Annotated in this window: 195 protein-coding genes and 2 pseudogenes (2 of these 197 running past the window's edge); 97 read left to right on the top strand and 100 right to left on the bottom strand. The window is 62.0% G+C overall.

What is annotated here, in order from left to right:
* Window positions 1-1,894: the 5' portion of a molybdopterin oxidoreductase family protein gene (locus AC3ISR_RS05780; protein WP_192297308.1), read on the bottom strand. 215 nt of this gene lie to the left of the window's left edge; only the first 1,894 of its 2,109 coding nucleotides appear in the window; its start codon is at window positions 1,892-1,894; the stop codon falls past the left edge of the window.
* A gap of 433 nt (window positions 1,895-2,327) precedes the next feature.
* On the opposite strand from AC3ISR_RS05780, the gene argF reads away from it, so the two are divergent.
* Both argF and AC3ISR_RS05770 read left to right on the top strand, forming a co-directional pair.
* On the top strand, window positions 2,328-3,248 hold the full coding sequence (argF, locus tag AC3ISR_RS05775) for an ornithine carbamoyltransferase (protein ID WP_192297309.1): 921 nt from the start codon (window positions 2,328-2,330) through the stop codon (window positions 3,246-3,248).
* Complete coding sequence (locus tag AC3ISR_RS05770) at window positions 3,245-4,354, top strand: ABC transporter ATP-binding protein (RefSeq protein WP_463983310.1); 1,110 nt, start codon at window positions 3,245-3,247, stop codon at window positions 4,352-4,354. Before argF ends, AC3ISR_RS05770 begins: the two co-directional genes overlap by 4 nt.
* Window positions 4,355-4,490: 136 nt before the next feature.
* On the opposite strand, the gene ybaK is transcribed toward AC3ISR_RS05770, so the two are convergent.
* A complete protein-coding gene (ybaK, locus tag AC3ISR_RS05765; RefSeq protein WP_226455949.1) occupies window positions 4,491-4,961 on the bottom strand; it encodes a Cys-tRNA(Pro) deacylase in 471 nt (156 codons plus the stop codon).
* Between the two features lie 326 nt (window positions 4,962-5,287).
* Here ybaK and AC3ISR_RS05760 point away from each other — a divergent pair, with 326 nt between their 5' ends.
* The 11 genes from AC3ISR_RS05760 to AC3ISR_RS05710 all read left to right on the top strand — a co-directional run bounded on the left by AC3ISR_RS05760 (window position 5,288) and on the right by AC3ISR_RS05710 (window position 17,765).
* The gene (locus tag AC3ISR_RS05760; protein WP_192297312.1) at window positions 5,288-6,145 is read left to right on the top strand and encodes an MIP/aquaporin family protein; all 858 of its coding nucleotides are present in this window, start codon (window positions 5,288-5,290) and stop codon (window positions 6,143-6,145) included.
* Between the two features lie 78 nt (window positions 6,146-6,223).
* A complete protein-coding gene (glpK, locus tag AC3ISR_RS05755; RefSeq protein ID WP_192297313.1) occupies window positions 6,224-7,729 on the top strand; it encodes a glycerol kinase GlpK in 1,506 nt (501 codons plus the stop codon).
* Window positions 7,730-7,812: 83 nt separating this feature from the next.
* Entirely contained in the window at window positions 7,813-8,568 is a 756-nt protein-coding gene (locus tag AC3ISR_RS05750; protein ID WP_192297314.1) for a DeoR/GlpR family transcriptional regulator, read from the top strand.
* 302 nt (window positions 8,569-8,870) lie between these two features.
* A complete protein-coding gene (gene glpD / locus AC3ISR_RS05745) occupies window positions 8,871-10,409 on the top strand; it encodes a glycerol-3-phosphate dehydrogenase (protein WP_192297315.1) in 1,539 nt (512 codons plus the stop codon).
* 315 nt (window positions 10,410-10,724) lie between these two features.
* The gene (locus AC3ISR_RS05740; RefSeq protein ID WP_192297316.1) at window positions 10,725-11,651 is read left to right on the top strand and encodes a glutamate/aspartate ABC transporter substrate-binding protein; all 927 of its coding nucleotides are present in this window, start codon (window positions 10,725-10,727) and stop codon (window positions 11,649-11,651) included.
* Window positions 11,652-11,845: 194 nt separating this feature from the next.
* Window positions 11,846-12,592 carry an amino acid ABC transporter permease gene (locus AC3ISR_RS05735; protein WP_192297317.1) on the top strand — a complete coding sequence of 249 codons (747 nt, stop codon included), beginning with the start codon at window positions 11,846-11,848 and terminating at the stop codon, window positions 12,590-12,592.
* On the top strand, window positions 12,592-13,263 hold the full coding sequence (locus tag AC3ISR_RS05730) for an ABC transporter permease subunit (RefSeq protein WP_192297318.1): 672 nt from the start codon (window positions 12,592-12,594) through the stop codon (window positions 13,261-13,263). Before AC3ISR_RS05735 ends, AC3ISR_RS05730 begins: the two co-directional genes overlap by 1 nt.
* Complete coding sequence (locus AC3ISR_RS05725) at window positions 13,260-13,994, top strand: amino acid ABC transporter ATP-binding protein (RefSeq protein WP_463983309.1); 735 nt, start codon at window positions 13,260-13,262, stop codon at window positions 13,992-13,994. The genes AC3ISR_RS05730 and AC3ISR_RS05725 overlap by 4 nt, the downstream gene beginning before the upstream one ends.
* Before the next feature lie 197 nt (window positions 13,995-14,191).
* On the top strand, window positions 14,192-16,093 hold the full coding sequence (gene aauS / locus AC3ISR_RS05720) for a two-component sensor histidine kinase AauS (RefSeq protein ID WP_226455954.1): 1,902 nt from the start codon (window positions 14,192-14,194) through the stop codon (window positions 16,091-16,093).
* A complete protein-coding gene (gene aauR, locus AC3ISR_RS05715) occupies window positions 16,090-17,427 on the top strand; it encodes a two-component response regulator AauR (RefSeq protein ID WP_192297321.1) in 1,338 nt (445 codons plus the stop codon). Before aauS ends, aauR begins: the two co-directional genes overlap by 4 nt.
* On the top strand, window positions 17,427-17,765 hold the full coding sequence (locus tag AC3ISR_RS05710) for a GlpM family protein (RefSeq protein ID WP_489324593.1): 339 nt from the start codon (window positions 17,427-17,429) through the stop codon (window positions 17,763-17,765). Before aauR ends, AC3ISR_RS05710 begins: the two co-directional genes overlap by 1 nt.
* A gap of 131 nt (window positions 17,766-17,896) precedes the next feature.
* Here the strand turns inward: AC3ISR_RS05710 and AC3ISR_RS05705 are convergent, their stop codons facing one another.
* From AC3ISR_RS05705 to AC3ISR_RS05680, 6 genes are all read right to left on the bottom strand, one after another.
* On the bottom strand, window positions 17,897-19,294 hold the full coding sequence (locus AC3ISR_RS05705; protein WP_463983307.1) for a sigma-54-dependent transcriptional regulator: 1,398 nt from the start codon (window positions 19,292-19,294) through the stop codon (window positions 17,897-17,899).
* Window positions 19,284-21,056 (bottom strand): sensor histidine kinase, encoded by a 1,773-nt coding sequence (locus tag AC3ISR_RS05700; protein ID WP_192297325.1) that lies wholly within the window; start codon window positions 21,054-21,056, stop codon window positions 19,284-19,286. The genes AC3ISR_RS05705 and AC3ISR_RS05700 overlap by 11 nt, the downstream gene beginning before the upstream one ends.
* Window positions 21,056-22,180 carry a GNAT family N-acetyltransferase gene (locus AC3ISR_RS05695; protein WP_489324592.1) on the bottom strand — a complete coding sequence of 375 codons (1,125 nt, stop codon included), beginning with the start codon at window positions 22,178-22,180 and terminating at the stop codon, window positions 21,056-21,058. Before AC3ISR_RS05695 ends, AC3ISR_RS05700 begins: the two co-directional genes overlap by 1 nt.
* A 162-nt stretch (window positions 22,181-22,342) precedes the next feature.
* Complete coding sequence (locus AC3ISR_RS05690; protein WP_463983305.1) at window positions 22,343-23,218, bottom strand: alpha/beta hydrolase; 876 nt, start codon at window positions 23,216-23,218, stop codon at window positions 22,343-22,345.
* Window positions 23,215-24,609, bottom strand: a complete 1,395-nt coding sequence (locus AC3ISR_RS05685) for an aspartate aminotransferase family protein (protein WP_192297331.1) — start codon at window positions 24,607-24,609, stop codon at window positions 23,215-23,217. Before AC3ISR_RS05685 ends, AC3ISR_RS05690 begins: the two co-directional genes overlap by 4 nt.
* Window positions 24,602-25,303: an MtnX-like HAD-IB family phosphatase gene (locus AC3ISR_RS05680; protein ID WP_463983304.1), complete on the bottom strand. Its 702-nt coding sequence runs from the start codon at window positions 25,301-25,303 to the stop codon at window positions 24,602-24,604. Before AC3ISR_RS05680 ends, AC3ISR_RS05685 begins: the two co-directional genes overlap by 8 nt.
* A 227-nt stretch (window positions 25,304-25,530) precedes the next feature.
* Here AC3ISR_RS05680 and AC3ISR_RS05675 point away from each other — a divergent pair, with 227 nt between their 5' ends.
* A complete protein-coding gene (locus AC3ISR_RS05675; RefSeq protein WP_192297333.1) occupies window positions 25,531-26,301 on the top strand; it encodes a MipA/OmpV family protein in 771 nt (256 codons plus the stop codon).
* A gap of 70 nt (window positions 26,302-26,371) precedes the next feature.
* Here AC3ISR_RS05675 and AC3ISR_RS05670 read toward each other — a convergent pair whose 3' ends face one another.
* The 5 genes from AC3ISR_RS05670 to AC3ISR_RS05650 form a co-directional block, all read right to left on the bottom strand.
* Window positions 26,372-26,764 carry a DMT family transporter gene (locus tag AC3ISR_RS05670; protein WP_192297334.1) on the bottom strand — a complete coding sequence of 131 codons (393 nt, stop codon included), beginning with the start codon at window positions 26,762-26,764 and terminating at the stop codon, window positions 26,372-26,374.
* Window positions 26,761-27,141: a DMT family transporter gene (locus AC3ISR_RS05665; RefSeq protein ID WP_192297335.1), complete on the bottom strand. Its 381-nt coding sequence runs from the start codon at window positions 27,139-27,141 to the stop codon at window positions 26,761-26,763. Before AC3ISR_RS05665 ends, AC3ISR_RS05670 begins: the two co-directional genes overlap by 4 nt.
* Complete coding sequence (locus AC3ISR_RS05660) at window positions 27,138-28,058, bottom strand: arginase family protein (protein ID WP_192297336.1); 921 nt, start codon at window positions 28,056-28,058, stop codon at window positions 27,138-27,140. Before AC3ISR_RS05660 ends, AC3ISR_RS05665 begins: the two co-directional genes overlap by 4 nt.
* A 174-nt stretch (window positions 28,059-28,232) precedes the next feature.
* On the bottom strand, window positions 28,233-28,886 hold the full coding sequence (locus AC3ISR_RS05655; protein WP_192297337.1) for a DsbA family oxidoreductase: 654 nt from the start codon (window positions 28,884-28,886) through the stop codon (window positions 28,233-28,235).
* Between the two features lie 55 nt (window positions 28,887-28,941).
* A complete protein-coding gene (locus AC3ISR_RS05650) occupies window positions 28,942-29,961 on the bottom strand; it encodes an alpha/beta fold hydrolase (protein ID WP_192297338.1) in 1,020 nt (339 codons plus the stop codon).
* Between the two features lie 182 nt (window positions 29,962-30,143).
* Between AC3ISR_RS05650 and metR the strand changes: the two genes are divergently transcribed.
* Entirely contained in the window at window positions 30,144-31,061 is a 918-nt protein-coding gene (gene metR, locus AC3ISR_RS05645; RefSeq protein ID WP_192297340.1) for a transcriptional regulator MetR, read from the top strand.
* Between the two features lie 139 nt (window positions 31,062-31,200).
* Here metR and AC3ISR_RS05640 read toward each other — a convergent pair whose 3' ends face one another.
* The 4 genes from AC3ISR_RS05640 to nosR all read right to left on the bottom strand — a co-directional run bounded on the left by AC3ISR_RS05640 (window position 31,201) and on the right by nosR (window position 34,207).
* Window positions 31,201-31,707, bottom strand: coding sequence for a GNAT family N-acetyltransferase (locus tag AC3ISR_RS05640; RefSeq protein ID WP_226455963.1), 507 nt, complete (start codon window positions 31,705-31,707; stop codon window positions 31,201-31,203).
* Complete coding sequence (locus tag AC3ISR_RS05635) at window positions 31,704-32,342, bottom strand: LysE family translocator (RefSeq protein WP_463983303.1); 639 nt, start codon at window positions 32,340-32,342, stop codon at window positions 31,704-31,706. Before AC3ISR_RS05635 ends, AC3ISR_RS05640 begins: the two co-directional genes overlap by 4 nt.
* 24 nt (window positions 32,343-32,366) lie before the next feature.
* On the bottom strand, window positions 32,367-32,780 hold the full coding sequence (locus AC3ISR_RS05630; protein ID WP_192297346.1) for an NUDIX hydrolase: 414 nt from the start codon (window positions 32,778-32,780) through the stop codon (window positions 32,367-32,369).
* Between the two features lie 110 nt (window positions 32,781-32,890).
* The gene (gene nosR, locus AC3ISR_RS05625; protein ID WP_192297348.1) at window positions 32,891-34,207 is read right to left on the bottom strand and encodes a response regulator c-di-GMP phosphodiesterase, NosR family; all 1,317 of its coding nucleotides are present in this window, start codon (window positions 34,205-34,207) and stop codon (window positions 32,891-32,893) included.
* Between the two features lie 255 nt (window positions 34,208-34,462).
* Here nosR and AC3ISR_RS05620 point away from each other — a divergent pair, with 255 nt between their 5' ends.
* From AC3ISR_RS05620 to AC3ISR_RS05605, 4 genes are read left to right on the top strand one after another with little or no spacing between them, the layout of a single operon-like run.
* Entirely contained in the window at window positions 34,463-36,337 is a 1,875-nt protein-coding gene (locus AC3ISR_RS05620) for a putative bifunctional diguanylate cyclase/phosphodiesterase (protein WP_489324591.1), read from the top strand.
* Window positions 36,338-36,393: 56 nt separating this feature from the next.
* Window positions 36,394-37,323 (top strand): cytochrome-c peroxidase, encoded by a 930-nt coding sequence (locus tag AC3ISR_RS05615; protein WP_463983376.1) that lies wholly within the window; start codon window positions 36,394-36,396, stop codon window positions 37,321-37,323.
* Window positions 37,320-39,134 (top strand): DAHL domain-containing protein, encoded by a 1,815-nt coding sequence (locus tag AC3ISR_RS05610; protein WP_489324590.1) that lies wholly within the window; start codon window positions 37,320-37,322, stop codon window positions 39,132-39,134. Before AC3ISR_RS05615 ends, AC3ISR_RS05610 begins: the two co-directional genes overlap by 4 nt.
* Complete coding sequence (locus AC3ISR_RS05605) at window positions 39,131-40,510, top strand: ATP-binding protein (RefSeq protein WP_192297356.1); 1,380 nt, start codon at window positions 39,131-39,133, stop codon at window positions 40,508-40,510. Before AC3ISR_RS05610 ends, AC3ISR_RS05605 begins: the two co-directional genes overlap by 4 nt.
* Before the next feature lie 51 nt (window positions 40,511-40,561).
* Here AC3ISR_RS05605 and AC3ISR_RS05600 read toward each other — a convergent pair whose 3' ends face one another.
* The gene (locus AC3ISR_RS05600) at window positions 40,562-40,867 is read right to left on the bottom strand and encodes a HigA family addiction module antitoxin (protein ID WP_192297357.1); all 306 of its coding nucleotides are present in this window, start codon (window positions 40,865-40,867) and stop codon (window positions 40,562-40,564) included.
* A gap of 160 nt (window positions 40,868-41,027) precedes the next feature.
* On the bottom strand, window positions 41,028-41,300 hold the full coding sequence (locus tag AC3ISR_RS05595) for a type B 50S ribosomal protein L31 (protein ID WP_463983302.1): 273 nt from the start codon (window positions 41,298-41,300) through the stop codon (window positions 41,028-41,030).
* Between the two features lie 189 nt (window positions 41,301-41,489).
* Here AC3ISR_RS05595 and AC3ISR_RS05590 point away from each other — a divergent pair, with 189 nt between their 5' ends.
* From AC3ISR_RS05590 to AC3ISR_RS05570, 5 genes are all read left to right on the top strand, one after another.
* The gene (locus AC3ISR_RS05590) at window positions 41,490-43,109 is read left to right on the top strand and encodes an FMN-binding glutamate synthase family protein (RefSeq protein ID WP_226455968.1); all 1,620 of its coding nucleotides are present in this window, start codon (window positions 41,490-41,492) and stop codon (window positions 43,107-43,109) included.
* A gap of 11 nt (window positions 43,110-43,120) precedes the next feature.
* A complete protein-coding gene (locus AC3ISR_RS05585) occupies window positions 43,121-43,405 on the top strand; it encodes a putative quinol monooxygenase (RefSeq protein ID WP_192297362.1) in 285 nt (94 codons plus the stop codon).
* A gap of 62 nt (window positions 43,406-43,467) precedes the next feature.
* Window positions 43,468-43,764, top strand: a complete 297-nt coding sequence (locus AC3ISR_RS05580) for a cupin domain-containing protein (RefSeq protein WP_192297363.1) — start codon at window positions 43,468-43,470, stop codon at window positions 43,762-43,764.
* Between the two features lie 227 nt (window positions 43,765-43,991).
* Window positions 43,992-45,116, top strand: a complete 1,125-nt coding sequence (locus AC3ISR_RS05575) for an OpgC family protein (RefSeq protein WP_192297365.1) — start codon at window positions 43,992-43,994, stop codon at window positions 45,114-45,116.
* Window positions 45,117-45,181: 65 nt separating this feature from the next.
* Window positions 45,182-51,688 carry an NEL-type E3 ubiquitin ligase domain-containing protein gene (locus AC3ISR_RS05570; RefSeq protein ID WP_463983301.1) on the top strand — a complete coding sequence of 2,169 codons (6,507 nt, stop codon included), beginning with the start codon at window positions 45,182-45,184 and terminating at the stop codon, window positions 51,686-51,688.
* Window positions 51,689-51,691: 3 nt separating this feature from the next.
* Here the strand turns inward: AC3ISR_RS05570 and AC3ISR_RS05565 are convergent, their stop codons facing one another.
* Window positions 51,692-53,110, bottom strand: coding sequence for an amino acid permease (locus AC3ISR_RS05565; RefSeq protein ID WP_192297369.1), 1,419 nt, complete (start codon window positions 53,108-53,110; stop codon window positions 51,692-51,694).
* Window positions 53,111-53,400: 290 nt separating this feature from the next.
* Here AC3ISR_RS05565 and AC3ISR_RS05560 point away from each other — a divergent pair, with 290 nt between their 5' ends.
* Window positions 53,401-56,514, top strand: a complete 3,114-nt coding sequence (locus tag AC3ISR_RS05560) for a transglycosylase domain-containing protein (protein ID WP_489324589.1) — start codon at window positions 53,401-53,403, stop codon at window positions 56,512-56,514.
* Here the strand turns inward: AC3ISR_RS05560 and AC3ISR_RS05555 are convergent.
* From AC3ISR_RS05555 to AC3ISR_RS05510, 10 genes are all read right to left on the bottom strand, one after another.
* The gene (locus AC3ISR_RS05555; protein ID WP_463983299.1) at window positions 56,476-60,987 is read right to left on the bottom strand and encodes a hypothetical protein; all 4,512 of its coding nucleotides are present in this window, start codon (window positions 60,985-60,987) and stop codon (window positions 56,476-56,478) included. The two genes, AC3ISR_RS05560 and AC3ISR_RS05555, sit on opposite strands and share 39 nt — an antisense overlap.
* A gap of 98 nt (window positions 60,988-61,085) precedes the next feature.
* A complete protein-coding gene (locus tag AC3ISR_RS05550) occupies window positions 61,086-62,504 on the bottom strand; it encodes an aldehyde dehydrogenase family protein (RefSeq protein WP_192297375.1) in 1,419 nt (472 codons plus the stop codon).
* Window positions 62,505-62,518: 14 nt separating this feature from the next.
* On the bottom strand, window positions 62,519-63,844 hold the full coding sequence (gene aptA, locus AC3ISR_RS05545; protein ID WP_192297377.1) for an omega-aminotransferase AptA: 1,326 nt from the start codon (window positions 63,842-63,844) through the stop codon (window positions 62,519-62,521).
* A complete protein-coding gene (locus tag AC3ISR_RS05540; RefSeq protein ID WP_489324588.1) occupies window positions 63,841-65,358 on the bottom strand; it encodes a serine hydrolase domain-containing protein in 1,518 nt (505 codons plus the stop codon). Before AC3ISR_RS05540 ends, aptA begins: the two co-directional genes overlap by 4 nt.
* Before the next feature lie 67 nt (window positions 65,359-65,425).
* Complete coding sequence (locus AC3ISR_RS05535) at window positions 65,426-66,706, bottom strand: OprD family porin (protein WP_192297381.1); 1,281 nt, start codon at window positions 66,704-66,706, stop codon at window positions 65,426-65,428.
* A gap of 130 nt (window positions 66,707-66,836) precedes the next feature.
* Complete coding sequence (locus tag AC3ISR_RS05530; protein ID WP_192297383.1) at window positions 66,837-68,468, bottom strand: ABC transporter ATP-binding protein; 1,632 nt, start codon at window positions 68,466-68,468, stop codon at window positions 66,837-66,839.
* Between the two features lie 2 nt (window positions 68,469-68,470).
* Window positions 68,471-69,340 carry an ABC transporter permease gene (locus AC3ISR_RS05525; protein ID WP_192297384.1) on the bottom strand — a complete coding sequence of 290 codons (870 nt, stop codon included), beginning with the start codon at window positions 69,338-69,340 and terminating at the stop codon, window positions 68,471-68,473.
* Complete coding sequence (locus AC3ISR_RS05520) at window positions 69,337-70,278, bottom strand: ABC transporter permease (RefSeq protein WP_192297386.1); 942 nt, start codon at window positions 70,276-70,278, stop codon at window positions 69,337-69,339. The genes AC3ISR_RS05525 and AC3ISR_RS05520 overlap by 4 nt, the downstream gene beginning before the upstream one ends.
* 11 nt (window positions 70,279-70,289) lie before the next feature.
* Window positions 70,290-71,858: an ABC transporter substrate-binding protein gene (locus AC3ISR_RS05515; RefSeq protein ID WP_463983297.1), complete on the bottom strand. Its 1,569-nt coding sequence runs from the start codon at window positions 71,856-71,858 to the stop codon at window positions 70,290-70,292.
* 125 nt (window positions 71,859-71,983) lie between these two features.
* Entirely contained in the window at window positions 71,984-72,850 is an 867-nt protein-coding gene (locus AC3ISR_RS05510) for an alpha/beta hydrolase family protein (protein WP_192297390.1), read from the bottom strand.
* A 131-nt stretch (window positions 72,851-72,981) separates the two neighbouring features.
* On the opposite strand from AC3ISR_RS05510, the gene AC3ISR_RS05505 reads away from it, so the two are divergent.
* The 3 genes and pseudogenes from AC3ISR_RS05505 to AC3ISR_RS05495 all read left to right on the top strand — a co-directional run bounded on the left by AC3ISR_RS05505 (window position 72,982) and on the right by AC3ISR_RS05495 (window position 74,885).
* On the top strand, window positions 72,982-73,860 hold the full coding sequence (locus AC3ISR_RS05505; protein ID WP_192297392.1) for a LysR family transcriptional regulator: 879 nt from the start codon (window positions 72,982-72,984) through the stop codon (window positions 73,858-73,860).
* Window positions 73,861-73,911: 51 nt separating this feature from the next.
* A pseudogene (locus tag AC3ISR_RS05500) lies at window positions 73,912-74,121 on the top strand (PadR family transcriptional regulator); the annotation flags it as partial.
* Window positions 74,118-74,885, top strand: a complete 768-nt coding sequence (locus AC3ISR_RS05495; RefSeq protein WP_463983296.1) for a siderophore-interacting protein — start codon at window positions 74,118-74,120, stop codon at window positions 74,883-74,885. The pseudogene AC3ISR_RS05500 and the gene AC3ISR_RS05495, both read left to right, overlap by 4 nt.
* A 44-nt stretch (window positions 74,886-74,929) precedes the next feature.
* Here the strand turns inward: AC3ISR_RS05495 and AC3ISR_RS05490 are convergent, their stop codons facing one another.
* Both AC3ISR_RS05490 and AC3ISR_RS05485 read right to left on the bottom strand, forming a co-directional pair.
* On the bottom strand, window positions 74,930-75,556 hold the full coding sequence (locus AC3ISR_RS05490) for a Pr6Pr family membrane protein (protein WP_463983295.1): 627 nt from the start codon (window positions 75,554-75,556) through the stop codon (window positions 74,930-74,932).
* A 4-nt stretch (window positions 75,557-75,560) separates the two neighbouring features.
* Window positions 75,561-75,794 carry a VF530 family protein gene (locus tag AC3ISR_RS05485; RefSeq protein ID WP_003188882.1) on the bottom strand — a complete coding sequence of 78 codons (234 nt, stop codon included), beginning with the start codon at window positions 75,792-75,794 and terminating at the stop codon, window positions 75,561-75,563.
* Window positions 75,795-75,943: 149 nt separating this feature from the next.
* Between AC3ISR_RS05485 and AC3ISR_RS05480 the strand changes: the two genes are divergently transcribed.
* Complete coding sequence (locus tag AC3ISR_RS05480; RefSeq protein ID WP_192297398.1) at window positions 75,944-77,962, top strand: TonB-dependent receptor; 2,019 nt, start codon at window positions 75,944-75,946, stop codon at window positions 77,960-77,962.
* A gap of 438 nt (window positions 77,963-78,400) precedes the next feature.
* On the top strand, window positions 78,401-80,815 hold the full coding sequence (locus AC3ISR_RS05475; RefSeq protein ID WP_192297400.1) for a glucose/quinate/shikimate family membrane-bound PQQ-dependent dehydrogenase: 2,415 nt from the start codon (window positions 78,401-78,403) through the stop codon (window positions 80,813-80,815).
* A gap of 102 nt (window positions 80,816-80,917) precedes the next feature.
* Here AC3ISR_RS05475 and AC3ISR_RS05470 read toward each other — a convergent pair whose 3' ends face one another.
* The 13 genes from AC3ISR_RS05470 to AC3ISR_RS05410 all read right to left on the bottom strand — a co-directional run bounded on the left by AC3ISR_RS05470 (window position 80,918) and on the right by AC3ISR_RS05410 (window position 96,062).
* Entirely contained in the window at window positions 80,918-81,337 is a 420-nt protein-coding gene (locus tag AC3ISR_RS05470; protein ID WP_192297402.1) for a group I truncated hemoglobin, read from the bottom strand.
* Window positions 81,337-82,200, bottom strand: a complete 864-nt coding sequence (locus AC3ISR_RS05465; protein WP_192297404.1) for a DUF3034 family protein — start codon at window positions 82,198-82,200, stop codon at window positions 81,337-81,339. Before AC3ISR_RS05465 ends, AC3ISR_RS05470 begins: the two co-directional genes overlap by 1 nt.
* Window positions 82,201-82,205: 5 nt before the next feature.
* Entirely contained in the window at window positions 82,206-84,554 is a 2,349-nt protein-coding gene (locus AC3ISR_RS05460; protein ID WP_463983294.1) for a bifunctional diguanylate cyclase/phosphodiesterase, read from the bottom strand.
* Entirely contained in the window at window positions 84,538-85,221 is a 684-nt protein-coding gene (locus tag AC3ISR_RS05455) for a methylamine utilization protein (RefSeq protein WP_192297407.1), read from the bottom strand. Before AC3ISR_RS05455 ends, AC3ISR_RS05460 begins: the two co-directional genes overlap by 17 nt.
* Before the next feature lie 209 nt (window positions 85,222-85,430).
* Window positions 85,431-87,767, bottom strand: coding sequence for a putative bifunctional diguanylate cyclase/phosphodiesterase (locus AC3ISR_RS05450; protein ID WP_192297409.1), 2,337 nt, complete (start codon window positions 87,765-87,767; stop codon window positions 85,431-85,433).
* Window positions 87,768-88,348: 581 nt separating this feature from the next.
* Window positions 88,349-89,524 (bottom strand): ABC transporter substrate-binding protein, encoded by a 1,176-nt coding sequence (locus AC3ISR_RS05445; protein WP_192297411.1) that lies wholly within the window; start codon window positions 89,522-89,524, stop codon window positions 88,349-88,351.
* Entirely contained in the window at window positions 89,521-90,495 is a 975-nt protein-coding gene (locus AC3ISR_RS05440) for a CobW family GTP-binding protein (protein ID WP_192297413.1), read from the bottom strand. Before AC3ISR_RS05440 ends, AC3ISR_RS05445 begins: the two co-directional genes overlap by 4 nt.
* A gap of 29 nt (window positions 90,496-90,524) precedes the next feature.
* Entirely contained in the window at window positions 90,525-90,818 is a 294-nt protein-coding gene (locus AC3ISR_RS05435) for a hypothetical protein (protein ID WP_192297415.1), read from the bottom strand.
* A 13-nt stretch (window positions 90,819-90,831) separates the two neighbouring features.
* The gene (locus tag AC3ISR_RS05430; protein WP_463983293.1) at window positions 90,832-91,581 is read right to left on the bottom strand and encodes an SDR family NAD(P)-dependent oxidoreductase; all 750 of its coding nucleotides are present in this window, start codon (window positions 91,579-91,581) and stop codon (window positions 90,832-90,834) included.
* 137 nt (window positions 91,582-91,718) lie between these two features.
* A complete protein-coding gene (locus tag AC3ISR_RS05425; RefSeq protein ID WP_463983292.1) occupies window positions 91,719-92,480 on the bottom strand; it encodes an SDR family NAD(P)-dependent oxidoreductase in 762 nt (253 codons plus the stop codon).
* Between the two features lie 10 nt (window positions 92,481-92,490).
* The gene (locus AC3ISR_RS05420; protein ID WP_463983291.1) at window positions 92,491-93,831 is read right to left on the bottom strand and encodes an MFS transporter; all 1,341 of its coding nucleotides are present in this window, start codon (window positions 93,829-93,831) and stop codon (window positions 92,491-92,493) included.
* 18 nt (window positions 93,832-93,849) lie between these two features.
* Window positions 93,850-94,728, bottom strand: coding sequence for a polysaccharide deacetylase family protein (locus AC3ISR_RS05415; RefSeq protein WP_003234086.1), 879 nt, complete (start codon window positions 94,726-94,728; stop codon window positions 93,850-93,852).
* An 11-nt stretch (window positions 94,729-94,739) separates the two neighbouring features.
* Window positions 94,740-96,062, bottom strand: coding sequence for an amidase (locus tag AC3ISR_RS05410; protein ID WP_463983290.1), 1,323 nt, complete (start codon window positions 96,060-96,062; stop codon window positions 94,740-94,742).
* A gap of 336 nt (window positions 96,063-96,398) precedes the next feature.
* Here AC3ISR_RS05410 and AC3ISR_RS05405 point away from each other — a divergent pair, with 336 nt between their 5' ends.
* From AC3ISR_RS05405 to AC3ISR_RS05390, 4 genes are all read left to right on the top strand, one after another.
* Window positions 96,399-97,388 (top strand): GntR family transcriptional regulator, encoded by a 990-nt coding sequence (locus AC3ISR_RS05405; protein WP_192297425.1) that lies wholly within the window; start codon window positions 96,399-96,401, stop codon window positions 97,386-97,388.
* A 146-nt stretch (window positions 97,389-97,534) separates the two neighbouring features.
* Window positions 97,535-99,958, top strand: coding sequence for an endopeptidase La (lon, locus tag AC3ISR_RS05400; RefSeq protein WP_463983289.1), 2,424 nt, complete (start codon window positions 97,535-97,537; stop codon window positions 99,956-99,958).
* 220 nt (window positions 99,959-100,178) lie between these two features.
* Window positions 100,179-100,568 carry a protease inhibitor I42 family protein gene (locus tag AC3ISR_RS05395; protein WP_192297429.1) on the top strand — a complete coding sequence of 130 codons (390 nt, stop codon included), beginning with the start codon at window positions 100,179-100,181 and terminating at the stop codon, window positions 100,566-100,568.
* 1 nt (window position 100,569) lies between these two features.
* Window positions 100,570-101,226 carry a lysoplasmalogenase gene (locus AC3ISR_RS05390; RefSeq protein ID WP_192297430.1) on the top strand — a complete coding sequence of 219 codons (657 nt, stop codon included), beginning with the start codon at window positions 100,570-100,572 and terminating at the stop codon, window positions 101,224-101,226.
* Here the strand turns inward: AC3ISR_RS05390 and AC3ISR_RS05385 are convergent.
* Entirely contained in the window at window positions 101,199-101,564 is a 366-nt protein-coding gene (locus tag AC3ISR_RS05385) for a hypothetical protein (RefSeq protein WP_463983288.1), read from the bottom strand. The genes AC3ISR_RS05390 and AC3ISR_RS05385 overlap by 28 nt on opposite strands.
* Window positions 101,565-101,740: 176 nt before the next feature.
* Between AC3ISR_RS05385 and cmoA the strand changes: the two genes are divergently transcribed.
* Both cmoA and cmoB read left to right on the top strand, forming a co-directional pair.
* Window positions 101,741-102,484, top strand: a complete 744-nt coding sequence (gene cmoA, locus AC3ISR_RS05380) for a carboxy-S-adenosyl-L-methionine synthase CmoA (protein WP_192297433.1) — start codon at window positions 101,741-101,743, stop codon at window positions 102,482-102,484.
* Window positions 102,481-103,437, top strand: coding sequence for a tRNA 5-methoxyuridine(34)/uridine 5-oxyacetic acid(34) synthase CmoB (gene cmoB, locus AC3ISR_RS05375; protein ID WP_463983287.1), 957 nt, complete (start codon window positions 102,481-102,483; stop codon window positions 103,435-103,437). The genes cmoA and cmoB overlap by 4 nt, the downstream gene beginning before the upstream one ends.
* 141 nt (window positions 103,438-103,578) lie before the next feature.
* Here cmoB and tadA read toward each other — a convergent pair whose 3' ends face one another.
* The 10 genes from tadA to lptF all read right to left on the bottom strand — a co-directional run bounded on the left by tadA (window position 103,579) and on the right by lptF (window position 114,113).
* A complete protein-coding gene (gene tadA, locus AC3ISR_RS05370; RefSeq protein ID WP_192297437.1) occupies window positions 103,579-104,076 on the bottom strand; it encodes a tRNA adenosine(34) deaminase TadA in 498 nt (165 codons plus the stop codon).
* A complete protein-coding gene (locus tag AC3ISR_RS05365; RefSeq protein WP_463983286.1) occupies window positions 104,076-105,452 on the bottom strand; it encodes a multicopper oxidase family protein in 1,377 nt (458 codons plus the stop codon). Before AC3ISR_RS05365 ends, tadA begins: the two co-directional genes overlap by 1 nt.
* Window positions 105,453-105,747: 295 nt before the next feature.
* Entirely contained in the window at window positions 105,748-106,491 is a 744-nt protein-coding gene (pdxJ, locus tag AC3ISR_RS05360; protein WP_135287580.1) for a pyridoxine 5'-phosphate synthase, read from the bottom strand.
* 51 nt (window positions 106,492-106,542) lie between these two features.
* Window positions 106,543-107,226 carry a DNA repair protein RecO gene (gene recO / locus AC3ISR_RS05355; RefSeq protein ID WP_135287579.1) on the bottom strand — a complete coding sequence of 228 codons (684 nt, stop codon included), beginning with the start codon at window positions 107,224-107,226 and terminating at the stop codon, window positions 106,543-106,545.
* Between the two features lie 155 nt (window positions 107,227-107,381).
* On the bottom strand, window positions 107,382-108,284 hold the full coding sequence (gene era, locus AC3ISR_RS05350) for a GTPase Era (protein ID WP_038851274.1): 903 nt from the start codon (window positions 108,282-108,284) through the stop codon (window positions 107,382-107,384).
* On the bottom strand, window positions 108,277-108,966 hold the full coding sequence (gene rnc, locus AC3ISR_RS05345) for a ribonuclease III (RefSeq protein WP_012722401.1): 690 nt from the start codon (window positions 108,964-108,966) through the stop codon (window positions 108,277-108,279). The genes era and rnc overlap by 8 nt, the downstream gene beginning before the upstream one ends.
* A 148-nt stretch (window positions 108,967-109,114) precedes the next feature.
* Window positions 109,115-109,966 carry a signal peptidase I gene (gene lepB, locus AC3ISR_RS05340; protein WP_192297441.1) on the bottom strand — a complete coding sequence of 284 codons (852 nt, stop codon included), beginning with the start codon at window positions 109,964-109,966 and terminating at the stop codon, window positions 109,115-109,117.
* A 5-nt stretch (window positions 109,967-109,971) separates the two neighbouring features.
* Window positions 109,972-111,771, bottom strand: a complete 1,800-nt coding sequence (gene lepA, locus AC3ISR_RS05335; RefSeq protein WP_003210439.1) for a translation elongation factor 4 — start codon at window positions 111,769-111,771, stop codon at window positions 109,972-109,974.
* A 151-nt stretch (window positions 111,772-111,922) separates the two neighbouring features.
* Window positions 111,923-113,002, bottom strand: a complete 1,080-nt coding sequence (lptG, locus tag AC3ISR_RS05330; RefSeq protein ID WP_226457807.1) for an LPS export ABC transporter permease LptG — start codon at window positions 113,000-113,002, stop codon at window positions 111,923-111,925.
* Entirely contained in the window at window positions 112,995-114,113 is a 1,119-nt protein-coding gene (gene lptF, locus AC3ISR_RS05325; RefSeq protein ID WP_192297445.1) for an LPS export ABC transporter permease LptF, read from the bottom strand. Before lptF ends, lptG begins: the two co-directional genes overlap by 8 nt.
* A gap of 282 nt (window positions 114,114-114,395) precedes the next feature.
* Here lptF and AC3ISR_RS05320 point away from each other — a divergent pair, with 282 nt between their 5' ends.
* The 5 genes from AC3ISR_RS05320 (at window position 114,396) to rlmF (ending at window position 120,966) form a co-directional block, all read left to right on the top strand.
* Complete coding sequence (locus tag AC3ISR_RS05320; RefSeq protein WP_192297446.1) at window positions 114,396-115,886, top strand: leucyl aminopeptidase; 1,491 nt, start codon at window positions 114,396-114,398, stop codon at window positions 115,884-115,886.
* 55 nt (window positions 115,887-115,941) lie between these two features.
* Window positions 115,942-116,370, top strand: coding sequence for a DNA polymerase III subunit chi (locus AC3ISR_RS05315; protein ID WP_463983285.1), 429 nt, complete (start codon window positions 115,942-115,944; stop codon window positions 116,368-116,370).
* A gap of 7 nt (window positions 116,371-116,377) precedes the next feature.
* A complete protein-coding gene (locus AC3ISR_RS05310) occupies window positions 116,378-116,758 on the top strand; it encodes a DNA polymerase III subunit chi (RefSeq protein WP_463983284.1) in 381 nt (126 codons plus the stop codon).
* A 123-nt stretch (window positions 116,759-116,881) separates the two neighbouring features.
* The gene (locus tag AC3ISR_RS05305; RefSeq protein WP_463983283.1) at window positions 116,882-119,728 is read left to right on the top strand and encodes a valine--tRNA ligase; all 2,847 of its coding nucleotides are present in this window, start codon (window positions 116,882-116,884) and stop codon (window positions 119,726-119,728) included.
* Window positions 119,729-119,946: 218 nt separating this feature from the next.
* Window positions 119,947-120,966: a 23S rRNA (adenine(1618)-N(6))-methyltransferase RlmF gene (gene rlmF / locus AC3ISR_RS05300; protein ID WP_192297455.1), complete on the top strand. Its 1,020-nt coding sequence runs from the start codon at window positions 119,947-119,949 to the stop codon at window positions 120,964-120,966.
* A gap of 209 nt (window positions 120,967-121,175) precedes the next feature.
* Here rlmF and AC3ISR_RS05295 read toward each other — a convergent pair whose 3' ends face one another.
* Window positions 121,176-121,457, bottom strand: a complete 282-nt coding sequence (locus tag AC3ISR_RS05295; RefSeq protein WP_003188840.1) for an HU family DNA-binding protein — start codon at window positions 121,455-121,457, stop codon at window positions 121,176-121,178.
* A 395-nt stretch (window positions 121,458-121,852) separates the two neighbouring features.
* Here AC3ISR_RS05295 and yejK point away from each other — a divergent pair, with 395 nt between their 5' ends.
* Window positions 121,853-122,857: a nucleoid-associated protein YejK gene (gene yejK / locus AC3ISR_RS05290; RefSeq protein ID WP_003171997.1), complete on the top strand. Its 1,005-nt coding sequence runs from the start codon at window positions 121,853-121,855 to the stop codon at window positions 122,855-122,857.
* Window positions 122,857-123,207: a glutaredoxin family protein gene (locus AC3ISR_RS05285; protein WP_463983282.1), complete on the top strand. Its 351-nt coding sequence runs from the start codon at window positions 122,857-122,859 to the stop codon at window positions 123,205-123,207. The genes yejK and AC3ISR_RS05285 overlap by 1 nt, the downstream gene beginning before the upstream one ends.
* Here the strand turns inward: AC3ISR_RS05285 and AC3ISR_RS05280 are convergent, their stop codons facing one another.
* Genes AC3ISR_RS05280 through AC3ISR_RS05260 form a run of 5 tightly spaced genes read right to left on the bottom strand, consistent with a single transcriptional unit; the run spans window position 123,208 to window position 126,970 of the window.
* On the bottom strand, window positions 123,208-124,185 hold the full coding sequence (locus AC3ISR_RS05280) for a FecR family protein (RefSeq protein ID WP_463983281.1): 978 nt from the start codon (window positions 124,183-124,185) through the stop codon (window positions 123,208-123,210).
* Window positions 124,182-124,760, bottom strand: a complete 579-nt coding sequence (locus AC3ISR_RS05275) for an RNA polymerase sigma factor (RefSeq protein WP_192297461.1) — start codon at window positions 124,758-124,760, stop codon at window positions 124,182-124,184. The genes AC3ISR_RS05280 and AC3ISR_RS05275 overlap by 4 nt, the downstream gene beginning before the upstream one ends.
* Before the next feature lie 9 nt (window positions 124,761-124,769).
* Window positions 124,770-125,096, bottom strand: coding sequence for a DUF3325 domain-containing protein (locus tag AC3ISR_RS05270; RefSeq protein WP_463983280.1), 327 nt, complete (start codon window positions 125,094-125,096; stop codon window positions 124,770-124,772).
* Entirely contained in the window at window positions 125,097-126,671 is a 1,575-nt protein-coding gene (locus AC3ISR_RS05265; RefSeq protein ID WP_463983279.1) for a PepSY-associated TM helix domain-containing protein, read from the bottom strand.
* Window positions 126,668-126,970 carry a DUF3649 domain-containing protein gene (locus AC3ISR_RS05260; RefSeq protein ID WP_463983278.1) on the bottom strand — a complete coding sequence of 101 codons (303 nt, stop codon included), beginning with the start codon at window positions 126,968-126,970 and terminating at the stop codon, window positions 126,668-126,670. The genes AC3ISR_RS05265 and AC3ISR_RS05260 overlap by 4 nt, the downstream gene beginning before the upstream one ends.
* 184 nt (window positions 126,971-127,154) lie before the next feature.
* Here AC3ISR_RS05260 and AC3ISR_RS05255 point away from each other — a divergent pair, with 184 nt between their 5' ends.
* The 3 genes from AC3ISR_RS05255 to fecA all read left to right on the top strand — a co-directional run bounded on the left by AC3ISR_RS05255 (window position 127,155) and on the right by fecA (window position 131,009).
* On the top strand, window positions 127,155-127,643 hold the full coding sequence (locus AC3ISR_RS05255) for a sigma-70 family RNA polymerase sigma factor (RefSeq protein ID WP_463983277.1): 489 nt from the start codon (window positions 127,155-127,157) through the stop codon (window positions 127,641-127,643).
* The gene (locus AC3ISR_RS05250) at window positions 127,640-128,581 is read left to right on the top strand and encodes a FecR domain-containing protein (RefSeq protein ID WP_192297471.1); all 942 of its coding nucleotides are present in this window, start codon (window positions 127,640-127,642) and stop codon (window positions 128,579-128,581) included. Before AC3ISR_RS05255 ends, AC3ISR_RS05250 begins: the two co-directional genes overlap by 4 nt.
* A 91-nt stretch (window positions 128,582-128,672) precedes the next feature.
* Entirely contained in the window at window positions 128,673-131,009 is a 2,337-nt protein-coding gene (gene fecA, locus AC3ISR_RS05245; RefSeq protein WP_489324586.1) for a TonB-dependent Fe(3+) dicitrate receptor FecA, read from the top strand.
* An 11-nt stretch (window positions 131,010-131,020) separates the two neighbouring features.
* Here fecA and AC3ISR_RS05240 read toward each other — a convergent pair whose 3' ends face one another.
* Window positions 131,021-131,893 (bottom strand): LysR family transcriptional regulator, encoded by an 873-nt coding sequence (locus tag AC3ISR_RS05240; protein ID WP_463983276.1) that lies wholly within the window; start codon window positions 131,891-131,893, stop codon window positions 131,021-131,023.
* A gap of 106 nt (window positions 131,894-131,999) precedes the next feature.
* On the opposite strand from AC3ISR_RS05240, the gene AC3ISR_RS05235 reads away from it, so the two are divergent.
* On the top strand, window positions 132,000-133,511 hold the full coding sequence (locus AC3ISR_RS05235; protein ID WP_489324585.1) for an MFS transporter: 1,512 nt from the start codon (window positions 132,000-132,002) through the stop codon (window positions 133,509-133,511).
* A 61-nt stretch (window positions 133,512-133,572) separates the two neighbouring features.
* On the opposite strand, the gene AC3ISR_RS05230 is transcribed toward AC3ISR_RS05235, so the two are convergent.
* Together AC3ISR_RS05230 and AC3ISR_RS05225 are read right to left on the bottom strand one after the other, a co-directional pair.
* Window positions 133,573-133,983 carry an HPF/RaiA family ribosome-associated protein gene (locus AC3ISR_RS05230; protein ID WP_489324584.1) on the bottom strand — a complete coding sequence of 137 codons (411 nt, stop codon included), beginning with the start codon at window positions 133,981-133,983 and terminating at the stop codon, window positions 133,573-133,575.
* 212 nt (window positions 133,984-134,195) lie between these two features.
* Window positions 134,196-135,143, bottom strand: a complete 948-nt coding sequence (locus tag AC3ISR_RS05225) for a LysR substrate-binding domain-containing protein (RefSeq protein ID WP_192297479.1) — start codon at window positions 135,141-135,143, stop codon at window positions 134,196-134,198.
* A 136-nt stretch (window positions 135,144-135,279) separates the two neighbouring features.
* Between AC3ISR_RS05225 and AC3ISR_RS05220 the strand changes: the two genes are divergently transcribed.
* The 4 genes from AC3ISR_RS05220 (at window position 135,280) to AC3ISR_RS05205 (ending at window position 138,588) form a co-directional block, all read left to right on the top strand.
* Complete coding sequence (locus tag AC3ISR_RS05220; RefSeq protein WP_226457426.1) at window positions 135,280-136,656, top strand: L-serine ammonia-lyase; 1,377 nt, start codon at window positions 135,280-135,282, stop codon at window positions 136,654-136,656.
* Window positions 136,657-136,716: 60 nt separating this feature from the next.
* Window positions 136,717-138,003: a serine/threonine transporter gene (locus tag AC3ISR_RS05215; protein ID WP_463983275.1), complete on the top strand. Its 1,287-nt coding sequence runs from the start codon at window positions 136,717-136,719 to the stop codon at window positions 138,001-138,003.
* Between the two features lie 76 nt (window positions 138,004-138,079).
* Complete coding sequence (locus tag AC3ISR_RS05210; RefSeq protein WP_463983274.1) at window positions 138,080-138,244, top strand: hypothetical protein; 165 nt, start codon at window positions 138,080-138,082, stop codon at window positions 138,242-138,244.
* Between the two features lie 29 nt (window positions 138,245-138,273).
* Complete coding sequence (locus AC3ISR_RS05205; protein ID WP_192297484.1) at window positions 138,274-138,588, top strand: DUF3509 domain-containing protein; 315 nt, start codon at window positions 138,274-138,276, stop codon at window positions 138,586-138,588.
* Here the strand turns inward: AC3ISR_RS05205 and AC3ISR_RS05200 are convergent.
* Window positions 138,585-139,073, bottom strand: a complete 489-nt coding sequence (locus AC3ISR_RS05200; protein ID WP_192297485.1) for a phosphate-starvation-inducible protein PsiE — start codon at window positions 139,071-139,073, stop codon at window positions 138,585-138,587. The two genes, AC3ISR_RS05205 and AC3ISR_RS05200, sit on opposite strands and share 4 nt — an antisense overlap.
* Before the next feature lie 248 nt (window positions 139,074-139,321).
* Between AC3ISR_RS05200 and AC3ISR_RS05195 the strand changes: the two genes are divergently transcribed.
* Window positions 139,322-139,582 carry a YebG family protein gene (locus AC3ISR_RS05195; RefSeq protein ID WP_003188807.1) on the top strand — a complete coding sequence of 87 codons (261 nt, stop codon included), beginning with the start codon at window positions 139,322-139,324 and terminating at the stop codon, window positions 139,580-139,582.
* A gap of 54 nt (window positions 139,583-139,636) precedes the next feature.
* On the opposite strand, the gene AC3ISR_RS05190 is transcribed toward AC3ISR_RS05195, so the two are convergent.
* Window positions 139,637-140,656: a Glu/Leu/Phe/Val dehydrogenase family protein gene (locus tag AC3ISR_RS05190; protein ID WP_192297487.1), complete on the bottom strand. Its 1,020-nt coding sequence runs from the start codon at window positions 140,654-140,656 to the stop codon at window positions 139,637-139,639.
* A 187-nt stretch (window positions 140,657-140,843) separates the two neighbouring features.
* Between AC3ISR_RS05190 and AC3ISR_RS05185 the strand changes: the two genes are divergently transcribed.
* Window positions 140,844-141,647 (top strand): SirB1 family protein, encoded by an 804-nt coding sequence (locus AC3ISR_RS05185; RefSeq protein WP_463983273.1) that lies wholly within the window; start codon window positions 140,844-140,846, stop codon window positions 141,645-141,647.
* 27 nt (window positions 141,648-141,674) lie between these two features.
* Here AC3ISR_RS05185 and AC3ISR_RS05180 read toward each other — a convergent pair whose 3' ends face one another.
* From AC3ISR_RS05180 to hmgA, 4 genes are all read right to left on the bottom strand, one after another.
* Window positions 141,675-143,045 carry an MFS transporter gene (locus AC3ISR_RS05180; RefSeq protein ID WP_463983272.1) on the bottom strand — a complete coding sequence of 457 codons (1,371 nt, stop codon included), beginning with the start codon at window positions 143,043-143,045 and terminating at the stop codon, window positions 141,675-141,677.
* Between the two features lie 139 nt (window positions 143,046-143,184).
* Window positions 143,185-143,820, bottom strand: a complete 636-nt coding sequence (gene maiA / locus AC3ISR_RS05175) for a maleylacetoacetate isomerase (RefSeq protein ID WP_192297493.1) — start codon at window positions 143,818-143,820, stop codon at window positions 143,185-143,187.
* Window positions 143,821-143,832: 12 nt separating this feature from the next.
* Window positions 143,833-145,119, bottom strand: coding sequence for a fumarylacetoacetase (gene fahA, locus AC3ISR_RS05170; protein WP_305392112.1), 1,287 nt, complete (start codon window positions 145,117-145,119; stop codon window positions 143,833-143,835).
* Between the two features lie 3 nt (window positions 145,120-145,122).
* Window positions 145,123-146,406: a homogentisate 1,2-dioxygenase gene (gene hmgA / locus AC3ISR_RS05165; protein WP_305392111.1), complete on the bottom strand. Its 1,284-nt coding sequence runs from the start codon at window positions 146,404-146,406 to the stop codon at window positions 145,123-145,125.
* Window positions 146,407-146,526: 120 nt separating this feature from the next.
* Here hmgA and AC3ISR_RS05160 point away from each other — a divergent pair, with 120 nt between their 5' ends.
* Complete coding sequence (locus AC3ISR_RS05160; protein WP_192297498.1) at window positions 146,527-147,306, top strand: IclR family transcriptional regulator; 780 nt, start codon at window positions 146,527-146,529, stop codon at window positions 147,304-147,306.
* Between the two features lies 1 nt (window position 147,307).
* Here AC3ISR_RS05160 and dacB read toward each other — a convergent pair whose 3' ends face one another.
* The 7 genes from dacB to AC3ISR_RS05125 all read right to left on the bottom strand — a co-directional run bounded on the left by dacB (window position 147,308) and on the right by AC3ISR_RS05125 (window position 155,119).
* Window positions 147,308-148,738, bottom strand: a complete 1,431-nt coding sequence (gene dacB, locus AC3ISR_RS05155; protein WP_463983271.1) for a D-alanyl-D-alanine carboxypeptidase/D-alanyl-D-alanine endopeptidase — start codon at window positions 148,736-148,738, stop codon at window positions 147,308-147,310.
* A 159-nt stretch (window positions 148,739-148,897) separates the two neighbouring features.
* Window positions 148,898-151,318 carry a TonB-dependent siderophore receptor gene (locus AC3ISR_RS05150; protein ID WP_192297502.1) on the bottom strand — a complete coding sequence of 807 codons (2,421 nt, stop codon included), beginning with the start codon at window positions 151,316-151,318 and terminating at the stop codon, window positions 148,898-148,900.
* 109 nt (window positions 151,319-151,427) lie between these two features.
* A complete protein-coding gene (locus AC3ISR_RS05145) occupies window positions 151,428-152,363 on the bottom strand; it encodes a glutathione S-transferase family protein (RefSeq protein ID WP_463983270.1) in 936 nt (311 codons plus the stop codon).
* A gap of 75 nt (window positions 152,364-152,438) precedes the next feature.
* A complete protein-coding gene (locus tag AC3ISR_RS05140; protein WP_192297505.1) occupies window positions 152,439-152,714 on the bottom strand; it encodes a GIY-YIG nuclease family protein in 276 nt (91 codons plus the stop codon).
* Between the two features lie 37 nt (window positions 152,715-152,751).
* Window positions 152,752-153,222, bottom strand: a complete 471-nt coding sequence (locus AC3ISR_RS05135) for a nuclear transport factor 2 family protein (RefSeq protein WP_192297506.1) — start codon at window positions 153,220-153,222, stop codon at window positions 152,752-152,754.
* Between the two features lie 212 nt (window positions 153,223-153,434).
* A complete protein-coding gene (locus tag AC3ISR_RS05130) occupies window positions 153,435-154,070 on the bottom strand; it encodes a response regulator (protein ID WP_192297508.1) in 636 nt (211 codons plus the stop codon).
* Between the two features lie 197 nt (window positions 154,071-154,267).
* Window positions 154,268-155,119, bottom strand: a complete 852-nt coding sequence (locus AC3ISR_RS05125) for a response regulator (protein WP_463983269.1) — start codon at window positions 155,117-155,119, stop codon at window positions 154,268-154,270.
* Between the two features lie 365 nt (window positions 155,120-155,484).
* Here AC3ISR_RS05125 and AC3ISR_RS05120 point away from each other — a divergent pair, with 365 nt between their 5' ends.
* The 10 genes from AC3ISR_RS05120 (at window position 155,485) to AC3ISR_RS05075 (ending at window position 164,702) form a co-directional block, all read left to right on the top strand.
* A complete protein-coding gene (locus AC3ISR_RS05120) occupies window positions 155,485-156,117 on the top strand; it encodes a DUF1120 domain-containing protein (RefSeq protein ID WP_463983268.1) in 633 nt (210 codons plus the stop codon).
* 183 nt (window positions 156,118-156,300) lie between these two features.
* Window positions 156,301-156,942, top strand: a complete 642-nt coding sequence (locus AC3ISR_RS05115; protein ID WP_192297514.1) for a DUF1120 domain-containing protein — start codon at window positions 156,301-156,303, stop codon at window positions 156,940-156,942.
* A gap of 39 nt (window positions 156,943-156,981) precedes the next feature.
* Window positions 156,982-157,605: a DUF1120 domain-containing protein gene (locus tag AC3ISR_RS05110; RefSeq protein WP_192297516.1), complete on the top strand. Its 624-nt coding sequence runs from the start codon at window positions 156,982-156,984 to the stop codon at window positions 157,603-157,605.
* A 38-nt stretch (window positions 157,606-157,643) separates the two neighbouring features.
* On the top strand, window positions 157,644-158,267 hold the full coding sequence (locus AC3ISR_RS05105; RefSeq protein WP_192297518.1) for a DUF1120 domain-containing protein: 624 nt from the start codon (window positions 157,644-157,646) through the stop codon (window positions 158,265-158,267).
* Between the two features lie 88 nt (window positions 158,268-158,355).
* Window positions 158,356-158,985, top strand: coding sequence for a DUF1120 domain-containing protein (locus AC3ISR_RS05100; protein ID WP_463983267.1), 630 nt, complete (start codon window positions 158,356-158,358; stop codon window positions 158,983-158,985).
* A gap of 2 nt (window positions 158,986-158,987) precedes the next feature.
* Window positions 158,988-159,725, top strand: a complete 738-nt coding sequence (locus AC3ISR_RS05095) for a fimbria/pilus chaperone family protein (RefSeq protein ID WP_463983266.1) — start codon at window positions 158,988-158,990, stop codon at window positions 159,723-159,725.
* A 93-nt stretch (window positions 159,726-159,818) separates the two neighbouring features.
* Window positions 159,819-162,266, top strand: coding sequence for a fimbria/pilus outer membrane usher protein (locus AC3ISR_RS05090; protein ID WP_463983265.1), 2,448 nt, complete (start codon window positions 159,819-159,821; stop codon window positions 162,264-162,266).
* Window positions 162,267-162,277: 11 nt separating this feature from the next.
* Window positions 162,278-163,408: a DUF1120 domain-containing protein gene (locus AC3ISR_RS05085; protein ID WP_463983264.1), complete on the top strand. Its 1,131-nt coding sequence runs from the start codon at window positions 162,278-162,280 to the stop codon at window positions 163,406-163,408.
* A gap of 9 nt (window positions 163,409-163,417) precedes the next feature.
* Window positions 163,418-164,041, top strand: a complete 624-nt coding sequence (locus tag AC3ISR_RS05080; protein ID WP_463983263.1) for a DUF1120 domain-containing protein — start codon at window positions 163,418-163,420, stop codon at window positions 164,039-164,041.
* A gap of 10 nt (window positions 164,042-164,051) precedes the next feature.
* On the top strand, window positions 164,052-164,702 hold the full coding sequence (locus AC3ISR_RS05075) for a DUF1120 domain-containing protein (RefSeq protein ID WP_192297528.1): 651 nt from the start codon (window positions 164,052-164,054) through the stop codon (window positions 164,700-164,702).
* Here AC3ISR_RS05075 and AC3ISR_RS05070 read toward each other — a convergent pair whose 3' ends face one another.
* The 5 genes from AC3ISR_RS05070 to AC3ISR_RS05050 form a co-directional block, all read right to left on the bottom strand.
* A complete protein-coding gene (locus AC3ISR_RS05070; protein WP_463983262.1) occupies window positions 164,703-165,956 on the bottom strand; it encodes a CynX/NimT family MFS transporter in 1,254 nt (417 codons plus the stop codon).
* Between the two features lie 209 nt (window positions 165,957-166,165).
* Window positions 166,166-166,930: an amino acid ABC transporter ATP-binding protein gene (locus AC3ISR_RS05065; RefSeq protein ID WP_003171943.1), complete on the bottom strand. Its 765-nt coding sequence runs from the start codon at window positions 166,928-166,930 to the stop codon at window positions 166,166-166,168.
* A gap of 11 nt (window positions 166,931-166,941) precedes the next feature.
* Window positions 166,942-168,039, bottom strand: coding sequence for an amino acid ABC transporter permease (locus AC3ISR_RS05060; RefSeq protein ID WP_192297532.1), 1,098 nt, complete (start codon window positions 168,037-168,039; stop codon window positions 166,942-166,944).
* 10 nt (window positions 168,040-168,049) lie between these two features.
* Window positions 168,050-169,231 (bottom strand): amino acid ABC transporter permease, encoded by a 1,182-nt coding sequence (locus AC3ISR_RS05055; protein ID WP_192297534.1) that lies wholly within the window; start codon window positions 169,229-169,231, stop codon window positions 168,050-168,052.
* A 72-nt stretch (window positions 169,232-169,303) separates the two neighbouring features.
* Window positions 169,304-170,335 carry an amino acid ABC transporter substrate-binding protein gene (locus tag AC3ISR_RS05050; RefSeq protein ID WP_004371891.1) on the bottom strand — a complete coding sequence of 344 codons (1,032 nt, stop codon included), beginning with the start codon at window positions 170,333-170,335 and terminating at the stop codon, window positions 169,304-169,306.
* Between the two features lie 345 nt (window positions 170,336-170,680).
* On the opposite strand from AC3ISR_RS05050, the gene AC3ISR_RS05045 reads away from it, so the two are divergent.
* Both AC3ISR_RS05045 and rhlB read left to right on the top strand, forming a co-directional pair.
* The gene (locus AC3ISR_RS05045; RefSeq protein WP_226457449.1) at window positions 170,681-171,337 is read left to right on the top strand and encodes an alpha/beta hydrolase; all 657 of its coding nucleotides are present in this window, start codon (window positions 170,681-170,683) and stop codon (window positions 171,335-171,337) included.
* A gap of 102 nt (window positions 171,338-171,439) precedes the next feature.
* Window positions 171,440-172,891 (top strand): ATP-dependent RNA helicase RhlB, encoded by a 1,452-nt coding sequence (gene rhlB / locus AC3ISR_RS05040; protein WP_463983261.1) that lies wholly within the window; start codon window positions 171,440-171,442, stop codon window positions 172,889-172,891.
* Between the two features lie 131 nt (window positions 172,892-173,022).
* Here the strand turns inward: rhlB and moaE are convergent, their stop codons facing one another.
* The 5 genes from moaE to AC3ISR_RS05015 form a co-directional block, all read right to left on the bottom strand.
* Entirely contained in the window at window positions 173,023-173,472 is a 450-nt protein-coding gene (gene moaE / locus AC3ISR_RS05035) for a molybdopterin synthase catalytic subunit MoaE (RefSeq protein ID WP_463983260.1), read from the bottom strand.
* 2 nt (window positions 173,473-173,474) lie between these two features.
* On the bottom strand, window positions 173,475-173,717 hold the full coding sequence (locus AC3ISR_RS05030; protein WP_192297542.1) for a MoaD/ThiS family protein: 243 nt from the start codon (window positions 173,715-173,717) through the stop codon (window positions 173,475-173,477).
* Complete coding sequence (gene moaC / locus AC3ISR_RS05025; protein WP_017736740.1) at window positions 173,714-174,187, bottom strand: cyclic pyranopterin monophosphate synthase MoaC; 474 nt, start codon at window positions 174,185-174,187, stop codon at window positions 173,714-173,716. The genes AC3ISR_RS05030 and moaC overlap by 4 nt, the downstream gene beginning before the upstream one ends.
* A gap of 102 nt (window positions 174,188-174,289) precedes the next feature.
* Complete coding sequence (locus tag AC3ISR_RS05020) at window positions 174,290-175,684, bottom strand: PhoH family protein (RefSeq protein WP_192297545.1); 1,395 nt, start codon at window positions 175,682-175,684, stop codon at window positions 174,290-174,292.
* Window positions 175,685-176,023: 339 nt separating this feature from the next.
* Complete coding sequence (locus AC3ISR_RS05015) at window positions 176,024-177,148, bottom strand: polysaccharide deacetylase family protein (RefSeq protein WP_192297547.1); 1,125 nt, start codon at window positions 177,146-177,148, stop codon at window positions 176,024-176,026.
* 119 nt (window positions 177,149-177,267) lie between these two features.
* On the opposite strand from AC3ISR_RS05015, the gene yaaA reads away from it, so the two are divergent.
* The 15 genes from yaaA (at window position 177,268) to AC3ISR_RS04940 (ending at window position 196,800) form a co-directional block, all read left to right on the top strand.
* On the top strand, window positions 177,268-178,047 hold the full coding sequence (gene yaaA / locus AC3ISR_RS05010) for a peroxide stress protein YaaA (protein ID WP_192297549.1): 780 nt from the start codon (window positions 177,268-177,270) through the stop codon (window positions 178,045-178,047).
* 886 nt (window positions 178,048-178,933) lie between these two features.
* Entirely contained in the window at window positions 178,934-180,250 is a 1,317-nt protein-coding gene (locus AC3ISR_RS05005) for a nucleotide sugar dehydrogenase (protein ID WP_192297551.1), read from the top strand.
* Window positions 180,251-180,333: 83 nt separating this feature from the next.
* On the top strand, window positions 180,334-181,815 hold the full coding sequence (gene alg8, locus AC3ISR_RS05000) for a mannuronan synthase (RefSeq protein ID WP_162232016.1): 1,482 nt from the start codon (window positions 180,334-180,336) through the stop codon (window positions 181,813-181,815).
* 38 nt (window positions 181,816-181,853) lie between these two features.
* A complete protein-coding gene (locus AC3ISR_RS04995; RefSeq protein WP_192297552.1) occupies window positions 181,854-183,020 on the top strand; it encodes an alginate biosynthesis protein Alg44 in 1,167 nt (388 codons plus the stop codon).
* A 135-nt stretch (window positions 183,021-183,155) separates the two neighbouring features.
* On the top strand, window positions 183,156-184,535 hold the full coding sequence (gene algK / locus AC3ISR_RS04990) for an alginate biosynthesis TPR repeat lipoprotein AlgK (RefSeq protein ID WP_463983259.1): 1,380 nt from the start codon (window positions 183,156-183,158) through the stop codon (window positions 184,533-184,535).
* Entirely contained in the window at window positions 184,532-186,016 is a 1,485-nt protein-coding gene (locus tag AC3ISR_RS04985) for an alginate export family protein (RefSeq protein WP_226457454.1), read from the top strand. Before algK ends, AC3ISR_RS04985 begins: the two co-directional genes overlap by 4 nt.
* Entirely contained in the window at window positions 186,016-187,590 is a 1,575-nt protein-coding gene (gene algG, locus AC3ISR_RS04980; RefSeq protein WP_192297558.1) for a mannuronan 5-epimerase AlgG, read from the top strand. The genes AC3ISR_RS04985 and algG overlap by 1 nt, the downstream gene beginning before the upstream one ends.
* Before the next feature lie 11 nt (window positions 187,591-187,601).
* Window positions 187,602-189,050, top strand: a complete 1,449-nt coding sequence (locus AC3ISR_RS04975; RefSeq protein WP_192297559.1) for an alginate O-acetyltransferase — start codon at window positions 187,602-187,604, stop codon at window positions 189,048-189,050.
* Window positions 189,051-189,058: 8 nt separating this feature from the next.
* Window positions 189,059-190,168, top strand: a complete 1,110-nt coding sequence (locus AC3ISR_RS04970; protein ID WP_192297561.1) for a mannuronate-specific alginate lyase — start codon at window positions 189,059-189,061, stop codon at window positions 190,166-190,168.
* A gap of 228 nt (window positions 190,169-190,396) precedes the next feature.
* The gene (locus AC3ISR_RS04965) at window positions 190,397-191,821 is read left to right on the top strand and encodes an MBOAT family O-acyltransferase (RefSeq protein ID WP_463983258.1); all 1,425 of its coding nucleotides are present in this window, start codon (window positions 190,397-190,399) and stop codon (window positions 191,819-191,821) included.
* 10 nt (window positions 191,822-191,831) lie between these two features.
* Window positions 191,832-193,007 carry an alginate O-acetyltransferase gene (locus AC3ISR_RS04960; RefSeq protein ID WP_192297565.1) on the top strand — a complete coding sequence of 392 codons (1,176 nt, stop codon included), beginning with the start codon at window positions 191,832-191,834 and terminating at the stop codon, window positions 193,005-193,007.
* Window positions 193,008-193,023: 16 nt separating this feature from the next.
* Window positions 193,024-193,677, top strand: coding sequence for an alginate O-acetyltransferase AlgF (locus tag AC3ISR_RS04955; RefSeq protein ID WP_192297567.1), 654 nt, complete (start codon window positions 193,024-193,026; stop codon window positions 193,675-193,677).
* Window positions 193,678-193,779: 102 nt separating this feature from the next.
* Entirely contained in the window at window positions 193,780-195,231 is a 1,452-nt protein-coding gene (locus tag AC3ISR_RS04950) for a mannose-1-phosphate guanylyltransferase/mannose-6-phosphate isomerase (RefSeq protein ID WP_192297569.1), read from the top strand.
* 277 nt (window positions 195,232-195,508) lie between these two features.
* On the top strand, window positions 195,509-195,973 hold the full coding sequence (locus tag AC3ISR_RS04945; protein ID WP_124527405.1) for a multidrug transporter: 465 nt from the start codon (window positions 195,509-195,511) through the stop codon (window positions 195,971-195,973).
* Between the two features lie 14 nt (window positions 195,974-195,987).
* Window positions 195,988-196,800 (top strand): SDR family oxidoreductase, encoded by an 813-nt coding sequence (locus AC3ISR_RS04940; protein WP_463983257.1) that lies wholly within the window; start codon window positions 195,988-195,990, stop codon window positions 196,798-196,800.
* Here the strand turns inward: AC3ISR_RS04940 and AC3ISR_RS04935 are convergent.
* Window positions 196,797-197,654, bottom strand: a complete 858-nt coding sequence (locus AC3ISR_RS04935; RefSeq protein WP_192297572.1) for a LysR family transcriptional regulator — start codon at window positions 197,652-197,654, stop codon at window positions 196,797-196,799. The genes AC3ISR_RS04940 and AC3ISR_RS04935 overlap by 4 nt on opposite strands.
* Before the next feature lie 110 nt (window positions 197,655-197,764).
* On the opposite strand from AC3ISR_RS04935, the gene AC3ISR_RS04930 reads away from it, so the two are divergent.
* From AC3ISR_RS04930 to AC3ISR_RS04915, 4 genes are all read left to right on the top strand, one after another.
* Window positions 197,765-198,949 (top strand): MFS transporter, encoded by a 1,185-nt coding sequence (locus AC3ISR_RS04930; protein WP_463983255.1) that lies wholly within the window; start codon window positions 197,765-197,767, stop codon window positions 198,947-198,949.
* On the top strand, window positions 198,946-199,347 hold the full coding sequence (locus AC3ISR_RS04925; protein ID WP_192297575.1) for a DUF4440 domain-containing protein: 402 nt from the start codon (window positions 198,946-198,948) through the stop codon (window positions 199,345-199,347). Before AC3ISR_RS04930 ends, AC3ISR_RS04925 begins: the two co-directional genes overlap by 4 nt.
* 221 nt (window positions 199,348-199,568) lie before the next feature.
* On the top strand, window positions 199,569-200,495 hold the full coding sequence (gene ssp4, locus AC3ISR_RS04920) for an Ssp4 family T6SS effector (protein WP_463983254.1): 927 nt from the start codon (window positions 199,569-199,571) through the stop codon (window positions 200,493-200,495).
* Window positions 200,485-200,946, top strand: coding sequence for a hypothetical protein (locus AC3ISR_RS04915; protein WP_463983253.1), 462 nt, complete (start codon window positions 200,485-200,487; stop codon window positions 200,944-200,946). Before ssp4 ends, AC3ISR_RS04915 begins: the two co-directional genes overlap by 11 nt.
* 39 nt (window positions 200,947-200,985) lie before the next feature.
* On the opposite strand, the gene AC3ISR_RS04910 is transcribed toward AC3ISR_RS04915, so the two are convergent.
* Genes AC3ISR_RS04910 through AC3ISR_RS04895 form a run of 4 tightly spaced genes read right to left on the bottom strand, consistent with a single transcriptional unit; the run spans window position 200,986 to window position 205,770 of the window.
* Window positions 200,986-201,846 carry an efflux RND transporter periplasmic adaptor subunit gene (locus AC3ISR_RS04910; protein ID WP_192297577.1) on the bottom strand — a complete coding sequence of 287 codons (861 nt, stop codon included), beginning with the start codon at window positions 201,844-201,846 and terminating at the stop codon, window positions 200,986-200,988.
* A gap of 10 nt (window positions 201,847-201,856) precedes the next feature.
* Entirely contained in the window at window positions 201,857-202,057 is a 201-nt protein-coding gene (locus tag AC3ISR_RS04905; RefSeq protein WP_017738673.1) for a DUF1656 domain-containing protein, read from the bottom strand.
* Window positions 202,047-204,224, bottom strand: a complete 2,178-nt coding sequence (locus AC3ISR_RS04900) for an FUSC family protein (RefSeq protein WP_192297579.1) — start codon at window positions 204,222-204,224, stop codon at window positions 202,047-202,049. Before AC3ISR_RS04900 ends, AC3ISR_RS04905 begins: the two co-directional genes overlap by 11 nt.
* Window positions 204,225-204,234: 10 nt before the next feature.
* Complete coding sequence (locus AC3ISR_RS04895; protein WP_192297581.1) at window positions 204,235-205,770, bottom strand: efflux transporter outer membrane subunit; 1,536 nt, start codon at window positions 205,768-205,770, stop codon at window positions 204,235-204,237.
* Between the two features lie 188 nt (window positions 205,771-205,958).
* On the opposite strand from AC3ISR_RS04895, the gene AC3ISR_RS04890 reads away from it, so the two are divergent.
* The 6 genes from AC3ISR_RS04890 (at window position 205,959) to AC3ISR_RS04865 (ending at window position 213,619) form a co-directional block, all read left to right on the top strand.
* Entirely contained in the window at window positions 205,959-208,040 is a 2,082-nt protein-coding gene (locus tag AC3ISR_RS04890) for a hypothetical protein (RefSeq protein WP_192297583.1), read from the top strand.
* A gap of 84 nt (window positions 208,041-208,124) precedes the next feature.
* Window positions 208,125-209,093, top strand: a complete 969-nt coding sequence (locus AC3ISR_RS04885; RefSeq protein ID WP_192297585.1) for a LysR family transcriptional regulator — start codon at window positions 208,125-208,127, stop codon at window positions 209,091-209,093.
* A 1,162-nt stretch (window positions 209,094-210,255) separates the two neighbouring features.
* A complete protein-coding gene (locus AC3ISR_RS04880; protein ID WP_463983252.1) occupies window positions 210,256-211,230 on the top strand; it encodes a 2-hydroxyacid dehydrogenase in 975 nt (324 codons plus the stop codon).
* 149 nt (window positions 211,231-211,379) lie between these two features.
* The gene (locus AC3ISR_RS04875) at window positions 211,380-212,282 is read left to right on the top strand and encodes a chemotaxis protein CheV (protein ID WP_192297590.1); all 903 of its coding nucleotides are present in this window, start codon (window positions 211,380-211,382) and stop codon (window positions 212,280-212,282) included.
* A 3-nt stretch (window positions 212,283-212,285) separates the two neighbouring features.
* Entirely contained in the window at window positions 212,286-212,768 is a 483-nt protein-coding gene (locus AC3ISR_RS04870) for a GNAT family N-acetyltransferase (RefSeq protein ID WP_192297592.1), read from the top strand.
* Window positions 212,769-212,875: 107 nt separating this feature from the next.
* Window positions 212,876-213,619 (top strand): YkgJ family cysteine cluster protein, encoded by a 744-nt coding sequence (locus tag AC3ISR_RS04865; RefSeq protein ID WP_463983251.1) that lies wholly within the window; start codon window positions 212,876-212,878, stop codon window positions 213,617-213,619.
* A gap of 650 nt (window positions 213,620-214,269) precedes the next feature.
* On the opposite strand, the gene AC3ISR_RS04860 is transcribed toward AC3ISR_RS04865, so the two are convergent.
* The 4 genes and pseudogenes from AC3ISR_RS04860 to AC3ISR_RS04845 all read right to left on the bottom strand — a co-directional run bounded on the left by AC3ISR_RS04860 (window position 214,270) and on the right by AC3ISR_RS04845 (window position 217,137).
* The gene (locus tag AC3ISR_RS04860) at window positions 214,270-215,343 is read right to left on the bottom strand and encodes a methyl-accepting chemotaxis protein (RefSeq protein WP_412547863.1); all 1,074 of its coding nucleotides are present in this window, start codon (window positions 215,341-215,343) and stop codon (window positions 214,270-214,272) included.
* Between the two features lie 219 nt (window positions 215,344-215,562).
* Window positions 215,563-215,844 (bottom strand): annotated as a pseudogene (locus AC3ISR_RS04855) (PAS domain-containing protein); the annotation flags it as partial.
* A 96-nt stretch (window positions 215,845-215,940) separates the two neighbouring features.
* Entirely contained in the window at window positions 215,941-216,741 is an 801-nt protein-coding gene (locus AC3ISR_RS04850; protein WP_463983250.1) for a transporter substrate-binding domain-containing protein, read from the bottom strand.
* Between the two features lie 162 nt (window positions 216,742-216,903).
* Window positions 216,904-217,137, bottom strand: coding sequence for a hypothetical protein (locus tag AC3ISR_RS04845; protein ID WP_192297600.1), 234 nt, complete (start codon window positions 217,135-217,137; stop codon window positions 216,904-216,906).
* Between the two features lie 213 nt (window positions 217,138-217,350).
* Here AC3ISR_RS04845 and AC3ISR_RS04840 point away from each other — a divergent pair, with 213 nt between their 5' ends.
* The 6 genes from AC3ISR_RS04840 to AC3ISR_RS04815 all read left to right on the top strand — a co-directional run bounded on the left by AC3ISR_RS04840 (window position 217,351) and on the right by AC3ISR_RS04815 (window position 226,964).
* The gene (locus tag AC3ISR_RS04840; protein WP_463983249.1) at window positions 217,351-218,517 is read left to right on the top strand and encodes an efflux RND transporter periplasmic adaptor subunit; all 1,167 of its coding nucleotides are present in this window, start codon (window positions 217,351-217,353) and stop codon (window positions 218,515-218,517) included.
* Window positions 218,514-221,609, top strand: coding sequence for a multidrug efflux RND transporter permease subunit (locus AC3ISR_RS04835; RefSeq protein WP_463983248.1), 3,096 nt, complete (start codon window positions 218,514-218,516; stop codon window positions 221,607-221,609). The genes AC3ISR_RS04840 and AC3ISR_RS04835 overlap by 4 nt, the downstream gene beginning before the upstream one ends.
* Before the next feature lie 31 nt (window positions 221,610-221,640).
* Window positions 221,641-222,318: a heavy metal response regulator transcription factor gene (locus AC3ISR_RS04830; RefSeq protein WP_192297604.1), complete on the top strand. Its 678-nt coding sequence runs from the start codon at window positions 221,641-221,643 to the stop codon at window positions 222,316-222,318.
* A complete protein-coding gene (locus AC3ISR_RS04825; RefSeq protein ID WP_192297606.1) occupies window positions 222,308-223,672 on the top strand; it encodes a heavy metal sensor histidine kinase in 1,365 nt (454 codons plus the stop codon). Before AC3ISR_RS04830 ends, AC3ISR_RS04825 begins: the two co-directional genes overlap by 11 nt.
* 389 nt (window positions 223,673-224,061) lie before the next feature.
* Complete coding sequence (locus AC3ISR_RS04820) at window positions 224,062-225,384, top strand: OprD family porin (protein WP_463983247.1); 1,323 nt, start codon at window positions 224,062-224,064, stop codon at window positions 225,382-225,384.
* 86 nt (window positions 225,385-225,470) lie between these two features.
* Window positions 225,471-226,964, top strand: a complete 1,494-nt coding sequence (locus tag AC3ISR_RS04815; protein ID WP_463983246.1) for a sensor domain-containing diguanylate cyclase — start codon at window positions 225,471-225,473, stop codon at window positions 226,962-226,964.
* 185 nt (window positions 226,965-227,149) lie between these two features.
* On the opposite strand, the gene lpxC is transcribed toward AC3ISR_RS04815, so the two are convergent.
* From lpxC to ftsA, 3 genes are all read right to left on the bottom strand, one after another.
* The gene (gene lpxC / locus AC3ISR_RS04810; RefSeq protein ID WP_016974965.1) at window positions 227,150-228,061 is read right to left on the bottom strand and encodes a UDP-3-O-acyl-N-acetylglucosamine deacetylase; all 912 of its coding nucleotides are present in this window, start codon (window positions 228,059-228,061) and stop codon (window positions 227,150-227,152) included.
* A 112-nt stretch (window positions 228,062-228,173) separates the two neighbouring features.
* Window positions 228,174-229,370 carry a cell division protein FtsZ gene (gene ftsZ / locus AC3ISR_RS04805; RefSeq protein WP_017738690.1) on the bottom strand — a complete coding sequence of 399 codons (1,197 nt, stop codon included), beginning with the start codon at window positions 229,368-229,370 and terminating at the stop codon, window positions 228,174-228,176.
* A 65-nt stretch (window positions 229,371-229,435) separates the two neighbouring features.
* On the bottom strand, window positions 229,436-230,686 hold the 3' portion of the coding sequence (ftsA, locus tag AC3ISR_RS04800) for a cell division protein FtsA (RefSeq protein WP_110623104.1). It continues 12 nt past the right edge of the window; the window shows 1,251 of its 1,263 coding nt (coding positions 13-1,263); its start codon lies beyond the right edge, outside the window; its stop codon occupies window positions 229,436-229,438.

Here is a 230,686-nt window from a genome sequence, read left to right as displayed (position 1 = left end):
TGCCGATGCGCGAACTCACTCGCACGCGCTGGCCATCGCTCAATTGCCGACTGGCCAGATCGTCCGGGTGCATCAACAACTGATGACGGGGCTTGCCCTTCACCAAGCGGTGATAGTTATGCATCCAGGAGTTGTTGCTGCGCACGTGGCGACGACCGATCAACAACAACTCATCCGCCACAGGCAGCGGCTGCGCGGCAAAGCGCGCCAGATCGGCAAGGATCACCGCCGGTGCCGCCTGCACTTTGCCATCCGCCGTTTTCAAGCGCGCAACCAGATTGGCCTTGAGCGGCCCCAAGTCGACGCCATGGGGATGTTCCGCCAGCATCGCCACCGACAACTTGTGGCTCGACGCATCACCGTAAACCCCGGCACGCAACCCGAAATCGATCATCTGCGCCGGCGCCATGGTCGGCTTCAGCACTGCACCGGTCTGCGCGGCAAACGCCTCTGCCAGGCCTACGAAGATCTCCCAGTCATGCAGCGCCCCCGCCGGCTTGGGCAAGATCGCACGGTTGAAGCGGGTGACGTTACGCACCGCGAACATATTGAAGGTGGTGTCGTAGTGATCGTTCTCCAGTGCCGATGTAGACGGCAGGATCAAGTCGGCATATCGCGTGGTCTCGTTGATATAGAGATCGATGCTGACCATGAACTCCAGCCCATCCAGCGCCTGTTCCAACTGGCGGCCGTTGGGTGTCGACAACACCGGATTGCCGGCCACCGTGACCAATGCGCGGATTTGCCCTTCGCCCTCGGTAAGCATTTCTTCAGCCAGGGCCGACACCGGCAACTCGCCGCCATATTCCGGACGCCCGGACACCCGGCTCTGCCAGCGATTGAAATGCCCACCGCCTGTCGACGCCACCAGATCCACCGCCGGCGTGGTGCACACGGCGCCACCGGCACGGTCCAGGTTGCCAGTGACCAGGTTGATCAGTTGCACCAGCCAATGACACAAGGTGCCGAACGCCTGGGTGGAGACGCCCATGCGCCCGTAACACACCGCCTTGTCCGCCGCCGCAAAGTCCCGCGCGAGCTGGCGAATCTGCGCGGCCGGCACTGCACATTGGCGACTCATGGCCTCGGCGGTGAACCCGACGATTGCCTGGCGCACATCGTCCAGGCCAGCGACCGGCAGGTGACTGTCGCGAGTCAGGTTTTCACTGAACAAGGTGTTGAGCACCCCAAACAACAACGCCGCATCCCCGCCGGGGCGCACGAACAGGTGCTGATCGGCCATCGCCGCTGTCTCACTGCGCCGTGGGTCGACCACCACCACTTTGCCGCCACGGGCCTGGATGGCCTTGAGGCGCTTCTCCACATCGGGCACGGTCATGATGCTGCCGTTGGATGCCAATGGGTTGCCGCCGAGGATCAGCATGAAATCGGTGTGATCGATGTCCGGAATTGGCAGCAACAGGCCATGACCGTACATCAGGTGACTGGTGAGGTGGTGAGGCAACTGGTCCACCGAGGTCGCCGAGAAGCGGTTGCGCGTCTTCAACTGGCCCAGGAAGTAGTTGCTATGGGTCATCAGCCCATAGTTATGCACGCTGGGGTTGCCCTGGTACACCGCCACCGCATTCTGGCCGTGCCGGGCCTGGATACCCGCCAGGCGCTCGGCTACAAGGGCGAAGGCGTCTTCCCACGGGATTGGCTGCCATTCGCTGCCCACCCGCAACATAGGCTGGTGCAGGCGGTCCGGGTCATTCTGGATGTCCTGCAGTGCCACCGCCTTGGGGCAGATATGCCCGCGGCTGAACGTATCCAGCGCATCACCCTTGATCGAGGTGATCGCCAGGCTGCCGTCGTCGGCCTCGGTGGTTTCCAGGGTCAGGCCGCAGATGGCTTCACACAGATGGCAGGCACGGTGGTGGAGAGTCTTGGTCATGGCCAGTCTCTTTATAGGGGCTTTGACTCAACTATGAGCCGCCACCTGCAGGGGCGCCACCAACGTTCGCGGTGTGAATCGACGGGCATCAGGCCCGGCCATGGCTAAGAGTGAGCAAATGTTTCAGAAGCCCGCAAAGCATCGCTGAAACCGACGCAACCGGGCCCAAGCCCGCCGCCGCGCATTGCAAAAGGTTGCGACGCCAGTGTACAAATGGCCCGCTGCCGTATGGAATTCGTCTTCAAAAGCGCTCTCGCGCCCTTCTTGAACACCCCTAAAAACGTAGCCCTATTGGTAAGACGCGACATTTAATGTCAATATCGCGCCTTCCCCTATTTCGTCGCCCCGTGCGGCTTTCGCCGCAGGTCTCGCCCGTTGTCACAATAAACAAGGCTTTGAGTATCTGCGGTCTGTTGCAAAAAGGTAGTTAATGATGAGCGCAAGGCACTTTCTCTCTCTGATGGATTGCACGCCCGAAGAGCTGGTCAGCGTGATCCGTCGAGGCATTGAGCTTAAAGACCTGCGTAACCGCGGCGTACTGTTCGAGCCTTTGAAAAACCGCGTCCTCGGGATGATCTTCGAGAAATCGTCGACCCGCACCCGCCTGTCCTTCGAAGCCGGCATGATCCAGCTGGGTGGCCAAGCCATCTTCCTGTCACCGCGCGACACCCAACTGGGCCGTGGCGAGCCGATCAGCGATTGCGCGATCGTCATGTCGCGCATGCTTGATGCGGTGATGATCCGTACCTTCGCCCATAGCACCCTCACAGAATTTGCCGCCAACTCCCGCGTGCCCGTGATCAACGGCCTGTCCGACGACCTGCACCCGTGCCAGTTGCTGGCCGACATGCAAACCTTCCTTGAGCATCGCGGTTCGATCCAGGGCAAGACCGTGGCCTGGATCGGCGACGGCAACAACATGTGCAACAGCTATATAGAAGCGGCGATCCAGTTCGACTTCCAACTGCGCGTTGCCTGCCCGGAAGGGTACGAGCCTGACGCACGTTTCCTCGCACAGGCAGGTGAGCGCGTCACCGTCGTTCGTGACCCACGGGATGCCGTGATCGGCGCTCACCTGGTCAGCACCGACGTCTGGACCTCCATGGGCCAGGAAGACGAAACCGCCAAGCGCCTCGCGCTGTTCGCGCCGTTCCAGGTCACCCGTGCCCTGCTCGACCTGGCCGCGCCGGACGTGTTGTTCATGCACTGCCTGCCGGCCCACCGTGGCGAAGAAATCAGCCTCGACCTGCTTGACGATTCGCGCTCCGTCGCCTGGGACCAGGCCGAAAACCGCCTGCACGCGCAGAAAGCCCTGCTCGAATTCCTCGTCCCGCCTTCGTACCATCACGCATGAGCCATCCACTCCTGCTGAACCTGCGCAATCTGGCATGCGGCTATCAAGATCAACGGGTGGTGCAGAACCTCAACCTGCACCTCAATGCCGGTGACATCGGCTGCCTGCTGGGCTCCTCGGGCTGCGGCAAAACCACTACCCTGCGGGCGATAGCCGGTTTCGAGCCGGTGCACGAAGGTGAAATCAGCCTGGCCGGCGAAGTGATCTCCAGCGCCGGTTTCACCCTGGCGCCGGAGAAACGTCGTATCGGCATGGTGTTCCAGGACTACGCACTGTTTCCCCACCTCAGCGTGGCGGACAACATCGCGTTCGGCATCCGCAAGCATCCGAAAAAAGACCACGTGGTCGCCGAACTGCTGGAACTGGTCAACCTGAAGAACCTCGGCAAACGCTTCCCCCACGAGCTGTCCGGCGGCCAGCAGCAACGCGTTGCCCTCGCCCGCGCACTGGCGCCGGAGCCGCAACTGCTGCTGCTCGACGAACCCTTCTCCAACCTCGACGGCGAACTGCGGCGCAAGCTCAGCCATGAGGTGCGTGACATCCTCAAGGCCCGGGGCACCAGTGCGATTCTGGTCACCCACGACCAGGAAGAAGCGTTCGCCGTGAGCGACCAGGTCGGTGTATTCAAGGAAGGCCGCCTGGAGCAATGGGACACCCCCTACAACCTCTATCACGAGCCGCAGACCCCGTACGTCGCCAGTTTTATCGGCCAGGGGTATTTTATCCGCGGCCAATTGAGCACGCCGGAGTCGGTCAGCACCGAACTGGGTGAACTGCGCGGCAATCGCGCCTACACCTGGCCAACGGGTGGCGCGGTGGATGTTCTGCTGCGTCCGGATGACCTCGTGTATGCGCCGGACAGCGCGTTGAAAGCGCGCATCGTCGGCAAGACGTTCCTCGGTGCGTCGACCTTGTACCGACTGCAACTGCCGACGGGCGCGCAGCTGGAGTCGATCTTCCCGAGCCATGCGGACCATCAGATCGGCGCGGATGTAGGGATTCGGGTGGCGGCGGAACATCTGGTGCTGTTCCAGGCTTCGGGCAGCGTTGCGGCGCAGATTCCCCAATCCGAATCAGGCGTAAGACGCTACAGCCCGGCCACCTGAAGACACCGGCTCAAAAAAAGTGGGAGCGGGCTTGCTCGCGAATGCGGCTTATCAGTGATGACTGTATCGACTGAAACTCTGCATTCGCGAGCAAGCCCGCTCCCACATTTTGATCCAGGTACACCCCAGCGTAGGTTTACGCCCGGCCAATCGGCGCAAATTTGGCCTGGGTGTGCTCCGCCAGCACCGCCGCCGACAGTTCCACTTCAAGCCCCCGCCTCCCCGCACTGACAAAAATCGTCGCAAACGGCTGCGCCGTTTCATCGATAAACGTGCGTAAACGCTTCTTCTGCCCCAACGGGCTGATCCCCCCCAGCAGGTACCCGGTAGAGCGCTGCGCTGCCGCCGGGTCGGCCATTTCGACTTTTTTCACCCCCGCCGCCTGCGCCAGGGCCTTCAGGTCCAGACTTCCGACGACCGGCACCACCGCCACCAACAATTCACCCTTCTCGCTGCTGGCCAGCAAGGTCTTGAACACCTGCGCCGGATCAAGTCCCAACTTTTCCGCGGCTTCCAGGCCATAGGAAGCGGCCTTGGGGTCATGTTCATAACTGTGGATGTGATGTTCGGCGCGAACTTTTTTCAACAGGTCCAATGCAGGGGTCATGCTGGCTCCAAGCGTGGCAAACAGATCGCCAATTCTAGGCCAACCCCACGTAAAACGCTCTACTGCGCGCACTTTGGCAAACACACACAACGTTACAAGCGTGATCATTCATCAGGTCAATAGTTTGAAAGTGACCAATGGTTCACTTTCGACCTTTGACAGCAGTGATTCTTGTCTATATTTTTTCGTTTCCGAATACTGTAGGAATAGACCTGCAACATTCGAGCAGTAAGCCGTGTCCGGGATGGGGATCCTTGCCACGGTGAAAATCGCGCAACGCCCCGTTGAGGTCGTGCGCCAGACAAGAACAACAACTGAGGTTTTCCATGACAACTGCTCTTCAACAGCCTTCACTTTCGAGCCAATGCATGGCCGAATTCCTGGGCACTGCGCTTCTGATCTTCTTCGGTACAGGGTGTGTCGCTGCGCTCAAGGTCGCGGGTGCCAGCTTTGGTTTGTGGGAAATCAGCATTATCTGGGGGATCGGCGTCAGCATGGCGATCTACCTGAGCGCCGGTATTTCCGGGGCTCACCTCAACCCGGCGGTAAGTATCGCCCTGTGTATTTTCGCCGATTTCGAAAAGCGCAAACTGCCCTTCTACATCCTCGCCCAGATCGCCGGCGCCTTTTGCGCCGCGGCCTTGGTGTACACGCTCTACAGCAACCTGTTTTTCGATTACGAACAAACCCACCATATGGTGCGCGGCTCACAAGCCAGCCTGGAATTGGCCTCGGTGTTCTCCACCTACCCCCATGCGCTGCTGAGCACCGCCCAGGCGTTCCTGGTGGAAATGGTCATTACCGCGATCCTGATGGGCGTGATCATGGCCTTGACCGATGACAACAACGGCCTGCCACGCGGCCCGCTGGCCCCACTGCTGATCGGCCTGTTGATTGCGGTGATCGGCAGCGCCATGGGCCCACTGACCGGTTTCGCGATGAACCCGGCGCGGGATCTGGGGCCCAAGCTGATGACCTTTTTCGCTGGCTGGGGTGAAATAGCCTTCACCGGCGGCCGCGACATTCCTTATTTCCTGGTGCCGATTTTCGGCCCGATCGTGGGTGCATGCCTCGGCGCCGCGGCCTATCGCGGGCTGATTGCCCGCCATCTGCCGAGCGCCGCACCTGCTGCAGTTGAAGAAACACCTGACACGGCTGTCAACGGCAAGACCCGTATTTCCTGATAGCGCCAGCCTGGACCCACCTGCCCTTTTTGCGGCCCAGGCTGATTACCGATCTTCTTATTTTCCAAGGCATTCGACATGACCGACATTCAGAATAAGAACTACATCATCGCCCTTGACCAAGGCACCACCAGTTCGCGGGCGATCATCTTCGATCGTGACGCCAACGTGGTCTGCACCGCCCAGCGCGAATTCGCCCAGCACTACCCGCAAGCGGGCTGGGTCGAGCATGACCCGATGGAAATCTTCGCCACCCAGAGCGCGGTGATGGTCGAAGCCCTGGCCCAGGCCGGCCTGCACCATGATCAGGTCGCCGCGATCGGCATCACCAACCAGCGTGAAACCACCGTGGTGTGGGACAAGGTGACCGGTCGCCCGATCTACAACGCGATCGTCTGGCAATGCCGCCGCAGCACCGAGATCTGCCAACAACTCAAGCGCGACGGCCACGAGCAGTACATCAGCGACACCACCGGCCTGGTCACCGACCCGTACTTCTCCGGCACCAAGCTCAAGTGGATACTCGACAACGTCGAAGGCAGCCGCGAGCGCGCGCGCAACGGCGAACTGTTGTTCGGTACCATCGACAGCTGGCTGATCTGGAAATTTACCGGCGGCAAGACCCACGTCACCGACTACACCAACGCCTCGCGCACCATGCTCTTCAACATCCACACCCTGGAGTGGGATGCGAAGATGCTGGAGATCCTCGACATTCCGCGGGAAATGCTGCCCGAAGTTAAGTCGTCGTCGGAAATCTACGGCCGCACCAAAAGCGGCATCGCCATCGGCGGTATCGCCGGTGACCAGCAAGCCGCGCTGTTCGGCCAGATGTGCGTCGAAGCCGGCCAGGCCAAGAACACCTACGGCACGGGTTGCTTCCTGCTGATGAACACCGGCGACAAGGCGGTCAAATCCAAGCACGGCATGCTCACCACCATCGCTTGCGGTCCGCGTGGCGAAGTGGCCTACGCCCTCGAAGGCGCAGTCTTCAACGGCGGTTCCACCGTGCAGTGGCTGCGTGATGAGCTGAAAATCATCAATGACGCCCACGACACCGAATACTTCGCCGGCAAGGTCAAGGACAGCAACGGCGTGTATCTGGTGCCTGCGTTCACCGGCCTGGGCGCGCCGTACTGGGACCCGTATGCCCGTGGCGCACTGTTCGGCCTGACCCGTGGCGTACGCGTGGATCACATTATTCGTGCGGCCCTGGAGTCGATTGCCTACCAGACCCGTGACGTGCTCGACGCCATGCAACAGGACTCGGGCGAACGCCTCAAGGCCCTGCGCGTGGACGGCGGCGCGGTGGCCAACAACTTCCTGATGCAATTCCAGGCCGACATCCTCGGCACCCAGGTCGAGCGCCCGCAAATGCGCGAAACCACTGCACTCGGCGCGGCCTACCTGGCTGGCTTGGCGTGTGGTTTCTGGGGCAGCCTGGACGAGTTGCGCGGGAAGGCGGTGATCGAGCGCGAATTCGAACCGCAATTGGAAGAAAAGGAAAAAGAAAAGCTCTACGCCGGCTGGCAAAAAGCGGTCAGCCGCACCCGTGACTGGGAGCCCCACGAAGGCGCTGAATAAGCCAACATCCGGTTGTAACTGGCAGGGAGCAGATTCCTGCGTCATCATGGGCCACTTTTGTATGGCAGCCCAAAGGACGCCCAATGAATCTGCCTCCCCGCCAACAACAAATCCTCGAACTGGTCCGCGAACGCGGCTACGTCAGCATCGAGGAAATGGCGCAGCTATTCGTCGTCACCCCGCAAACCATCCGCCGCGATATCAACCAGCTGGCGGACGCCAATCTGCTGCGCCGCTACCACGGCGGCGCGGCCTATGACTCCAGTGTCGAAAACACCGCATACGCCATGCGAGCCGACCAGATGCGCGACGAGAAACAGCGCATCGGCGAAGCCATCGCCGCGCAGATCCCCGATCACGCCTCGTTGTTCATCAATATCGGCACCACCACCGAATCCATCGCCCGTGCGCTGCTCAACCACAGCCACCTGAAAATCATCACCAACAACCTCAACGTCGCCAGCATGCTCAGCGCGAAGGACGACTTCGATGTGCTACTGACCGGCGGTAATGTGCGCCGTGACGGTGGCGTGGTGGGTCAGGCCAGTGTGGATTTCATCAACCAGTTCAAGGTGGATTTCGCCTTGGTGGGCATCAGCGGCATCGATGAAGACGGCAGCCTGCTGGACTTTGACTATCAGGAAGTACGGGTTTCCCAGGCGATCATCGCCAATGCCCGTCAGGTGATCCTGGCGGCGGACTCCAGCAAATTCGGGCGCAATGCCATGATTCGCCTGGGGCCGATCAGCCTGGTGGATTGTTTGGTCACCGATCAGCAGCCGGTGCCAGCGTTGGTGCAGCTTTTGAATCAACACAAAGTCCGCCTGGAAGTCGTCTGACTGTAGTGAGCGGGCTTGCCCCGCGCTGGGGGGGCGAAGCCGCCCCAAATCCAACCGCCGCGGTCTTACTGATACACCGAGGTGCCTGGGTTTAGGGCGGCTTCGCCCCCCAGCGCGGGGCAAGCCCGCTCACTACACAAGTATCTCCACTCACCCATACATGTTCACAAATTTTCCTTTGCCTGTCCTTCGATGAGTTTTTTCAATCGAAGTTGACTGGCTGTGCCCGCGTTTATCAGCTACCATTTTCGCAAATGAACATTAATGTTCGAATTCCAAGATAAAAATCGCGAGGCCAGCCGATGAACCCTTCCACCTTGCCTGCCCCACCGCTTGCCGAAGTCTATGACGTGGCCGTTATCGGCGGCGGGATCAATGGCGTCGGTATTGCAGCAGACGCAGCCGGGCGCGGTTTGTCGGTATTCCTTTGCGAAAAGGACGACCTGGCCAGCCACACCTCTTCCGCCAGCAGCAAGCTGATCCACGGCGGCCTGCGCTACCTCGAACATTACGAATTCCGTCTGGTGCGCGAAGCCCTCGCCGAACGTGAAGTGCTGCTGGCCAAGGCGCCGCACATCGTCAAGCAAATGCGCTTCGTGCTACCGCACCGCCCACACCTGCGTCCGGCCTGGATGATTCGCGCGGGCCTGTTCCTCTACGATCACCTGGGCAAGCGTGAAAAGCTGGCAGGTTCGAAAAGCCTCAAGTTCGGCCCGGACAGCCCGCTGAAAAGCGAAATCACCAAAGGCTTCGAATACTCCGACTGCTGGGTCGATGACGCCCGCCTCGTAGTCCTGAACGCCATGGCCGCCCGCGAAAAAGGCGCGCACATCCACACCCAGACCCGTTGCATCAGCGCACACCGCAGCAACGGCATGTGGGAAATGAACATGGAACGCGCCGATGGCAGCCTGTTCTCGATCCGTGCCCGTGCACTGGTGAACGCGGCCGGCCCATGGGTCGCCAAGTTCATCAAGGATGACCTGAAGCTGGATTCGCCCTACGGCATCCGCCTGATCCAGGGCAGCCACCTGATCGTGCCGAAACTCTACGAAGGCGCCCACGCGCACATCCTGCAGAACGAAGACCAGCGCATCGTCTTCACCATTCCGTACCTCAACCACCTGACCATCATCGGCACCACCGACCGCGAATACACCGGCGACCCGGCTGCAGTTGCGATCACCGAAGGTGAAACCGACTACATGCTCAAGGTGGTCAACGCCCACTTCAAGCAACAGCTGAGCCGCGATGACATCGTCCACACCTACTCCGGTGTGCGCCCGCTGTGCAACGATGAGTCGGACAACCCGTCGGCCATCACCCGCGACTACACCCTGGCGTTGTCCGGCGGCACGGGCGAGGCGCCGATCCTGTCGGTGTTCGGTGGCAAGCTGACCACCTACCGCAAGCTCGCCGAATCGGCGATGGCGCAACTGGCCCCGTACTTCACCCAGATGCGTCCGAGCTGGACCGCCAAGGCCAGCCTGCCCGGCGGCGAAGACATGACCACGCCAGAAGCGCTGGCCGAAGCGATTCGCCAGAAGTTCGAATGGGTACCGAGCGAAATCGCACGCCGCTGGTCCACCACCTACGGCAGCCGCACCTGGCGCCTGCTGGAAGGCGTACAGTCGCTGGCCGACCTGGGCGAACACCTGGGTGGTGGCCTGTACACCCGCGAAGTCGACTACCTGTGCACCGAAGAATGGGCGACCCAATCCCAGGACGTATTGTGGCGTCGCACCAAGCTTGGCCTGTTCACCACACCGGAAGAACACGCCAACGTGCAGCGTTACCTGTCCAAGGTTGAGCACAATCGCGGCAAGATCGAAGCGGCCTGACCGCTCAGTCTTGCAAAAAGCCCCTGTGCCGTGAGGTCCAGGGGCTTTTTTATGCCTGCCTTGCCATTCGGTTTTCCGAACGCCAACCCCATGGCTATTCGGTTTGCCGGACCAAACCTAAGAAAATTCGCTACCAACCAAACTTAATCACCATATAAATCAACTGCTTAACCTTTAAGTACTGGTCTGGCACGACTCATGCTCTACACTCCATGACGATTGCCTGAGACGCCTCAGGAGCCGTTACGGGCATTCGCTGTACAAGAGAGCCGTCTAGCCGGCTTCATAAAAAAAACAAATGTCGAGGAAGTATTGATGCGCATCGTTCCCCATATCCTGGGCGCAGCTATCGCTGCTGCTCTGATCAGCACTCCAGTATTCGCCGCCGAACTCACCGGCACGCTGAAAAAAATCAACGACTCCGGCACCATCACCCTCGGGCACCGCGACAGTTCCATTCCGTTTTCCTACATCGCGGATGGTTCGGGCAAGCCAGTGGGCTACTCCCACGACATTCAGTTGGCCATCGTCGAAGCCCTGAAGAAAGACCTCAACAAACCCGATCTGCAGGCCAAATACAACCTGGTCACATCGCAGACCCGTATTCCATTGGTTCAGAACGGCACCGTCGATATCGAGTGCGGTTCCACCACCAACAACGCCGAACGCGCCCAGCAAGTTGACTTCACCATCAACATGTTTGAAATCGGCACCCGCCTGCTGGTCAAGAAAGACAAGGACGGCAAACCGTCCTACAGCGACTTTGCCGACCTGAAAGGCAAGAACGTCGTGACCACCGCCGGCACCACGTCCGAGCGCATCATCAAGGCGATGAACGCCGACAAGCAGATGGGCATGAACATCATCTCCGCCAAAGACCACGGCGAATCCTTCCAGATGCTGGAAAGCGGCCGTGCCGTAGCGTTCATGATGGACGACGCACTGCTGGCCGGTGAAGAAGCCAAGGCCAAGAAGCCGGACGACTGGGTCATCACCGGTACTCCGCAGTCTTTCGAAGCCTACGCGTGCATGGTGCGTAAAGACGACCCAGCCTTCAAAAAGGCCGTGGATGACGCCATCGTCGGCCTGTACAAGTCCGGCGAAATCAACAAGATCTACGCCAAGTGGTTCGAAAGCCCGATCCCACCAAAAGGCCTGAACCTCAACTTCCCGATGAGCGACAAGGTCAAGGAACTGATCAAGAACCCGACCGACAAGCCGGCTCCGGAAGTAAAGATCTAAAACCTGACTAACCTTATCTCCTGAGGGAGCCAACCCTCCCTCAGGCGTCTGTTACTACCTGCTGGCTTTTATTTGGAACACTCGACCTGGCGGTTTTCGAGCCGATCTTGTGTGCCTGGCGTTCACCGCCGGGCGGGAATGGATTTTCCCCAAGCGGGTGCTTGTACATCGATCGACTTCGAGGGGAGACCCTAATGAATTACAACTGGGACTGGGGCGTGTTCTTCAAGTCCACCGGCGTGGGCGGCGAGACCTATCTCGACTGGTACATCGCCGGCTTGGGCTGGACCATCGCCATCGCTGTCGTGGCATGGATTATCGCCTTGCTGCTGGGCTCCATTCTGGGGGTCATGCGCACCGTGCCAAACCGCATCGTATCGGGCATCGCGACCTGCTACGTGGAACTGTTTCGTAACGTGCCGCTGCTGGTGCAGCTGTTCATCTGGTACTTCCTGATCCCCGACCTGTTGCCGCAAAACCTGCAGGACTGGTACAAGCAAGACCTCAACCCGACCACCTCGGCCTACCTGAGCGTCGTGGTGTGCCTGGGCCTGTTCACCGCAGCGCGGGTGTGCGAGCAAGTGCGGACCGGTATCCAGGCGCTGCCACGCGGCCAGGAATCCGCCGCGCGCGCCATGGGCTTCAAGCTGCCGCAGATCTACTGGAACGTGCTGCTGCCCCAGGCCTACCGGATCATCATTCCGCCGCTCACCTCGGAATTCCTCAACGTCTTCAAGAACTCCTCCGTGGCGTCCTTGATCGGCCTGATGGAACTGCTGGCGCAAACCAAGCAGACCGCCGAGTTCTCGGCCAACCTGTTTGAAGCCTTCACCCTGGCTACGCTGATCTACTTCACCCTGAACATGAGCCTGATGTTGCTCATGCGCATGGTCGAGAAGAAAGTCGCGGTGCCCGGCCTGATCTCCGTGGGGGGTAAATAATGGAACTCGATTTCAGCGGCATCATCCCCGCCATCCCAGGCCTGTGGAACGGCATGGTCATGACCTTGAAGTTGATGGTCATGGGCGTGGTCGGCGGCATCGCCCTTGGTACGGTCCTGGCGTTGATGCGCCTGTCGTCCAGCAAGCTGCTGTCGCGCCTGGCCGGCGCTTATGTGAACTACTTCCGTTCGATCCCGTTGCTGTTGGTGATCACCTGGTTCTACCTGGCGGTGCCGTTCGTGCTGCGCTGGATCACCGGCGAAGACACCCCGATCGGCGCGTTCACCTCCTGCGTCGTGGCCTTCATGATGTTCGAAGCCGCGTACTTCTGTGAAATCGTGCGGGCCGGCGTGCAGTCGATCCCCAAGGGCCAGATGGGTGCGGCGCAAGCGATGGGCATGACCTATGGTCAGACCATGCGCCTGATCATCCTGCCCCAGGCGTTCCGCAAGATGACCCCGTTGCTGCTGCAACAGTCGATCATCCTGTTCCAGGACACTTCGCTGGTCTACACCGTGGGCCTGGTGGACTTCCTCAACTCCGCCCGCTCCAACGGCGACATCATCGGCCGCTCCAATGAGTTCCTGATCTTCGCCGGTGTCGTCTACTTCATCATCAGCTTTTCCGCCTCGCTGCTGGTCAAGCGTCTGCAAAAAAGGTTTGCCGTATGATCTCTATCAAGAACATCAACAAGTGGTATGGCGACTTCCAGGTGCTGACCGATTGCAGCACCGAGGTTAAAAAAGGCGAAGTGATCGTGGTGTGCGGGCCATCCGGCTCGGGCAAATCCACCCTGATCAAGTGCGTCAACGCGCTGGAACCGTTCCAGAAGGGCGACATCATCGTGGACGGCACCTCCATCGCCGACCCGAAGACCAACCTGCCGAAGCTGCGTTCGCGAGTGGGCATGGTGTTCCAGCACTTCGAGCTGTTCCCGCACCTGACCATCACCGAAAACCTGACCATCGCGCAGATCAAGGTGCTGGGCCGCAGCAAGGAAGAAGCCACCAAGAAAGGCCTGCAGTTGCTTGAGCGCGTCGGCCTGTCGGCACACGCCCACAAGCACCCTGGCCAACTCTCCGGCGGCCAGCAGCAACGTGTGGCGATTGCCCGCGCGCTGGCCATGGACCCGATCGTCATGCTGTTCGACGAACCGACCTCGGCCCTCGACCCGGAAATGGTCAACGAAGTACTCGACGTGATGGTGCAACTGGCCCAGGAAGGCATGACCATGATGTGCGTGACCCACGAAATGGGCTTTGCCCGCAAAGTGGCCGACCGCGTGATCTTCATGGACGCCGGCAAGATCATCGAAGACTGCAAGAAAGAAGAGTTCTTCGGCAACATCAGCGCCCGCTCCGAACGCGCGCAGCACTTCCTTGAGAAAATCCTGCAACACTAAAACCAACGCCGCGCGGGCTTTTTGTAGTGAGCGGGCTTGCCCCGCGCTGGGTGGCGAAGCCGCCCTAACCCAGTCACCGTATTTCTCCAGATAGAACTAGGGTGCCTGGTTTTGGGGCGGCTTCGCCCCCCAGCGCGGGGCAAGCCCGCTCACTACAGAAGCCTGCTCGCACTGCTGGTTGACCCAAGGCATCTGTGATGAAATGCGACCCCAATCAATATCGCGCCGCGCCGCCATCACTTGCCGTGAAGCCTCGTCTGATTCGCCAACTGTTCCTGCCGCCACTGATCATCATCCTGATGGTCGGCCTGGGTTATATCGGCTTCTGGGTCAGTGACTACTACGGCATCCGCACCCTCAGCGACACCGGCGAGCGCCAGTTGGAGCTGCATGCCCGTACCGTCGAAAGCGAACTGAGCAAATACACCTACCTGCCCAGCCTCCTGGAGCTGGAGTCCAGCGTCTCCAAGCTGCTGGCCGACCCGAACCAGGAAACCCGCAAGACCGTCAACGATTACCTCGAAGGCCTGAACCGACGCAGTCGCAGCCGGGCCATCTACGTGATGGACACCACCGGCCGCGTGCTGGCCACCAGTAACTGGCGCGATGCCGACAGTTACCAGGGTGAAGACCTGTCCTTCCGCGCCTATTTCCAGAACGCCGTGCGTGGCCAGCCCGGGCGCTTCTACGGCATCGGCAGCACCAACGGCGAACCCGGCTACTACCTGGCCCACGGCCTGGAAGAGCACGGCAAGATCATCGGCGTGGCCGTGGTCAAGGTGCGCCTCGAAGCACTCGAAGAACGCTGGCAACGCGCGCGGCTCGAAGCCTTCGTGAGCGACGAGAACGGCATCATCATTCTCTCCAGCGACCCGGCCCGCCGCCTCAAGGCCGTGCGTCCATTGAGCGATGACACCAAGGACCGCCTGGCCCACAGCCTGCAATATTACTGGGCCACGCTCAACGAGCTGGAACCCCTGGCCCGCGAGCGCCTGAACGAAAGCGCCGAGAAGCTCACCTTCCCGGCCAACAGTGAAGTGGTCAACGACGAGCAGGAAGTCAGCTACCTGGCGCAAACCCGCCCGCTCAACGACACCCCGTGGAACTTCACCCTGCTCACCCCGCTCAACGACCTGCGCCGCGCCGCGATCAACCAGGGCATCCTGGTGGCCGTCGCCTTTGGCCTGGTGGCATTCCTGCTGATTGCCTGGAACGAGCGGCGCAAGGTCATCGCCACCCGCCTCGCCGCCCGCGAAGCCTTGCAGGAAGCCAACAGCCAGCTGGAGCGAAGGATCGCCGAACGCACCGCCGACCTGCGCGCCAGCAACGAACGCCTCAAAGGCCAGATCCGCGAACGACGCCAGGCCGAGGAGACCTTGCGCCGCGCCCAGGATGAACTGGTGCAGGCCGGCAAACTGGCGGCCATCGGCCAGATGTCCACCAGCATCGCCCACGAACTGAACCAACCGCTGGCCGCGCTGCGTACCTTGTCCGGCAACACCGTGCGCTTCCTCGAACGCGGCGCCCTGGACACCGCCAGCGCCAACCTGCAAACCATCAACGAACTGATCGACCGCATGGGCCGCATCACCGCCAGCCTGCGCTCGTTTGCCCGACGCGGCGACGATCAGGGCGAAGCCAGCCTGAACAAGGCGGTGGACGCCGCGTTCCAGGTGCTCGGCCCACGCCTGGACAGCCTGCCGCTGACCGTGCACCGCGATTTTGCCCACGCCCAATTGCAGATCGACCAGACACGCCTGGAGCAGATCCTGGTCAACCTGATCGGCAACGCCGTCGACGCCATGCAAGCCCAGCCGGCCCCCGAACTGTGGCTGGAAGGCAGCAGCAGCGAGGGCAAATACCGCCTGCATGTGCGTGACAACGGCCACGGCATCGACCCCGAGGCCCGCAAGCATCTGTTCGAACCGTTCTTCACCACCAAACCCGGCGAGCAAGGCCTGGGCCTGGGCTTGACCCTGTCCGCCAGCCTCGCCGCGGCCACCGGCGGCAATCTTGCCGTGGAGCATCCGGTGGGTGGTGGTACCGCCTTTGTCCTGTGCCTGCCGCTGGTGGGTGCTCAAACAGCTGAGTCGACATGAATACCAACCCCGCAGACCTCACCGTCCTGATTGTCGAAGACGATCCCCATGTACTGCTCGGCTGCCAGCAGGCCCTGTCGCTGGAAGACATTCCCAGCATCGGCGTGGGCAGTGCCGAAGAAGCGCTCAAGCGCATCGACGAGAACTTTGCGGGTATCGTCATCAGCGACATTCGCCTGCCGGGCATCGACGGCCTGGAGTTGCTCACGCGCCTCAAGGCCCTGGATAAAAGCCTGCCGGTGGTGCTGATCACCGGACATGGCGACATCTCCATGGCGGTCGGTGCGATGCGCAACGGTGCCTACGATTTCATGGAGAAACCCTTCTCCCCGGAACGCCTGGTCGACGTCGCCCGCCGAGCCCTGGAGCAACGCGGGCTGGCGCGGGAAGTCTGGGCGCTGCGCCGCCAGTTGGCCGAGCGCGACTCCCTCGAAGGCCGCATCATCGGCCGCTCGCCGGCCATGCAGAACCTGCGCGAGCTGATCGCCAACGTTGCCGACACCTCGGCCAACGTGCTGATCGAAGGCGAGACCGGCACCGGCAAGGAACTGGTCGCCCGCTGCCTGCATGATTTCAGCCGCCGTCACGATCACCAGTTCGTCGCCCTCAACTGCGGCGGCCTGCCGGAGAACCTGTTCGAAAGCGAGATTTTCGGCCACGAGGCCAACGCGTTTACCGGCGCCGGCAAGCGCCGTATCGGCAAGATCGAACACGCCCACCAGGGCACGCTGTTCCTCGATGAAGTGGAAAGCATGCCGATCAACCTGCAAATCAAACTGCTGCGGGTGTTGCAGGAACGCACCCTCGAACGCCTGGGTTCAAACCAGAGCGTGGCAGTGGATTGCCGGGTGATCGCCGCGACCAAGTCCGACCTCGATGAACTGAGCCGCGCCAGCCAGTTCCGCAGCGACCTGTACTACCGCCTCAACGTGGTCACCCTGGAACTGCCGCCCCTGCGCGAACGTCGCGAAGACATCCTGCAATTGTTCGAACACTTCCTGCAGCAGTCGTCCCTGCGCTTCGACCGCGCGGTGCCGGAGCTGGACAACCAGACCCTGTCGAGCCTGATGAGCCACGACTGGCCGGGCAACGTGCGCGAACTGCGCAACGTCGCCGAACGCTTTGCCCTCGGCCTGCCCGCCTTCAAGAAAAGCGGCGCGGCCGGCAGCGGCCAGGGCCTGGCCTTTACCGAAGCGGTGGAAGCCTTCGAACGCAACCTGCTCAGCGACGCCCTGCAACGCAGTGGCGGCAACCTGACGCAAGCCAGCCAGGAACTGGGGATGGCCAAGACCACCCTGTTCGACAAGGTCAAAAAATACGGGTTGAGCCACTGATGGACCTGTTCCTCAAAGCCGCCCTTGGCGCGGCAGTCGTGTTGATCCTGGCCGCGCTGGCCAAGACCAGGAACTACTACATCGCCGGCCTGGTGCCGCTGTTCCCGACCTTTGCGCTGATCGCCCACTACATCGTCGGCAAAGGCCGCTCGGTGGAAGATTTGAAGACCACGATCCTGTTCGGGATATGGTCGATCATTCCGTACTTTGTGTATTTGGCGACGTTGTATGTGATGGTGGATCGGTTGCGGCTTGAAGCCTCGTTGGCCGTCGCGGCAGTTGCCTGGCTGATGGCCGCGACTGTGCTGGTCACTGTCTGGGTACGCCTGCACACCTGACACAACTCGGTTAAACATGTGGGAGCGGGCTTGCTCGCGAAAGCGGTGTGTCAGTCAAAGATATTCCAACTGAACCACCGCATTCGCGAGCAAGCCCGCTCCCACATTTGGATCAGTGACTGACAGAAAGATCAGCGCACGATCTTGTCTACCTGGATGCCCAGCTTTTTCAGGCGATACCAGAAGCTCCTCTCCGAAATCCCGATCTTCGCCGCCGCAGCCGCCTGCACCCCATTGCTCTCCTGCAATGCCGCCAGAATGTACGCCTTCTCTACCTCAGCCAGCGCAGCGTCGAGGTCCTGGGGAATCCCCGGCCCGTCACTGAGGATCGCAGCAACGCCAGCTTCACTTGGCTTCGACGCAAACAGATACCCCGGCAGGTCGATGTCTTCGATCACCGGCGTGGCCGCCACAATCGTCGCGCGCTCCACGCAGTTTTGCAGTTCACGGATATTGCCCGGCCAGTGATACGCCGCCATCGCCTGCAACGCCTCCGGGCTGAAGCCGGTGATGCGCTTGCCGGCCGTGGCACTCAGGGTGTGGGCAAAGTGCCGGGCCAGGGGCGCGATGTCTTCCACGCGTTCGCGCAAGGCCGGCAGGGGAATCGGGAACACGTTGAGGCGGTAGTACAAGTCTTCGCGAAACTCCTTGTTGGCCACCGCCTCCAGCAGGTTCTTGTTGGTGGCGGCGATTACCCGCACGTCTACCTTGCGCTCTCGGGGGTCGCCTACCGGCTCGATCACCCGCTCCTGCAACGCGCGCAGGATCTTGGCCTGCAACGCCAGCGGCATGTCGCCCACTTCATCAAGAAACAGCGTGCCCTTATCGGCCTGCTGAAAGCGTCCGATCCGGTCCGACACCGCGCCGGTAAACGCGCCTTTGCGATGGCCGAACATTTCGCTTTCCAGCAGCCCCTCGGGGATCGCCGCGCAGTTGACCGCCACGAACGGCTTGTCGGCGCGACTGCCATGCTTGTGGATAGCCCGCGCGACCATTTCCTTGCCGGTGCCGCTCTCGCCGGTGAGCAGGATCGTCGCGGTGCTGTCACGCACCGCGTCCACCGCCTGCAACACGCTACGAAACGCCGGGCTGTCGCCGACCAGGCTGTCGAACTGGGCGTGTTCATCCAGCTCGGCGCGCAGGCGCGCGTTGTCACGCAGGATGTCGCGAAACTGCAAGGCCTTGGCCACCGTGATGTCCAGCTCATCAATATCGAAGGGCTTGGCGATGTAGTCGTAGGCGCCGTTGCGCATCGATTGCACGGCGTTTTTCACGGTGCTGTAGGCCGTCATCACGATCACCGGTACCTGGGGATAACGCACCTTGATCTCGGCCAGCAGCGCCGGGCCGTCCATGCCGGGCATGCGCCAGTCGCTGATCACCAGGTCGATGTCTTCCTGCTCCAGCACCTTGAGCGCATGCAGGCCGTTACCGGCAATGAAGACCTGGATGTCGTTCTGGCCCAGGGCCGATGCCAGCAGATCGCAGAGTTTGGGTTCGTCGTCGACCACCAGAATGCTATGCGTCATGGTTGTCCTCGTCGTCTTGGTCAATCGCTGGAATATACAGGCTGAAGGTGGCGCCGGCATCGACCTCGCTGACGCATTCGATGCTGCCGTCGTGGCTTTCCATGATTGAGTAGACCTTGGCCAGCCCCAGGCCCGTGCCCGACGCCTTGGTGGTGACGAACGGCGTGAAAATGCGTTCGATCATCTCGGGCGCAATGCCTTGGCCGCTGTCGGCGATGCTGATTTGCGTGGTGCCGTCGCCAAGCGTGCGAATACCGACGGTCAACCGCCCCCCTTCGGGCATCGCGTCGATGGCATTGAGGATCAGGTTGAGGCAGGCCTGCTTGAGCTGCTTGGCATCGGCATAAATCGTCGCGCCCGGCGCCTGATCATCGAGCTGCACATCGATCTTGTGATTGGCCAGTTCCGGCGCGCAAAAGCCGAGGATTTCATCCACCAGCGGGCGGGCCGCCTGCAACACGCGCAACGGCGGGTTGGGTTTGGCGAAGTCGAGAAACTCGGTGATCAGTTCGTTGATACGGCTGACTTCGCTGACCACATATTCCAGATGACGCTTGTCCGTTTCCGCCAGGTCAGCGCGCCGGTGCAGCAGTTGGGTCGCCGTCTTGATAATGCCCAACGGGTTGCGGATTTCGTGGGCCAGGCCCATGGCGACTTCACCCAGGGCATGCAGGCGATCACGCCGGCGCAGTTGCGCTTCCAGGTGATGCAACTCGCCCAGGCGCTCGGTCATGTGGTTGAAGGTGCTGCTCAACTGGGCCAGTTCGTCGCCACCGCTGACCGCCACGCGGTGTTGGTAGTTACCGCAGATCACCGCACTCACCCCCTCGGACAGGTCACGCAACGGCTGGGTCAGGCGCCGTGACACCAACACCCCGGCGCCCAGGGACAACGCCGAACTGACCAGGAAGATCAGCACGAACAGATTGCTCTGGTTCACCAGCCCCACCAGGCTGGTGTGGCGCAGCAGGCCGCTGAAGATAACGCCTTGCAGCTCACCGGCATCATTGAAGATCGGCCAGTACAAACCACTGTAGTTGTTGGTGAACTGCTCGCTGGGCTGGCGCGTGCTGCGCATCGCCGCTTCGACGTCCCTGGGGATGCGCGAGGGATGATCCTGGAAACGCTGGGTCGAGAAAATCTCCGAAAAGCCCTTGGGGTTGGCCAGGTACAGGCGCAGGTCGAGGGAATGCACTTCGGCCACGCTGGTGAGGAAACTGCTGTCCAGATAGGTGGCCACCAGCAGCAGGTAATCGACGCCGTCCTTGTTGGTCTCGAACGTCGAGACCACGATGCCGGTATCGACGCCCGACACACTCACGGTTTGCAGCACCGCATTGCCGGTCAGGTTGATCTGTTTGACGATGTCATCGGGCGCGGTGCTGAACATGATTTTGTGGTCGCTGACGCGAATCAGCGCCACCACGTCGATGTCCGTTGCGTCGGCAATATCCGCGGTCAGCCGGTCGTGTTTGGCGGCTTGCTTGCCCGACGGCGGACTGGCGTAGCGCAGGAACAGTTTGGCCATGCGCGCGTTGTCATGAACGATGTCGCCGATCTCGTCCTTGACGATACGGGTCGACTCTTGCAGCCAGATCCGCACGTTGCTGTCGAAAATCTGCGACAAGGTGGTGGCGGCCAACTCCGCCGCGATCATGGTGGGGATCACGCTGACCAGCCAAAACGCCAATACCAGCTTGCGCTGGACGCTCCAGCGTGAAATGGCAAAGGGGCGGGCTTTCTGGCGGGTCTTGGTGATCATCAGGTTTCGCTTATCGCAGCAGCCATGGCAGGGTCGGAACGATCCGGTCGAATAAACAGTTTTACTAGCTTGAGCAGGCCGTTGACCAGCCGGTTGCGGTGCCGGAAAAACACGCTGTTGCCCTGGAACTCGCAGCCCAGGCGCAGCTTACTGGCATACCCGGCCTGTCCGCACTCGTAGACGGCAATCTTGTGTTCAATACAGTAGTCGACATTGGTCAGCCAACTGCGGAAGTACAGGTTGTAGTCACGGCTGAATTCAACGTCATGCCCGAAGAACTTGTCCACCAGGCGGTGCTCGTCCAGCAGGATCAGGTTGAACGCCACCAGGTGGTCATCCACCCAGTAAAGAACACACACCGCGCGCTCCCCGAGGCGTTCCAGCACACCGGTGAAGTAGCCGGCGGGCAGGCGCTCGAACTGCAAGTCGGCGCGGGTGAGCGTAGCGTCGTACAGGCGCATGATCTCGGGGAGCACATCGTCGATATTGCGCCGCCACTCGACCCGCGGCCCCGGTGCACGCAGTTTGCGGCGCAGGTCCTTGCGCGTGGATTTACCCAGGGAACCGAGGTAGGCGTCCACCGAGCCATAGGGCAGCGGCAACACGCCCGTGGGCAAGCTCGGCATGCTTTGGAAGCCGGCGGCGCGGCAGCTGTCGGACCAGTGCGGATCTTTGCTTGGCGCGTCCTTGACCGCTACGAGGCCGATGCCGAACTCATCGGCGTCCTGGCGTGCGGCAGCGAGCAGATGCTTGAGCAACAGCGGGCGGCGCGATTCAGGCACGCTGCTGGCGAAGCCGACGTCGCAGCGCTCGGCTACCGGGGAACCGAGGGCATACAAGCCCAACTGCAAAAGACCCGGCCACAGTCGGTCCAGGCGTTCGGTCAAACGCTTGCCGGCGCCCGACACCGTGGTGTCGAGGCGGTAATGGGTGATGAACGCGGCGGCCACGGCCACCAGCGTTCCATCTTCGTACACCGCGAGGTATCGCCATTGGAAATCCGCGATGGCGGCGCTTTCCACGGCGACGTAATAGTCCCAGTCCTCCAGAGCACCGGGAAAACAGTCATTCCAGGCACTGCGCTGGAGGGCCCGGATGCTCGGGAAGGCTTGCGTCGTAATCACGTATTTCCCGTCCTTCTATGACGATCGCCGCTCAAATGTGGGAGCGGGCTTGCTCGCGAATGCGGTGGTTCAGCCAATAAATGTGTTGACTGATACACCGCATTCGCGAGCAAGCCCGCTCCCACATTCAAGCTGAGGTCGGCGGACAATTTCGGTTGGCTGTCAGACCGCCATTGCATGCAAACCAACATCGAACTGCGCTGGTTTGAAGGCGGTGTGCTGCTCGACGAACTCGGCGCTCAGCTCGATCACCCGGCGGTATTGCAGGTCGACGGTGATCATGTGGTAGCAGTTGTCCAGCAGGATCTTGGTCACCGGCCCGCCCAGATGGCGCTCGACATAATCCGCGTTCCAGCGGCTGGTGATGTCGTCCTCGATGGAATGCAACACCAGCGCCGGCACGTTGACCTCGGGCATGCGTTTCTTGACCACTGCGTTCATCCGGTGCAACTCGCGCACGGTGATGCCCTCCATGGTCAACAAGCCCGCCTCGCTGCTCTCGCCCTCCTTCATCTGCCGCTCAACGATGGCCCGCAGGCGTTCGTTCTTGATGCCATATGGCGGCTTCTCTTCGAAGCGGCAGATGTGCACGCCGAACGGGATTTTCATCAGCAACGGGGTAAGGAACGCCAGTTTGTTGATGCTCCAGCCGTCGTACTTCAAGGTGGTCGAATACATCAGCAACCCGCTCACTTGCCCCGGATGCTCGGCGGCCACGTACATCGACATTACCGCGCCCATGGACAAGCCACCGACGAACACCTGGGCGTGGCGTTGCTTGACCTGGGCGAAGGTCTTGCGCACGCCGTCGTACCAGTCCAGCCAGCCGGTGGCCTGCAAGTCGCTGTTATCGCCGCAATGCCCGGCCAGGGTGGGCACGTACACCGTGCAATTGCCCGCCTTGGCCAGGCCCTTGGCGACCTGGCGCAATTCCGTCGGCGTGCCGGTCAGGCCGTGGATCAACAAGATCCCGACCGGACCTGCACCGAGAACGAAACCGGCAGTACCTTCACCGAGGTCGATCTCAGGCGTATTCACCGTTTGGTCGCTCGCACCAGCAGTTGCTCCAGCAGCTTCAGGCCCAGGTCGATTTCCGGGTAGCTGATTTCCAGGGACGGCGCCAGGGTGATCACGTTTTTGTAGTAACCGCCCACATCGAGGATCAGCCCGAGTTTCTGGCCGTCCACGATCATGTCGCCTTTCATGCCTTCTTCGACCATGTAGTCCAGGGTTGCCTTGTCCGGTGTGAAACCATCCGGGCCGCAGATTTCGCAGCGCAGGGCCAGGCCCAGGCCGTCGACGTCGCCGATGATCGGGAAGCGTTTCTGCAAGTCCTGCAGGCCTTCGAGGAAGTATTTGCCCTTGGCCATGACCATCGCGCCGTAGTCGACTTCGTTGGTCATCTTGAACATTTCCAGGCCTACCGCCGTGCCCAACGGGTTGGAGGCGAAGGTGGAGTGGGTCGAACCTGGCGGGAAGATCTTCGGGTTGATCAACTCTTCACGGGCCCAGATACCGCCCAGTGGGTTGAGGCCGTTGGTCAGCGCCTTGCCGAACACGATCACGTCCGGTTGCACGTCGAAGTGTTCGATCGACCACAGTTTGCCGGTGCGATAGAAGCCCATCTGAATCTCGTCGGAGACCATCAGGATGCCGTGCTGGTCCAGCACGTGCTTCAACTCACGGTAGAAGTTCATCGGCGGGATCACGTAGCCGCCGGTGCCCTGGATCGGCTCGACGTAAAACGCGGCGTATTCGCTGGAACCGACTTTCGGGTCCCACACGCCGTTGTATTCAGTCTCGAACAGGCGCGCGAATTGCTGCACGCAGTGGCTGCCGTATTCCTCCTTGGTCATGCCTTTAGGGCCACGGAAGTGATACGGGAACGGAATGAACTGCGCACGCTCGCCGAAGTGGCCGTAGCGGCGACGATAGCGGTAGCTGGAGGTGATCGACGAGGCGCCGAGGGTACGCCCGTGGTAGCCGCCTTCGAAGGCGAACATCAGGCTCTTGCCGTTGGTGGCGTTACGCACCACTTTCAACGAGTCTTCGATGGACTGCGAACCGCCGACGTTGAAGTGCACACGACCGTCGAGGCCGAATTTCTTCTTGGCGTCGACCGCGATCATTTCCGACAGCTCGATCTTGCCCTTGTGCAGGTACTGGCTGGCGATTTGCGGCAGGGTGTCGATCTGCTGTTTCAGCGCGTTGTTCAGGCGCGGGTTGGCGTAGCCGAAGTTGACCGCCGAGTACCACATTTGCAGGTCGAGGTAGGCCTGGTCTTCGGTGTCCCACACGTAGGAGCCTTCGCAACGGCTGAAAATACGCGGCGGCTCGATGTAGTGGACGGTGTCGCCGTAGGAGCAATACTTGGCTTCTTTATCCAGAAGGATCTGGTCTTCGGCGGTAGCGATGCGGATATCAGACATGGTGGAAGAGTTCCTGGTTGTCGGCAGCAGTAAAGGAGGTGGCGTTGGCGGCGTTGCCCTGGGGCAGTCGGGCCAGCGAGGCGCTGACTTCGGCGAAGGTGTCGAAGCGCGCGTGGGGAATGTTGTGGGTGACGCAGTAGTCGGCGAGGCTGCCCTTGGCAAAGACGAAGTCGGCGGTGGAGGCCACGCACATGTCGGACTTGCCGTCGCCGATCACCAGCACGCGCTTGTTGCGCGGCGTGGATTTGCACTTGCAGTTGCCGGAGGCGGCGCGGCAGGCGTCGCTGGAATACGGGAAGTCGATGCGCCAGCTGTTCTGGTCGACCTGGCGCAGGCGGTTGGCGAGGATCGGCAACAAAGTCACGTAGTTGCGCGACAGGATGCGCGCGATGCCTTGCTCGATGCCGTCACTGACCACTTCGATGGACGCGCCCAGGCCGATGACCTGATCGACGAAGTCGGGGAAGTCCGGGTCGATCTCAACGCTGTCGAAGTACGCCAGCAGTTCCGTCGGGGTGGCCTTGATCAACGCCAGTTGGCGGCTCAGGCATTCGCGTGAACCGATATGCCCGTCCAGCCATTGCTGTTCGATGGTTTCCCACTCGGGCCCGGCGAAGCGTTGGAGGACGTTGTCGATAACATCGGTGGGGGTGATGGTCCCATCGAAGTCGCACACGATATGCCAGTCGATCATCTGTGTTTACCTTGGAAGAGCGCGCTGTATGCGCTTGCACCAAGGCTAGAGCAGGGACTGTGCCAACCGCACAAAGCCCAGCGGGGCTGGGGCTTTGCTCACTGCGTGATGGCATTTGTGTCAGCCGAGCTACAATTTTTGTAGCTTGCTACAAACAAGATCAGTGCTTGCGCCAGGGCGGCGCTTCGCGCGTTCATGCGCGCATATCCCCAGAAGGAAACGCTTTCATGCACAAGGTCAGTTCTGCTGTAGTCGCCGGTTTATTGGGGCTGTGGGGCTTTTGCAACGCGGCCCAGGCCGAGCCCATCACCGGCGAAGTCGGCGCGGGTCTTACCTATCAACCCCACGACCCGACCGGCAGCCGCTACGAAACCCGTCCCGTGCCCTATCTGGACCTGGACTGGGGCAATGTCAGCCTGAGCACCGAAGACGGCTTGAGCTGGAGCGCGCTGAAGACCCACGGGATCACCGCCGGCCCGTACATCAATTACTTGCAGGGGCGCACCTCGAACGGCGAGCTGCAAGGCTTGCGCAACGTCTCGGACATGGCTGAAGCAGGCGGTTTCATCCAATACGCCCCGGCCGATTTCTGGCGCGTATACGCCCAACTGGGCCGGGCCGTTGGCGGCGGGCACGACCAAAGCGGCGTGCTGGGTAAAGTCGGCGGCGAACTGGGCTACCCGCTGGGCGGCGGCATTATCGGCAGCAGCAGCCTGATGGCGCACTTTGCCGACGCGCGCCAGACCCAGACCTTTTTCGGCGTCGACGCCAATGAATCTGCGGCCTCGGGCTTTCGCCCGTACAACGCCAGCGGCGGCTTCCAGAATGTGACGCTGAGCCAGAGCTTCGAGTTTCCGCTGGCGCCCAACTGGTCCTTGCTGACCAGTGCCAGCTGGGTGCACCTGGTGGGTTCGGCGGCAGACAGCAGCATCGTCAAGGAAGCCGGGGATGTGAACCAAGGCCAGGTGCAGACGGCGATCAGCTACAAATTCAACTGATTCAACTGGAACAACCTGTGGGAGCTGGCTTGCCTGCTCCCACATGGGCCTGCATTTCATAGCAGGTTGTTCAGTTTTCTTCGCCTTCGGCCAACAAGGCGATCCCGCCGATAATCACCGCCACGCCCACCCAGTGCAGCGCGCTGATATGCTCCCCCAGCCCCAGCCACGAACCGAGCAATACCACCACAAACACCAGTGAACTCAGCGGAAACGCCAGGGACAGGCTGCTGCGCCGCAGGATCAGCATCCACACGAAAAACGCGCCGATGTAGCAGGCAATCGCCGCCAGGATTGCGGGGTTGCGCGCCACTTCGCCCAGCCACAGCCAGTTGAAGTCCATCTGCCCCAGCTGGTCGCCGGCCACCTTGGTAAACAACTGTCCGGCGCTCTCGGTGCAGATCAGCAACGCCCACAACACCACCGTGCCAAAGCGCCCGTGTAGCCACGCGTGCGTACTCATACCTGCCCTCCTCCAATCGCCACCAACATCACGCCCAAGGTGATCACCCATGTCCCCGCCCAACGGCGACGGCTGACGGTCTCACCCAGCACCACTTTGCCCACCAGCACCACCCCGCAATACGCCAGCGCGGCGGCGGGGAACAGCAGGCTCAAGGGCGCACGGGACAAGGCTTCGAGCCAGACAAAAAACTCAATCGCATAGGCGCCGATCCCCGCCCACAACAACGGCGCATTGAATACCTGGCCCCAGAACGCGTTCAGGCGAAAGCCGCCTTCCAACTCGGGCAAACGGTCCAGGCCGAGCTTGAAACACAACTGGCCGATCACATCCAGCACGATGGAAAACGCCACCAGCAACACCACGGTCAACGTCACGGGAACAACTCCTCAAACAGATCGATCAGGACCGCATTGGTGGCCGCATTGCGTTGCAGATCCTCGGGGCTCCAGCGCTCGGGTGGCGGCTGGTCGGACTTGGCTTCCCAGCGCTTGAACGCGTTGCTGAATGCAGGCTGGGCGAACTCGCCGCACACGTCGATGCCAATGATCCGCTTGCGCGCCGCCAAGGCACGCAGGGCCTGGAGCAAGTGGCTCAGGCGCATGCCGCCCTGATCCCAATTGGTGGCGGCGTCTTCGCTGGCGAGCACGTCTTTGTCGATGGTGATCCAGATCGCCTCGGTGGGCAGGCTGTCGATCATCTGGTCGAGAAACTCAGCCCAGTCCAGCTCGGCCAAATTGCGCCAGTGCAGGTGGTTTTCCTGCTGCCGGTGCCCGGCGCCATCGCCGACCCGGCCCCAGACTTTCGAGGGTGGATGCTGCCAGGGAAACAGCTGCAATTGCCCGCGCTTGAGCGCCCCGAGGTTGCCACCGCGCAGTTGCGGGTTATGCAGGTCGTCGCTGCAGGGGCCGAGGGTGACGATGCGTTTGATCGCCGGCATTTTCAGCGCGCGATTGACCCACGAGCCACAGTGGCGCTTGGGCGCAAAGCGCACCCAGTCGGGGTGGTTGTCGAAGTGGATCAGGCTGACAGGCTCTTTCAAGTCGGCGAGAAACGCCGGTGTGAGGTGGTGATAGTCGCCGGAGCCGACAAACAGGATGTCCGGCCGCGCATCCACCGGCCGGGGCCGCTGGGCCAGGCGTTGGGCGAAAGACTTCCAGGTTTTTTCGGTGGACCACAGGCGCAGCTTGGGGCCCAGGTCCAGCAGGTCGATGCGCGTGGCCTGACCGCTGGCCAGGCGCCGGGCAATCGGCGGTTGGCTGGTGAGGCTGTGATCGAGGTCGAGAATATTCAAGGCAGAGGTGCCCCCTTTATGGCTTCAGGGGGTCAATGCAAGGGCCGGGCCAGCGGGTCTTTTGTGAACAATGAGTAACCCATGTGGGAGCGGGCTTGCTCGCGAACGCGGTGGATCAGCAACAGGTTTAGTGACTGGCACTCCGCTTTCGCGAGCAAGCCCGCTCCCACATTTTTAGTTGCGGGATTCGTTGATGATCTGGCGAATCGCGCCGACAAACGCTTCAGCCGGTTGCCCACCGCTCACCGCGTACTGGTCGTTGAACACAATGGTCGGCACCGACGTCACGCCACGCGACACCCACAGTTCCTCTTGCTCACGCACCTCGGCGGCATATTCGTCAGACGCCAGAATCTCAGCCGCGCGCTTCAGGTCCAGCCCGACGCTTTCGGCGATGATCGCCAGGGTCGCGTGGTCGGAAGGGTCCTGGCCGTCGCTGAAGTACGCCTTGAACAGCGCTTCCTTGAGGTTGTACTGCAAACCTTCGAGGCCAGCCCAATGCAGCAGGCGGTGAGCATCAAAGGTGTTGTAGATGCGGCTCTGGCCGTCGGTGCGAAAGGCAAAGCCCAGCGCGGCACCCATGTCGCGGATGCGCTCGCGGTTGGCCTGGGATTGCTCGGCAGTGGAGCCGTATTTTTCGCTGATGTGCTCGACGATGTTTTGCCCTTCGGCGGGCATGTTGGGGTTCAGTTCGAACGGCTGGAAATGGATCTCGGCCTGCACGTCGGCGCCGAGCTGGTCGAGGGCTTCGGTCAGGCCGCGCAGGCCGATGATGCACCAGGGGCAGGACACGTCGCTGACGAAATCGATTTTCAGGGGAGTACTCATGGTGGGCAACCTCGTAGGCAAAAACGCGCCAGAAAGGTTGCACGATACACCAATGTCACAACACCTTCGAAGGCTCGCCCAGGTCAATCCGCGCCAGGTGCGCCGCGTCTTGGCGATGGGCTTGCAGGTACGGCAACACCGCCGTCAGCAGCGGCGCCTTGAACGCTTCCTGGAAACGGTGGGCCATGCCGGGAATCAACCTCAATTCGCTGCCCTGGATATGCGCCGCCAAGTGCACGCCGTGCATCACCGGCAACAGCGGGTCGGCGGTTCCGTGGACGACCAGGGTCGGCACGCGCAGTTGGTTGAGTAGCGGCACGCGGCTCGGTTCGGCCAGGATCGCCATGATCTGGCGCTTCACGCCATCGGGGTTGAACGCGCGGTCGTAGGACAGCGCCGCCTGGTGCAACAGCGCCTGGCGATCATCCTTCACATTCGGGCTGCCCAGTGCGGCGAGCAAGTCGGCCTGTTGCTCTAGCGCCACCTCACGGTTGGGCGCGCTGCGTCGCGACAACAATTGCACCAACGCCGCATTCGGCGCCGGCAGGCCTTCGGCGCCGGAGCTGGTCATGATCAGCGTGAGGCTTTCGACTCGCTGCGGCGCCATGGCCGCCAGGTGCTGGGCGATCATGCCGCCCATGCTCGCGCCCAGCACGTGGAATTGCTGGATCTGCAACGCGTCCATCAGGCCGATGGCGTCATCGGCCATATCGGTCAGTGTGTAAGGCGCCGCCACCGGCAGGCCGAGTTTGTAGCGCAGCACTTCGAAGGTCAGGTTGGCGCTGGCCGGGGCCTGGCGCCAGGAGGACAGGCCGACGTCACGGTTGTCGTAGCGGATCACCCGAAAACCCTGTTGGCACAGGGCGACGACCACTTCATCCGGCCAGTGGATCAACTGCCCGCCCAGGCCCATCACCAGCAACAAGGCCGGGTCGGAGGCACGACCGATGCTCTGGTAGGCGATGCTTACCTGAGCCAGGTCGACCGTTTGGGTCGGGACATTGACGTCACATCGAGAAGCCGCAAAAGACGGCAGGCCGAACAAGAAAGCGGCCAGTAAAAGCAACACGCGCATGAAAAACACCGAAACGCAGAACCCCAGTAGAGCGCGAGTCTGATGAAGTTTGTTCAAGCGCGCTGCCACAGTTGCGTGACAGTTTGATGAAGAGTGCCCAGCGGTCATAGTCGACAGGCCTTACAACATGAGACAAACTCACGGTATTCCGATTCGTCACAAATTATCTTCATGGAGAGCCCGTGCTCGAAATCCGCCACCTCAAGACCCTGCACGCCCTGCGCGAAGCCGACAGCCTGGTGGAAGCCGCCGAACGTCTGCACCTGACGCAATCGGCGCTGTCCCATCAGTTCAAGGAGCTGGAAGAACGTCTGGGCATGCCGCTGTTCGTGCGCAAGACCAAGCCGCTGCGCTTCACCAGCGCCGGCCTGCGCCTGCTGCAATTGGCCGACGCCACCCTGCCGCTGCTGCGCGGCGCCGAGCGTGATATTGCGCGTTTGGCCGGTGGCACCGCCGGACGCTTGCACATGGCGATCGAATGCCACAGTTGCTTCCAGTGGCTGATGCCGACCATCGACCAGTTCCGCGACGCGTGGCCGGAGGTCGAGCTGGACCTGGCCTCCGGCTTTGCCTTCGCACCACTGCCGGCCTTGGCCCGTGGCGACCTGGATCTGGTGGTGACGTCCGACCCGCTGGAACTGCCAGGCATCACCTATGTACCGTTGTTCACCTACGAAGCCATGCTGGCGGTGGCGAACCAGCATGCGTTGGCAAGCAAATCCTATATCGTCCCCGAAGACCTGCTGACCGAAACCCTGATCACCTATCCGGTGGAGCGCGACCGCCTGGACATCTTCACCCGCTTCCTCGAACCCGCCGACGTCGAACCGGCCCAGGTGCGCACCTCGGAGCTGACGGTGATGATGATGCAACTGGTGGCCAGCGGCCGTGGTGTGTGCGGCATGCCCCATTGGGCGCTGCATGAATACAGCTCGCGCGGGTATGTGAAAGCCAAGCGCCTGGGCGAGAAAGGCTTGTTTGCGACGCTGTATGCGGGGATTCGTGCGGATATGCTGGATGCGCCGTATATGCGCGATTTCCTGCTGACGGCCAAGGACACGTCGTTTTCGACATTGGATGGGGTCAGCGCCGTCCGCTGATACTGAAAACTCTGATGATCAAAATGTGGGAGCGGGCTTGCTCGCGAATGCGGTGGTTCAGTCGAATTATCTGTACCTGACACACCGCTTTCGCGAGCAAGCCCGCTCCCACATTGGATAGGGTTTCCACAGTTGAATTTCAGTCGGTCTTCAGTTCGCGCCACATGTGGATTTTGTCGAAGTATTCGACGCCCACCCTCACCGCCAACGGTTCCAGGCCGTATTGGATGAAACCGCAACGCTGGTACAGCGCAAACGCCGCGTCATTGCCGGCGGTTACGGTCAGTTGGATCACCTTCAGGCGCGGCTGCCTGCGCGCCTCATCCAGTGCCGCCTCGACCAGTTGACGGCCCACACCCTGGTGCTGATGGCGGGCATTCACATACATGCCAAACAACGTCACCTTGTGCCACGCCTTCTCCCGAGGCTCGAACGCCAGGCCGACAATACCGACCAGTTCATCCCCTTCAAAAGCACCGAGCAATCGATCCAACGGGCTGTCCAGGCGCTTCTCCCACCAGCTCAACGGCATCGCCGCACGCTCGGCCACGCTGGAGGTGAAGGCCTGGGGATAGACGCCATACGCCTCCAGCATCAATGCCCGATACGCCTGCGCGTCACGGGCGGCCAGCGTGCGGATGATCATGCGCTGCGGCGCTGCTCAAGCATCAGGCGCACGGCCAGGGCCGCCAGCACGAAGCCCATGAAGTAACGCTGCACCGCCAGCCAGGTCGGGTTGTTGATAAACCAACTGGCAATACTCGCGGCAAAAATCGCGATCAGCGCATTGACCATAAAACTCACGCTGATCTGGGTGAAACCGAGCACCAGGCTCTGGGTGAACACCGAACCGTGTTCCGGGGTGATGAATTGCGGAAACACCGAGAGGTAGAACACCGCGATCTTCGGGTTCAACGCGCTGGTGAGAAAGCCCATGGTCACCAACTTGCGCGGGGAGTCCGCCGGCAGTTGCTGGGCTTCGAAGGGCGAGCGCGCGCCGGGCTTGACCGCCTGCCAGGCCAACCACAGCAGGTACAGCGCGCCGGCCCATTTGAGCACTTCATAGGCCATTGGCACGGCGAGAAACACCGCGGTCAAACCCGCCGCCGCGGCGAACAGGTGCACAAAGAAACCCGCGACCACACCCAACAACGACACCAGGCCCGCCTTGCGCCCCTGGCAGATCGAACGGGAGATCAGGTAGATCATGTTCGGACCAGGGGTCAACACCATCAGCAGGCAGGCAGCGGCGAAAATCAGCAACTCGTTGAGTGGGATCACGGTTCAGTCCTTTGAGCCTGTGTGTCAGGCGGTGGTGGTCAGCGATGCGCGATAAAACGGCAGGATCAGGTCACGTGTCAAGGGTGCCAAAACCAGGCCGCCATCGCCGGCCGGGTCGATCCAACGCACTTCTTCAATTTCGGCGGCGGGGTTCACCGGCACGTCGATGCAAACCTTGTACAACTGCGCCTCGACGGTATAACCAGGCTCATTGGCGGCGGGTGCCGAAAAGTGCCCGAGGTACACGGCGGCGTTGGGGTCGATACGCAGGTTGAGTTCTTCGTGCAGTTCACGGGCCAGGGCTTCGGCAGGTTGCTCACCGGCGTCGATCTTGCCGCCCGGTTGCATGAACGCCTGAGTACCGCGCTTGCGCACCAGCAGGGTTTGGCCGTCGCTGCCGATCAGGAGGGCGGCGGCGATGCGGATGGTGGACGGCATGGGAGGGTTTCCTTGGGGCAAAGGGTGCAAGAATCACATGTGCGCATGGAACACAGCAATCAATGTGGGAGGGGCGGTGCGACGACTCGACCAGGCCCCTCGCGGATTTTTTACTGGAGTGCGCCTGAAGCGCCTGGGTCTTCCTTGATGAAGACGCTGTACTTGGCGCCTTCCATCGCCTCGAACGCAATCAGCTTGTCCACCAGCGGCAGGTTCAGCACCTTGCCGGCGTTGAGCAGCAGCATGCCGTTATCGGCGTTGAGGTTGCGCGCCAGCACCATGCCGTCGGCCAGTTCGCGGGTGGTCAGCACTTTGATCGACGGATCACCGAGGGTCACGTCGCTGAGGAACTTGGCGCAGGCCTGGGAGAACGCTTCCACCAGCTCCGGGTCATAGAGTCGCCCGGTGTATTTCTGGATGTACAACAGCGCCTCGCCACTGTTCATCTGCCGTTCAAGGATCAGGCCCTTCTGCAACTCGATGAAGTCCACCGCCAGTTTCAACAGGCGCGAGCCGAACGGGATCGCCTCGCCCTTGAGGTGGTCGGGAAACCCGCTGCCATCCCAGCGCTCCTGGTGGTGGCGAATGATCCGCGCCGCGTCCTTCATCGGTTCCAGGGTCATCAACAGCGATTCACTCTGGGTCGGATAGGCACGGTACTGTTCGCGGTCGGTGCTGTGCAGTTTGTCGGACGGGGCGACCAGCATGTTGTCGTTCCAGCTCAGCTTGCCGATGTTGTAGAGCGCGGCGGCCATGGTCAGGTCGCGGGTGCTGGCTTCGTCCATGCATTGGGACGCGCAGTACACGCGCACCAGTTCGATCAACGGGCGGTTGGTCTGCTTGTCCTTGGGCAGGCGCAGGTTGGCCAACAGCGAGAACACTTCGGTGCCGGTCACATAGCTGCGCTTGAGTTCGTCGTAGGCCAGGTCGAGCATGTCGGCGGTTTGCTGCAACTCGCTGGTACGCGCGGCCACGCGTTTTTCCAGGGTGGCGTTGAGCGTCTTGAGCTGATCGTTCTGCTCCAGGGTCAGGCGCTCCAGGCGCTGATGCTCCAGGGCCTGCTGCAGGATCAGCTTGAGCTCGTCGTCATTCCAGGGTTTGCCGATATAACGGTGGATCTGCCCTTCGTTGATCGCCTTGATGATCGTCGGCAGGTCGGCGTAGCCGGTCAGCAGGATACGGCTGGTGGCCGGGTAAAGCTCGTGGACCTTGGCCAGCAGCGTGGCGCCGTCCATGTTCGGCATGCGCGCATCGCTCATCACCAGGTCGATGGGTTGCGCCGCCATGATCTCCAGCGCCTGGGCTCCGCTGCCGGCGAGCACCACGTCATAGGGCTGGCCCCGCAACAGGCGACGCAGGCTATTGAGGATCGACTCTTCGTCGTCGACCAGCAAGATCGTAGGGTTCACAGCGAGTTGATCATCCATGGATACTGCGCCTTCAAATTAAACAGAATTGATCTAAATTGAACCATTGAGCCCGGAGGTACTGCGTCGTAGAAAAGCCTGGCCTATAAACGCCGGATGCCTCAGGGTAAGAACCGGGGTTGATTTGACGCCAACTGGCCGTCGATTTCAAGGGAACTCGACTACGCTGTCAGAGCCGGTGTGCGCTTCGCTCAGCAGTGGAATCAGGGAAGGAATCGTTATGTTGTCGTACCTTACGCAGTTGCGGAGCGCATCATGAATCCGGGCTCAGGACGGGCCAACCGTCGCATTCTGATCGTCGATGACACCGCATCGATCCACCAGGACTTTCGCAAGATCCTCTGTGCCCATCCCGATGATGAACCGACCCTGGACGGCCTCGAAGAGGCGCTGTTCGGCACGGTCGCCCCGGTGCGCCAGGCGTTTGAGCTCGACTCCGCCTACCAGGGGCAAGAGGCCCTGGCCCTGGTGAACAAGGCCCTCGCGGCGAACGCCCCTTATGCCATGGTGTTTATCGACATGCGCATGCCGCCAGGCTGGGATGGCCTGCAAACCATCGAACAGCTGTGGAATGTCGACCCCAACTTGCAGATCGCACTGTGCACCGCGTACTCCGACTATTCCTTCGAAGCCATCGAGGCGCGGTTGAAGTACAACGACCAGCTACTGATCCTGAAAAAACCCTTCGACCACCTGGAAATCCGCCAGATGGCCAGCGCCCTGACCTGGAAATGGCAGCTCGCCCAAGATGTCGCGCTCAAGGTCATCGGCCTGGAACGCACCATTGAAGAACGTGTGCAGGAACTGCTGAAAGTCTCGCACCTGCTGCAATACGACGCGCTCACCGAGTTACCCAACAGCACGCTGCTGGGTGACCGCCTGACCCAGTCCATTGCCCTGAGCCGGCGGCATGACAAGCAGTTGGCGGTGATGTTTGTCGGGCTCGACCGCTTCAAACGCATCAATAACGCGTTGGGCTACCCAGTCGGCGACGAGGTACTCCAGCAGGTCAGCCAGGGACTGGTGGCGACGGTGCGCGATTCGGACTCGGTGTTCCGCTACGGCTCCGACGAGTTCGTCATCGTCCTCAACGACATCCAGCACCCCCAGCAAACCCAGCATGTGGCACATAAGATCCTCAAGGCCATCGGCGCCACCCGCCATGTCGCCGGGCACGACCTGAGCGTCACCGCCAGCCTGGGCATCAGCATTTACCCCAACGACAGCGGCAATGCCGTGGAGTTGATCAAGCACGCTGAAACCGCCATGCACACCAGCAAGGAGCGTGGCCCCAACGACTTCAGCTTCTATACCGAGGACATGAACCTGCGCGCCCAGCGCCAGCAGAACATGGAAAGCGCGATTCGCCAGGCGCTGGACCGCGATGAGTTCGTGCTGCATTACCAGCCCAAGCTGGACCTCAAGTCCGGGCAGATCGTCGGGGCGGAGGCGCTGATCCGCTGGTATCAACCGCGCTCGGGCTGGGTCAACCCGGCCGAGTTCATTCCGGTGGCCGAAGACAGCGGCCTGATCGTGCGCGTGACCCGCTGGGTGTTGCAGCAAGCCTGCGAACAGACACAAGCCTGGCGGGCGATGGGCCTGGCGCCGTTGACCATCTCGGTGAATGTCTCGGCCATTGACCTGCGCCAGCGCGACTTTGTCGACAACCTGGCCGCCATCCTCAAGCAGACCGGCCTGCCACCCGCACAGCTGGAGCTGGAAATCACCGAAAGCGTGTTGATGCAGAACGTCGAGGAAACCGTCACCCAGCTGGAATCCATCAAGGTCATGGGCGTGCGCCTGGCCCTGGATGATTTCGGCACCGGTTACTCCAGCCTGAGTTACCTGCGGCGCTTTCCCATCGATGTGTTGAAAATCGACCAATCCTTTGTGCGCGGCATGGGTACAAACAGCCAGGACGCGCAGTTGATCAGCGCTATCATCGGCATGGGCAAGAGCCTGGACCTGAACATCATTGCCGAAGGGGTGGAAACCTTCGAGCAACTGACCTTCCTGCGTAATCAGCACTGCGAGGAAGGTCAGGGATTCCTGTTCAGCAAGGCCGTGTCATCGAAGGATTTCACCCAGATGTTGCAAGTGGGTTCCGCAACGCTGATGCCCAACCAATAAACAGCCCTATGCTTGCAAGGAGTGCTCGCTTGAGCCAAACCCCAACCTACCGTCTCATGCTCCTGCTGTGGGTGAGCCTGCCGCTGGCGGCCGCGCCGCTGGACGAAGCGCTCAAGCCGTTGCCTGCGGTGCCGGCGCTGGACCCGGCCAAAGTCGAGCTGGGTCGTCGGCTGTTCAACGAAACGCGCCTGTCGGTCAACAACACGCTGTCCTGCGCCAGCTGCCACCGCCTGGAAATCGGCGGGGGCGACGACAAACCCTTCTCCCTGGGCTTTGACGGCAAGCCGGTGCAGATCAACACCCCGTCCGTGTTCAACGCCAGCCTGAACTTCAAGCAATTCTGGAATGGCCGGGTGGACACGCTGGAAGCGCAGGTCGAACAGGTGGTCATCAGCCCGGCGGAAATGGGCAGCGACTGGAAAACCGTGGTGCAGAACCTCACCGACCTGCCCCTCTACCAAAAAGCCTTCAGCCAGGCGTACCCCGATGGTGTCACCGCCGCCAATGTGCAAAACGCCCTGGCCACCTACGAACGCACGCTGCTCACGCCCAACTCGCGCTTTGACCAGTACCTGCTGGGCAACACCGAGATCCTGACCCTGCAGGAAAAATACGGCTACCAGCGCTTCAAGGATTACGGTTGCATCGCCTGCCACCAGGGCGTGAACATCGGCGGCAACATGTTCCAGAAATTCGGCGTGATGGGCGACTACTTCAAGGCGCGCGGCAACCCGGTCGAAGCGGACCTGGGACGCTACCTGCTGACCAAGGACGAAGAAGACCGGCACGTGTTCAAGGTGCCGAGCCTGCGCAACGTCGCGATCACCGCGCCGTACTTCCACGACGCTTCGGCCAAGACCCTGGAGAACGCGGTGGACGTGATGTTCAAGTACCAGTTGGGGCGTAACCCGACCCAGGAAGACAAGGACCTGATTGTCCAGTTTCTCAAGACCCTTACCGGCGACTGGGCGGGCAAACCTCTATGACTCTGTCTTCGCGCCGTACCAGCCAGGTGCTGTTGACCCTGGTCACGCTGTTCCTGGCTTCGACGCTGGTGTTTCTGTACCTCAAGTCGACCCGCGACCAGACCGCCAACTACACCGAGTCACGCGACCTGATCCGCCAGCTCCAGCAACTCAACGCGCAGTGGGACAGCGAAGTGCTCAAGGCTCGGATCGCCATCACCCACAACTACGACCCGCTGGTCACGCCGCTCACCGACATGACCCGCTTGTGGGCCAACCTGAACGATCGCGACACCTACCACCAGCCCGAAGACCTGACGCGCTGGCAAGCCACCAAAGAGGCATACCAGGCCGCTATCCAGGAAAAAGCCCGGCTGGTGGACCAGTTCAAGTCGCACAACGCAGTGCTGCGTAATTCCCTGGCGTTTTTGCCGACTGCCGAAGATGACATCCAGGCCCAGTTCAATCGCTATGACGATCAAGACCGCCTGCAACTGCAAAGCGTGGCAACCGACACCTATGACCTGTTGCTCAGCAGCCTGGAGTTCGCCCAGGTCACCAGCGATGATCGGGCCGCCGATATTCTGGTGGGCCTGGGCAAACTGGAGGTCAACAAGGAACGCCTGCCCACGGAGTTCCAGGCACCGGTCGAAATTCTCAGCAATCACATCTCGCTGATCCTGCGCGAGCAACCTGTGGTCAACAACCTGCTCGAACGGATCGCTACCGTGCCCGTGGCCGAGCGCCTGGATGACCTGACCACCCACCTCAATCAGGACCAGCAAGCCGCCGACCTCATCGACCACCAATACCACCGCTACCTGCTGATCTTCTCGACCTTGCTGGTGGTGGTGCTGCTCTACCTGGCCGTGCGCCTGCTGCGCAGCTTTGCCGAGATCAACCGGGTCAACCGCGCCTTGCAGGCGGCGAACGAAACCCTGGAACAACGGGTGGAAAGGCGCACCCAGCAGCTCAAGGATGCGCAAACCGAACTGCTCGACAGCGCGCGCCAGGCCGGTATGGCCGAGATCGCGACCAACGTGCTGCACAACGTCGGCAACGTGCTCAACAGCGTGAACATCTCCGCCGACCTGGTCACGCGCAAACTGCGCAGCAGCAAGGCGCTGGGCCTGGGCAAGGCGATGCAGTTGATCAACGAACACCAGGCAGACCTGGGCACCTTTCTCACCCAGGATGAAAAGGGCAAGCTGCTGCCCGGCTACCTGAACCAGTTGGTGGAGGCCATCGCCCAGGAGCAACACGGCATGGCCGAAGAACTGGCGCAACTGAGCAAAAGCGTCGACCACATCAAGGACATCGTCTCCACCCAGCAATCCTATGCCGGCGCATCCGCCCTGCTGGAGCCGGTGCACATCAGCGCCTTGATGGACGACGCCCTGCGCATGAACGCCGGTGCCCTGAGCCGGCACCATGTCACGGTGGTCAAGGACTTTGCCCCGGTGCCGGAGATTCTCGCGGACAAACACCGCTTGCTGCTGATCATGGTCAACCTGATCAGCAACGCCAAATACGCCATGAGCAACCTCTCCAACCGCCCGCGGCAGATGACCCTCAGCGTGCAGCCGCTGGGCGACGGCAACCTGCAGATCAGCGTGAAGGACGACGGTGAAGGCATCCCGCCGGAAAACTTGGCGCGGATCTTCACCCACGGCTTTACTACCCGCAAGGAAGGCCACGGCTTCGGCCTGCATAGCTGCGCCCTGGCGGCCGTAGAGATGAAAGGCCAGCTCAGCGCCCACAGCGACGGGCCTGGCCTCGGCGCGGTATTTACCTTGACGATTCCCCTAACCCTGGCCGGACACCCCGAATGAACCAACCGCCCAACCGGCGCATCCTGTTGATCGATGACACGCCGTCGATTCATGACGACTTCCGCAAGATCCTGATGCCCATCACCGAGTCGAACCAGGCGCTGGACGCCATGGAGTCCGCCCTGTTTGGCGGCCCGGAAAAACCCCAGGCCCAGGCATTCGAGCTGCACTCGGCGTACAGCGGCGAAGAAGGCCTGGGGTTGCTGACCACGGCCATGGCCGAGCAGCGCCCCTACGCCATGGCCTTTGTCGACATGCGCATGCCCCAGGGCTGGGACGGCGCCAAGACCATCGAGGAACTGTGGAAAGTCGCCCCCGACCTGCAAGTGGTGGTGTGTACCGCGTACTCCGACTACTCCTGGGAAGAACTGCTGGAACGTCTGCACGCCCATGATCGCTTGCTGATCCTGAAGAAACCCTTCGACAACATCGAAGTGCAGCAGATGGCCAACACCCTCTCCAACAAGTGGGACATGGCCCGCCGCGCCGCCCTGCAAACCTCGCACCTGGAGCTCTTGGTGGAGCAGCGCACGCAGGCGCTGCAAGTGGAAATCGAAGAACGCAAACACCTGGAAAGCCAGTTGGTGCAGTCGGAAAAACTCGCTTCCCTGGGCCAACTGGCGGCGGGTGTGGCCCATGAAATCAATAACCCGGTGGGGTTTATCTCCTCCAACCTCAGCACCCTCGACGGCTACTTCGAGCAACTGCAACAGATGCTGGATGCCTATCGCCAGGCCGAAGCGCTGCTGCCCGCCGGCGAGCAGCGCGACCAGCTCATGGCACTGGCCAAGACCCTGGAACTGGATTTTCTGCGGGAAGACATTCCGATCCTGATCCGCGAATCCAAGGACGGTATCGGGCGCGTGGTACAGATCGTCAAGGACCTGAAGAACTTCTCACGGGTGGACACCGACCAGACCTGGCAGTGGGCCAACCTGCAACAAGGCATCGACTCCACGCTGAACATCGTCGCCAGCGAACTCAAGTACAAGGCCGACGTGGTGAAGCAATACTCACCCCTGCCGGAAATCGAATGCCTGGCTTCGCAGCTCAATCAAGTGGTGATGAACCTGGTGGTCAACGCGGCACAGGCCATGGGCCCGGAACGCGGCACCATCACCATCAGCAATGGCGTGGAAGGCGAAAACGTCTGGCTGGAAGTGGCCGACAACGGCTGTGGGATTGCCCCGGAGACAGTGCAGAAAATCTTCGATCCGTTCTTTACCACCAAACCAGTGGGCGAAGGCACGGGCTTGGGTTTGTCGCTGTCGTACGGCATCGTCAAGAAACATGGTGGCGATATTTCTGTCAGCAGCGAGCCGGGTAAGGGGACGAAATTTCGGGTGGTGATACCGATTCGGCAGACGGCGGCGTAGGGCATTAAAAACCCGGCTTTTCACCGGGTTTAAATAGGCGCTGCTACACGATCAAGCGCAATGCGCGACTTTCTCGACTTCTTTGAAGATTTGATCGCCCGTAGCAATTTCCGCGGTGCGCAGATCATAGGCCGTCTGCAAATTCAGCCAGAATTGCGCAGAGGTTTCCAATGCAGCCGCCAAGCGCAGCGCAACATCCGCGCTGATGCTGCGACGCTTCAAAACGATGTCATTCACCGTGGGCGCGGAAACGTGCAACGCCCTGGCAAGGGCGGCGGCGGTAAGGCCCAGCGGCTCCAAATACTCCTCCTTGAGAATTTCTCCAGGGTGTACGGGACGCATGCCATTTTTAAACATGATGCACCTCAGTGGTAATCCACAATTTCAACGTTGGGTATTCAAGATATTCAACCGGTAGTTAAAGCGACCCTAAGACCTCGCGACGAGCGGTCAACACCGAAAGCAAAAAAAGCCGCTCCTGAAACAGGCGCGGCCTTCACGCAAAGAGTTATATCCCTCACGCCTCGACTTTTTTCGGACTCGACCCAAACGTCGCAAACCGCTTGTTGAACCCGGCGATCCTGCCTTCAGCCTGGGTCTTGCGTTGTTGACCGGTGTAGATCGGGTGCGAGGCGCTGGACACGTCCAGCGGGATGTAGGGGTAGGTGTTGCCGTCGCTGTGTTTGTGGGTGCGGTCGCTGTCGGCGGTGGAGCCGATCAGGAAGAACACGTCGGCGGCCGTGTCGTGGAACAGTACAGTGCGGTAGTCGGGGTGGATTCCAGCTTTCATGGGGCCTCCGGGGCGTCTGGGTGCATTTCAAGTGTTATACAGTAACGCAAATCATGCAGCCAAACGAGAACCGATTGCAATAAGAATAGGCCTGCCACTTCTATGCAGAATAAACCCATAGGTTGTCTGGGGTTTCGTTACGGGCGCAGAATGGCGGATCGACCTTAGAGTCCGAACCAAGGGAACCGTATGAGCCTGTCCTTGCTAAGCCGTTACGCCTTCTTTGCCGTGTGCGTCATTTTTACCCTCGCCAGCCTCCCGTTTATCCAGCATGAATGGCTGTGGCCCATCACCGTGGTCACCGGCGTCCTCAGCCTGATCGGCATTTTCGACCTGCTGCAAAGCCCCCACGCGGTGCGCCGCAATTATCCGATCCTGGGCAATATCCGTTATCTGGTCGAAGCCATCCGCCCGGAAATCCGCCAATACCTGCTCGAATCCGACAGCGACGCCCTGCCCTTCTCCCGGGCCCAGCGTTCACTGGTGTACTCGCGCGCCAAGAACGAAACCGCTGACAAACCCTTCGGTACCCTGATCGACGTGTACCAGTCGGGCTTCGAATTTATCGGCCACTCCATGCGCCCTGCGCCGCTGAGCGACCCCAGCGCCTTTCGCGTGATGGTCGGGGGGCCGCAATGCACGCAGCCGTATTCGGCGTCGGTGTTCAATATCTCGGCGATGAGTTTTGGTTCATTGAGCGCCAACGCGATCCGCGCGTTGAATCAAGGCGCCAAGCTCGGCAACTTCGCCCACGACACCGGCGAAGGCAGCATCAGCCCCTATCACCGCGAAAACGGCGGCGACCTGACCTGGGAACTGGGCAGCGGCTACTTCGGCTGCCGCACCAGCGATGGCCGCTTCGACCCGGAACGCTTCGCCGTGCAGGCGCAGAACCCGCAAGTGCGCATGATCGAAATCAAGATGAGCCAGGGCGCCAAACCCGGCCACGGCGGCATCCTGCCCAAGCACAAGGTCACCCAGGAAATCGCCGAGACCCGCGGCATCCAGATGGGCGAAGACTGCATCTCGCCGTCGCGCCACAGTGCGTTTTCCACGCCTATCGAATTGATGCAGTTCATCGCCCAACTGCGTGAACTGTCCGGCGGCAAGCCGGTGGGCTTCAAGTTCTGCCTGGGCCACCCGTGGGAATTCATGGGCATTGCCAAGGCCATGCTCGAAACCGGCATCCTCCCGGACTTTATCGTGGTCGACGGCAAGGAAGGCGGCACCGGCGCCGCGCCGGTGGAGTTCACCGACCACATCGGCGTGCCGCTGCGTGAAGGCCTGCTGTTTGTGCATAACACCCTGGTGGGCCTGAACCTGCGCGACAAGATCAAGCTCGGCGCCAGCGGCAAGATCGTCAGCGCGTTCGACATCGCCAGCGTCCTGGCCATCGGCGCCGACTGGGCCAACTCGGCACGCGGCTTTATGTTTGCCATCGGCTGCATCCAGTCGCAGTCGTGCCACACCAACAAATGCCCGACCGGTGTCGCCACGCAAGACCCGCTGCGCCAACGCGCACTGGTAGTGCCGGACAAGGCCCAGCGCGTGTTCAACTTCCACCGCAACACCCTCAAGGCGCTGGCCGAAATGCTCGCCGCCGCGGGCCTCGATCATCCGTCGCAACTGTCGGCCAAGCACCTCGTGCGACGCATGTCGGCGACCGAGATCAAGCTGTTCTCGCAACTGCATGTGTTCCTCAAGCCCGGCGAACTGCTCACTGGCGAAGTGAACGGTGAGTTCTATTCGCGCATGTGGCAGATGGCGCGGGCGGACAGTTTTGAACCCCATGAAGTGGTTGCCGCCTGAGGACGCACATTGTGTTGAAAGTCATCGCCGAAGATTTCATCAAACCCGAACACGTGGAAACAGTCCGTGGGTGGTACGCCGAACTGGTGGAAAAAACCCGTCAGGAACCGCTGTGCATCGCCTACGATCTGTTCATCGATCAAAAAGACCCCGGGCACTTTGTCTTTATCGAGCAATGGCCTGACCAGGCCGCGCTCGACATCCATTGCCAGACCGAACACTTCACCCGGCTGGTGCCACAGATCAATGCGTATCAGGCCAAGCCGTGCCGAGTGTTGTTGATGGATGCGTTTTAAACCCACACCTGCCCCCTGCTGAACCGGACCACCGACGGCATCGTTGAAACAAGGAGATTCACATGCCGTTACTGGACTTTTCTGCCATCGCGGAACAACTGCCCGCCCCTTGGAAATCCACGCGCCTGGGCCAGGTCGGCCCGGCGCGGATCAAGGTCTTGCGCATGGATCAGCAGGCGTATGAGCAAGAGACTCACGACTACAACGAAGGGTTGCTGGTGATCGATGGCTGCTTGCGACTGGCGATTGCCGGCGAGGAAGTCGAGGTCGGGCCAGGCCAGATGTACCTGGTGGACGCCTATGTCGCTCATGGGGTGCTGGAAGGAAGCCACGGTACGCTGGTGATTATTGACCTGTAGCTCAGTCCCTACTGTCCAATCACCTCTGGCGGCGTTTGAAGCTCCTCATCAATAGCCGCCACCGGCGTACTCAAGCCCGCGACGTACGGCAATATTGAGACATTCAGTAATACCCGACCTTTGCAATTGCTTACAAATACCGCCAACCTGCCCGCCCGACGTGCGGCGCATGACGTTGCCCACGTCCACCTGTCCTTATTAAACCTATTGTTCAAGAGCCCGTAGCCATGTCTAACGGACGCGACCCGCGCATCGATTTCTTTCGGGGCCTGGCGTTGATCTTCATTTTCTGGGATCACGTCCCCCACAATCCTCTCGGCCAGATCACCCTGCGCAACTTCGGCTTCAGCGATGCCGCAGAAGTGTTTGTATTCCTCGCCGGTTTTGCCGCCGTGCTCGCCTACGGCAAGATCATGCAGCGCGACGGCTACTGGATGGCTTGCCTGAAGATCCTGCGCCGGGCGTGGGTGCTGTACGTGGTGCATATCTTCCTGCTGGCCCTGTTGATGGGCATCGTGTTCTTCGCCAACAGCCATGTGGAAACCCGCGACCTGGTCTCGGAGATGGGCCTGACGCACTTCGTCACGCACCCGCAACAAGCCCTCACCGATGAACTGCTGCTGCGCTTCAAGCCCAACCTCATGGACCCGTTGCCGTTGTACATCGTGCTGCTGGCCGGCCTGCCGCTGGTGTTGCCGATGCTGGTGCGCAAGCCCTCCGTGGTGGTCGCCGTATCGCTGACGATCTACCTGCTGGCACCGTGGATGGGCTGGAACCTGCGGGCGATTGCCGATGGCGTTTGGTACTTCAACCCGGTCACCTGGCAACTGTTGTTTGTGCTCGGTGGCGCGGCGGCGATACACAGTCAGCGACCAAGACCCGTCGAGACGCGCCCACTGTTGCGTCAGCCGCTGTTTGTCAGCGCGGCGCTCTACGTATTGCTCGCGGGGATACTCACCCTGTCGTGGCGCTGGCCCGAGGTGCACGATGCGTGGATGCCGTCGCGCCTGAGTGACCTGCTCTACCCCATCAGCAAGACCGATCTGTCGCCGCTGCGCCTGGTGCACTTTCTGGCGTTGGCCTACGTCACGGCCAAGCTGCTGCCCGGCGCAGGCTGGACGCAAAACCGCCTGGCGGGCGAGGTCTGCCGCATGGGCCGCTACTCCCTGGAAGTGTTTTGCCTGGGGGTGGTGCTGGCGCCCTTGGCGGACATGGTCAACGCCATGGCCAACGATGCGCTGGCCGTGCAACTGGCCACGGCCATCGTCGGCGCGTTGCTGATGGCGGGGCTGGCCGCGTGGTTGGAATTCAACAAGCGCCTGGATCAACGCAAAGTCGCGCTACATAGCTAGCGCCCGGCACCCATAGGTGGGTGCTTCCATTTGCCTTCCACTCAACCCGTGAAAGGAAATGGCCCATGCCTACCCACCAACTGCTCAACGGCTTGTCGGGCAACCTGCAATCCAGCGAATCCTGGGCTCGCCAACAGGCTCTGGAGCTGATCCGCGAAACCCTGGCGCGAACGATGGGCAGCCTGACGCTGGCGCAACAGCGCGACTACGTCAGGCTGCAACGCGAAGCCCACCAGGCCCTCAAAGCGGTGGACCGCGAAAACACCGCGATCATCCAGGCCTTCAAGACCCAAGGGCTGGCCCAACTGAGCAGCAGGCTCGGCGGCCTGGACCCGCAAGCCATCCACCTGCACACCCGCTACCTGCAAGAGCTGCAACCACCGCTGCCGTGGGAACCCAGGTCCAGCCAGCCGCTGTCACGCCAGCGTCGCTTTCGCCGTGCCTACGATGAATGGAAATACCGCGCCCACGTCTCCACGCTGTCGCTGTGGGATGCGGCCTGCCTCAATTTTGACTTCGCCACCGCTGAGCATCAGGCATCAGGGCACAGTTTTGTCGACGCGTCCTACCTCAGCGGCGCCGCAGGCCTGAAGCTGAGCGTCAGCGAGTTCATCACGATTGCCCGTGAACTGGACTTCGGCGGCCAGTTGGCGCAGCGCCTGCAACGTGCACTGGGCCCCGGCGGCGATCTGTACGCCACGCTCCAGGCCAGCACCAAGGCCTGCCTGCGTTTCGAAGCCCTGGAGGCCTATCGCAATCGCGCCATCACCGGCGTGACCCGCGAGCACTATGACAGCCTGAGCGCCGCCATCGACGGTAGCGGCCCGGCATTGAAATTCGACACCCTGGGCATGAGCACCGGCATCACCGTGTTGCCCGCCGTCCCCTTCGTACCGTCAGGGCAAACCGTCCCGGTGCCCCTACTGGTGATTCATGTGGGCAGTCGCGCGGTGCTGTCGTATTTCCCGTTCCGCCCTGGCGGTGCCCTGCGCTACCACACTGATACCCGCCAGGCGGCGGATGACTTCCTGCAACAGCTCAAGGACAGCCACGCCCAGGGCGACCTGGGCTGGTTCGCCCGGCAACTGCCGATGACCGAAATGCACGGGTTCAAGCAATTGCTCAAGGAGGCATCACGCCCCGTGGGCCTGAGCCCGACCGCCGGGTTCCTGTACGACACGTTTCACTGTCTGTTCCCACCGCACACCCTCGATAGCCTGCGCTTTACACCGGACCCCAAACATGGCCGCGAAGAAACCCTGGTGCAGGCCTGCACGTACCGCGAAGTGCAACGCTATCAAGCCAACCTGTCGACCCTCGCCACCCGTCGCTCGGAACGCGACCTGCAGGCCTTGATCGACGGCGCGGCCGCCATCGCCCAGGAAGTCCTCGAACTGTTGCTCACCCCCGTGCCCGGCGGTGTAACGGGCCTGAACCGGGTCATGCAGGTGGCAGTGTTCGGCAGCCTGGCCTACAGCGTGATCGTGGGGATCAACGAAGCCGCGAGGGGGGAAGCCAATGAATTCGCGTCGGCCCTGGCCGACACCGCCGACCTGGCCATCAATGGCCTGTTGATCACCACAGCCGGCCGCGTGCATCGCCAGCGTATCGAGAGTTTGCTGCACCGGCTGGGCAACCCGAGAAAAATGCTCAAGGCCGACGGTACGCATGTGCTCTGGAAGCCGGACATCGGCCCCTACGCAATTCTCGACCAGCACCTGCTCGACGGCCAGGTCGCCAACCCCCAAGGCGTCTTCCAGGTCCACGGCAAGCAGTACGCCTGGCTGCAACAAAACGGCCAGCGCCGTGTGGTGGAGGTCAGTTACGACGCCAAGCTGATGCGCTTCGTGCTCAAGCAGGAAAACGACAGGCAGTTTGCCCCACCGATTCTGTTCAACCCCGCGCAACAGGCCTGGACCCTGGACCTGCACAACGCCCATACCCTCTCGGACATCCAACTGGCCGAGCGCATGCTGCCCAACGGCTCCACCGCCGTACCCCGGGTCGACATGGAAATAATGCTGCGCAGCACCGCCACCGACCGCGCAACCCTCGATAGCGTATGGAGCGGCCAGCCCGCACCGATCAACCTCACCGAAGGCGTAAGGCGCCTGCAGGCCGACCAGATCATCGAGCAGTTGATCAAGGACTTCCACCGCCGCGGCCACATGCCGCCCCATGCCGACGCTGCCGTATTGAGCCTGTTGACCCAGGCACCTGGCTGGCCTGCCGACGTCAGCATCAACGTGCACGACCGGCAAGGCACCCTGCTCGAAAGCTATGCCGCCAACGACAACGGGCTTTCCCACACCATCGACCTGATGCGCCGCGATGATGGCACCTACGGCCTGCTGGCGGACCCCGCGACCAGCGTGCCCACCCGCGAGCAACTGTTCGAACTGATCCTCACCCAACAACCAGCCCATTCACACTTGGGCAAGGAAGGCAGCCCGCACCTGACGCTGGCCCAGCGCATTGCCCGGGTGCGCCTGCAAATCAGCCAACTGGCGCAGACACACCGCATGGCGCTTTTCGAGGCCATGACGCGCTATGACGGCTATGCCCGCGCTGAGTTGGCCGCCGATGAAAGCGCACGGCAATTCTTGCCGATCAAGGTCGCTCCGTCCTTGGTGGAAGTGACCCCCGTGCTGAAAAAACTGCGCCGGCTCTACCCACCCCTGACCTCGGCCAACCTGCAACAGTTACTGCTGATCACGCCCTTGAGCAGCCGCGAGCAAGCGCAATTCCTGCACGATGCAAGCCTGCCCGCCTCGGTGCGGGAACACCTTGAACACCATCGCACCGCCCTGCGTATCGACGCCGTGATAGACGGCCTCTACCATCGCCGTGCCTTCAACCCCGACACCGACCAATGGGCCCGCGAGTTCACCGCGAGCCTGTTGCTCAATACCTTCGAGCGCCACTTCGTGGTCACCGACATGAGCCGCGGCACACCGTCCAATCGCTACGTTTCAAGCGGGCCCGACGACACCACTGTCGAGCTGTTGCACTACGGCCAGGGCCGCTACGAGGCCTACGACATGCGCAACGCCGGGCCGATTCCGGTGACGCCCGGGGTCGACAGTTTCTACCTGGCCGTCGCCTCGGTGCTGCAACCGGGTGAACGCCTGCAACTGGGGATGAAGAGCGCCAGTGATGCCCAGGGCCTGCGCAAAACCCTCGGTGATCTCATGAGCGCCCAGCGCAGCCCTGGAGGCCAGGTCAGCCTGCTGGATCAGTCCCTGGGCCAATACGAACAACGCGTCGTGCTGCCCCATGACCTCAAGCCCGACGCTGAAGGCATCTACGAATGGGAAGGCCAGCAACTGCTGCCGCTCTATGGCTCGCTGTACCCGATTTTTTTCGACAAACGCCTGCGCAAATGGCGGCTCAAGCATCCGGAAAAAGTCGGGGTCGATACCCCCCGCCTGGAGCACAACCGCCGGGGCGCCTGGCGATTGTCGAATGAAAACCCGATGACATGGGATGACCACCGTCTGTTCTACCGCCTGGGGCCGAGCAACTTTCATGTCGACCAGGCCACCGCTGCGCGGATCATGCGCGTCACCGACACCCCGGCGCGGGCCTTGCGCGAAGTGCACAGCGCCGGCCTGCCGCCGCCACCGTTGTTGCAAGACACCAGCAAGCGGTTTCGCATCGAGCGGGAAATCCTGCAGTTCATCAATGCCATGACCGTCTACTCGGCCACCCGCAATGCGCGGCCGTCCCTGCAACTGCTGCTGGTCACCAGCTTACCGGCGTGGCCCGCCAGCCATGCACTGCAGATCGTGGATGAGCAGGGTCAGGTGATCCGTCGCTATCCGGCCAGAAGCGCACCCGAAGCCAAGGCCATCCGCCTCACCGAAGCCGAAAGCCGTGGTCTGGAACCGCTGAAAAACATTGCGCTGAACGATGACGTCAGCCGTGCGCTGCTGGGTACCTTGCCCGCCACCCAGGAGGAGCGTCTGTTCAAGCTGTCCAAACGCATCGCCGACCACGCGTGGCGTGAACGCGCGCAATTGTTCGACATCCTCTACGCCCAGAGCGAGCTTGCCACGACACTGATCGAACGGCGCCTGCACGCCCACTTCCCGCACCTGCCTACCAGCGCGATCACCGCGATACTCGAACAAGCCACGCCCAAGGAACTCAAGCGCTTGCAACAGCAGGACCAGGTCGGCCTGCGCCTGGCGGAACAGGCGCGGCTCACCGCCGACGATATGCGCCTTAACCGGGCGTACGAAGGCCTGTTCCTGGACACCCTGGCCAACCCCGACAGTGACAGGATCATCCTGCACGTGCTCAAGGATTTGCCCGGCTGGCCCCTGAGCCTGCGCGTGGACGTACGCCAAGCCAGCCTCTCCGGCCCGTTGCTAGGCAGTGGCGGGCATGCCAGCGCTGTCGACCGCCGCACGCTGGTCAAGATCGATGGCACCTACCAGGCCTATGGCCGCGAGGGACAACTGCTCAACGACCCCAGCGACAGCAGTGGCCTGATCAATAGCGTGGCCTCGCTGCTGACCGATACAGAACGCAGCAACCTGGGCCTGGACGACAGCGGTGACACAGCGCCGCTGCGCGAACGCATCGCCGACTTGGCCCTGGGCCAGCGCGTGGCAATCAAATCGCTGCTGGGCCTGGCGCATATCCCGCCGTGGTTGCAACCGCCGATGCCGGTGCACAGCACATTCCTGGCCTACCCGTTTTCCCTGCGCAGCCTCTGGCCTTTCAGCGGCCGCCAGCCGGTGGACCTGGTCAGCAAGGTCAAGGAGCTCTACCCCAGCTTCAGCACGGCGGCGGCCAACGAATTGATTGACGGCCTGGGCATGAGCGAACCGGCGGCGCTGATTGAGCTGGAGCGGCGCAAGGCCGAGTACCAGACCCTGGAGTTCGAGCTCAACCGCTGGATCGAAACGCCCCAGGCCATCGACGACCCCGAGACCGATCCGCTGGGTTGGAACTATGGCGTACGCCGCAGCCTGGCCGAACGGATATTGCGCGCCTGGCGCAGGGAAACCCGCTCGGCCTATGAAAATGAATCAGGCCTTTTCGACACCCACCAACTGGTGTTGCGCCTGGACGGCAACGACCTGCCCGACCCGGCCTTCATCCTGAGCAACCGCGCATTCGAACACATTGAATACCTCAGGATCGACGGTGACATGCTCCCCACCATCGGGAACGCATTCCTCAGCAAGTTCACCGGCCTTACCCACCTGAAACTCGATTGCCTGCTCGGTGAGCTGCCCCCCGCACTCGCCCAGATGACCCAACTGCAACAGTTGGATCTGAGCGACAACATGATTGAACTGACGGTTGAGTCGCGCCAGCAGCTGGCCGGGCTCACACGCCTGGACGGGCTGTTCCTGGATGGCAACCCCCTGGGCCTGACGCCCGATGTCAGCCGGATGACCCGCCTGCGGGTGCTGTCTCTGCGCCAGACCAACATCGACCAGTGGCCCATCGGTGCCGAGAGCCGCAGCAGCCTGCGTAGCCTGCTGCTTCAGGAAAACCGCATCACCACTATTCCCGACGCGGTGTTTTCCGATGTGCGCATGGGCCCCACCAACCGCAACACCATCCTGCATGACAATCCATTGAGCGATGCCACGCTCGACAGGCTACGCAACTACCGCAACCGCACCGGCATCGTACTGGGTGGCGCGCTGCCGGGCGTCCTGCATCAACAGGCGCAGGCCATTGACGTCAACCGATGGCTGACCGGCGTGCCCAGCGCCCAACACGCGCAACGTCAAACCCTGTGGCAACAGTTGCGCCAGCATGAAGATGCCAACCCCGACGACACCTTCCGGGTCCTGCGGGACCTCACGCAGTCGTATGCCTACCGGCGCAACCAGGCCACCCAGCAAGCACTCACCCGCCGTGTGTGGAACCTGCTCGACGCCATGGGCCAATCCACCGATCTGCGCAACCGGGTATTTCTCAATACCTACGTGGCCGGCACCTGCGGCGACGGCGCCATACTGGCGTTTATCAATATGGAAATTGAGCACCAGGTGCACCAGGCACGCAGCCAGGCCGGCAGTGAGCAGGCCGACCGCCAATTGCTGGGCCTGGCCAGGAGCCTGTTCTACCTGCGTCGGGTGGACCAGTTGGCCGAGGCGCATATCGAGCGCCTGCGTGCAGCGGGAGTGGACCCGGACGATGCCGAGATCAAGCTCTACTACCGGCTCAAGTTGCGCGATGCGTTCGACCTGCCGATCAGACGTGAAGAGATGCTCTACGCGGTCGAAGAATGGGTGAGCGAAGACGACGTGATCCAGGCCCGGCAAACCCTGGAGGCACTCGGCCGGACCCAGGCGGCGCAGGAGTCGTTATTGATGGAGGACTTCTGGATCGAGTACCTGGCCCGCAGCTACCCGGAGCCCTTCTCGACCATCGACAATGTGGTGCGCCACCAGCTCAATGCGCTGAACCAGGAGATCAGCGACCGGCGCTCGGACGCGTACCTGGAACGACGCCAATCCCTGGTGGAGCTGGAAATTGCCGAGCGCAATCGCCTGGTGCGCCAGTTGACCGAAGCGGCGCAACTGGCACAAGAGGCGCACTGAAGCTTACGCCGAGCGCGGGGCGGCTTGGACGTTGGCGACCGGCTGCAACTTGAACACGTAGAACAGCACGGTCAGCAACACCAGAAACGCCGGCCCCACGTACAGCGCCACGCGGGTATCCGGGAAATACGCCATCAGGCCCACCACCAGTACCAGGAAAGCCAGGGCCAGGTACGAACTGACCGGGTACAGCCACATGCGGTACTTGAGCCCTGCCTGTTCGGCCGGGCTCAGGCTTTTGCGGAACTTGAGCTGGGCCAGCAGGATCATCAGCCAGGTCCAGATCGCGCCGAAGGTGGCGATGGAGGTCACCCACACGAACACCTGGTCCGGCACCAGGTAGTTGAGCAACACGCCCAGCAGCAAGGCAAAGATCGACAACAGCAAGGCCTTGCGCGGCACACCGTTGCTGGAAGTCGTGCCGAACGTGGCCGGTGCCTGGCCGTTCTGCGCCAGGCTGTAGAGCATGCGCCCGGTACTGAAGATACCGCCGTTGCAGGAGGACAGCGCGGCGGTGATCACCACAAAGTTGATGATGCCCGCCGCGGTCTTGATGCCCAACCGCTCGAACGTCATCACGAACGGGCTGCCCTGGGTGCCGATTTCATTCCACGGGTAGATCGACAGGATCACGAACAATGCACCGACGTAGAACAGCAGGATGCGCCAGAACACCGAGCCGATGGCGCTGGGAATCGTCTTCTGCGGGTTGCGGGCTTCGCCGGCGGTGAGGCCGATCATCTCTACGCCCAGGTAGGCGAACATCACCATTTGCAGGGACATCAGCACGCCCTGCACGCCGTTGGGCATAAAGCCGCCGTGGGCCCACAGGTTGGAAATGCCCAGCGCCACGCCGTCGTTGCCAAAGCCGAAGGCGATGATGCCAACACCGCCGATCACCATGGCGATGATCGTGACGATCTTGATCAGGGCGAACCAGAACTCGAATTCACCGAACGCCTTCACGGCGATCAGGTTGATCGTGCCCATGCTGATCAAGGCGGCCAGGGCCCAGATCCAGCGTGGCGTGTCAGGGAACCACACGCCCATGTACACCGCCACGGCGGTGATCTCGGCAACGCAGGTCACCAGCCACAGGAACCAGTAGTTCCAACCCGTGAGAAAGCCCGCCAGCGGGCCGAGATAATCTTGCGCGTAACGGCTGAACGAGCCGGCGACGGGGTTGTGCACGGCCATCTCGCCGAGGGCGCGCATGATCACCAGGATCGCCAGGCCGCCGATGATGTACGACAGCATGATCGCCGGGCCGGCCATTTCAATGGCCTTGGCCGAGCCGAGGAACAGGCCGACGCCGATGCAGGCACCGAGGGCCATCAGGCGAATGTGTCGTTCACCGAGTTCGCGTTTGAGCGGGCCGCCTTGAGCGGTCTCGCCATGGGGCAGTGGGTTGCCGACGGGCATAGGGGTACAACCTCATCTTGTTATTGGAGTGCCCGCCGTGGAGCGATCGCAGCGGGGCGTGCAGTATAAAAAGCCAGGGTTAGGGTCTTTCACTATAAAAACCGCTCAATTTAGTTAAAGAACCCGCAAAAATGTAACTTTACAGGAGCATCTAACCTACCCGCAGCGACCAAACGTCGCAGCGCTCGCACAGAAACTTCCGACAAACAAAGCACAATTCCCTCACAACAAGCCCCCAGCGACTAAGCTTCCAGCAAGTCCGATCAATCTGCGTGCAGGATCAATCGACTATGGGCGCACTGTGGCAAACCGACTCGACCAAGGCTGCGAAAGTACACGGCAGTTCGGACCCAGCGCCTTCATCAAAAACCAGACCCAGGCCGCGCTACGCTTGGCGTTTGTTCTGGCTGATCGTACTGATGGGCTTGATTGCCCTGGGCGTGGCCGCCACCAAGGAGATGCGTACCTCGCGCCTGCAAGCCCAGGAACTCAGCCGCCTGGCGCGCAACCTCACCTATCAGGTCGAGCCCGGCGCCAGCGATGCCATCGACTACCCGGGTGCCGGGCCATTCGACCGGCGCCTGGGCTACAGCGACCTCGACACCTTCCTGCCGCGCCTGCTCAAGCGCGGCTACGTGATCCAGGCGCAGTCGCGTTTTTCCCCGGCGTTGATGGACTACAGCGCCAAGGGCCTGTTCGTGCCCTACGCGGAAAAAATCCAGGCAGGGCTGTCGATCACCGACTGTCGCGGCGCGCCGCTGTACACCTACAACTACCCGCAGCAGCTCTACGCCAGCTTTGCCGCGATCCCACCGCTGGTGACCAACAGCCTGCTGTTTATCGAAAACCGTGACCTGCTCGACCCCGCCCAACCCCTGGCCAACCCCGCCGTGGACTGGCCGCGTTTCGCCAAGGCCGCGTGGTCGCAAGTCGCCAAGCTGCTGCACCTGCCGGGCCAAAGTGCCGGCGGCAGTACATTGGCGACCCAACTGGAAAAATACCGCCACTCGCCGGATGGCCTGACGGTGTCCGGCGGCGAAAAACTGCGGCAGATGTTTTCCGCCGCCGTACGCGCCTACCACGATGGCCCCGAGACCCTGGCGGCGCGGCAGAACATCCTGCGCGACTACCTCAACAGCGTGCCGCTGTCGGCGGTGCCGGGGCACGGTGAAGTGCACGGCATGGCCGAGGGTTTGCGGGTGTGGTACGGCGCCGACTTCAACCAGGTCAACCAGGCGCTGTGGGGCCCGGTGAATGCCGAGCAAGGCCTGGCGCTGCGCGAGGTGCTGTCATTGATCATCGCCCAGCGTCGGCCATCTCATTACTTGACCAAGGGCCGTGACGAACTGGCGCAACTCACCGACAGCCACCTGCGCCTGCTGGCCCAGAGCGGCGTGATCGAACCGGCGCTGCTCAAGGCGGCACTGGCAAGCAAGGTCAGCTACCGCGACTGGGTGCAACAACCCACGGTACAACCGATCGAAACAGACAAGGGCATCAGCGTGGCGCGCAGCCGCCTCGCCGCCCTGCTCGACCGGCCGCTGTACGACCTGGACCGCCTGGACCTCTCGGCCACCAGCACCCTGCAAGCGCAATTGCAGGGCCAGGTCAGCGGCTACCTCAAGCACCTCGCCGACCCCGAATACGCACGCCAGATCGGTCTGCTCGGCGAGCGCTTGCTGACCGCCACCAGCACCGCCCAGGTGCGCTACAGCTTCACCTTGTTCGAACTGACCCCGGACGGCTCGCGGGTGCGCGTACAAACCGACAACACCGACCAACCCTTCGACATCAACGAAGGCAGCAAGCTGGAGCTGGGTTCCACTGCCAAGCTGCGGGTGCTCACCACCTACCTGCAAATCATCAGCGAGTTGCACGCCAAATACGCGGCCCAGGCCCCGGCCGAGCTGAAAAAAGCCAATGTGGATGAACAGGACCGCCTGAGCCGCTGGGCCGTCGACTACCTGATCCAGGCGCCGGACAAATCCCTCGCCCGGATGCTCGACGCCGCCCTCGACCGCACTTACTCGGCCAACCCCGGCGAGCGTTTCTTCACCGGCGGCGGCCTGCACACCTTCCATAACTTCCGCAGCCAGGACAACGGCCGCAACCCGACCCTGCGCGACGCCCTGCGCGAGTCGATCAACCTGCCGTTCATTCGCCTGATGCGCGATGTGGTGCGCTACGTCACCTACTCCGGCGAGAACAACAGCGCCGAGTTGCTCAAGGACGACAACGACCCGCGCCGCCAGGAATACCTCGCCGGTTTCGCCGACCGCGAAGGCACCACCTTCCTGCTCAAGTTCTGGAAGAAGTACCAGAAGAAGGACACCCAGGCGCGCCTCGACACCTTCCTCGACAGCCTGCACCCCACGCCGATCCGCCTGGCTGCCGTGCATCGCTACCTGCTGCCCAACGCCAGCCAGGCGAGCTTCAACCTGTTCGTGCGCTCACATATGTCGGGCGTCCAGAGCCCGCTCAAACTCACCGACGAACGCCTGGAAAAGCTCTACCAAGACTACGGCCCCGGCGCCTACGACCTGCCCGACCAAGGCTATATCGCCAAGGTCCATCCGCTGGACCTGTGGTTGTTGGGCTACCTGCTCAACCATCCCGACGCGACCTTCAGCGACGCCGTCAAGGCCAGCCAGTTCGAACGCCAGGAGGTCTACAGTTGGCTGTTCAAGAGCCGCCACCAAAGCGCGCGGGACAGCCGCATCCGCACCATGCTGGAGATCGAGGCGTTCCTGGATATTCATCAGCGCTGGAAAGCCGTGGGGTATCCCTTCGACCACCTGGTGCCGTCATTGGCCACCGCCATCGGCAGCTCCGGCGACCGCCCGGCGGCGTTGGCGGAACTGATGGGCATCATCCTCAATGACGGCGTGCGCCCCAGAGTGCTGCGCATCGACACGCTGCACTTCGCCGCCGGGACACCATACGAAACCCAGGTGGTCAACGACCCGGCGCCCGGCAAGCAGGTGATCCCGGTGGAAGTGGCCAGGGCGTTGCGCGGCGCCTTGTCCCAGGTGGTGGACGCCGGCACCGCCAAGCGCGTCGCCGGCAGTTTCAAGCTGGCCGACGGCACGCCGCTGGCCATGGGCGGCAAGACCGGCACCGGCGACAACCGTATCGAGGCGATTGGTGCCGGTGGGCGCATCCTCAGTTCCAAATCCATCAACCGCACCGCGACCTTTGTGTTCTACCTGGGCGAGCACCACTTCGGCACGCTGACCGCGTTTGTGCCCGGCCAGTCCGCCGAGCACTTCACCTTCACGTCGGCGTTGCCGGTGCAGGTACTCAAGGGCATGGCGCCGATCCTGTTGCCGTATCTGCAACCTGACGGCCATACCCGGTGCGCGCCCTCAGTCGACGCTGAAAAACAACTGGCGAGCCAAGGCTAGCCCGATCTGCGCACGCCGGATCTCGAGGGTTTGCTGCACTCGCCCGGTCTGCCCGGTGCGCATGCGCGCGAAGGCCTGGGCTTCGACTGCGGCCTGTGCCTGGCGGCCCAGGCGTTCCTGTTCCGGACTCTTGAGGTGAGCAGCGGTGAAGTGATCGTCCGGGCCTTCACTGCGCCCGTAGTGAAAATGCGCGAAGCACAACGGCTTGCCGGTGTGGACATCATTCACGGCATACACCTGCAAAAAATCATCGCCCTTGAGCTTTACCCGGGCGCCTTGGCGATGAACGCGCACTTCGTTGTGGCTATGCAAAAAAGCCACGTCGGTTTGGGTCAGCGTTTTATTGCGTGTGGCGCGCACGCGTGCGCTCAGCCCTGCCGCTTCAAGCTTTGCCACCGCTGCCCGCAAGCTCGCCTCGGCCGTCCGCGCATTGGCCTGCTGCACCGCCGCCAGCCGCGCGTTGTCCAGGCCGCGCAGTTTTCGGCCAATGGCCTCGGCCGCCCACAAACGGCTGCGAGCCTGAGCGTCCAGTAGTTCTTGCAGGGATGCCGCGTCATTGGCCTTGTCGACCATCGCTTCAACATGGGCGATGGCTTTATCGGTTTCTCCCAGCAACAGGTTGGCCTTTTTCAACAGGCTATTGAGTTCGGGGTCGGGCCGCGCGGGTGGCGTGACGTTTTCCAGGTCCCAGACGCCGTCCTCGGCCTCGGTGAATGAACCGATGACGCTGCCGGCCGCATCCAGCATCTGAGCGGTATCTACGCCTGTGGGTTCTGGGCTCATACGCGCTACATACAGGTCATGATTGCGGGTGCGGATGATCTTGTTACGCCGTTTCCCCGAGGTGTCAGGTGGGGCTTTGAACACCTCTTGCGCCTGCGGCTGCAGCAACCCCGCCAGTTGTTGTTCCACGTTACGGTGCAGGGTGGCCAACAACCCTTGAAGCTGCTGCAGGTACGCGAGGTTGAACCTGTCCGGTTCCATGGCACGCCAGAACTCAATGCGATCATCGGTCTGCGCAAACACATGGTCGATGCTGTCGAGCAATTCAACGCGTTCAGCCTCGCTGCTGTGCACCTGCGACAACTCGGCCAGGGAGCGGCTGGCCCAGCGGGCACGGTCGACTGTGGTGCTCATGTTCTCGAAAAGATCATCTTCGAAGGGCAGGCCCGGCACGTCGATGGCCAGGCCCCATAGCGTGGTGAGCTGCAAGGACTGCAGGTCGAGGACCGACGGGCGCACCGGCATCAACTCTGCCAGCGCCCGGGCCTTGTCGCGGCCGAGTCGGGGCACTTGGCGAAGCTCGTCGAGGTAGCGCTGTTCCAGGATGCGCCAACGAATCACGTTGTCGTGGATGACTGCCAGCTCACGCAAGCCCTGGTTCAGTTCGGCATGGGTCTGTTCGTCGCCGGCCTCCAGCAATGGTCGCAATTGCAGGTTGCGCAGATGCATGCGTGTGCGGCTGTCGGCATCCAACAACTGTATCGTCAGAATGATCGACTCCAGTATCTGGCTCAGTTCCTCTTCGTAGCGCGGCCGTGGCCCCTGGTCGCGCAGGCGCCTGAGCAGTTGCAACTCGTCCTGGCAAAGCTCCAGTTTCTCTTCCAAGGCCTTGAAGTAGCGGGCCTGGGCCTGAGTGCGCTGTTGCTCGGTGACTTCATCGGCGGGCTTGTTGGCCAACGTGCGGGCGAGTTCCATGGCGCTCTGGGCGCGAGCGCGTTTCTGTGTGGCCTGACGGTATTGGTTTTCAAGGACCTGGCGGTTGTCGACAGGCTCGATAGCGCCATCTCCCGCGCCACCGAGCAGGCGCAATTGCAGGTCAACCTCCCAGCGCCCTTGCCCCACGGCTTTGAGCCACGGCCCCCGGTGCATGCCATCCGCACTGATCACCCGTACGCGTCCATGTTCCATGCGCACGCGGAATTTATGCCCTTGCACCAATGCCAGCCAACGCGGTGGGGTGCGCTGTGTGTCGCGCACCAGTCCTTGCCAGGGCCCGCTGGTTTCAGCGCCTTCCAAGGCCACGGGCCAGGGCGCTGCAAAGCTGTGCAGGCTGAACCGTTGCAGGCGTGCCCACATCTCTGGCGTAAGGGTGTCGCGGGCATTGGCCCAGCCCGACGGCGCGAGGAACTGCGCAGGGGGCGCGATCCGTACAGGCGGCAGGGGCGGCGGTTCCGCGAGGGCCAACGGCGCAAATACCGGGTGCTCTACCTCCAGGTGGCGCCGCGCGTCATGGGGTGTGGCCTGGTGCGCCACGACCACCATCAGGTTGGCCAGCAGATCGACCAGTGCGGCATTTTTGGCCTGCTCGTCGGTGCCCTGCAAGGCGACGATGTCCTGCCGGGCGCTGTCGACCAACTGCACCAGCCACCCCACCAGCATCAGCGGCCCGGTGAGCAGGGGTTGCAGGGTGCCGAACAACAACCAGCCGACCTGCTTGAGGCTGGCCCAGCGCTGTTCGGCGTTCGACACCGTCTGACGCTCAGCCAGGCTTGCCAAGGCTTGAGCCATGGCCGTGAACAGGTGATCAGTGGGGTCGCCGACAAGCACTGACTTGCTCAGCTGTGCCGGTGCCGGTTGTTCATAACGCGTGAACTCATCGCCCTGCAGAAAATGCTGAGTGCGCGGTTCGTCAAACCCACCATTGGCGTAGACCGCCTGACGCTGGGGCGCCAGCCAGGTCAGCACGCTGTCTTGCAGCGCGCCGGGTTGCCGGATCGCCTCGAACAAGGCCTTCAGCGATGGGAACTCCTGTAGCGGCGGCTCGAACAAAGGCCGATAGAGCAAGTGGGGGCCGACCTCGCCTTGCCGAGGGCCAATGATGAACATATTGGCCACTTCATCCGCCGTAGCGCCAGCAACGGCCTTGAACGCCAAGGGCCAGAATGCGTCGGACGTCGCACTGGGTTGCAGCGCAGCCCGCAAGCGCCGAAAACCTGCCTGGGTCAGCCCATGCTCACCCTTGATTTGCCATTCCAGGGCCTGCATCGGCAGCTGCACGCGCAATTGCAGGCTGAACAATTGACGTCGATTGGGGTTACCAATCAATTGCTGTTTGAGCAGTGCCGGATACCGCTGTCCGATGTCGGCCTCGGTCACGCAACGCTGGAGCAGCTCATAGCTCAACCAGGCGGGCGCAGGCTCGCCCTTGAGGCGAATCGCTTTGACGGTGTGGGCAAAGCCCACCAGGTTCTCGAGGGCCCACTCCGTCAGGCTGACGTGGAAGCGCTCCACCTGCCCGGCGATAAAACCTCCCGGCACCGGCACTGCGGCGGCAATCACCCGCTCAAAGGTCAAGCGAATATCGGCGGGGCTCAGCGCCGCGGCGCGTGCGTCCTTTCGCAAACAGGCTTGCAAGCGCTCGTTGGCATAGCCCTGCAACGAGGGGATACCGTCGAGAAAATGCCGCGCACCGCTGTGCTGGCGGGCGAGAACCAATGCTTGCAGCAATTGCGCGTAGGCGATGCACTGATCGGGCGTGGCATGGACCAGCCACAGCGGCAGTTGCTCGCGCAACGTCTGCTGACGCGGACTGAGGGCCGCTACAAACCAGCGGCGGCTGTCGGTGATCATGCCCAGTAGCGCCTGATAATCCTCGACGGAGCGCGGCACCAGGGGGTCAAGCAACGCAATCTCTTGCAGCTGCAACGCCAGGTAACTGGCCGCCAGCGCGTCAAAGGGATCGCCCTGCACCTCGACGGCGAACCATTGCCCGCCCGCGCCTGCAAGCAATGGGCTGGCGTAGGCCGGCAACAGCGCTGGCAGGCTGTCCGGAGTGTCCAGGCGCTGCACACCGCAGGCCGGGCTGAACAAGAACGTCTGCGTGGCGGTTTGCAGCAGGAGCAGCGCCAGCATCTGCACCGACGCCCCGCGGCGCAGGTGCAGCGTTTGTACCCTTAGTGCCGGGCCATGGGCCGACCACTCCCGATTGGGGCGGCGGCCATGCAACGCCGACCTGGGAAAGACCCGGGCGAAGCACTCCGCGCTCATGCCCGGCGGCGGGGGGGAGTCGTAGAGCAACGCCAGCAACTCATCGGCCAGGTAGCCCCAACGCGTCATGTGCAACGGCAGCGGCTCGTTCCACCACGCCTGCAGACGCCGTGAAAAAAACCCCAGCAGGCGCGCCCCGCAGCGGTTGATCAGGCCTTCCAGCTCCGCCAGGCTTGGGCCGCCCGGCGCATAGGTTTCCCGGACTCGCTGCACCACATGCTGGTAGCCCTCGGCCAACAACGTGGGCCGCGCGGCTGCCAGACGCGCCATCACCAAGTCGGGCAAGGAACGATACGGGCCGTCGGGTGTGGCCAGGTAAATCAAACGCGCAGAATAATTGCGTCCCGCGCAGTACTGGTCCAGGTAGGCCTGGGCACAGTCTGCGGCGACGGTTGTCAACGAGGGAGGGTCGTCGAACAGGTTCAGCACCTGTTCGATATGCACCTGGCGCATGGCCGCCGGGGGTGTCGAAGTGAGAGTCATCGGGGTTTCTCTATCGAGGGTGAACGCCAGACCCTACTCGCGCTCGCACTGCGACTCGCACTACACAAATACCGCCCCGTCGCCTGTCGCTCAAGCCGTTAATACCCAAACAACGACTTGCTCTCCAGGTATTCTTCAAACCCCCACTCACCCCATTCCCGGCCATTACCCGACTGCTTGTAGCCGCCAAACGGCGCGGCCTGGTCGGCCCGGGCGCCATTGAGATGGACCATGCCGGTGCGCAGTTGCCGCGCAACCCTGCGGCTGCGTTCGAGGCTGGTCGAAGTGACGTAACCTGACAAGCCATAAGGGCTGTCGTTCGCGATGGCAATCGCCTCGGCTTCGCTGTCGTACGGCATGATCGCCAGGACCGGGCCGAAGATTTCTTCACGCGCCACGAGCATGTCCGGGGTGACGTCGGCAAATACCGTAGGTTGCACGTAGTACCCGCGTTCAATCCCCCGTGGTCGTCCCAGCCCTCCGGCGATCAATCGCGAACCCTCGCCGATGGCCTCAACGATCATGGCCTGAACCCGCTCAAATTGCAGGGCGTTCGCCACAGGGCCGATGGCGCAGGTCGGCTGGCTGTCGTCGAAACACACCTGCGCCAGCACTTCCTGGACGATATCAATCACGGCCTGTTGCTGCGCGCGCGGTACTAGCAGGCGCGTCGGCGCATTGCACGACTGGCCACTGTTACGGATGCACGCCTGTAACCCGTGACGCACCGCGCTAGGCAGATAGGCGTCGTCGAGCAGAATATTCGCGGATTTGCCGCCCAGCTCCTGGGACACACGCTTGACGGTATCGGCCGCCGCCTTGGCCACTGCGATGCCGGCGCGGGTCGAGCCGGTAAACGACACCATATCCACCTCGGCATGGCTGGCCAGCGCAGCGCCAACCACCGGCCCACTACCGTTGACCAGGTTGAACACCCCCTTCGGCACCCCGGCCTCATGCAGGATTTGCGCGACGATATGGGCCGACAACGGCGCACACTCACTTGGCTTGAGTACGACGGTGCAGCCCACCGCCAGGGCGGGTGCGAGCTTGCAGGTGAGTTGATTGAGTGGCCAGTTCCAGGGGGTGATCAGGGCGCACACGCCGATAGGCTCACGCACCACTAGCGTCTGGCCCACGCGGCGTTCGAAGCGATAATCGCGTAGCACTTCCAGCGCCTGCACCAGATGGCCCAGGCCGGCCGGCACATGCGCACTGCGGGCCAGGGACAGCGGCGCGCCCATTTCCAGGTGAACCGCTTCGACCAGCGCTTCGCTGTGGAGTTTGTAGGCCTGGATAATGCGTTGCAGCAGGTCGACACGCGCCTCAAGCGAACTTGCTGCGAACCCGGCAAACGCTTGCCTGGCCGCGCCGACTGCGCGGTCCACATCGTGGCTGTCGCCAAGGCTGATGCGCGCAACCACCTGCTCGGTGGACGGATTTACCACGGGCTCAATGGCCGTGCCGTGAGGCTTGACCCAGGCACCGTCAATGTAGAACTCAAACAGATCCGACATACCTTGGACTCCCTTCAGGCGACGTGTTTCAGGGCACTGGCCAGGGTGTCGAACACCTGGGCGATCTCCTGCGGGCTGATCACCAGCGGCGGCGAAATCACAATGGTGTCGCCCGAGCCGCGTACCAGCACGCCGTTGTCGAAGCACCACTGCGCAACCTCGCTGCCACGCGCACCGGGGAAACCTGGGCGCGGCTCGAGTTCGACCGCGCAGAGCAAACCGATCGCGCGTACGTCCAGCACCGGGCCGATGCCCTGCAGCGCGAGTGCGGTCGACTGCCACAGCCCACTCACCGCGCTGACGTGCTGGTTGATGCCCAGTTCACGATGCACCTCGAGGGTGGCCAACCCGGCCGCACACGCCAGTGGGTGGGCTGAATAGGTGTAGCCGTGCATCAGTTCGATGACATTCTGTGGCCCGGCCATGAACGCTTCATACACCGCGCCACTGACCAGCACGCCGCCCATGGGCACGGCGCCGTTGGTCAGGCCCTTGGCGGTGGTGATCAGGTCCGGCAGTACGCCGAAGGCTTGCGCGGCAAAGGGAGCGCCGACGCGGCCAAAGCCCGTGATGACCTCGTCGAAAATCAACAGCACGCCGTGCCGTGTGCAAATCTCGCGCAAGCGTTGCAGGTAGCCTTGGGGCGGCGGATAAACCCCACCGGAGCCGGTCACCGGCTCGACAATCACCGCGGCCACGGTGCTCGGGTCCTGGATGTCCAGCAGTTGTGTCAGCGCATCAGCGTAACTGGCGCCCTGCTGCGGCTGTCCGACGCTGAAACGCATGCCCGCGTCATACGGCAATGGCAGGTGCGAGACCTCCCCCAGCAGTGGACCAAAGTCACGTTTCTGGCGGCCGATACCGGATACCGACAGCCCACCGAAGCCCATGCCATGGTAGCCCTTGGCACGCCCGATAAACTTGGTACGGCGGCAATCACCACGCGCCTGGTGATACGCCCGCGCGATCTTCAGCGCGGTATCCACCGCTTCAGAGCCGGAGTTGGTGAAGAACACCTGCTCCATACCAGCGGGGCTGACATCGATCAATCGCTCGGCCATTTCCAGGGCCTGGGGGTGGCTCATCTTGAACGACGAGACAAAGTCCAGGCGCCCCGCCGCTTCGCGAATGGCTTCGACGATTTTCGGCTGGCCATGCCCGGCATTCACGCACCATAGCCCCGCCATTGCGTCGAGTACGCGGCGCCCATCGGTGGTGGTGTAGTGCATACCTTCGGCGCTGGCGAACATCATCGGTTGTTGCTGGAACTGGCGCATCGGCGTAAATGGCGCCCAGAACGCGCCCCGCGCGGAAACTGAAGGGTTGGAAAGATCGGTCATGGCGACTCCTGCAAAGCGATGGTTGGATGGCCGGTCAGCGTCGGGCGCTGCAATGGGCCTGCGTTTACGTTGACGCTGCGGTCCACGTACAAGGTGCCGTGTTCGAGACGGCAGGTGACCCGATCACAAAACGCCGTCTCGACAAACTGCCAGGTCATGCTCAACACCCCGTCTTCGGTCCAGCGCGCCTGCGCCACCACCGGGGTGAGTTGCGGCTGGTATTGGTGATGCAGATAGTGGCCGGTCATGCTGGTCTGGGTTTCGATGCCGGCGCTCAGCCCGGCACGGATGCAATGGGTGCCACGGGGGTCGGTGAGGTAAAAGTCACAATGCTCGGGCCCGAACTCCAGGCGCACTTGGCTGACCTGGTCTTCGTTGGCCTGCATGACGAACGTACCGCTGAATTGAGCCTGGCGCGGCGAGCTCGCGGCGCCAGACATGACCGGCCGCTGTTGACGTGCCAGCAGCGCCGCCAGCCCGGCATCCAACGAGCCTTCGCTGGGTACGTCCAGCGCGGGCAAAAGATGCTCCCAGAGCAAGCTGTGCAAGCGCCGCTCGCCCAGGGCAAGCCCCGCGGTAAACGCAATCACCGTGTTATGGCGAGGTAACACAATGCACTGCTGGCCAAACACGCCGGAGGCGTAATACCCACCGTGCAGGGTCATCCACCACTGGAAGCCGTAGCCTTCGCGGCGCGTGACAGAGGCGTCGCTGGACTCGTCGCGGCTCAGGTAGCGCTTGCCATCGAAGGCGCCCATCCATACATCATCGACGTGCCCACGGGTCGCTTGGGCCACCCATTCCCGGGACAACAATTGCTGCCCCTGCCAATGGCCGTGTTGCAAGTGCAATACGCCGAACTTGAGCAAGTCTTCGGTGCGGCAACTGAGGCCATTGCCCCCGGTGTTGAAACCGCCAGGTGCCAGGTCCCACTCGATGGGGCCCATGCCCATGGGTTGGAAAATACGTGCGTTGCACAGCTCGAACGCCGTCTGGCCGCTGACCACGCTGACAATCGCCGAGAGCATGAAGCTCGACGCACTGCTATAGATAAACCGGTGCCCTGGCGGGTCTTCGACCGGCTCGTTGAGGAACAACCGCACCCAACTGTCACTGCGCCCACGCCAGGCGCCACCCGAGATGCCCTGGCGATGGCCGGTGCGCATTGTCAGCAAATCCCGCACGGTCATGGCCGCCAGGTTGGCGCTGATGGATGCCGGGCAATCGGCGGTAAAAAAATCCACCACCTTGGCATCCAACGACAGCGCGCCGTCATCCACCAGCAGCCCGACGGCCATGGACACCCAGCTTTTGGTCGCCGAATGCTGGACGTGCAGGCGTGTGGCGCAATAAGGCGCCCAAAACGCTTCAGCTACCACCGCGCCATCGCGGTACAGCATGAAGCTGTGCAACTCCAGGTCCGCAGCGTTCACCGCTTCGATGAAATCACTTACGCCACGCGCCGATACGCGTTGTTGACTGGGCGGTGCCCGCCGCAACGGCAAACTCGTCATCTGATCTATCCCCTCATTTCCACTGCTTGTGCGTGCAACAGGCTGTGCCTGTTGCACGCCATTCCCGCTACCAGAGCGCCACGGTGTAGCCCAGGATCACTCTGTTTTCGTTGGTGTCACGGGCGAAGTTGCTCGTGGCGCTGGCGTTCTGCCAACGCAGCGAGACATCCTTGAACGTGCCGCTCTGCACCACATAGCCGAGGCTCACGTCCCTCTCCCATTCGCGTCCTTCGCCGTTAAAGCCAATGACCTTGGCGTTGTCGCCCTTGGCATACCGCGTCGAGAACAGCAGGCCCGGAATGCCCAGCGAGGCGAAGTCATAGTCATAGCGGGCATGCCACACGCGCTCGCCGGTCTGGGAGAAGTTGGCCAGTTGATACTCGGTGAACAGGTAGGTGTTGGTGCCGTCCACATAGGTGAACGGCGTCGAACCGTACTGTTCCTGATAGCCGCCGCTGAGGTTGTGGCCGTAGAGGCCATAGCCGATGCGCGTGCTCAACGCCCGGTTATCCACCTTGCCGGCCAGGGCCGCAGCGTCTTCACTGGCGCTGAAGTAGCGGACATCGGTCTTGAACGTGCCCGGGCCCCACTTGAAGCTGTTTTTCAAGCCCAGGTAATGCTGTTGGTACAGGCTTTCCAGTTGCGCGAACTGGTAGGTCACGACGGTCGTTGGCGTGAGTGCATACTCGCCACCGGCGTAGCGAAATTCATCGCTTTTCGCGCTGCTTTTGTAAGCGCCGTACTGGCTGGTAAGCCCCATATCTTCGTAATGGGTTGAGTCGCGCTGCTTGACCTGGTCCAGTTGGCCGGCGGTCAGTGTCAGCTTGTCGATGTCCTTGGAGGTCAGTGCAGTACCGCTGAAGCTCTGCGGGAACAGGCGGCTCAGGTTCGGCTGCAGCGTCGGCAGGTCAGGCACCATGTAACCCACGCGCAACTCGCTTTTGCCCAGGCGCGCCTTGCCGGTGAGGCCCAGCTTTGAGTAGTTGTCATGGGCTCGGCGGGCGTAGCTGGGGGAGCCTGGCTCGGCCGTGCTGGAGCGTGCCAGCAGCCCGGTACCGGAGTTGTCAGGGCTGGAATCGAGCTTGATGCCCAACATACCCACAGCGTCCAGGCCAAAGCCCACGGTACCGTCGGTAAAGCCCGACTCGAGCTTGAGGATAAAACCCTGCGCCCACTCGGCACGCTTGTTCTGCCCGCTGGACTCGCGGTAGTCGCGGTTGAAGTAGTAGTTCTTCAACTCCAGCGCCGCTTTGCTGTCGGCGACGAAGTCGGCCTGGGCAAACAAGGGCATGAAACCGGCGCCCATGACGCTGGCACTGGCGACAACTTTGTTGATGCGGTTATTCATGTGTAGGTTCCTGGCAGACAGGTTGAATGGGGTTGTTTTTGTTTTCTTCAGCCATGGCTTCGCCCGCTTCGCAAATCGTCGATTTGCGAAGGGTTGGGTTTCAATGCCGTGGCCTGGGGTGCAGCAGTACCTAAATCACACTGGCACGGAGGCGGTAACTGCCGTCCGCACGTTTCTCCAAGGGGCTGGCCGCGGCGAGTAGCCGACGGGTGTAAGGGTGTTGTGGGGCGTCGAAAATCGTGTCACGCGGGCCCATTTCGACCACTTCGCCCTGGTTCATCACCGCTACACGGTGGGCGATGCGCTCCACCGCCGAGAGATCGTGGGAAATGAACAGGCAGGCAAAGCCGTATTGGCGCTGCAAGCGCTCGAACAGTTCGAGGATCTGCTTCTGGATGGTCATGTCCAGTGCCGAGATCGGCTCGTCGGCAATCACCAGTTTGGGCCGGCGCACCAACGCCCGGCCAATCGCCACGCGCTGGCGCTGGCCACCGGAGAGTTGATGGGCGAAGCGCTCGCGAAACTGTTCGGGCAAGCCCACGTCAACCAGGGTGTCGGTGACCCGCTGACGCTTTTGCGCGGCCGTCAGGGCTGGTTCATGGCGCAGCGGTTCGGCGAGGATCTGCCCGACGGTCATGCGCGGGTCGAGGGACGAATACGGGTCCTGGAAGATCATCTGGCATTGCAGGCGATGTGCCCGGTTGGCGGCTTTGAGGATGTCCACTCCCTGGAACAGGATCGCCCCGGCACACGGGTTGACCAACCCGACGACCGCGCGCCCGAGGGTGGTCTTGCCCGAACCGCTGCCACCCACCAGGGCCAGGGTCTCGCCCGGCGCGATACTCAGGTTCACCGAGTGCACCACGCGCTTGGGCACGCTGCGCCCCCAGAAACTGCGCGGCCCCGGGTGTTCGATACACACGTCCCGGACCTGCAACAACGCGCTGTCGGCCGCCGGCACTGGCACCAGTTCCCCGCGCCGTGGCAGCGCTTCGAGCAGTTGCCGGGTGTATTCGGCCTTGGGGGCAAAGAGGATGTCTTCGATACGGCCCTGCTCTACTGCCTTGCCCGAGCGCATCACCACGACTTTATGGGCGTAACGCGCTACCAGGGACAGGTCGTGACTGATAAACAGAATCGCGGTGCCCTGCTCGCGGGTCAGTTCCAGCATCAACTCGATCACGTCCAGTTGCGCCAGGCAATCCAGGGCCGTGGTGGGTTCGTCGGCAATCAGCAGTGCCGGGCGCAGCAGCATCACCGAGGCCAGCATGATCCGTTGACGCATGCCACCGGAGAACTGGTGCGGATAGGATGCCAGGCACTTTTCGGCGTCCTTGATGCCGATGCGTTGCAGCATGGCGATGCAGCGCTCATGGATCGTCGCCGCATCCAGCGTGGTATGCAGTTTGAGTGCCTCACTCATCTGCCGGCCGATGGTCAGCGCGGGGTTGAGCGAGACCATCGGTTCCTGGAACACCATGCCGATGCGTGCCCCCCGCACTTCACGCATGGCCTTGGCATTGCTGCTGTCCAGCGCCTGCCCCTGGAAGATGATGCGCCCACCGCACACCTGCATCGGTGCTGGCAGCAAGCCAATGGCAGCTCGCGCGGCCATGGTCTTGCCGCTGCCCGACTCGCCCACCAGTGCGACGATTTCGCCGGGGGCCATGGTGAAGCTGAAGTCATCAACGGCCAGCGGACCGTCCACGCCGACGCGAATCTGTAGATTTTCAACGGCCAGTAAAGGCACTGGAACGCTCATGCTCATTTCCTCATGCGCGGGTCGAGACGATCACGCAAGGCATCGCCGAACAGATTGATAGCCAGCAGCGTCAGGCTGATAAAGATGCCCGGGAAGATCCCCAGCCAAGGCGCCGTCGAGATATAAGTGCGGCTCGCCGAGAGCATGCTGCCCCAGGTCGCGGCCGGCGGTGGAACCCCAAGGCCGAGGAAACTCAGCGCACTCTCCGAGAGCAACGCCCAGCCAAACATGCTGGTGGCCAACACACACAGCGGCGCCAGACAGTTGGGGGTGATGTGACGGAACATGGTGTACAGCTCGGAGTTGCCGATCACCCGCGAAGCCTCGATGAACTCCAACTCACGCAGCGACAGCACGCTGCCACGTACCACCCGCACCACCGAAGGGGTGTAGGCGATACCCAGGGCGAGCACGATGCCGTACTGGCTGGCGCCGACAATGGCCATGATGCCCAGGGCCATAAGGATGCCGGGGAACGCCAGCAACGCATCGTTGAGCATCATCAGCAGCCGGTCGGTCCAGCCGCGCAGGTAACCGGCGAGCATGCCGATCAGCGTGCCGCAGATCACCGCCACGCTGACCGAGAGCAGGCTGATCCACAGGCTGGTACGCGCACCAATGATCAGCCGGCTGAACACATCGCGGCCAAATTCGTCGGTGCCCAGCCAATGCAAGGCGCTCGGTGCGTGCAGGCGTGAGAGCAGGTCCAATTTGAGCGGGTCGTAAGGTGTCCACACCACGCCGAGCAATGCCAGCAACACCAGTGCCGCGAGCAGGCTGCCGCCGATCAGGGCGTTCAGCGGCGGGTAACGCCGGCGCCGCCGAGGCGTGATCGCCGCCACGGGGGGCAAGGCAGGAGTCTTGAGGTTCATAGCTTCACCCTTGGATCGAACAGCGGATACAGCAGATCCACCAGCAGGTTGACCAACACGTAGATACAGGTGACCAGCAGCAGGCAACCCTGCAACACCGGGTAGTCGCGGGAGAAAATCGCATCGACCATCAACCGGCCGATACCTGGCAGGGTGAACACCGTTTCCAGCACCGCAATGCCGCCGAGCAAGTTGCCAAGGATCAGGCCAATCAGGGTCCAGGTCGGCGCAAACGCGTTGCGCAAGGCGTGCCTGCACAGCACCGCACCTTCCGACAATCCCTTGGCCCTGGCATGGGCGATGTACTCCAGGCGCAGCACCTCAATGGTGCTGGCCCGTGCCATCCGGGCAATGGCCCCGAATTCCACCAGCGTCAGGGTGACGATCGGCAGCACCACATAGGTCAGCGCTTTCATCGGGTCAGTGGCAAAGCCGACGTACCCGATCACCGGCAACCAGCCCAATTGAATGCCGAAGACATACAGCAGCAACAACCCCAACCAGAAGCTGGGTACCGACAGCAACAACGTTGCCGTGGCCACCAGGCCCAGGTCCATCGCACTGTTTTGCTTCCAGGCGGCGAGCAAGCCCACCGGGACTGCGAGCACAGTCGCCAGCAATACCGCCACCAGCACCACGGTCGCACTCACGCTGAAGCGCTCGAGCAGCAACTCCAGCACTGGCTGGCGGCTGCTGATGGATACACCGAGGTCGCCACTGAGTACCGATTTAATCCAGATCAGGTACTGGGTCACCACCGAGTGATCCAGCCCCAGGCTGCTGCGCATATCGGCAAGGCTTTGCGGGTCGGCCATGTCGCCCAGCATCAGTAGCGCCGGGTCGCCGGGGATCAGACGGATCAAGGCAAACACAATCACCGAGATCAGCAACAGGGTCGGCACCGCCATGCCGAGCCTATGCAATATGAATCGAAACATAGCGCTACGCCTTACTTGGAAGTGTCGAGCAGCGTCACGCCCCACAGGCGCGGCTTGGCAACAGGCCAGGAACGATACCCTTCGACGCGTTTGCCCATGGCGCCGATGGCAGTGCCGTTGTAGATAACCACCATGGGCACATCCTTGAGCATCAGCGTGTGCAGCCTGTCGAACAATGACCGGCGTTTGGCTGGGTCAACTTCACGCTGGGCCTCGCGCAATATGGCCAGGGCTTCGGGGTTGTCCCAGACCTTGCGCGGTTCCTTGTCCTTGTCGCCGATCACCGATTCGTAGCTTTGCGCCGCATCGAAACGTCCTGAGTAGGAGAACGACATCATCTGGTAGCTACCCGTCTGGTAACGCTCCAACTGCGTGCCCCACTCCAGGGTTTCCATCTCGATGTTCAACCCTGCCGCTTGGGTCATGGCCTGGCTGAGCAAACCCATGTCAAACATCTGCGGATAGCGCTTGTTGACCAGCATTCGGATCTTTTCACCGCCGTAGCCGGCTTCCTTCAACAGGCGCCGGGCCTCGTCGAGGTTATAGGTATAACCCTTGTGTGCGGTGGCGTCGTAGTACGGACTCGCCGTGGGAATGATTGAATTGTTGACCACCGACAGACCATCGGACAACGCCGCAACCATCTGCGCGTAATCCAGGGACAATGCCACTGCACGGCGGATGCGCACGTCCTTGAGCAACGGGTCGCGAGTCTGGAACAACAGCCCGCTGATGGTCATGATCGGGCTGACCTGGATCTGCAGGTTCTTGACCTGCTTGAGTTGCGCGGCATCCATTGCGGTCACGTCGGGCAGCAGGTCCACGCCACCCGACAGCAGCGCCGCCTTGGCCGAGGCCGAATCGGGGATGACCTCGAACCGCACGGTGTCGACAAACGCCTGCTTGTTGCCGGTGTAACCGTCCGCCTTGTCTTCGGCACGTGGGGTGTATTGCTTGAAGCGATCCAGTTCGACGTATTGGCCCTTCTGCCATCTGCCCAGCGTGAACGGCCCTGTGCCAATCGGTGCGCGCCAACTGCCATCCGCGGCCAGGGAGTCTGGATGCAGGATGCCGCTGCCCGCACAATCCGGGCGCGCCATGGCAGCCAGGAACAAGCCATTGGCCTGATCCAGGGTGAATACCACGGTCTTCGGGTCGGGGCTGGCGATATCAACGATCTTGGCCGCACCGCGCCCATCGAACTCTGCCAGGCAACGCCACTGAGTCTTGGGGGCCAGGTAGCGCTGCCAAGTCCACTGCACATCCTTGGCCGTCAATAGCTGGCCGTTGTGGAAGTGCACGCCGTCACGCAGGGTAAAGGTGTAGCGCAGGCCATCCGCCGAAACGTCAACCGCGCTCGCCAGCATCGGGGCGATGCTGGTGTCTTCACGGTACGCCACCAACCCTTCGACGATATGCATCATCACCGCGTCGGTGTTGTCATCGCGGTTGACGCCTGGGTCGGTGCTACGGATATCACCGTTGAGCCCAACGCTGATGACCCTGTCCTGTGCAACGGCTATGGAAAAGGTGCACGCCGACATTACGACGGCCAATGCCGTCTTTACGTAACTATTCACGGGAGAAAGACTCCTTGAAGGAATGTTCCGGTCAGTGGCGGGAGCCAAGGCAGGACCGGCATCAGAATGAGTGAATCCTTGGTTATTTTTATACGGTCTGTTCTGAGTGCATCACCTGCGGTGTATCAGCCCAGGCTGCGCTTGTGGCGCAACACCTTGGCGAAAAAATCCTGGGCAGCCGGCATCGCCTTGATGCCCTGGTGCGCGACGTTGGGCAGCAGGTCAAAGTGCACCTGCACACCGGCGGCCTCGAAGCTGGCCTTCAAGGTAGCCAGGCGTTCCGGTCGCGTACGCCCGGCAGCGTTGGCCCCGGCCATGAAGTGTTTGCCGCCTTCACGGTGGGTGATTTCCCAGGTTTCGAGGTCTGAATCCCCCACCACCATATGCACGGGCAATCGCTGCAAGGCTGGCAGGTTCAACGGTTTGCCAAAGCGCGTGGCAAAGTCCCGCACACCGACCCACCAGTCCTGATCGGCATCGAGCAGGGTCACCGAACCGGGCGCGCCGATGGACGCCGCCCAGAGTTTTTCGGGGTGCAGATAGCAGAAGCGATGGGTGAATTGCCCACCACCGGAATAGCCGAACAGTGCAAAGGTATCGAAGCTGCGACCGTAGCGTTTGCCAACGCTGGCGATCATGTCGAGTAGTACTTGGTCGTAACGGATATCGCCCTCGACCATCTGCTTGTAGCCATCACCATTGCCGTCGCCCAGCACACCGACCGGGAACAGCGGCGACAGGATCACACAATCGTTCCAGCGGCCAAACTCCGCGAAGCCATTGCGGTAAACCTCCATCGCACGGGTGGAGCCGTGCAGCGAGACCACCAGATCTACCGGCCGGGTGGTGTCCTCGATGGCTTCAGGCACGTAGAGGGTGTAGGCAAACCGGCTGTCCTCATGGTGGGAGTACACTGTGGTTGCGCCGAGGTGATACACGTTTTTTGCCGCACGCAATGCTGCGTATTCAGGGCTGATATCTGGATTGCTCATTTGGAAAGTTCGCCGAGTCAGTTCGGACTTGAGTATTGGCAGAGTGCTATAAAAAGAAAAACTAATTTAACTTTATCCAGGGTAAACAAAACCTTTACGATGCAATCGCATCCATGAGCACGGGCCTCTCCATGAGCAACATTCGTTTCTTCAAGACGTTTATCGCCGTCGCCGAATACGGCAGTTTTGCCGCCGCCGCCGACCGTGTGGCCCTTACCAACGCCGCTGTCGGCCAGCAAATGCGAGCCCTCGAAGAAGAGATGCGCCGACCGCTGTTCGACCGTAGCCAGCGGCAGATCAAGCTGAGCCGCGATGGCGTGTTGTTGCTGCCCAAGGCCAAGCGCCTGTTGGCGGACTACGAGCAAATGATTGCCGAGGCCCCCGATGGCATGGCCATGGAGGGTGAAGTGTCCATCGGCGGCATTACTTCCGGCATGGGCCTGCTCGCCAATTGCCTGGTGCAACTGAAAAAGCTGCACCCTCGCATATCGGTCAACCTGATGACCGCCCGCTCCGACGAAGTGGTCAATCTGGTACACGCCGCCAAGCTTGACGCGGCCTTACTGATCGAGACGGCACGGCAGAACTTCGATGGATTGAGCTGGACCCTGCTCTACAACGAACCCATCGTCATGCTCGCCAACGCTGCGCAAACCGCCGGCATCAACGACGCTGTGGAATTGCTCAGGACCCAGCCGTTCATTCGCTATGACCGTTCCACTGCCGTAGGCCGCAAGGTGCAGTCGATCATCAAGAGTGAATCGGTCGAACCGTTGGAAATCCTCGAACTGAACTCCATCATCGGCATCGCCGACCTGGTACGCCAGCAAGTTGGAGTGGCCATCGTGCCGCTGCTGAAAAATTTCGACTGGCACAAAGACCCAAGCCTGCGGGTACTGCCATTGCCGGGAGATTTGGCGGTGCGCCGAGTGGGGATCTTGGAGCAAGGCACCAAAAGTGCAATTACCGGGGAAATTCGCAAGTTGCTGATGTCGGCCGTGGCAAAGTAATCCTGCCCTTGGCGCAGTTCATCAGTGCCGACCATTGGAAAAGTCCGTGATAACCTGATTCGCCAGATCGACGGCGCCTACCCCCCCGGCATGATCGACCCGACGCTGACGTTCCTGGAAAAAAACGCTACACAATCATCGACGCCGGTCGTCTCTTCTCTAGCGAGCCTGCAGTGGCGCTGGAGCCCGCAAAAAATCGTTCGTGTCGCAGCGCTGCTCAATCGCACCGCTCAAACCATTGCCGACGGGAAAGACCCATGAATACTCAAGTAATCCACCGCGTTAGCCACGAAATCAAACGCCGTCGCCTGCAGGTGCTGCGGGTGGTCGACATCACCCCGCGCATGCGCCGCATCACCCTGGGCGGGCCTGAGCTGGCAGGGTTTGTCAGCCTGGGCAGCGACGACCATATCAAGCTGTTGTTCCCACAGAACGCCGCCGAACAGGCCGCGCTGGAGAGCCCGAGTTTCAACATCAAGGGCGACGGCCCGCAACCGGCCATGCGCGACTACACGCCGCGCCGTTTCGACCTGAGCCTGGGCGAGTTGGACATCGACTTCGTGCTGCACGGCGACGGCCCCGCGTCGACCTGGGCCGATCAGGCGCAGGTCGGCCAATACCTGTACATCGGCGGGCCACGGGGCTCGATGATCGTGCCGGACATCTTCGACAGCTATCTGCTGATCGGCGACGAAACCGCCCTGCCCGCGATTGCGCGGCGCCTGGACGAATTGCCGGCCGGGCGCACGGTGCTGGCGGTGATTGAGATTGCCGATGCGGCGGAAAAGCAGACGCTGAACAGCGCGGCCGATGTAGAGGTGATCTGGGTGATTCGTGGCCAGGATGACCTGGTGCAAACCGTGCGCAAGCTGACGCTGCCGAGTGGTTCGCTGTACAGCTTCGTGGCGACGGAAACCAAACTGTCGCGCCAGGTGCGGCGCGTGTTGTTGGATACGCACAAGGTCAACGAGGAATTCCTCAAGGCCGTCGGCTACTGGCGTGCCGAAGGCAGCGAAGAAGACTAAGACCGGACTCGTGCAAAGCTCCCACAGTTGGAGCTTTGCCCGCTTCAGGTACGGGGGGATTTCAGCAGCTTGTCCAGCCCCACCACCGCCAACGCAACCGCAACAAACCCCGCCAGAATCCCTCCGGCATTCACAAATACTTGTGGATAACCGAGCGTGTCCACATCGATGAACGGGTACTGATACTGCCCAAGCAAATGCCCACGCAGCAGCACATAACCAAAGTAGATCAAGGGGTAGATCACCCACGCGCCGATGTGCTTGAGCCGCAACGTGCCCTTGGGCACACAGCGCCACCAATAGATGCAAAACAGCACCGGCATCACATCGTGCAGCAACTCGTCGGCAACCCATTGAAAGCCTTCCGGCTGCCACAGGTGCCGCAGCAGAAGGCTGTACGCCAGGCCCACCACGACGATGCTCACGGCGATGCCACTGCTGATCCCTGGCGCGAGGAAAAACCGCTTCGCCGCCGAATCGCGCCTGACCAGCGCATAGCTCAACACCACCACCGCCAAGGTGTTGGTCAGCACCGTGAAGAAACTGAAGAAGTTGATCAACCCGCCCAACAGGCTGGCGCCGCTGGACCAGCGCGAATAGAAGATCAGGTATTGCTGGATTGCCAGCCCCGCCCAGCCGGCCAGCGCCGCTGCGGCCACAAAGCGCTTCACCGGCTCAATCCAACGGGCGTTTGGTGCGCATCAGCTTGACGTACAACCCTTCGACTTTTTCCCGCGCCCATGGGGTCTTGCGCAGGAAGGTCAGGCTCGACTTGATGCTCGGATCACTCTTGAAGCAGCGAATATCAATGCGTTCGGCCAGGCCGGACCATTCGTAGTGTTCCACCAGGGTGGTGAGGACGTGTTGCAGGGTCACACCGTGGAGGGGGTCGTTGCTTGTCGCGGTCATGCCAGGCCTATGAAAAAAGTGCTCACGAAGGTGCACACCTTAGCACTGCACCTGCCAGTTATAAAAAGTTCCCGTTCCCAGCGAAAAAGAGATGTTATATTGTAACGATAGTTATCAAATCTTTTCGCCGTTTTGCCAAGGAATGTCCGATGTCCCTCTCTTCTCTGTGGCGCTTGACCCCGCTTGCCGCCGCCCTGTTGATCTGCTCCCAAGCCCAGGCCCTTGAGCTGCAACCCCAAGTCATCACCGGCAACCCGCTGGGCAGCGAGCAACTCGCTTCGCCGACCACCGTGCTGGAAGGCGATGACCTGACCCTGCAACAAAAAGGCAGCCTCGGCGAAACCCTCAACAAGCAGCCAGGCGTGTCGTCCTCATACTTCGGCCCAGGTGCCAGCCGGCCGATCATCCGTGGCCAGGACGGCGACCGTATCCGCATCCTGCGCAACGGCGTCGGCGCACTGGATGCGTCGTCGTTGTCCTACGACCACGCGGTGCCGCTGGACCCGATCAATGTCGACCGCATTGAAATCGTGCGCGGCCCGGCGGCCTTGCTGTACGGCGGCAGCGCCATCGGCGGCGTGGTGAATACCTTCGACAACCGCATTCCCACCGAAGCCATCGAAGGCATCCACGGTGCCGGTGAATTGCGCTACGGCGGCGCCGACACCACCCGCAGCAGCGCGGGCAAGCTGGAAGCCGGCAACGGCACGTTCGCCTTGCACCTGGATGCCAACGCACGGGAATTCAACGACCTCAAGATCCCGGGCCAGGCCCGCAGCCGCCATGCACCCGAGACCGACGATGGCCCCGGCAAAAACGGGCGCCTGGGCAACAGCGACGGGCGCCAGGACGGCGGCGCCGTAGGCGGTTCCTACACCTGGGACGACGGTTACGCCGGGCTGTCCTACAGCAATTACGACGCTAACTACGGCTCCCCCGCCGAGCAGGACGTGCGTATCCGCATGAAGCAGGATCACTACGCCTTCGCCTCCGAAATCCGTAACCTGCAAGGGCCGTTTACCTCGGTCAAAGTCGACGCGGGCTACACCGATTACGAACACCGCGAGATCGAAGGCGGCGAAACCGGCACGGTCTTCAAGAACAAGGGTTATGAAGCCCGCGTCGAAGCCCGTCACCAACCGATCGGCCCGTTCAACGGCGTGGTCGGTGCCCAAGTGACGCGCAACGAATTTTCGGCCCTGGGTGAAGAAGCCTTCGTACCGCAGACCGATACCAATGCCGGCGCGCTGTTTATCCTCGAAGAGATGCAGGCCACCGAACGCCTCAAGCTCAGCCTCGGCGGGCGCCTGGAACACACCAGCGTCGACCCGGACGCCAAGGGCAACGCCCGCTTTGCCGGCGCCGACAAATCCAATGATTTCACCGCCGGCAGCCTGTCCTCGGGCGCGGTCTATACCCTCACGCCGATCTGGTCGCTGGCCGCGACCCTGGGCTACACCGAGCGCGCCCCGACCTTCTACGAGCTGTACGCCAACGGCGCCCACGTCGCCACCGGCACCTACGAGTTGGGCGACGCCAACCTGAAGAAAGAGAAAGCCGTATCCAGCGACCTGGCCCTGCGTTTTGACAATGGCACCCACAAGGGCAGCTTCGGCGTGTTCTACAGCCACTTCTCCAATTACATCGGCTTATTGGGCAGTGGTCGTACGCTGAACGATGAAGGCGAAGAAGACGCGGATGGCATCCCCGAGTACAAATACTCCGGCGTACGCGCCCGTTTCGCAGGCTTTGAGGCCCAGGATCACTGGAAACTCGGCGAAGGCGCCTACGGCAAGTTCGCACTGGAGCTGTCGGGCGACTACACCCGCGCCACCAACCTCGACACCGGCGAAGCCTTGCCACGCATCGCCCCGCTGCGCTTGAACAGCGGCTTGCTGTGGGAACTGGAGCGTTGGCAAGCGCGCATCGACGTGGAACACGCCGCCGGCCAGGGCCGTGTGCCGGACAACGAAAGCGGCACCGATGGCTACACCACCCTGGGCGCGAGCGCGGGTTACCGCTTCAATGTCGGTGGCAGCGAGTGGCTGGCGTTTGTGAACGGTGAAAACCTCACCAACCAGACCGTGCGCTATGCCAGCTCGATCCTGCGGGACATCGCGCCGGCGCCGGGGCGCAGCGTGCAGTTCGGCGTTCGTACGACGTTCTAAGCGACACCGTAGATCCCCTGTGGGAGCGGGCTTGCTCGCGAATGCGGTGGATCAGTCACAGCTGCATTGACTGACACACCGCATTCGCGAGCAAGCCCGCTCCCACATTGGTTTTGCAGCGACGATTCGTCACTGTTACCAATTCAGAAATGATGCATATCGCGATTCGCCCTTTCTCTCCAAGACAACTCCCTTTATCCTTCCCGGCAACAACCTGAAACGTTTCATTTCCCCGGTCGACCCCATCTTGCCGAAGCCTCCTGCTCGTAAAGACAGCGCTGTCTTACACCCCCCTGCGCCTGGGAATAAATCGCCCGCCTGTGGATAACCATGCTTATCCACAGAAAAACCGACTATCGCTGAACCAAGCCCGCGCTGAATCGTCATCTACAGTGAAGCACGGGGTTACATAATTCCAACGTAACGGAGAAACACACTATGAGCACTGATGGTGCTTCAAGTCCGAGCCGCTTGCTGCCCAAGCTGCTAGGCGTCTTGCTGCTGATCATGGGCCTGGCCTTGCTGGCCGGCGGCGTCAAGCTGAGCATGCTCGGCGGGTCGCTGTACTACTTGCTGGCCGGTATCGGCGTCGGCCTGACCGGCATCCTGCTGCTGGCCAACCGCCGCGCCGCGCTGGGCCTGTACGCACTGGTGCTGTTCGCCAGCACCGTATGGGCCCTGTGGGAAGTCGGCCTGGACTGGTGGCAATTGGTGCCGCGCCTGGCACTGCTGTTTGCCTTGGGCATCGTCATGCTGCTGCCGTGGGTCCGTCGCCCGCTGCTGAACGGCCAACCGGCGCCACTGGGCACCGGCGCGCTGAGCGTGGCCGTGGTGCTGGCGGGTGCTACTGCCCTGGCCAGCCAATTCACCAACCCGGGTGAACTGGTCAAAGGCCAGCTGGACCGCGACGCCGTGCCTGGCATGACCAACACCGCACCGCCCCAGCCCGATGGCGACTGGAATTCCTACGGCCGCTCGGCCTTTGGTGACCGTTACTCGCCGCTGGCGCAGATCACCCCGCAGAACGTCAGCAAGCTGGTCCCGGCGTGGACCTACCGCACCGGCGACCTGCCTGGACCGAACGATCCAGGCGAGACCACCGCGGAAAACACCCCGCTGAAAGTCAACGGCATGCTCTACGTGTGCACCCCACACAGCCAAGTGATTGCCCTGGACCCGGACACCGGCAAGGAAATCTGGCGCTTCGATCCGAAGATCAGCAGCATGGGCGCCGAGAACTTCAAAGGCTGGGCCCACATGACCTGCCGTGGCGTGTCGTATCACGATGACGCCGTCTACGCCTCCGAACAGAGCCCGACCGGCAGCGCCAGCCCGGCCGCCGCGCCGAATGCCTGCCCGAAACGCATCTTCGTGCCGACCGCCGACACCCGTCTGATCGCGCTCAACGCCGACACCGGCAAGATGTGCGAAGACTTCGGTGACAAAGGCCAGGTCGACCTGCGCGCCAACATCGGTGGCTTCGCCCCCGGCGGTTACTACTCCACTTCGCCACCGGCCGTGACCAAAAACCTGGTGGTGATCGGCGGTCACGTCACCGACAACGTCTCCACCGACGAACCCAGCGGCGTGATCCGTGCGTTCGACGTGCACACCGGCAAGCTGGTGTGGAACTGGGACAGCGGCAACCCGGACGACACCACCCCGTTGGCCGAAGGCAAGACCTACACCCGTAACTCGCCGAACATGTGGTCCATGTTCTCGGTGGATGAAAAACTCGGCCTGCTCTACCTGCCGATGGGCAACCAGATGCCCGACCAATACGGCGGCGACCGTACCGACGAATCGGAAAAATACAGCGCCGGCCTGACCGCCCTGGACATCGACAGCGGTCACGTGAAATGGCACTTCCAGTTCACGCACCATGACCTGTGGGACATGGACGTGGGCGGCCAACCTTCGCTGGTCGACATCAAGACCGCTGACGGCGTCAAGCAAGCGGTGATGGCGTCGACCAAGCAAGGCAGCATCTACGTGCTGGACCGTGCGACCGGCCAACCTGTGGTGCCGATCAACGAAGTCCCTGTACCCCAAGGCGCAGTGGCCGGTGATCGCACCTCGCCGACCCAACCCAAGTCCGACCTGAACTTCATGCCGCCGCCGTTGAAAGAGCGCGACATGTGGGGCGTGACCCCGTTCGACCAACTGCTGTGCCGGATTGATTTCAAATCCATGCGCTACGACGGTCCGTTCACTCCACCATCGCTGCAGGGTTCGATCGTTTACCCAGGTAACTTCGGCGTGTTCGACTGGGGTGGCATTTCTGTCGACCCGGTACGCCAACTGGCCTTCGTCAACCCAAGCTACATGGCGTTCAAGTCCAAGCTGATCCCGGCCGCCGACATCGCCAAGCAAGGCCCGCGCGTCAGCGAAACCGAAGGCGTGCAGCCGAACAAAGGCGCGCCGTACGGCGTGATCCTCGAAGCGCTGCTGTCGCCACTGGGCCTGCCGTGCCAGGCGCCGGCCTGGGGTTATGTGGCTGCGGTCGACCTGACCACCCACAAAACCATCTGGATGCACAAGAACGGCACCGTGCGTGACAGCGCGCCGGTACCAATCCCGCTGACCATGGGCGTGCCAAGCCTGGGCGGGACGTTCACCACCGCCGGTGGCGTCGCGTTCCTCAGCGGCACCCTGGACCAGTACCTGCGTGCCTATGACGTGAAAAACGGCAAGCAACTGTGGGAAGGCCGCCTGCCAGCAGGCGCGCAAACCACACCGATGACCTACACCGGCAAGGACGGCAAGCAGTACGTGCTGGTCGTGGCGGGCGGTCATGGTTCCCTGGGTACCAAGCAGGGTGACTATGTGATGGCGTTCAAACTGCCGGATTAAGCTTTACCGGCAGTAAAAAAGGCGGCGACCTGTTGAGGGTCGCCGCCTTTTTTCATGTTCATTGACACATAACCAACTGTGGGAACGGGCGTGTGTGCAAGCTCAGTGCTCGATCACTTCGCCGCGCATGGGCGCCAACCGCGCTATCAGGCGATTCTGCACCGGCACCGAAATCCCTTGCTTGTCCATCGCTGCGATCAAATCCTCGACCAACGCATTGAAGTCACTGCGGCTCACATTCTGCCCCTTGTGACTCTCCGCCATGCTGTCCCCGGTATACACGCACGGTCCGCCCGCCTCTGCGCAAAACTGCTCGATCAGCTTATTACGCAAACGCTGGATGTCGATCCGCCGGAAGCGCTCGACGATGCGCTCATCACGGGCGATGTTGAGCAGCATGCCCTCGACGATCCGCGTGATGCCGGGCATGGCGCCAAGGTCACGGTACAGGCTGTCATCCTTCGGCGGTTGCTGGGCACAGGCGCCGAGCAGCAGGACCAGGCATAGCGGTAGCCAGCGCATCAAAAACTCCCTTGCACAGACAGATAAGTGCCGTTCTGGTTATCCAGCGTGGCGATTTCGCCGAGGCGCGCGTAGGCCAATACAAACGACACATGCTTGTTCGGGAAGTAGCCGACAAACACATCCGCCCAGTCGCTTTCACCGGCAAACGACAGGTTGTCAGGCTTTTCGCGGTATTCCACGCCCACCGCCCAGCGCGGGTTGAACAGCAGCGCCACCGAGCCTTCCTTGAGCAGGCTGCGGCTGTCACGGCGGTCGCCGCCAAAACCGAGCAAGCCGGTTTCATTGGCGCGGCTGTAGCGCAGGCTGCCGTTGACCAGCACGTTGTAGCCAAAGGCTGCACCCATGAACAAACGGCTGGCGGCCAGGTAGCCTTCGACGTCGCTGTCGCGTTTGGCACCGACCAGGTTGGGAATGTCGAAGTTAGTCTGGTGCTTGTATTCCAGACCCAGGGACACCTGGGGCAGGTTGTCGTAGATCACATCGCCAAACAGCCGCACCTTGAGGCCCAGTACGTCCTGGCCGAGGTGGTCTTCGGGCAGGTCCAGCTTGTGCACCAGGGTGCCCAGGTCGAAACGCTGGCGGGCGAAAGACAGCTCGACGCGGTTGTCATAGGCCAGCGCCAGCCCGGCCACGTCGAGCCGGTAGTCCGGCAGGTTGACCGTGGTGGCGAACGCCGTGGCGCCCCACTCGTGCTGTTCGCCGTAACCGGCCAGCACCGCCCACGGCGTGATCCCGCCGCCCGCCGTGCCTTCAATGCTGCTGGCGCCGCCGGTGGCAATCAGGCGGCCGTTGTCGGCCAGCGCCGTTTGCAGGGTCAGGGCGCCGAGGCAGCCGATCAGAACGGAACAACGCACGCGCATGTCACTCAATGAACCAGGGAAGTTTGCGTACTGAGGGGCAACGCCACCCAGGCTTCGAAAGCATCGGCACTCAACGGCCGGCTGATCAGGTAACCCTGGGCCGTGTCGCATTGCCAGCGCTCCAGCAAGCGTAGGCTATGGGCGTACTCGACGCCCTCGGCGACGACCTTGAGGCCCAGGTTGTGGCTCATCTCGATGGTGGAACGCACGATCACCGCGTCTTCACTGGTTTCATCAAGGTTGCGCACAAAGGATTGGTCGATCTTCAACTCTTGCACCGGCAGGCGCTTGAGGTGCGCCAGCGACGAATAGCCGGTGCCGAAGTCATCCACCGACAGGCTGATGCCACAGTCGCGCAGCAGGTGCAGGACTTTCAGGGCTTTTTCCGGCTCGCGCATCACCGCGCTTTCGGTGATCTCGAACAGCAGTTGTTCGGCCGGCAAGCCATAACGGCGCAGCAGCGCCGAGACGCGATGGGCCAGGTCATCACCGAGCAGATCATCTGCCGAGATGTTCAGCGACAGTTGCAGGGACAGGCCGCGCCGGTTCCATTCACACAGTTGGCGGATGCCCTCTTCGATCACCCAATGGGTCAGCAACTGGATGCTGCCCGAGCGTTCGGCCAAGGGGATGAATTCCGCCGGCGAAACCATGCCGAACTGCGGATGCTGCCAGCGCAACAGGGCTTCGGCCTGGCGTACGTGGCCTTGGCGGATGTCGAGTTTGGGTTGGTAGTGCAAGAGCAACTGGCCCTGGCTGGGCGCGTGGCGCAGGTCGCGGATCAGGGTGACCTGGCGACGGTGCACAAGGTCGCGACCGTGTTCGTAGATCTGCAGGCGGCCGGGCATTTGCGCGGCGTCCTTCATCGCAATCGCCGCACGTTCGAGCAAGGTGTCGGCGCTTTCACCATCGTCCGGGTAGGCCGCAATGCCAAGGCGGCAATCCAGCGCCAGGTCGTGGCCGTTGATGCGCCGTGGGCGCAGCAGCAACTGTTGCAGCTTGTCGGCCAGGCCCACCGCTTCGTCGCTGCCGGCGCCTTCGAGCAGCAGCAGGAATTCGTCGGCGGTCAAATGCGCCAGGGTATCGCCGGGGCGCAACGCGCCTTGCAGGCTGCGGCTCACGTCCTGCAACAACTGGTCGACTGCCTCAGGCCCGGCGGTTTCGCTGGCAGCGCGCAGGTTGTCGATGCCCAGGTAGATCAGCGCCATCGGCCGGTGCGTGGCAATGGCATTGCCCAGGCGTTCCATGGCCAATGCGCGATTGGGCAAGCCGGTGAGGCGATCATGCAAGGCGTTGTGCGCCAGTTGCAGCTCGCGCTCGGCGATGCCGCTTTGCATCGAGTTGAACACGTTGGCCAAGCGCCCCAGTTCATCACTGCGCGCCAGCACCACGGGCGTCTGGTAATCGCCCTGGCCGATGCGTTCGGCGGCGAGCGCCAGGGCCTGCACCGGGCGCGAGACACCGCGTGCCAGCAGCAAGGCACCGATCAACGAGGCAATCAACGCGATCAAGGCAATCCCGAGGATTTTTTCGTCGAGCGGCGCAAACGCCTGCATCGCCGCATCCAAGGGGCTCTGCAACAGGGCCAGGACCTGGCCGTCGGCGTCGCTGGCCAACACCAGCGACTGGCTGAGAAAACTATGTTCCAGGTGTTCGGTGGTGGCCACACCGTGATGCGTACCCTGCGCCAGCATCAGGTTGACGATACTGTCGCGCAGCACCTGGGGCTGGGTACTGACCAACTCGCCCGGCTGCTGGCGGTCGAGGCTCAGGAACGACACTTCCAGGTTGCTCAACGAGCGCAGCTCTTCGGCGAACGCGCTGTCCATGCGCAGGCCCATCACCACCCGCGCAATCGGCAGCGGCGCCAGCACCGGCGCTTCCACCAGCAGGTGCGGCATGCCTTGCAGCGGCACGATCAGCATGGTCTGGCGATTGCGCCGCGCATCGCGCAGCGCCTGGTCATAACGAAAGGTCGAGCCTTCGGGCACCTCGTCGAGGGTGCTGGCGAGGACTTTGCCGTCCATGCCCAACAGGATCATGTCGCTGGCGTTGATGCGCTTGCCGTGGTTGAACAGTACCGAGCGCATGGTGGCCGAATCGCCACTGGCCACCGCATCGCGAAAACCGAAGTCGGACGCCAGCAATTGCACACCGTCGGCCAGGCGCCGGCCGCGCACGTCGAGCAAGCGTTCGAAGACCCGCGCACCGACTTCCAATTGCGCCTTGGCCTGGCCGCGCACCGCCTCGCTGGTCGCGGCCTTGACGCTGAAATACAGCGCACCGACCACCACCAGCAACAGCAGGATCAGCACACTAGCGACACGCGCCTGGAAGCTACTGCGCAGTTTCATGGGCGGCTCGATTGAAGGCATCGCCAAACGCAGTTGGTGTGGGCGCTGGCGGCAGGTCGGCCGACGGTGGTTCAAGCTTGAGTTGCACGGCGTGGCTCAGGCCCGTGGCAGGCAGGCTCAGGGTGCCGCCGTCCTGCGGCTGCATGTCGAGCAATTGCGGGTGCCACAGGGTGACGTGGTAGGCACCGGCCGGCAGGTTGTCCAGGCGCACGCGGCCCTGGGCATCGCTGACGCCGAAGCGGGGGTCGTCGGTGACATAGATGTAGCCGAGCATCCAATCGTGGATATTGCAGCCGAGCACCACCACCCCGGGCTTGTCGAACAGCAACGGTTCGGTGGGCGTGCCTTCGTACAGGCGCAGTTCAAAGCGCTTGGCCGCGGAGAACGAATAGACCTGATGGCGGATGTTGTCGCTGTTGGGGAAGCGCACCTGGGTGCCGGTGTGCACCGCCAGCACATGGGGCGCGAACTTCTGGCCGCGTTGATCCATATCGGCCTTGAGCGTGCCGACGGGCGCACCGACCGGACCTTGCAAGGTGATCACGGCATCGCTGACCGGCGTCTGATCGGCCTGGCGCACCTGTACGTCCAGTGTCGCGGCACCGGCGTCGGTGTGGGCAGACAACAATACGGCTGCCAGGGAAAACTGTAGGAAAATCCGGTTCATCAAGGGTCCGCACGGCAGTGAAAAAAAGCGGCCTGCCTTGGCACATACGAGGGTTATGGCGCAGATGATGCCGCAAACAAGGCCAATTGCCATCATTGTTTCAGCGCAAAGCTTGACCGCCGGTCGGCAAGAAACTATGCAATCGGTCAGGACATGTAGAGGTCATCGGCGCAGCACGAAAAATCTGTAGCCGCTGCAAACGGGGTTTTCTAGAGCGGCACCCGCTCGCGGCGCATCCACATCTCGAACGCCATGGCGTTCAATGGCCGGCTGATCAGGTAACCCTGGGCGGTGTCGCACTTCCACTGCTTGAGCAGCTTCAGGCTCGGCGCAAACTCCACGCCTTCGGCCACCACCTTGAGTCCCAGGTTGTGGCTCATCTCGATAGTCGAACGCACGATCACCCCGTCGCCGCTGGTGCTGTCGAGGTTGCGCACAAAGGACTGGTCGATCTTCAACTCCTGCACCGGCAAGCGCTGCAATTGCGCGAGGGACGAATAGCCGGTGCCGTAGTCGTCCACCGACAGACTGATGCCGCAACCGCGCAGTTGCTCCAACACGTTCAGTGCCTGTTGCGGGTTGTGCATGATCGCGCTTTCGGTGATCTCGAAGATCAGTTGCTCGGCCGCCACCGCGTATTGCATCAGCAACGCGGTGACACGAATCGCCAGGTCATCATCGGCCAGGTCATCCACCGAAATATTCACCGACAGTTGGATATGCAGCCCGCGCTGCCCCCATTCGGCAATCTGGCGGATTGCTTCTTCGATCACCCACAGGGTCAGGCTGGCCATGCTGCCGGTGCGCTCGGCCAGGGGAATGAATTCGGCCGGCGACACCTGGCCCAGGGTCGGATGCTGCCAGCGCAGCAAGGCTTCGGCCTGGCGCACATAGCCCTGGCTGAGGTCGAGCTTGGGCTGGTAGCACAGGAACAGTTCGCCTTCGACCACCGCACGGCGCAGGTCGCGGATCAAGGTGATCTGGCGCTGGTGGGCCAACTCGCGATGCTGCTGATAGATCTGCAAATGCCCGGGCAAGGTGGCCGCGTCGTGCCGGGCAATCGCGGCGCGGCTGATCAACTCTTCCACCTGCTGGCCGTCGCCGGGGTAGGCGGCGATGCCGATACTGACCTCGTGGCGTACTTCGTCATGGCCGATGCGCTGGGGTTCGGTGAGCAGCGCGTAGAGGCGGTCGGCGCGGGCGACGGCGCGGTCGATCTCGGTGTTTTCCAGCAGCACCAGGAATTCACTGCCAGCGATACGTGCGGCAGTGTCGCTGGCGAGCAGGCTCATGGACAGGCAACGGCTGGCTTCGCGGAGCATTTCCTCGACGCCCTGGGCGCCGAAACCCTCGTTGATCAGGCGGTAGTTTTCGATCCCCACATACAGCAACACCACCGGCCGACGCGCACTGATCGCGCTGCCCAGGCGCTCCATCGCCAGCGCACGGTTGGGCAGGCCGGTCAGTGAGTCATGCAGGGCGTTGTGCGCCAGTTGCCGCTCGCGCACGGCGATGCCGCTTTGCATGGCGTTGAACGCCCGGGCCAACAGGCCGAATTCATCGTGGCTGCGCACACGCACCGGGGTGCGGTAATCGCCGGCACCGATACGGTCAGCGGCCTCCACCAACGCATTCAGCGGGCGCGATACCCGCCGCGCCAAGAACAACGCGCCGGCCAGCGACACCACCAGCACCGCCAGGGCTATCCCGAGGAACTGCCGGTCCAGCGGCGCAAAGGATTCCAGGGCGTGGTCCAGTGGGCTCTGCAGCAGCACCCGCACCTCATCGCTCTCGCCGGTATTGGCCAGCGACAGCACCTGACTGAGCATGCGCTGGCCGTGGAAGCGTTCGATGTAGGCCTCGGAGGTGGCCGGCGCCCGGCGCAGCGTGGCGAGAATATCGGCGCGGACCGTGTCGGGCTGAGTGCTGAACAACGGGCCGGTGCGACCGTCCTGCCTGGCGAGGAACGACACTTCCAGGTTGCTCATGGAACGCAGTTCGTTGGCGAACTGGGCGTCCATCGCAAAGCCCATGACGACACGCGCCACCGGCTGCGGGTTCAAGACGTCCTTTTGCACCAGCAGGTAGGGATGCCCGTCCATGGCCACGATCAACATTTGCAGACCGCTGCGCCGCGCATGGCGCAAGGCTGCGTCCTGGGGGAACAGCATGCCAGGGGTGAACAGCGGCAAGGTGCTGACCGTGACCTTACCGTCCAGGCCCAATACAAACACTTCGCTGGAACCGATACCGGTGCCGTGCCGGTACAACGCGGCCAGGATGGCTGCGGTGTTGCCTTCGGTCACGGCTTGCTTGAAAGGTTCGTCGGCGGTCAGCCAGTCCAGGCCGTATTGCAGGCGGCGACCGCGCAGGTCGAGCAGGCGCTCGAACACCTGGCTGCCGGTTTCCAGCTGGACCTCGGCCTGGTTCTCGACGGCCCGGGTAGTTGCGGCCTTGACGGCAAAGTAAGTGGCGGCGACGACCACCAACAGCAATAACGCGAGCACCCCGGCGATACGGGTCTGGAACGTATGGCGCCACCTCATTGCAGTGCCCTCTGGCAGCAACTTTGTCTTTCTGCCACTACGTCCCTGTGTCATACGCATCCCTGGCAACTGCTGACCTGGCGTCAAAAAAACATCCATTTCAATTGGATATTCGGTTTAAGCAGGTTAGCTGGGACCTGGGATATGTACACCCAATAGAACAGGGAAAATCACTGCCAATTTATTGGCGACACTGGCTTGACCGAACGTCCACCTCCCCCGCGTTCGACACCTTGTAGTGAGCGGGCTTGCCCGCGCTGGGCGGCGCAGCCGCCCCAAATAGTCCGCCGCGGTGTTTCAGCAAGATCGAGGTGTCAGGGTTTAGGGCGGCTTCGCCACCCAGCGCGGGCAAGCCCGCTCACTACAGGGGCGGGAGCGCATGGGGTCACGTAGTGCGGGCGCGCATGAAGTCGCCCCAGCGCCGTACCAAGTAGTGAGCGGGCTTGCCCCGCGCTGGGCGGCGCAGCCGCCCCAAATAGTCCGCCGCGGTGTTTCAGGAAGACCGAGGTGCCAGGGTTTAGGGCGGCTTCGCCACCCGGCGCGGGCAAGCCCGCTCACTACAGGGGCGCGCGCGCATGAGGTCACGTAGTGCGGGCGCGCATGAAGTCGCCCCAGCGCCGTACCAAGTAGTTGTGCTCGTCCATCACCGAGTTCCACACCGCGATATGCCCCATGCGCTGCTCGTAGGAACCGCCATCGCGCACTTCACCGATGTCGATCAGCGGCAGGCCATCGCTGCCGAGCAATTCTTCCCGGGCCGGTTGGCCGGCGTACCAGTAATCCCACTCGGCGCTGCTCAGGTGATCGCGACTGCGGGCCGGGTTGCCGATGTAATAACCCTGGCGCGCCATCACTGCGCCGGGCCAGCCGGACAGCCACCAATTGAGGTAGGCGTAAGCCGCGTCCAGCACCGGGCCCCGGGCATGCCGTGACAACGACAGGCCGCCGAACCAGGCGCGATAGCCCTCGCGCGGTACCGCCAGGCGGTATTTCACCCCGGCGCGGTGCAGGCGCATCAGGGTCGGTGACCATAGGCTCTGGATGTCGATACTTGGGCTGAGCATCAGTTGGGCAGCCTCTTCGTCGTCCGACCAGAACGCGGCGAAGTGGCCTTCCTTCTGTTTGCGCACCAGGATAGTGGCGAGCACGTCGATCTCTTCGATGCTCATGTTGCCGATGTCCTTGAACTGCGCCAGACCCGCGCCCTGCACCGCCAATGCCGCGTCCAGTGCGCCGATGGCCGCGTCGCTTTGCAGCGCGGTGCGTGCGCTCCAGGCCGGGTCGAGCAGCCAGCCCCAGCTTTCGTTGCGGTGGCAAAAGCCTTCGGGCAGCCGTTCGGGGCGGTAGGCGAAACTGTCGGCGTTGTGGGTCAGGGGCAGCATGCTGATGCGTTCGGTGACGGTGCTGCCGAGGCTGCCGTCGTGCTGCACGAACAGGCGCTCACTGGGCACGCTGCCGCTACCGAGGCGGTCATCCGGCGACAGCCGGCCGCGCTTGGGCAGGTCGTTGATTTCGTGCCACAGCGCGATGCGCCGCGTGTCGATGGGCTGGATCGCCCGCGCCGGCCACACGAAGTCGACGTTATGGAACCACTGGTCGTACAGGTCGTAGCTGTCGGGCTGCATCACCGCGATGCGCTGGGCCTGTTCGACGTCGTGCACCTGATAGACCAGGCGAATGCCCAGTTCCTGCTCGGCGCGCACACGCAGGCATTCCAGCAAGGTCACGGAGGTGCCGAGCACCCGCAAGGTGATCATTGGGCGAACCGCCGCGAGAACACTTCAAAGGAACGGCGCAGCAGCGCCGGGTCGAGGCCGCGCAGGATAAACACCAGACGCGACTGGCGGTCGTCGCCCGGCCAGGCAGGCAAATGCACCGGGGCATGCAGGCAGTGCTGCACGCCATGAATGACGATGGGGGCGTGGCTGGCGTTCACGTTGAGCAGTCCTTTGACCCGGAGGATTCGTTCGCCATGGCATCTTAACAGCATCGACAGCCACACCCCGAAACCAACCCAGTCCAACGGCTGCTCGAAGGTCAGGCAGCACACCTGCGCGGCGCCGTGGGTGGCGCTGACGGGTTGGTGCAGTTGCCAGCGGCCAACCTCCACGGCGGGCTCGGCACTGCGCAGGCCTTCTCCGAGCAGCAATTGGTCGCCGCTGTGGATCTCGTGGGTGTTGAGGATGGGCGTGCCGGCATTCAGCGCCTGCAAGTGCGCGCGCAGTGGGCCACTGTCGCCGGCCACATCGGTCTTGCTCAGCAGCAAGCGATCCGCCGCCGCGACCTGGGCCAGCCATTCCGGGTGCAGGCGCTCTTGCAGCGCGGCGTGGCTGGCGTCGACCAAGGTGATCACCAGACCGATATGAAAACGCCCGCGCAGTTGCACGTCATTGTTCAAAGTGGCCAGGATCGGCGCCGGATCGGCCAGGCCGGTGGTCTCCAGGATCACCCGCTTGAACGCCGGGATTTCACCACGTTCGCGGCGTTGCAGCAGGCCCAGCAGCGCGTCTTTCAACTCGCCGCGAATCGAACAGCACACGCAGCCGCTGGGCAGCAGCACCGTGTCCGGCGCGACTGCTTCGACCAGCAGATGGTCGATGCCGACATCGCCGAATTCATTGATCAGCAGCGCGGTGTCGCCAAGGCTTTCACCTTGCAGCAGGCGCTTGAGCAAGGTGGTCTTGCCGCTGCCGAGGAAACCGGTGATGACGTTCAGCGCGATACTCATGGTCGTTTCCCTCGCCACAGCGGGCGGGTTTAGTGTTCAAGGTGGTCGAGCAATTTTGGATCGAGCGGGTCCAGCGCACGCCCGAGCATGGTTTCGGCGGCCTGCCACAGTTGATCCAGGCCGCTGGCCAATTCCTGCTTGCCCGTGGCGCCGAGCAACAGGTACGAGGCGCCCTGGAAGTCTTCGACCTTGAGCCGGAACACCGCCAGCACCTGGTTGATCGCCGCGATCCGGCGCAGGCGCTCGCGGCGCCTGGGCAACTCGTCGCCCAGGGGGTCGCTCCAGTGCAGGTCTTCGCCGAGCAGCCCGCAGAGTCCGCACATGGCTACACCTCGCTCATGGCATGACGTCGCCGGAGTTCGGGCCGAGGGTCTGGCCGACAAACAGGTTGCCGCCCGGCTCGCTGGCCAGCAGCACCGCGGTGGGCGCGACTTCGTCGGCCAGGCCGAAGCGGCCCAGGGGCAGTTCCTTGGCCTTGGCGCGTTTCCAGTCGTCGCTGATGCCGCCCACCAGCGGCGTTTCAATCGGGCCAGGGGCGATGGCGTTGACCAGCACGTTGTCCTTGGCCACTTCCAGCGCCAGGGACTTGGTAAAGCCGATCACCCCGGCCTTGGCGGCCGCATAGTGGGTCAGCTCGGCACCGCCCTTGATGCCCAGTTGCGAGGCGACGTTGATGATCCGCCCCCAACGCTGCGCGAGCATGTGCGGCAAGGCACGCTGGCTGGCGACAAACACGCTGGTAAGGTCGACGCGCAGCATGTCGTTCCACATCTCGACGGTCAGGTCGACACAACGCGCCTGGGTGAGCATGCCGGCGTTGTTGACCAGGATGTCGATGCCGCCAAACTGTTCGACGCACTTGTCGACACTGGCCTGGGCACCTTCGACGGTGCCGACGTCGGCCAGGCATTTGACCACTTCGGCGCCGAGGTTGCGGCAGGTGATCGCGGTTTCGGCGAGGCTCGGCGCGTTGCGGTCGGCCAGCACCAGGCGCGCGCCTTCGATAGCGTAGGCGCGGGCGATGGCAGCACCGATGCCGCTGCCGGCGCCGGTGATCACGGCGCGGCGGTTAATGAGTTGCTGCATATACAAGTCCCCTTAAGCTCACACAGATCCCATGTGGGAGCGGGCTTGCTCGCGAATGCGGTGTGTCAGTCACAGTTGATTTATCTGAACCACCGCTTTCGCGAGCAAGCCCGCTCCCACATTTGGACCCAGTACATTCAGTCTGGCCAGCGTACGGTGAGGCCGCCGTCGATAATGATGCTTTGCCCGGTCAGGTAGCTCGACGCCTCACTGGTCAAAAACTGCACCAGCGACGCCACTTCATCCGCCCGCCCTACCCGCCCCAGCGGGATCGCCCGCGCGGCTTTCGCCAGGCCTTCGGGCCCCAGGGAGTTCTTCGCGTCCAGCGACTGCGGCGTCTCGATCAACCCCGGAATCACCGCATTGCAACGAATGCCCTGGGCTGCCAACTCCACCGCCAGCGAGCGGCACAGCCCCGGCACGCCGGCCTTGGCTGCGGCGTAATGGCTGTGTTCCTGCCAGCCGTACACGCCACCGGCAATCGACGAAATCGCCACCAGCGCGCCGCCTTCGCCCATGTGCCGGGCTGCGGCGCGGAAAGTGCGCATCACCCCCGTCAGGTCGACATTGAGCATCTCGTCCCACAGCGCATCGGTCATTTCCAGCAGCGGTGCGCGGCGCAGCAAACCCGCGTTGGCCACCGCGTAATCGAGGCGACCGAAGTGCTCCACGGCTTGCGCGGCCAGAGCGTCGACCGAGGCGGTATCGCCCACGTCCAGCGGCAACATCAGGCACTCGCCGCCGGCTTGTTGCACCAGGGCTACGGTGGTTTGCGGGTCATGGGGATCGGCCGGGTAATACCCGCCGACCACCGCCACACCGACCCGCGCATAGGCCACGGCGAGGGCTTGGCCGATGCCGCTGGCGGCACCGGTAATCAAGGCAACTTTACGGTTCATCAAAAACTCCTTACTGAACGGTTTCCGGACGCACATGGCGCGCGGCAAACATCAACACGCCGGACAGGAAGCACGGCACCGCACCGAACCACAGCGCAGCGGTCTGCCAGTCGCTGCCGGCGGCCAGCACTTGGGTCGCGCCGAAACCTGCGACCACGGCACCAATCGGGCCCATGGCATGGATGATCGCGCCGCCGGTGGCGCGGATGCTGGTGGGGAAACTCTCGCTGATAAAAAACAGTGCCGCCGAGTACGGGCCGATCAGGAAGAACAGGCCCAGGCTGTACAGCCCGACCACCATCGCCATGTTGCTCGGGCCGAACAGCATGCCGGCGAACGACAGCCCGCCGAGCATCCAGCCCAGGCCGATGACGTTGCGACGGCCGATCTTGTCGCCCATCCAACCGTGGCTGAGGTAACCGCAGTAACCCACCAGGTTCGAGAGCACGAGGATGATCAGCGAGTTTTCGAACGAGATGTGGTGCACGCTGACAATCACCGACGTACCCAGCACGCTGAACACCTGGATCGCGGCCCAGTTGAGCAACAGCGCGGCACCGATCACCAGGGTGGCACGACGGGCCGGGCCACGGAACGCGGCCTGGAGGCCGGCCTTGCTGTGTTCGTCGTAGTCCACGCCGTAGGTGACGGCGACGTTTTGCGCTTCAGTCACCGCGCCGCTTTTGCGCAGTTGGTTGATGCGTTCGTGGATCTGGAACTGCGGGCTCTCCTTGAGCTTGCGCGCCATGATCGCGATGACGATGGCCGGGATCGCGGCAAAGATGAAGCAACCCTGCCAGCCGATGATCGGTAGCAACAGTGCGGTCAAACCGGCGGCGATCAACGCACCGACCGGCCAGCCGCCTTGCACCAGGCTGTAGATAAAGCCACGGCGCTTGGTCAGGCGCGGATCTTCCGAGGCGCCGTACAGCTCGCTCAGGTAGGTGGCGTTGACGGTTTCCTCGGCATAGCCCAGGCCGCCCAACGAACGGATCAGTATCAGCGGCGACTTGCCCCACGCACCACCGATCGCAGTCAGCGCCGAACACAGCGCGGAACCCGCCACGGTGAAGATAATGCCTTTGCGCCGGCCCAACTTGTCGACCACCGGCCCAATAGCAAACGCCACCACCGCCGTGCCCACCGCGACCCAGGTCGCGATTTGCGCTTGCTCCACTTCCCCCCAACCGAAGTGCCGGCCGATTTCCGGCAGCAAGGTGCCGAAGAGGATGAAGTCATACACCGCAAACACCCAGGCGAAAAACGCGATCCAGGTCGCGAAGCGCACTTCCTTGGAGGTCAGTTGCCGGGGTTTCCAGCCAGTCAGGTCAAGCTTGTTATAGATGGACATGGGTCGCGCCTCAGGGGGTCAGGTACGGGGTTGGCGGCGGATGAAGTCGTCGGCGATTTCGTCAAAGGTGACGAAGCGCACGCCGGCATGGCTCTGGATGTGTTCGATCAGGCGCTCGAGCATCAGCAGCACTTGCGGGCGGCCGGACACGTCGGGGTGGATGGTCATGGTGAACACCGCGTGTTCGTGTTCGCGGTAGACCCAGTCGAACTGGTCGCGCCACATTTCTTCGAGGTGACGCGGGTTGACGAAGCCGTGGCTGTTGGGGGCTTTCTTGATGAACATCATCGGCGGCAGGTCGTCGAGGTACCAGTTGGCCGGGATCTCCACCAGGTCGGTTTCCTCGCCGCGCACCAGGGGCTTCATCCAGGTGTCGGGGTGCTGGCTGTAGTCGATCTTGGTCCAGCTGTCGCCCTTGCGCACGTAGTAGGGATGGAAGTCGTTGTGCATCAGGCTGTGGTCGTACTTGATGCCTTTTTTCAGCAGCAGCTCGTTGGTGACCTTGCTGAATTCCCACCACGGGGCGACGTAGCCAGTGGGGCGTTTGCCGGTGACTTGGGTGATCAATTCGATGGATTTATCGAGGACGATTTCTTCCTGCTCGGCAGTCATGGCGATGGGGTTTTCGTGGCTGTAGCCGTGCACGCCGATTTCGTGGCCGGCGTCGGCCACGGCCTTCATCTGCTCGGGGAAGGTTTCCATCGAGTGGCCAGGGATAAACCAGGTGGTGCGCAGGCCGTAGCGTTCGAACAGCTTGAGCAGGCGTGGCGCGCCGATTTCACCGGCGAACAGGCCACGGGAAATGTCGTCCGGCGAGTCTTCACCGCCGTAGGAACCGAGCCAGCCGGCGACGGCGTCAACGTCGACGCCAAATGCACAAAGGATGTCTTTAGCCATGGTGTGTCTCCTTAAAGAGTCAGTACGGATTCGACGGACAACGCCGCGCGCAACACGCGCGCGTCTTCCCCCGTCGGGGCGCTGAGCAGCAGCCCGGTGGGCAGGCCCAGGGCATCGCGGCCGCTGGGCAGGGTCACGCCGGGCATGTCCAGGAAACTGCCGGGCATGGTCAGGCGCAGGGTGGCGAGGTTGGTTTGGATGAACAGGTCGTCGTCGGCTTCCAGCGGTGCCAGGGGCGGCGCGACGTGGGCGACGGTCGGGGTGATCAGGAGGGCGCCGTCGAGGTCGTCGGCCAGTTGCTGTTGCAGGCGACGGCGGGCTTCGGTCAGGTGCAGCAATTGGCTGGCGGGCAAGCCGCGGGCAGCTTCGAGGCGGCGCCGTACGCGGGGGTCGAGGTGCGCGGCGTCGGGGCTGTCGAGCAGCGCTTCGTGCAGGGCGAAGGCTTCGAAGGCGCCCAGCCAGCCGTGATCCCGGATCAGCTGCAAGGTGGCCTGGAACGCCTGGCATTCACGTTCTTCGATCAGCGCACCGGCGGCTTTGAGTCGCTGCACGGCGTGCAGCAGGTTGTTGCGCACCGCGGGTTCGGCGTCCTGTTGCGCCAGCACCAGGCGCAGGCCCTTGAGGCTGCGGGCACTGTGGGTCTGGCGGCGGCCGTGGAGCAGATCGTCGATGGCCAGCGCATCGCGCACGCTGCGGGTCAGTGGCCCGAGGCTGTCGAGGGTGCGTGACAACGGGAATACGCCGTCGCGACTGTAGCGTCGGCTGCTGCTGCGGTAACCCACCAGGCCATTCAACGCAGCGGGGATGCGGATCGAACCGGCGGTGTCGGTGCCCATGGCAATCGGCACGATCCCGGCCGCGACGGCGACCGCCGAACCCGATGACGAACCGCCGGGAATGCGGGCTTGATCGCTGCTGCTCGGGTTGTGCGGCGTGCCGAAATGCGGGTTGAGGCCCAGCCCGGAATAGGCCAGTTCGCTGAGGTTGGTCTTGCCCACGCTGACCATCCCGGCGCGGCATAACAGGCCGACACAGGGCGCATCAAGCGCGGCGGCGGGAGCGTTGCGCCGGTAGGCGGCACCGGCGGTGGTGACGCTGCCGGCCACGTCGAACAGGTCTTTCCAGGCCAATGGCACGCCGTCGAACACGCTCAATGGCTGACCGGCCCGCCACCGTGCGGCAGAGGCCTGGGCTTCACGCCGGGCACGCTCGGCGCTCACCGAGATAAATACGCTGGGGGCCATGCTCGCGTGCATCAGTGCTTGCTCGAGCACCTGCACCGGGTCGTTGCGACCGCTGGCGAAATCCTCGGCCATGGACGTGGCGTCTGACATCAAGATGACCTCCAAAAACGTACATATTAATAAAATGTACATTTTACAAAGGCAGCTTTCGTGCCAGTCTGCGTCCGGGACGCATCGTGCAAGTAGGGAATTTCGTCCAGAGCTGCGGGATAGATGCTTTCGCTTGGCGGAAAAAAATCTTGCTGGAACGCCGAATAGCGCCTTCAATGAAATAATGTATCTTTTATGAATAAGTACATTTTGGTGCAGAAAAGTAACATCCCTACATTCAAGGCCCCAAAAAAGTGCCATCGCCGTGGCGCAGGGTGACAGGCGCAAGTTATGAGAGAATCCCCGGCCACCGTCCTACATGCCCCAGGGAAAGCAATGAAAGCAGCGTCCGCCTCGGCCTCCCGTTACGCGATGATTCACCAGGTGTTGCGTGACGCGATCGTCAACGGCACGGCCCGCCATGGCCTGGTGTTACTGGAAGCGCCGCTGGCCGAACTGTTCGGCACCAGCCGCGTGCCGGTGCGCAAGGCATTGGACCTGCTGCATGACGAAGGCTTGATCTGCCGCTTCAACGGCCGGGGTTATCTGATCAACCCCGAGGGCCTGGCGCTGGAGCCGTTGCGTCTGCCCTTGAGCCATGCGCACCTGGGCCTGAACGGTGAAGATGAGCTGGTGGACACGCGGCCGCTGGGCGAACGCATCGTCGAGGAAATCGGCGCGGCGTTGTCCACCTGCATCGCCTTCGGCCATTACCGCCTGGACGAACAAGCCGCGGCTGACCATTACGGTGTCAGCCGTGCGGTGGTACGTGAGGCACTGATGCGTTTGCGCGACCGTGGCCTGGTGGAAAAAGAGCCCTACTCCCAGTGGCTGGCCGGGCCGTTGACCGCGCGGGAAGTCACCGAAGACTACGAACTGCGCGCCTGCCTGGAGCCCGAAGCCTTGCGTCAAAGCGCACCGGGGCTGGATCGCGAGACACTGGAAGCGATGTTGCAGCGGGTGCTGGAAGCGCAGGAAAGCCCGCAATGCAGCCTGCAAGCCATCGAACAGATCGAAGAGGATCTGCATCAACGCTGCCTGGCCGGCTTGCAGAACCGCAAGATCGCCGCACTGATCCGCCAGGGGCAGAGCCCGATGATCATCAGCCGGATTTTTTACCGGTTGCTGGGCATCGGCGCGGACCCGGCGATGTTGGCCGAACATCGGTTGATTCTGGAGTTGTTGTTGCATGGCGCGTTTGATGCGGCGGCGCTCAACCTGCGCGAGCATCTTCAGCGCGCCAGGCAGCGGATGTTGCAGCGCCTCAAGGTGTTGTCGGTGCTACCAGAGCAACCCCTGCCCTCCTACCTGCACAAAATCAGCTGACTAAACGCAATTTAAAATGTGGGAGCTGGCTTGCCTGCTCCCACAGGGCAGAAATACTGTGCAATATGTTGCTATCTCGCCCCCACCATTGAAACCACCGCAACCCCGCCCCATCTAACCTGCATACTTCCTGACGCAGGTGCCCCATGAGCGACCAGCAAGAATTCCCCGAATACGATCTAAACGACTACGCCGACCCCGAAAACGCGCAATCCCCTTCGTCCAACACCGGCCTGGCGCTGCCTGGGCAGAACCTGCCGGACAAGGTCTATATCATCCCGATCCACAACCGCCCGTTCTTCCCGGCGCAAGTGCTGCCGGTGATTGTCAACGAAGAGCCGTGGGCCGAGACGCTGGAGTTGGTGAGCAAATCCGACCACCACAACCTCGCCCTGTTCTTCATGGACACGCCGCCGGAAGACCCGCGCCATTTCGACACCTCCAGCCTGCCGCTGTACGGCACCCTGGTGAAGGTGCACCACGCCAGCCGTGAGAACGGCAAGCTGCAATTTGTCGCCCAGGGCCTGACCCGTGTGCGCATCAAGACCTGGCTCAAGCACCATCGTCCGCCGTACCTGGTGGAAGTGGAGTACCCGCACCAGCCGTCCGAGCCGACCGACGAGGTCAAGGCCTACGGCATGGCGCTGATCAATGCGATCAAGGAACTGCTGCCGCTCAACCCGCTGTACAGCGAAGAGTTGAAGAACTACCTCAACCGCTTCAGCCCCAACGACCCGTCACCGCTTACCGACTTCGCCGCCGCGCTGACCTCGGCCACCGGTAACGAGTTGCAGGAAGTGCTGGACTGCGTGCCCATGCTCAAGCGCATGGAGAAAGTGTTGCCGATGCTGCGCAAAGAGGTGGAAGTCGCACGCCTGCAAAAGGAAATTTCCGCCGAGGTGAACCGCAATATCGGCGAGCACCAGCGCGAGTTTTTCCTCAAGGAACAACTCAAGGTCATCCAGCAGGAGTTGGGTTTGACCAAGGACGATCGCAGCGCCGACGTCGAACAATTCGCGCAACGCCTGGAAGGCAAGGTGCTGCCACCCCAGGCGCAGAAACGCATCGACGAAGAACTGAACAAACTGTCGATCCTGGAAACCGGCTCGCCGGAATACGCGGTCACGCGCAACTACCTGGACTGGGCCACTGCGGTGCCGTGGGGCGTATACGGCAAGGACAAGCTCGACCTGAAACACGCACGCAAGGTGCTGGACAAACACCATGCCGGCCTGGATGACATCAAGAGCCGCATCCTCGAATTCCTCGCGGTGGGTGCCTATAAAGGTGAAGTCGCCGGCTCCATCGTGCTGTTGGTAGGCCCGCCGGGTGTGGGCAAGACCAGCGTGGGTAAATCCATCGCCGAATCCCTGGGGCGGCCGTTCTACCGCTTCAGCGTCGGCGGCATGCGCGACGAAGCCGAGATCAAGGGCCACCGCCGTACCTACATCGGCGCCCTGCCCGGCAAGCTGGTGCAGGCACTCAAGGATGTGGAGGTGATGAACCCGGTGATCATGCTCGACGAGATCGACAAGATGGGCCAGAGCTTCCAGGGCGACCCGGCGTCGGCCTTGCTTGAAACGCTCGACCCGGAACAGAACATCGAATTCCTCGACCACTACCTGGACCTGCGCCTGGACCTGTCCAAAGTGCTGTTCGTGTGCACCGCCAACACCCTCGACTCGATCCCCGGCCCGCTGCTGGACCGCATGGAAGTGATTCGCCTGTCGGGCTATATCACCGAAGAAAAGGTCGCCATCGCCAAGCGCCACCTGTGGCCCAAGCAGCTGGAAAAAGCCGGCGTGGCGAAAAACAGCCTGACCATCAGCGACGGCGCCCTGCGCGCCTTGATCGACGGTTACGCCCGCGAAGCCGGGGTGCGCCAGCTGGAGAAACAGCTGGGCAAACTGGTGCGCAAGGCGGTGGTCAAGCTGCTGGATGAGCCGGACTCGGTGATCAAGATCGGCACCAAGGACCTGGAACGCTCCCTGGGGATACCGGTGTTCCGCAATGAGCAGGTACTGTCCGGCACCGGGGTGATCACCGGCCTGGCCTGGACCAGCATGGGCGGCGCCACATTGCCGATCGAGGCAACGCGCATCCATACGCTCAATCGCGGCTTCAAGCTCACCGGGCAGTTGGGTGAAGTGATGAAAGAATCCGCAGAAATCGCCTACAGCTACATCAGTTCGAATCTGAAGTCGTTTGGCGGCGACCCGAAATTCTTCGACGAAGCCTTCGTGCACTTGCACGTACCCGAAGGTGCCACGCCGAAAGACGGCCCGAGTGCGGGCGTGACCATGGCCAGTGCATTGCTGTCGTTGGCGCGCAACCAGCCGCCGAAAAAAGGCGTGGCCATGACCGGCGAGCTGACGTTGACCGGGCACGTACTGCCGATTGGCGGCGTGCGTGAGAAGGTGATTGCGGCGCGGCGCCAGAAGATTCATGAGCTGATTTTGCCGGAGCCGAACCGTGGCAGCTTTGAGGAGTTGCCGGAGTACCTCAAGGAAGGCATGACGGTGCACTTCGCCAAGCGCTTCGCTGACGTCGCCAAAGTACTCTTCCAATAACACGGTAGTGAGCGGGCTTGCCCCGCGCCGGGCGGCGCAGCCGCCCCAAACCCAGGCACCTCGGTCTTGCGGGAACACCGCGGCGGCCTGGTTGGGGCGGCTTCGCCGCCCGGCGCGGGGCAAGCCCGCTCACTACAATGGTTTATGTCACTTTCGCCTTGTCACACCTTGTCTCATCTTCGGTTATGCTCGCCCTTCGTCGTCAATCAACGGAGGCTTCATGACTGCTGCCCGCCTGCTTCTCCCCTTGAGCCTTGCCCTGCTGGCCGCCTGCGCCAGTACTCCCAAGCAAAACGTCAGCGTGGACAACCAGAGCGCATGCCCGCTGCAGCTCAAGACCGGGCAGAACCTGATCCTGACCCTGCCGAGCAACCCCACCACCGGCTATCGCTGGGCCATCCAGGATTCCGCCGGCGGTGTTCTGCGCGCGTTGAGCCCTGAGGTCTACAGCAGCCGCGAATCCGGCGTGATCGGCGGCGGCGGCCAGTCCACCTGGCGCTTCCAGGCCTTCGCCGCCGGCCAGGGGCGTTTGCGCCTGACCTCCCAGCAACCCTGGGAACCCGAAGCCGAACCCGCCGAGACCTTCGACTGCGCCATCACGGTGAACTGATATGCCATGGCTGATTCTTGCGTTGATGGGCGCCGGCACCTTTATCTACGGCCTGAGCACCCACGCGACGTTGTTGTGCCTGCTGGTCAAGCCGCTGCCGGTACTGGCGCTGCTGGGCTGGCTGCATGATGCGCCGCCCACCGACTATCGACGCTGGATCAGCCTGGGGCTGATTTTCTCCCTGGTGGGCGATGTGCTGCTCGCGTGGCCGGGCGACTTGTTTATCTTCGGGCTCGGCGCGTTTTTGTTCGCGCACCTGGCGTATCTCAAAGCGTATTTGAGCGACTGCCGCCGCTTGGCGCTGTTGCCGTTGGTATTGGCCCTGGGCGTGGGGGCTGTGCTGCTGAGCATCCTGATCTCACATGGCCTCGGCGACTTGCTGATCCCCGTGGTGGTTTACGCAACGGTGATCAGCGCCATGCTCTGGCGAGCGTTGGCACGCCTGGGCAGCGACGTGCCCAAGCGCTCGGCGTTACTGGCAGCGGCGGGCGCGGTGTCGTTTGTGTTTTCCGACACGCTGATCGGCATCAACCGCTTTGTGGTGGCGTTTGAGGCGGCGCCGTATGTGTTGATCGTCTCGTACTGGCTGGGCCAGTGGGGGATCACCGCGTCGGCGTTCGACCGAGTACCTCACAACTTGTCGAGCGTGAACCGATAACTTTCGATGGCATAGGCCAACTGAAATTCGACGGCCTTTTTAAGCGCGGCCTTTTCCGCGTCTTTCTTGGCGTTCTTGACAGGGTCCTTGTCGGGCACGCCGTAGTCGAGGCGACGCAATTCCAGGTACAGGATCTTCAAGGCGTCGGACAAGATGTCGGCGGCATTGGAAATAATCCGCAGGTTGTCGCGTACGGGCAGCAACGCGCTTTTGGCAATTTCGTCATCCGCCTGTTTTCTCAGATCGAGAAATTCAGTGACGTCGATTTTCTTGTCCTTGTTGATCTTCGCCAGCAGCGCTTTCAACTTCTTGTCAGTGACGGTCAGTTTCAGGCTCATGATTGCATCCTCAGGGAATATCAGACTCCCCCGAACTTAGGCCCTCGCAAATAAGCCGTCTACTGTCAGAATTAACAGGTCGCCCGCCTTGCCTGACTAACGGTCCGATCAACCATGCATCCCGCTGTCAACTTGGCTAAAATGCCGGCCTTCCCCCCATCAATGCCGGAACAACCGTGAGCAAACAACCCGATCGCCTATTCGCCCAGCCCCTGACCCAGGTGCCGGACTTCGCCTTTAACGAGGATGTGGTGCGGGTGTTCCCGGACATGATCAAGCGCTCGGTGCCGGGTTACCCGACCATCGTCGAAAACCTCGGCGTGCTCGCGGCGCAGTTTGCCCAGCCCAATAGCGTGCTCTACGACCTCGGTTCATCCCTCGGCGCGGTGACCCAGGCCCTGCGCCGGCATGTGCGTACCGACGGCTGCCGGGTGATCGCGGTGGATAACTCGGCGGCGATGGTCGAGCGTTGCCGCGAGTACCTCAATGGCCAGGACTCGATGTTCCAGGAGTTGCTGCCGGTCGAGGTGGTCGAAGGCGATATTCTCGCGCTGCAATTTCAACCGGCCTCGGTGGTGGCGCTGAACTTCACCCTGCAGTTCATCGCCCCCGAAGAACGCCTGGCGCTGCTCTCGCGCATCCGCCAGTCGCTGCTGCCGGGTGGGGCGCTGATCCTGTCGGAAAAGCTGCGCTTCAACGATGTTGAAGAACATGAACTGCTCACCGACCTGCATATCGCGTTCAAACGCGCCAACGGCTACAGCGAACTGGAAATCGCCCAGAAGCGCAGCGCCATCGAAAACGTCATGAAGCCCGACAGCCTCGAAGAACACCGCGAACGCCTGCTGGCGGCCGGTTTCTCGAAAGTCGTGCCGTGGTTCCAGTGTCTTAACTTTGCCTCGTTGATTGCCTTGCCATGATTGATCTGTCCCCCCTCGCCCGCCATCTGGTCGGCACTCCCCTGGCTGTGTGGGCCCAGGGCCTGCAAGCGCAACTCGATAGCAAGATGGAAAAGGGTCATGGCGACCTGGAGCGTTGGCAGAGTGCGTTGGACGCCTTGCCAAAGATCCAGCCAAGCGAGGTGGACTTGCTCAATGGCCTGACCCTCGACACCGATTGCGACGACGAAACCCGCGCACAAATGCGCACCGCGTTGATGGGCCTGAGCCCGTGGCGCAAAGGCCCGTTCAACCTGTTCGGCGTGCATGTGGACACCGAATGGCGTTCGGACTGGAAGTGGTCGCGGGTGGCCCCGCATTTGAACCTCAAGGGCAAGCGAATCCTTGATGTGGGCTGCGGCAATGGCTACTACATGTGGCGCATGCTCGGCGCCGGGGCGGACAGTGTGATTGGCGTCGACCCGAACTGGCTGTTTTTCTGCCAGTTCCAGGCGGTGCAACGTTACCTGTCGGAACCGAAAGCCTGGCACCTGCCGTTCCCGTTCGAAGACCTGCCGGCGAACCTGGAAGGCTTCGACACGGTGTTTTCCATGGGCGTGTTCTATCACCGGCGTTCGCCGATCGAGCATCTGCTGGCGCTGAAAGACACCCTGGTCAAGGGCGGCGAACTGGTCCTGGAAACCCTGGTGGTGGAAGGCGATCAGCAACAAGTACTGGTGCCGGAAGACCGCTACGCGCAGATGCGCAACGTGTGGTTCCTGCCCTCGGTACCGGCGCTGATGCTGTGGCTGCGGCGCGCCGGGTTCAGTGATGTGCGCTGTGTGGACGTGAGCGTGACCACGGTGGAGGAACAGCGGGGGACGGAGTGGATGAAGTATCAGTCGCTGAGCGACTTCCTTGATCCTGAAGATCACAGCAAGACCATCGAAGGGCTGCCGGCGCCGATGCGGGCGGTGATCATCGCCAAGAAGTAGCGGTGACGTATCCCTGAAGAAACAAAGATCAAAATGTGGGAGCGGGCTTGCTCGCGAATGCGGTGGTTCAGATAAATCGATTGTGACTGACCCACCGCTTTCGCGAGCAAGCCCGCTCCCACATTTGATCTGCAGTGTTCTTTAGAGCGGGGGCTTGGCGCGGCGGGCCTTGAAGAATTCGCTCAAGACCGTGCCGCACTCCTCGGCCAACACCCCACCTTCAAACAGCACTTTGTGATTGAGAAACCCCTGGGTAAAAAACTGCCCCTGGCTCTGCACAATCCCCGCCTTCGGCTCCAGCGCGCCGTACACCACCCGCGCCACCCGCGAATGCACGATCAAACCGGCGCACATGCTGCACGGTTCCAACGTCACGTACAGCGTGCTGCCCACCAGCCGATAGTTGCTGATGGCCTGCGCGGCATTGCGGATAGCGACCATTTCGGCGTGGGCGCTGGGGTCGTTGCCGCTGATCGGGCAATTGAAGCCACGGCCGATGATTTCGCCGTCCTGGACCAGCACCGCGCCTACCGGCACTTCACCCAAGGCTGCGCCCTGGGCAGCGAGGGCCAGGGCTTCGCGCATGAAGTCCTGGTCGCGGCTGCGGTCGATGATCGCGGTGGGGCGGAACTGGCGCATCACGCCACCTCGATGGCGGCCATCAGGCCGGTTTCCATGTGATCGATCACGTGGCAATGGAACATCCATACCCCCGGGTTATCTGCCACCAGCGCCACGCGGGCGCGTTCGTTCTTGCCCAACAGGTAAGTGTCGGTGAAGTACGGGATCACCTTGTGGCGGTTCGAGGCGATCACCTTGAAGCTCATGCCGTGCAGGTGGATCGGGTGCTGGTACTGGGTCATGTTCTTCAATTCGAAGATGTAGCTCTTGCCCTTCTCCAGCTTGGCGATGGGCCGGTCGGCGCAGGTCTTGTCAGTAATGTCCCAGGCCTGGCCGTTGATTTGCCACAGGCTGGGCGGCCGACCATCGTCGACGGAAACGGTGCCGACCCACTCGAAATTGAAGTTGAGCTTCTCGGCGTTGGCCAGGTCCGGCTCGGCAATCGGGTTGGCGGGCAATGCCGCTGGCCAGCCCGTCGGCGCATCGCTGTTGGCGACCGAGCGGAACGTGCCCAGGCGCACCGGGCCGTTGCGGATCGACAACTCTTCGCCGGCCGGCGGTGCCTTGATCGCCAGGCAGATGCGCATGCCCGGGCCCAGCCAGTATTCCTTGCCCAGCGGGCGCGGCTCGATGGGGTTGCCGTCCAGCGCGTAGATCTGCGCTTCGACGTCAGGGATGTTGATGCGATAAGTCAGGGTGTTGTCGAGGTTGAGCAAGCGCACGCGGGTGATCTGCCCAGCGGGCAAGTCGATCACCGCCTGGGACACGCCGTTGATCGTCGATAATCGCCCGGCAGTACCGCCACGCGCGGCCTCACGGGGTACGCTGAAAGCGACGAAGGCGCCCTCTTCGTCCACGTGCCAGCTTTTCAGGCTCAAGGTGCGTTCGTGTTTGAACCCGGTGGGCTCGCGCTCTTCAATGATCAGCGGGCCGACCAGGCCACGGCCGAGTTCTTCGCTGCTGTTCACATGGGGGTGATACCAGTAGCTGCCGGCGTCGGGCACACGGAATTTGTAGTCGAAGTACTCACCAGGCAAGACCGGCAACTGGGAGACGTAGGGCACACCGTCCATTTCCAACGGCAGGCGGATGCCGTGCCAATGAATGGTGGTGGCGACCGGCAGGTGGTTGATAAAGCGCACCCGCAGCCATTCGCCCTGGCGTACGCGCAACTCGGTGCCCGGCGCCGACGGGCCGAACGCCCAGGCCTCGGTCTTGTGGCCCGGCACCAGTTCCACGTCCAACGGCGCGGCGATCAGCTCGTAATCGTGGCCCGCTTCGGCCTCGGCGACCTTTCCCAGCCAGTAGCGGTAGGCGCCACCCGCACCGACGCCCACTACGGCCAGGCCTGCAAGGCCACCCAGGATTTGTCGACGGGAAAAGGATCGGGACACAACAACCTCACGTATCGGCCGCGGGCACAGGGCCTGCAAAGGGCAGATACGATACACCTGCATCGGCTAAACAGTAAGGCTTCGCATTGCCGCATGGCCGAATTCAATGGGTTTCGCTGGATGAACACCGCTCTAGACACACCAAAGATCAACTGTGGGAGCGGGCTTGTGTGGGAGCGGGCTTGCTCGCGAAAGCGGTGGGTCAGCCACAGATGTATCAACTGACAGACCGCATTCGCGAGCAAGCCCGCTCCCACATTTTTTTGATCTTCAGTGGTTTTTAGACTGTGTTGGTTCAGGCCTTGGCGGCAGCCAGGATCAGGGCTTTCATCTCGGCCACGGCGCCTTTGAAGCCGACGAACAGCGCATGCGCCACCAGCGCATGGCCGATGTTCAGCTCGTTGATACCCTTGATCGCCGCCACGGCTTCAACGTTGTGATAGTGCAGGCCGTGGCCGGCATTGACGATCAAACCTTCGCGCAGGCCGACGGCAACACCGTCGATGATGCGCTGCAATTCGTCAGCCACTTCGGTCGGCGTGGTGGCATCGGCATAACGGCCGGTGTGCAGCTCGATGGCCGGCGCACCGACGCGGCGCGAGGCTTCGATCTGGCGCTCGTCGGCATCGATGAACAGCGAGACTTCGCTGCCGATCTGCGACAGACGATCCACCGCCGCCTTGATCCGCGCCTCCTGGCCGGCAACGTCGAGGCCGCCTTCGGTGGTGAGTTCCTGGCGCGTTTCCGGGACCAGGCAAATGTGCGCCGGGCGGATGCGTTCGGCGAACGCCATCATTTCTTCGGTGACGCCCATTTCAAAGTTCATGCGGGTTTGCAGCACGTCCTTGAGCAGCAACACGTCGCGCTCCTGGATATGGCGACGGTCTTCGCGCAGGTGCACGGTGATGCCGTCGGCGCCCGCTTCTTCGGCGTCCAGCGCAGCCTTGACCGGGTCAGGGTAACGGGTGCCCCGGGCCTGGCGCAGGGTGGCGACGTGGTCGATGTTGACGCCAAGAAGAATGCGATTGCTGGTGGTCACGGAAGCGCTCCTGAAAAGGGAAAGAAACGCCGCACAGCATACACGGGGTTGTCAGGGCTTTCGAAACAACTCGCGACTGACCAGCGGCCGGCCGCCCAGATGCACGGCCAACGCTTGGCGCATCAGACGCTTGGCGGCGGACAACGCACCGGGGGCGCTCCAGTCGGCTTCGCTCATGGCCAGCAACTCGGTGCCCTGGAACAGGCCGGGTTGCAGCAGGTAGACGCGCTCCAGGCCGGCGTCGACTTGCAGGCGGTACATGCCGTCGGCGGCGATGGGCTCGCCGTGCAGGTCGTTGGCCAGTTCGAAGCCGTAGCCGAGGTCGTCGAGCAGGCGCCATTCGAACGCACGCAGCAAAGGCTCCAGGGGGCGGCCTTCGGCGAGGGCGAGCAGGGTCGCAGCGTAGTGATCGAAGACGGCTGGGTGCGGGTCTTCGGCGGGCAAGAGGCGGATCAGCAGTTCATTGAGGTAGAGGCCGCTGAAGAGGGCTTCGCCATTGAGCCAGGCGGAGGTGCCGACGCTTTCCAGGCGGCCGACGTTTTTCAGCTCGCCCTTGCCGCGAAATTCCACGTCCAGGGCCACAAACGGCCGTGCCTGCGTACCGGCCTTGCCCCGTGCACTGCGCAAGACGGCGCGCAGGCGGCCCTGGGGCGTGAGGAAGTCCACCAGGGCGCTGGTCTCGCGGTAGGCGCGGCTGTGCAGGACGTAGGCGGGTTGGCTGAGGGGTTGGGACATGGGGTCTCACTGCTGGAATGCATTGTTGAAAACTACACAAACCGAATGTGGGAGCGGGCTTGCTCGCGAATGCGGTGTGCCAGTCGACTTATCAGTGACTGATCCACCGCATTCGCGAGCAAGCCCGCTCCCACATTTTTAGTCCTGCGGTGTTCTTACAGGTCGCCGTAGCCCAGGGAGCGCAGTGCGCGTTCGTCGTCGGACCAGCCGCCTTTCACCTTCACCCACAGGTTGAGCATGATCTTGGAATCGAACAGCAATTCCATGTCCTTGCGCGCTTCGGTACCGATGCGCTTGATGCGCTCGCCCTTATCGCCAATGATGATTTTTTTCTGGCCATCACGCTCGACGAGAATCAGCGCATGGATATGCAAGGTCTTGCCCTGCTGCTTGAACTCTTCGATTTCGACGGTGATCTGGTACGGCAGTTCGGCGCCCATCTGGCGCATGATTTTCTCGCGCACCAGCTCGGCGGCCAGGAAGCGGCTGCTGCGGTCGGTGATCTGGTCTTCCGGGAAGAAGTGCTCGTTCTCCGGCAGATGCTCGGCGATCACGCGCTCCAGGGCTTCCAGGTTGTGACCGTGCTGGGCCGAGATCGGGATGATCTGGGCATTCGGCAGTTGTTCCTGCAACCAGCTCAGGTGCGGCATCAGCTCGGCTTTGTCTTCAATGCGGTCGGTCTTGTTCAGCGCGACGATCAACGGGCCGGTGACGTACTGCACACGTTCGAGGACCATCTGGTCTTCGTCGGTCCACTTGGTGCGGTCAACCACGAAGATCACCACGTCGACGTCTTTCAACGCCGCCGAAGCGGTCTTGTTCATGTAGCGGTTGAGGGCTTTCTCGCCGCCTTTGTGCATGCCCGGGGTATCGACGTAGACCGCTTGCACGGTGCCTTCGGTCTTGATGCCCAGCATGTTGTGGCGGGTGGTCTGCGGCTTGCGCGAGGTGATCGCGAGCTTCTGGCCGAGGATATGGTTCAGCAGCGTGGACTTGCCCACGTTCGGGCGGCCGACGATGGCAACATAGCCACAGCGTGTTGCGGTTGAATCAGTCATGGCCATTCTCCACGCCCAGGGCAATCAGTGCTGCAGCGGCCGCTACCTGTTCGGCAATACGACGGCTCACACCCTGACCTCGGCTTTTTTCGTTCAGTAAGGTGATTTCACATTCCACGAAGAACACGCGGCAATGGGGCTCACCCTGGATGTCCACCACTTCATAGCGTGGCAGTTCGCAACCGCGCGATTGCAGGAATTCCTGCAGGCGGGTCTTGGGATCTTTGTTGGTGTCGACCAGCGTCAGGCTCTCGATCTCGGAGGTCAGCCAGGCGGTGACGCGCTCCTTGGCCGCTTCCATGCCGGCGTCGAGATAGATCGCACCGATCAGCGCTTCTAGAGCGTCGGCCAGGATCGACTCACGGCGGAAACCGCCGCTCTTCAACTCGCCGGAGCCCAGGCGCAGGTACTCGCCCAGGCCGAAACCGCGGGCCAGCACGGCCAGGGTCTCGCCCTTCACCAGGCGTGCACGCAGGCGCGACAACTGGCCTTCACGGGCTTGGGGGAAACGCTCGAACAGCGCTTCACCGGCGACGAAATTGAGGATGGCATCACCGAGGAATTCCAGGCGTTCGTTGTTACGCCCTGCAAAGCTGCGGTGTGTGAGGGCAAGGACCATCAATTCCTGGTCCTTGAAGGTGTAGCCGAGCTGGCGCTCGAGACGTGCTAGAGAAACGGTCACGGTTTACCCATATCTGTGTGGTGGCACCGGCGGCCATCGACGATTGACGCAGTGTTCAAATTCAAATCCTGGTTGGTGCTGCATGAGGCCGGACATTTGTCCAAGCCCCAGAAAAGCATTCGGCGCTGTGTTCACAGCGCCGCCTGTATTACTTGATCAGCCCGACTCGCGAGAAGTTCGGCAGGTGGCTGAGTTTGGACTCCGGCCAGCTCATCCAGACCGCGAAGGCCTTGCCGACGATGTTCTCGTCGGGAACCATGCCCAGCATGTCCTTGGGAATGTTGGGATCGTTCCAATAACGGCTGTCATTGGAGTTGTCACGGTTGTCGCCCATCATGAAGTAGTGCCCGGCCGGCACTTTCCACTCGCCATCAGGCTGGCGGTAGCGCGACATTTCCTTGCGGATCTGGTGCTCCACCGCGCCGAGTTTCTCCTGGTACAGCTCGGCGCTGCCCAGGGAGTTCGGCTCGGAGCCGATCAGCTTTTCAGCCACCGACTCACCGTTGATGAACAGGCGCTTGTCGCCGGTGTAGCGGATCACGTCGCCCGGCAGGCCGATCACACGCTTGATGTAGTTGACGTTCGGGTCGCTCGGGAAGCGGAACACCATCACATCGCCGCGCTGCGGGTCGCCGACTTCAATGACCTTCTTGTCGATCACCGGCAGGCGGATGCCGTAGGCAAACTTGTTCACCAGGATGAAGTCGCCAACATCCAGGGTAGGCTTCATCGACCCCGAAGGGATCTGGAACGGCTCCACCAGGAACGAGCGCAGCACCAGCACGATGAACAGTACCGGGAAGAACGACTTGCCGTATTCAACCAGCAAAGGCTCTTTGTTCAGCTTCTCGACCACCACCGCATCGGGCTGGCTGACGCTGCCCTGATAGGATGCGATAGCCGCCCGCCGACGCGGGGCGAAGAACACCAGATCGAGCAATGCCAGAAGACCACAGACGGCAACGGCGATGACCAGCAACAGCGGGAAATTTAGTGACATAGGACCTAACTATCCAACCTGAGCACCGCAAGGAAGGCTTCTTGTGGAATTTCCACGTTGCCCACTTGCTTCATGCGTTTTTTACCGGCCTTTTGCTTCTCAAGCAGCTTGCGCTTACGGCTTACGTCACCGCCGTAGCATTTGGCCAGTACGTTCTTTCTGAGAGCCTTGACGGAGGTCCGCGCAATGATCTGCCCGCCAATGGCGGCCTGGATCGCGACGTCGAACATCTGGCGCGGAATCAGTTCTTTCATCTTCTCGGTCAACTGGCGACCTTTGTAGTGCGCGTTGTCCTTGTGCACGATGAGTGCCAGGGCATCGACCTTATCGCCGTTGATCAGCACATCCAGTTTCACCAGATTAGCCGATTGATAACGATCGAAATGGTAATCCAGCGAAGCATAGCCGCGACTGGTGGATTTGAGACGGTCGAAGAAGTCCAGGACCACTTCGTTCATCGGCAAATCATAGGTCACTTGGACCTGGGTACCGAGGAACAGCATGTCGTGCTGCACGCCACGTTTTTCGATACACAGGGTGATGACGTTGCCCAGGTGTTCCTGCGGCACCAGGATATTGGCGCGCACAATCGGCTCGCGCATGTCTTCGATGGAAGACAGGTCTGGGAGCTTGGACGGGTTGTCGACGTAAATCGTTTCACCGGTTTTCAGCGCCAGCTCAAAAATAACCGTTGGCGCGGTGGTGATCAGGTCCAGGTCGTATTCACGCTCCAGGCGCTCCTGGATGATCTCCATGTGCAGCATGCCCAGGAACCCGCAACGGAAGCCGAAGCCCAGGGCGTCGGAGCTTTCCGGGGTGTACTGCAACGACGAGTCGTTGAGGGTCAGCTTTTGCAGGGCTTCGCGGAAGTCTTCGAAGTCATCGGAGCTGACCGGGAACAGGCCGGCGTAAACCTGCGGCTGGATGCGCTTGAAGCCGGGCAGCACGTCAACGTCCGGCGTCGAGCTCAAGGTCAGGGTGTCACCCACCGGGGCCCCGTGAATGTCCTTGATACCGGCAATGATGAAGCCTACTTCACCGGCTTTCAGATCGGTGGTCGCCGTGTGCTTGGGGTTGAACACACCAACGCTGTCCACCAGGTGGATCTTGCCGGTGGATTTGACCAGGATCTTGTCGCCCTTCTTCACGCGGCCGTGGCGCACGCGGACCAGGGACACAACGCCCAGGTAGTTGTCGAACCAGGAGTCGATGATCAACGCTTGCAGCGGATCTTCGTAGTTGCCGGTCGGCGCGGGAATGGTCTTGACCAGGCGCTCGAGCACTTCGTCGACGCCCAGGCCGGTCTTGGCGCTGCACTCGACGGCGTCGGTGGCGTCAATGCCGATGATTTTTTCGATTTCTTCCTTGACGCGGTCCGGATCGGCCTGTGGCAGGTCGATCTTGTTCAGCACCGGCATCACTTCCAGGCCTTGCTCGATCGCGGTGTAGCAGTTGGCAACGGACTGGGCTTCAACACCCTGGCCGGCGTCCACCACCAGCAAGGCGCCTTCGCAGGCGGCCAGCGAGCGGCTGACTTCGTAGGTGAAGTCTACGTGGCCGGGGGTGTCAATGAAGTTCAGCTGGTACTTGATACCGTCTTTTGCGGTGTAGTACAGGGTAACGCTATGGGCCTTGATGGTGATGCCGCGTTCACGCTCGAGGTCCATGGAGTCCAGGACCTGGGCTTCCATTTCACGCTCGGCAAGGCCACCGCACATTTGGATGAACCGGTCGGCCAGCGTCGACTTGCCATGGTCAATGTGGGCGATGATGGAGAAATTGCGGATATGACTCAAATCACTCACGGATCAACACTCAAAAAGGCTGCAGGCAGATTGCCCGTTGAAAAATAGCCGGGAATTGTACCTGATGCTCAGGCCAGACGTCATCTTTGCTGACCAGAACAAAAATGCCCCGATCTCTCGACCGGGGCATGTTTTGATCATAAGCGCTCTATCAACCGGCCCGGCGCAATAGCCAGAACCCGGCCAGGGCGCAGATACCAGTGGGCACCAGCACCGCAAACAGCGGCGAGAAGCCGAACACCAGGCTCGAAGGGCCGAGCAGGTCCTGGGCGATGCGGAAGGTAAAGCCCACCAGCACGCCGGTAAAGACGCGCTGGCCAAGGGTCACGGAGCGCAGCGGGCCGAAGATGAACGAGATCGCCATCAACACCAGCGCGGCAGTGACCACCGGCTGCAGCACCTTGACCCAGAATGCCAGCCAGTAGCGACCGTTGTTCAGGCCCTGGTCCTTCAAGTAGTGGATGTAACCCCAAAGCCCGGAGATCGGCAGGCTTTCGGGGATCATCACCACGGTATTGAGCAGTTCCGGCTTGAGGGCGATGTCCCACTCCTCGGCCGGCACATTGATCACTTCAGTACTGGCCTTGGTGCCTTGCCCTGCATTGCGGAAATGCGTGGTGGTGACATCGCTCAGCTGCCATTTCTCGGCGTTGTACTGCGCGCGCTTGGCAAAGCTCGACATCAGCAGATGGCGTTCCTTGTCAAAGGTATAACGTGTCACACCAATCAACAGGCCGCCGGGCTGCACGGCGTTGATGTGGATGAACTCGTCACCCTGGCGGTGCCACAGGCCATGCTTGGAGCTTTGTGCGTCGCCCGACCCCTGGGCCAGGGCGCGGTTGGCCTGGGCCGTGGTTTCGGCCGGCGGCGCAACGTATTCACCGATCAGCACGCTGCACAGCATCAGCAGCAGCATCGGCTTCATCACCGCCCAGACAATACGGCCGATGGACACACCGGCGGCGCGCATGATGGTCAGTTCGCTGTTGCTGGCCAGGCTGCCCAGGCCGATCAGGCAACCGATCAGCGCGGCCATCGGCATCATGTCGTAGAGGCGGCGCGGCGCGGTGAGGGCCACGTAGCTCATCACGTCCCATACGGTATAGGTGTCGCTGACGTTGCCGACTTCATCGATAAAGGCGAACAACGACGCCAACCCAAGGATGATGCCCAATACCGCCAGGATGGCGATCAGTACGCTGCTACCAATGTAGCGATCGAGCTTAGCCACGAGCCAACTCCTTCTGGCCACGACGGCTCAACATTTTCAGACGGATAGGTTCCCAGTAGAGCAGCCCCAGGCCGATCACCAGGAAGATCCCATGCACCCACCACAGGCCCAGGGTCGGCGACAGCTTGCCCTTCTCCAGGGAACCACGGGCGGAAATCAGGATGGTCAGGTACGCCATGTACAGCAGGATCGCCGGCAACAGCTTGAGGAATCGGCCCTGGCGCGGGTTGACGCGTGACAGCGGCACTGCCATCAAGGTCACGATAAACACCAGCAGCGGCAGGGAGATGCGCCATTGCAGCTCGGCAATGGAACGCAGTTCCTTGCTGCCGAGCAGTTCCGTGGTGGGGATGGCGTCACGGTCGGTGACTTCGTCGCTGACGTCCGGACGGGCCAGCAGCACGCCGTAGGTGTCGTACTTGATCGCACGGTAATCGGCCATGCCGGGGCTGCCGTCATAGCGATAGCCGTTTTCCAGGATCAGGTAGCGGCTGCCATCGGGGCGCACTTCCTGGCGGCCTGAGTCGGCCACCAGCACGGAAATACCGCGGTCTTTCTTGTCCTGGCCCAGGCGCTTCTCGGAGATGAATACGCCGCCGAGGTTGGCACGGTTTTCGGTCATGGTTTCGGTGTAGGTCACGCGGGTGCCGTCGCTGAGTGCCTGGAAGCGGCCCGGTTCGAGGGTGTCGAACTCGGTCATCGCGTCCTGCTTGTTCAGCACCAGCTGGAACTGCATGGCGCCCTGGGGGGCCAGGCTCAGGCTCAGCCAGGCGACGATCAGCGCGACACCGGCGGCCGGGATCATGGTCATGCCCAGCAGGCGTTGCTGGCTCATGCCGGTGGCCGAAAGCACGGTCATTTCACTTTCGAGGTACAGGCGACCGTACGCCAGCAGGATCCCGAGAAACAGGCCCAGCGGCAGGATCAGTTGCAGGAACCCCGGCAGGCGAAAGCCCATGATCAGGAACAGCGAGCCCGGATCCAGCGCGCCAGAGGCGGCCTGGGCGAGGTATTTGACGAAACGACCACTCATGATGATGACCAGCAACACCGCGCTCACGGCACTCAGGGTCAACAGGACTTCGCGGGACAGATAACGGAAGACGATCAAACCAGACACTCCAGGGTTGTCAGGCTAAGGCGGCCAAACAAGCAAGCATACCAGTCGACCCGTTTGCACAGGCCGGCTAAAAAGATGGCGCATTATCCTGTGATTGGCCGCGCCTGTCACGGAGCATGCTCAACCACGTGGACAAAGCTTACACCAAGGGTTGTCAGGCTCCGCCGCCGAGGTTCAAACTGCGGCCTTTGTCGCGGGCGGTTTATACAGCCGCCAAGCTTTAAAGCCGGCGTACAGACGCCCGGCTCTTTGACCTTTATAAGGGACCCGAAAATGGAATTGGTTGTAAAAAGCGTTAGCCCCGAAACGTTGAAAACCGCCACCCTCGTGGTCGCCATCGGCGAAGGCCGCAAGCTCGGCGTCGCTGCCAAGCAAGTCGACGAACTGAGCGGCGGCGCCATCAGCGCGATCCTCAAGCGCGGCGACCTGGCGGGCAAAGTCGGCCAGAGCCTGCTACTGCAAAGCCTGCCAAACCTGAAAGCCGACCGCGTATTGCTGGTGGGCGTGGGCAAGGACGCCGAGCTGGGCGACCGTCCGTTCCGCAAGATCATCAGCGGCATCCTCACCACCCTCAAAGGCCTGGGCGGCGGTGATGCCACGCTGGCGCTGGATGAAGTGGTGGTCAAGGGCCGAGACAGCTACGGCAAGACCCGCCTGCTGGCCGAAAGCCTGGTGGACGGCGGCTATATCTTCGACCAGTTCAAGAGCACCAAGGCCGAACCCCGCGCCCTGAAGAAGATCACCCTGCTGACCATCAAGGCCGCCCAGGCTGAAGTGCAGCGCGCCGTGACCCACGCCACCGCAATCGCCAACGGCATGTCGTTCACCCGCGACCTGGGCAACCTGCCGCCGAACATCTGCCACCCAACCTTCCTCGGCGAACAGGCCAAGGCGCTGGGCAAGGAATTCAAGGGCCTGAAAGTCGAAGTTCTGGATGAGAAGAAGATCAAGGAACTGGGCATGGGCTCGTTCTATGCCGTGGGCCAGGGCAGCGACCAGCCGCCACGCCTGATCGTGATGCAATACAACGGCGGCAAAAAGGCCGACAAACCTTACGCCCTGGTCGGCAAAGGCATCACCTTCGACACCGGCGGCATCAGCCTCAAGCCAGGCGCCGGCATGGATGAAATGAAGTACGACATGGGCGGCGCCGCCAGCGTGTTCGGCACCCTGCGTGCGGTGCTGGAGCTCAAGCTGCCGATCAACCTGGTGTGCATCCTGGCCTGTGCCGAGAACATGCCAAGTGGCGGCGCGGCGCGTCCGGGCGACATCGTCACCACCATGAGCGGCCAGACCGTCGAGATCCTCAACACCGACGCCGAAGGCCGCCTGGTGCTATGCGATGCCCTGACCTACGCCGAGCGCTTCAAGCCGCAAGCCGTGATCGACATCGCCACCCTGACCGGCGCGTGCATCGTCGCTCTGGGCTCCCACACCTCGGGCCTGTTGGGCAACAACGACGAGCTGATCGAACAACTGCTCAGCGCCGGCAAGGCCGCCGACGACCGCGCCTGGCAACTGCCGCTGTTCGATGAGTACCAGGAACAGCTGGACAGCCCGTTCGCCGACATCGCCAACATCGGCGGCCCGAAAGCCGGCACCATTACCGCAGCCTGCTTCCTGTCGCGCTTTGCCAAGAACTTCAACTGGGCGCACCTGGACATCGCCGGCACGGCCTGGACCAGCGGCGGCAAGGACAAGGGCGCCACTGGCCGCCCGGTTCCATTGCTGACCCAGTACCTGCTGGATCGCGCAAAAGCCTGAAAATGAGAACGCCAGGGCGGCTTTTACACAACCGCCCTGGGTTCCAGGAACCACAATGACCCAAGTCGACTTCTATATATTGCCCAGCGCCGACCCGCTCGCGCGCCTGGACTTTGCCTGCAAACTCACTGAAAAAGCCTGGCGCATGGGTCACCGCATCTACCTGCATTGCAGCGATGCGGCCCAACGCGACGAGCTGGATGCCCGCCTGTGGCGTTTCAAGGGCGAAAGCTTCGTGCCCCACGGCCCCGCCGAGTCAGAACCCGAAAGCCTGGTGGTCCTGGGCTTGGGCGACAACTGCGGCGATCACCATGACCTGCTGGTCAACCTGGACCTGAAAGTGCCGCCGTTCGCCAAGGCGTTTGCCCGCGTGGCAGAGGTGGTGGTGGAAGAGCCGGCTATTCGTCAGGCGGCGCGGGAGAGTTTCCGTTTCTATCGCGAACAGGGCTATCCTTTGCAGGATCACCGGCTACAACGACTTTGAGTAAATGATGGACACCCCCAACTCGGTAAAAAAAGACGACCACCTGCTGGACGACCTGGAGTCGATCCGCCAGTTGCTCGGTGACGACGGCCTGCAACCGCCACTGCTGACCGACTCGGTCGATGCAGAGGTACAGATTCCGCTGTTGTTCGATATGGTCGGCACCAAGCCCGCTGCGCCGGAGCCGGTTGCCGCTGCTGTCGAGCCCGCCCCCGCCGAAAAAGGCCAGGATGCCCTGCTGCTGCACCTGGACAACGAACTGCGTGCCGCCGCGCAACTGATCATGCAAGACGTCATCGACGACTTCGCCCCGCATATCGAAACCGAGATCAAGCGTCGGCTGGATGCGCGGATGGAGCGGTTGCTCGCTGCAGCGACAAGTAACTAGCTACAAGCCACAAGTAAAAGCTCCCCGCTCCACTTGCAGCTGATAGCTTGTAGCTTGCAGCTGCTCCCCCCCGCTATACTTGCCGGCTTTCCTGAATAAATGCCAACTAGGGTCCCGCCGCGCATGGATAAGACCTACCAGCCGCACGCTATCGAAACTTCCTGGTACAACACCTGGGAATCCGAGAATTATTTCGCCCCGCAAGGCGCGGGCGATTCCTACACCATCATGATCCCGCCACCGAACGTCACTGGCAGCCTGCACATGGGCCATGGCTTCAACAATGCGATCATGGATGCGTTGATCCGTTTCCGCCGCATGCAGGGTCGCGACACCCTGTGGCAGCCGGGCACCGACCACGCCGGTATCGCCACGCAGATGCTGGTGGAACGCCAACTCGAAGCCACCGGCCAGAGCCGTCACGACCTGGGTCGCGAGAAATTCCTGGAAAAAGTCTGGGAATGGAAAGACCAGTCCGGCGGCAACATCAGCCGTCAGATCCGTCGCCTCGGCTCGTCCGTAGACTGGAGCCGCGAGCGCTTCACCATGGACGACGGCCTGTCGGAAGCCGTGAAAGAAGCCTTCGTGCGCCTGCATGAAGACGGCCTGATCTACCGCGGCAAACGCCTGGTCAACTGGGACACCAAGCTGCACACGGCGATTTCCGACCTCGAAGTGGAAAACCACGACGAAAAAGGCTTCCTGTGGAACCTCAAGTACCCCCTGGCCGACGGTGCCAAGACTGCTGAGGGCAACGACTACCTGATCGTCGCCACCACCCGTCCGGAAACCATGCTCGGCGACGCCGCCGTGGCCGTTAACCCGAACGATGAGCGCTACCAGGCACTGATCGGCAAGTTCGTCGAGCTGCCGCTGGTTGGCCGCCGCATCCCGATCATCGCGGACGATTACTGCGACCCGGAATTCGGCACCGGCTGTGTGAAAATCACCCCAGCCCACGATTTCAACGACTACGAAGTCGGCAAGCGCCATAACCTGCCGCTGCTGAACATCTTCGACAAAAACGCCGCCGTATTGCCGGCCTGCCAGGTGTTCAACCTGGATGGCACGTTGAACGACAGCATCGACGGCAAGATCCCGGCCGAATACGCCGGTCTCGACCGTTTCGAAGCGCGCAAGCAGATCGTTGCCGCCTTCGACGCTGCCGGCCTGCTGGTCAGCGTTGACGACCACGGCCTGAAAGTGCCGAAGGGCGACCGCTCCGGCACCATCATCGAGCCGTGGCTGACCGACCAGTGGTACGTGTCTACCAAGCCGTTGGCCGAGCCTGCGATTGCTGCCGTGGAAGATGGCCGCATCCAGTTCGTGCCGAAACAGTACGAAAACATGTACTTCTCGTGGATGCGCGACATCCAGGATTGGTGCATCAGCCGTCAACTGTGGTGGGGCCACCGTATTCCGGCCTGGTACGACGAGTCGGGCAAGGTCTATGTAGGCCGCGACGAAGCCGAAGTGCGTGCCAAGCACAACCTCGGTGCCGACGTTGCGCTGCAACAGGACAACGACGTACTGGACACCTGGTTCAGCTCGGGCCTGTGGACGTTCTCCACCCTGGGCTGGCCGCAACAGACCGAATTCCTGAAGAAATTCCACTCCACCGACGTGCTGGTCACCGGCTTCGACATCATTTTCTTCTGGGTCGCCCGGATGATCATGCTGACCATGCACCTGGTGAAGAACGAGGACGGCACGCCGCAGGTTCCGTTCAAGACCGTGTACGTGCACGGCCTGGTGCGTGACGGCCAGGGCCAGAAGATGTCCAAGTCCAAGGGCAACGTCCTGGACCCGTTGGACATCATCGACGGCATCGACCTGGAAACCCTGGTACAAAAACGTACCTCGGGCCTGATGCAGCCGAAACTGGCGAAGAAGATCGAGAAGCAGACCCGCGATGAGTTCGCCGACGGCATCGCCAGCTATGGCACCGACGCCCTGCGCTTCACCTTCTGCTCGCTGGCGTCCACCGGTCGCGACATCAAGTTCGACATGGGCCGCGTCGAAGGCTATCGCAACTTCTGCAACAAGATCTGGAACGCCGCGCGCTACGTGCTGGACAAAGGCGAAGACTGCGGCCAGAACGGCGAAGCCGTCGAACTGTCCCTGGCGGATCGCTGGATCATCTCGCAATTGCAGCGCACCGAAGCCGAAGTGACCCGCCAACTCGACCAGTTCCGTTTCGACCTGGCCGCACAAGCCTTGTACGAGTTCATCTGGAACCAGTACTGCGACTGGTACCTGGAACTGTCCAAGCCTGTGCTGTGGGACGAAAACGCGCCGATCGAACGTCAGCGTGGCACCCGTCGCACCCTGGTGCGCGTGCTGGAAGTGGCCCTGCGCCTGGCGCATCCGTTCATGCCGTTCATCACCGAAGAAATCTGGCAGCGCCTCGCGCCGCTGGCCGGTATCGAAGGCAAGACCATCATGCTGCAACCTTGGCCGGTGGCCAACGAAGCGCGCATCGATGAGGCGGCCGAAAGCGATATCGAATGGCTCAAGACCCTGATGCTTGGCACGCGCAACATCCGCGCCGAGATGAACATCGGGCCGGGCAAGCCATTGGCGGTGTTTGTGAAGAACGCCAGTGCCGAAGACCAGCGTCGTCTCGCCGAAAACGATGCGCTGCTCAAGAAGCTGGCGAAGCTGGAGTCGATTACGGTATTGGCTACCGACGCCGAAGCGCCGCTGTCCGCCACCGCACTGGTCGGCGAGATGGAAGTGCTGGTGCCGATGGCTGGCCTGATCGACAAGGGCGCGGAACTGGCTCGACTCGACAAGGAAATTGCGCGCCTGCAAGGCGAAGTGCAGCGTGTGGGCGGCAAGCTGTCCAACGCGGCGTTCGTCGACAAGGCTCCGGCCGAAGTGATCGACAAAGAACGCGCCAAGTTGGCCGAGGCTGAACAGGCCCTGGGCAAGCTGGCGGAGCAACATGCGCGGATTTCCAGCCTGTAAGGTGGATTCCCTGTAGAAAAGAGGCCTTCGGGCCTCTTTTTTTTGGCCTGAAAACCCAATCGATGTGGGAGCGGGCTTGCTCGCGAATGCAGTGTGTCAGGCACTGCATCTGTTTCTGATGTACCGCATTCGCGAGCAAGCCCGCTCCTACATTTAACCGAGTTCACCCTGAGAATGTGTGACAATGCCCGTCACTTTGAGCCAACACCAGAATCATCATGACCGCCCCCAGCACACCCAAGCCTGCACGCAAGAAGCCTAAAACCGCCGCCACGGCCAAGCCCGTCGCGCCGCGCAAAGAGGCTACCCTGCACCCGCGCAACCGCCACACAGGCCGTTACGACTTCCCGGCGCTGATCAAGACCACGCCGGAACTGGCGAAATTCGTGATCATCAATCCGTATGGCAAAGAGAGCATCGACTTCGCCAGCCCGGATGCGGTGCGGGTGTTCAACCGGGCGCTGCTCAAATCCTTCTATGGCATCCAGCATTGGGACATCCCGGCCGATTACCTGTGCCCGCCGGTGCCGGGGCGTGCGGACTACGTGCACTTCCTCGCTGACCTGTTGGCCAGCAACAACGACGGCAAGGTCCCGCGCGGCTCGATCATCAAGGTGCTGGACATCGGCATGGGCGCCAACTGCGTCTACCCGCTGATTGGCTACATGGAGTACCGCTGGACCTTCCTCGGCTCGGAGGTCGACCCTACCGCCGTGGCCGCCGCCAAGGCCATCGTGCAGTCCAACGACCTGAGCAAGGTCATCCAGCTGCGCCAGCAACCCAACCCCAAGCAGATCCTGCTGGGCTTGCTGGAGCCGGGTGAGCGTTTTGACCTGACCATGTGCAACCCGCCGTTCCACGCGTCCATGGACGAAGCCACCAAGGGCAGCGAGCGTAAATGGCGCGCCCTGGGCAAGGCCGATCCCAAGCGCAAGTTGCCGGTACTGAACTTCGGTGGCCAATCGGCCGAATTGTGGTGTGAAGGCGGCGAAGCGCGTTTTGTGACGCAGTTGATCGCCGAGAGTGCGCATTTTGCCCACAAGGTGTTGTGGTTCAGCACCCTGGTGTCAAAGGCGTCGAACCTGCCTGCCATCGAGACCGCGCTGAAAAAAGCCGGCGTGCTGGAAAGCCAGGTAGTGGAGATGTCCCAGGGGCAAAAACAAAGCCGCTTTGTGGCCTGGACCTTCCAGACCAAGAACGAGCAGCAGATCTGGCGCCAGCGCTGGGCCCGCGACTAACTGTAGTGAGCGGGCTTGCCCCGCGCTGGGGGGCGAAGCCGCCCCAAATCCCGTCACCTCGGTTTTCCTGACACACCGCGGCGGACCGTTTTAGGGCGGCTTCGCCCCCCAGCGCGGGGCAAGCCCGCTCACTACAGGGCCTCTACAAATCGCAGGCAACAAAAAACCGTGCCCGGATCGCTCCGGAGCACGGTTTTTTTTGCTGCGTCTTACTTGTTAACAGCGTCGGTCAGGCCTTTGGCCACAACCAGCTTGATAACTTTCTTGGCAGCGATTTCGATGGCAGCGCCAGTCGAAGGGTTACGGCCAGTACGGGCAGGACGCTCGGTCACTTTCAGTTTGCCAACGCCTGGCAGAGTGATTTCGCCGCCGTTTTCCAGCTGGTCAGCAACAACTTGGCTCAGTTGGTCCAGCAGAGCGCGCACGGTGGTTTTCGGTGCGTCTACTGCTTCAGCCAGGTCAGCGATCAGTTGGTCTTTAGTAATAGCCATTGTGGTGTTCCTTCCCTATCAAATTCATATGGATTGCAGAGTGCAGTGTCAGCCGTCGAGCCCGACCGTCTAGGTCTGGCACCCCAGGCTATAACCGCGAAGATCGGGGTTATAGATGCTTGAAACGGGGATTGGTTCGACCTGACAGATGCTGAATGCACGCTTAACGCCGAGACTTGGCGTAAGACGGGGCAAAACTAGCACAGAGACGGGGAAATATCCGCTTCTACCTACCCATTTGGTCAGCTTTATCGCTCTAAACCGTGAAAAAATGGCATATGCCATGTCGGAGAGCGGCAAAACCGCCTTGAAAGCGCGTCTTGACCAATGGGTGCGGTACACTGGGCGACTTTTCGGGGAGGCCAACCGCTCCCCTTCAACCAGCCGAGAAGCCCATGCCGATCCGTCATTGCATCGTCCACCTGATCGACAAAAAACCCGACGGCACGCCCGCAGTTCTCCACGCCCGCGATTCGGAGCTGTCCGAATCGGCCGCCATCGAGAACATGCTTGCCGACCTCAACGAGAGCTATAACGCCAAACAAGGCAAGGCCTGGGGTTTCTTCCATGCCGAGTCCGGCGCGCACCCGTTCAGTGGCTGGTTGAAGGAGTATTTCGACGGTGGCCAGGATTTCACCACCTTTAGCCGCACCGCCGTCGAGCACCTGCAAAAGCTGATGGAAGAGTCCAACCTCTCCACTGGCGGCCACGTGCTGTTTGCCCACTACCAACAAGGCATGACCGATTACCTGGCCATCGCCCTGCTGCACCACAGCGAAGGCGTGGCGGTGACCGACGAGCTGGACGTGACCCCGTCGCGTCACCTGGACCTAGGCCAGTTGCACCTGGCGGCGCGTATCAACGTTTCCGAGTGGCAGAACAACAAGCAGTCCAAGCAGTACATCTCGTTTATCAAGGGCAAGAACGGCAAGAAGGTCTCGGAGTACTTCCGCGACTTTATCGGCTGCCAGGAAGGCGTCGACGGCCCGGGCGAAACCCGCACCCTGCTCAAGGCATTCAGTGACTTCGTCGAAAGCGAAGACCTGCCGGACGAATCCGCCCGCGAAAAAACCAAGACCCTGGTGGACTACGCCAGCAGCCAGGCCAAGCTCGGCGAGCCGATGGGCCTGGAAGAACTCTCGGGCTTGATCGATGAAGATCGGCCTAAGGCGTTCTACGACCATATCCGTAACAAGGACTATGGCCTGTCGCCGGAAATTCCGGCGGATAAGCGCACCCTCAACCAGTTCCGCCGCTTTACCGGCCGCGCCGAAGGCTTGTCGATCAGTTTTGAAGCGCACTTGCTGGGCGACAAGATCGAGTACGACGAGGCGGCTGGCACGCTGATCATCAAGGGTTTGCCGACCCAACTGACCGACCAGCTCAAGCGCCGCAACTGATGCTCGGCGGGGTGTTCAAGAAAGTCCTGCTGGTATTGCTGGTGGTGGTGGTGTTCCAGAACTGGGGCAAGATCGAGCGGGTGTTCAATCCGTCCCAGGTCGCGCCGGAACAAACCCGGGCCTCGGCGCAGGTGGTGCTCTATTCCACCGAATGGTGCGGCTACTGCAAGCAGATCCGCCGCTTCCTGGACCAGAAAGGCCTGCCCTACCAGGCGTTCGACATCGAAAAAGACGCCCAGGCGCGCAAGGCCTACGAGGCGCTGGGCGGCGGTGGGATTCCGTTTGTAGACGTCAACGGCACGCTGATCCGTGAGTTCAGCCCGGAGAAGATCATGGCGGCGCTGAAATAATCAGCGCACCACGATCACGCGACCCAGCAGGTTGTGCTGCTCGAACCCGAGCACGGCCTGCAACGCATTCAACACCGCCTGCGGATCCTTGCTCGGGAAACTGCCGCTGACGCGCTTGCTGCCCATCTCATCGTTGAGCAACAGGATACGGCCCGGGTAGTAGCGCTCCAGATCCTTGACAACATCGGCCAGCGGCGCCTTGTAGTAGTTGAGCCAGCCGTCGCGCCAGGCCAGGCGCGATTCGCTGTCCACCGGGTGCGTGGCATCGGCCACACCTTGCGTGTAGGCCACTTGCTGGCCGGCTGTAAGGACTTGCTGTTGGCCGTGCCTGGACGGCGTCACCCCTACCCGCCCCGACAACACCGTCACCTGCGCCCCCGTCGGTTGCAGGCGCACTTCGAATTGCGTACCGAGCACCCGCGCTTCACCGCTGCCTGCCTCCACCACAAAGGACTCGCCAGTGTGGGTCACGCTGAAAAAACCCGCGCCACGACGCAACTGGATGTGCCGTTCGCCATGGCTGAAATCCACGGCAATCGCGCTGTCGGCATCGAGAGTGACTTGGGATTTATCCGCCAGGGTGACGGTTTTGACTTCGCCTGGCGCCGTCACATAGTCGGCGCCAAAGTCATCGACCCAGCGCGACGGCTGCCAGCCTGCGCCCATGGACACCGTCAGCAGCAGGCACGCGGCCATCGCCAACGCGCCGGCCCCGCGTACAACCCGCGAGCGCTTCGAGGTGTGCATCGCCTTGAGGTAACCCTGCAAGGCCAATGCATCCTCGTCCGCCAATTTTCGCGCAGGCACTTCACTCAATTCCCACAGTACCTGGGCCTGGGAGTAAGCCTCGATGTGGGCCGGATCGGCACGCAACCATTGGCTGAACGTGGCCTGGTCGCCGCTGCTCGGCTGGTCGTGCAGCAGGCTCAGCCAGGCCAGCGCGGCGTGTTCCTGGTCGGGCGTGGGGGTGCGGTTCACGGTGCTGTCCCTGGCGTGCGTGGGGGTGATGGCTCGCGAAGGCTGGCTTTGCAGGCTTCGAGGGCACGCATCATATGTTTTTCCACGGCACTTTGGGACAGACCCATGGCCTTGGCGATTTCCGCGTACTTGCGGCCATGAATGCGGTTGAGCAGGAAAATCTGCCGCGTGCGCTCCGGCAAGCTGCGCAGGGCGGCTTCGACATGGCGCAGATCATTGCCCGCCTCCAAGGCCGCTTGGGGTTCGCAACCCTGATTATCCTGTTGCTCGGGCAGCCAGCCTTCGCTGCTGCGCACCCGCGCGCTTTCGCTGCGCAGGTGGTCAATGGCGATGTTGCCAGCGCAGCGCAGCAGGTAGGTGCTGAGTTCCTCGACCTGCACCAACGGGCGGCGCCAGAAGCGTAGGAATAAATCCTGCACCAGGTCGGCAGCCGTGGCACGGCAACCGACACGTCGACTGACCAAAGCTTCCATCTGTGAACGCTGCGAGAGAAACACCTGCAGGAAATGCGCACGCCCGCCTGCTGATTCAGCGCGCTGGCTGTCTTGGGACTCCGGTGGGGTGCTGATCATCATGGGCGTGGCTCAGAGGATGGCCAAGGCCGCGACGGGGCTGGCCAGCAGGCCGACGCCCGCCAGGATCAAGGCCAACCGTGGCCGATACGGCAACAACAGCACCAGCAACAGCGCACTGAGCATCAACACCGCGCACCACTCCACCAGGCCCCGGCTCCAACCACCGAGCGCCACGGCCGGCCAGATCGACAGTGCCAGCAGCAACCAGCCCGCCGCCCGCAACCCCACGCGCCGTTGGGGCGACGGCTTGCTGTGCAGCAATTCGCCATGGTGACGGTCGGTGGACAGGCACAGCGCGGTGAACCCGGCGTAGCACATCAAGAGAGCGAGCAGCATTCAGTTCGCCTCCTGCTTGAGGGTCAACGAACGCGCCCGCCCGGCCCTGGTCTGGGACGCAGCACGGTGCTGCATCTTCCACGCGGCCCAGGCGAGGAATACGCCGCTGGCCAGGCACGTCAGGTCGAAACCGGCCATGGCCCAATCACCCGTCGCCAGCGACACGCCCAGGTGGTGCGAAGTGGTCAGCGCATTGAGCAGCGGGATCGCGACAAACAGCAGCGCGCCGACACTCAGTTGTTCAACCCAGCCCTGGCGGCCACGGCGCAGGACCGCGTGCAGCAGGCTCACACCCCAGGCCATGAAGAAGGTCTGTACTTCCCAGGCAGAGCGCTCGGCAAAGCCCACCGGCAGCAGGCGGTTGGCCCAGAAGAACGCCGCAATGGCGATCATCAATCCGGACATGCTGGCGATGTTGAGCACCTCCACCAGGCGCAGTTCAAACGGCATCACGCCGCTCTTGGCGTGCTTGAGCTGGCGCTTGCCCAGCCAGATCACCAGCCCGGTGCCGATCATCGCCGTGCCCGCCAGCCCACAGATAAAGTACAACCAACGCAACACCGGCCCGGCGAACTGGCCCATGTGCAGGCCGTAGAAACTGCCGCCGATGATCGCCGGCAGCGATTGCCCGGCACTGGTGCGCAGCAGTTCGCCGCTGGTGCCGCTGAACGACACGATGCTGTCGAACTCATGCACCACGTTGTCGGAACTGGCCCGAAACACATTGACCGAAGCGTTCACGTCGCTGGGGTTGTTCACCCCCAGACGCCCCACATGGCCACCGTCCCATTGCGCCCGCGCCTGTTCGTACATCGGCAACAGCGGCAGCAATTTGCCCGGTTGCCCCTGCGCCGGCGCGTTGTTGGTGGCGGGGAACACGTCGTTGAAAAAGGCGCGGGTATCGCCCGCATAGGAGGCAAGGATCGGCGCCGGCATCACCATGCTCATGAAAATCACCAGGCTGCTGTAGGTGATCATCAGGTGGAACGGCAGCACCAGCACACCGACCGCGTTATGCCCGTCGAGCCAGGAACGCTGGCCTTTGCGCGGGCGGAAGGTGAAGAAGTCCTTGAAGATTTTCTTGTGGGTGATGATCCCGGTGATCAGCGCGACAAACATCACCATCGCAGCGATGGTGGACAGCCAGCGGCCCCAGGGATGGGGCATTTGCAGCTGGAAATGGAAACGATAGAAGAACTCGCCGCCCATGCTTTCGCGGGCCTGCACATCTTGGCCGGTAACCGGGTCGAGGGTTTTCTGGATGAAATTGCCGCGACGGCCAGGGTCGAGTTTGTCTTGCCACATCACCGTCAAGGCGGGGTCGCGGTCATCCGGCAGGTTGATAAACCAGCGCGCGGCCGTTGGCGCCACCTGCTGCAAATAGGTTTGCGCGACGCCCAGGCTGCGCGCGCTGTCCAGTGGATAAGCCTGCACTTCGGGCTGCATCCAGTGGCTGATCTCGTCCTTGAAATACGACAAGGTGCCCGTCAGGAAAATCGCAAACAGCAGCCAGCCAAAGATCAGCCCGCTCCAGGTGTGCAACCAGGCCATGGCCTGGCGAAAGCCCTCTTTCATGTACGCGCCATCCACAACCCCACACCCGCCAGAGTGGCAAACGCCGCACTCGGCAACATCACGCCAAACCAGGCGCGCCAGGCCGTGCGGCATGCAAAGCACCAGAGCACCGCCAGCAGATAGAACACAAACGAACTCATCATCCCGGTGATCACCGCGTCGGCGCGGGACGTGGGCATCCACAGCGCCAGGCAGATGGCGGCCAGGGAGGCCATCAGGTAGCCGCCGACGACAGCCGCAAGCACCCGCGATGTGACGGCCAGACGGTAGGGTAGCGCAAGTGAGGTTTTGCTTTTCATGCGGGAGACGCCAGGTTCATCAGTGCGCAATATTAATGATAAATATTCTCATAAGCAAAAAAGAACGGATGAAACGCCGGTACTGGCGGATTGCCGAACCGTAGCGGCCCACCTACAATGCGAACAATTCTTGTTCTCTAAAGCATGCCGAATGCCCGCATGCTCGTAGCGAAGGGTGATCGCGTTGCAGCCGTCCAACACCGTCGAAGTTTTGTACACCGACCATCACCACTGGCTCACCGGCTGGTTGCGACGCAAGCTCGGCTGCCCGGAAAGTGCCGCCGACCTGGCGCAAGACACCTTCATCCGCGTGCTCTGCGCCCGTGAAACGCCAACATTGATCGAACCCCGCGCCTTCCTCACCACCGTGGCCAAGCGCGTGCTGTGCAATTTCTACCGCCGCCAGGACCTGGAGCGCGCCTACCTCGACGCCCTGGCCCAGTTGCCGGAACACGTGGCACCGTCGGAAGAAGAACGCGCAATCATCCTGCAAACCCTGGTCGAGCTGGACCAGTTGCTCGACGGTTTGCCCACGCCAGTCAAACGCGCCTTCCTGCTGGCCCAACTCGATGGCCTGACCTACGCGCAAATCGGCGCAGAGCTGGGCATCTCCATCGCCACCGTCAAACGCCACCTGAATAAAGCCGCCATGCGCTGCTACTTTGCCCTATGAATTTCTCGACCCAAGTTGCCGAACAGGCCGTGCATTGGCTGATGGAAATGCAGCAAGGCGCCCTCAACCCGCGCCAACAAGCGGCCTGGCAGCAATGGCTGAATGCCCACAGTGAACACCAGCGCGCCTGGGACCATATGCAACGCGTCAACCAGCGCCTGCGTGGCATGCCATCGCCCCTGGCCCATGCGGCGTTGAACGCGCCAACCTCCACCAGCCGCCGCCAGGCCCTCAAGCTGCTGCTGATCCTCGGCGCTGGTTCGGCCGCCGCCTGGAGCCTGCGCCAGCAACATATCCTGCCGCCGCTCACGGCCGACTACCGCAGCCCCGTCGGTCAACGGCGCAAGGTGCAACTGGCCGACGGCAGCCAGTTGCAGCTCAATACCGGCAGCGCGGTGGATGTGCATTTCGATGGCCAGCAGCGGCTGATCCGCCTGCTCGAAGGCGAGATCCTGCTGACCGGCGCCAAAGGCAACAGACCGCTCAACGTGCTGACCGGCCAGGGCCTGCTCAGCAGCCAGGCGGCGCGCCTGAATGTGCGCCAGTTCAACGACCACACCCAACTGGCGGTCCTCGACGGCCACGTCGACGTGATGCCCAATACCTACAGCGGCCTGCCGTTGACGGTCGACACCGCGCACCAGGTCAACTTCACCCGCAAAGGCTGGGACACCCCGCGTGCCACCGACGCCAACAGCGGCGCGTGGGCCGATGGCATGCTGGTGGCAGCCCACATGCGCCTGGAAGATTTCCTCGGCGAACTCAGCCGTTATCGCCGTGGCCAACTCAATTGCGCCCCCCAGGTCGCCAACCTGCTGATCTCCGGCAGCTACCCGCTGGACGACAGTGAACGCATTCTCGACCTGTTGACCGTCAGCCTGCCGGTCAAGGTGCGGCGCTTTACCCGCTACTGGGTGACCGTCGAGGCGCGAGCCTGAAATTATCTGCAATTGTTGTGAGCCGTTTTCCACACCTGGCGTGACAGAGAAGGAAAGCCACCTTGATCCTTCCTTCTCAGGACCGCACTTCATGCCCCAGCAACCGACGCTTCTTGCCCGCACCTTGGGCCAACTCCTACTCGGCGCCAGCCTGAGCCTGACCGTACTGCCTGCTGCAATGGCCGCCGACGCCAAGCCCTACCACATCGCACCAACGTCGCTGGAGGCCGCGTTGAATCAATTCGGTCGCGAGGCCGGCGTGCTGATTTCCTTCGGCTCCGAGGTCACGGCCGGCATGCAGAGCCGTGGTTTGAGCGGCAACTACAGCGCCGCCGATGGCCTGCAAAAACTGCTCGAAGGCACCGGCCTGCAAGCCCGCGCCGAGGGCGACAATGCCTACAGCCTGCAGTCGGCCAGTGCACCGGCAACCCTCGAACTGGGCACCTCCAGCGTGGTCGGCGACTGGCTCGGCGATGCGGCGCAAACCAATGTCTTCGAACATCCCGGCGCCCGTGACGTGATCCGCCGCGATGAATTCGAACGCCAGGGCGCCACCCAGGCCCGCGATGTGCTCAACCGCATCCCCGGCGTCAACGCCCCGCAAAACAATGGCACCGGCAGCCACGACATGGCGCTGAACTTCGGCATTCGCGGCCTCAACCCGCGCCTGGCGTCGCGCTCCACGGTGCTGATGGACGGCATCCCGGTGCCCTTCGCACCGTATGGCCAACCGCAACTGTCATTCGCGCCGATCAGCATGGGCAACATGGACGCGGTGGACGTGGTCCGCGGCGGCGGCGCCGTGCGCTACGGCCCGCAGAACGTCGGCGGGGTGGTCAACTTTGTGACCCGCGCAATCCCGGACACACCGACTGTCAAAGGCGGTTTCCAGACCGAAACCAGCCCGTCTTCGAGCCATGACGGTTTCAAGACCACCGCCAACCTGCTGGCCGGCGGCACCGCCGACAACGGCCTGGGCGGCGCGCTCCTGTACTCCGGCACCCGTGGCGGCGACTGGCGTGAAAACAGCAACACGCACATCGATGACCTGATCCTCAAGGGCAAATACCAGCTCGACGAGGCCAACAGCTTCAACGCCATGGCGCAGTACTACGAAGGCCAGGCGGATATGCCCGGTGGCTTGAACGTCAAGGACTACAAGGCCGACCCGTATCAGTCGACCCGTCCCTACGACAAATTCTGGGGGCGCCGTACGATGTTCAACGCCGGTTACCGCTACCAGGAAGACCGCCGCGAATTCACCGTGAACACCTTCTTCACCACCACCCTGCGCAACGGCTACCTGGACCAGACCCGCTTCCTGTCCCTGTCGCCCCGAGAATACTGGGTGCGCGGCCTGGAAACCCGCTTCGCCCAAGGCTTCGACCTCGGCAACACCAGCCACGAAGTCGGCGTGGGCTATCGCTATATCAACGAAGCCGGCCACGAGATGCGCTACACCACGCCGATTGCGGCCAACCAGCAAATTCCGACCACCAGCAGCAAGAACGACCGCGACACCCGTGGCAGTACCGAAGCCAACGCGTTCTTCATCGACGACCGGATTGATATTGGCAAGTGGACCATCACCCCGGGCGTGCGCTACGAAATGATCAAATCCCGGCAGGTCGACCACATCAACAACCTCGACAACAAAGGCAGCTACAACACCGCGCTGCCAGCGTTGAACGTGCTCTATCACCTGACCGACAGCTGGAACCTCTACGCCAACACCGAAGGCTCGTTCGGCAGCGTGCAGTACAGCCAGATGGCCAAGCGCGTGCCCAAAGGCGAAGTCAAACCGGAAAAAGCCCGCACCTGGGAAATCGGCACGCGCTACGACGACGGTACCTTGCGTGCGGAACTCGGCGCGTTCCTGATCAACTTCGACAACCAGTACGAAAGCAACCAGACCGATGACTCGGTGATTGCACGCGGCGAAACCCGCCACCAGGGCATCGAATCCAGCATCAACTATGCCCTCGACGGTCTGAGCCCGGCGCTGGCCGGTTTTGATGTGTACGCCAGCTACGCCTACGTCGACGCGACCATCCGCGAAGACGGCCCGAACAAAGGCAACCGCGTACCCTTCTCGTCCAAGCATAAAGGCACCCTGGGCGTGGGTTACACCGAAGGTCGCTGGAAACTCAATGTGGACAGCAGCTACCAGAGCAGCCAGTTCGCCGACAACGCCAATACCGAGCAGGAAAATGCTGAAGGCAATACCGGACGTATCCCTGGCTACATGCTGTTCAGCAGCCGTGCCGCGTACGACTTTGGCCCGCAACTGTCAGACTTGAACGTCGCGGTCGGTGTGAAAAACATCTTCAACAAGCAGTATTTCACCCGCTCGTTCGACGACAACAACAAGGGCAAGTACGTCGGTGAACCGCGCACGGTGTACGTGCAGACTTCCATCGCATTCTAACCCTCGCCACTTTAACTGCCCGCCAGGCAGCTCGGCGTCGCCGCGACCAGCGCGTCGATGGCGCACCGGGTCTTGGCCGGCATATGCGGTGCGGTCGGCCAAATCACGTGGATCGGCGAAGGCTGTTCACGGTAGCCCGGCAACACCGCCTCCAGCCTCCCGCGCAGTACGTAATGCGCGATCAACCAACTCGGCAACCAGGCCAGGCCAACGCCCGCGATGGCGGCATCGGCCACGGCCTGGAGGTCGTCCAGCACCAGCGGCGAAACCACTCTCGAACGATGCGGGGTGTTGGTTCTGTAGGCGATGCCGCGATGGCCTGCCAGATCATCGATAGATTCAATTCGTCCTGCGCGCTGCAGGTAAGCCGGTGACGCCGCCAGGCCCACCGATTGTTCGCCCAGCCGGCGCGCACTCAGGCGGTCGGTGTCGGGCAGCGGGCCGATCCGCACGGCAAGGTCAAAGCCTTCCTGCACCAGATCGATCATGCGGTCGGCAAAACTGATCTCAATCTCCAACTCCGGGTAAACATCCATCAGCCCCCACAACGCAGGCGCCGCATAGTGATGCCCGAACGCCAGTGGCACGCTTGCCCTCAAGCGTCCGCGCGGCTGCTGGCGCCCGCTTTCCAGCACCGATTCGGCCGCCTCCAGTTCCGCCACTGCGCGTAGGCAATGCTCGTAGTACGCCTGCCCATCCTCGGTCAGATGCTGACGCCGGGTAGAACGCTGCAGCAAGCGTGTGCCCAAGCGGGCTTCCAGCCGCGCCAGACCTTTGCCGACGGCCGAGCGCGTGAGGTTCAGGCGTTCGGCCGCCTCGGTCAGGTTGCCGCTTTCCACCACTTGCAGAAAGAGCTCAACGCCATCAAAACGTGGAGTAGACATGCTTGAATTGTCGCTCTTGATTCCCGTATTGACGGAAAACTTATCACGAATAAAGAACTGTATTCCCCTGAAAATAGCGTCACGTCACCCTTCCCAGGAGAATTCCATGCCCGCCGCCACGTTATCGGCCACCCAACCAACCCATACCGCCAGGAACGGCCTGGCTTTAACCGCCGTCTGCCTGGTGGCCCTGATGTTCGGCCTGGAGATTTCCAGCGTACCGATCATCCTGCCCACCCTCGAACAACAATTGGGCACCGGCTTCCAGGACGCCCAATGGATCATGAACGCCTACACCCTGGCCTGCACCAGCGTGTTGATGGCAGCCGGTACCCTGGCCGATCGCTTTGGTCGGCGGCGCATGTTGGTGCTGTGCCTGTGGCTGTTTGGCCTGGCCTCGCTGGCGTGTGGCCTGGCTGACGACGCCTCCACGCTGATCGCGGCACGTTTCGTACAGGGTGTGGGCGCTGGGGCGATGATGATCTGTCAGTTCGCGATTCTGTCGCACCAGTTCCGCGAACCGGCGGCGCGGGCACGGGCCTTTGCGGTATGGGGCGTGATCGCGGGTGTGGGGTTGGGCTTCGGGCCGATGGTCGGGGCGCTGATCCTGGCGGTGGCGGACTGGCGCTGGGTGTTTCTCGTACACGTGCCGCTGACCTTGCTGACGCTGGGATTGCTGCACATCAGCGTGCAAGAATCCCGCGACCCGGCCGGAAACCGCCTCGATATCGCCGGCATGTTGACCCTGACGCTGTCGGTGTTTTCGCTGGTGTACTTCATCACCCAAGGCAGCGAATACGGTTTCGGCACACCGGCCATGCTCGGTTGGGCGGGCTTGGCGTTGGTCGGCCTGATGCTGTTCATATTTATCGAGAGGCGCAGCGCCCACCCGATGTTTGATTTCTCGGTGTTTCGCATCCGCCGCTTCAACGGTGCGCTGATGGGTTCCATCGGCATGAACTTCAGCTTCTGGCCGTTCATGATTTACCTGCCGCTCTACTTCCAGGCTGGCCTGGGCTACGACACCCTGACCACCGGCGGCGCCCTGCTCGCCTACACCTTGCCGACCTTGCTGGTGCCGCCACTGGCCGAACGCCTGGCCCTGCGCTACGGCGCCGAACGCATCATCCCCCTGGGGCTGGGCCTGATGGGCGTAGGCTTCTTGAGCATGGCCGCCGTCAACCTTGCCGCACGACCAAGCGTCGTGCTGGTGCTGATCAGTTGCGTGATGGCCGGCGTGGGCCTGGCGCTGACCAACTCGCCGACCACCAACACCACCACCGGCTCCGTGTCGGCAGACCGCGCGGGAATGGCCTCGGGCATCGACCTCAGTGCGCGGTTGATTACCCTGGCGCTCAACATTGCGTTGATGGGGTTGGTGTTGCTACTGGGGATCAGCGATCAACTGGCCGCACTCTTGCCCGCCAGTACGCTGACGCAGTGGCCGGCCATCAGCCAGAATATTGCAGCGGGCAAGCTCACCGCCTCAAGCGTACTTGCGGCCACCGACGCCCAGGCGGCGCTGCGTCACGGCGCTGGCTGGGCGATGCTCTTCGCGGGGGCGGGCGCCGCCGGGCTGGCAGTGTTGAGCCGGTATTTTTTCCGACGTCTGGGGTAAACGAAAACGGGCCTGCATTTGCAGGCCCGTTTTATGGGGGGGATGAAAGAACTGTCAGCTATCAGCTGTTAAATACGGCACGTTCTTTTTCCAGAAACTCCTGTTCAAGCTCATCTTCATTGACTTTGGTATCCGACAAATTTTTACCGGCAGCGCGTGGCTTGCCTTGCAGTCGGCCAAACAGATGTTCCAACGCGTGGTCCAGCTTGGTCGCCGCACCTTCGATCGCCTGTTCCAGGGTATCGGCCTTGTGCAGTACCGAGAGCGGCTGATGACCCTTTGGCCGTGCTTCCAGACGGCAGCTCAAATCATGGGGACCGGGCTTGTCGCCGTTCTCATCGCGCAGGTAGACCTCAACGCGGGTCAGGTCTTCTTCGTATCGTTCGAGCGTGCTCTCAATGGTAGTACGTACCCACTCCTCCAGTCGGATGCTGCTTTCAATATGGTTATCGCTATTGACTTGGATTTGCATAGTTCTTCCCTTATTTCAGCTAGCTCGCGGGAGGTCACAACTGCAACACCGATGCGGTGAAACCATGACCTCCTGACTACACAATTGAGCAGTCAGCGAAACAATTCAACCCCTTTGCAAAGATAAATCCCACATTACAAATTAACCCTGACTACAAGCAAAAACGCTGTTAGGGTGGGGAGTTAGTTACAACTTATTCCACCCTGCGCCCCTCACAATTGCCCCTCGCCCAACGGGTGCAATCCGCGAAAAATCCCTGCCTCCTCCACCAGCCAGTCATGCACCGCCCGCACGCCCGGATGGTTCAGCGCGCCCGGCGCATACAGCAGCACGTAACGTTTGTGGTTGGGCACCGCCAGGCCGAACGGCACGATCAAGGTGCCGCGTTCCAGCTCATCGTTGAGCAAGGTGCGACGTGCGATGGCCACGCCCATGCCGGCGATGGCGGCTTCGATGGTCAGGTGGTTGCGGTTGAACGTGTGGCCGCGGCGCACATCGGCTTCGTGATAACCGATGGCATTCAGGTAAAACTCCCACTCGGCGTATTCATAACTCCCACGCCAGGCGGTGATGTCGTGCAGCAGCGGGAAATGCACCAGGTCGGCCGGGCCATGCAACGGCGGACGCCCGCGCAGCAGGCTTGGCGCGCACACCGGGAAAATCTGCTCATCCAGCAGGGCTGTGGATAACAGGCCGGGGTAGCTGCCGTCGTTCAGGTCGATAGCCAGGTCGAAGTCGCCCTCATGCAAGGCGATGCTGCTGTCTTCGGCGACCATGCGTAGCTGAATGTCCGGGAACCGTTGCTGCAAGCGCGGCAGACGCGGGGTCAGCCATTTGCCCAGGAACGACGGGATCGACCGCAGGCGCAAAGTGCCGCTGATCATTCCTGCGTCCAGCCGCTGCAATTCCGCATCGATGCTGCCGTAGGCCTCCCCCACCGTCGCCGCCAGCCGTTGCCCCTCGGCGCTGAGCTCTACCCCGCGTGCACGGCGATGGAACAGCCGAAACCCCAAACGCTCCTCCAGCTGGCGAATCTGCTGGCTCACCGCCCCCGGTGTGATGTGCAGTTCTTCGGCGCAACGGGTGAACGACAAGTGTCGTGCCGCGCAGGAAAACACGTGTAGCCAGACATAAGTCTGGCCATGGAGAGGACGGGTCATAGGGTTTAGTCCTGCTAAAGGGTGTCTTAGGATAATTCGTTGGTCAGTGCCGATCCAGAGGCTCAGTATCGCGCCAACTCCGCTCGGCCGACAAAAAATGGCAGCGATTATCTTCCATTGCTTGTAAGGCTTTAGCATGGCTATCAGTGTTTTTGATCTATTCAAGGTGGGCATCGGCCCGTCCAGCTCCCACACCGTTGGTCCGATGCGTGCGGCGGCGACCTTCGCCCAGGCACTGCTCGACCACCATCTGCTGAGCGACACCCGCCGCGTCGAAGTGCGCCTGTACGGCTCACTGTCCGCCACAGGTATCGGCCATGCCACCGACCGCGCCTGTGTGATGGGCTTGATGGGCGAGTGGCCCGATCGCGTCGATCCCACGTCGATCAATGCACGTATCCAGCACCTGCGCGAGTCCGGTCGACTGCTGCTCGCAGGCCAACAGGAAATTGCCTTCAACTGGCAAAGTGATCTCCTGCTGCTGGACGAAAGCCTGCCCTACCATCCCAACGCCATGTCCCTGCACGCCTATGGCGACAACGGCCTGTTGAGCGAACAAACCTACTACTCGGTGGGCGGCGGTTTCATTATCGAAGCGGCTGAGGCCGAATCGGGCCTTGCGCCGACCAGCGATGTGCAATTGCCCTACGACTTTTCCAGCGCCGTCGAACTGCTGGCGCTGTGCAACAAGCACGGCCTGCGGGTTTCCGAGCTGATGATGGCCAACGAACGCGCATGGCGCAGCGATGAGCAGATCCGCAGCGGCCTGCTGCATATCTGGTCGGTGATGCGCGAATGCGTGGAACAAGGCCTGCGCGATGAAGGCATCTTGCCTGGCGGCCTGGATGTTCCGCGCCGAGCGGCGAAATTGCACCGCAGCCTGTTGGAAATCGGCAAACCGAATGTGATCACGTCGACCTTGTCGGCGATGGAATGGGTCAACCTGTTCGCCCTCGCCGTCAACGAAGAAAACGCCGCCGGCGGGCGCATGGTCACCGCGCCGACCAATGGCGCGGCGGGGATTATCCCGGCGGTGCTGCATTACTACATGAAGTTCAATGCCGATGCGTCCGACGACGACGTGGTGAATTTCTTCCTGGCGGCCGCCGCTGTCGGCATTTTGTGCAAGAAAAACGCCTCGATCTCCGGCGCCGAAGTCGGCTGCCAGGGCGAAGTCGGTTCAGCCTGCGCCATGGCCGCGGCCGGCTTGGCCGATGTCCTCGGCGCCACGCCCGAACAGCTGGAAAACGCTGCCGAGATCGGCCTGGAACACAACCTTGGCCTGACCTGCGACCCCGTCGGCGGGCTGGTCCAAGTGCCGTGCATCGAGCGCAATGCGATTGCCGCCGTCAAGGCGATCAACGCCACGCAGATGGCCCTGCGCGGCGACGGCAAACACTTCATCTCCCTCGACCGGGTGATCCGCACCATGCGCGATACCGGCGCCGATATGCATGACAAATACAAAGAAACTTCACGGGGCGGCCTGGCCGTGAGCTGGGTGGAATGCTGAGGAGCATTCCCTGACCGTCCCAACGTGAGCCCGCGCAAAAATAATAACGAGGCAATAACGATGACCGATGTACGTACACCTGCTGCCGAAAATCCTGTAATTGAAACAACCGTGAGCAAAGGCTGGACCAAACACGACACCACCTGGATGCTCGGCCTCTACGGCACCGCCATCGGTGCCGGCACGCTGTTCCTGCCGATCAACGCCGGCGTGGGCGGCTTCTGGCCGCTGATCGTGCTGGCGCTGCTGGCTTTCCCGATGACTTTCTTCGCCCACCGTGGGCTGACGCGCTTTGTGCTGTCGGGCAAATCCGGCGACATCACCGAAGTGGTCGAAGAACACTTCGGCGTCGGCGCGGGCAAACTGATCACCTTGCTGTATTTCTTTGCGATCTTCCCGATCCTGCTGGTGTACAGCGTGGCGCTGACCAACACGCTGAGCAGTTTTATGGAACACCAACTGCACATCGCCCCGCCGCCCCGGGCGATCCTGTCGCTGGTGCTGATCCTCGGCCTGATGGCGATTGTGCGTTGCGGCCAGGGCGTGATCGTCAAGGCCATGAGCGTGCTGGTGTATCCGTTCGTCGCCGCCCTGTTGTTGCTGGCATTCAGCCTGATCCCCAACTGGAACGGCGCATTCTTCGCCTCAGCCAGTGAGGCCATGCCCCTGCCGCTGTTCTTCAAAACCCTGTGGCTGGCGATTCCGGTGATGGTGTTTTCCTTCAACCACTCGCCGATCATCTCCGCGTTCGCCGTCGACCAGAAACGCGTGTATGGCCCGCAGGCCGAGCGCAAAAGCAGCGGCATCCTCGCCACCGCCCACGGCATGATGGTGCTGACGGTGATGTTCTTCTGCTTCAGCTGCGTGCTGGCCCTGTCGCCGGCCGACCTGGCGGCCGCCAAGGCGCAGAACATCTCGATCCTGTCGTACCTGGCCAACCACTTCCAGACCCCGGTGATCGCCTATGCCGCGCCGTTGATCGCGCTGGTGGCCATCACCAAATCGTTCCTCGGCCACTACATCGGCGCCAGCGAAGGTTTTCAAGGTTTGATCGTCAAATCGTTGCGCGGGCGTAACCGTTCGATGTCGGCCAAATGGCTGGAACGCAGCACCGCGCTGTTCATGGTGCTGACCTGCTGGGCCGTGGCCACCTTCAACCCGAGCATCCTGGGCATGATCGAAACCATGGGCGGGCCGATCATCGCGTGCCTGCTGTTCCTGATGCCGATGTATGCGATTCGCCGCGTGCCATCGCTGCGCCAGTATTCGGGCCAGGTGTCGAATGTGTTTGTGGTCGTACTCGGCCTGATTGCGCTGTCTGCGATCGTTTTCTCGGTACTGCCCTGAAACAACGCACACACCTGAAGAACAACACTGACTCAATGTGGGAGCGGACTTGCTCGCGAATGTGGTGGATCAGCCAATGAATACCTGGTTGATCCACCGCATTCGCGAGCAACCCCGCTCCCACATGGGGGTCTCATTGCCAGGGGGATCGCTGTACGGCACGGCGCTTGCTGTACAGATCACAAGGGAAATGGCCGGTGGTCAGGAGATGCGAACTAATCCCGACACCGATCGTCAATGACTGCATGTTCTTATCAGGCGGTACGCACCATGGACAATCCTTTTCAGATCATCACCGACACCTTCACCCCCGAATACCGCGTCAACCTCAGCATCCAGCGGCTGGATGGCAGCATCATGCTCACCCTCTCGAATGAGTCGGGCGTGGTGGCCAAGCGCATGATCAGCGCCGAACAACGCAACGATCCACAGCGCCTTAAACGCCTGGTGCAAAGCATCCAATTCGGCATCGCCATCGAGCAGGGCCACAGCGCCATGGAGATCCTGGCGGTGATGACGGATGGCGATCACAAACTGTTGCAGCGACCACCCAGCCGCGCCCTGCCCTTCAGCGTCGGGCTTTAAAGCTCACCCTTCTCGGTCTCCAGGCTCGCCTCGCCCTTGCGACGCGGCCCTTCGACTTTCACCGAAGGGAACGCCGACGAGGCGTAGCGCACCACCAGAATCGAGAAGGCCAACAGCAGAATCCCACCGCACAGGTAGATGATGCCTACGTCAGGCGGGTTGTGGTGGGACACGTTGGAGATCAGAAGGCGTGTCAGCGCGGTGATCGCCACGTAGATCAGGAAGCGCACGGGCATGTGGTTGGTCTTGAAGTAAATCCCGACCATCGCGCCCAATTCCAGGTAGATGAACAGCAGCAAGATGTCATCGATCTTGATATGCCCGTTCTCCAGCATCCCCAGAAATTCCATCACCGCCGCCCAGGCCGTCACCGCACCAATGGCGAACAACGCCAGGTAGTGGAACGACTCCACAAACAGATTACCCAGGGATTCAGCCAGCCCATGCACGTTCTGGCGCAGCCTTTCGGCCCAGTTGATTTTCACGATGATGCTTCCTTAGGTCGGCTCGACCGGATAATGCGGGTTGGACGTGACGGTTGTTCTGCATGCAGAAAAAAGGCCAGCGGCGTGTATAAGATGATGGCGGGGTGACATGAGGCACGCTCAACCTGTATTTACGGGCTACATTAAAAAACTGCTACCCAAACCCCACGGTTTGGCTTACCCTTTTCGCTGTATATAAATACAGTAGTCGCAAAAGACAACTATCGTGAAGGCATGTGAGGTGGTGAATGGCCGTCGAAGTGGTATACCGCAGCAGCCGAGATCTGGAGCGTTTGTTCATGGATAAAGCCGAAGCTGACCGTCATGACAAGATGCTTGAACTCGCTGAGTTGCTCGCAGAAGTGTTGCAAAAAGCCGTGCCGTCGTTGAGCGAGCAGCAGGTTGAGGAAGCCGGGATCTACATGGCGAAGAACCGCGATGTGTTTGCCAAGGCGTTCAAGAGCCAACCGGATGCACTGTCCGAGTTGCTGAACCCCGCGGCAGAATAAAGCCCGAATTGAACAGGCCCTGAATCATTGATTCAGGGCCTTTTTAATATCTGGCTAGCGGTACAGCAGGCGTTCGGCCAGTTCGTCCGCCACCCTGGCGGGGGAGCGTTTTTCGGCTTGGGCGTGGGCGTAGATTTCCGTCAGGCGGGTGCCAATGTTCGACAGGTGCGCGGTGATGGTGGGCAGTTCGGCGCCGCGGTGCTTGAGCGCGACGTAGATCAAGCCGCCGGAGTTGATCACGTAGTCGGGTGCGTAGAGGATGCCCCGTGCTTCCAGCTGATCGGCGTTGTCCAGGTGGGTCAGTTGCGCGCTGGCGGAACCGGCGACGGCGGCGCAGCGCAGTTGGCCGACGCTCTGGCGGTTGAATACGGCGCCCAGGCCGCAGGGGGCCAGGATGTCGCAGGGGGTGCTGAGCAATGCATCGTTGGCGATGGGGTGCGCGCCCAATTGCTCCATGGCCAACTGCACCTTGCCATGGTCGATGTCGCTCACCAGCAGCTCGGCACCCGCGGCGTGCAGTTGCTCGGCCAGCGCGTAACCGACGTTGCCCAGGCCCTGCACGGCCACGCGCAGGCCTTCGAGGTTGTCACTGCCCAGGCGCGCCATGGCGGTGGCGCGGATACCGGTGAATACGCCCATGGCAGTATGGGACGAAGGGTCGCCCGCCGCCGTGGTGCTGGTGACGAAACGGGTGTGTTGGGCGATGCAGTCCATGTCGGCCACCGAGGTGCCACTGTCGATGGCGGTGATGAAGCGCCCGTCGAGTTTTTCGAGGCAGCGGCCAAAGGCTTCGAACAACGCGGCGCGGCTTTCCACGTGCACTGGGCGGACAATCACCGCCGTGCCGCCGCCCACCGGCAAGCCAGCCAGGGCGGCCTTGTAGCTCATGCCCTGGGCCAGGCGCGCGGCATCCGCCACGGCACTTTCGTCGTCGGGGTAGGAGAGGTAGCGACAGCCACCCAGGGCGGGCCCGAGACGGCTGTTGTGGATGGCGATGACCGCCTTCAGCCCGGTAACCGGGTCGACGCTCAAGTGCAGCGATTCAAGGCGGGTGCTGTGCATGAGAGCAAACATCGTCAAGCTCCCGAATCACTTCTGGTAGTGGCCCAAGTATAGGCTTGCGGTGGAAAACTGCCGGAATACGCTGGAATAAGCCGCCCGTTTTTGTAGGTCGCGCGACATAAGCAAGTGGGATATATCTCAAGCCACTGGACGAAAATTCCCAGCAAGGCTAAAACGGGGACATCCGCCGGAGAATGCAATGAATCCCCGCAAAGCCTTTTTCGCCTGCCTGGAACGCTCCCCCCCTGCGCTGTTTGAAGCGGCGCTGTGGATTGCCGCCGAGCACGACTCCACGGTGCAGCCGTTGGTGATCCTGCAAGAGCTGACGTTGCTGCAACAGCAAGTCAGCGTAGGCATGCCCATGCTGCCGGCGGATGAACTGGGCCAGCCGCTGCTGCGCCGCCTGAACGACCTGGGCTTCGCCCAGGACGACTTCACCCCGCTACGCCCCGCCGCGGCCTTGCTGGACAAAGTCTTGCAACGCAAACGCGGGCAGCCGCTGGTCATGGGGTTGATCGCGCTGGAGCTGGCGCGACGCCTGCACATCCCGATGGTCGGCGTGAATTTCCCCGGACACTTCCTGCTGCGGGTACCCGGCGCCGATCACCTGCTGGACCCCTGCGGCGGCCGGCGCCTGTACCCCAACGATTGCCGCGAACTGCTGCAACGCCAATACGGCCCCAACCTCAAGTTGCAGGCCGACCACCTGCACAGCGCCGACCCACGTTCGATCCTGCAACGTCTGTCACGCAACCTGCGCCAACTGCACCTGGCCAATGACGCGCCGCTGGCCGCCCTGGTGGATGCCGAACGTGTACTGGAACTGGGCAATGCCAGCGCCGCCGATTACCTGGCGCGGGCCAGTTTGTATCAGCGCCTGGATTGCCCGAACGCCGAGCGTTTTGATCTGGAGCACGCGTTGATGCTCAGTGAGGACCCGATCCAACGCCTGCGCTTGACCGAGCGATTGGGCCATTTGCCGCCTAACTCAGTGGTGCACTGAGCATCAAATTGTGGAAGCTGCGGCGCATCAGCGATTGGCCGGCGCTTTTAGAATGTCGCCATGCAATGGACTCACAGGCCCACTTGAGCCCGGTGATCTCACTTGGATGATCAAGAGCGCCGCCATCACCGCCGGAATCGCACAGAAGAAGAAAATCTGCTGCACCGGGATATGCATCGCCAGCAACAGACTGCCGAACAGCGGCCCCAGGATCGAGCCAAACCGACCCACACCCAACGCCCACCCCGTGCCGGTGGCGCGCACGTGGGCCGGGTAGAAGTTGCTGGCGAAAGCATTAAGCGTCAGTTGCCCGCCGATAATGCAGAACCCGGCGGCAAACACGCACGCCACCAAGTAGCGCGGATTGTCGTGATTCAAGCCCAGCAGGATCGTGCACAGCGCGGCCGCCGCCAATACCCCGGACAACAGGCGCACTTTGCTTTTCAGGCGGTCGGCGAACCAGGCCATGCCGATGGCGCCAAGGGTGCCGGCAAACAGGAACATCGACGTCACCAGGTTGGCTTGCTTGAGGGCCAGCCCACTTTCCAGCAGCAGCGACGGCAGCCAGCTGATCATGAAATACAACAGGATCAGGCTGACAAAAAACGTTGCCCAGATCAGCAGCGTCGGGCGCGCATAGCCGTTGCGGAACAGCTCCACTACCGTCAGTTGGCCGCCCTGCGCCTGCGGGCTGTCTGCCGCAGCCGCCAGCGGCGCTTGCCAGCCGGGCACCATGTGCGTGCTGACGGCGTGCAAACGCGCATACGGCGGAGCATCCCGCAGCAAGCGCGGCAGCGACTCCGGCAGCAACCATACGAGGAACGGGAACAGCAGCAACGGCGTCACGCCACCGGCAAGAAACACCGCCTGCCAGCCGAAGCCGTCGATAAACCCGGCGGCCACAAACCCACCCGCCGCACCGCCGAACGAAAAGCCGCACGCAGCCAACGTCACCATCAAGGTGCGCAGGCGCGGTGGCGAGTAGTCCGACATCAACGCCATGGCGCTCGGCATGGCGCCGCCCATGCCGATGCCGCAGATAAAGCGTGCCGCCATCAAGCTGGTCAGTGAGTGGGCGAACACCATCAGCAGCGTGAGGCTGGCGTAGATCAGCACGCAGCCGAGCAGGATGCGGCGCACGCCAAAGCGGTCCGCCAGCGGCGTGACCAGCAGCGAGCCCAACGTCAGCCCCAGCAGGTTGGCGCTGAACACCGGGCCGAAGGCCGCTTTTTCCAGCCCCCAATCCTTGGCCAGCGCTGGCACCACGTAACCCAGGACCTGGGCGTCGTAACCATCGGTCACCAGCAACAGCGCCAGCAACAGAAGAATCAACCACTGATAGCGCGACACCGGACGGGCGTCGAGTGCCGCGCGAAAGCTGGCAATCTGATTGTGCATCGCAAGGTACCTATTATTTTTATACGGATGACGCTGATCAAACTGTGGGAGCTGGCTTGCCTGCGATGGCGGCGTGTCAGGCAACTCATCTGGCACGGGTGCTCCGCTATCGCAGGCAAGCCAGCTGCCACATTTGTATTTAGGGGGTGTCAGGTTGATTGGCGGGGTGCGCCTGAATAAAGGCCGGATGCTGCGCCGCCAACGCCGCCACCCGGCCGATACGCGGATACGCCGCCAACGGCACCTTGAAGCGCTCCGCCGCATACAGCTGCGGAATCAGAAACGCATCCGCCATGCCTGGCTGCTCCCCAAAGCAAAACCCTGTGTCGCCAATCAACTGTTCCACCGCGCCCAGGCCCTGGCTGATCCAATGGCCGATCCATTCCAGCAGTTGCGCTTCGTCATGCCCCCACTGGCGCAGCAGGTTCTGGGTGCTGGAGTTGTGCAACGGATGAATATCGCAGCCAATGATCGACGCCACCGCGCGTTCGTGGGCACGGGTTGCCAGGTCTTTGGAAAGCAGCGGCGCCTGTGGATAACGTTCGTCGAGGTACTCGATGATCGCTGGTGACTGGATCAACAGCTCGCCGTCATCGGTGCGCAGGGCAGGCACGCGACCCTGCGGGTTGATCGCCAGGTACTCGGGCTGGCGGTTCGCGCCACCGGCCGGCACCAGCAGGTTGACCGGCACCGCACGAAAATCCAGGCCCTTGAGTGCCAGGGCGATGCGCACCCGGTACGACGCGGTGGAGCGGTAGTAGGTATAGAGTTCCATCGCCCTGCCCTCTTAACGTGCGGCGACCACCGTGCCACGGCACTCGCCGAAGCCGATGGAGGCAAACCCTTCGCGGTTGCAGCGGGCGCGCAGGATGATTTCGTCACCGTCTTCAAGAAACTTGCGCACTTCGCCGGAAGGCAACTCGACCACCTTTTTACCGCCCTCGGTCATTTCCAGCAGGCTGCCAAACTGGCCTTCCTGCGGCCCGGACAAGGTGCCCGAACCAAACAGGTCACCGGGCTGCAATTGGCAACCGTTGACGCTGTGATGCGCCACCAACTGGGCGACGGTCCAGTACATATGCAAGCTGTTGCTCAGGGCCAGGCGCTGGGCCGGCAGGTTCTGCTCGCGCATGGCGGCAGTGGTCAGCAGCACTTCCAGTTCGATGTCCAGCGCACCCGCCGCCTGGTCGCGTTTATCCAGCAGGTACGGCAGCGGTTGCGGGTCGCCTTCAGGCCGCGCCGGTTGTGCCTTGCGGAACGGCGCCAGGGCTTCGGCGGTGACGACCCACGGCGAGACGGTAGTGATGAAGCTTTTCGACAGGAATGGCCCCAGCGGCTGGTATTCCCAGGCCTGGATGTCCCGCGCCGACCAGTCGTTGAGCAGGCAGAAACCGGCGATATGCTCGGCCGCGTCGCCAATCGCAATCGAGTCGCCCATGGCATTGCCCTGGCCGATCCAGATGCCCAGCTCCAGCTCGTAGTCCAGGCGTGCACAGGGGCCGAAGCTCGGTTCGGTCTGGCCGGCCGGCAGCGTCTGGCCTTTGGGGCGGCGCACGTCCGTACCGGAGGGGCGAACGGTCGAGGCGCGACCGTGGTAGCCAATCGGCACGTACTTGTAGTTGGGCAGCAATGGGTTATCCGGACGGAACAGTTTGCCAACGTTCTGCGCGTGTTCGATGCCGACGTAGAAGTCGGTGTAATCGCTGATTTTCGCTGGCAGGTGCATCTGGCAATCGGCGGCGCGATGCAGCACCTGGGCCTCTCGCGCTTGCAGCGGGCTGCCTTCGGCGAGCAGTTCCAGCAGGCGCTCGCGCAGGGCCACGCGCGGGCCGCGACCCAGTGCGAAAAAGTCGTTCAACTGGCCACCGGCCGTGGCTTCGACGGCACGCCGGGCTTCGCCTTCGAACGCGTCGATGGCCGCGTGCAGGTCCAGGATCGCATCGCCAATCGCCACGCCACTGCGCGGCGCCGAGCCGTTGTGGCTGAAGATGCCCAGGGGCAGGTTTTGCAATGGGAAATCGGCGTGACCGTTGGCGGAGGCTACCCAGCTGCGGGTCGTGGTGGGCTGAGTCATGGGTTATCTCCGGTTCGGGTTGAAGGTGACGGGCAGCGAGGCCCAGCACGCGTCATAAGAGGGTTGCAGTTGCGGGCAGTCCAGGGCGAATTGGGTCGGGCGCAGCACTTGGCTGGTCTCGAACATGAAGGCCATGGTGTTATCGATCTTGTGCGGCGCCAGCTCGACGTTGATCGCCTTGGTGCAGGTTTCGCCGTCCGGGCCGTGGGCGCTCATGCAGCTGTGCAGTGACGCGCCGCCGGGCAGGAAACCTTCGGCCTTGGCGTCGTAGGCCCCCTGGATCAGGCCCATGTATTCGTTCATCAGGTTGCGATGGAACCACGGCGGCCGGAAGGTGTTCTCGGCCACCATCCAGCGCGGCGGGAAGATCACGAAGTCGAGGTTGGCCAGGCCGTGCACGCTGGTGGGCGAGGTCAGCACGGTGAAGATCGACGGGTCGGGGTGATCGAAGCTGACGGTGCCGATGGTGTTGAAACGGCGCAGGTCGTATTTGTACGGCACATTGTTGCCGTGCCAGGCGACCACATTGAGCGGCGAGTGGTCGAGCTCACAGCCCCACAGTTCGCCGAGGAATTTCTGCACCAGGGTGGTCGGTTGCTGCAGGTTCTCGTAATGCGCGACCGGCGTGAGGAAGTCACGCGGGTTGGCCAGGCCATTGCTGCCGATGGGGCCGAGGTCCGGCAGGCGCAGGGGTGCGCCATGGTTCTCGGCGACGTAGCCGCGGGCTTGGGCATCCAGCAGTTCGACGCGGAACTTCAGGCCGCGTGGCAGTACGGCGATCTCCAGCGGCTCAACGTCCAGCACGCCCAGTTCGGTGGCAATGCGCAGGCGGCCCTGCTCGGGGACGATCAGCAGTTCGCCATCGGCATTGAAGAACACCCGTTCCATCGAGCGGTTGGCGCAATAGTTGTAAATGCTGATGCCTGCGGGTTTTTCCGACCCGGAGTTGGCGACCATGCCGACAAGGCCGTCGATAAAGTCCGTCGGTTCAGCGGGAATATCCAACGGGTTCCAACGCAACCGGTTTGGCGTCACCGCGCCCAGCGGTCCGCCGGCGAGCTGGCGCTCCAACTTGACGAACGCCGGGTGATTGGCCGACGGCTGGATGCGGTACAGCCAGGTACGCCGGGCTTCGCTGCGCACCATGGTGAAGGCCGTACCGGAGAAGAGTTCGGTGTACAGCCCATAGGGCGCTTTTTGCGGGGAGTTCTGGCCGACCGGCAATGCGCCGGGCAGGGCTTCGCTGGCGAATTCATTGCCGAAGCCCGAGAGGTATTCGAGGTTCATGGATCATCCTCTGTACGGAAGTTGTTTTTATCGTAATCCAGTTACGCATAACGTAATTTGATCACTATCGACCGTCAAGCTATAAAGACGCCCATTCATCTCTCGGATTCCCGCTCCCCCATGGAAAAGCCCCGCGACACAGGCAAACAGAAAGTCCGCTCGGCCGAAGTGGGCACCGACATCCTCAAGGCCCTGGCCGAACTGTCGCCGGCCACGTCGCTGTCGCGCCTGGCCGAACATGTGCAAATGCCGGCCAGCAAGGTGCATCGTTATCTTCAGGCGTTGATCGCCTCGGGGTTTGCCGAACAGAACACCGCCACCAACCATTACGGTCTTGGCCGCGAAGCGTTGCGCGTGGGCCTGGCGGCGCTGGGCAGCATGGACGTGTTGAAAGTCGGCGCCCTGCCCCTGGCGGAACTGCGCGATGAGCTGAATGAAACCTGCTTCCTGGCGGTATGGGGCAACCAGGGCGCGACCGTGGTGCATATCGAACCGGCGGTGCGTGCGGTGACGGTGGTGACGCAACTGGGCTCGGTGTTGCCGCTGCTCAGTTCGTCCACCGGATTGGTCTTCAGCGCCTTCCTGCCCTCGCGGGAAACCGTGGAGTTGCGTGAACGGGAGATCCAGGCCGGTATCGCCCACGCCCTGGCCGACGATCAGGCCTACGCGACCACGTGCGAGCAGATCCGCGCCCGTGGCCTGCACTTTGTGCATGGCTTGCTGATGCCGGGTGTGGATGCACTGTCGGCGCCGGTGTTCAACGCCGTCGGGCAAGTGGCGGCGGTGATGACCGTGGTCGGTCCCACCTCGCTGTTCCACGCCGATGAAGACGGCCCGGCGGCGCAGCACTTGCTGGCCGCGACCCGGGCCGTGAGTTGGCGAATGGGCTATCAGCCCTGAGTCACCAGTTGGCCAAGGTCAGCGCGACGCGGTTTTCCAGGGCCTTCACCTGCGCGCCGCTGGCCAGGTAATTATTGCTGATCATCGAGAACACCAGGCGGCGCCCGTGGGCGTCGGTGATGTAGCCACCCAACGAAGAAACGCCGGCCATGGAGCCGGTCTTGGCGTGCAGGTTATCTGCCGCCGGGGTCTTGCGCAGGCGCCAGCGCAGGCTGCCGCCGGTCATGCGGTCGCGGTTGCCGGCAATCGGCAGCGCGTTGTACCAGGCGTCGAACCACGGTTGTTTGCTCGCGACCAGCAACAGGTCGGTGAGGGTTTGCGAAGACACCAGGTTCAGCCGCGACAGGCCAGAGCCGTCCACTTGCCTCAACATCGTCGTATCCAGCCCCTGGCGCTGCATGAAACCCGCCACCGCCGCCACGCCTGCCGCCGCAGTCCCGGCATTCGCGGTCTTGCGCCCCATGGCCTTGAGCAAGGCTTCGGACATGTTGTTGTTCGACAGCTTGAGCAACGGCGTGATCAGCGCCTGCAAAGGCGCGGACTGATGCTCGGCCAGCACGCTCGCCATGGCCGGGGTTGCACCACCGATCACGCGACGCCCGACCACACTGATGCCCTGCTGCGCCAGGGCCTGCTCGAACAGGTTGGCGACCAATTGCGTCGGTTCCCAGACACTGAGCAGTTGCTTGCTCTGTTTACCCGGCGCCAGCGCACCGCTGAGCTGCAGCAGGTTGGTGCCGTGGCGACGGTTGATGCCATAGCTGTTGCCTGGCCCGCTGACCGCGCGATTGCTCAGTTGCAGGTAGTCGGTGGGAGGGAAAATCTCCACGCCCACCGGCTGGCCGACCCGCACCGGCGCCTTGGCCGTGACCAGCACGGTGCCTGCATCAAAGTCAGCATTGGGTGACACGGTCAGCGCCGAAATCTGCGCGCCGTAGTAGGTGCTTTCGTCATCGTGGGACCAGTCGACCCCCAAGCGCTCGGCATCAAACCAGCTGTCGTCGAACACCAGGTCGCCCTGCACCTGGCGGATGCCCTGGCTGGCCAATTGCGCGGCCAGGGCCTGATAGTCGGCCCACTGCAGGGTCGGGTCGCCCAGGCCGCGCAGGTAGAGATTGCCGCTCAGGCGCTCGCCCTGCCGGGTGCCATTGCTCAACAGTTGCGTGGCAAAACGGTATTGCGGGCCCAGCACATCCATCGCCGCCGCCGTGGTCAACAACTTGAGGTTGGAGGCCGGCACCAGCCGTGTGCGCGGGTTGTGCTGATAGAGCATGTTGCCACTGCGGGCATCACGCACCGTCAGCGACACCGTGGCGCCGTGCAGCGCCGGGTCGGCCAGGAGTTGGTCGAGGGAAGTGGTTTGCGAAACGCTGGCGCAACCGCTGAGTAACAACAGAAGTGCGCTGGTGTAGATCAACTTTCCAAATGGCATCAGTGAGGAGTTTCCGCGAAAAATCAGTGCGGCCACGCTACCAGCTCGCTTCCCTTGTGGCGAGGGAGCCTGCTGCCGTCAGGTCGCGCAGCGGCCGCGGCTCTTTACTTGGAAAGACGAGGACTGCTGCGCAAAGCGCCTTTGCCACAGGGGCCAGGTCTAGAACGCCAACGTGCTGGACACCGACACCTGCCGCGCATCACCAATCGACACAAACAGGCGGCTGGCCGCCGAGCTGTAGTAGGTGCGGTCGAACAGGTTCTTCACGTTGAGCTGGAACTTGACCTTCTGCCCGTCGATCTTGGTGTCGTAGGTGGCAAACGCATCCGCCACGGTGTAGCCCGGCAAGGTGAAGTCGTTGGCCGCGTCACCTGCGCGCTCGCCGACGTAGCGTGCACCAGTGCCCACGCGCAACTGGTCGCCACCGAAAATGCTGCCGAAGTCGTAGGCCACCGACAGCGAGCCGGTGTGCTTGGCGACGTTTTGCAGGCGGTTGCCTTCCAGGGTCGGATCTTTGTCCTTGGTGTCCCTGGCGTCGGTATAGGCGTAGCTGCCGATCAGGCTCCATTGGTCGGTCAACTGGCCGCTGGCGTCCAGTTCCAGGCCACGGGAGCGCACCTGGCCAGCCAGGCTATAGATGGTGCTTCCCGCCACTTCCGACGACACCAGCACGTTGCGCTTGTCGATATTGAACAGCGCCGCACTGGCGGTGATGCGCCCAGGAATGTCGAGCTTGGCCCCCAGCTCCCACGACTTGGATCGCTCTGGCGTCAGGTCGCCGGTCAAGGTGCTGCCATCGGCCAGCGCGGCGATGGTGGAGTTGGGCTTGAACGACTCGGTGTAGCTGCCATAGAACGACAACTCATCGGTGTAGCGATACACCAGGCCCGCACGCGGCACCCAGGCCTGGCCATTGCCGTTGGTGTTGGCCTTGAACGGCACGCCTTTGCCGGCGTACTGGTCGTACATCTGGTAGCGCGCACCGGCGACGAAGATCCACTGGTCGGTGAGGTGGATCGCGTCCTGGAAGAACAGCGAGTCGCTGCGCAGCAGGTCGGTCTGGGCGCTGTCGGCGGCGCTGACGTTAGTGCCCGCGACTTCATTGCCGTAGACCGGGTTGTAGTAGTTGAACGAGCTGCGCGAATTCTGGCGGATCAGGTCGGCGCGGTAGACCTTGCGATACTCGTCGTCCATGCCGAACACCAGGTCGTTCTGCAGGCCAAACACATTGACCTTGCCTTCGAGGCTGGCGGTGGTGAAGCGGTCGGTGGTGATCGCGCCTTTGGTGCCGTCCATCCTGCGCGTCAGTGCGCCGTTGGTAGCCACGGCGCTGACGCGTACCTGGCTGGCGTCGTAGGTTTCGCGGTTCCAGCTGTAGCCGAAGTGGGCCTTCCAGTCGTCGTTCAGGTCGTGGTCGGCTTCAAAGCGGTACAGGTCGGAACGGCCTTCCATGTTGTTGAAGGGCTCGTCCAGCCGGCGGGTGGACGGGATGTCCAGCGGGTGGTTGGACTTGTCGATGGCGGTGCCGCGGTCGAACGGCGAGAGAAACTCGCGGTGCTCGTAGGCGAACAGCAACTTGGTGTTGTCGCCGTACCAGGCCAGGGACGGCGCCACCAGCGTCTCGCGGTGGGTGCCGAAGTTGCGCCAGTAGTCTTCGTCTTCATGGTCGACGATCAGCCGATAGGCCAGGCCGCTGTCGCCAATCGGGCCGGTGGTGTCGAGGCTGCCGCCGCTGCCGTTCTTGCCATCGCCGAAGGTGGAGCCGCGCACCGTCAGGGCGGTGGATTGCACCAGTTCCGGCTTTTTGCTGACGATGTTGACCACGCCGCCCGGGTCCTGGATGCCGTACAGCAACGACGCCGGGCCCTTGAGCACTTCGACGCGCTCGGCGGTGGCGTTCAGCGCACGGCCCTGCACCACCGGCATGCCGTCGCGCATGATCGAGCCGTTACGGTTGTCGCCAAAGCCGCGCAACATCACGGCGTCCTGGGTGCTGGCGAGGGTGTTGGCCTGGGTGATGCCGCTGATATTGCCCAGGGCGTCATCCAGGTTGCGCGGGGTCTGGTCGCGCAGCACTTGGGCGGGCACGACGTTGACGGTTTGCGGGGTTTCCAGCAGCAGGCCGCGCGAGCGCATCACCGAACTGGTGGGCGGCGGCTGGTAGCTGGTGCTGTCCTGGGTCTGCTGGCCGACGCCGCTGATGGTGGTGGCGCCGAGGTTGACTGCGCCTTCGGTCGGCGCGGGTTCCAGGGCCAGGGTGCGGGCGTCGATCTGGCGGAAGGTGAAACCGGAGTGGCCGAGCAGGCGTTGCAGGGCCTGGGTCGCGCTCATCTGCCCGCTGACCGCTGGGGCGCTGAGGCCGTAGGGCGCTTCATCGGTGTAGATCACACTGATCCCGGTGACCCGGCTGAAATCGCTCAGCGCCTGCGGCAGCGGCTTGGCTGCCAGGGCAAAGGTGAACTGGGTGCTTTGTTGCTCTTGCGCCTGCGCCACGCACAGGGGCAGCAAGGCCAACCCCGAGACTGCCAATACCGAGGCTCCCAGCCATTGTTTAACCAAACCGCCCGCCGTCGACTTCATGCTGTGAGAACCCGTGTAGAAAACGCTGTTAATGCGAATTGATCGCAGTTTCAAGCACTACACGGATGGGCCGCAGGTTTACCTCACATCTTTTGCAAAATATTTTCAGTTATTGCGCCTGGATGCGGAAACCCAGGCGTGGGAAATGCACATGCACGGTGCCAGCGCGTTCATCGGTGCGTCGTAGGATCAGTTCTTCGCGGCCAGCGAAAAGCAGCTCACCGACGACCGGGTCGGTGCCATAGTCGGTGGCACTGATAGCCACCTGCTGACCAGCCTTGAAGCCGTTCAAGTCATCGAACTGCTCATCCGGCAGCGCGGCTGGGGTCGCGTTATGCGCAATATCCAAGGCTTGGGCGGCACTCATCTGGGTGGCCGTGCCGTGTTCGAAGCTCAGCACCCGCTCCAGCCAGGCGGCCATGGCCGGATAGGCGTCCACCAACGGCGCCGTCACCGACGAGCCTTTGAGGAACCACAACGGGTGGGCCAGGGCGATGTCGGCAATCGACGGCTCGCCAAACAGGAAATCCCCCGCCTGGTGCTGCAACTGCTGCTCGATGCGCCCGGCAATCACCGGCCATTGGTGCAGGGCCTGGTCCAACTGCACCCGGGCTGCGGTGCCGCCGCTGAACAACTTGCCGCGGTCGGCCACCAGCACCTGGAGCATCTCTGGCGGTACCTTGGCAAATTTCACTGCCAGGGATTGCGGTTGGAACACCAGCGCCACGGCGTGGGAAAACACCACCGAGTCCGCCCAGGCGGCAAAGCCCTGGGTGATGACTTCCTGGCCTTGGGGGAACAGCGTCGGGGCGGCTTTTTCCTGCTCCAGGCGACGGGCGATCAGGGCGGTGTCGCAGTAGATATCGGCCCCCACTTGCAGCACCGGCGTCTTGCGATAGCCCCCGGTGAGCGCGGTGAGGTCCGGCTTGGGCATCACCGGCGGAATCAGCACCGAGTGCCACGACAGGCCCTTGAAGCCCAGCAGCAGGCGGGCTTTTTCAGCGAAGGGGGATTGCGGGTAGTGGTGCAGGATCAGCTCAGACATACCGGGCTCCGCTCGAGAAGTGAACGCCTAGCTTAGCCTGCAAAAATGCGCAGGGGGGCGATGGGAACCCATCAGTCAAATCAATGGAGCGCTCGCCGCAAGGCACTCCTTGGCGCTCTTCTTCAATTTCTTGATCAGCCTCTCCTGGCGCAGCGCCTCGCCTTTGTTTGCGCACCTTTCGGTGTACACCAGCGCCACGGCCGGGCTGGACAGGAAAAACCGCGCGCCCTTGCCGCTCTGGTGCATGGCAAAACGGCGTACCGGGTCATTGCTGATGCCGCAATACAGCGAGCCATTCGCGGCGCGAACCAGGTAGACAAACCAGGGTTTGGGTTCAGAAGGATCAGTCACAGGTCAGTTCAGCAAAACCGGAAGAGCGCCAAGCTTATCAACGACTGGCCTGGAATGCCTTCAAACCACGCAGTGCCTGGGTACGCACGGCGTTTTTCACCAGCGGCGTCCAGCCGAGCAACAGGCCTTTGGTGCCCAGTGCCTGACGCGACCAGCGCCACAGGTCGAAACTGTCGTGGTGTTCGCAGATCTTGCCGTCGCGAAACACAAAGCGCGCCTGGATGTCGTTGACCACGGTGTTGCCGGTGGCGCTGAACAAATAGGTGGCGACCCAATGCGCGCCGCCGCTGCGGTCATCGCTGCGCACGTTGTCGAAGGTCAGCGAGAAGTCTTTGGCGCGGGTGGTGAGCATGCGCCACATATCGCCGGCATCGCGCCCACGCAGTTCGCCAAAGGCTGGGTCGCTGAACACCACATCATCGGTGTAGCAGGCGGCCATGGCTTCGGCGTCCAGGCGCTGGAATGCCTGGTAGAAACGGGTGATCAGGGCGGTGTGGGCATCACTCATGGGCAGGCTCCGTGGGAACGTCAGGGGTGCAGAACGATAATCCGCGGGACGCTGGAAAGCCATGGCTATTCGCCAGGAAAATACGGGCTGTACCGCGACGGCCATGGCGTTGCAACTCACAACAATGAACGGGCAAGCGTGAGTGCAAGTAATACAACCGAGGGCGCAGAACGTTTGTGTTCGACTTAAGTGTGCAAGTCGTTCATTAACAGTCAGGGCACCATGCCACTTTCCCGTGCATAGGCATATAAGTCCACATCAGTGGAGATGCACAGTCGCAACATCGCCGTACTTTTCTGTTTACTGATCGTGGAGATACTGCGATTCACCTGTGCAGCAATCTGGCTGACCGTCATGCCACTGGCCAGCATTCGCACCACCTCCCGTTCTTTGCCGGACAATTGCGGAGGCTGGTCGTTTTTCGCGCTGCCAGCCAGGTCCATTTGGGCACGCAGGCATTCACTGACGAAGGTGCGCCCATTGATGACCGCCTTCAAGGCCAACGGCAACTCCCTCGCCGAGGCGCTCTTGGCCACAATCGCCCGGGCACCATGGCTGAACGCCGCCCTCAGGGTGGCAACGTTGGCAAACATGGTCACCAGAATCACTGGCAACGTCGGGTATTGGCGCTGCAACAAACCCAGCAAGCCAAAGCCGTCGGCCTGCTGGTCACCCGGCATAGCGAAATCGGTAACAATCACCTCGCACGGCGTACTCGCCACCAACGCCAACAGTTGGTCAGGACCATTGGCCTCACCGACAACTTTGCACAGACCACTGGCCTCGATCACCACTTTCTGCCCAACACGAACAATCGGGTGATCGTCGGCAATAATTATCCGAAGCATCGTTCTTTCCATGATGGCAATTTGAGTATTTCAAAATACATCGACAAGACTTACACAACAACAGGCGATCTCGTACAAGTTGCGGGTCCTAACCCTTGTTCACACGGCACCAACTTACGCCTACAAAATAAAAAGAATTAACTTACAGAAACACCCTACAAACAATAATTAAAAGTCTTACATACCTATGTAAAAAATCACAAATCAGCCAAATACAGCAGGTAGCGCTCGATGTCCCCATTGAAACGCTCAAGCAACGACCTGTTCGCCGCAACACCCGTGCGTCGTACCCGCTCGATCAGATGCATCGCCCGCTGCTCAAGGCCGGTATCGCCTAAAAATGCCACACCACCGACCAGCCGATGCAAATGGTGGGTGGTCAGGGCTGCATCGAAAGCGTTTCGTGCACTATCCAGTGCCGCCAGATCGTCGTGGGCTTCTTGAATCAGGCAAAACAGCAGGGGTTCGACAACTTCCCAGAAACCGAAGGTGGCAATCAGGCTCGCCCGCGTTGGATACCTGCCGTGCAGGCGTGACAAGTTGGCCGCTCGCCTGCCCTGCTGCCGATACGTTTCAGGGGCAGGCAACCAGTACAACAGCATGTCTCGCAGTTGCCCCAGCGTGATGGGCTTGAGCATCCAGTCGTCCATGCCGCACGCCACACAGCGCTGGATCTGTGCGATGTCCAGGCAGGCGGTCAAGGCAATCACGGGAATACGCGCCGCACACGCTTCACTTTCGCGCTGGCGCAGTTCACGGGTCATGGCATAGCCATCCATTACCGGCATGCGGCAGTCGCTGATAACCAGGTGAAAGGGGCGCGTCGCCAGCGCCTCAAGGGCTTGCTGCCCATTTTCGACCGTTTCGTGAGCCACTCCCAACACTTGCAGAAATGAGCCGATCAACAAACGGTAGGCACTGTGGTCGTCTGCCAGCAACACCCGGATTGCTTGCCAATGTGGCGGCGGAGACATGGCGTTGCCTGAACCACGACCGGCACTGGTGTGCTGCATAGCTACCTCGCGCAAAACGATCAGCGCGCCGGCCATGCATGTGGCTGACGGGTGCCGACCTGACGGTCGACCTCACTCGATTTTTTCGCGCAAGGACCTGTATCACCATTCAAAGTAATGAATTGACGTGATTTACCCGCAAAAAAAATATCCGAACGAATGATTGATGGCGATACAACAACTACGACATTGCAGCTTTCCCTGCATACACGGCGTGACGTTTCAAAAAAATCCTGCCCTGATCGCGTTCTCGTAAAAGTTGCATGTTTCCTGGCCAGAGCCGGCGCTAAATTCGCCGCCGCTCTGGCCATCGAAGGCGCAGGGGGGCGAGTACTGCCACGCCCCCATCAACGCACGGCCCGAGCTCCCCCTATTCCTGTACGACACGGAGCTCACTTCACATGAAACCTCTCTTCTACCCCCTGGTCGCCACTGCCTTGCTGGCCAGTACCGCCTCGGTTTTGGCGGCCAGCAGCGTCGACCTGAACGTAACAGGCCTCATCACCCCCAGCGCCTGCACGCCAACCCTGAGCCAGGGCGGTTCCATCGATTTGGGCAAGCTGGCGGCCAAAGACCTGACTGAAGACATGGAAACCGAACTGCCGGCGATCACCCTGCAACTCAGCGTGAATTGCGAGGCCCCCGTGCTGTTTGCCCTGCAGGGCACGGACAACCGCCCCGGCACCGCCATTACCCCGGACGGTTATGGCCTGGGCCTGACCGACGCCGCCGAGAAACTGGGGGCCTTTAGGCTTGCATTGCGCAATGCCGTTGCCGACTCCACCAGGGTCACCGCCCTCCTGTCGGCGGACGACGGTGTCACTTGGCAGGAGCGGGAATACCCCAACACCTGGAATCGCACGGGGTTGGCGGCGTTCGGCAGCAATTCGGGCGGTGTCTGGACGCCCCAGGCCGCCAAGGAACTGACCAGTGACCTGGTCGTCGAGACCTACATCTCCGCCAGCCGAGACTTGACCCTGACCGACGAACAAACCATCGACGGCTCGGCCACCCTGGAAGTGCGCTACCTCTAACGCCCGCTCGGCATTCAGCCGCGCAGAGCGCTTTCGTATTAGTTGCATTTCAGCCACCCAAGTGCGGCGCTACAGTCGCCGACGCTCAGGCAATGACGGCGCGATGGGGTCCCCCCTCACAAGAATAAATATTGGGTTCCTGTCAGCGCCCTGCCCGAGCCTTGTTCCAAAGGAGTTCCATTAATGAAAGCCTTATCCACAACCCTGTTGGCCGCCACCCTGCTTGGCCTTACACCTTGCGTGCTGGCCGCCAGCGGCGTGGACCTGACACTCAAGGGCAGCATTACACCCAGTGCCTGCGTCCCCACACTGACCCAGGACGGTACGGTCGATTACGGCAAGATCGCGGCCAAGGAGTTGTCCATGAACAGCTCCACCGAACTCCCGCCTGCCAACCTGCAACTGAGCGTGAACTGTGAGGCCCCAACCCTGTTTGCGCTGAACGGCAAGGACAACCGCTTTGGTACAGCCCACTACTCCGCCTTGAACTGGGCCTACGGCCTGGGCTTGATCAACGGCACCGAAAAGTTGGGCAGCTACGGCATTGACGTGCTCAACCCTGTTTCGGACGTTGTGCTGTACCCGCTGTTTTCCTTCAACAACGGCCAAAGCTGGTTGATGAACCCCTCGGGCAGCTACATGTCGCACAGCGCCTTGAATGCCTTCACTGACATCCCCGGCAGCGGGCCTCACTTTCCGGCCGCCCTGCGCAACATCACCGTCGACCTGCGCATCTCCACCGACATCGCGCCAGCCAGGACCCTGACCCTGACCGAGGAAGTGCCGTTGGATGGCAGTGCCTCGCTGGACCTGCTGTACCTCTGACCACCGTCCCCAAACGCCCACCCACAAGGACTTGTGCCCATGGATAAAACCCCCTCCGCCGCCCTCGCGCTCCTGCTGGCGGCCTGCACACCCGGCGCCATCGCCGCCAGCAATACGGACCTGAGCGTCACCGGGATCATCACCCCGGCGTCGTGCACACCCAGCCTGTCCGACGGCGGCGTAGTCGATCACGGCAAATTGACCGCCAGGGACCTGGAACTGGACAAGCCCACCAGTCTGCAAACCGGCGAAATGCGCCTGCACGTGCAGTGCGAGGGGGCGACATTCTTCACCCTGACCACCTTGGACAACCGCGCCGGCAGCTCGGCAATCAACCCGGCGCATCATGGGCTGGGCATCATCAACGATGACCAGAAACTCGGCAGCGTGGCGCTCGGCCTATTTGACCCGGTGGCCGACAGCCAGCCGGTGCAAGCCATCCTCTCCCGAGACGGCGGTGCCACCTGGTATCCCTCTTCATACCTGGGGCACGCCGGCTTGACGTCGTTTGCGACGCCAAGCGATCCCTACACACCAATCGCCTTGCAAGAGCTGAGCGCTCGCCTGCGCGCCTTCACCATGATCGTGCCCGCCACCGACCTGACCTTGCTCGACGAGGTGCCGATCGACGGCCAGGCCACGCTGCAACTCAAATATTGGTAACCCTCGCTTTCCCTTAACCTCTACTCAGGAGCTCAACCATGAACACCGCGTTCAAATCCCTAACCGCCGTCCTTCTGTTCGCTGGCAGCACCAGTGCCTTCGCCGCGTCCAGCGTCGACTTGACCGTCAAGGGCCTGATCACCCCAAGTGCCTGCACCCCCGCCCTGTCCAACAGCGGTTCAGTCGACTACGGCAAGATTTCGGCCAAAGACCTGAACATCGACCAGGTGACCCCACTCGACGAGCAAACCGTGCAGCTCACCGTCACCTGCGATGCTGCGACGCTGATGGCGCTGGACGCCAACGACAACCGCGCCGGCTCGAACTACGGTGGCAACACCGCGGAGTTCGGCCTGGGCCTGATCAACGGTACGGAAAAGCTCGGCGCCATGAACCTGAGCTTGAACGCGCCCGTCGCCGATGGCGTGGCTGGCCGTCCGATCGCCTCTGCCGATGGCGGGGTCACCTGGCTCAGCGAACGCAATCTGACACCTGCCAACCTGGTGTCGGTGGCCGACGCCACGGTCGACGCGCCAATCCCTGTGCAGGTGCTGACTTCGGACCTGATTGTCAGCCCCAAAATCGCCCCATCCAGTCAATTGACGCTGACCAACGAAGCCGCCATTGACGGCTCGGTCACCGTAACCGTGCGCTACTTGTAAGCACACCTTGAAGCGTGTGGCGTCAGGCACCCCGCCTGGCGCCGTCTCGCATTGAAACGATGAAACAGGCAACCGGTGAACCTCTTCCATGAAGCACACCCTTCCACGCCTTCTCTCCATGCTTTTCCTGCTGAGTAGCGGGCCTTCGGCCCTGGCTGCATCCAGTGTCGAGCTGAACATCACGGGCCTGATCACCCCCAGCGCCTGCAACGCCACATTGTCTGCCAACGGCATCGTCGACCACGGCATGGTCCCGGCACGCACACTCAACCAGTTCGAATTCAGTGCGTTGCCCACCCAGTCCCTGGACTTGACGGTGAGCTGTAACGAACCGGTGCTGTACGTACTGGTGGGCCTGGACAATCGCGCCGACTCCTCCCTGGGCCCCGGTTTTTACTATGGCCTGGGGAATAACGTGCATGTCCCTTCCGAGCGACTGGGTACGGTCTCCCTGGCGTTTCGCGAAGTGATGGGCGACGGCCAGCGTGCATTGGTGCTGGCCTCCAGCAACCAGGGGCTGACCTGGTTCCCGGAAACCAACGCCTACCCGGACAACTTCATGGGTTTTGCCCACCCGGGCACCCTGGTGCCGGAGCCCCACCGCCTGCTCACCGCCACCCTGCAAATCAACACGTCCATCAATGCGGCCGCCTACCTGACCCTGAAGCAGGAAGTGCCGCTGGACGGTTCTATCGTGCTTGACCTGAGGTATTTGTAGCCATGACGTCCCTGCCCCTTCTAACCCGCGCCTTTGTCTGTGTGCGCTACGCCGGGGTCTACCTCGGCGCACTCGCCTTGTCGCTCGCCGGCCCCGCGCTTGTTCTCGCCGATGGCATGGTGCCCGACACCTCGGTGGTGATCGTCAACGAAGCCGACGGCGAAACCTCGGTCACCGTGACCAATACCGATGACAAGTTGGCCCTGTTGCATGTGACCCTGGAAGACATTCCCGAAGACAAGGCGACCTTGCTGTTCGTGACTCCCCCGCTGGCCCGGGTCGAGCCAGGCAAAAGCCAGCTCATCCGTTTCATTCTGCAGGCGCCTGAACCCTTGGCCACCCAACGCCTCAAGCGGGTGATCTTCGAGGGCATGCCCCAAGGCCGTTCGGCAGCGCAGGCCGGGCATGCGCGCGTCGGCGTGACGGTACGCCAGAACCTACCCGTGATCCTGCACCCCAAGGGCCTGGCGCCCAATCGCACCCCCTGGACCGGGCTTGAGTGGCGCTTGAGCCACGACCAATTGAGCGTGAGCAACCCCACGCCCTACGTGGTGCGCCTGGCCCAGGAACTGCGGCTGCTGCCCGGAAACGGTTCGGCGTTGCTGCCGCGTACTTATGTGCTGCCGGGCGAAACCCTGAAGATGACGGCCAGCGGCACTGGCGCCAGTCGCATTCAGCTGCAACCGGCCACGGTCTATGGCTTTGCGGTAGCGCCCTACGAAGCACCGATCTCCCTATAAAAAAGAGTGGCCTGCCAACGCCACCAGAAGGCCTGACTGAACCGCAGAGTCGGCGGGCCATCCACAGTTGAGTATGACCTTGTGAGCACAGCAATGACTGACCGCTACGGCGGAGCCGTGCCCGGCGTTTCACCGCGCCGCGCACACACACTAGTGGCGGGGCTGGCGCTGGCCCTGGGCGGCACCCTGCCGTCCGAGGCACCGCTGGCGGACACCCTGATCGCCGGTTCCTTCGACCCCCAGACGCTGTCCCGACGCGGCATCGACCCGGATCTGGCCAACCTGCTGCTGCAAGCTCCACGCTTCGCGGCTGGCCGGCATGCCGTGAACCTGAGCGTCAACGGCCAGCGCCGGGGCCGGGTGGATGTGACCTTCGACCGCGACGCAGCGCTCTGTTTCAACCAGGCCCTGCTGGATGCGGGTAACTTGCAGGAGCCCGAAAACAACGACGCTGCAACCTGCCACCGATTCACCGAGCGCTACCCGCAAACCGTGATCGAGCAGGACCCCGCCAGCCTGAGCCTGGCCCTGGTGGTGCCGACCGAGGCCCTGCGCCCGGCCCGGCAGGACATTACCGGCTACCAGACCGGTGGTTTCGCCGGCCTGCTCAACTACGACCTGACCGGGCTCTACAACGAGTTCGGCGATACCACCAGCCGCTTCGGCTCGGCCAACACCGAAGTGGGCTTCAATGCCGGCGACTGGATCGTGCGCAGCCGCCAGGTCAAGACCTGGCAAGACAGCCGCTCGCGCACCACCCACCTGGACGCCTACGCCCAGCGTACCTTCGCCGCGCAACAGGCGGTGTTGCAGGCCGGGCAGATCAGCCTTTACAACCCGGTCCTGGCCGGTACACAGATCACTGGCGCGCAAGTGCTGACCGAAACCGCGCTGCAAGACCAGAACCAGGGCGCGACCATCACCGGCATCGCCAACAGCCCGGCGCAGGTGGAGGTGCGCCAGAACGGCGCGCTGATCCACTCCAGCGTGGTGCCGGCGGGGCCGTTCGCCCTGACCGATGTGCGCCGCTTGAACGGTCGCTCCGACGTGGAAGTCACCGTCAAGGAAACCACCGGCGAAGAGCGCCGCTTTACCGTCCCTGCCGCCATGCTTGGCCTGGGCCTGCCGGCGCCGGGTTATTCGGTGGCCGCCGGGCGCGTGCGGCAGATCGGCGAAAGCCAAGGCAAGGAGCCCTGGGTCGTCAGTGCCGGCTGGAGCGGTGCCGTACATCCACAGGTCAGTGTGGGCGGTGGGGCGCTGGTGGCGGATGCTTATCGGGCGGCGGGCTTCAACCTGGGGTGGCTGCCCTGGCAGGACAGCCAACTGCAATTCTCCGCACAGGGTGCCGAAGCCAGCCGCGAGGGGCGTGATCGCGGGGTGCAGACCGACCTGTCCTGGTCCCAGCGGTTGAGCGCCAGTTGGTCGGTCACCGGCGCAGGGTCCTGGCGCTCCCAGGGCTATCGCGACCTGGAAGACTCCACCTACGTCGGCAACAGCCGCGACCAGCAACGTTCACGTTATCGCGACCAGCAAAGCCTCACCGCGTCCTGGGCGCACCCGGCCCTGGGGGCGTTCAGTGCAGGCGTCTCGCGTACGGCGTCCTACAACGGCGAAAGCAGCAGCCGCGCATTGGCAGCCTGGGGCACCAGCTTTGGTCGGGTATCGGTCTCGGCCAGCGCCGAATGGCAGGTCGGTGGTCGTCAGCAGAACGACAACAGCCTCTACCTGAACATCAGCCTGCCCTTCGGTGAAAACCGCCGCGCCCGCACCTGGGCCCGCAAGACCGGCAGTGAGCATCGCCTGGGCGCCGGCTTGAACGAGCAACTCAACGATCAACTCAGCTACCGGGTCGGCGTGGAACGCGACAGCCGCGACCGCGAGGTGGAGTCGTCATTCGGCGTGTCGGCCCTGCCGTGGTACAGCCAGCTGGATTTCAACTACACCCGCAGCGAAGACGAGCGTTCCAGCTATCAAGGTGGAGCCCGCGGCGGCGTGGTACTGCACGGCGACGGCGTGACGTTCTCGCCCTACCCGGTGCGCGACACCTTTGCGGTGATGTCCGTGGGGGAAATGGCCGGGATCAAAGTCAGCACCCCAAGCGGCCCGGTCTGGACCGACTGGCAAGGCCAGGCGGTGGTGCCGCAACTGAGCGCCTATGGCCGCAGCCCGGTGGAAGTGCAGACCCGTTCATTGCCGCGCAATGCCGACATCCACAACGGCCTGGCGGTGATTTCCGCCGGGCGCGGGGCGGTGGACAAGGTGCAATTCGGCGTGGCGCTCACCCGCCGTGCGCTGTTGAACGTCACGACCGATCGCGGCCAGCCGCTGCCACGCGGTGCAACTGTCAGCACCGCCGAGGGTGAATTCGTGACCCTGGTGCAGGAAGGCAGCCAAGTGTTCCTGCCCGACGTGCTCGACCCGCGCGCCCTGTGGGTCAAGGCGCCGGGGCAGCCACGTTGTCGCCTGGATTTTGCCCTGCCGGAAGACGCCGACCCCGAGGTGTACTTCGAAACCGCACCAGCCCGGTGCCATCAGCCATGAGGACGTTGACCATGGGTCTGAAACACACGCTGTATCCCTTGAGCTTGCTGCTGTTGGGCTCCCAGGCCTGGGCCGCGCAGGAGTGCCAGTTGAACCTCAGCCAGGCACAGCTGGACTTTGGCCTGATGAACCGCGCCGTACCGTTGCTGGCCGCCACCGAACGGTTGCTGGGGGAGCGGCGGCTCAGCCTGACGCTGAACTGCCCGCAGCCCACCGACATGAGCCTGTTTTATCGCAGCCTGGGCGCGGACACCGAGCGTTTTCGGTTTACCGAGCACGGCAGCTATGGCCTGCGCGTCAGCGAAGCGCTGCTTGACGGCCAACCCGTGGAGCTCGGACTGATCGCAGGCCAGGGGCAAGCGCCGGCGATTGTCGGCACTCAACTGGCCTGGCAACCGGGCCATGGACTCGTGCCGATACGCGGCGGTGTCGCAGTCACCGGGCACAACCTGTCATTGCAGATCGACGCCAGCGCCTGGGCCGATGAAAGCGCCACGCGCGTGCGCGATGCGGTTACCTGGGACACCGCAGGGCTGTTTGACGCCCTCGCTGCCGGTCGCTCACGGGAACTGCGCCTGCAAGCACGCTTTGCGCCGGCGGCCTGCACGCCCACGCTGTCCAATGGTGGGCATGTGGAACTGGGCAAGCTCTCGGTCAGCGATCTGAATATCAACAAGGAAACGCCCCTGGCGCCACGCCCGCTGTCACTCAGCGTGACCTGCGATGCGCCCACCGCCTTCGCCGTCCGCATGCAGGACAACCGCCAGGGCTCGGCAACCGGCACGGGCGACCAATCGGTTTACGGGCTCGGCCTGGACGCCCGCCAACAGAAGATCGGCCGCTATCGGTTGCTGTTCGATCCGACACACATCATCGCCGACAGCTTCTCCCAGGTGTTCAGCACCGACTCCGCCACCGCGGGCCTGCCCTGGAGCAGTGCCAGCAGCCGCATCGCGGCGGTCAGCGCCAATCGCTACCTGGGTTTCAGCGCCACGTCCGGCAGCACGGGTGGCCCCACCGCCATTCAAAACCTCAACGCCACGCTGAACCTCGAAGCGGTCATTGCGCCTCTGGGCTCGCTGGATTTGGGCAATGAGGTACGGCTCGATGGTTCGGGCACCCTCGAAATCACCTACCTATAGGAGCACTCCATGAAACCCTTTCTGATGACCCTGATCACCACGCTAGGACTGGCCACCATGGCGCCGGCCCACGCGGCCTCCAGCGTCGACCTGAGTGTCAGCGGCCTGATCACCCCTAGCGCCTGTGAGCCCAGCCTGTCCAACGGCGGGATATATGACTTGGGCAAGATTGCCGCCAAAGACCTGAATGTCGATCAGCCCACCAAGTTGGCTGAGCACACCCTGCAACTGTCGATCACCTGCGAGGCATTGACCTTGCTGGCGCTGAAGCCCAGGGACAACCGCCTCGATTCCGCGGGTGCAGTGGGGACGACGCGATTCGGCCTGGGGATGGCCAACGAGAGCGTAGCGCTTGGCTACATGCATCTGAACCTCGGCTCGATCGTGGCTGATGGCGTCGGTATGTACCCCATCGGCTCCAGCGGCCCATCCACCTGGGCGCCGACGAGTATGTTGTCGCATTACTTTCTGTCCTCGTTTTCCCTTAACAGAAACCCAATGGTGCCGGCTCCGGTGAAACAACTCACGGCCGCTGTACTGATCTCCCCGAACATCGCCCCGAGTAACACGCTGCCGTTGACCGAAGAAATCCCCATCGACGGTTCCGTCACCCTGTCCATGAACTATTTGTAGGAGACCGATCATGAAAACGTTACTGATCCCTCTGGCGACCTGTGCATGGTTGGCCAGCATCGGAGCAGCCCAGGCCGCGTCCACCGTCGAACTGACCGTCGGTGGCCTGATCACGCCCATGGCGTGTACCCCCGTATTGTCCGGTGGCGGGCTGATCGACTTCGGCAAGATCTCCCAACAAGACCTCAATCAGGCCACGGGGACGCGGCTGCCGCTCAAGTCACTGACCTTGACCGTCAGTTGCAATGCCCCAGGCCGCTACGCCCTGCGCATGCGCGATAACCGCGACGGCAGCGCCCACGTCAACAGCGAGATCTACTACGGCCTGGGGCTGGACAGCGCAGGCAACAAAATTGGCGTGTATTCGGTGAAGTTCGACCCCAGGCAGACCGTGGCCGACGCGTTGCCCGTGGCCTATGGCACTGAGTCCACCACCGGCGGCCTGGCGTGGCGCACGTCCAACCTCAATCCCATCGACGTCGGTTCGCGCAGCTTGCTGGGCTTTACCGATGTGGCGGGCAGCACCGCAGGGCCCTCGGCGATCCAGAACCTGACAAGCACCCTGACCCTGGAGGCAGTGATCAACGCCAAGCAGAACCTTGAACTGAGTGTGGAGACGCCCATGGACGGCTCCGCGACGCTGGAGGTGGTTTACCTGTAATCAGACCTTCTCGCTGGTTACCCCGACGTACAGCGCGCGGCCGGCACCGCACCCGGTGACGATCGCGCCCACGCCGATCACGGCAAATACCCAACCCGTGGCGCCCCAGCCGCCGGTCCAGTCATGCAACACGCCCACCGCCAGCGGCCCCATGGACGCCAGGGTGTAACCGAACCCCTGGGCCATGCTCGACAGGTTGGCCGCCACATGGGAGTCCCGTGAGCGCAGCACGATCAGGGTCAGCGCCAGGCTGAACGTGCCGCCCTGGCCCAGGCCCAACAGGATCGCCCAGCCCCACAGGCCGTCAAGCGGCGCATACAGACAGCCGAACAGGCCGCCAAGGGTCAGGACCATCACCACCACGATTGCCAGGCGCTGGTCCTTGCCACGCGTGGCCAGCCACGGCGCGGCGAGGGAGCTGATCAATTGCACGATGATCGAACCCGATAGCGCCAACCCGGCCTCGGTGGCACTCAGGCCACGGCCGATCAGAATCGACGGCAACCAGCCAAACACGATGTAGGCCAGGGACGATTGCAGGCCCATGTACAAGGTCACTTGCCAGGCCAGCGGGTCGCGCAGCAACCCTTTCACGCGGTACGCCACCTGATGGGCGCCAGGCTTGTGCCCGACCTGCGGCAACCAGACCAGCGCTGCCACCAGCGCCGGCAGCAGCCAGAAACCCAAACCGATGTTCCAGCTGTCGCCAAAGTGCTGGCTGAGCGGCACCGCGGCGCCGGCCGCCAGCGCGGCACCCAGGCACAGCGCCATGGTGTAGACGCCGGTCATGGCCCCGGCCTGTCTGGCGAAATCACGCTTGACGATACCGGGCAGCAACACGCCGATAATGCCGATGCTGGCACCGGCCATCAGGCTACCGGCGAACAGCCCGACTTCGCCGAATGAACTGCGCAGCAGGATGCCGGCGGCCAGTGTCAGCAAAATCCCCAACACCACGCGCTCGGCGCCAAAGCGACGGGCCAGGATCGGTGCCATCGGCGCAAACAAGCCCAGGCACAACACCGGCAAGGTGGTCAGCAGACCGGCCCTGGCCGCCGACAAGCCGAGGCTGGCCGAAACCTCGCTGAGCAGCGGCGCCATGCTCGACAGCGCCGGGCGCAGGTTCAGCGCCACCAACACCAGGCCCAGCAGCAACAGCCATGGGCGGCTCACTACCGGCACGCTGTGTTGCACCACTTCGTCGTCGGCTTCGGCGTCGATCAACAGTTCTTCAAGCTTGGGTTCAGGGTTCATTGAGCAACTGCCGGCAGAGGGATGGGCGCTTGCCCTGATCACCTATTGAAAAGTCCCACAGCCTATTCGGACGCACCTACAAGAGCAACGCACTAGCGTTCTTATGAACGATATGAAGAGGCTTGCGCTGCTGGCGGCTCAAGCCTCCTGACAACCCGCAGGCAAAAATAAACCCGGCGCCGGGCCGGGTTTATTTGTTCAAGCATCGATCAATGCAGGATCTGGCTCAAGAACAGCTTGGTCCGGTCGTTCTGCGGGTTGTCGAAGAAGTCATTCGGCGCCGCCTGTTCGACGATCTCGCCCTTGTCCATGAAGATCACGCGGTTGGCCACGGTGCGTGCAAAGCCCATTTCGTGGGTTACGCACAACATGGTCATGCCGTCTTCGGCCAGGCCGATCATGGTGTCCAGCACCTCTTTCACCATTTCCGGGTCGAGTGCCGAAGTCGGCTCATCGAACAGCATGATTTTCGGTTTCATGCACAACGCACGGGCGATCGCCACGCGCTGTTGCTGGCCGCCAGACAGCTGGCCCGGGAACTTGTGGGCCTGCTCCGGGATGCGCACGCGCTCCAGGTAGTGCATGGCAATTTCTTCGGCCTTGCGCTTGGGCATCTTGCGCACCCACATCGGCGCCAGCGTGCAGTTCTGCAGGATGGTCAGGTGCGGGAACAGGTTGAAGTGCTGGAACACCATGCCGACTTCACGGCGGATCGCTTCGATCTGCTTGAGGTCGTTGGTCAGTTCCACGCCATCGACCACGATGCGGCCTTGCTGGTGTTCTTCCAGACGGTTGAGGCAGCGGATGGTGGTGGACTTGCCCGAACCCGACGGGCCGCACAGCACGATACGCTCGCCCTGCTTGACGTTGAGGTTGATGTCTTTCAACACGTGGAACTGGCCGTACCACTTGTTGACGCCCTGCATCTGAATAATGCCTTCAGGGCTCACAGGCTGTTTGATCGCTTCGCTCATAACATCAACTCCTAACGCTTGTGGCCTGTGTCGAGCTTGTGTTCCAAATGAATGGAATAGCGCGACATACCAAAACAGAAAATCCAGAACACCAGGGCTGCGAACACGTAGCCTTCGGTCGCCATGCCCAACCATTTCGGGTCGGCGGCGGCTTGCTTGACGCTGTTGAGCAGGTCGAACAGGCCGATGATGATCACCAGGCTAGTGTCCTTGAACAGCGCGATAAACGTATTGACGATGCCGGGAATCACCAGCTTCAGGGCTTGCGGCAGAATCACCAGGCCCATGCTGCGCCAGTACCCCAGGCCCATCGCCGCGGCCGCTTCGTATTGGCCCTTGGGAATCGCCTGCAAGCCACCGCGCACCACTTCGGCCACGTAGGCCGACTGGAACAGGATCACGCCGATCAACGCCCGCAGCAGTTTGTCGATGCCCATGCCTTCAGGCAGGAACAACGGCAGCATCACCGAAGACATGAACAGCACAGTGATCAACGGCACGCCGCGCCAGAATTCGATGAAGGTCACGCAGACCACACGAATCGCCGGCATGTTCGAACGCCGCCCCAGCGCCAGCACAATCCCCAGCGGCAACGCGCCGGCGATACCGACGGTGGCGATCACCAGGGTCAGCATCAGGCCGCCCCATTGGCTGGTCGCCACGTTGGTCAGGCCGAAGATGCCACCGTGCAACAGGAAGTAGGCAATGATCGGGTACAGCACCAGGAAGCCCAGGCCATAGACCGCCTTGCGCGCAAAGCGCGAGATGAACAACGGCGCCACGCCGACGATGGCCAGCCACACGGTCAGGTCCACGCGCCAGCGCAGGTCGCCGGGGTAGTAGCCGTACATGAACTGCCCGAAGCGCTGCTGGATGAACACCCAGCACGCGCCTTCCTTGGTGCAATCGGCACGGGTGGTGCCAACCCAGTTGGCGTCGAGGATTGCCCAGTGCAGGATCGGCGGCACCACCAGGTAGACCAGGTAGAACGCCAGCAACGTCAGCAGGGTGTTGAGCCAACTGGAAAACAGATTGGCGCGCATCCATGCCACCGGGCCGAAGACTTTGCTCGGCGGCGGCATATCAGGTTTGAAAGTATGCGTACTCATGCAGGTTTCCTCACCGCTCGATCAGCGCAATGCGCTTGTTGTACCAGTTCATCAGCAGGGAAATGCTGATGCTGATCGCCAGGTACACGCTCATGGTGATGGCAATGACTTCGATGGCCTGGCCGGTCTGGTTGAGCACCGTGCCGGCAAACAGCGAGACCATTTCCGGGTAACCGATACCGGCGGCCAGCGACGAGTTCTTCGCCAGGTTCAGGTATTGGCTGGTCAGCGGCGGAATGATCACCCGCAGGGCCTGCGGGATGATGACTTTGCGCAGCGTCGGCCCGGGGCGCAGGCCCAGGGAGCGCGCGGCTTCGGTCTGGCCGTGGCTGACGGACTTGATGCCCGAACGCACGATCTCGGCGATAAACGCCGCGGTGTAGACAGTCAGCGCCAGGGTCAACGCCAGCAGTTCGGGAATCAGGACCCAGCCGCCGACAAAGTTGAAGCCCTGCAACTTCGGCATTTCCCAGTGCAGCGGCGCACCGAAGATCAACGCGCACAACGCCGGGATCACGATGAACAGCGCCAGGCCCGCCCAGAATTTGTGGAACGGTTCGCCGGTCGCTTCAAAGCGCTTGTTGGCCCAACGCGTCATCAGCACGATGGCCACGATGGCAACCACGATGCTCACCACAAACGGCCAGAAACCGTCGGCGGCAATCGCTGCCGGCATATTCAGGCCACGGCTGCTGACAAAGAAGGTATCGCCGAAGTTATGACTGTTGCGCGGCCCCGGCATGGTCAGGAACACCGCGAAGTACCAGAACAGGATTTGCAGCAGTGGCGGGATGTTGCGGAACACTTCCACATACACGGTCGCCAGCTTGTTGATCATCCAGTTCGGCGACAGACGCGCCACGCCGATGATGAAACCGAGCAGGGTCGCCAGGATCACGCCGATCACGGTGACCAGCAGGGTGTTGAGCAGGCCGATCACAAAGACCCGGGCATAGCTGTCCGATTCGGTGTAATCGATCAAGTGCTGCGCGATGCCGAAGCCGGCACTGCGTTCAAGAAAGTCGAAACCCGAGGTAATGCCCCGGTGCTGAAGGTTGGTCTGGGTATTGTTGAAGAGGTACCAGCCCAGCGAGACCACCGCCACAATCGTGATGATCTGGAAGAGCCACGCACGCACTTTGGGATCGCTGAAGCTGAGCTTCTGCTTTGGTGCGCCGATTTGATTTTGCATGAAGTGCCCCGGAAATAATGGAACAGAACATCACCCGGCGGTTGGCCCACCGGGTGACAGAACCATCAGCGATCAGCGCACAGGTGGTGCGTATTGAATGCCGCCGTTGTTCCACAGCGCGTTCAGGCCACGGTCGATTTCCAGCGGGGTGCTCTTGCCCAGGTTGCGCTCGAACACTTCACCGTAGTTACCGACCTGCTTGACGATCTGTACAACCCAGTCTTTCTTCACTTTCAGGTCTTTGCCGTATTCGCCGTCAGCACCGAGCAGACGCGCGACGTCCGGGTTCTTGGTGGACTTGGCTTCAGCTTCAACGTTTTTCGAAGTGATACCGGCTTCTTCAGCGTTGAGCATGGCGTAGCCAACCCAGCGCACGATGGCCAGCCACTCGTCGTCGCCGTTACGCACGACCGGGCCCAGCGGTTCTTTGGAAATGGTTTCCGGCAGAACCACGTAGTCCTTCGGCGAGGCCAGCTTGCTGCGCTGGGCGAACAGTTGGGACTTGTCCGAGGTCAGCACGTCGCAACGCCCGGATTCCAGCGACTTGGCGCTTTCATCGGAGGTGTCGAAGGTGATCGGGGTGTATTTCAGGCCGTTGCCACGGAAGTAGTCGGAAACGTTCAGCTCGGTGGTGGTACCGGCCTGGATGCAGATGGTTGCACCGTCCAGTTCCTTGGCGCTCTTCACGCCCAGCTTGTTGTTTACCAGGAAGCCGATGCCATCGTAGTAGGTGATGAAGCCCGGGAATTTCAGGCCCATACCGGCGTCACGGGAGCTGGTCATGGTGGTGTTGCGGGACAGGATGTCGACTTCGCCGGACTGAAGCGCGGTGAAACGCTCCTTGGCGTTCAACTGGCTGAATTTGACCTTGGTCGCATCGCCGAACACGGCAGCGGCAACAGCACGGCACACGTCAGCGTCGATCCCGAGGATCTTGCCGCTGGCATCCGGCACCGAGAAACCCGGCAGGCCGTCACTCACGCCACATTGCACAAAGCCTTTCTTCTGCACGGCATCCAGGGTGGCGCCGGCTTGGGCGAAACCACTGACACCCAATACGGCCGCCGCAGTCACGATGGCCAGGGTGGATTTCAATACCTTCATTCAAACCTCCAGTTGCTCTTGTTGTGTCGGAGCTCGAACCCCACCGCACCCTTTTGAGGCGACATCGACCCGTGTTGGCTTTTTTTGGGGTCAAACGGCATGAGGCTGTCGCTGTAAGTCCAGTTGCTATCCCAGAGGCGGTTGTCACTGATAGTGTTACCGCCAGGGGAGAGACCTGACATCGGTTTCTCCATAGCAAGCGCCGTACCAGACTGCTCGCTGAGTCGTTTCAGCCCACGGTCAATAGAAAAAGATTCAACCTTGCGACATTCTCTTAACAGATCAACCTGTCGCGCACCGTTCCGTCGCACCCAATCGGAGCGCGCGCACATATATGGAGCAGACATGACCGACCCCTTGATTCTTCAGCCCGCCAAGCCCGCAGACGCCTGCGTAATCTGGTTGCATGGCCTGGGTGCCGATCGCTACGACTTCCTGCCGGTGGCCGAAGCACTGCAAGAAAACCTGCCGACCACCCGTTTCGTTTTGCCCCAGGCGCCGACCCGCCCTGTCACCATCAACGGTGGCTACGAGATGCCCAGTTGGTACGACATCAAGGCCATGAGCCCGGCCCGTTCGATCAGCCTGGAAGAACTGGAAGAGTCGGCCCGGATGGTCACCGATTTGATCAAGGAGCAAAAAAGCAGCGGAATAGACGCCTCGCGGATTTTCCTCGCCGGTTTTTCCCAGGGCGGCGCAGTGGTTTTCCACACCGCGTTTACCAAATGGCAGGGAGCCCTGGGTGGTGTGATCGCCCTCTCCACGTACGCGCCGACCTTCAGCGACGAGCTGGAATTGTCCGCCAGCCAGCAACGTATTCCAGCCCTGTGCCTGCACGGCCAGTACGACGACGTGGTACAGAACGCCATGGGGCGTAGCGCCTACGAGCATTTGAAGACCCGTGGTGTCACCGTGACATGGCAGGAATACCCAATGGGCCACGAAGTGTTACCCGAAGAGATCCGTGACATCGGCACCTGGCTGACCGCCCGCCTGGGTTGAAACCCGGCGTTTATGTAGCCGTATGACAGACGCACTACGCCGCGCCCGTTTCTTGCATTACACTGGCCGGCGTACATTCCTTAACCAATTAATGAGATCACCGTGCTCGAAGCACTCAAGAAGATGTTCGGCAAAAGCGAGGCCGAGCCGCTCGCGCCTGTTCCCAGTGCTCCTGTCCCGACTGCCGGCAGCCGCAATGACGGTAAACAGCCAGAGCGGCCTGCGCCTGTCGCCCAGCCGACGACGCCTACGGTGACCACGCCTGAACCGGCTAAAGAAGCGGCACCGGCCCCCAAGCCTCGCCGCGAACGCGCGCCCAAGCCGCCGGTCATTCCCTGGAAACTCGAAGACTTCGTCGTCGAACCCCAGGAAGGCAAGACCCGCTTCCACGACTTCAAACTCGCCCCGGAACTGATGCACGCCATCCAGGACCTGGGTTTCCCGTACTGCACGCCGATCCAGGCACAGGTGCTGGGCTTCACCCTGGCGGGCAAAGACGCCATCGGCCGCGCCCAGACCGGCACCGGCAAGACCGCCGCGTTCCTGATCTCGATCATCACCCAGCTGCTGCAGACGCCGCCGCCGAAAGAGCGCTACATGGGTGAACCGCGCGCGCTGATCATCGCCCCGACCCGCGAGCTGGTGGTGCAGATCGCCAAGGACGCCGCCGACCTGACCAAGTACACCGGTCTCAACGTCATGACGTTCGTCGGTGGCATGGACTTCGACAAGCAGCTCAAGCACCTCGAAGCCCGTCACTGCGACATCCTGGTCGCCACCCCCGGCCGCCTGCTGGACTTCAACCAGCGCGGCGACGTGCACCTGGACATGGTCGAAGTGATGGTGCTGGACGAAGCCGACCGCATGCTCGACATGGGCTTTATCCCGCAAGTACGCCAGATCATTCGCCAGACCCCGCCGAAATCCGAGCGCCAGACCCTGCTGTTCTCCGCGACCTTCACCGAAGACGTGATGAACCTCGCCAAGCAGTGGACCACCGAGCCGTCCATCGTCGAGATCGAAGCGGAAAACGTCGCCAGCGAAAACGTCGAGCAACACATCTACGCCGTGGCCGGTGCCGACAAGTACAAGCTGCTCTACAACCTGGTCAACGACAACGGGTGGGAGCGCGTGATGGTGTTCGCCAACCGCAAGGACGAAGTGCGCCGCATCGAAGAGCGCCTGGTGCGGGATGGTGTCAACGCCGCGCAACTGTCCGGTGACGTGCCGCAGCACAAGCGCATCAAGACCCTGGAAGGTTTCCGCGAAGGCAAGATCCGCGTGCTGGTGGCCACCGACGTGGCCGGCCGTGGGATTCACATTGATGGCATCAGCCACGTGATCAACTTCACCCTGCCGGAAGTGCCGGATGACTATGTGCACCGTATTGGTCGTACTGGCCGTGCGGGGGCTGCGGGTGTGTCGATCAGTTTTGCCGGGGAAGATGACTCGTATCAGTTGCCGTCGATCGAGGCACTGCTGGGCCGCAAGATCAGTTGCGAGACGCCGCCGACGCATTTGTTGCGCCCGGTAGAACGCAAACGCCCTGCTTAAAGCTGAAATGCGGTAAAAAAATGTGGGAGCGGGCTTGCTCGCGAATGCGGTGTATCAGTCATGCATGTATCGACTGACACTCCGCATTCGCGAGCAAGCCCGCTCCCACATTGGGTTTTGTGTTCGACCCGCTATTTCCAGCGGTCCGCGGCGGCGTGATCGCTACTGCGCCCTTCCACCCAGCGCGGCCCCTCACTGGTATTTTCCTTCTTCCAGAACGGCGCCCGCGTCTTCAAGTAATCCATCACAAACGCACAGGCATCAAACGCCGCCTGGCGATGCGCGCTCGCGGCCGCCACGAACACAATCGGCTCTCCCGGCTCCAACGCGCCGACGCGGTGCAACACTTCCAACTTGAGCAACGGCCAGCGGTGCTCGGCCTCCACGGCGATCTTGGCCAGAGCTTTCTCGGTCATGCCGGGGTAGTGCTCCAGGAACATCCCCGCCACCTCCAGACCGTCGTTGAAGTCGCGCACGTAGCCGACAAAACTCACCACCGCACCTACGCCCACGTTGGCCGCATGCATGGCGTTGACCTCGGCGCCCGGATCGAACGCCTGGACCTGCACTCGAATGGCCATGCTCAGCCTCCGGTCACCGGCGGAAAGAACGCAACCTCATCGCCAGCCTTCAACGGCTCGTCGAGGCCACACAGTTCCTCGTTGCGCGCACACATCAGGCTGGTTTCGTTGAGCACGTCAAAACCTGGATCGGCGGCCAACGCCAAACGCACCGCGTCGACAGTGGCGAACTCGCCTTCCATTTCCAGCGAGTCCAAGCCAATCACTTCGCTGTAACGCGCAAAAAACAATACGTTGATGCTCATGCCTGGTCCGCCTTGAAATGCCCGCTCTTGCCGCCCAGCTTTTCCAGCAGGCGAATGCTTTCGATGGTCATGCCACGGTCCACGGCCTTGCACATGTCGTAGATGGTCAGGGCCGCGACGCTGGCGGCGGTGAGGGCTTCCATCTCCACGCCGGTCTGGCCGGAGAGTTTGCAGCGCGCCAGGATGTGCACCGAGTCTGCGCCGTCGGCGCTCAGTTCGACCTTGACGCCCGTCAACATCAGCGGGTGGCACAACGGGATCAGATCACTGGTTTTTTTCGCCGCCTGGATCCCGGCGATGCGGGCCACGGCAAACACGTCGCCCTTGGGATGGGCGCCGTCGACAATCATTTGCAGGGTCTCGGGCAGCATGCGCACCCGGGCTTCGGCCACCGCTTCACGGAACGTCACGGACTTGTCGGTAACGTCGACCATGTGGGCGCGACCTTGGGAATCGAGATGAGTCAGCACGGGGCCTCCTTGAGGCAGAAAAAAAGCTACAAGCTCCAAGCTGCAAGTGAAAAGTCACTCGATCCACTTGCAGCTTGCGGCTTGCAGCTTAAAGCTTCCTCCTCAGAGATGCGACTCGGCGTATTCAGCCAGAATCGAGCGTGGAACCCCTTGCAGCGCAATATGCACGCCGTTCGGGAAGTCCTTGAAGCGTTCCGTCAGGTAGGTCAGCCCGGAGCTGGTCGCGGACAGGTAAGGAGTGTCGATCTGTGCCAGGTTGCCCAGGCACACCACTTTGGAACCGGCGCCGGCACGGGTGATGATGGTTTTCATCTGGTGCGGCGTGAGGTTCTGGCATTCATCGATCAAGATCAGGCTTTGCTGGAAGCTGCGACCCCGGATGTAGTTGAGGGATTTGAACTGCAACGGCACTTTGCTGAGGATGTAGTCGACGCTGCCATGGGTGTTTTCGTCATCCATGTGCAAGGCTTCGAGGTTGTCGGTGATCGCCCCCAGCCACGGCTCCATTTTTTCCGCTTCGGTGCCCGGCAGGAAACCGATTTCCTGATCCAGGCCCTGCACGCTGCGGGTGGCGATGATGCGGCGATAGCGCTTGGTCACCATGGTCTGCTCGATGGCGGCGGCCAGGGCGAGAATGGTTTTGCCGGAACCGGCGGCGCCCGTCAGGTTGACCAGGTGGATGTCCGGGTCGAGCAGCGCGTACAGCGCCAGGCTCTGGTAGATGTCACGCGGTTTCAGGCCCCAGGCTTCCTGGTGCAACAGGGGTTCCTGATGCAGGTCGAGAATCAGCAGCTTGTCGACCTGGATCTCTTTGATCCAGCCCACAAAGCCCTGTTCGTCGACGATGAATTCATTGATATGCACGGCCGGCAGGTTGTCGATCAGTTGCACCTGGTGCCAGGTGCGGCCATGGTCCTGGCGGGTTTCAACCTTGCTGACGCGGTCCCAGAACGAACCGGTCATCATGTGATAACCACGGGACAGCATCGATACGTCGTCGACCAGTTGGTCGGTGCTGTAGTCCTCGGCCGCGATCCCACACGCACGGGCCTTGAGGCGCATGTTGATGTCTTTGGTCACCAGCACCACGCGCAGGTCCTTGTCACGCGCGTGCAGGTCGATCAATTGGTTGATGATCTTGTTGTCGTTGAGGTTTTCCGGCAGCAGGCTGTTGGGTTCGCGGCCCTTGCTCATCAGGATCGACAGCAAGCCCTTGGGCCCGCTCTTGCCGCGCTGGATCGGCACGCCGACTTCAACGTCCTCAGGAGAGGCCTCGCCCAAGGTCTTGTCGATCAGGCGAATGGCCTGGCGGCATTCGGCCGCAACGCTGTGGTGCCCGCTTTTGAGTTTGTCGAGTTCCTCAAGCACGATCATCGGGATGGCGACGTGGTGTTCTTCAAAGTTGAGCAGTGCGTTTGGATCGTGGATCAATACGTTGGTATCAAGCACATAAAGGATTGGCTGGTCGGAAGAAGGGGTGCGTCCGTGATCATCCATACTCGGTCACCTTTTGTGGGAGCCAGTCGACGCAATACCTAAGCGGTGCTGCGCCTCGATTCGACCACCGAATGCACCTGAGGGACGTCAAGTGCATGCCCACATGAGGAGTCTTGAAAGACGCCACCTGTGCTGCAGGTTTCGGCGATCTGACTTCGTAATACCGCAAAACCTGTGACAGAAAAAAGCACTTTGACGTTTTTTTGAAGTTTATTTTTCAGGATGACGAATAGCACTAGCCGAGTGCCATGCACCCCGTTAAAGTCGGAAGTCAACCTGCAACGATTTGCCGCACAAAATCACCCCAAAAACGCCCCGCGCCCAACAGGGCCGGGCTCTTCAGCGAAACGCCTCGCGGCAGTCCTGCCAACCCAGGCCACTCTGTGCCGTCGCCTGCATCAGCAGGGGTAACGCAACCCGCGCCTTGTCCTGAGTGTCGTGAAACACGATCACACCTTTGCGCCACAACAGCATCAGCGTCAGCACCCGTTGCGCCGACTCTTCGGCCTTGAGCTTGCCCGGTTCGTCCTGGGAATCGATGTCCCACAACGCCACCTGCAAACCCTGGGACTGGAAAAACCCCTGACTGTCGGCGCGGCGCTGGCCGTAGGGCGGGCGGAACAGCGGCACATAGTTTTCCGGCATCAGGTTCTGCGCCAGCGACGCGCTGCGGGTGATCGAGCTTTGCCAGTCGACCCAGTGGCTGTGGGACCGATACTGCCAACCCTGGGTGCCCACGCACTGGCCCTGGTACAACGTCTGCACATCACTGGCAGAACTGCGCTCCACGCGGGTTTGCAGGCTGCTGCCAAGGACAAAGAAGGTGGCGTTCAGCTTCTGCTTGCGCAGGTAGTCGGTAAGCCAGTCGGTATTACCGCTGACGGGCGCGGGGCCGCCGTCGAAGGTCAGCAGGAACAGGCGGTCGTTGAATTCATCGCCATTACGCTCGTGATCGCCAAACCGCGCAACTTCACTGCTGATCTGCGGGAACAGCGCAGCCTTGCGCAGCAGCTCGTCCAGGTAGCGTTCGTGGAAAACGTGGCTGGGGTTCGCCCAGCCTATATAGAAGGAGTTTTCACTGACCTCGAGCTTGCCCGCCTGCTCGCGCAGATCGTCCATGTTCTCTACCAAGTAACAAAACGAGGCGTCCTCTTCGCAGCTTTTCTGGGCGACCAGGTAGTTCTCCAACAGGCGCTGCCAGAGCTGGCGACGCAAGTCGTCGATGGCGGCCAGGTTGATGATCTTCAAGCCCAGGCGCTGCTTGAGCGCCGCTTCGTCCAGGGCTTCGCTGGCCAACAGGCCATGGGCAAACATGAGGATTTCCGCACGCGAGGCCACATCGAACAGCGCCGGGCTGCTGAGCTTTTCGGGCCAGGTGCCACGGTCCAGGCTGGCCACATCCACCGGCGCGGCCTGGGCGTTCAGGCAGAGCAGGCAGGCCGACAATAAAAGCGCTATTCGCACGCAGGGTCTTCCTTTGCAGAGTTACCGCCCATCATAGCGGATCATGCCTATCGCCATCATAGGTGGAGTCAAAACGCCCCAGCCCCTAGAATCGCGGCACGATTTAAGGAGACGACTTCATGCTGACGGTGATTTCACCCGCCAAGACCCTCGATTTCGAGACCGCGCCCGCCACCCAGCGCTTTACCCAGCCGCAGTACCTGGATCACTCCCAGGAGCTGATCGAGCAACTGCGCGAAATGAGCCCGGCACAGATCAGCGAACTGATGCACGTGTCCGACAAGATCGGCGGCCTCAACGCGGCGCGCTTCGGCAGCTGGAATCCCGCCTTCACCCCCGCCAACGCCAAGCAGGCGCTATTGGCCTTCAAGGGTGATGTGTACACCGGCCTCAACGCCGAGACCTTCAGCGATGCCGACTTCAGCTACGCCCAGGACCACTTGCGCATGCTCTCGGGCCTCTACGGCCTGCTGCGCCCCCTGGACCTGATGATGCCGTACCGCCTGGAGATGGGCACCAAACTGGCCAACGCCCGTGGCAAGGATCTCTACGCCTTCTGGGGCACGCGCATCAGCGAATGGCTGAACGAAGCCCTGACCGAGCAAGGTGACGACGTGCTGCTGAACCTGGCGTCCAACGAGTACTTCTCGGCGGTCAAGCGCACGGCCCTGAATGCGCGGATCATCAACACCGAGTTCAAGGACTTCAAGAACGGCCAGTACAAGATCATCAGCTTCTACGCCAAGAAGGCCCGGGGCATGATGAGCCGCTTTGTGATTGAAGAGCGCATCAACGACCCGGCCAGGCTCAAGGAGTTTGATGTGCAGGGTTATCGCTTCAATGCCGAGCAGTCCAAGCCGGACAAGCTGGTGTTCCTGCGCGATCACGCACCGGAATAAAGCCAAACCCGTGTGCTTCAGACAATGAGATCCAAATGTGGGAGCGGGCTTGCTCGCGAATACGGCGTGTCAGTCGATAAATTCTTATCTGACCCACCGCATTCGCGAGCAAGCCCGCTCCCACAGTTTTGATCGCATTTCAAATCTAGAATCGCCATTTTTTTGGCGTCAAAAAACATTTTGACGTACTCCTAACAATTCTTTCACTCGACATTCGTCATTTTTTTTCGTAGTGGCACCACTTTTTTCAAACACTAGTGGCACAAAACTATCCCCGCGTACCAACTCCCTATAACTATTGGCCCAAATAGCAAGTGCTATCAATATAGTACTAGTGCCATCTCTTCTCATATTTCAAGAAATTTCAGGAAACAGGATGAGCGGGCTGGAACTTCATCAAAACCCACGGCTCATACCACCGGTAACGAAATTCTCTGTTTCTGTAAGAGATGACTTACATGGCGATCCAAGGAAGTAGCGAAGTTGCCCCATCAACTTTGACTCACGGGTCACATCATCAACTGATATGAGTTGAGGGCAGCGATAAGGATTAATTGCTAACCCCTATAGGCCAAGGCAGCGCTTACCCAAATGTGTCAGTGATGACACCCAAGGCTTTGATAGTTAAAGGCTTATGGCCTGTATCAAGGTCCTGCGGCACTGGCGTCGGACCCTTCCCCCAAGGAAGGCCGGCTGCATTTGAGGGCAAGCCCCAATAACAAGGCCAAGTTGCGCACAACTTGAGTGCAATAGTTAGTCACTCACTAATTAACATGCCCGTACGCGGTAAGTCGGCGTCTATTCGCCCAACTTCCGTGGCATCAGTGACGCTTGCAAACATGAACTCCGGCCAATTATTGGCATGATTATTAAAGAGGTAAATGCGATGCGCATCAGCATATTTGGTCTCGGTTACGTCGGCGCAGTCTGTGCCGGTTGCCTGTCTGCCCGTGGCCACGAAGTGGTCGGCGTAGACATCTCCAAGGACAAGATTGACCTGATCAACGCTGGCAAATCGCCCATCGTTGAACCGGGCCTGGGCGAACTGTTGAGCCAGGGTATTCAAACCGGCCGACTGCGCGGCACCACCAACTTCGCCGACGCCATCCGCGATACCGACCTGTCGATGATCTGCGTCGGTACGCCAAGCAAGAAAAACGGCGACCTGGAACTGGACTACATCGAAGCCGTGTGCCGCGAAATCGGTTTTGTCCTGCGCGACAAGACCACCCGCCACACCGTCGTGGTGCGCAGCACCGTGTTGCCAGGCACCGTGGCGAACGTAGTGATCCCGATCCTCGAAGACTGCTCCGGCAAAAAAGCCGGCGTCGACTTCGGCGTCGCGGTCAACCCGGAGTTCCTGCGTGAATCCACCGCCATCGCCGACTACGACCTGCCACCGATGACTGTCATCGGCGAGTTCGACAAAGCCTCCGGCGATGTCCTGCAGTCGCTGTACGAAGAACTCGACGCGCCGATCATCCGCAAGGACATCGCCGTTGCCGAGATGATCAAGTACACCTGCAACGTGTGGCACGCCACCAAAGTCACCTTCGCCAACGAGATCGGCAACATCGCCAAGGCCGTCGGCGTCGATGGCCGCGAAGTGATGGAAGTGGTCTGCCAGGACAAGACTCTCAACCTGTCCCAGTACTACATGCGCCCAGGCTTCGCCTTCGGCGGTTCGTGCCTGCCAAAAGACGTACGTGCCCTCACCTACCGCGCCAGCTCCCTGGACGTGGAAGCGCCGCTGCTCAACTCGCTGATGCGCAGCAACGAATCCCAGGTACAGAACGCCTTCGACATCGTTGCCGGCCACGACAAGCGCAAAGTCGCGCTGCTGGGCCTGAGCTTCAAGGCCGGTACCGACGACCTGCGTGAAAGCCCGCTGGTAGAACTGGCGGAAATGCTGATCGGCAAGGGTTACGACCTGAGCATCTACGACAGCAACGTCGAGTACGCCCGTGTGCACGGTGCGAACAAGGACTACATCGAAGGCAAGATCCCCCACGTGTCGTCTCTGCTCAACTCGGACTTCGATGACGTGATCAACAACTCCGACGTGATCATCCTCGGCAACCGTGACGAAAAATTCCGCGCCCTGGCGCAGAACGCACCGCACGGCAAGCAAGTGATTGACCTGGTGGGCTTCATGAAAAATGCGACCTGCACCACAGGCCGCACCGAAGGCATCTGCTGGTAACAGCAACGGCAAGTTTCAGGCGGCGCGCGTTTCCATCCCCAGCGCTCGCCGCCTGAAACCTCCTTCACCTTCGGAAGATGCTTATGTCCAAGTTAAAACACGTCCTACTGCAATCTGCCGGCTGGCTGTTCTTTCTCAGCCTGCTGATGGGACTCGCCCTGCTGTTGCCGGCGAGTACGTTCGACTCGGAGTCGAAGAATTTTATTTTCCTGATTGGCGCCGTCGGCATCTGGCGCTACTCGATGGGTGCTACGCATTTCTTTCGCGGCATGCTGTTTTTGTACGTGGTCTACCCGCACCTGCGCCGCAAAGTGCGCAAGCTGGGCAAGGCCGCCGACCCGTCCCACGTGTTCCTGATGGTCACCAGTTTCCGTATCGACGCGCTGACCACCGCGCAGGTCTACAGCTCGGTGATCCGCGAAGCCATCGAATGCGGCTTCCCCACCACCGTGGTCTGCTCGCTGGTAGAAATGTCCGATGAGCTGCTGGTGAAAAGCCTGTGGGAACGCATGAACCCGCCGGACCACGTGAAGCTCGACTTCGTGCGCATCGCCGGTACCGGCAAGCGCGACGGCCTGGCCTTCGGCTTCCGGGCGATCTCCCGCCACCTGCCGGATGACCGCGCCGTGGTCGCCGTGATCGATGGCGACACCGTGCTGGCCGAAGGTGTCGTGCGCAAGACCGTGCCGTGGTTCCAGTTGTTCGGCAACGTCGGCGGCCTGACCACCAACGAATTCTGCGAAGTGCGCGGCGGCTACATCATGAGCGAGTGGCACAAGCTGCGCTTCGCCCAGCGCCACATCAACATGTGCTCCATGGCCCTGTCCAAGCGCGTGCTGACCATGACCGGGCGTATGTCGGTGTTCCGCGCCAGCGTGGTGACCGACCCGGGCTTCATCGCCGACGTCGAAAGCGACTCGCTGCAGCACTGGCGCCTGGGCCGCTTCAAGTTCCTCACCGGCGACGACAAGTCCAGCTGGTTCAGCCTGATGCGCCTGGGCTACGACACCTTCTACGTGCCGGACGCCGCGATCAACACCGTGGAACACCCGCCGGAAAAGAGCTTTATCAAGGCCAGCCGCAAGCTGATGTTCCGCTGGTACGGCAACAACCTGCGCCAGAACTCCCGCGCCCTCGGCCTGGGTGTGCGACGCCTGGGCCTGTTCACCAGCGTGGTGCTGTTCGACCAGCGCGTGTCGATGTGGACCTCCCTGCTCGGCCTGACCGTGGCAATCATCGCCACCTTCAAATACGGCGGCGCCTTCATCCTTGCGTACCTGCTGTGGATCGGCATCACGCGCCTGATTCTCACCCTGCTGCTGTCGTGCTCCGGCCACACGATCGGCCCGGCGTACCCGGTGATTCTCTATTACAACCAGATCATGGGCGCGCTGGTGAAGATCTACGTGTTCTTCCGCCTTGATCAACAGTCCTGGACCCGCCAGGACACCAAACTGACCCGCGATTTGGCCAGCTTTCAACGTTGGTTCAACACCTGGTCGTCTCGGACCATGACCTTCTCCGCCGGCAGCATTTTCGTCGCCGTGTTGCTGATGATGGTCTGACCCTGCCAAGCCTGAATTAACTCTAGGAAATTGCCCTGATGAACAGCCAAGTAAATGCCAATGTTGTCCACGAATCCGAAGCCCAGCGCCAACATGCCCGGGTAAAAATTCCGGCCAAGCTGCGCTTCTTCAACACCGACCGCACCCAGACCGAAGCACGGGTGATCGACCTGTCCGCCGGCGGCCTGGCGTTCACCGCCACCCAGCCGTTGACCGTCGGCGAAGTGCACAAGGGCCGCCTGCAATTCGTCATCGATAACCTCGGCCTGGCCATGGACGTGGAACTGCAGATCCGCTCCTACGACCGCCAGACCGGCCGCACCGGTTGCCAGTTCCAGAACCTCGACGCCCAGGATATTTCCACCCTGCGCCATCTGATCACCTCGCACCTGTCCGGTGACATCGTGACCATGGGCGACGTGCTGGCGACCCTGCAACGCGATAACTTCACCAAGGCGCGCAAGGTCAAGGACAGCGGCAGCGGCATGACCGCGTTCGGTCGCCTGCGCGCCGTGGTATTCAGCGCGGGCATCTTCATCGTCGGCCTCGCCGCGTTTGGTTTCGTGTTCAAGTCGGTATACGGCATGTACTTCGTCAGCCACGCCCAGGCCGGCCTGGTCAGCGTGCCCGGCATGAACGTGACCATGCCCCGCGACGGCACCGTGCAAAGTCTGCTCAAAGGTGACGCGGTCGCCGCCAAGGGCGCGCCACTGGCGACGTTCAGCACCAGCATGCTGGATGTGCTCAAGGGCCACCTGGACGAAGACCAACTGCAACCGGCCAAGGTTGAAGAACTGTTCGGCAAGCAAATGACCGGCACCCTGACCTCGCCGTGCGACTGCGTGGTCGCCCAGCAAATGGTCGCTGACGGCCAGTACGCCAACAAAGGCGACGTGATCTTCCAACTGGTGCCTCGCGGCAGCCAGGCCAATGTGGAAGCACGCTTCACCTATCGCCAGTTCGCCGACGTGCGTCCAGGTACGCCGGTGAGCTTCCAGGTCGCCGACGAAGAACAGACCCGCACCGGCACCATCGTCAGCAGCACCAGCCTGAACAGCGCCGACCTGTCCTCCGACATCCGCGTGCAGATCAAGCCTGACGCCCCGCTGGACAGCACCTACGCCGGCCGCCCGGTGGAAGTGACCAGCGACCGCGGCCCTTCGCTGAACTGGCTGATCGACAAAGCCATGGCCAACGGTCTGTAAGCAGAGGACATGCCTGTGATGACTCCAATACAAACACCGCGGTCCCTGTGGGAGCGGGCTTGCTCGCGAAAGCAGTGTGTCAGCCAGCACATGTATCAACTGACAAGGCCCCTTCGCGAGCAAGCCCGCTCCCACATGGGTTCTCTGTGCACCTTGACACTTGCGGTGAGCCTCGCCGGTTGCGCCGGCCTGCCCGACCAACGCCTGGCCAATGAAGCGCTCAAGCGTGGCGACACCGTCACCGCGCAGCAGAATTACCAGCAACTGGCAGACCTGGGTTACAGCGAGGCCCAGGTCGGCCTGGCCGACATCCAGGTCGGCACCCGCGACCCGGCGCAGATCAAACAGGCCGAAGCCACCTACCGTGCGGCAGCGGACACCTCGCCCCGCGCCCAGGCCCGCCTCGGTCGCCTGCTGGTGGCCAAGCCCGGCAGCACCGAAGCCGAACACCAAGAAGCCGAAGGCCTGCTGAAAAAAGCCTTTGCCAATGGCGAAGGCAACACCCTGATCCCGCTGGCGATGCTGTACCTGCAATACCCGCACAGCTTCCCCAACGTGAATGCCCAGCAGCAGATCAGCCAATGGCAGGCCGCCGGTTACCCGGAAGCCGGTCTGGCCCAGGTGCTGCTGTATCGCACCCAAGGCACTTACGACCAGCATCTGGACGACGTGGAACGCATCTGCAAAGCCGCGCTGAATAGCACCGACATCTGCTACGTCGAGCTGGCCACGGTCTACCAGAAACAAGCCGCGCCGGAAAAACAGGCTGAACTGCTCAAGCAAATGGAAGCCGGCTACAGCCGTGGCAGCGTCACCGCCCAGCGCGTCGACAGCGTCGCCCGTGTGCTCGGCGATGCCAGCATTGGCACCCCGGACGCAAAAACCGCCCAGGCCCTGCTGGAAAAAATCGCCCCTGGCTACCCGGCATCCTGGGTCAGCCTGGCGCAATTGCTCTACGACTTCCCCGAACTGGGCGACGTCGACCAGATGATGAAATACCTGGACAACGGCCGCGCCGCCGACCAGCCGCGCGCCGAGCTGTTGCTGGGCAAGCTCTACTACGACGGCAAGTGGGTACCGGCCGATGCCAAGGCGGCCGAAGCACACTTCCAGAAAGCCCAGGGCAAGGAAGTCGCCGCCGACTACTACCTCGGCCAGATCTACCGCCGTGGCTACCTCGGCCAGGTCTACTCGCAAAAAGCCCTGGACCACCTGCTGACCGCTGCGCGCAACGGCCAGAACAGTGCCGACTTCGCCATCGCCCAACTGTTTTCCCAAGGCAAGGGCACCAAGCCCGACCCATTGAACGCCTACGTCTTCAGCCAATTGGCCAAAGCCCAGGACACCCCGCAAGCCAATGACCTGGCCACCCAGCTCGAAGCCCCGCTGACACCGGAGCAACGCGCCCAAGGCCAACGCCTGGTGCAACAGGAACTGGCCGCCCGCGGCACCCTGGCCCAGAGCACGTTGCAACTGCACGCCCTGGAAGAAGACGACGGCGAGGAATCCCTATGAAGCTCAACCCATTCGTCAAGGCCGGTATCGGCCTGACCTTCGCCCTGCTGTGGTCGTGCCCGACCCTGGCCGCGCTGACCGAAGCGAAGAACTTCGGCCTGGAAGTGAAAATCACCGGCCAGTCCGAAGACGACCGAGACCTGGGCACGCAAAAAGGCGGCGACGTCAACGGCATCGGCCTCGACGTACGCCCGTGGATCTACGGCGAAAGCGGCGCCTGGAGCGCCTACGCCATGGGCCAGGCCGTGGCTTCCAGCGACATCATCGAGACCGACACCCTGCAACAGTCCTCCGATGACGAGAACCAGCAAACCAGCAACGACGACCGCAAGACCAAGAAAAACTTCCTGGCGTTGCGCGAGTTCTGGGTCGGCTACAGCGGCTTCACGCCCTACCCCGGCGAGATCCTCAAGCTCGGTCGCCAGCGCCTGCGCAATGACGACGGCCAATGGCGCGACACCAACATCGAAGCCCTGAACTGGACCTTCGACACCACCCTGCTCAAGGCCAATGTCGGCGTCGCCGAACGCTTCAGCGAATACCGCACCGACCTCAAGGAACTCGCCCCGGTCGACAAAGACCGCCAGCACCTCTACGCCGACGCCGCCTACCAGTGGACCCCCGGCCAGTGGATCGGCCTGCGCGGCCATCACACCCATGACAACGGCAAGCTCGACTACCCGGAACCGGGCGTCGCTACCGACTCCCTGGACAAGCGTGAAAACGGCGACCTGACCTGGCTCGGCATCGAGGCCAATAGCGACGCCTACAACTGGCGCAACACCAACACCGTCAACTACTGGGCCAGCATCACCGGCATGCGCGGCGACCGCGACAAGGTCAACGCCTTGAAAGCCGACGGTTCGAGTCCCGACCAAGCCAAGCGCAGCGACAACCTGAGCGGCTGGGCCACCGACATCGGCGTGCGCCTGCGCCTCGATCCGCAGTGGCAAGTCGGTGCGGCCTACTCCCGCGCCAGCGCCGAGTACGAGCAGAACGGCCTGCAAAGCAACCGTTCGAACTGGACCGGCACCCAGTCCCGCGTGCATCGCTTCGGCGAAGCGTTTCGCGGCGAGATGAACAACATGCAGTCCATGAGCCTGTTCGGGTCCTGGCAGCTGCGCGAGGACTACGACGCCAGCCTGGTGTACCACAAGTTCTGGCGCGTGGACGGCAACAAGCCGGTCACCAGCAATGGCATTGCAGCCGTGGACAACACCACCGACGCCGCCGGCGACATTATCGCCAGCACCTCGCTGCCGCTGGCCGATGGCAAGAAAGACCTGGGTCAGGAAATGGACCTGGTGGTCACCAAGTACTTCAAGAAAGGCCTGTTGCCAGCCGGGCTCAGCCAGTCCATCGACGAGCCGTCGGCGCTGGTGCGGTTCCGTGCTGGCGTATTCAAGCCGGGTGATGCCTATGGCAGCGGAGTCGATTCCTACATGCACCGCGCATTTGTCGATGTGGTGTGGAAATTCTGATGGGAGCCTGCGCTATGAAACCTCACCGTTTGCTGGTTGCCGCGATGCTGATGGCGAACGCCACTGCTTTCGCGGATACCGCGCAGCAGGTCAAGGCGCCGACCATCGCCAAAGGGCTGCAACAAGCCAAGACCTACACTATTTCCAGCCCGCCGACCGCGCCGCTGGAAATGGCCAAGCCCGCCCTGCCTGACCTGTCGGGCTACACCGCCGCCGCGATGGAAAGCAAGATCGTGCGCAGCAAGCCGGGCAAGATCAGCCTGCGCCGCATGATGCAGGAAGACGCCCTCAAGGACTTTATCGGCGGTGACAACAAGATGGCCGAATGGGTGGTGCGCCAGCACGGCATTCCCCAGGCGATCTTTGTCGACGATGGCTACATGAACCTCAAGGACCTGCTGGGCAAGGTGCCCAAGCAGTACTTCAGCGAAACGTCGCCCGGGGTGTTCCTCGCCAAGCTGCCGATTGTGGTCGGGCGCAAGGGCATCCTCGACATCGACGGCAAGACCCAGGAGTTGCGCCTGTCCCAGGAAGCCGGTTCGTTCCTGATCAACGACGGCCAGTTGTTTGTGCGTGACACCAGGATCACCGGCTGGAGCGAAAAGGCCAACGGCCCGGCGCTGTTCAAGTCGCCCAAGGAGTTCCGCCCGTTCCTGCTGGCCTGGGGCGGCACCGAGACCTACGTCGCCAACACCAAGATGGCCAGTTTCGGCTATGCCAACAGTAAGTCGTACGGGGTGAGTATCTCCCAGTACACGCCGAACATGGCCAAGGTGCTCAAGCGTGCGGAGCCGACCGGCTGGATCATCGACTCCGAGTTCTCGGACATGTGGTACGGCTTCTACTGCTACGAGACCACCGGTTTCGTGGTCAAGGGCAATACCTACAAAGACAACATCGTCTACGGCATTGACCCCCACGACCGTTCCCACGGCCTGATCATCGCGGACAACACCGTCTACGGCACCAAGAAGAAGCACGGCATCATCATTTCCCGGGAAGTGAACGACAGCTTCATCTTCAACAACCGCAGCTACGACAACAAGCTCTCGGGCCTGGTGATCGACCGTAACAGCGTGAACAACCTGATCGCCGACAACGAGATCTACCGCAACCACACCGACGGCATCACCCTCTATGAGAGTGGCGACAACCTACTGTGGGGCAACAAGGTGATCGCCAACCGTCGCCACGGCATCCGTGTGCGCAACAGCGTGAACATCAAGCTGTACGAAAACACCTCGATGGCCAACGGTCTCACCGGCCTGTACGGCCACATCAAGGATCTGACCGACACCGACCGCGACATCGCCCTCGACCCGTTTGACGCCAAAGTCTCGCTGATCGTGGTGGGTGGCGAACTGGCGGGCAACGGCAGCGGGCCGCTGTCCATCGACTCGCCGTTGAGCGTGGAGCTCTACCGCGTATCGATGCTGGCGCCGACCAAATCCAGCGGCATCAGCTTCAACGGTGTGCTGGGTGATCGCCAGGAAGAGATTCTCGACCTGCTGGTACGCCAGCAGAAAGCCGTGCTGATCGACCCTGTCGAACGCCAGACCGAAATGCAGGACTGAGGATGACCCTTATGCACCCACACATGATCAAACTGCTGAGCCTCTCGGGTCTGACCCTCGGCCTGCTCGCGGCCAGCCAGGGCGTGCGCGCCGACGACGTACAGGCACCTAAATTCACTGCCGAACCGTGCTGCAGCCTGTGCCCGGCGGCGCATGACGCGAAGAACTACACCACCCGTTACCAGCAGAACTTCACCACCCTGGTACAAGCCCAGGGCGACTGGTTGTTCCGCACCCAGGAAGACCTGCGCACCGAATTCGACACCAGCCCCGCCGGCTACAAACGCATGCAGCAACTGCACGATGCGTTCAAGGCCAAGGGCGTGGAACTGGTGGTGGTCTACCAGCCGACCCGTGGCCTGGTGAACCGCAACAAGCTCAACCCCGAAGAGAAAGCCAAGTTCGACTTCGACAAGGCCCTGAGCAACTACAAGACCATGCTCGGCCGTTTCGCCAAGATGGGTTATGTGGTGCCGGACCTGTCGCCATTGACCAATGAGCAGCTGCCGGATGAGCTGCCGGCCCACGATTTCTACTTCCGCGGCGACCAACACTGGACGCCATACGGCGCCCAGCGCACGGCGAAAATCGTCGGCGCCAAAGTGCGCGCGATGCCTGAGTTTGCCGACATTCCCAAGCGCGAATTCGAAACCACCCGCTCCGGGCGCATGGGCAAGACCGGCACCCTGCACAACATGGCCGGGCAACTGTGCGGCACCAGCTACGCAGTCCAGTACATGGACCAGTTCACCACCGAGCCCAAGGGCGAAGCGGGCGACGGCGACCTGTTCGGCGATTCGGGCAACCCGCAGATCACCCTGGTGGGCACCAGCCACAGCGGCAAGAACTACAACTTCGCCGGCTTCCTGGAGCAGGAAATCGGTGCCGACATTCTCAACGTCGCCTTCCCTGGCGGCGGCCTGGAAGGTTCGATGATCCAGTACCTGGGCAGCGATGAATTCCAGAAGAGCCCGCCGAAAATCCTCATCTGGGAGTTCTCGCCGCTGTACCGCCTGGACCAGGAGACCATCTACCGCCAGATGATGTCGCTGCTCGACAACGGCTGCGAAGGCAAGCCGGCACAGATGAGCGCCAGCACGTCGTTGAAGCCCGGCAAGAACGAATTGATGGTCAACAGTTCGAACAAAGACCTGCGTAACGCCAATCACCAGGTTGATATCCGCTTTGCCGACCCGTCGGTGAAAACCCTGCAAGCCACCCTCTGGTACATGAACGGGCGCCACGAGGACATCAAGATCGAGAAACCCGACACATCCGATACAGACGGGCGTTTCGCCTTTGAACTGCGCACCGATGAAGACTGGGCCGCGCAGAACCTGCTGGCCGTGGAAGTGCAAGGCCCCGAGGCGGGCCAGGCCGCGCAGAAGGTTGAAGCGAAAATTTGCACACGCAACGTATTCCCAAGCGGCGGTCAGAAGACCGCCTCCCTCGGGCAATGAGGTTACCTATGCAGAAGTTATTGATCCCTACGTTACTCGGCCTGGCGATGTTTGCAGGTTCGGTCAACGCCGCCGCGCCCCTGCGTCCGCCCCAGGGCTACTTCGCACCGATCGAGGCGTTCAAGACCGGCGACTTCAAGGAAAACTGCGACACCATGCCGGCGCCGTACACCGGGCCGTTGCAGTTTCGCAGCAAGTACGAAGGCTCGGACAAAGCCCGTTCCACCCTGAACGTGCAGTCGGAAAAAGCCTTCCGTGACAGCACTGCCGACATCACCAAGCTGGAAAAAGACACCAGCAAGCGCGTGATGCAGTTCATGCGTGACGGTCGCCCCGAACAGCTCGAATGCACCCTGAACTGGCTGGTGTCGTGGGCCAAGGCCGATGCATTGATGTCCAAGGACTTCAACCACACCGGCAAGTCCATGCGCAAATGGGCACTGGGCAGCATGGCCTCGGCCTATGTGCGCCTGAAGTTCTCCGACTCGCACCCGTTGGCCAATCACCAGCAGGAATCCCAACTGATCGAAGCCTGGTTCAACAAGCTTGCCGATCAAGTGGTCAGCGACTGGGACAACCTGCCGCTGGAAAAAACCAACAACCACTCCTACTGGGCCGCCTGGTCGGTGATGGCGACGTCCATCGCCACCAACCGTCGCGACCTGTTTGATTGGGCAGTGAAGGAATACAAGGTCGGCGTGAACCAGGTCGACGACCAGGGCTTTTTGCCGAATGAATTGAAGCGCCAGCAACGAGCCCTGTCGTACCACAACTACGCCCTGCCGCCGCTGTCGATGATCGCCAGTTTTGCGTTGGTCAACGGTGTCGATCTGCGCCAGGAAAACAACAGCGCGCTCAAGCGCCTGGGTGAAAAAGTCCTGGCCGGGGTGAAAGACCCGGACATCTTCGAGCAGAAGAACGGCAAGCAGCAGGACATGAAGGACCTCAAGCAAGACATGAAATATGCCTGGCTTGAGCCGTTCTGCAACCTCTACACCTGCGCCCCCGATGTGATCGAGCGCAAGCACGGCATGCAGCCATTCAAGACATTCCGCCTGGGGGGTGACCTGACCAAGGTCTACGACCCGGCGCATGAAAAAGGCAACAAAGGTTCCTGAATAACTAACTGAAGGAACAGGGTCCCCATGTGGGAGCGGGCTTGCTCGCGAATGCGGTGTGTCAGTCGACACATCTGTAACTGAACCACCGCATTCGCGAGCAAGCCCGCTCCCACAGTTGAACCGGTTTCGACAGTTGGAATGTTGTACGGCCCGCCCCCGAATTTTCGTGGGGGGGTTTGGGGGGGCTGCGGCCCTTGACTGTTGGTTAAACATGGAGAGATCGGGATGGTTTTCTCGTCCAATGTGTTCCTGTTTCTGTTCTTGCCGATCTTCCTCGGCTTGTACTACTTGAGCGGGCAACGCTATCGCAACCTGCTGCTGCTGATTGCCAGCTATGTGTTCTACGCCTGGTGGCGAGTGGACTTCCTGGCGCTGTTCGCCGCCGTGACGCTGTGGAACTACTGGATCGGCCTCAAGGTCGGTGCCGCGGGTGTGCGCACCAAGCCGGCCCAGCGCTGGTTGCTGCTCGGCGTGGCCGTCGACCTGTGCATCCTCGGCTACTTCAAGTACGCCAACTTCGGTGTCGACAGCATCAATGTGATGATGAAGTCGGCGGGCCTGGAGCCGTTTATCCTGACCCACGTGCTGTTGCCGATCGGGATCTCGTTCTACATCTTCGAGTCCATCAGCTACATCATCGACGTGTACCGCGGCGATACCCCGGCAACCCGCAACCTCATCGACTTTGCGGCGTTCGTGGCGATCTTCCCGCACTTGATCGCCGGCCCCGTGCTGCGCTTTCGCGACCTGGCCGACCAGTTCAACAATCGCACCCACACCCTCGACAAATTCTCCGAGGGCTGCACGCGGTTCATGCAGGGTTTCATCAAGAAGGTGTTCATCGCCGACACCCTGGCGGTGGTGGCCGACCATTGCTTCGCCCTGCAAAACCCCACCACCGGCGATGCCTGGCTCGGCGCGCTGGCCTACACCGCGCAGCTGTACTTCGACTTCTCCGGCTACAGCGACATGGCCATCGGCCTGGGCTTGATGATGGGTTTCCGCTTCATGGAAAACTTCAAGCAGCCGTACATCAGCCAGTCGATCACCGAGTTCTGGCGGCGCTGGCACATCAGCCTGTCCACCTGGCTGCGTGACTACCTCTACATCACCCTGGGCGGCAACCGTAAAGGCACGCTGACCACTTACCGCAACCTGTTCCTGACCATGCTGCTCGGTGGCCTGTGGCACGGCGCGAACATCACTTACATCGTGTGGGGTGCGTGGCACGGCATGTGGCTGGCGATTGAAAAAGCCATCGGCCTCAACACGTCGCCGCGCAGCTTCAACCCGGTACGTTGGGCCTTCACCTTCCTGCTGGTCGTCGCGGGCTGGGTGATCTTCCGCGCTGAGAACCTGCACGTTGCCGGCCGCATGTATGGCGCAATGTTCAGTTTCAACGAGTGGTCGCTGTCGGAACTCAACCGCGCCAGCCTCACCGGCCTGCAAGTGGCAACCCTGGTGGTGGCGTATGCCACGTTGGCGTTCTTTGGCCTGCGCGATTTCTACCGTGACCATCCCGCGACGCCAAACCCGGCGCGCAGCGTGCCCGGCTACGCCATGCGGGCCTGTGTGCTGCTGCTGTTCGCGGCATCGATCCTGAAACTGTCGGCGCAGAGTTTCTCGCCGTTCCTTTACTTCCAATTCTGAGGGAGCCGACATGACCCGTTCATTACGCGTGCTCTACATCACCGTGTTCCTGGCCATGCTGTTGGTGCTGGGGCTGTGGTCGATGCGCAGTTTCCTGGGCTTTAGCACCAACGCCGATGCCACCGTGCTTAACGGTCGCTGGACCAAGGCCGTCGAGACCCACTACGACGACGAGTTCCCGATCAAGCGCCTGGGCACCAACCTCTGGGCGGCGCTGGACTACAAGCTGTTCAACGAAGGCCGCCCTGGCGTGGTGCTGGGCCGCGACCACTGGTTGTACAGCGACGAGGAGTTCAATCCCATCGTCAACGAAGACCAGAACCTGCAAGGCAACTACGCGCTGGTCGAAGGCGTGCGCCAGAAGCTCAAGGCCCAAGGTGTGCAGTTGGTCATGGCGATTGTCCCGGCCAAGGTGCGCTTGTACCCGGAGCACGTCGGCGACGTGAAGCCGGCGAGCATCCACGCCAACCTGTATCAGGACTTCCACGCCCGTGTGGCGGCCGACAAGATCCCGGCACCTGACCTGCTTGGCCCACTGCAACAGGCCAAGCTGAGCGGCACGCAAGTGTTCTTGCGTACCGATACCCACTGGACGCCGGACGGTGCGGAAATCGCCGCCAAGCAACTGGCCAAGACCATTGCCGAGAAAACCCCGCTGAGCGGCGAGCCGCAGCGTTTTGTCACCGAGGCCGAGAGCACCGCACCGCATAAAGGCGACCTGCGTCTGTTCCTGCCCCTGGACCCGCTGTTCGAAAACCTGATGCCACCGAAAGAACCGCTGCAAAAACGCGTGACCCATCTGGCCGAAGCCGGGGGCGACGATGCGCTGTTCAGCAACAGCGAAACCCCGGTGGCGCTGGTCGGCACCAGCTACAGCGCCAACCCCAACTGGAACTTCGTCGGTGCGCTCAAGCAAGCCCTGCACAGCGACGTCATCAACTATTCGGAAGACGGCCACGGCCCGATCTTGCCGATGCTCAGCTACCTGAAAAGCGATGACTTCAAGAACAGCCCGCCACAAGTGCTGATCTGGGAGTTTCCTGAACGTTATCTGCCCGTGAACAACGAAATCGGTGATGCCGACCCGTCCTGGGTTGCGCAGCTTAAACAAGCCGGTTCGCGCCAACAAAACATGGCTTTGAACACCCTTGAAAAATCCGAGACGCCCGACCGGGCGCAAAACTGAAAGAGAGGTAACTCACATGACTTTCACTACAACTCCTCGTCGTCTCGCCAAGACCCTGGCCCTCGCCGCTGGCATGAGCATCGCGTCGATGTCGGCCTTCGCCGGTGATGCCGCGTTGTACGGCCCCGTCGCACCGAAAGGCTCCAGCTTTGTGCGCGTATTCAACGCCTCCAACCAGGAAGTCAGCGCAACGGTTGGCAGCACCAACCTCAGCGACGTTGCGCCCCTGGCCAGCAGCGACTTCAGCTTCATGCCCGGCGGTGACTACAGCGCCAAGGTCGGCAGCCAGACCGTGCCGGTCAAACTTGCCGCCGACCACTACTACACCCTGGTCAACAACGGCAGCGGCCAACCGCAATTGATCGAAGAGCCGCCGTTCAAGAACAAGCAGAAATCCCTGGTACGTGTGCAGAACCTCAGCGACAAGGCCCTGACCCTGAAAACCGCCGACGGCAAGACCGATGTGGTCAAGTCGGTGGCGGCCAAGGGCCGTGGCGAGCGTGAAATCAACCCGGTGAAAGTGAGCCTGGCGTTGTATGACGGTGACAAAAAAGTCGGTGATGTGAAGCCGGTTGCGTTGGAACGTGGTGAAGCGGCGGTGCTGTACGTGACCGGCTCCGGTTCGAGCCTGTCGCCAGTCTGGGTGAAACGCCCGGTGTCGACCCGCTGATCGCGCGAGCAATTTAGCGACAAGCTTCAAGCGGCAAGTGAAGAGCGTTTCACTTGCAGCTTAAAGCTTGCAGCTTCCAACTATTTTTCAGGAGAAACACCCATGATCCCAGTAATCCTCTCCGGTGGTAGCGGCTCACGTCTTTGGCCGCTGTCGCGTAAACAGTTCCCGAAACAATTCCTGGCGCTGACGGGCGAGCACACGCTGTTCCAGCAAACCCTGGAACGCCTGGTATTCGAAGGCATGGACACACCGATTGTGGTCTGCAACAAAGACCACCGCTTCATCGTCAACGAGCAACTGAGCAACCGCAAGCTGGACTGCCAGCGCATCCTGATGGAACCGTTCGGCCGCAACACCGCGCCCGCCGTGGCCCTGACCGCGATGATGCTGGTCAACGAAGGCCGCGACGAGCTGATGCTGGTGCTGCCCGCCGACCACGTGATCGACGATCAGAAAGCCCTGCAACGTGCGCTGGCCCTGGCCACCGTGGCAGCAGAACGCGGCGAGATGGTGCTGTTCGGCGTACCGGCGACCCGTCCGGAGACCGGCTACGGCTACATCAAGTCCACCGCTGATTCGCTGCTGCCCGAAGGCGTGAGCCGCGTCGAGCAGTTCGTGGAAAAACCCAATGAAAAACGCGCGGTCGAGTTCGTCAAAAGCGGCGGTTATTTCTGGAACAGCGGCATGTTCCTGTTCCGCGCCAGCCGCTTCCTCGAAGAGCTGAAAAAGCACGACCCGGACATCTACGACACCTGCCTGCTGACCCTTGAGCGCAGCGAACAGGATGCCGACACCGTGTCCTTCGACGAAGCCACCTTCGCCTGCTGCCCGGACAATTCCATCGACTACGCCGTGATGGAAAAAACCCAGCGCGCCTGCGTGGTGCCGCTGAGTGCCGGTTGGAGCGACGTGGGTTGCTGGGCCTCGCTGTGGGCGGTCAACGATAAAGACGCCAACGGCAACGTGACCAAGGGCGACGTGGTGATCCAGGACAGCAAGAACTGCATGATCCACGGCAACGGCAAGCTGGTGTCGGTAATCGGCCTGGAAAACATCGTGGTGGTGGAAACCAAGGACGCGATGATGATTGCCCACAAGGACAAGGTCCAGGGCGTCAAGCAGATGGTCAACACCCTCAACGAACAAGGGCGCAGCGAGACCCAGAACCACTGCGAGGTCTACCGCCCATGGGGCTCCTACGACTCGGTGGACATGGGCGGGCGCTTCCAGGTCAAGCACATCTCGGTCAAACCGGGTGCGTGCCTGTCGCTGCAAATGCACCACCACCGCGCCGAGCACTGGATCGTGGTCAGCGGCACGGCCGAAGTGACCTGCGACGAGAACGTATTCCTGCTGTGCGAGAACCAGTCCACTTACATCCCGATTGCCTCGGTGCACCGCCTGCGCAACCCGGGCAAGATCCCGTTGGAGATCATTGAAGTGCAATCGGGTAGCTACCTGGGCGAGGATGACATCGAGCGCTTTGAAGATATTTACGGGCGTTCGACGCCGGTTGAGCGTGGCGTGTCGGTGAAAACTATCGCGCAGTAAAACAGTCGTAAAAAGAAGCCCCCGTCCAGCCGACTGCGTCCCCTATCCGCAGCCGGTTGGGCGGGGGCTTTTTCTGTGGGTTTGGGGGTGACTGTGAGGGCCTCTTCGCGAGCAAGCCCGCTCCCACAGGTTGATTGCATTCCAAAGGTTATACGCGGTCAAAATGTGGGAGCGGGCTTGCTCGCGAAGGCGTCAGCCGCATCAACCTATCTCTCAAGCCGCCCAAACCCACCTACGCTTAAGTTAGGATGCTCGTTCCCCATTCGAGGTGGTCTCCATGTTCTTCGGCGTTCTCCTGATCATCACCTGGCTGATCCTGCTACTGCGCTACCCTGCCAAGGCCTTGCCGGTATCCCTCGCGGCCGCGGTCGGCCTGGGTTTCGTCGCCATCTGGGTGGTCTGGCTGGACAACCGCGAAGCCTCGCAACTGGCGCGCCTGGAACTGCGCATCACCTACGCGCCCGAGGAATGCCCCGCCGACCGCCCGCTGAAACTGGTCCTCAACAATGGCAACGACGTGCCTCTAACCGAACTGCGCTGGCGCGTCGCCGCCTATGCGCCGGGCGACACCGTCAACCTGGCCGACAACGTCTACGCCGCCCCGCGCTACCGCGGCCCCGGCGAGTTGCAGGCCGGCGCCACCTGGGACGATTGCCTGCCCGCCCCACCGCTGCGCCCCGGCTACCGCCCGCAAACCCTGGAATTTCGTGCCGAGCACCTGCAAGGCAGCTTCTCGGACTGACAAAGGATTGATCCATGCCCAACGTACTCATCACCGGCTGTTCCAGCGGTATCGGCCGCGCCCTGGCTGACGCGTTCAAAGCCGCCGGCTACAGCGTATGGGCCAGCGCCCGTCGCCCGGACGATGTCGCCGGTTTAGCCGCCGACGGCTTCAACGCGGTACAACTGGACGTCAACGACAGCGCCGCCTTGCAGCACCTGGCTGAACAGCTGGGCGAGCTGGACGTACTGGTCAACAACGCCGGTTACGGCGCCATGGGTCCGCTGCTCGACGGCGGCACCGAGGCGATGCAGCGCCAGTTCGAAACCAACGTGTTCTCCATCGTCGGCGTGACCCAGGCGCTGTTCCCGGCACTGCGCCGCAGTAAAGGCCTGGTGGTGAATATCGGCAGTGTTTCCGGGTTGCTGATCACACCGTTCGCCGGTGCCTACTGCGCATCCAAAGCCGCCGTGCATGCCTTGAGCGATGCCCTGCGCATGGAGCTGGCGCCGTTTGGCATTCGCGTGATGGAAGTGCAACCGGGGGCCATCGATACGAGCTTCGCGAAAAACGCCGGCGCCCAGGCCGAGCTGTTGATCAGCGAGAAATCGCCCTGGTGGCCGTTGCGCGACGGCATTCGCGCGCGCTCACAGGCCTCGCAGGACAACCCCACCCCGGCGAACCGGTTTGCCGCCCAGGTGCTCAAGGGCGTACAACAAGCCACGCCGCCACGCCTGCTGCGCGCGGGCAATGGCAGCCGGGCGCTGCCGTTGATGGCGGCGCTGTTGCCCAAGGGGCTGCTGGACAAGGTGTTGAAGAAACGGTTTGGGCTGGATGGCGCGCTCTAACCCTTCAAGAAATCGATGAACGCCCGCACCTTCAAGGGTAAATGCCGGGTGTCCGGATACATCGCATAAACCCCCTGGGGGTCGAAGCGATGGTCCGGTAACAGGCGCACCAAGCGCCCTGTTTCCAGATCGTCATTCACCAGCCACTGTGGCAGCACGGCTACACCGTGGCCGTGCACAGCGAACGCCTGGAGCACAGCTGCACTGTCGGCCACCAATGTCGTTTGACCGACGCGGTAGAGACGTTCGGTGCCTGCCGGGTCGGTTACCGTCAATCCCGTCAGCCGTCCATGGCCCAGGCGGGGCAACTGCTCCAGTTCATCCAGGGTGGCAGCCCCGGCAAACACCGGTGCCGCCACGGCGAATACCTCGAACGTCGACAACTGCACCGCACGGTGATTGGAATCCGGCAGGCGCCCCAACCGGATCGCCACGTCAAAACGCTCGGAAATCAGATCGGCATGGGTCGAGGACGTGGACAAGTGAATGTTCAGGTCCGGGTGTAGACGCCGAAAGGCCTCCACGGCAGGGGCAACCACGGCCAGGGCGTATTCCACCGTGGTGGTGATGCGCAATGTGCCCTTGAGTTGGGCGTGCTCCGAACGCGCTTCTTCGACCGCCAACCGCGCTTCTTCAAGCATGCGGGTACAGCGCAGGTAGAAGCGTTCGCCGGCATCGGTCAATGCCAGTTGGCGAGTGTTACGGGTCAGCAGAGTCACGCCCAGCTCCGCTTCCAGGCGCTTGAGATTGAAGCTGACCACGGCGCGGGTCTGGCCCAGCAGGTCGGCCGCAGCCGTGAGCGAGCCGGCCTCGACCACGGCCTTGAAGGTGTCGAATCGGTCCAGGCTGACCATGGGCCAGGCCTCCTTTGTCAAAATATTTTTGACAAACTAACAGGCAAACCGACGTAGCCCAACTGCAATGCCCGGCCTACCCTGCCCGCTTCATTCGCAGGATCGCGCTCATGACCTACCGCTCGAAAGTCGCCTGGATCTTTTTGCTGGGCTTTGCCCTGGACCTGGTGAACATGTTTGTCGCCACCGTCGCCTACCCGGACATCGCCCGCGACCTGCACGCCTCGGTCACGCAATTGGCGTGGATCAGCAATGCGTACCTGCTCGGTCTCACGCTGATCATTCCATTGAGTGTGTGGCTGGCGGCAATGCTGGGCGAGCGCACGTTGATCGCCGCCAGCCTGCTGTTGTTTGCGGGCGCATCGGTGATGGTTGGCCAGGCGGCTTCCATTGACACGTTGATCGGCTGGCGTGCGCTGCAAGGGCTGGGCGGCGGCTTGCTGATTCCCGTTGGGCAGGCCATGGCGTACCGGTATTTTCCGGCAAATGAGCGCAGCCAGTTGACGGCGCGGGTGATGTCCGTGGCGCTGCTGGTGCCAGCGTTGTCCCCCGCCTTGGGCGGCTTGATCGTCGACAGCATGTCCTGGCGCTGGATCTTCTACGCCAACCCGCCACTGGCCTTGATCACACTATTGCTGGCGCTGCTGTGGATAACACCCGATGAGCCCACGAACCCACGCCCGAGACTGGAAGTGGGCGGCATTTTCAAACAAGTCCGCAGCCCAATGCTGCGCGTGGCGATGCTGGTTTACCTGTTCATCCCTGGCGTCTTCATTGGCACCAGCCTGATTGCCGTCCTTTATCTACGCGGCCTGGGTTACGACGCAACCCGCACCGGCGCACTCATGCTGCCGTGGGCGCTGGCGTCGGCAGTGGCGATCTACCTTGGCAAAACACTGTTCAACCGCTGGGGGCCGAAGCCTTTACTGCTGACGGGCATGGCACTGCAATGCGTCGGCATTGTGTTGCTGAACGAACCGACGCTGATCATCGCGGCCTACTGCTTGATGGGCCTGGGCGGCAGCCTGTGCAGCAGCACCGCGCAAACCCTGGCGTTTCTCGACATCCCTGCCGAACGCATGGGCCACGCCAGCGCCTTGTGGAATATCAATCGGCAAATGAGCTTTTGCCTGGGGGCAGCGGCGCTCAGTGCGCTGTTGTCGGCCTTGGATTCCTTCAGCATAACCTTCACGATGGCGGCAGCTCTGACACTGCTACCTGCTTTTGCGGTGCTGCGCCTGGATACCGCCAGGGTACGGACACTGCTTCACCCTGCCAGCGAGGCTGACCAATGATTGACTACAGCGATTTTTTTGAAGAAGTGATCCAGACCCACGTCGAGATCGAACAGTGGTTTGCTGGCGTCGCACCGCAGGGCACCTTGCAGAACCTGCTTGCGCGCTTCTCCCCCGAGTTCAGCATGGTCGCCCCCGCCACCGGCACGCGCGTCAATGCGGCCGGGGTCAATGCGTTGTTCACACGCCTGGGCGGGATGCGCCCGGGGTTGAAGATCACCTTGAGTGAGATGGCCGGGATCGACCGGCATGCACGCGGTGCAACGGTGACTTACCGCGAGCATCAAGTGGATGACAGCGGCACGCAGACCGATCGTCGCGCCACGGTGGTGTTCGAGAAACAGGCCAGCGGCGCGCTGCTGTGGCGCCACCTGCACGAAACCTTCATCAAGGCCTGATGCGCTCGAAAATGTGGGAGCGGGCTTGCTCGCGAAAGCGGTGGGCCGTTGACGAATCTGTTGGCTGACACACCGTATTCGCGAGCAAGCCCGCTCCCACTTTTTTAGCTTTATGCCTGGCTAGTCGGGCCAGGTACTACAAGAAACAGCGAACCGCCTGACATCATTCCAAGGAACCAATCTCCACGCTCTTTCACCTCTGTCTACCCACAGGTGGAAGGATGCCCAGGGATTTCCTGCAAAGCGGCGTGCCAACCGCACACACCACCACGCGCCAGCGACTGACCAGCCTGCTGGACCTGCCAGCCCTCTATCGAACCATTGACGCCGACCCGGCCATCGTCGGGGCTGGGGTGGTGCATATCGGCAGCGATTATCAGGTGACGGTGCTGAGGGAATTTGTGCCGCTGTGCAGTATCAGGCCCAAGCGCGTGATTTTGCGGGAGGTGGCGGGACAGCTGATGACTGCTGATGAGTACGCAAAGCTGGCGGCAAACTCGCCGCGTGAGTCACAGCTGTGGAAGGAGGCGTCGGGGATAGCTACCAACTGCGGCGGGGCGGTGATTGGCTTCGTGATCGCGAAGGCTGGAGTGGCAGCGGCGCCTTTCAGCGCAGGCACTAGCCTTGCGTTGTCCTACATTGCCTATGCAGGCTCGGCTGCCGGTGGCGTGCAGTGCTTGAACAGCTTGTGGCGGACCTATAACGAATTAACCAACCCCGCCGAGAACGACTATTACGACACGTTAGGTTGGTATCAGACGATGACTGTTGCCTTGGACGGCATCTCACTAGTCGGCGCGGGAAGCAGTACGTTTGCCACCGTTAAAACCGCGATGGCTATAAAGCGCTCAACAGGTCGTGACATGACAGACATATTGAGACGCATGAGCCGCCAAGAACGCGCAAAGTTAACCAGCGAGGTGCTGTGGTTGAAAAACCCCCGTCATCCTCGGGAGATAGTTCGCCTAAAACAACTGTCAGGTTCTTTACCAAAACGCTTCAGCAACCCCCAAATACGCCTAAGCATCATGACTCAATTAAAAGATCAAATCGGAGCTACTTTAGCTATCGTGGGCAGCAGCATATCCGGAAACATCAACCCTATACTTGTTGCACTGTATGAGGAGTTTGAAAGCTATGAAATATAGCTTCGACCCTTTGAAGGAGTATCAAGTCTGGCGCCGATACGCGTATCGCTTTTTACCGGCATGGGCCGGTGCCCTACTTCTTTGCCTGAATAGTATTGCGGGCAATATGACACACAGCCTGTCGTACTACGCCGCGGTCAATCACCTGCCCACTGAATATGCTTTCGCAACCGGCGTGGCACTCTGCCTGGTTTTTTTCGTAGGCCTGAAGATGCTGTATGAGGGATTCCGTCATGCCAATGGAATACTTATACCCGTGGCCATCGTGAATACCCTGCTGGCAATCGCATATCTCGAAAACCACTCTCCGACACTGCTCAACCTATTGCCGCTGTTTTCAGCCCTGCTCTACATCTTGGTTCTCAACTCCAAAAACCACCGCCGCTACACCAGCATGCTGCGGGTCAAGCGCCGACGCAAAACCAGAGCCGCCAAGTCGCTCATTCACTGAAATGACTGACTCAGTGTGGCGAGGGCGCTGCTCCCACACTCAGTTCGGTGTTTGGTTCACGATAACGGTGCAGGTAATACCGGCCGCCAACAGCACGCCTTCCGGCACTTCATCGATATGAATCCGCACCGGCACCCGCTGGGCCAACCGCACCCAGTTGAAGGTCGGGTTCACATCGGCCACCAGCTCACGGCTCTCGGGGTTGTCGCGGTCGTAGATGCCCCGCGAGATGCTTTCCACATGGCCCTTCAAGGTCTCGCCGCTCATCAATTGCATATCGGCTTTATCGCCGACCTTCACATGGGGCAACTTGGTTTCTTCAAAGAAGCCGTACACCCAGAAGGAATTCATATCCACCACGGCCATCTTGGCCTCGCCGATGCGCGCGTAGTCGCCGCGATGCACGTTGAGGTTGGTGACGTAGCCGTCCACCGCCGCCAGCACCTGGGTGCGCTTGAGGTTCAGCTCGGCCGCTTCCAGTTGCGCCAGCGCGTGCTGGTAGTCGGCCAGGGCCGAGTCGGCGATGTTGCTGGCGTCGTCGCGGTTTTCCTTGGAGATCACCAGGGCGTCGAGGTCGGCGCGGCGGTGGGCGTTGACCTTGCGCATTTCCCAGGTGGCTTTGCGCGAAGCGACGAGGGACTGCGCCTGCTTGACGGCGATGCGGTAGTGCTCGGGGTCGATCTGCATCAGCAGGTCGCCTTTTTTCACCAACTGGTTGTCACGCACCGGCACGTCGACGACTTCGCCGGTGACGTCGGCGGCGACGTTGATGATGTCGGCGCGCACACGGCCGTCGCGGGTCCACGGGGTTTGCATGTAGTGCACCCACAATGTACGGCCAATCCAGATTGCCAGAGCCAGTACCAGCAAAGTGGCGAGCAGGCTGAAAAACTTTTTCATCGGGGCATTCTCAACGGTAGACGGTCAGCGCCAGGGCGCCGAACAGGCAAACGAACAGGCTCAGGCGCAGCAGCGCCGGGTGCCAGAAAAACCGGTACAGGTCGAAGCCGGCCAGGAAGCGATCCAGGGCCCAGGCCAACACGGCTGCAATCAGGAACATCAGGGTCATGGTCGGCATGTAGATGCCGTGGAACGCGATTTCACGGGGCATGCGCAGCTCCTTTAAGGGCAGCGAGGGGCGATTGCGGGTCGAGCAGCGAGGTGCGGATAAAGTGCAGGTAGCTTTTCACCCGGCGCAGGGCCGAGGTGTCGAAGTGCGGGGCGAAGGGTTCGTCGGTGGCCTGCACACGGCTGATCGCGTGGTCGACGGCAATCAGGCCGCGCTCCAGGTTGCTCGCGCTGGGTTGCAGGAACAGCCGCACCAGCGAGCGCCCCATCACGCGGATCGCCTGGCGCCACGGTTGGGATTCGGCGTACGCCGGATGCACCGGCAAAATCGCCTGTTCCTTGCGCAACTCGATGATCGCGTGGCCGACTTCCAGCACCACGAACATCCAGCGCAACAGGTCGCGCTGCACTTGCGGCTGGCCGACGGCGAGGCCGTAGGCCTGGTGCAGCAAATCACGGGTGCGGCTTTCAAAACTCGACGCCAGGCCCTTGAGCTTGCCGCTGATCGCATACACCACCTGCTCGCGCAGGTCCTGCTCCAGGCGGCGCCACAACCAGCGGCTGTTGGGCGGCAGGATGATCGCCCCGGCGGCGGCACACACCAACATGCCGATGATCATGGCGATGTAGTCGTTGATAAAGGTGTAGGGGTTGTAGACCGTGAGGTTGTCCGGCACCGAGCCGGTGCTGAAGAAGATCAGCAGCCCCACGCCCACCCCGGCGTATTGCGGCCGCGAAGCGAGGAACGCGCCAAGGATGATCACCGGCGCTAGCATCACGCACAACAGCGGGAAGCCGTCGATCCAGGGGAACACGAAGAACATTTCGACAAAGCCCACCAGCGCGCCGATCAAGGTGCCGCAGGCCATCTGGAATGCCATGCGCTTGGGGTTCGGTGTGGCGGCGGACAGGCCGACGGTGGCGGCGGCGATCAGGGTCATGGTCGCGCCGCTGGGCCAGGCGGTGGCCACCCAATAGCTGCCGAGCACGATGAGGATGAATGACGCCCGGATCCCCGAGGCGGCGCAGGCCAGCCAGTTGGTTTTCGGCGTGTAGGGTTCGTCCCAGTCTTCGCGGGCGTGGCTGTGGTCGGCCAGGGAGGCGTGGGTTTGCGCGTAGTTGTGCAGGTCGTCGACGAAGCGGTACAGCAGCTCGTAGGCGGTGTGGAAATCCAGTTGCTCGGCGTCGGTGGGGTCACCTTCCTGGAAAGTTGCGCGCAGGCTGCGCACCTTGGCGGGCAGGCCGTCCTTGTAGGCGCTGAGTTGCACCACCAGGCGCGCGGCGTCGGGGCTGGTGAGGGCGCGCCCGGAGAAGCCGTCGAGCAGTTCGGCCAGGTCATGCAGGCCCGGCTTGATGGCCGCCACCACATGATCGGCCGCATCGGTGCGCAGCCGTTCGAGCAACTGGTGCAAGGCGTTGAAGCGCGTGGTGATGCTCATGAATTCGCTGTTCAGGCGACTGAGCCGCCCGTTGCGCCTGCGCATGTGCGGGTCTTCAAACACCGTGAGGCTGCGCAGCCCTTCCAGGCCCACGGCTTCGGCGATAAAGCGCACGTTGCTGGCCTCGAACCCTTCGCGCTGGCTGCGCCCGCGCAGGCCGTCAGTGACGAACAGCGCGAACACGCCGAAACGCTGGTAAAGCGCGTTGCGCATGGCGGCGCTGGAGGTTTGCGGCAGGATCGCGGCGCTGACCAGGGTGGAGCACAAAATCCCCAGGGAGATTTCCAGCACGCGCCACACCGCCGCCATGAAGGCGCCGTCTGGATGGGCCAGGGCGGGCAAGCCGACCATCGCCGCGGTGTAACCCGCAAGGACAAAACCATAGGCGCGAAAGTTACGGTTGCGGGTCGCCCCAGCCGTGCACACGCCGACCCAGATCGCCAATGCGCCGAGGAACAGTTCGGTGTTCTGCGCGAACAAGGCGATCAACAACACCATCACCGCCGACCCCGCCAGGGTGCCGAGGAAGCGGTAGAAACTCTTGGCGAACACCTGGCCGCTTTGCGGTTGCATCACGATAAAAACGGTGATCATCGCGGTGCGCGGTTGCGGCAGTTCCAGGCGCATGGCCAGCCACAGCGTGAGAAACGCGGCGATCAGCACCTTGAAGATATACACCCAGGTCACGCCGTCGCTGCGCGCCCAGTCGAAAAAACCGCGGCGCCACTCAAGGGAGTGCAGCCAGCGCAGCGGTGCAGGCAAGGGAGTCATCAAATCCTACTCAGTGATCAAACACGGCGAGTGCCGCCGGGGTCTTGCTCGGAAGGGTCTTGGCGTCTGGTGGTACGTCGTCGCCAGCACCCAGACCGCCGCCCAGGGCGGTGACCAGTTCGGCATGGGCGCTCAGGCGTGCGGCCTGGACCTGTTGCTCGATCTGCTGCTGGTGGAACAACAACGTCTGCGCGTTGAGCACATTGAGGTAATCGGTGAGGCCGCGCTGATAGGCGATCATCGCGATGTCGTAGGTTTTCTGCGCCGAAGCCACCGATTGCGCAGCGAAGGCCGATTGCTTGTCCATGGATTCGCGGCGGATCAACTGGTCACTGATGCCCTTGAGCGCATTGACCAGGGTCTGGTTGTACTTGGCCACGGCCACGTCATACCCGGCACTGGCTTCGCCCAGTTCGGCGCGCAATCGCCCGCCGTCGAAGATCGGCAAGGTGATCGCCGGCCCCACGTTGTAGTTGAATTTCTTGCCGGCCAGAAACTCCAGCATGCCGCCGCCGGTGGCCATGTAGCCAAGGCTGCCGACCAGGTCGACGTTGGGATAGAACCCGGCGTGAGCCACATCGATGCCACGGGCCTGGGCCGCGACCTGCCAGCGGCTGGCAACCACGTCCGGGCGCTGGCCGAGCAATTGAGCGGGCAGGCTTGATGGCAGTTTCAGCGGCGCGGCCAACGCCAGGCTCGGACGCTGCAATTGCGCGCCCTCCCCCGGCCCTTTGCCGGCCAGTGCCGCGATCTGGTTGCGACTCAGGGCGATTTCTTCGTCCAGGGCGTCCAGTTGGCGATGGGTTTCCGGCAACGGGGTTTCGGCCTGGCTGACATCCAAGTGCGTGCCGATCCCGGCGTCCAGGCGTTTATTGGCCAGGTCGAGGATCTGCTGTTGCTGGGCCAATGTCGCGGCAACGATGTCGCGGTTGGCGTAATGCAACGACAACTGGATATAGGCGCGCACCACGTTGTTCTGCAATTCGAGCCTGGCCTGGCGCTCCTCGGCGGCGCTCATGTGCGCCAGGTCGACGGCGCGCTCGGTGGTGTTGCTTTCGCGGCCCCACAAGTCGAGGGCGTAGCTCAGGCCCAGGGACGCGTTGTTGTCCCAGGTGTTGGCGCCGCTCAGCTCGCCAGGGCCGTAGAACTGGTCTTTCGGCCAGTTATGGCGCTTGAGGCTGGTGTTGCCGTTGATCTGCAGCGACTCGGCCGACTCGGCAATCCCGGCCATGGCGCGCGCTTCACGCACACGGGCGGCGGCCATGGCCAGGCTTGGGCTGTTTTGCGTGGCGAGTTCGACCCAACGGTTCAGTTGCGGGTCGCCATAGGCCTGCCACCACTGGCTGGCGGGCCAATGGGCATCCCGGATGGCACTCTGGATCGCTTCGTCGGTGGCCAGGGTATTGGCGCTGAGGGCCTGGCCTTGGGGGGCAATTCCTCCGGTTCCGATGCAGCCGCTGATTGCTAACGATAAGGCGCAAACACTGAGAGCCTTCAGCCCTCTGTTAATGAGAGTCTTCGGCTCTCTGCTGATGCGACGCGGCACGGCAAGCGTATTCCTGAGGTGGTGTTGCGGGGTAGGTAGCGCAATTCTAGGCGGCGGCCTGGAGGACGATAAGCGGGTATTCCTGTGAATCTTTGTTACCGTTCTAGCGATAATCCGGGCATTTGACCTACATCGTAGGGGGCAAGCGAGCAACAGAATGAGGCACCTAAGCACGCTTGGAGCCGCCCATGCTTTCAGCCCTCAGCACGTTTACCCCACTGCCGCCGGCACACGACACCGCCGAAGGCTTGCGCAGGCAGTTACATCTGCGCCCTGAGCCGTTGCGTCCGGGGATGCTGCCGGTGCAACGCGATGTGCGTTGGATCGCAGACACGCTGCTGGAAAAGCTGCAGTCCTACGCAGGCAGTTCCCAGGAGCTACAACCGATCAGGGCACTGCACCAGACGCTGACCCACAGCGAACCGCAGCTGGAAGTCTCGGCCGACGAACTCCCAGGCTTCTACGCCTTTTTCAAACAGGCCGAACACCTGCTTGAACGCCACCGTAGCCGCGGCAACCCACAGATTGAGGCTGACTACAGCTTGTGCCGTGCGCTCAAATGGCAATTTCGCGCGGCCGTCGGCGAAGCCCGGCATACGCACCAGGCCCCCGCCAGACTGCGCTCGCTTGCCGATGTCAGCGCCGGGGACAAACGTTCGAGCCACTACCATCTCGGGTATGACTTCATGCTGGAACCCTCCCGGCAGCTCAGTGCAGGCCCTTGCCTGACGAACGACTCACACCTGGAAATCACCCGTGACCAGCGCGTCGAGCGCTCGCGGGTCATTGCCCTGCAGGGCAAGCTGAAATCCATTGCGCTGAACCTGGGCCAGAGCCAGTCGCGCAGCCAGCTCAGCCTTGGCTATTTTTCCTCCAAGGAGTACGCGAGCCTGGCGCACTACGCCGACGTTCCCGGCAGCACGCTGCAAAGGCAGCGGGATTATTCGGCGCTGAGCCAGCCGGGTGTCAGGCAGGCACTGGCCGAAAACGGCTTGGCCGACATCGAACTGCCATGCCTGTACGACACTCCCGGGCCGCTCAAGACGGAAAAAGGCTTCATCATCAGTGCACGCAGCGACGTCGCCGTCGATGTCTTCAGCTTCCTCAAGCTCAACAGCGCAATGGACCTGACACTGCGGCGCACCTACCCGCACAAGGCACTGGATATTCTCGGCCTGTACGACACCTCAGCGACGATGGCCGCACGCAAGCTGACCCCGTTGCCGCCCGACGGCGACACGCCAGAGCGGTTGCTCGACGATATGAAGCGCCTGGCCGCGTCGGGCAGCCGGCACTTCATGCAAAAGCTTTCCACGCCTGCGCACCACACCCAGCAAGCCCAGGCATTGCTCGAGCGCTACGTGCGGCTGAAGCTTCAAGCGCCAGTCGACCCCGGCCTGGACCGACAGATACTCGATGTGATCCAGCAGCACCGCGCACTGCTCCGACCGGATGCCGTGAAGGTCTACACACTGGCGAGCCATGCCCAGGTGTTGAGCGGATCGGTAAGCGCCACGGCGTCGGCCCAGGACGAAGGCGGCAAAGGCGTGAGCATCGAAGTCAGCCATCGAAAACTCGACGACCCGCACTTGAGCGGCGATTACCTGAGCATCGACATCGCCCCGCTCCAAGGCGCCCAGGTGCTCAAGACAACCTTGCGCAACGGGCTTAGCGCCATTGGCCAGCAGACGTTTGACTGGGAGCAACTGGTCCAGTCGATCAGCGCCTCACTGCTCGATCCGGCCAAACGAGCGGTCACCCAGGTGCTGGTCAAAATCAAACACGGGCAACCCGTGGTGTTGCTCACGCGCCACACGCTGAGCAAGGCTAACGACCTGCGGCTACCGCCAGTGGTCAACCACTACACCGGGTTCGATCTGCAGTCCCTGCGCACCCGGCAACAATTGCGCAGCGAGCAATTGGGCAGCGACTCGCTGGACCAGGTATTGCCCATCGCCCGTCGCCTGCTGCCGGAGCGACCCGCCTGGGACCAGTACGTGAAGCAGCACGCCGAAGCGTTCCAGACGTTGCTCGACAGCATCGGCCAACAAAAAACCGGCAGCGTGCTCGGCGCCGAACTTGATGAGCTGGCACGCATCAGCCCGGCTCTGCGCCAGGCCGTTGAAAGCCTGAGGTTGCTGACGGCCACTGCCTCAGGCACGCCAACCCAGGAAAACCGTGCCCTGGCGCAAGAAGCGCTGGTGCAAATGCTGCTCGACTACCTGCCGCACTATGAGGCACGGGTCAGCACAGCCTGGACCTTGCGCTGAGCCTTGGGGGCGGGCGGCACCCAGTGGATGCACACCTGCGCGCAACTTCATGTCACAATTTACCATCGCCCCTGAGAACCCCCCATGGACACTTTGCAAAACATGCGCGCGTTCAGTTGCGTGGCCGAAGCTGGCAGCTTCACCGCCGCCGCCGCGCAACTGGACACCACTACGGCCAACGTTTCGCGCGCGGTCTCGAACCTTGAGGCCCATCTGCAAACCCGCTTGCTCAACCGCACCACCCGCCGCATCGCCCTGACCGAAGCCGGCAAACGCTATTTGCTGCGCTGCGAACAGATCCTCGCCTACGTCGAAGAAGCCGAGGCCGAAGCCAGCGACGCCCACGCACGCCCCGCCGGGCAATTGAAAGTGCACACCATGACCGGCATCGGCCAGCATTTCGTCATCGACGCAATCGCCCGCTACCGCCGCACCCACCCGGACGTGACCTTTGACCTGACCCTGGCCAACCGCGTGCCGGACCTGCTCGACGAGGGTTACGACGTGTCCATCGTGCTGGCCAGCGAGCTGCCGGACTCGGGCTTCGTGTCCCAACGCCTGGGCATCACCTACAGCATCGCCTGTGCCTCGCCGGATTACGTCAAGGCCAAGGGTTGCGCGCAACGCCCCCATGATTTGCTCAACCACGCCTGCCTGCGCCTGGTCAGCCCGGTGATCCAGCTGGACAAATGGACCTTCAACGGCCCCGAAGGCCAGGAAAGCGTGGCGATCAACACCTCGCCGTTCCTGGTCAACTCGGCCGACGCGATGAAGACCGCGATCACCAGCGGCATGGGCGTCGGCCTGCTGCCGGTGTACGCGGCCATCGAGGGTTTGCGTAATGGCACCCTGGTTCGGGTGATGCCGACCTACCGCTCCCAGGAGCTGAACCTGTACGCCATCTACCCGTCGCGCCAGTACCTGGATGCGAAGATCAAGACCTGGGTGGAATACCTGCGCGGGTCGTTGCCGGAAATCCTGGCGGCGCATCAGGCGGAGTTGGCGGCGTATGAGTTGAGTGGGGGTTTGGGCGGCGCTCGTTTGGCGAACTGAGGTAGTTCGAACCGCAGAAATCAAAAGTGGGAGCGGGCTTGCCCGCGAAGGCGGTGTGTCAGATACAGATTTGCTGGCTGATCCACCGCATTCGCGGGCAAGCCCGCTCCCACAGGTTGAACGGTGTACACGTTGCATGGGCGTCGGCCTGCTGCCGGTGTACGTGGCCATCGAGGGTTTGCGTAATGGCACCCTGGTTCGAGTGGGGGTTTGGGCGGCGCTCGTTTGGCGAACTGAGGTAGTTCGAACCGCAGAAATCAAATGTGGGAGCGGGCTTGCCCGCGAAGGCGGTGTGTCAGATACAGACTTGCTGGCTGATCCACCGCATTCGCGGGCAAGCCCGCTCCCACAGGTTGAATTGTGTACACGTTGCATGGTCGTCGGCCTGCTGCCGGTGTACGCGGCCATCGAGGGTTTGCGTAATGGCACCCTGGTTCGGGTGGGGGTTTGGGCGGCGCTCGTTTGGCGAACTGAGGTAGTTCGAACCGCAGAGATCAAATGTGGGAGCGGGCTTGCCCGCGAAGGCGCTGTGTCAGATACAGATTTGCTGGCTGATCCACCGCATTCGCGGGCAAGCCCGCTCCCACAGGTTGAATTGTGTACACGTTGCATGGGCGTCGGCCTGCTGCCGGTGTACGCGGCCATCGAGGGTTTGCGTAATGGCACCCTGGTTCGAGTGGGGATTTGGGCGGCGCTCGTTTGGCGAACTGAGGTAGTTCGAACCGCAGAAATCAAATGTGGGAGCGGGCTTGCCCGCGAAGGCGGTGTGTCAGATACAGACTTGCTGGCTGATCCACCGCATTCGCGGGCAAGCCCGCTCCCACAGGTTGAACGGTGTACACGTTGCATGGGCGTCGGCCTGCTGCCGGTGTACGCGGCCATCGAGGGTTTGCGTAATGGCACCCTGGTTCGAGTGGGGGGTTGGGCGGCGCTCGTTTGGCGAACTGAGGTAGTTCGAACCGCAGAGATCAAATGTGGGAGCGGGCTTGCCCGCGAAGGCGGTGTGTCAGATACAGATTTGCTGGCTGATCCACCGCATTCGCGGGCAAGCCCGCTCCCACAGGTTGAACGGTGTACACGTTGATTGAGTGGTGTCCTGACAACACAGACGAGGAATGTTAGCTTGCTTGGCATTCTTCCGTAGTCGATGAGCCCGCCTGCAATGAAAAAGACCGTCCTCGCCTTCAGCCGTATCACCCCGCCAATGATCGAACGCCTGCAACAGGATTTCGAGGTGATCGCGCCCAATCCCAAACTGGGTGACATCAACGCGCAGTTCAACGAAGCCCTGCCCCATGCCCACGGTTTGATCGGCGTGGGTCGCAAGCTGGGCCGCGCGCAGCTCGAAGGCGCCGGCAAGCTGGAAGTGGTCTCCAGCGTCTCGGTGGGCTACGACAACTACGATGTGCCCTACTTCAATGAACGCGGGATCATGCTCACCAACACCCCTGACGTGCTCACCGAAAGCACCGCCGACCTGGCCTTCGCCCTGCTGATGAGCAGTGCGCGCCGCGTCGCCGAGCTGGACGCCTGGACCAAGGCCGGTCAGTGGAAAGCCAGCGTCGGCGCAGCGTTGTTCGGTTGCGATGTGCACGGCAAGACCCTGGGCATCGTCGGCATGGGCAATATCGGCGCGGCCGTGGCCCGTCGCGGGTACCTGGGGTTCAACATGCCGATCCTGTACAGCGGCAACAGCCGCAAGACCGAGCTGGAACAAACGCTGGGCGCACAGTTCCGCAGCCTTGACCAGTTGCTGGCCGAAGCGGATTTCGTCTGCCTGGTGGTGCCGTTGAGCGACAAGACCCGTCACCTGATCAGCACCCGCGAGCTGGGCTTGATGAAATCCAGCGCGATCCTGATCAACATCTCCCGTGGCCCGGTGGTGGACGAACCGGCACTGATCGAAGCGCTGCAAACCCAGCGGATTCGTGGGGCGGGGCTGGATGTGTATGAGCAGGAGCCCCTGGCGCAATCGCCGCTGTTCCAGCTGAGCAATGCAGTGACTTTGCCGCATATCGGCTCGGCGACAGATGAAACCCGCGAAGCCATGGCCAATCGTGCGTTGGAAAACTTGCGCAGTGCCCTACTGGGCCAGCGTCCGCAGGATCTGGTGAACCCGCAAGTGTGGAAAGGCTGACCTCTCACTACGGTGGGCGGGTGCTTCTGGGGAGAGTTGGCTTGCCTGCTCCCCCAGAAAGCCGCCCGATACAAAACCCGGTTAAAGCCTGGCGTCCTCAAGTCGATAACTCGGTATAGATCGTCATCCCTGATCCTCAGAAGGTTTTTATGTCCACCACCAAAGCCCGCGCAGACTCACTCTCGCTTCTGCTCTTTACCTTACGTAGCGGCAAGCTGATGGCGATCAACCTGCTGAAAGTCAGCGAAATCATTCCCTGCCCGCCGCTGACCAAGCTGCCGGAGTCCCACCCCCACGTCAAAGGCATCGCCATCCTGCGCGGAGCCTCGCTGTCGGTGATCGACCTGAGCCGCGCCCTCGGCGAAATGCCCCTGCAAGACCCGGACGGCGGCTGCCTGATCGTCACTGACGTCAGCCGTTCCAAGCAGGGCCTGCATGTACAGGCGGTGAGCAAGATCGTGCACTGCCTGACCACCGATATCCGTCCGCCGCCCTACGGCTCCGGCGGCAACCGCGCGTTTATCACCGGGGTCACCCAGGTCGAAGGCGGCTTGGTACAAGTGCTGGATATTGAAAAAGTCATCCACGGCATCGCCCCGGCGCCGGTTGAAGCAGCGCCGACCGACCTGACCATGGAAGAAGCCGAAGTGCTGGGCAACGCCCGCATCTTGGTGGTGGATGACAGCCAGGTCGCCCTGCAGCAATCGGTACACACCCTGCGTAACCTCGGCCTGACCTGTCACACCGCGCGCAGTGCCAAGGAGGCCATCGATGTGCTGCTGGAGCTGCAAGGCACGGCCGAGCAGATCAATGTGGTGGTATCGGACATCGAGATGTCCGAAATGGACGGTTACGCCCTCACCCGCACCCTGCGCGAAACCCCGGATTTCAAAGACCTCTACGTGCTGTTGCACACCTCCCTGGACAGCGCGATGAACAGCGAAAAAGCCCGCCTGGCCGGGGCCGATTCGGTGCTGACCAAGTTTTCTTCGCCGGAACTGACCAAGTGCCTGGTGATCGCCGCCCAGACTGTGGCGCAAAAAGGCCTGTAAGCGGTGAGCGAGTATTTCCAGCTGCTGCGCCGCGACCTCACCGCCAGCCTGCCCGCGCCGCAATGGCCGGCGGGTACGCAGTTGGATCACTACCGCGACGCGCTGGCCCCGGCGATTCATGCAGTGTTGCGCATGACCCAGGACCAGGGCGGTGGCCGCGTACCCGGCCTGGATGAATGGCGACACCAGTTTGTCACCGACGCCGAATTCGACCCGACGCTGTGCCTGGTAGCCAGCAACGCCGACGGTATTCTCGGCGTGGCGCAATGCTGGACCAGCGCGTTTATCAAGAATCTCGCCATACACCCCTGCGCCCAGGGCCAGGGACTGGGCCGTGCGTTGTTACTGCACTGCTTCCAGGTGTTCAAGCAACGCGGCGAACCCTACGTGGATCTCAAGGTGCTGGAGAGCAACCTGCGCGCACGCAAGCTCTATGAAAGCGCTGAAATGAGATTCGTCCTACGCGATGTCGTCGCAGCAGACTGACAGGCACTGGCGCACAACTTGCTTCCAGACAGGCTGAGCGGTGGATAGAGGTAAAACCCGTCACCGCTCAAGTGTGCCCTCTGACCTAGCCTGGTGACAGATCTGCCATGAACACTCATTTTTCCTGCGTCGGTTGCGGCAAATGCTGCAGCGACCACCACGTCCCCCTGACCCTCGACGAAGCCCGCATGTGGGCGGCGGACGGCGGCCAGGTCATCGTGCTGGTGGAAGGTTTTCTCGCCAGCGGCCTGGGCTTGCCCGTCCAGCAACGCGAGCATGCCGAACGCCGTTCGGTGGTGGTGCCCTGCGGCAACACCGAGGCGTTGCTGGCCATCACCTTTGCCGCCTACAACGCCGGGCGTTGCCGGAATCTTGACGCAGACAACCTGTGCCGCATCTATGAGCGGCGGCCGTTGGTGTGTCGGATCTATCCGATGGAGATCAACCCGCACATCCCGTTGAACCCCGCGGCCAAGGACTGCCCACCGGAATCCTGGGAACAAGGCCCGGCGCTGATCGTCGGTGGCGAACTGGCGGACCCGCAGTTGGCCGCCTTGATCCAGCGCTCGCGCCAGGCCGACCGCGATGACGTCCAGACCAAAGAAGCCGTGTGCGCCTTGCTCGGCCTGCGCACCACGGCGCTCAAGGGCGATGGGTTTACCGCGTACCTGCCGGACATGGGCGCGTTTGCCCAGGCGCTTGAATTGGCGACGCAACGGCCGGCCGTGGCCAATGAGTGGGTGTTTCATGTGTCCGGGATGGACATTGCCGAGCAACTGTTGGATGCGGGGGCGCAGATTGCTACCGAGGTGCCGGCCAACTATGCGTTTATTTCGTTGAGGGCGGCGTAGGCAGTACCGGCCACTTCGCGGGCAAGCCCGCTCCCACAGGTGATCGGTGTTGGCGGACTGTCAGTGCTCGGCTGCAGATCCCCAGGCACTGCCCATCCCCTGTGGGAGATGTCGAGCCCTAGCGAGGCTGCGAAGGCGGTGGCACTGTTGATAGAGGTGTTGGCTGAACCACCGCTTTCGCGGGCAAGCCCGCTCCCACAGGTGATCGGTGTTGGCGGGCTGTCAGTGCTCGGCTGCAGATCCCCAGACACTGGCCATCCCCTGTGGGAGCTGTCGAGCCCTAGCGAGGCTGCGAAGGCGGTGGCACTGTTGATAGAGGTGTTGGCTGAACCACCGCTTTCGCGGGCAAGCCCGCTCCCACAGGTGATCGGTGTTGGCGGGCTGTCAGTGCTCGGCTGCAGATCCCCAGGCACTGCCCATCCCCTGTGGGAGCTGTCGAGCCCTAGCGAGGCTGCGAAGGCGGTGGCACTGCTGGTAGAGGAGTTGGCTGAACTGCCGCTTTCGCGGGCAAGCCCGCTCCCACAGGTGATTGGGGTTGCTGGGCTGTCAGTGCTCGGCTGGATGATCGCCCAGGCACTGCCCATCCCCTGTGGGAGATGTCGAGCTTTAGCGAGGCTGCGAAGGCGGCAGCACACTCACTCCAGATCCCACTAATGTCGCTTGCCCCAGAACTCCCGCGCCAACTGCCGCAAGTCCTCCGCCAACGCTGCCACATCCCCGGAACTGCGCTGGCTGCGCTGCCCCGCGCAGACGGTGGCCTCCCCTGCATTGCGAATACCGACAATATTGCGATTGATGTCTTCGCTCACCGCACTTTGCTCCTCCACCGCCGCCGCGATCTGCTGGCTCATGCCGGTGATCTGGCTCACGCGCTGGCTGATGCCATCCAACGCGGCCGCCGCCCGTTGTGCCTGCACGACGCTGGCGTCGACATGTTCGCTGCTCTGCGCCATGGCCTGCACCGCGTCCCGCGCGCCGCCTTGCAGGGTGCTGATCATGCGCTGGATTTCGTTGGTCGATTGCTGGGTGCGTTGCGCCAGGCCGCGTACTTCATCGGCAACCACGGCAAAACCACGGCCCTGCTCGCCGGCCCGCGCCGCTTCGATGGCGGCATTCAGTGCCAGCAGGTTGGTTTGTTCGGCAATGGTGCGGATCACCTCCAGCACGCTGCTGATTTCACCGCTGTGACTTTCCAGTTGGTGGATCACCTCAGTGGCGCGGGTCAGTTCCTGGGACAGGCGCAACACCGCATCGCGGCTTTCATCCACCCGCAGATGGCCTTCACGGGTTTCGTTGCCGGCCTGGTCGGCCGCCTTGGACGCCGCGACCGCATGGTTGGCCACCGCGGCCACACTGGCGGTCATCTGGTGGATCGCCGCCGCCACCTGATCGGTCTGGGTCTGCTGGCCGAGGCTGCTGGCATGACTGCTGTCCAACTGCTCGACCAACTGCGCGGCATGCCCGGACAAGCGCCACGATGCATCACCGATGCGCCCGACCACTGCGCCCACTTGGGCTTCGAGCATGTGCAGGGCAAATTCGATCGTCCCGCACTCATCCGTGCGTCCGGTGTAGATCGCCTGGCTCAAGGGGTTGTCGGCGATTGCACGCGCGCGTTGATTCAACTGCGCCAGGGGCCGCAGGATCGCGTTGACCCCCGCCGCGCCCACAGCGCCACCGAGCACCAGCGCCAGCAGTTGCCAAACCAGCGCGTAGTCCGCCAGGCCCAGTCCCAACGCCCAGGTCAGGCCGCCGGTGCCGACCACCCACAACGATAACTTCAGGCCCATGCCGAACGTGGGCAGCAGCGGCCGCTTGCCCGCGCGCAATTGGGCGTAGGCACGTTCCGCCGCTGCGACGCGGCGCGCATCCGGCTTGGTGCGCACCGACTGATACTCCACCGTCACGCCATCACGCGTGACCGGCGAGGCATAGGCGCTGACCCAATAGTGATCGCCGTTCTTGCAACGGTTTTTCACCATGCCCATCCATGAGCGTCCCGCCTTCAAGGTTTGCCACATGTGCGCAAACGCCGCGGCCGGCATGTCCGGGTGACGCAACAGATGGTGCGGCGCGCCGAGCAACTCCTCACGGCTGTAACCACTGACGTCGATAAAGTCCTTGTTGGCGTAGGTAATCACACTGGTCAAGTCGGTGGTCGAAAGGATATTCGCGTCAGGGGCAAAGTCCACATTTCGACCGGTGACCGGCAGGTTGATCTTCATGGATAAGCGCGCTCGTAATGGTTGAAGAGTCGGCAGGGCCGTCGACTCTAAGCGCACCAAGGGGGCAAATACTGATCCAGCTCATGTTCCGCGCAATTAGTTTGCCATCACGGCGTGCCGGGGGACGTCCAGCTGATAGGGCTGGGTGATCCGCTGGTATTCGCCGTTGTGCATCAACTGCTCAAGGGCCCGATTCAGCTCATTGCGCAGCGCCGTATCAGGCTTGCGCAGTGCAATCGCCACACCGTCACCCAATGATTGCGCCGAGATGGCAGGGCCGAGGAAATCGAAATCCTGGCCGTCTGCCGTGTCGAGCAGCAGCTCGCGGATCTCTATGGGGCCTTGCAAGGTTGCATCTATATCGCCAGCCACCAGGCTGCGCACGAGCTCTTCATTGAGCCAGAAACTCTTGATGATGACGCCCGCCGGCGCCCATTTCGACAGGGCGAAGGCTTCGCGATTGCTCCTCAGCAAGACCCCGACGCGCTTGCCTTTGAGCGAGCGCAGGTTCGGCAGCAAGCCCGAGGTTTTGCGCGCTACCAGGCGGGTGGTAAAGGGATAGAGATCATCGGTGAAATTTACCCGCTTGCGCCGCTGAGCAGTCGGCGCCATGCCCATGATCGCGTCGAATTGCCGGGCTTCAAGGGCTGCGAAGCTCTCGACGAGGATCTGATCGACCCAGATGCAACGTGCGTTGAGCTGCTCACACAACGCATTGCCCAACTCGATGTTCAAACCCACCAGGCGGCCGTGCTGATCACGGCTTTGGAACGGCGGAAACTGCGCGGCGACGGCGAAGCGGATTTCGCGCCGTGGCAGGTCATCGGCTATTGCGATAGTGAAGCCCCCGGACAACATCAATAGGGCGAGGGAAACACGCAGGTGTGTCAGGGCCACAGGGACGTCCTTTTCTAGAAAAACCAGCTTCATCCTCATCCAACCCCGTGAAGAGGCCGTGCAGGTGTCGCGAGAGCTTTCAAAAAAAGGACCTGTGCCTACAAGCAGAAATATCGACTGAGGCTGTAGGCATTTACCACTACAGCATGTGACCCTCTACTCTCAGCGTTTACCCATGGAGCGACGGGTGCCCGGTGGCGCCATGCCAGGCGATTTGGTGTGACCGTTCTTGGCACCGTTTTTATACCAAGGTTGGGCGGCATTCTTCGCCCCGGCCAGCTCACCCGGTTTGAAGGGAAACTTGAACGCCGGAATCTCGGCTTTTTCAACGCCTTCGGCGTTGGCCGAATCGACGAGGTCGGCCGCTTCAACAGGGGATTGTGTCGGGGAATTCATGAAAGCTCCGGGGCATGCAGATAATGATGCGGGGCCGGCTTGCAGGCCACACTGGCGCGCAGTATACCTGCGGGCCCGTGATCTTTTACCACTGTCGTACGAATGGTCAGCATGTAACTGACAGCGCCGTCAGAAAGCGGTCACCTTGCTGACCGGGTTCACAAGCTATAAATACCCATCCTTTTTCCACCTCTCGTCCCGGCACCTGACAGCATGCACATTCAACGCAAAACCGCCTTGATCGTTGGCGTCCTCGTGGTAGTAGCCATTGCGACATGGGTCTTCACACGGCCAGCCAAGAGCAAATTGGTGGCTTCGACCGCCGTGCCGGTACGCGTCATCCACGTGGTGGAACAGGACCTGCCGCGCTACGTCAGTGGCATCGGTTCGGTGCTGTCGTTGCACAGCGTGGTGATCCGCCCGCAAATCGACGGCATCCTCACCCGGCTGCTGGTCAAGGAAGGACAACTGGTCAAGGCCGGGGACCTGCTGGCGAGCCTCGACGACCGCTCGATCCGCGCCAGTCTCGACCAGGCCAGGGCCCAGCTGGGACAGAGCCAGGCGCAACTGCAAGTCGCCCTGGTCAACCTCAAGCGCTACAAGGAACTGAGCGTCGACGACGGCATCTCCCGGCAGACCTACGACCAGCAACAGGCGCTGGTCAACCAACTGAAAGCCACGGTGCAAGGCAACCAGGCGGCCATTGACGCGGCCCAGGTACAGCTTTCCTACACCCAGATTCGCTCGCCGGTCACAGGTCGCGTGGGGATTCGCACGGTGGACGAAGGCAACTTCCTGCGCATGAGCGACACCCAAGGCTTGTTCTCGGTGACGCAGATCGATCCGATTGCCGTCGAGTTCTCCCTGCCGCAGCAAATGCTGCCGACCCTGCAGGGGCTGATTGCCGCCGACCACCCTGCCAAGGTCGACGCTTACCAGGGCGCCGATACCGAAGGCCGGGACAGTGACCTGCTGGGCCAGGGCCGACTGAGCTTGATCGACAATCAGATCAACAGCACCACTGGCACCCTGCGCGCCAAAGCCGAGTTCGCCAACACCGCGCAGAAGCTGTGGCCCGGCCAGTTGGTGACGATCAAGATCCAGACTGCCCTCGACCGCAATGCCCTCGCCGTCCCCCCGACCGTGGTGCAGCGTGGCCTGGACTCGCATTTCGTGTACCGCGTCAAAGGCGACAAGGTCGAGACCGTGCCGGTGCAGGTGGTGTATCAGGACAGCGAGCGCAATATCCTCAAGGGCATCCAGGCCGGCGACGTGTTGGTCAGCGATGGCCAGTCGCGGCTCAAGGCCGGCGCCCAGGTCGAGATCCTCAAGGAGCCGCCCCAAGTGATCCAGACCGCTGACGCCCAGGTGCTGCCATGACGTCGCGGGGCTCGGTTTCGGCCTGGTGCATCGACCGCCCGGTCGCCACCCTGTTGCTGACCTTTGCCCTGGTGCTGCTTGGGCTGATTGCCTTCCCCAAATTACCCATCGCCCCACTGCCGGAAGCGGAGTTTCCGACGATTCAGGTCAGCGCCCAATTACCCGGCGCGAGCCCCGACACCATGGCCTCGTCGGTGGCCACGCCACTGGAGGTGCAATTCAGCGCCATCCCCGGCATGACCCAGATGACCTCCAGCAGCGCCTTGGGCTCAAGCCTGCTGACCCTGCAGTTCACCCTCGACAAAAGCATCGACACTGCGGCGCAGGAAGTACAGGCGGCGATCAACACCGCCGCCGGCAAACTGCCCGGCGACATGCCGAGCCTGCCGACCTGGCGCAAGGTCAACCCGGCGGACAGCCCGGTGCTGATCCTCAGTGTCAGTTCCCATGACATGCCCGGCACCGAACTGAGCGACTTGGTGGAGACCCTGCTTGCCCGGCAAATCAGCCAGATCGACGGTGTCGGCCAGATCAACATCACCGGCCAGCAACGCCCGGCGATCCGTGTGCAGGCCTCGCCCGACCGGCTCGCCGCCATCGGCCTGACCTTGGCCGACGTACGCCTGGCCATCCAGCAATCGAGCCTGAACCTGGCCAAGGGAGCGCTGTACGGCAAGCACAGCGTGTCGACCCTGGCGACCAACGACCAGTTGTTTCACCCGGATGAATACGGTGACCTGATCATTTCCTACAAGAACGGCGCCCCCGTGCAACTGCGCGATGTCGCCAAAGTGGTCAACGGTTCGGAAAACGCTTACGTCCAGGCCTGGGCTGGGGACACCCCCGGCGTCAACCTGGTGATCACCCGCCAACCCGGCGCCAACATTGTCGAGACCGTCGAGCGTATCCAGGCCGAACTGCCGCGCCTGGAAGCGATGCTGCCTGCCGCGGTGCAGGTCAGCGTGCTGATGGACCGGACCACCACCATCCGTGCGTCGTTGCATGAAGTGGAAATGACCCTGCTGATCGCCGTGTTGCTGGTGGTCGGGGTGATGGCGATTTTCCTGCGCCAGTGGTCGGCCACCCTGATTGTGTCGAGCGTGCTGGGCGTGTCGTTGATCGCCAGTTTTGCCCTGATGTACGTGATGGGTTTCAGCCTGAACAACCTGACCCTGGTGGCGATCGTGGTGGCCGTGGGGTTTGTGGTGGACGATGCGATCGTGGTGGTGGAGAACATCCATCGCCACCTCGAAACCGGGCTGGACAAACGCGAGGCGGCGATCAAGGGCGCCAGTGAAATCGGCTTTACCGTGGTGTCCATCAGTGTGTCGCTGGTGGCGGCGTTTATTCCGCTGCTGTTCATGGGCGGCGTGGTCGGCCGGCTGTTCAAGGAGTTTGCCTTGACTGCTACGTCCACCATCCTGATCTCCGTGGTGGTATCGTTGACACTGGCCCCGACCCTCGCGGCCCTGTTCATGAAAGCGCCGAGCCACCGCGGCCATGACAACCCCGGCTTTGGCGAGCGGCTGCTGGCCGGATACGAAAAATACCTGCGTCGCGCCCTGGCCCATCAACGCACCATGGCCGGTATCTTCCTGCTGACCCTGGGCCTGGCCGTGGTCGGCTACGTATTTATCCCCAAGGGTTTCTTCCCGGTGCAAGACACCGGTTTCATCCTCGGCACAAGCGAGGCAGCGGCGGATGTGTCCTACCCGGACATGGTCGCCAAGCACAAGGCACTGGCCGAAATCATGCAGGCCGACCCGGCCGTGCGCGCGTTTTCCCACTCTGTCGGCGTGACCGGCAGCAACCAGACCATCGCCAACGGACGCTTCTGGATTTCCCTGGTGGATCGCGGCGACCGCGACGTGTCCGCCAGCCAGTTTATCGACCGTATCCGGCCCAAGCTGGCCAAGGTGCCGGGGATCGTCCTGTACCTGCGCGCCGGGCAAGACATCAACCTCAGTTCCGGCCCCAGCCGCAGCCAGTATCAATACGTGCTCAAGAGCAACGACGGTGCGCTGCTGAACACCTGGACCCAGCGGCTCACCGAAAAACTGCGCGCGATCCCACAATTTCGCGACATCTCCAATGACCTGCAACTGGGCGGCAGCATCACCCACATCACCATCGATCGCCGCGCCGCCGCACGCTTCGGCCTCACGGCCACCGACGTCGACCAGGCGCTGTACGACGCGTTCGGCCAGCGCCAGGTCAATGAGTTCCAGACCGAAATCAACCAGTACCAAGTGGTGCTGGAACTCGACACCCAACAGCGCGGCAAGGCCGAAAGCCTGAATTACTTCTACCTGCGCTCGCCGCTGACCAATGAAATGGTGCCGCTGTCGGCGCTGGCCACGGTTGACGCGCCCACGATCGGGCCGCTGTCCATCAGCCATGACGGCATGTTCCCGGCCGCCAACCTGTCGTTCAACCTGGCGCCCGGCGTGGCGCTGGGTGATGCGGTGATCCTGCTCGACCAGGCGAAAAACGAGATCGGCATGCCGGCCTCGATCATCGGCAACTTCCAGGGTGCGGCCCAGGCGTTCCAGAGTTCCCTGGCCAGCCAACCCTGGCTGATCCTCGCCGCACTGGTGGCGGTCTACATCATTCTCGGCGTGCTGTATGAGAGCTTTGTGCATCCGCTGACCATCATCTCGACCCTGCCCTCGGCGGGCCTCGGGGCACTGGTGATGCTGTGGCTGCTGGGGCAGGACTTTTCGATCATGGCGCTGATCGGCCTGGTGCTGTTGATCGGCATCGTCAAGAAGAATGGCATCCTGCTGATCGACTTCGCCCTGGAGGCGCAACGCACACGCGGCTTGTCAGCCCATGATGCGATCTTCGAAGCCTGTATCACCCGGTTCCGTCCGATCATCATGACCTCCCTGGCCGCCCTGCTCGGCGCCCTGCCGCTGATGCTCGGCTACGGCGCCGGTGCCGAACTGCGCCAGCCGCTGGGCATCTCGGTGGTCGGCGGCCTGCTGGTCAGCCAGGCGCTGACGCTGTTCACCACGCCGGTCATATACTTGTACCTCGAAAAGTTTTTCCACAGGCCCAAACCAGCGCTTGCGCCGGTGACCACACATTAAGGCCTAGGCCCCGTCCTGGAACGAAAGGCTCATGCGCGTCCTGATTATTGAAGATGAAGAAAAAACCGCGGACTACCTGCACCGCGGCCTGACGGAACAAGGCTACACCGTCGACGTGGCTCGCGAAGGCGTCGAGGGTTTGCACCTGGCGCTGGAGAACGACTACGCGATCATTGTGCTGGATGTGATGCTGCCAGGCCTGGACGGTTTCGGCGTGCTGCGGGCCTTGCGCGCACGCAAACAGACGCCGGTGATCATGCTCACTGCCCGCGAGCGCGTGGAAGACCGCATTCGCGGCCTGCGTGAAGGCGCGGATGATTACCTGGGCAAGCCGTTTTCGTTCCTTGAACTGGTGGCGCGCCTGCAAGCCCTGACCCGCCGCAGCGGCGGGCATGAGCCGGTGCAGGTGACCGTCGCCGACCTGTGGATCGACCTGATCAGCCGCAAGGCCAGTCGCAACGGCCAGCGCCTGGACCTGACCGCCAAGGAGTTCTCGCTGCTCAGTGTGCTGGCGCGTCGCCAGGGCGAGATCCTGTCCAAGACCGCGATTGCAGAGATGGTCTGGGACATCAACTTCGACAGTGACGCCAACGTGGTGGAGGTCGCGATCAAACGCCTGCGCGCCAAGCTCGACGGACCGTTTGAAGAAAAACTGCTGCACACCATTCGTGGTATGGGTTATGTGCTGGAGAGCCGCAGTGTCGGCTAATTCCATCGCCCTGCGCCTGAGCGGCATGTTCACCCTGGTGGCGCTGCTGATCTTCGTGTTGATCGGCGGCGCGCTGTACCAGCAGGTGGACCGCAGCCTGGGCTTGTTGCCCGAAGCCGAGTTGGACGCGCGCTACAGCGTGCTTGAATCGTCGGTGGGTCGCTTTGGCACGCCCGAACATTGGGCAAAAATCACCGCCAAGCTCAAGCTGCTCAGTGAAGAGGACAAACGTATCCACTTCTGGGTAGTGAGCGGCGACCCATCCTACGAATACGGCAACCCCGACCCACAGATCCGTGCCTTTGCCAACGGGCACACCGGCAAGCGCGATTTGCATCTGCCGGGCCACCAGCATCCGTTCAAGGCCCTGGTGAGCCAGTTCCCGGCCAAGGATCAGCGCCCGCCGCTGCGCTTCATGATCGCCATCGACACGCAGAATTTTCACGCGACCCAGCACCATTTGCTGGTGGCGCTGATCAGCCTGGCGTTTGCCGGCGTGGTCCTCGCCGCGTTGCTGGGCTTTTGGGTATCGCGCATCGGGCTCAAGCCGCTGGGCAAGCTGTCGGATGAGGCGCAGAAACTTGCGCCACCGAAATTATCCGGGCGCCTGCGGTTGTCGCCGCTGCCGCCGGAGCTGAGCCAGTTCGTCAACTCGTTTAACTCCACCCTCGACCGCGTGGAACACGCCTACTCGCGCCTGGAATCGTTCAACGCCGACGTCGCCCACGAGTTGCGCTCACCGCTGACCAACCTGATCGGCCAGACCCAGGTCGCCCTGACGCGCGGGCGTTCGGCGGAACACTACTTCGAAGTGCTGCAATCGAACCTCGAAGAATTGGAACGTCTGCGTTCGATCATCAACGACATGCTCTTCCTCGCCAGCGCCGACCAGGGCAGCAAGGCCACCAAGCTGATCGAAAGCGCCCTGGCCGATGAAGTGGCAACCACTCTCGACTATCTGGATTTCATCCTCGAAGACGCCCAGGTCAGCGTGCGGGTCAGCGGCGATGCCACGGTCCACATCGAAAAAGCCCACCTGCGCCGCGCACTGATCAACCTGCTGAGCAACGCCGTGCAACACACCGCGCCAGGGCAGGTCATCGACGTGAAGATCGAGGTCCAGGCGGATCAAGTAGCAATCGGCGTGACCAACCCCGGCGAGGTGATTGCCAGCGAGCACTTGCCACGCTTGTTCGAGCGCTTCTACCGGGTGGACGCCTCGCGCAGCAACAGTGGCGCCAATCATGGCCTGGGGCTGGCCATCGTCAAGGCGATTGCGCTGATGCACGGCGGCGACGTCTTTGTACGAAGCGACGCCAACGGCAACACCTTCGGCATCACGCTGCCCTTGTAGTGAGCGGGGTTGTCCCGCGCCGGGGGACTAAGCCGCCCTCAATCCAAGCACCGCGGTCGCCCTGAAACACCGAGGCGTACCATTTTGACCGGCTGCACCACCCGCACTGAGGATGCAACCCCGCCCACCACACTGTTGCGATTTGGGCAACAGTCATTATCTTGTTACACTCTGTATCGTACCGCTCGCCTGCGTTAATTTGACGCATCGATGAGTGTGACGGCAAAAACAGTTTGCGCTTACCCGAATTTCCCTCGACTTATTTCCAGGGCTCTACACTGGGAATCTGTTTAAAAGCCGCTGACTTCAGCGGCTTTTTTTTGCCGTAAAAAAGGCCAGAAACACCCCACGACATGGCCGTTCTCGATTGATCCAAAGGAGCTCCCCCGGTGAAGAACTCGCTGACGTTCACCCCGTTATTCCTCGCGATTACAGCAACGATCGCCCCGCCGACCCAAGCGGCAGGCAGCCCCCCCGCCGACGGCTTCGTCGAAGGCTCCCACCTCAGCGTCAACACCCGCAACTACTACATGAACCGCGACCGGCGCGACGTTCACAGCGATGACAGCAAGGAGTGGGGCCAGGGCTTTCTCGGCACTTTCGAATCCGGCTACACCCAGGGCACCGTTGGCTTCGGCCTGGATGCCCACGCCATGCTCGGCCTCAAACTCGATGGTGGTGGCGGCACAGACGGTTCCAGCATCCTTCCGTACGGCAGCGGCAACGGCAAGGCGCCGGGGTCGTTCTCCACGGCGGGCGGCACCTTGAAAATGCGCGCGCTGGACACTGAATTGAAGGCCGGCGACCTGTTCCTCAACAACCCGGTGATCGCCGGCGGCATGACGCGCATGCTGCCGCAGACCTTCCGTGGCGTGACCCTGGCCAACCACAGCCTCGACGGTTGGCTGTTCGAAGGTGGCCAGGCCAGTTTCACCAAGCTCTATAACCAGAGCGGCCACCAGCGCATCGGCACCAGCTACGGCGCCCTGCCGAGCCACACCGATGCACAGCACATGAACTGGGCCGGTGTGTCGTTCAGCGGCATGCCCGGGCTGACCAGCAACCTCTACGCCTCCGAACTGAAGGATGTGTGGAACCAGTACTACTACGACCTGGACTACACCTACGCGCTGAACGACCTGGTCAGCCTCAATCCCGGCCTGCACTACTACCACACCCAGGACACCGGGCAATCGCTGCTTGGCAACATCGACAACAACACCTACAGCCTGCATTTCAGCGTGGGCGTGGGCCATCACAGCGTCACTGCCGCGTACCAGCGGGTCAACGGCAACACGCCGTTCGACTACATCGCCCAGGGCGACAGCGTGTACCTGGACAACTCCCAGCAATACTCGGACTTCAATGGCCCGAACGAACGCTCGTGGAAACTCAAGTACGCCTACGACTTCAGCGGCCTTGGCATGCCTGGCCTGACGTCGGCAGTGTCCTACATCAGCGGCAAGACCGACCTGACCAGCGTCGACCCGCAAAGCCGTGGCTACAGCCGCTGGTACAGCGCCGAGGGCAAGGACGCCAAGCACTGGGAACGGGACATCGACCTGAAATACGTGGTGCAGGGCGGCAAGGCCAAAGACTTGGCCGTGCGCCTGCAATGGGCGACCAACCGCGGCAGCAACGGCTACTCGGCGGTGGACAATGACGTGGATGAATACCGCGTGATCGTCGACTATCCGATCAACGTGTTCTGATCCGGGGATCTTTCTTTTTTACCAGCCATTTAATTTTCTTCGCGTAGAACTAAACTGCCAGCATTCCAACCGCTGAAGTCTGCACGATGAGCCAAGACCGTGGCCGTACCCTGCCTGCACGCCCAGAGCTTTTTCTGATTCTGGGCAGTGGCCTGACTGTTGTCCTGATCATGGTGATTGTCGCGGCGCTGTTGATCCGTGAACACGCCAGTACCCTGCAGGCAGCCCAGCGCGCGACCACCAACATCACGCAACTGATCAATGCCGATGTACTGCGTAATGTCGAGCTATACGACCTGACACTGCAGGGACTGATTGCCGCCACCACGCGCACGGACCTGGCGAAAGTGCCCCCGGACGTCAGACATATGGTGCAGTTTGATCAATCCATCGCGGCCCCCTTCAAAGGCGAAGTGCTGTTGCTGGACGCCAACGGAGATGTGACTGCCGACTCCTCGACACTGTGGCCGACGCCGCGCAATTTTGCTGACCGGGACTATTTCCAGGCGCATAAAGACAATGCGCAGGCCGGACTGTTTATCAGCCGCCCCTTCAAAATCCATTGCGCCTGCGATCAAGTATGGCGAATCGCATTCAGTCGCCGAGTCTCAGGCCCCAGCGGCGAGTTCGCCGGCGTCGCAGTGGCCACCATGCGCCTGGCGTATTTCGATCAGTTGTTCAATCGCCTGACCATCGGCAATGGCAGCACAGTCAACCTGCTGAACACCCAGGGCATCCTCCTGGCCCAGCAACCGTTGCTGGAACGCGACATGATCGACAAGGACCTGAGTGATCGCCCCAACTTCAAACGCATGCTGCGCGAAGGCGAAGGCAGCTTCCGGGCAATTTCCGCCATCAGCGGCACCGAACGTTTGTATACCTTCACCACCGTCGGCGAGTTGCCGCTGATCGTGGTAGTGGCGCTGTCCAGCGAGGATGTGTTCGCCCCCTGGGAACGCGCCGCGCTGCTGACTTCCGGTGCCACCGGCGTGCTCTGCATCGGCTTGCTGTGGCTGACCTGGATGCTGCGCCGGGAATTGCGCCGCCGCTATCGCACCGAGCGCGTGCTGTCAGAACTGGCAGCCACCGACGCCCTGACCGGCCTGGCCAATCGCCGCATCCTCGACGAACGTCTGCGCCTGGAATGGGACCGCGCACAGCGCTCCACCGAGCCGTTGACCTTGCTGATGATCGATGTCGACCACTTCAAGGCCTTCAACGATCGCCACGGCCACCACGGCGGCGATGAGGCGTTGCGTAACGTCGCCCAAGTGATCGGCACCAATATCCGCCGCCCTGCCGACCTGGCGGCACGCTATGGTGGCGAAGAGTTTGCGGTGGTATTGCCGCATACCGATGCCAACGGCGCCCAGGTCATCGCCGAGCATATCCGCAGCAGCGTCGAGAACTTGCCACGGGTGGCAGGGGACGAGCGGCCAATCACGGTGAGTATTGGCTTGAGCACGTGGGACAAGCGCAGTCGGCTGTCGCTGGAGGCGCTGTTGTTGAGTGCGGATCAGGCGTTGTATGAGGCCAAGCACACGGGGCGCAACCGCACGGTGGTCGCCGCGACCCTCTGACATGTCAATGTGGGAGCTGGCTTGCCTGGCAAAGCGCAGTGTCAGGCAGCAGATGTGTAGCTGACATATCGCGTTCGCGGGTAAGCCCGCTCCTACATTTTTGATCTTCATAAGCCTGAACGGCAGGCATAAAAAAAAGGCCACCCGAAGGTAGCCTTTCAAAACTAAAGAAAGAGAGTTGTTACTTACACCGCCGCAACGGGACGCATGTAAGAGATCGGTGCGGTGCTGGCATCTTCGAAGGTCACGACTTCCCAAGCGTCTGTCTGCTCAATCAACTTGCGCAGCAGCTGGTTGTTAAGGGCGTGGCCCGACTTGAAGCCTTTGAACTCGCCTATCAGGCTATTGCCCAGCAGGTAGAGGTCACCGATTGCATCGAGGATCTTGTGCTTCACGAATTCGTCTTCGTAGCGAAGACCGTCTTCGTTCAGTACACCATCCGCGTCGACCACGATGGCGTTTTCAACGCTGCCGCCGAGTGCGAGGTTGTGCTTGCGCAGGTACTCGATGTCACTCATGAAACCAAAGGTACGGGCGCGGCTGACTTCTTTTACGAACGAAGTGCTGGAAAAATCCACGCTTGCACTTTGGGTGCGGTCACGGAATACCGGGTGATCGAAATCGATCTCAAAGCTCACTTTAAAGCCTTCGAACGGGACGAAGGTGGCGCGCTTGTCGCCGTCTTCTACTGTCACTTCCCGCAGAATGCGAATGAACTTCTTCGCTGCGTCCTGTTCTTCCAGGCCGGCAGATTGGATCAGGAATACGAAAGGTCCAGCGCTGCCATCCATGATCGGGACTTCGGACGCGGAGAGCTCGACGTAGGCGTTATCGATGCCCAGGCCAGCCATGGCCGAGAGCAAGTGCTCCACCGTGTCCACTTTGACGTCACCGTTGACCAATGTGGTCGACATGGTGGTTTCGCCAACGTTTTCCGCGCGAGCAGGAATATGCACGACAGGGTCCAGGTCGGCACGCACAAACACGATGCCGGTGTCGACAGGTGCAGGCTTGAGGGTCAGGTATACCTTCTCCCCGGAGTGCAGACCTACACCTGTGGCACGAATAATATTCTTCAGGGTGCGTTGTTTAATCATGGCTTGGACCGCTTCAGCGCAAATTGCGAACTGGTATCAACAAAGGCTAGCGATAATAGCAGACCAGACCTTTGCTGAACACCAATCACCTTCATAGCCCTGATACATTCCATTAATCGGCCTGACGACGCAGGAATGCCGGGATGTCCAGGTAGTCCAGATCATCTTGCGGATTCGGGCTACGGGACGCCGCAGCACCGGCCTGAGCCTGGTTGCGCATCACGGTCGGACGGTCCAGGTCGCGGTAGTTCACCGACGGCAGTTCCTGGCGCGAAGGCGCTGGAGCGGCAGCCGCCTGGCTTACCTGGCTGGTGTGCAGGGTGTTGTCGATGACCTTTACAGGCTTCTCGATCTTGGCACCCAGGCCGGTAGCAACCACGGTCACGTGCAGTTCGTCGCGCATGTCCGGATCGATAACGGTACCGACCTTGACCATGGCGTGCTCGGAAGCGAAGGCTTCAATGATGCTACCCACGTCGGAGTACTCACCCAGGGACAGGTCAGGACCGGCAGTGATGTTCACCAGGATGCCGCGTGCGCCCTGCAGGTTCACGTCTTCCAGCAACGGGTTGCGGATGGCCGCTTCGGTGGCTTCACGTGCACGGTTCGGACCGCTGGCGCAGCCAGTGCCCATCATCGCCATGCCCATTTCGCTCATCACGGTGCGTACGTCGGCAAAGTCGACGTTGATCATGCCTGGGCGCTTGATGATGTCGGAGATACCGCGAACGGCACCGGCCAGTACATCGTCAGCCTTGGCGAAAGCGGACAGCAGGCTCGCGTCCTTGCCCAGGATGGTCAGCAGTTTCTCGTTGGGGATGGTGATCAACGAGTCAACGCTTTCAGACAGCAGACGGATGCCTTCGTCGGCGATCTGCATGCGCTTGCGACCTTCGAACGGGAACGGACGGGTCACGACTGCAACCGTCAGAATCCCCATTTCCTTGGCCACTTCGGCAATGATCGGTGCAGCACCGGTACCGGTACCGCCGCCCATGCCGGTGGTGATGAACACCATGTTGGTGCCTTGCAGCACTTCGGCAATACGCTCGCGGTCTTCCAGGGCGGCTTGACGGCCGACTTCCGGATTGGCGCCAGCGCCGAGGCCCTTGGTCACAGCAGTGCCCAATTGCAGGATGGTCCGCGCGCCGATGCTTTTCAGCGCCTGGGCATCAGTGTTGGCGCAGATGAATTCAACGCCTTCAATGTTGCTCTTGACCATGTGGTTGACAGCGTTGCCGCCGCCACCGCCGACACCGATCACTTTGATGACCGGGCTTGCGGGGATGTTGTCTACGAGTTCGAACATGTTCCCTCTCCTTTCAGTTCTCTAGTTTTTTCGCCTACTGCTTACTGCGGTGTTGCGGTAAATCTTTAAAAATTGCCTTTTACCCAAGCCTGCAAGCGCTCGAACAACGGCGCCTTGGCTTCATCGTCACTGCGATAGCTGTCACGGATGCTCGGGCCCGACAGGGAAATGCCGTCGGTCTGCTTTTGCAGGCCGTACAACAGCAAGCCCACGCCAGTGGAATAAATCGGGTTGCGCACCACGTCGCCCAGGCCCTTCACGCCATGGGGCACGCCCAGGCGCACCGGCATGTGGAAGATTTCCTCGGCCAGTTCGACCGCGCCTTCCATCTTCGAGGTGCCACCGGTGAGCACGATGCCGGCCGGGATCAGATCTTCGTAGCCGCTGCGGCGCAGTTCAGCCTGGATCAGGGTGAACAGCTCGTCGTAGCGTGGCTCGACCACTTCGGCCAGGGCCTGGCGCGACAGTTCGCGCGGTGGACGGTCGCCCACGCTTGGCACCTTGATGGTCTCGCCGGCACCAGCCAGTTTGGCCAGGGCGCAGGCGTAGCGGATCTTGATTTCTTCGGCGTACTGGGTCGGTGTACGCAGCGCCATGGCGATGTCGTTGGTCACCTGATCACCGGCAATCGGGATCACCGCGGTGTGACGGATCGCACCCTCGGTGAAGATCGCGATGTCGGTGGTGCCGCCGCCGATGTCCACCAGGCACACGCCCAGTTCTTTTTCGTCGTCGGTCAGCACGGAGTAGGCCGAAGCCAGTTGCTCCAGAATGATGTCGTCGATTTCCAGGCCACAACGGCGCACGCATTTTTCAATGTTCTGTGCGGCGTTGACGGCGCAGGTCACTACGTGGACCTTGGCTTCCAGGCGCACGCCCGACATGCCCAGGGGCTCACGCACGCCTTCCTGGTTGTCGATCACGTAGTCCTGCGGCAGCGTGTGCAGCACGCGCTGGTCAGCCGGGATCGCCACGGCCTGTGCAGCGTCGAGCACGCGTTCAAGGTCGGCAGAGCTGACTTCACGGTCGCGGATCGCCACGATGCCGTGGGAGTTCAGGCTGCGGATGTGATTTCCAGCCACGCCGACAAACGCCGAGTGGATCCGGCAACCGGCCATCAGCTGCGCTTCTTCGATGGCGCGCTGGATCGATTGCACGGTGGACTCGATGTTCACCACCACGCCCTTCTTCAGGCCCCGGGACGGATGCGTGCCAATACCGACGATCTCGATCACGCCGTCTTCCCCGACCTCGCCGACCAGCGCCACCACCTTGGAGGTGCCGATATCGAGACCGACGATCATTTTGCCGCTTTG

This window comes from Pseudomonas sp. GL_117, assembly GCF_057835125.1.
Note: the sequence above shows the minus strand (reverse complement) of the source record. Positions and strands in the feature narration are given on the sequence as shown.

Bases quoted from the DNA above. Each gene is read 5' to 3' on its own strand.
- argF (WP_192297309.1), top strand. From the start codon at position 2,328: ATGAGCGCAAGGCACTTTCTCTCTCTGATGGATTGCACGCCCGAAGAG.
- AC3ISR_RS05770 (WP_463983310.1), top strand. From the start codon at position 3,245: ATGAGCCATCCACTCCTGCTGAACCTGCGCAATCTGGCATGCGGCTAT.
- ybaK (WP_226455949.1), bottom strand. From the start codon at position 4,961: ATGACCCCTGCATTGGACCTGTTGAAAAAAGTTCGCGCCGAACATCAC.
- AC3ISR_RS05760 (WP_192297312.1), top strand. From the start codon at position 5,288: ATGACAACTGCTCTTCAACAGCCTTCACTTTCGAGCCAATGCATGGCC.
- glpK (WP_192297313.1), top strand. From the start codon at position 6,224: ATGACCGACATTCAGAATAAGAACTACATCATCGCCCTTGACCAAGGC.
- AC3ISR_RS05750 (WP_192297314.1), top strand. From the start codon at position 7,813: ATGAATCTGCCTCCCCGCCAACAACAAATCCTCGAACTGGTCCGCGAA.
- glpD (WP_192297315.1), top strand. From the start codon at position 8,871: ATGAACCCTTCCACCTTGCCTGCCCCACCGCTTGCCGAAGTCTATGAC.
- AC3ISR_RS05740 (WP_192297316.1), top strand. From the start codon at position 10,725: ATGCGCATCGTTCCCCATATCCTGGGCGCAGCTATCGCTGCTGCTCTG.
- AC3ISR_RS05735 (WP_192297317.1), top strand. From the start codon at position 11,846: ATGAATTACAACTGGGACTGGGGCGTGTTCTTCAAGTCCACCGGCGTG.
- AC3ISR_RS05730 (WP_192297318.1), top strand. From the start codon at position 12,592: ATGGAACTCGATTTCAGCGGCATCATCCCCGCCATCCCAGGCCTGTGG.
- AC3ISR_RS05725 (WP_463983309.1), top strand. From the start codon at position 13,260: ATGATCTCTATCAAGAACATCAACAAGTGGTATGGCGACTTCCAGGTG.
- aauS (WP_226455954.1), top strand. From the start codon at position 14,192: ATGAAATGCGACCCCAATCAATATCGCGCCGCGCCGCCATCACTTGCC.
- aauR (WP_192297321.1), top strand. From the start codon at position 16,090: ATGAATACCAACCCCGCAGACCTCACCGTCCTGATTGTCGAAGACGAT.
- AC3ISR_RS05710 (WP_489324593.1), top strand. From the start codon at position 17,427: ATGGACCTGTTCCTCAAAGCCGCCCTTGGCGCGGCAGTCGTGTTGATC.
- AC3ISR_RS05705 (WP_463983307.1), bottom strand. From the start codon at position 19,294: ATGACGCATAGCATTCTGGTGGTCGACGACGAACCCAAACTCTGCGAT.
- AC3ISR_RS05700 (WP_192297325.1), bottom strand. From the start codon at position 21,056: ATGATCACCAAGACCCGCCAGAAAGCCCGCCCCTTTGCCATTTCACGC.
- AC3ISR_RS05685 (WP_192297331.1), bottom strand. From the start codon at position 24,609: ATGTCTGATATCCGCATCGCTACCGCCGAAGACCAGATCCTTCTGGAT.
- AC3ISR_RS05680 (WP_463983304.1), bottom strand. From the start codon at position 25,303: ATGATCGACTGGCATATCGTGTGCGACTTCGATGGGACCATCACCCCC.
- AC3ISR_RS05675 (WP_192297333.1), top strand. From the start codon at position 25,531: ATGCACAAGGTCAGTTCTGCTGTAGTCGCCGGTTTATTGGGGCTGTGG.
- AC3ISR_RS05670 (WP_192297334.1), bottom strand. From the start codon at position 26,764: ATGAGTACGCACGCGTGGCTACACGGGCGCTTTGGCACGGTGGTGTTG.
- AC3ISR_RS05655 (WP_192297337.1), bottom strand. From the start codon at position 28,886: ATGAGTACTCCCCTGAAAATCGATTTCGTCAGCGACGTGTCCTGCCCC.
- AC3ISR_RS05650 (WP_192297338.1), bottom strand. From the start codon at position 29,961: ATGCGCGTGTTGCTTTTACTGGCCGCTTTCTTGTTCGGCCTGCCGTCT.
- AC3ISR_RS05640 (WP_226455963.1), bottom strand. From the start codon at position 31,707: ATGATCATCCGCACGCTGGCCGCCCGTGACGCGCAGGCGTATCGGGCA.
- AC3ISR_RS05630 (WP_192297346.1), bottom strand. From the start codon at position 32,780: ATGCCGTCCACCATCCGCATCGCCGCCGCCCTCCTGATCGGCAGCGAC.
- nosR (WP_192297348.1), bottom strand. From the start codon at position 34,207: ATGGATGATCAACTCGCTGTGAACCCTACGATCTTGCTGGTCGACGAC.
- AC3ISR_RS05620 (WP_489324591.1), top strand. From the start codon at position 34,463: ATGAATCCGGGCTCAGGACGGGCCAACCGTCGCATTCTGATCGTCGAT.
- AC3ISR_RS05615 (WP_463983376.1), top strand. From the start codon at position 36,394: ATGCTCCTGCTGTGGGTGAGCCTGCCGCTGGCGGCCGCGCCGCTGGAC.
- AC3ISR_RS05610 (WP_489324590.1), top strand. From the start codon at position 37,320: ATGACTCTGTCTTCGCGCCGTACCAGCCAGGTGCTGTTGACCCTGGTC.
- AC3ISR_RS05605 (WP_192297356.1), top strand. From the start codon at position 39,131: ATGAACCAACCGCCCAACCGGCGCATCCTGTTGATCGATGACACGCCG.
- AC3ISR_RS05600 (WP_192297357.1), bottom strand. From the start codon at position 40,867: ATGTTTAAAAATGGCATGCGTCCCGTACACCCTGGAGAAATTCTCAAG.
- AC3ISR_RS05595 (WP_463983302.1), bottom strand. From the start codon at position 41,300: ATGAAAGCTGGAATCCACCCCGACTACCGCACTGTACTGTTCCACGAC.
- AC3ISR_RS05590 (WP_226455968.1), top strand. From the start codon at position 41,490: ATGAGCCTGTCCTTGCTAAGCCGTTACGCCTTCTTTGCCGTGTGCGTC.
- AC3ISR_RS05580 (WP_192297363.1), top strand. From the start codon at position 43,468: ATGCCGTTACTGGACTTTTCTGCCATCGCGGAACAACTGCCCGCCCCT.
- AC3ISR_RS05575 (WP_192297365.1), top strand. From the start codon at position 43,992: ATGTCTAACGGACGCGACCCGCGCATCGATTTCTTTCGGGGCCTGGCG.
- AC3ISR_RS05570 (WP_463983301.1), top strand. From the start codon at position 45,182: ATGCCTACCCACCAACTGCTCAACGGCTTGTCGGGCAACCTGCAATCC.
- AC3ISR_RS05565 (WP_192297369.1), bottom strand. From the start codon at position 53,110: ATGCCCGTCGGCAACCCACTGCCCCATGGCGAGACCGCTCAAGGCGGC.
- AC3ISR_RS05560 (WP_489324589.1), top strand. From the start codon at position 53,401: ATGGGCGCACTGTGGCAAACCGACTCGACCAAGGCTGCGAAAGTACAC.
- AC3ISR_RS05555 (WP_463983299.1), bottom strand. From the start codon at position 60,987: ATGACTCTCACTTCGACACCCCCGGCGGCCATGCGCCAGGTGCATATC.
- AC3ISR_RS05550 (WP_192297375.1), bottom strand. From the start codon at position 62,504: ATGTCGGATCTGTTTGAGTTCTACATTGACGGTGCCTGGGTCAAGCCT.
- aptA (WP_192297377.1), bottom strand. From the start codon at position 63,844: ATGACCGATCTTTCCAACCCTTCAGTTTCCGCGCGGGGCGCGTTCTGG.
- AC3ISR_RS05540 (WP_489324588.1), bottom strand. From the start codon at position 65,358: ATGACGAGTTTGCCGTTGCGGCGGGCACCGCCCAGTCAACAACGCGTA.
- AC3ISR_RS05535 (WP_192297381.1), bottom strand. From the start codon at position 66,706: ATGAATAACCGCATCAACAAAGTTGTCGCCAGTGCCAGCGTCATGGGC.
- AC3ISR_RS05530 (WP_192297383.1), bottom strand. From the start codon at position 68,468: ATGAGCGTTCCAGTGCCTTTACTGGCCGTTGAAAATCTACAGATTCGC.
- AC3ISR_RS05525 (WP_192297384.1), bottom strand. From the start codon at position 69,340: ATGAACCTCAAGACTCCTGCCTTGCCCCCCGTGGCGGCGATCACGCCT.
- AC3ISR_RS05520 (WP_192297386.1), bottom strand. From the start codon at position 70,278: ATGTTTCGATTCATATTGCATAGGCTCGGCATGGCGGTGCCGACCCTG.
- AC3ISR_RS05510 (WP_192297390.1), bottom strand. From the start codon at position 72,850: ATGAGCAATCCAGATATCAGCCCTGAATACGCAGCATTGCGTGCGGCA.
- AC3ISR_RS05505 (WP_192297392.1), top strand. From the start codon at position 72,982: ATGAGCAACATTCGTTTCTTCAAGACGTTTATCGCCGTCGCCGAATAC.
- AC3ISR_RS05495 (WP_463983296.1), top strand. From the start codon at position 74,118: ATGAATACTCAAGTAATCCACCGCGTTAGCCACGAAATCAAACGCCGT.
- AC3ISR_RS05485 (WP_003188882.1), bottom strand. From the start codon at position 75,794: ATGACCGCGACAAGCAACGACCCCCTCCACGGTGTGACCCTGCAACAC.
- AC3ISR_RS05480 (WP_192297398.1), top strand. From the start codon at position 75,944: ATGTCCCTCTCTTCTCTGTGGCGCTTGACCCCGCTTGCCGCCGCCCTG.
- AC3ISR_RS05475 (WP_192297400.1), top strand. From the start codon at position 78,401: ATGAGCACTGATGGTGCTTCAAGTCCGAGCCGCTTGCTGCCCAAGCTG.
- AC3ISR_RS05470 (WP_192297402.1), bottom strand. From the start codon at position 81,337: ATGCGCTGGCTACCGCTATGCCTGGTCCTGCTGCTCGGCGCCTGTGCC.
- AC3ISR_RS05465 (WP_192297404.1), bottom strand. From the start codon at position 82,200: ATGCGCGTGCGTTGTTCCGTTCTGATCGGCTGCCTCGGCGCCCTGACC.
- AC3ISR_RS05460 (WP_463983294.1), bottom strand. From the start codon at position 84,554: ATGAAACTGCGCAGTAGCTTCCAGGCGCGTGTCGCTAGTGTGCTGATC.
- AC3ISR_RS05455 (WP_192297407.1), bottom strand. From the start codon at position 85,221: ATGAACCGGATTTTCCTACAGTTTTCCCTGGCAGCCGTATTGTTGTCT.
- AC3ISR_RS05450 (WP_192297409.1), bottom strand. From the start codon at position 87,767: ATGAGGTGGCGCCATACGTTCCAGACCCGTATCGCCGGGGTGCTCGCG.
- AC3ISR_RS05445 (WP_192297411.1), bottom strand. From the start codon at position 89,524: ATGATCACCTTGCGGGTGCTCGGCACCTCCGTGACCTTGCTGGAATGC.
- AC3ISR_RS05440 (WP_192297413.1), bottom strand. From the start codon at position 90,495: ATGAGTATCGCGCTGAACGTCATCACCGGTTTCCTCGGCAGCGGCAAG.
- AC3ISR_RS05435 (WP_192297415.1), bottom strand. From the start codon at position 90,818: ATGTGCGGACTCTGCGGGCTGCTCGGCGAAGACCTGCACTGGAGCGAC.
- AC3ISR_RS05430 (WP_463983293.1), bottom strand. From the start codon at position 91,581: ATGCAGCAACTCATTAACCGCCGCGCCGTGATCACCGGCGCCGGCAGC.
- AC3ISR_RS05425 (WP_463983292.1), bottom strand. From the start codon at position 92,480: ATGAACCGTAAAGTTGCCTTGATTACCGGTGCCGCCAGCGGCATCGGC.
- AC3ISR_RS05420 (WP_463983291.1), bottom strand. From the start codon at position 93,831: ATGTCCATCTATAACAAGCTTGACCTGACTGGCTGGAAACCCCGGCAA.
- AC3ISR_RS05415 (WP_003234086.1), bottom strand. From the start codon at position 94,728: ATGGCTAAAGACATCCTTTGTGCATTTGGCGTCGACGTTGACGCCGTC.
- AC3ISR_RS05410 (WP_463983290.1), bottom strand. From the start codon at position 96,062: ATGTCAGACGCCACGTCCATGGCCGAGGATTTCGCCAGCGGTCGCAAC.
- AC3ISR_RS05405 (WP_192297425.1), top strand. From the start codon at position 96,399: ATGAAAGCAGCGTCCGCCTCGGCCTCCCGTTACGCGATGATTCACCAG.
- lon (WP_463983289.1), top strand. From the start codon at position 97,535: ATGAGCGACCAGCAAGAATTCCCCGAATACGATCTAAACGACTACGCC.
- AC3ISR_RS05395 (WP_192297429.1), top strand. From the start codon at position 100,179: ATGACTGCTGCCCGCCTGCTTCTCCCCTTGAGCCTTGCCCTGCTGGCC.
- AC3ISR_RS05390 (WP_192297430.1), top strand. From the start codon at position 100,570: ATGCCATGGCTGATTCTTGCGTTGATGGGCGCCGGCACCTTTATCTAC.
- AC3ISR_RS05385 (WP_463983288.1), bottom strand. From the start codon at position 101,564: ATGAGCCTGAAACTGACCGTCACTGACAAGAAGTTGAAAGCGCTGCTG.
- cmoB (WP_463983287.1), top strand. From the start codon at position 102,481: ATGATTGATCTGTCCCCCCTCGCCCGCCATCTGGTCGGCACTCCCCTG.
- tadA (WP_192297437.1), bottom strand. From the start codon at position 104,076: ATGCGCCAGTTCCGCCCCACCGCGATCATCGACCGCAGCCGCGACCAG.
- recO (WP_135287579.1), bottom strand. From the start codon at position 107,226: ATGTCCCAACCCCTCAGCCAACCCGCCTACGTCCTGCACAGCCGCGCC.
- era (WP_038851274.1), bottom strand. From the start codon at position 108,284: ATGACTGATTCAACCGCAACACGCTGTGGCTATGTTGCCATCGTCGGC.
- lepB (WP_192297441.1), bottom strand. From the start codon at position 109,966: ATGTCACTAAATTTCCCGCTGTTGCTGGTCATCGCCGTTGCCGTCTGT.
- AC3ISR_RS05320 (WP_192297446.1), top strand. From the start codon at position 114,396: ATGGAATTGGTTGTAAAAAGCGTTAGCCCCGAAACGTTGAAAACCGCC.
- AC3ISR_RS05315 (WP_463983285.1), top strand. From the start codon at position 115,942: ATGACCCAAGTCGACTTCTATATATTGCCCAGCGCCGACCCGCTCGCG.
- AC3ISR_RS05310 (WP_463983284.1), top strand. From the start codon at position 116,378: ATGGACACCCCCAACTCGGTAAAAAAAGACGACCACCTGCTGGACGAC.
- AC3ISR_RS05305 (WP_463983283.1), top strand. From the start codon at position 116,882: ATGGATAAGACCTACCAGCCGCACGCTATCGAAACTTCCTGGTACAAC.
- rlmF (WP_192297455.1), top strand. From the start codon at position 119,947: ATGACCGCCCCCAGCACACCCAAGCCTGCACGCAAGAAGCCTAAAACC.
- AC3ISR_RS05295 (WP_003188840.1), bottom strand. From the start codon at position 121,457: ATGGCTATTACTAAAGACCAACTGATCGCTGACCTGGCTGAAGCAGTA.
- yejK (WP_003171997.1), top strand. From the start codon at position 121,853: ATGCCGATCCGTCATTGCATCGTCCACCTGATCGACAAAAAACCCGAC.
- AC3ISR_RS05285 (WP_463983282.1), top strand. From the start codon at position 122,857: ATGCTCGGCGGGGTGTTCAAGAAAGTCCTGCTGGTATTGCTGGTGGTG.
- AC3ISR_RS05275 (WP_192297461.1), bottom strand. From the start codon at position 124,760: ATGATGATCAGCACCCCACCGGAGTCCCAAGACAGCCAGCGCGCTGAA.
- AC3ISR_RS05270 (WP_463983280.1), bottom strand. From the start codon at position 125,096: ATGCTGCTCGCTCTCTTGATGTGCTACGCCGGGTTCACCGCGCTGTGC.
- AC3ISR_RS05265 (WP_463983279.1), bottom strand. From the start codon at position 126,671: ATGAAAGAGGGCTTTCGCCAGGCCATGGCCTGGTTGCACACCTGGAGC.
- AC3ISR_RS05260 (WP_463983278.1), bottom strand. From the start codon at position 126,970: ATGAAAAGCAAAACCTCACTTGCGCTACCCTACCGTCTGGCCGTCACA.
- AC3ISR_RS05250 (WP_192297471.1), top strand. From the start codon at position 127,640: ATGAATTTCTCGACCCAAGTTGCCGAACAGGCCGTGCATTGGCTGATG.
- fecA (WP_489324586.1), top strand. From the start codon at position 128,673: ATGCCCCAGCAACCGACGCTTCTTGCCCGCACCTTGGGCCAACTCCTA.
- AC3ISR_RS05240 (WP_463983276.1), bottom strand. From the start codon at position 131,893: ATGTCTACTCCACGTTTTGATGGCGTTGAGCTCTTTCTGCAAGTGGTG.
- AC3ISR_RS05235 (WP_489324585.1), top strand. From the start codon at position 132,000: ATGCCCGCCGCCACGTTATCGGCCACCCAACCAACCCATACCGCCAGG.
- AC3ISR_RS05230 (WP_489324584.1), bottom strand. From the start codon at position 133,983: ATGCAAATCCAAGTCAATAGCGATAACCATATTGAAAGCAGCATCCGA.
- AC3ISR_RS05225 (WP_192297479.1), bottom strand. From the start codon at position 135,143: ATGACCCGTCCTCTCCATGGCCAGACTTATGTCTGGCTACACGTGTTT.
- AC3ISR_RS05220 (WP_226457426.1), top strand. From the start codon at position 135,280: ATGGCTATCAGTGTTTTTGATCTATTCAAGGTGGGCATCGGCCCGTCC.
- AC3ISR_RS05215 (WP_463983275.1), top strand. From the start codon at position 136,717: ATGACCGATGTACGTACACCTGCTGCCGAAAATCCTGTAATTGAAACA.
- AC3ISR_RS05210 (WP_463983274.1), top strand. From the start codon at position 138,080: ATGAATACCTGGTTGATCCACCGCATTCGCGAGCAACCCCGCTCCCAC.
- AC3ISR_RS05205 (WP_192297484.1), top strand. From the start codon at position 138,274: ATGGACAATCCTTTTCAGATCATCACCGACACCTTCACCCCCGAATAC.
- AC3ISR_RS05195 (WP_003188807.1), top strand. From the start codon at position 139,322: ATGGCCGTCGAAGTGGTATACCGCAGCAGCCGAGATCTGGAGCGTTTG.
- AC3ISR_RS05190 (WP_192297487.1), bottom strand. From the start codon at position 140,656: ATGTTTGCTCTCATGCACAGCACCCGCCTTGAATCGCTGCACTTGAGC.
- AC3ISR_RS05185 (WP_463983273.1), top strand. From the start codon at position 140,844: ATGAATCCCCGCAAAGCCTTTTTCGCCTGCCTGGAACGCTCCCCCCCT.
- AC3ISR_RS05180 (WP_463983272.1), bottom strand. From the start codon at position 143,045: ATGCACAATCAGATTGCCAGCTTTCGCGCGGCACTCGACGCCCGTCCG.
- maiA (WP_192297493.1), bottom strand. From the start codon at position 143,820: ATGGAACTCTATACCTACTACCGCTCCACCGCGTCGTACCGGGTGCGC.
- fahA (WP_305392112.1), bottom strand. From the start codon at position 145,119: ATGACTCAGCCCACCACGACCCGCAGCTGGGTAGCCTCCGCCAACGGT.
- hmgA (WP_305392111.1), bottom strand. From the start codon at position 146,406: ATGAACCTCGAATACCTCTCGGGCTTCGGCAATGAATTCGCCAGCGAA.
- AC3ISR_RS05160 (WP_192297498.1), top strand. From the start codon at position 146,527: ATGGAAAAGCCCCGCGACACAGGCAAACAGAAAGTCCGCTCGGCCGAA.
- dacB (WP_463983271.1), bottom strand. From the start codon at position 148,738: ATGCCATTTGGAAAGTTGATCTACACCAGCGCACTTCTGTTGTTACTC.
- AC3ISR_RS05150 (WP_192297502.1), bottom strand. From the start codon at position 151,318: ATGAAGTCGACGGCGGGCGGTTTGGTTAAACAATGGCTGGGAGCCTCG.
- AC3ISR_RS05145 (WP_463983270.1), bottom strand. From the start codon at position 152,363: ATGTCTGAGCTGATCCTGCACCACTACCCGCAATCCCCCTTCGCTGAA.
- AC3ISR_RS05135 (WP_192297506.1), bottom strand. From the start codon at position 153,222: ATGAGTGATGCCCACACCGCCCTGATCACCCGTTTCTACCAGGCATTC.
- AC3ISR_RS05130 (WP_192297508.1), bottom strand. From the start codon at position 154,070: ATGCTTCGGATAATTATTGCCGACGATCACCCGATTGTTCGTGTTGGG.
- AC3ISR_RS05125 (WP_463983269.1), bottom strand. From the start codon at position 155,119: ATGGCCGGCGCGCTGATCGTTTTGCGCGAGGTAGCTATGCAGCACACC.
- AC3ISR_RS05120 (WP_463983268.1), top strand. From the start codon at position 155,485: ATGAAACCTCTCTTCTACCCCCTGGTCGCCACTGCCTTGCTGGCCAGT.
- AC3ISR_RS05115 (WP_192297514.1), top strand. From the start codon at position 156,301: ATGAAAGCCTTATCCACAACCCTGTTGGCCGCCACCCTGCTTGGCCTT.
- AC3ISR_RS05110 (WP_192297516.1), top strand. From the start codon at position 156,982: ATGGATAAAACCCCCTCCGCCGCCCTCGCGCTCCTGCTGGCGGCCTGC.
- AC3ISR_RS05105 (WP_192297518.1), top strand. From the start codon at position 157,644: ATGAACACCGCGTTCAAATCCCTAACCGCCGTCCTTCTGTTCGCTGGC.
- AC3ISR_RS05100 (WP_463983267.1), top strand. From the start codon at position 158,356: ATGAAGCACACCCTTCCACGCCTTCTCTCCATGCTTTTCCTGCTGAGT.
- AC3ISR_RS05095 (WP_463983266.1), top strand. From the start codon at position 158,988: ATGACGTCCCTGCCCCTTCTAACCCGCGCCTTTGTCTGTGTGCGCTAC.
- AC3ISR_RS05090 (WP_463983265.1), top strand. From the start codon at position 159,819: ATGACTGACCGCTACGGCGGAGCCGTGCCCGGCGTTTCACCGCGCCGC.
- AC3ISR_RS05085 (WP_463983264.1), top strand. From the start codon at position 162,278: ATGGGTCTGAAACACACGCTGTATCCCTTGAGCTTGCTGCTGTTGGGC.
- AC3ISR_RS05080 (WP_463983263.1), top strand. From the start codon at position 163,418: ATGAAACCCTTTCTGATGACCCTGATCACCACGCTAGGACTGGCCACC.
- AC3ISR_RS05075 (WP_192297528.1), top strand. From the start codon at position 164,052: ATGAAAACGTTACTGATCCCTCTGGCGACCTGTGCATGGTTGGCCAGC.
- AC3ISR_RS05070 (WP_463983262.1), bottom strand. From the start codon at position 165,956: ATGAACCCTGAACCCAAGCTTGAAGAACTGTTGATCGACGCCGAAGCC.
- AC3ISR_RS05065 (WP_003171943.1), bottom strand. From the start codon at position 166,930: ATGAGCGAAGCGATCAAACAGCCTGTGAGCCCTGAAGGCATTATTCAG.
- AC3ISR_RS05060 (WP_192297532.1), bottom strand. From the start codon at position 168,039: ATGAGTACGCATACTTTCAAACCTGATATGCCGCCGCCGAGCAAAGTC.
- AC3ISR_RS05055 (WP_192297534.1), bottom strand. From the start codon at position 169,231: ATGCAAAATCAAATCGGCGCACCAAAGCAGAAGCTCAGCTTCAGCGAT.
- AC3ISR_RS05050 (WP_004371891.1), bottom strand. From the start codon at position 170,335: ATGAAGGTATTGAAATCCACCCTGGCCATCGTGACTGCGGCGGCCGTA.
- AC3ISR_RS05045 (WP_226457449.1), top strand. From the start codon at position 170,681: ATGACCGACCCCTTGATTCTTCAGCCCGCCAAGCCCGCAGACGCCTGC.
- moaE (WP_463983260.1), bottom strand. From the start codon at position 173,472: ATGGCCATTCGAGTGCAGGTCCAGGCGTTCGATCCGGGCGCCGAGGTC.
- AC3ISR_RS05030 (WP_192297542.1), bottom strand. From the start codon at position 173,717: ATGAGCATCAACGTATTGTTTTTTGCGCGTTACAGCGAAGTGATTGGC.
- AC3ISR_RS05020 (WP_192297545.1), bottom strand. From the start codon at position 175,684: ATGGATGATCACGGACGCACCCCTTCTTCCGACCAGCCAATCCTTTAT.
- yaaA (WP_192297549.1), top strand. From the start codon at position 177,268: ATGCTGACGGTGATTTCACCCGCCAAGACCCTCGATTTCGAGACCGCG.
- AC3ISR_RS05005 (WP_192297551.1), top strand. From the start codon at position 178,934: ATGCGCATCAGCATATTTGGTCTCGGTTACGTCGGCGCAGTCTGTGCC.
- alg8 (WP_162232016.1), top strand. From the start codon at position 180,334: ATGTCCAAGTTAAAACACGTCCTACTGCAATCTGCCGGCTGGCTGTTC.
- AC3ISR_RS04995 (WP_192297552.1), top strand. From the start codon at position 181,854: ATGAACAGCCAAGTAAATGCCAATGTTGTCCACGAATCCGAAGCCCAG.
- algK (WP_463983259.1), top strand. From the start codon at position 183,156: ATGGGTTCTCTGTGCACCTTGACACTTGCGGTGAGCCTCGCCGGTTGC.
- AC3ISR_RS04985 (WP_226457454.1), top strand. From the start codon at position 184,532: ATGAAGCTCAACCCATTCGTCAAGGCCGGTATCGGCCTGACCTTCGCC.
- algG (WP_192297558.1), top strand. From the start codon at position 186,016: ATGGGAGCCTGCGCTATGAAACCTCACCGTTTGCTGGTTGCCGCGATG.
- AC3ISR_RS04975 (WP_192297559.1), top strand. From the start codon at position 187,602: ATGCACCCACACATGATCAAACTGCTGAGCCTCTCGGGTCTGACCCTC.
- AC3ISR_RS04970 (WP_192297561.1), top strand. From the start codon at position 189,059: ATGCAGAAGTTATTGATCCCTACGTTACTCGGCCTGGCGATGTTTGCA.
- AC3ISR_RS04965 (WP_463983258.1), top strand. From the start codon at position 190,397: ATGGTTTTCTCGTCCAATGTGTTCCTGTTTCTGTTCTTGCCGATCTTC.
- AC3ISR_RS04960 (WP_192297565.1), top strand. From the start codon at position 191,832: ATGACCCGTTCATTACGCGTGCTCTACATCACCGTGTTCCTGGCCATG.
- AC3ISR_RS04955 (WP_192297567.1), top strand. From the start codon at position 193,024: ATGACTTTCACTACAACTCCTCGTCGTCTCGCCAAGACCCTGGCCCTC.
- AC3ISR_RS04950 (WP_192297569.1), top strand. From the start codon at position 193,780: ATGATCCCAGTAATCCTCTCCGGTGGTAGCGGCTCACGTCTTTGGCCG.
- AC3ISR_RS04945 (WP_124527405.1), top strand. From the start codon at position 195,509: ATGTTCTTCGGCGTTCTCCTGATCATCACCTGGCTGATCCTGCTACTG.
- AC3ISR_RS04940 (WP_463983257.1), top strand. From the start codon at position 195,988: ATGCCCAACGTACTCATCACCGGCTGTTCCAGCGGTATCGGCCGCGCC.
- AC3ISR_RS04935 (WP_192297572.1), bottom strand. From the start codon at position 197,654: ATGGTCAGCCTGGACCGATTCGACACCTTCAAGGCCGTGGTCGAGGCC.
- AC3ISR_RS04930 (WP_463983255.1), top strand. From the start codon at position 197,765: ATGACCTACCGCTCGAAAGTCGCCTGGATCTTTTTGCTGGGCTTTGCC.
- AC3ISR_RS04925 (WP_192297575.1), top strand. From the start codon at position 198,946: ATGATTGACTACAGCGATTTTTTTGAAGAAGTGATCCAGACCCACGTC.
- ssp4 (WP_463983254.1), top strand. From the start codon at position 199,569: ATGCCCAGGGATTTCCTGCAAAGCGGCGTGCCAACCGCACACACCACC.
- AC3ISR_RS04915 (WP_463983253.1), top strand. From the start codon at position 200,485: ATGAAATATAGCTTCGACCCTTTGAAGGAGTATCAAGTCTGGCGCCGA.
- AC3ISR_RS04910 (WP_192297577.1), bottom strand. From the start codon at position 201,846: ATGAAAAAGTTTTTCAGCCTGCTCGCCACTTTGCTGGTACTGGCTCTG.
- AC3ISR_RS04905 (WP_017738673.1), bottom strand. From the start codon at position 202,057: ATGCCCCGTGAAATCGCGTTCCACGGCATCTACATGCCGACCATGACC.
- AC3ISR_RS04900 (WP_192297579.1), bottom strand. From the start codon at position 204,224: ATGACTCCCTTGCCTGCACCGCTGCGCTGGCTGCACTCCCTTGAGTGG.
- AC3ISR_RS04890 (WP_192297583.1), top strand. From the start codon at position 205,959: ATGCTTTCAGCCCTCAGCACGTTTACCCCACTGCCGCCGGCACACGAC.
- AC3ISR_RS04885 (WP_192297585.1), top strand. From the start codon at position 208,125: ATGGACACTTTGCAAAACATGCGCGCGTTCAGTTGCGTGGCCGAAGCT.
- AC3ISR_RS04880 (WP_463983252.1), top strand. From the start codon at position 210,256: ATGAAAAAGACCGTCCTCGCCTTCAGCCGTATCACCCCGCCAATGATC.
- AC3ISR_RS04875 (WP_192297590.1), top strand. From the start codon at position 211,380: ATGTCCACCACCAAAGCCCGCGCAGACTCACTCTCGCTTCTGCTCTTT.
- AC3ISR_RS04865 (WP_463983251.1), top strand. From the start codon at position 212,876: ATGAACACTCATTTTTCCTGCGTCGGTTGCGGCAAATGCTGCAGCGAC.
- AC3ISR_RS04845 (WP_192297600.1), bottom strand. From the start codon at position 217,137: ATGAATTCCCCGACACAATCCCCTGTTGAAGCGGCCGACCTCGTCGAT.
- AC3ISR_RS04840 (WP_463983249.1), top strand. From the start codon at position 217,351: ATGCACATTCAACGCAAAACCGCCTTGATCGTTGGCGTCCTCGTGGTA.
- AC3ISR_RS04835 (WP_463983248.1), top strand. From the start codon at position 218,514: ATGACGTCGCGGGGCTCGGTTTCGGCCTGGTGCATCGACCGCCCGGTC.
- AC3ISR_RS04830 (WP_192297604.1), top strand. From the start codon at position 221,641: ATGCGCGTCCTGATTATTGAAGATGAAGAAAAAACCGCGGACTACCTG.
- AC3ISR_RS04815 (WP_463983246.1), top strand. From the start codon at position 225,471: ATGAGCCAAGACCGTGGCCGTACCCTGCCTGCACGCCCAGAGCTTTTT.
- lpxC (WP_016974965.1), bottom strand. From the start codon at position 228,061: ATGATTAAACAACGCACCCTGAAGAATATTATTCGTGCCACAGGTGTA.
- ftsZ (WP_017738690.1), bottom strand. From the start codon at position 229,370: ATGTTCGAACTCGTAGACAACATCCCCGCAAGCCCGGTCATCAAAGTG.